Genomic DNA, 230686 nt, shown 5'->3' on the forward strand with positions numbered 1-230686 from the left:
CCGGGACTCCGGCGTGGCGCCGCCCTCCATCGGAAACCCCGACGACACGGCCCGGGTCGCCGACCCGGGCACCACCGATTCGGAAAGGGACGGGTGAGTGGTGCAGACGACGAGGCCGGCTTCGGATCTCAGCTGGCTGCTCGATGATCTCGTGGCGCGGGTGCCGTCCGCGCGGCAGGCCGTGGTCCTCTCCGCCGATGGGCTGCTGATGGCCGCGTCCCAGGGGCTGGGTCGGGAGGACGCCGAGCACATGGCGGCGATGGCGTCCGGCTTCCAGAGCCTGGCCAAGGGGGCGAGCCGGCACTTCCAGGCCGGTCCGGTCCGGCAGACGGTGGTCGAGATGGAAGACGCGTTCCTCTTCGTCACCGCCGCCGGCCAGGGAGCCTGTCTGGCGGTGCTGAGCAGCGCCTCGGCCGACATCGGGGTCATCGCCTACGAGATGGCCATGCTGGTCACCCGGGTGGGCCAGAACCTGAGCGCCCCGTCCCGATCCCCCGGGGCGCCGTCCGATGCGGACTGACCCGCCCGGCCCGCACCACGAGTGGCTGGACGACGAGGCCGGGCCCGTCGTCCGGCCGTACGCGGTGACCGGGGGCCGGGTCCAGCCGGCGTCCGGCAAGTTTGACCTGATGGCGTTCGTGGTGGCCGGCCCACCCGACGAAGGCCCGCAGCCACCGCAGCCGGAACACCGGGCCATCATCGCGGCGGCGCAGCGACCGGTGGCGGTGGCCGACCTCGCCGCCGACCTGGACCTGCCCGTCGGCGTGGTACGTGTCCTGCTCGGCGACCTGCTCGCCACCGGGCGGATCTCGATGTACGAGCCGCCCGCCTCGCGCCAGTTCCCAGACGACGACATTCTCAAGGCGGTGGTCAATGGACTCCGGGCGCTCTGACCGGATCCCGGTCGCGCTGAAGATCCTCATCGCGGGCGGCTTCGGGGTCGGCAAGACGACCCTGGTCGGTGCCGTGAGTGAGATCCGGCCCTTGCAGACGGAGGAGGTGCTGACCGACGCGAGTGTGGGCACCGACGACCTCTCCGGGGTGGAGGGCAAGCAGACCACCACGGTCGCGATGGACTTCGGCCGGATCACCATCAACGACGACCTCCAGGTCTACCTGTTCGGCACCCCGGGGCAGGACCGGTTCTGGTTCCTGTGGGACGAGTTGGCGTACGGGGCACTCGGCGCCGTGGTGCTCGCCGACACCCGTCGGCTCGCCGACTGCTTCCCGTCCGTGGACTACTTCGAGCGCCGGGGGATCCCGTTCGTGGTCGGGGTGAACTGCTTCGACGGCGCCCGCCGATACAGCGTCGAGGCGGTGCGCAGCGCCCTCGACCTGGACCCGGACGTGCCGATCCTGCTCTGCGACGCCCGGAGCCGGCAGTCTGGCAAGGAGGTGCTGATCGCCTTGGTCGAGCACGTCGCCCAGCGCCAGGGAGACCCGGTACGGACCCACTGATCCGGCACCACCGGCCGGGACCCGTCACCGCCCGGTGAACCGACCGCCCCGTTCGGGCGAACAGGCTCAGGTGCGGTGGCGGCGGCTCACGGACGGGAGGCCCGGTGCGCCGGTCAGCCGTCGACCAGCAGGACGTCCAACCGGCGCGGCCCGTGCACGCCCTCGACCCGGTTCAGCTCGATGTCGCTGGTCGCCGAGGGCCCGGAGATCAGGGTGATCGGTCGGGTCGGGTCGGCGAGCCGGGCAAGGGCCTCCGGCACCCCGGCGACCACCTGGTCGGCCCGGACCACGCAGAGGTGGTGGTCGGGGACCAGGCTCAGCAGCCGGCGACCCTGCTCGGGGCCGCCGTCCAGGATCAGCGTTCCGGTCTGCGCGACCGCGACCGCGCAGCCGGTGACCACCGCGAGTCCCGGCTCGTCGAGGTCGGCCACGGTCAGCGGCGCCGGATCGCCGTCCCGCCGGATCCGTCCCAGGTACGTCGAGAGCCACGTCTCCGGCACGCCGGCCGGCGCCACGACGGTGGGCACCGGACCCAGCAGGTCGGCGAGCGCTCCGGCGACGTCGCGGGGTGCGCAGCGCCGTACCGTGGCGCGGTAGTCGACGAGGCGGTCGACCAGCAGGTCGAGCAGGTCCGCGTCGGGAGGGGTGGGGACGGCCGGGGCGGTGCGGTAGTCCCGGGGAACCGTCACCGGGGCGGTCGGTCGGGCGGCCCGGATCCGCGCCAGGATCTCCTCCCGGGCGGAGCCGGCGGCCCGGTCAGCCGGCGTCACGGCGTCCTCCCGCCGCCCGGGTGCCCTCCCGGGCAGCCCACCAGTCGCGGAACGTCTGGGCGGCCGGCAGCGGGGCGTCCCGGCTCGCGGTCCAGGCCGACAGCGGCCAGGGCAGCCGGCGTACGCCGCGTCCCCCGGTGAGCCAGCGGAGCGGGGCGGAGCCGCGTCGGGCGGCCCGCAGCGCCGCCGCGTACCGACGCCGGTCCCGCATCACCCAGGACATCGTCCGCATCGCGGCACGCTCCGCCGAGGGTCGCCCGCGGCGGGCGTCCACCCCGCGCTGCCGCAGGTGCACCAGCACCTGGGGGATGTCGATCCGGACCGGACAGGCGTCGAAGCAGGCACCGCAGAGCGTCGAGGCGTACGGCAGGCTCCGGTTGGCTCCGGCCTCCGGACCGGTGAGCTGCGGCGACAGGATCGCGCCGATCGGGCCGGGATAGACCGACCCGTACGCGCGTCCGCCCACCCGCTCGTAGACGGGGCAGACGTTCAGGCAGGCCGAGCAGCGGATGCAGCGCAGCGCCTGGCGACCGACCGGATCGGCGAGGGTGGTGGTACGTCCGTTGTCGACGAGCACGATGTGCAGCGTCGTCGGCCCGTCCCCGGGGGTGACCCCGGTCCACATCGAGGTGTACGGGTTCATCCGCTCGCCGGTCGAGGAGCGGGGCAGCAGCTGCAGGAAGACCTCCAGGTCGCGGAAGGTCGGCAGCAGCTTCTCCACCCCGACCACCGAGATCAGGGTCTCCGGCAGGGTGAGGCACATCCGACCGTTGCCCTCGGATTCGACGACGACGAGGGTGCCGGTCTCGGCGATCGCGAAGTTGGCTCCCGAGACCGCCACCTTCGCGCTGAGGAACTTGGCCCGTAGGTGCCGGCGGGCCGCCTCGGCGAGCGCGGCCGGCTCGTCGGTCAGCGTGCCGAGGTCGACTCCGGGCATCCGGCGGGCGAAGATCTCCCGGATCTGCCGCCGGTTGTAGTGGATCGCCGGCACCAGGATGTGCGACGGGGTGTCGTCGGCGAGCTGCACGATCAGTTCGGCGAGGTCGGTCTCCACGGCCGCGATCCCCGCCTCGGCCAGCGCCTCGTTGAGCCCGATCTCCTGGGTGGCCATCGACTTGACCTTGACGACCTCGGTGCTGCCGGTACCGCGTACCAGATCGGTGACCAGGGCGCAGGCCTCGGCGGCGTCCCGGGCCCAGTGCACGGTGGCGCCGGCGGCGGTGGCGGCCGCCTCGAACTGTTCGAGCAGTTCCGGCAGGCGGGCGAGGACGTCGTTCTTGATCGCCGCACCGGCGGCGCGGAGCTGGGGCCAGTCCGGTACCTCCCCGACCACCCGTAGGCGCTTGTCCCGGATGGTGTGGGTGGCGCGCCGGAGGTTGGCCCGCAGTTGTGCATCGCCGAGTTCGCGCCGGGCCGCCACCGGGAACGGCAGTGGCGCCACGATGTTCCCGGTGCCGCCGCGGTGGCCGCCGCCGGGTCCGGTGGCGACGGCGGCCTCCGCCACCCCGCCCCGGCGGGCGGCCGGTTCGCCGCCGGTCACCGGTCCACCTCCGCCGCGGATCCGCCCCGGGGACCCTGAGGCCGGAGGGTCGCGGCTCCGCCGGTCACCGCTCCGCCTCGGGGTCGACGGGCGCCAGGCCGGCGAGGATCTCCGCGTAGTGCACGGCGCGGACCGGGGCGCCCGCGCCGGAGCGCGCCCCGCGGGACAGGCCGCCCCCGATGTGCGCGAGGCAGGAGTTGTCCGCCGCCGCGACGTACCCGGCGCCGGTCTCCCGGATGGCCGCGCACTTGTCGGCGAGCATCGCGGCCGACACGTCGGCGTTCTTCACCGCGAAGGTGCCGCCGAAGCCGCAGCACTCCTCGGCGCCGGGCAGGTCGACCAGGTCGAGCCCGCGCACCGCGCGGAGCAGCCGCAGTGGCCGGTCACCCAGCCGGAGCATCCGCAACCCGTGACAGGTGGGGTGGTAGGTGACCCGGTGCGGGAACGAGGCACCCACGTCGGTCACCCCGAGCACGTCGACGAGCAGCTCGGAGAGTTCGTAGACCCGCGGTGCGACCTCGTCGACCGCCGCCGCGAGGTCGGGGTCGCCGGCCGCCAGCCGGGGGTACGACTCGCGGACCATCGCCACGCAGGAGCCGGACGGGGCGACCACCGCGTCGTACCCGGCGAAGGTCTCGACGAAGCCCCGGACCAGCGGTAACGCCTCGGCGCGGTAGCCGCTGTTCGCGTGCATCTGCCCGCAGCAGCCCTGCGCGGCCGGGAACTCCACGGTGTGGCCGAGGCGCTCCAGCACCCGTACCACGGCCCGGCCGGTGGCCGGGAACATCAGGTCGTTGACGCAGGTGACGAAGAGGGCTACCCGCACCGCGCACCTCCCGCGGCGCGGGGGTCCGCCGGTGTGGGCAACCCGATCACGATCGAAGATCCTATCGGATCGCCAGGTGGGGGCAAGGGCTCGCGGACCCGGGCGGCTGGCCGGACCCGGACAGCGGGCTCTGGTTTGATCGAGCGTGAGTCCGACGGCGATCAGACCAGGGAATGGAGCGAGGATGTCTGACGACGCGAACGGAATCATCCATCTCGGCTGCTACACGGCGGCCAGCGGCGGGCGGGGAAGCGGCATCGTCGCGGCCCGGCGGGACCCGGAGACCGGTGACCTCGACCTCCTCGGGGTGGTGGCGGAGACGCCGTCCCCGTCGTTCCTGACCCGGCATCCCCGGCTGCCCGTGCTGTACGCGGTCAACGAGCTCACCGAGGGGACGGTGAGCGCCTGGACCGTTCACCCCGACGGCACGCTCACCGCGCTCGGCGTCCGCTCCACCGGCGGTGACGGCCCCTGTCACCTCGCCGTCGACCCGGACGGCCGGTTCCTGTACGTGGCGAACTACGGCAGCGGTAGCGTCGCCGTGCACCCGTTGGACCCGACCGGCGCGCCGGGGGAGCGGACCGACCTCGTGGTGCACGAGGGGCACGGTCCGGTTGCGGACCGGCAGGAGGGGGCACACGCGCACATGGTCTCGCCGGATCCGGCGGGGACCGGACTCTTCGCCATCGACCTCGGCACCGACACGATCTACCGCTACCACCGGGACGACGCCGGACGGCTGCGCCTGGCCGGCCGTACCGTGACCCCGCCCGGCACCGGTCCCCGCCACCTGGCCCGGCACCCGGACGGCCGGCGGTGTTTCGTCGCGGGCGAACTCGACGGCTCCGTACACGCCTACGAGTGGGACGGCGCCGACGGCCTGACCGCGCGGGGCCGAATCGAGGCCAGCCGGCGTTCCGGGCTGGTCCAACCGTCCGAGATCACCGTCGGGCCGGACGGGCGATTCCTCTACCTCGCCAACCGGGGTGTCGGGACGGTGTCGGTGTTCGCTCTGGACGGTCCGCTGCCCCGGTACGTCACCGAGGTGCCGACCACCGCGGACTGGCCCCGGCACATCGCGGTGCTCGGCCGGCACCTGTATGTGGCGGAGGAACGGGCGGACGTGGTGGTGGTGTTCCCGATCGATCCGACCAGCGGCGTGCCGGGACCGGTGACGGCCCGGGTGGAGGTGGCGAGCCCGACCTGCGTTCTCGGAGAGCGAACCTTAAATCTTTGACAAGCGCACATAAGATCGATCTGCGAATGCGAGCCGGAAAAGCCCCTCAATGGGGTGCTTACCCAACAGTAAGGGAGCGGCCGGCTACCCAAAGTGAATTATCTTCGGAATGACTTTGCCGCCTGGCTAACATTCCGCCACCTGCCACTGGCAGGAGCTGTGAGAAATCCGCAAGATGGTCGGGTGCCTGGCCGCCATCGCAGACGTAGGAACGGTCGTACGACGGGCGCCATCGCCGGGGCGGTGGCGCTGGTCCTCGTCGTGGTCGGCGGGTGGTTCGGCTACCAGCGGTGGGTCGCCCCGGACTGCTCGGGAGAGCTCCGGCTCACCGTTGCCGCCGCGCCGGAGATCGCGCCGGCGGTGCAGGCCACCGCCGAGGCGTGGATGGCCGACGGCGCCGCCGTGGACGGCACCTGTGTCGCCGTCGACGTCACCGCGAGTGAGCCGGTTGACGTCGCCGCCGCCATCGCCGGGCAGCACGGCGTCTCGCTCAACGGCGTCGGCCAGGCGAGTGGCAACGCGGTGCTTCCGACCGTCTGGGTGCCGGACTCCTCCACCTGGCTGCTGCGGCTGCGCCAGCAGGCTCCCGGGTTCGACCCGGGCAGCGGCGCCTCGCTGGCGCGCAGCCCGGTCGTGGTGGCGATGCCCGAACCGGTCGCCGTCGAGCTCGGGTGGCCGCAGAAGCGGATCGGTTGGTCCGACCTGCTGAAGACGATCACCACCGGCACGCGGCTGCGGACCGGCATCGTCGAGCCGAGCCGGGACGCGGCCGGGCTCTCCGGCCTCCTCTCCCTGGCCGCGGCGGCGCAGGCGGCCGGGGCAAACGGCGCCGAGGCGCAGCGGGTGACCACCGCGGCGTTGCGGACCCTGGCCACCGGCCGGGCGGCGGTCCGCGAGGAACTGATCGCCCGGTTCCCCCGGGCCACCGACGCGGCGTCGATCGCCTCGGGCCTCGGCGCCGCCCCGCTCTCCGAGCGGGACGTCGTCGAGTTCAACGCCAGGAAGCCGCCGGTTCCGCTCGCCGCCCTCTATCTGGACCCCGCGCCGCTGTCGCTCGACTACCCGTACGCGGTGATGCCCGGTGCGGAGCCGGCCCGGGTCGCCGCCGCCGAGCGCTTCTTCGCCCAGCTCGACACGCCGGCGTTCCGGTCCCGGTTGGGCGGCCAGGGGCTGCGCGGCCCGGATGGGACCTGGGGCAAGGACTTCTCGGCCCCGCGCGGCGCGCCGAGCCCGGCGGGGGCCGATCCGACCCCGAGCACCGAGACGAACTCGGGCGGTACGGCGGCCGGCGGCTCGGCGGCGGTGATCGAGCGCACCCTCTCCAGTTGGTCGGTCGCCACCCAGCCCGGCCGGATGCTGGCGGTCATCGACGTCTCCGGCTCGATGCTCGAAACGGTCCCCACCGCGAACAACGCCACCCGGATGCGGGTGACGCTGGAGGCGGCCCGGCGCGGCCTCGGTCTCTTCGACGACTCCTGGGCCCTCGGGCTCTGGACCTTCTCCACCGAACTCTCCGGCAGCCGTGACTACCGCCAACTGGTGCCGATCGGGCCGCTCTCCAGCCAGCGCAGCAGGCTGGAGCGCGAACTGGCCGCGATCCGACCCAAGCGGAACGGCGACACCGGCCTCTTCGACACGATTCTCGCCGCGTACCGCACGGTGCAGGAGGACTGGGAGCCGGGCCGGGTCAACTCGGTGGTGATGCTCACCGACGGCAAGAACGAGGACGCCAACGGGATCAGCGAGTCGGCGCTGATCCGCGAGTTGAAGCGGATCGTCGACCCGGACCGCCCGGTACAGGTCGTGATCATCGGGATCGGCAGCGAGGTCAAGCGCTCCGAACTGGAGGCGATCACGAAGACCACCGGTGGCGGCGTCTTCGTCACCGAGGATCCGGCCAAGATCGGTGACATCTTCCTCCAGGCGATCGCGCTGCGCCCGACCACCGTCCCGCGCTGACCACCCCGGCCGCGGCGCCTGTCCCGGCCGGCCTGACCACCCCGGCCACGCCGCGCCGTTCACCGGCCCGCGCCGACACCACCCCGGGCGCGGTACCTGCCCCTGGGCGCGGCACCCGCTCCGGCCGGGTGTCGCCGCGTGCCGGCCGGGGGCGTCACCTCGGCGGCGTGCCAGGCCGCGTCGGCCGGCTGAACAGCGGGTTGCCGGCAGCGCAAACAAGTGACAGTAATCTGTCGGAGGCGCTGCGTAGTGCCCCTGGTGGGCGAAGATGTCGACGTGCCAATCGGGCCGGTGGCGCGGGTAGCCAGCGGCGGATCGGGTTGCCTTCTGGGGAGCGAGGGAGGGCCAGTGACGTCGCCGACACTGCTGAGTCCCGCCACGATGCCTCCGGAGCCAACTCCGGAGGCATCCGCGCGATCCCCCCGAGACCGTCGGCGCACCTATATCCGAGCCATTCTCGCGCTCGACACGGTCATCCTGATCCTGGCGGTGATCGGCGGCTACGTCGCCCGGTTCGGTGGCGACGAGGCGCGTGGCTCCGACATCCCGTACGTGATCGTCGGCCCCGGGCTGGTGCTCGCCTGGCTGGCCTCGCTGAAGGCGTTACGCTGCTACGACCACCGGGTGCTCGGCTACGGCGCGGACGAGTACCGCCGGGTCATCTCCGCCAGCCTGCGGCTGGCCGGCGGTGTCGCGATCGCCGGATACCTCGCCGACGTCGGGGTCTCCCGGGGTTTCCTCGGCATCTCGTTCGCGGTCGGCACCGTCGCGCTGGTGGCGGCCCGGTTCGCGGCCCGTAAACACCTGCACCGCGCCCGTTCCCGAGGCGGGGGATGGTCCCGCCGGGTGCTGGTGGTCGGCGACACCGCACACGTCCTGGAGCTGGTGCACACGCTGCGGCGCGAGCCGTACGCCGGGTACCAGGTGGTCGGGGCCTGCATCCCCGACGCGCTGCTCGCCCCGGTGCCGCAGCGGCTCGGCGACGTGCCGGTGCTGGGGTCGTTCCGGGCGATCGTCGACGCCGCCATGGCGATCAACGCCGACACCGTGGCGGTGACCGCCTGCAGCGAGCTGACCGCCGCCCGGCTCCGCCGGCTCGGGTGGCAGCTCGAGGGGACCGGCATCGACCTGGTTCTCGCACCGGCGCTCACCGACGTCGCCGGACCGCGGATCCACACCCAGCCGGTGGCGGGGTTGCCGCTCATCCACGTCGAGGCGCCCGAGTTCCGGGGAGCACGCAAGCTCGTCAAGGGTTTCGTGGACCGCGCCCTGGCGTTCACCGCGCTGTTCCTCAGCCTGCCGTTGCTGGCCGCCATCGCGATCGCCATCAAGCTCGACAGCCGGGGGCCGGTGATCTTCCGTCAGGTCCGGGTCGGGCTCGGCGGCCGGGAGTTCGGCGTCTACAAGTTCCGGACCATGGTGGAGAACGCGGATGCGCTCCTCGCCGATCTGGCGGCCCGGAACGAGACCGACGGGCTGCTGTTCAAGATGCGCGACGATCCCCGGGTGACCCGCGTCGGCCGGGTGCTCCGTAAGTGGTCCCTCGACGAGTTGCCGCAGCTCGCCAACGTCCTCCTCGGACAGATGAGCCTGGTCGGGCCGCGCCCGCCGCTCCCGTCCGAGGTGGCGCGCTACGATGGCGACGTGGCCCGCCGGCTGCTGGTGAAACCGGGCATGACCGGGCTCTGGCAGGTCAGCGGCCGGTCGGACCTGAGCTGGGAGGACGGCATCCGCCTGGACCTCTACTACGTGGAGAACTGGTCGCTCGCCGCCGACCTCACGATCCTCTGGAAGACCTTCGGCGCGGTGATCCGCACCCGGGGCGCGTACTGAGCCGCCGCCTCGGACGCCCGGCGGCCGGCCGGCCGTGTGGCGTCTGCTATCCGCCCGATCGCGGTCGTCCGCCTCCGGCCCGTCCGCGGTCCCGTCCGCCCGCGACCGGGGTGGTGAGCCACCGGGCCGGGTGCTCCAGCACCGTGCGGACCACCGAGCCGGCGGCGCCGAGGGCGGCGGCGTCGCCGCCGAGCAGCGCGGCCCGGACGGTCACCGGCGACCAGGCGGCGGTGAGGACCCGGCGGCGGATCTCCGCCTCGATCGGCGGGGCCAGCCAGCGGGCGAGCGGCGCGTAGACGCCGCCGAGGACCACCGTGTCCACGTCGAGCAGATTGATCACCCCGGCGACCGCGACCCCGAGCGCGCCCGCCGCCTCGGTCAGGGCCTGACAGGCCACGGGATCGGCCCGCTCGGCCGCCTCGACCAGCCGGGCGACGGGTGACCCGGCCAGCCCGGCGCTGGCGAGGATCGCCTCCTGCCCGGCGTACTGCTCCAGACAGCCCCGGCCACCGCATCGGCACGGTCGCCCCTCGGGGTGCACCGGTACGTGGCCGAGTTCGCCGCTCCAGCCCCGCGCGCCCCGGAAGAGGCTGCCGTGCAGCACGATCCCGGCACCGATCCCCACCTCGCCGGAGATGTAGATGAAGGTGGCCGGGTCCGGTGCTCCGGCCCGCAGCTCGCCGAGCGCCGCGAGGTTGGCCTCGTTGTCCACCATGAGGCCGGTCTCGGCGAGCACCGGGTGCGCACCGAGCAGGGCCGGTACGTCCACGTCCCGCCAGCCGAGGTTGGGCGCGAGCCGGACCACGCCGTCGGCGGTGACCAGCCCGGGGACCGCGAGCGCCGTGCCGGCGAGCCGCAGGTCCTGCCGGGCCGCCTCGGCGTCCGCCTCGGTGATCAGCTCGGCGACCATGGCCAGGGCCTCGGCGGGCGGCACCGGCCGGAGGTCGATCCGGCGTACCGCGTGGTGCCGTACCGCGCCGGTCGGGTCGACGAGGCAGGCGGCGAGGTAGTCGACGTTGATCTCCAGCCCGAGCCCGACCGGACCGTCGCCGGCGAGCGCCAGCCCCAGCGCGGGGCGTCCGGCACCGGATCGGGGCGTGGGGTCGACCTCGGTGAGCAGCCGTCCGGTGATCAGCTCGTCGACCAGGGTCGAGACGGTGGCCCGGGTCAGGCCGGTGGTGGCGGCGAGTTCGGCCCGGGACGGGGGTCGGGGGGCCGTGGCGACGTGCCGGAGCACCAGCGCCAGGTTGTGCTCACGCAGGCTCGCCTGGCGGACGGCGGTGGCGGCGGCCGTACCGACCGGCGCCGGAGAGGGTCGGGCCACGCTATTGACAATGCCATATTCCGAGAAAATAATTCAACCGATAAACAAATCGGCCGGGTTGCCGGCGTGTCAACCCGGGACGCCTCAGCGCCGAGTCCACTCCTGGAGGTCCCTCATGGCAGTCCGACCCACCCCTGCCGACAAGTTCTCCTTCGGCCTCTGGACCGTCGGCTGGACCGCCCGCGACCCGTTCGGCGACGCCACCCGGGCCGCCCTGGACCCGGTCGAGGCCGTGCACCGCCTCGCCGAGCTGGGCGCGTACGGGATCACCTTCCACGATGACGACCTGGTGCCGTTCGGCTCCGACGACGCCACCCGCGACCAGCACATCGCCCGGTTCCGTAAGGCACTGGAGGAGACCGGGCTCGTCGTACCGATGGTCACGACGAACCTCTTCACCCACCCGGTCTTCAAGGACGGTGCCTTCACCAGCAACGACCGCGAGGTCCGGCGCTACGCGCTGCGCAAGGTGCTCCGCAACATCGACCTCGCCGCCGAGCTCGGCGCGCACACCTTCGTCATGTGGGGCGGCCGGGAAGGCGCCGAGTACGACGTCGCCAAGGACATCCGGGCCGCCCTCGACCGCTACCGCGAGGCGGTCAACCTCCTCTCCCAGTACGTCATCGACCGCGGCTACAACCTCCGGTTCGCCATCGAGCCGAAGCCGAACGAGCCGCGCGGCGACATCCTGCTGCCGACCGTCGGGCACGCGCTCGCCTTCATCAACACCCTCGACCACCCGGAGCTGGTCGGGCTCAACCCCGAGGTCGGGCACGAGCAGATGGCCGGGCTCAACTACATGCACGGCATCGCCCAGGCGCTCTGGGCCGGCAAGCTCTTCCACCTCGACCTGAACGGCCAGCGCGGGATCAAGTACGACCAGGACCTGGTCTTCGGGCACGGCGACCTGCTGAACGCGTTCGCGCTGGTGGACCTGCTGGAGAACGGCGGCCCGCAGGGCGGCCCGGCGTACGACGGTCCCCGCCACTTCGACTACAAGCCGTCCCGGACCGAGGACTACGCGGGCGTCTGGGCCTCGGCCGAGGCGAACATGCGGACGTACCTGCTGCTCAAGGAGCGGGCGAAGGCGTTCCGGGCCGACCCGGAGGTGCAGGAGGCGCTGGCCGCGAGCAAGGTCACCGAGCTGTCGATCCCGACGCTGGGCGAGGGGGAGACGTACGCGGACCTGCTCGCCGACCGGAGCGCGTTCGAGGAGTTCGACGTGGACGCCGTGGCGGCCCGTGGCTTCGGGTTCGTCCGGCTGAACCAGCTCGCCGTCGAGCACCTGCTCGGGGCCCGCTAGGAGGCCGAAGGTGGCACTGGTGGCCGGGATCGACTCGTCGACCCAGTCGTGCAAGGTCGTGATCCGGGACGCGGAGACCGGGAAACTGGTGCGCAGCGGCCGGGCGGCACACCCCGACGGGACGGAGGTTGATCCGGCGGCCTGGTGGACCGCCCTGCAGGAGGCGATCAGCCAGGCGGGTGGGCTGGACGACGTGGCCGCCGCCGCGGTGGGCGCACAGCAGCACGGGATGGTCTGCCTGGACCAGGCCGGAGAGGTGGTCCGGCCGGCGCTGCTCTGGAACGACACCCGGTCGGCGGGCGCGGCCGCCGAGCTGGTCGAGGAACTCGGCGGCGGCGAGACGGGGCGGCGGGCCTGGGCGGAGGCCGTCGGCAGCGTGCCGGTGGCCAGCTTCACCGTCACCAAGCTGCGCTGGCTGGCCCGGCACGAGCCGGAGAACGCCGACCGGACCGTCGCGGTCTGCCTGCCGCACGACTGGTTGACGTGGCGGCTGGGCGGAACCGGGGACCTCGAGGCGCTGCGTACCGACCGGGGGGACGCGAGCGGGACGGGCTACTGGTCGCCGGCGACCGGAGCGTACCGGCTGGACCTGCTGGAGCGGGCGTTCGGCCGTACCCCGGCGGTGCCGACCGTGCTGGGCCCGGCGGAGACGGCCGGGCAGTTGCCGACCGGCGCGCCGCTCGGTCCCGGGACCGGGGACAACGCCGCCGCCGCCCTGGGGGTCGGCGCGATGCCCGGCGACGTGGTGGTCTCCATCGGTACGTCGGGGACGGTGTTCAGCGTCGCCGACGCACCGGCGGCGGACGCGTCCGGCGCGGTCGCCGGGTTCGCGGACGCGACCGGACGCTTCCTCCCGCTGGTCTGCACGCTGAACGCGGCGCGGGTCCTGGACGCCGCCGCCGGGATGCTCGGCGTCAACCTCGACGAACTGGCGAAGCTGGCCCTGTCGGCGCCGGCCGGGGCCGACGGTCTGGTGATGGTCCCCTACCTGGAGGGGGAGCGGACGCCGAACCGTCCACTCGCGACCGGCGCGATGCACGGGTTGACCCTGCGTACCTCGACGCCGGCGCACCTGGCCCGGGCGGCGGTGGAGGGGATGCTCTGCGCGCTCGCCGACGGGCTGGACGCGTTGGTGGCCCAGGGGGCGACGGCGAACCGGATCATCCTGGTCGGTGGTGGGGCCCGGTCCGAGGCGGTCCGCCGGATCGCGCCCGAGGTATTCGGCTGCCCCGTGCTGGTGCCCGAGCCGGGGGAGTACGTCGCGGACGGCGCCGCCCGGCAGGCCGCCTGGGTGCTGGCCGGCGGGGACCAGCCGCCCGCGTGGTCCGTCGGTCAGGTCCAGGAGTACGGCGGTGCCGGTGCGCCGCACATCCGCGAGCAGTACGCCGCCGCCCGCGAGCTGATCCTGGAGCGTGCCGCCGGCTGAGTCCGACAGCCGTCGCCGAGGTGGGGCCCCGACCGGCAGCTCGCCAGAGGTGGGCGCTGGCGCAGCGCGGATGCCGCCACCCGAACCAGCGTGACCCCGCCACCGGCTGCCCACGCCGCGGTGACCTGAGAGCGGCGTCGGGCGTCGGGTCACTACTCTGGGATGCCTGCCGCTGACCGGTGCGGTGCCGGGTCGCCTGACGATGCCGGGTCGCCTGACGGCGCCGGGTCGCCCGGCGGTGCGGATGACGGGCAGGACGTGACAGGAGGCGTACGCCGATGCGGGACGGCCGGTGGACGACGGTGACGCCCTCGCAGTTCGATCACGAGCGAGCGGCGCTCGACCACATCCGTCGACTTCTGCCCGACGCCGGGGCCTACCGGGCCTGGTCGAACTTCACCTTCACCGCCGACACCGGGCACGTCTACGAGATCGACCTGCTGGTCGCCGCCCCCGCCGGTCTCTACCTGATTGAAATCAAGAGCCTGCGCGGCAGGCTGACCAACAGCGGACCGAACTGGATCGCCGACGACCAGGGACGGGTACGGGTCTTCGACAACCCGCTGCACCTGGCCGACCTGAAGGCGAAACGGCTCCGTTCGCTGCTCGACCGACAGGTCGCCAAGCGCCGGCTCCGGGGCCTGAGGGTGCCGTTCATCCAGGGCGCGGTCTTCCTCTCCGTGCCGAACCTGGAGGTACGCCTCGACGAGCACCAGCTCCACTGGGTGTTCGGGCCGGAGCCGGCGCCGGGGCAACCGGCGGGTCCGCTTCCGGGGATCTGGTCCGGGTTGCTGGGCGCACCACCGCGTGACGCGCGGCGCGAGGTATCGCGGGAGCTGTCGGACGCGCTGCCCGCGCTGCTTCGAGACGTGGGTATCGCCCGCAGCCGCCGGTACGAGCAGGTCGGCTCGTGGAAGCTGGCGGCCCGGCCGTACGACGTGGGCCCGACCTGGCAGGATCACCTGGCCCACCACGTCCAGTTTCCGCACGAGCACCGACGGATCCGGATATATCTGCTGGAGCGCCACGCGGCGAAGACGGAGCGGACCAGCATCGAGCGGGCGGCCCGGCGCGAGATGATCGCCCTGCACGGGATCAGCCACCCGGGGATCGTGCAGGTCGACACGATGGAGCCCCACGAGGGCGGCCCGGCGCTGATCTTCCGGCACGATCCCAGGGCGGTCCGGCTCGATCACTTCATGGCCCAGTACGGTGACCGACTCGACGTCGGCACCCGGATCGGGATGGTCCGGCAGCTCGTCGAGGCGATCGCGTACGCCCACGGGCGCCGGCTCTATCACCGCAGCCTGTCGGCCCGCGGAGTGCTGGTCACCCCCGGCGAGCAACGTCGGGGCGAGCCCGAGGAGGCGGCCTGGCTGCGTCCGCGCCTCCAGATCAGCGACTGGCAGGCCGCCGCCCGAACCCCGGAGTCGGTCGGCGGGAGCGCGGACGCGCTGCGGGTCTCCCCGTCGTCCCGGCTGGGCGCGCACCTGGAGCGGTCGGCGGAGGCGTACCTCGCCCCGGAGTCGAGCGCGCCGTCACCGGACCCGGTCGCGCTCGACGTCTTCGGCCTCGGCACCCTCGCCTATCTCCTGTTCTCCAGCCAACCACCGGCGGCCAGCCGGGCCGAACTGCTGGCCCGACTCGCCAAAGAGGACGGTTTGCGGCCGTCGTCGGTGGCCGACTCGGTCTCGGAGTTCATGGACGAGCTGGTGCAGCAGGCCACCCGGCCGGTACCGGCGCGCCGGGTCGCCTCGGTGGCCGAGCTGCTGGAGCTGCTCCAGCTCGTCGAGGAGGAGTTCACCGCCCCGCCGGCCGCCGCCGAGGAGCAGATCGACGTCCTGGAGGCGAAGGTCGGGGACGTGGTCGCCGACTGGCGGATCAGGAAGAAGCTCGGCACCGGGTCGACGTCCCGGGCCTTCCTCGCCGAAAACGTCCGGACCGGCGCCGCGGAGGTGCTGAAGGTCGCGCTCTCCGACGAGAAGGCGGCCCGGCTGGAGCACGAGGCGCGGGTGCTGCGGGGTCTGCACAAGGATTCCCGAGTGATCCGGCTGGCCCGGGAGGAGCCGATCCACGTTCCGCCCCGGACGATGATCGTGCTGGAGCACGCCGGTGAACTGACCCTGGCCCGCAAGCTCCGCGAGGACGGCCGCCTCACCGTCGACGAGCTGGAGACATACTCGGACTACCTGTTCGGAGCGCTCGACCACCTCCAGGGCGAGGGCGTCTTCCACCGGGATATCAAGCCGGACAACATCGCGATCCGGGTCCGGCCAAACCGGACCCGGCAGCTCGTGCTCTTCGACTTCTCCCTGGCCGCGCTGCCGGTCGAGGAGATCGAGGCCGGCACCCCGCGCTATCTCGACCCGTTCCTCGGAACGCCGGCCCGGCCCGTCTACGACGAGCACGCCGAGCGGTACGCGCTCGCGGTGACCCTGCACGAGATGGCCTCCGGCGAGCTGCCGAGCTGGGGCGACGATTCCACCAACCCCCAGCACACCGAGGGGCCGCCGGTGTTGGCGGTGGAAGCGTTCGACCCGGCGATCCGCAGCGCCCTGGTCGGCTTCTTCCACAAGGCGTTGCACCGGGACGCCAGCCAGCGGCACGCCTCGCTGAAGGAGATGCGTGACGCCTGGCAGCAGGTGTTCCGCCAGTCGGACCTGACCGCCCCGGTCGGCTCGGAGCATCCGGACGCCGAGGTCGAGGTGACCGCCGCGGAACGGGACAAGGCGGCGGCCCGGGCGACCCGGACGACCGTGCTCGAAGCCTCCGGTCTCACGCCCCGGGCCGTCTCGGCGGCGCACCGGCTGGACGCGACCACGGTCGGGGACCTGCTCGCGCTGGGCTCGAAGCAGTTGCTCACGCTGCCCGGTCTGGGCGCGAAGACCCGGGGAGAGTTGCAGCAGCGGCTGCGCGAGTGGCGGACGCGGCTGGGCGAGCAGGAGCCGTCACCGTTGTCTCGCCACGAACGGGCCGCGGCGAAGGCCGAGATCGCCGCGGAGTCGGCGCGGGCGGGGGCGGAGCCGGGGCACGACGGTAGGTCGGCGGCGGATCTCGCCCGGGTCGGGCTCGACGCGGTCGCCGCCTTCCTGGTGTCTCCGCCACGTTCGTCGAGTCGCCACGTGGAGGCGGTACGGCTGCTGCTCGGCCTGCCGGACGAGGAGGGCCACCTGCCGGATCTGCCTCCGTGGCCGTTGCAGTCGCAGGTGGCGAAGAGGGTGGAGGTCACCCCCGGCCGGGTGGCGCAGTACCTGATGGATGAGCGGAAACGCTGGCATGCCGATCCGGTGCTGGGCAGCATCCGGGAGGAGCTGGTCACGCTGCTCGCCGAGAGCGGCCGGGTGATGGAGGTGACCGAGCTGGCCACGGCGCTGCTGATGCGGCGCGGCTCGGCGAAGGAGGCCGAGCCGCTGCGGCGGGCGGTGGCGCTGGCGGCGGTACGGGCCGCGGTCGAGATCGATCCACTGTCGGCGGAGCCGAGATTCGCCGTGCGGCGGCACGGCGACGCCGGCCGGGCCGCGGCCGGCACCTCGAGACGGAGTCCGGCCGGTGGCGCGGGGCACGGTCCGACCGGTACCCGGGGTCGGGACCGCCTGCTGATCGCCCTTGAGGTCGCCGCCGACGAGTCGCCGGACACGCCGTCGGCACCGGCCCTGCTCGACCTCGCGGACGCTCTCGGCAAGGCGGCGGACCGGTTGGCCGGCCTGGAGGTGCTGCCGAGCCCGGCAACGGTGCTGCGGGAGCTGGCGGCGGTGGTCGACACCGTCGGGTATGGGGGATTCCGGTTGGACGACCGGCGGATGGTGCAGCTGGCGGCGGCAGCCTCGACACGGGCGGCGGCCTCGCCCCGCCTGGAGATCTATCCGCGTGACCTCGATCCGGTACGGGCGTTGCGGTTGACCCAGGCCGGACTGGTGCCGCCGTCGGCCGGCGACCGGCCGGCCGGGCTGACCGTGGAGCAGATCCAGGAGCGGGTCCGGGCCCGTTTCCCGGAGCTTCCGCCGTTGCCGGGGCATCCGCAGTTGGACCGGCTGCTCGCCGAGGCCGGGTTTCCGCTGGTGTATCGCGGCGGGGCGTACCAGGCACGGCCGGGAATCGGCTCGTCAACGAGGATGTCGTCGCACCAGCGGCGGCCGACCGCCACCCGGATGACGATCTGGAACGCCAGCTCACCCGAGCTGGCGGCCGCGCTCCGTGCCGAAGGGCGACTGGTCCGCACCGGTGCGGAGGGCGGTGGCTTCCGGGCGTTGACGGTACGCACCGACCGGTATCCGCAGGCCCAGAGGGAACTGGTGGACAGGCTGAACGCCCGGCCGTGCAACGTGGCAGCGCTGTTCCTGCGTCAGCTTCGTGCCCTGGTGGAGGCGCGGCCGAAGCCGACCTGGGACACGGTACTCGCCGCCGACGCGGCCGACCCCAACTCGCGGGACGCGTTGAAGCTCGCCGAGTTCAGCGCCCGAGCCTGGCAGCGGGTCCGGCCCGAGCTGCTGGCCCTGCCGGACCGGCGGCTGCCGCTGTTGCTCTTCGACGCCGCGCCGCTGGCCCGCTACCGGGCGATGGAGTTGCTGGAGGAGTTGGCGGACCAGGCCCGCGCCGGGGCGGGCGCGGTGTGGCTGCTCTGCCCAATGGAGGACCCGGGCCAGCTACCCCGCCTCGACGGCACGGTGGTGCCGGTGGCCGAGGACGAGTGGATTGTCCTGCCAGACGCCTGGGTGGCCAACGAACACCGGCAGAGGGAGCCGACGCCGTGACCGTCACGGTAGTTCCGATCACCGCCGTTACCGGCCGACGGGTGTTCGGTCCTTAACCGCCTGGTAGATCTCTTCCCCAGCGCTGGCACGCCCGCGATGACGGCGTGGGCGGTGCGGCTGTCGGCAAGGAAGTCCTGTACGCGCTCCTAGTGATGGCTGTAACGAGCGCTCGGCGGCGTCGTCATCGCCACATCGGCTAACGTGGATCGAAAGGGTGCCGATGGGCCCCGGCGTCGTGGCGGTCGGCGCTGGGGGCGCTGCGTCGATCCCTGGGCAGGCTCGGCGCCGCCGTGACCGGACGACTCGCACAACCAACGCGGGGGGACACGATGACCTACTTTGAGGTTGATCCGTCTGCAATAGACCGCTTCGCTGATCAGCTGGGCCGGTTCAGAGCGAGCGCCACCGCCGTCGTCGAATTCATTGATATATATCAGTCGATGGAGACGGTGGAAGAAGTCGGTGGGCAGGGGCTGCTGAACTATTTCTGGCTGGGTCACAGTGATCACGTCCATCGGGCTCAGACCAGGATGCGTTGCACTGACACGGTGGCTTTCTTGGCCGAGCTTGGCTTCCGAGATGCCGCTGGCTTCTATCGACGGACGGATCTCGCCGCCGCTGAACGCCTAGACCGTTCCTATCCTGGCGCTCGACCAGCGGAGTCCGAGTGGGTCGGCAATACTCCCCCCGAGGCGCTTCGGTTCGAGGACCGGTACGATCCGAGAGAGCATCTCCACAAGCCCGAAGCGGGCGAACTTCAACCCAAGGCTGCGGCACTCGCCAGCGGAGTCGGCGCCATTGCCGATGGCAGCAGCATGAGCTGGTGGGCCCGACAGATCCTGATTGAGGTCGTGGGCCGCGATCCGATAAAGGATGTAATCGAGGCATTTTCCGGAGACTGGGAAGCCGTAGCGCGGCTGGCCGAGGGCTGGATGCGGTGTGCCAGTACGGTGAGCGCCATGCGCTCGACAATGTCACACGCCGACGAGGCGCTTAATATGGTCTGGAAGGGCAACGCGGCTGACGCGGCAGTGGATTTCGTGCAGCGGTTGACCGACGCGACCCTGCTGGAAGTTCGGTACTTCGAATACCTCTATGAGATATCCAAGGCGCACATCGACATTGCGTATTTCGGCTACGAAATGATCAACTACCTGGCCGGGGAGCTGCTTGATCTACTCGCCGAAGCAATAATCGCATTCCTGACCTCGGGTACCGTGGCCGGGCCGGTCTTCGTCGGCATCTGGGCGGTCGTCGATGCGATTATCTTCGTCGTCGACACCGTGCGACGGATCTACCACGGCTACCGTGTGGCAGCCGCCGGTATCGGCCGACCCTACGGAGACGAGGAGCCGGACTTCGCAATGGAACGGCTGTACGGTCTCGATGCCAACAACCTTCCCGTTTCCTACCAGCATCCCGCGCTGAGGTGATTCCCGTTGACCCAGCCCTCCGACGTACCCTTCCGGCTTCCTATCGACCCGGAGCAGCTGGAACGGCTGCACCGTTTCGCCCGAGCCGCCGCACGTCGGCTACCAGCGCCGTCCGATCCTCTGTTGGCTGAGTTCGTGAAGGGCGTGAGCGAAGGACGCATTCGCCCACGGGAGTTCCTGCTCTCCGAGCACTATCGGCCACGCGCTCGAGCCAGCACTCCGTCGTGTTCTACAGCATTATCAGGAGCTTGACGACGACGAGCGCGCAGCACAGGCGGCTGAGGGCGAGGCGAGAATCGCGGAGCTGCTGAGCCAAGAGGATGGATACGATAAACGCTAGGTGTCCTCTCGATTGCGAGACCGCCAACGCTCCCACCCATCGCGTAGTGCGGGCATGCGCCACCATGCGTAGAAGACGACCAGGGCGCCGATCGCCCCAACCATGAACACCAGGAACACGGCAGTGAAGAACAGGTTGAGGTTCACTCATCCAGCCTATGCCCGGCGGACGAAGCCGTCACTCCCCGTTAGCCCGCCGACAGCCTGCGAGGCGACGCGATCGCAACGTCGGGCAGGTGAGCTTGCTGTCGTCGTCCACTCCCTACGCTGACTCCCAGGCCAGCTCGGCTCCGGTTTCCTCGATGAACTCCCGTTCGAGCCGGATCAGGGTGGCGGTGCGCTCCCGGATGAAGCCGTCCCGGTCGTCGGCGACGAGGCGGGCCAGCGCGGTCGGTGGAATGGCGTGGCTGACCACGACCGCGCGCAGCAGCCTCGGCGGCAGGTCGAGCAGGGCGTCACGCACCGAGACACCGGGCGGGGTGGGCAGGACGATCCGGTTGGCGATATTGGAGGCGTTCGCCACCCCGGTGACCACCCGGCGGTAGGCGGCCGGACCGGACCGGGCGAGCAGCTCGACCAGCTCGATCGGCTCGCCGTCCAGTCCGTTGCGCTGACCGAAGTGGTTCAGCTCCCAGAGCAGGAACGCCCGCACCCGGCCGTCGGAGGTGTCGAACCGCTCGGGCAGTGGCTGGGCGTACTGCCCCTGGCTGGTCAGCGTGGCGTGACCGGTGGCGAAGGCGCGGATCTGGTGCAGGGCGCGACGCACCTGGACGCTGTTGCCGCCGGCGAAGATTGTCGACCACGACGTACGCCAGAACCAGCGGGTCAGCTCGCGGATCTGCGTGCCGTCCGGGTCGGGCCGGTGGTGGAAGAAGGCCGCGAGCAGGACGATCTGCTGCGGGTACGGCACCAGCCAGGCCACCGGGACGCCCGCCTCGTACCGGAGGAACCGCACCGCGTGGTGCAGGGCGACCTCGGCCTGGGCGATCGCGCCGTCGACGTCGCCGCTGATCCGCTCGGCGAGTGCCGCCCAGCGCAGGTTCTGCACGTCGTCCTCGCCGGCGAGCGCCGCGATCGTCTGGAACACCGGTTCGGCGCCGATGTCACCGAAGCCGCTGTCGCCGAGACTCTCCCGGATGGCGTTGATCCGGTCGCTGAGGGTCTCCGTGTTCTCGGGCCGGTAGGTCAGCGCGGAGACCATCTGGTCGGGCCGGATCTGCAGGCCGCTGCTGTTGACCCGGGCGAACGCCCGGACCGCCCGGTCCAGGTCGCCGCCGAAGATCCGGAAGACCGGGATCTTGTACGACTTGATCCGCTGGGCGACCTGCTCGGCCTCGTCGACCAGGATCTCGGCGTCCTCGGCGGTGCTCGGGTCGCGGGCGAGGCGGCGGGCGTACCCGAGGAAGTCCATGGTGCGCAACACGGTCTGCATCGGCAGCAGGTTCGCCGGCGGCGCGCTGCGACCCCAGTGCTGGAACCGGACGTCGCGCGGGTCGGTGGCGCCGAGCGTCCGGTAGATCCACCACCGACGGTCCGCGCCGGTGGCGGGCGGCTCGGGTCGGCGGATCAGGGTGCCGAAGAGGGTGGAGAGCCGCTGGTGCCCGTCGAGCAGGTAGGCGAGCTGCCCCTCGGGAGCGGGCGGGACGTCGATCTCGGCGACCTGGTCGAGCGTCGGCAGCCGCAGGTTCGTCTCCCAGATCAGGATGCTGCCGATCGGGTAGCCCCGCTCGATGCTGTCGAAGAGGTCGAGCATCTGGTGGGGCTGCCAGACGTACGGGCGCTGGAACCGGGGGATCCGGAGCCGGCCGGAGCGGACCTCTTCGAGGAGTTGCTCCAGCAGCAGCACCTCCGGTTTGACGGTGAACTCCTCGGTCTGCACCCGTTCTCCCTGCGTCCGCTGGCGTGGGCGTACGGTCAGATTCTGCCGGCGACGGTTGCGAGCAGCGCGCGCAACTCGGCGACGACGTCCGGCCCGAGCTGCGCGAAGTCGTGTTCGGTCAGCCGTTCCCGGCGGGCGTGCAGCTCGTCCAGCAGCCGGTTACCGAAGCCGTCGTGCAGGCCGGTCCGGGGTGCCGGCGGGACGAACGCCGGAAACAGCTTCTCGAAGGCGTCCCTGGCCTCCGGCGACCGGTCAACCTTGCGGAAGCCGTGCTTCATGTCGTAGTGGGCGCGCTGCTCCGGGGTCAGTTGCTTGAGCAGCGTCAGCTTCCGGGACGCCTCGCCAGAGCGGCCGATGGTGGCGAGCACCCGGTACGGCACGTAGTTCTCCGCCTCGCGCCGGGCGAGCACGTGTACCGCGACGCCGAGGTGCCGGAGCCGGTCGGCCTTGTCGTCGCTGCTGGTGCGTTGCCGGGGGAGGAACCGGTCGCTGTCGAGGACGGCGGCGACCCGGACCACCCGGCGGAACCGGCGGACAATCTGCTCGGCCACCGACACCAGGGTGCTGCCCCCGCCGTTGGCGAACTCGACCCAGTCGTTCTCGATGGCCCGGCGGACTCGCTCGTCGCCGAGCACGTGGGCGACGGCGGCGAGGAAACGGCCGTCGGAGCCCTGGTTCTCCACGACCACCACGGCACGCTGGCACAGGTCCGCCGCGTGCTCGACGAGGTCGGCCCGGGTCACCCGGACGACCTCGGGGCCGACCTGGCTGGTGCCGGTCCACATCTGCGCGGTGGCCGCCTTGCGCGCTGTCGAGGCGATCGCGTCGGAAAGTTTCGGTAGGTGCTTCGGCAGGAACGCCTCGACCGCGACGACCACCAGCTCGTTGGTCACCCACTCGTGTCGCTCGTCGACAAAGCAGTACAGCAGGCTGTGGAGGTGGGTGAGGTAGGTCGGGTCGTCCGACCCGGTGGTGTCCTCGCCGTCGGCGAAGACCTCCGGGGTCAACTCAACGCGCACGGGGATCCTGCCTCGTCCACTGGGCGCGGGCCAGCGCCCGGGTTTCCTCGTAGTCCTCCGAGAAGACGCCGGTCGGCCAGTAGTCGAGGTTGCCGTCGGCGTCGATGTGGATGCGTCGGGCCTGGGCCGAGCCGTTGTCGTGCTCCACGAAGTAGATGGCGATGGTGTCCGGGTCGAGCCCTTCGGCGACGCGCCGCCGCAGCCGCAGCAGGAACGTCTCGCTGTGTGTCTCGATCAGGAACCGGACACCGGTCGCCTGCCACGCGGCCAGGTAGAGATCGGCGAGACCGGCGTGCGCCGCCGGGTGCAGGTGCAGCTCCGGCTGTTCGATGATCTCGAGTACGGGTCGGCGGGGCGGGTCGACCAGGTCGAGCGCCCGCTGCACGAAGATCGGCAGCGTCTGCGCCACCCCGGTGCCGGCGTCGGCGAGGTTGACCGTGACGTCCTCGCCGGTGGCCGAGCGCAGCACCAGCGACCAGACCTCGCCACCGTCGACCAGGTCGAGGGTCCACCCGGGCAGGAGCTCGGCGATGCCCTTGTTGACCCGCCGGATAAGCTCGCCCTGCCGGCCGGCGGTGTCGCTGGCCAGGATGCGGGCGGCGTGTAGCCCGGTGCTACCCAGCTCCTTTGGCATCCGGGCCGGCAGCAGGTAGCGCCGCTGCGGCTGCTCCCGGAACGGCCCGAAGTAGCGGATGGTCGGGAAGATCCTACGAAACTCGTAGATCGCTTCGATCACGTGGTCGGAAAAAACTGCGTCGCTCGACAGTGGCGAGCCCTGCCAGAGCCCTAGGGACCGGGTCGGCAGCAGTCCCCGAAACCGGACTGGCAGGTTCTCCTGCACCTCGTCGCCGACCATGATGGAGTACCGAGGATTGTCGGCGGGGTCGTTCAGCTCCCACTCCAGCCGAATGCCGGACTCGGGCAGTTCCAGTTCAGAGACGACCTGCGAGTCGTAGCGGTCGCGGTTGACGTTCTGAACCGTCGCCCGGAGCCGACTGCGATTCAGCTCGTCCTCGACCGTCAGGTCGATCTCAATTCCGCCGTGGGCCCGCCGGCCGTGGATGAGGTCGACGAACCGGCCGACCAGCCCTTCGCCGAGCCTGTCGAGGTCGAACGGGGTCGGCGCGTCGGTGCGGATGCCGGTATCGATCAGCACCGGGGCGCGGACCAGGGCGCTCTTGCCCGAGTTGTTCCGGCCGAGGACCACGGTGATCGGACGTAGCTCGATGTCCTGGCGTTGGGCGAAGCAGCGATAGTTGCCGAGGGCCATTCGGACCAGAGCCATGGGCCACACCCCCTAATTGAACGTGACCCCGTCTTCCCGATCGCTGTCACCATCAGCGTCCAGGCCGATTTCTCTGGCAAGATCGTTAGCCGTCATTCTTTGCTCGGCTGCTGCGCGGCCCGCGTCATCGAAGCGTACGCCTTCTGTTTCCAGTATCACCCGAGGATCGTCATGACGTGAGGGGTCGGGCCACCGGAAATCTGCCGAGACCGAGCCGTCAATTTTCAGCACTCGGTGAGCGTTTGGTCGCGGTATGCCGGCTAGACGACTGGCGACAGTCCGATGAAACACTCCGACAAGTTCGGCGATGTCCGAGTAGCTTGTCCAACGGCCCGCAGGAATACATGCGAGGGCTTGGTCCATCAATGACCAGCGCGGGCTGGCGGGCGCGGCGGCGGCGGACTCATCTGGCCCCGGCCAGATTTTGATGATACGCGCGGCAAGCGCACGACCGCGAGCGAGTATTTCGTCTCGGCCCCATCTCGGGGCGTCAGCGATCTCGCGGTTCATCGCAAGGCCACTGTCGCGGAGAACCGCCTTCTTGGTGTCGAACCCATCATTGGCAAGCTTGGCATTGTATGCCGTCAGGGTGAGGTTTCCCAGGGTGTGTACCAACGAACTGTGCAGCTCCTGGACAGTTTCCCCGTCGCGTAGGTCAGGACGCAACATGTCTCGCCACGCGTCGTTCAGAGACTGCGGAAGAACATGTTCGATGGTTAGCTTCGCGGTGTCAAAGTCAATTGGTTCCTTGTGGTCATAATCCTCCTCGATGCATCGCAACACGTAGCTCCGTTGAGGCCCGCGACCCAGCCAGTAAAAACTGTTGACCAGCACGGCGTCACGAATGTGTTGATCGGTGGGGAGTTTCTTTCGAATGCCGGACAGCGCGCGGGTAATTGCCTTTGCCGAGGGGACCTGCTCACCCAGGTCCTTCACCAGTGACATAAGGATACGGTTCGTGTTTGCGCTCGCGATCCCAGCAATCATTCGACGGACCAGATAGCTCTCCACCACGCGAAGGGCGTCCGCCGCCTCGCTGGAGCTGAGACTGCCGGCCTCGTTCGCGAGGAGAACGTGCAGTGCGATGGGATGAACTACAGCGGCTCCCCAACGGTCCAGCCGGTCCAGTGCACGACGCAGGTCCGGATCGGCCACACTGTGCGGGTTGAGGATCTTATAGAACAGCCGTGCCTTCGTGTGCAGGTCGACAATCCATTGTTCGATCGCTGCCTCGTCCGGTAGTTGGTTGAGCCGCTGCTGCTGCGAGTGGTAAACCGCCTCCTGGGTGGCTCGGTCGTCGCCGCGCAGTACCAGGTCCAGCCAGACCAGTTCCTCAAGCTGCTTGTCGGTCAGCAGCTCCTGTAGCGGCAGCCACTGCCGCTCATACACGTAGTCCCCGCGGGCGGGCAGCCGCATGAACAGGTAGTTGCGGAGCAGGTCGGCCTGTGTCAGGGGCTGCCCCGTGTAGTTGAGCGACTCAAAGATGCGGTGGACGTTGTCGTCCGGGTGGGCGGCGATCTCCACAAGGCTGAGGCGCGCCGCGACAGTCTGCTCGATCCGGGCGAGATCCTGACTGTCATCTGGGTCGTCGGCCTGGACAAGCGCGGCCCGGAAGAAGCGGTAAGCCTCCCCAATGCGATCTTCGCCGCCAGCACCCGGCTCACGCTCCACCAGCGCTAGCCATGCTGCCCGATCGGCCTTGGTGGGCAGCAGCGTATACCGTTCCATGCCAGACGCGTACTTGTTAAACAGGTACATGTCGTCGATCTTCGCGGCCAACTGCTTATCAGTCTCATAGACGTGATCGCGAATCGCGCACAACAGGATGCTCAAGGTGGTGAGTCGCTGCTGCCCATCGACAACCAGCCAACTCTGGACGCCCGTCGGGGTATTGGAAGGACTGGGGGCCAACACCACCGACCCAAGGAAGTGGGTGGCGTTGTTGCCCTCTCCCGCGACCCGCATGATATCGGTCCACAGTTGTGCGAGATCGCGCCGCTTCCAGCTATAGCGGCGCTGGTAGAGCGGCACAACGTACTGTTTCTCGCCCTGCAGCAAGTTGCGGACAGTCGTCTCGTTCGCCTTCACGACGTCTCCCCAGGAGCGGCACATGTTCACCGTGGACACCCATGAGCCTCGCCATGGTGGGCCCCATCGGCGGTGATCGCCATCAACCGATCGGTGGGATCTCGCCTGAGCGTAGCGGGTGTTCGCGGGATTTGCTTTGCCCGGCCAGACGAAGCGTCAGCGTTGTGCCCGTGGTGCAGGACCTGCGGGAAGTGGTGAGGTTTCTGTCGTCAAACCTTCGGTCGTGCCAAAGAACCTGCTGGTCAACCGGCCTGGGATGCTACAGCGCCCCGGTAGAAACAGGGATGCGGGGCGCCAGGGCGTTGGCCCATGCCGTTACGGCCGTCGGGCACCTGACACCCGTTCTAGCCGATCGCCACATCAACCCTTCGTACGGTTGGTGGCACAACCCATGACGGTAGGGTGATGCGGTTCGGTGCTGCGGGACACGAGGTGAGGCGGACCGTGATCGATCGTCGGGCGCTGCTGAGGGACCTCCAGGGCCAGGTCAGGAGGCTGGAGAAGGACTTGGTCGAGCAGATCGGCGACTCCGGCGAGCACTACGACAGGCTTCGCCCCGAGTACGACCGGGCGTTCCGCCTGAAGCGGACGGCGGCGACCTGGCAGGCGTGGCGGGACGAGCGGGTGACCCAGACGGCGGTGGCCTGGGTGCTGGGCACGGTCTTCGTGCGGTTCTGCGAGGACAACGGGCTGTTCGGCGACGCCTGCTATCTGACCGGGCCGAACAAGGAGCGGGCGGTGCTCGCCGAGGAGTCGCAGGACGACTTCTTCCGGCGGCACCCGGAGAAGACCGACCGGGACTGGCTGCTGGCCGCGTTCGAACATATTGGCCAGACCCAGGCGGGGCGGCTGCTCTTCGACCCGAAGCACAACCCGGCCTACCAGATCCCGATCAGCCACGACGCGGCCAAGGCGCTGATCGCCTTCTGGCGCCGGCGTGACGAGGCCGGCACGCTCATCCACGACTTCACCGACCCGCAGTGGGGTACCCGGTTTCTCGGTGACCTCTACCAGGACCTGTCGGAGGCGGCGCGGAAGCGGTACGCGCTGTTGCAGACGCCGGAGTTCGTGGAGGAGTTCATCCTCGACCTGACGCTGAAGCCGGCGATCGACGAGTTCGGCCACGAGGGCATCAGGGCGATCGACCCGACCTGCGGCTCCGGCCACTTTCTGCTCGGGATCTTCCGGCGGCTGATGACGGAGTGGAAGAAACGCGAGGATCTGGATCGCTGGGAGAAGGTCCGGCTGGCCCTGGAGTCCGTACACGGCGTCGACATCAACCCGTTCGCGGTCGCCATCGCCCGCTTCCGTCTGCTGCTCGAAGCGATGCGCGAGGCCGGTTTCACCACCTTCGAGGAGATCCGTCAGTACGCCTTCCCGATCCAGGTCGCCATCGGCGACTCCCTGATCAAGAACCGCCAGGCCACTCTCTTCGACCACGTGGACGAGCTGGCCGAGTTTCGGTACGCGACAGAGGACCTGGACGACTATCCGGGGATTCTGGCCGAGGGCCGCTATCACGTCGTGGTGGGTAATCCGCCATATATTACGCCGAAGGACAAGGAACTCAACGAGCTGTATCGAGAGCTCTACAAAGATGTTTGTTCGGGCAAGTATGCTCTTTCGGTTCCTTTCGCCAAGCGCTTCTTTGATCTAGCCAAGCGGCCGGAGCCAGACGGCCGTGGATCGGGCCATGTCGGCCAGATAACGGCCAACTCATTCATGAAGCGTGAGTTCGGTCGGAAGCTGATCGAGCGCTACTTTGCCGAGGAAGTCGATCTGACTCACGTCATCGACACCTCGGGTGCCTACATTCCTGGCCACGGCACCCCAACCGTGATCCTCGTCGGCCGGAAGCGCAAGCATGATCGGGCGGATACGATCCGCGCCGTGCTCGGCGTGCGCGGCGAACCGAGCGCTCCCGAGAATCCACATGAGGGCAAGGTCTGGCAGGCCATCGTTGATCAGTACGATAAAGCTGGATCCGAGAGCGAGTGGATTTCGGTAGTCGACCTGCCGAGACAGCAGCTCCGTACTTTTCCCTGGAGTCTCTCCGGTGGTGGCGCCGACACATTGTTGACTCTCATTCGAGATTCAGCATCCACAACTCTCTCGCAGATGCTGCACCTCATTGGCTTCGTCTCGATTACCGCAGAAGACGACGCCTTCTTCCTTGATCGTGCGAGCGTAATACGTAACCAGATTGAGTCATCCAGGCCAATGGTCACCGGTGATGCTGTCCGCGACTATGTCTGCGAACCAGAAATAGCTTGCATCTTCCCATATGACTCGGCTTTGGGTGCCATCGAGTCGGTCGGCATTCCCAAGTCCATCAAATTGCTGTGGCTGAATAGGAGAAGGCTGCAACGTCGCAAGCGGTTTGGAACCATCATCGAGAACATCCCTTCTCTCAAGTGGTACGAATTTGGTGAATTGTACCGCGAAAAACTGAAGGCGCCACTTTCAATTGCATTTGCGTTTGTGGCAACACACAACCAGTTTGTACTTGACCGCGGAGGTAGCATATTCAACCGTTCTGCTCCGGTGATTAAACTCCCAGAGGGGGCGACGGAGGACGATCATCTGCGGCTGCTGGGGGTGCTGAACAGTTCTATAGCGTGCTTCTGGTTGAAGCAAGTCAGTCATGATAAGGGAATCCGCGGCGAGGGCGGCGGATTTACGAGCGACGACTGGGAGCGGTTCTACGAGTTCACCGGTACGAAGCTACAGGACTTTCCGCTGCCGAAGGCGTACCCGTTGGAACTGGCGCGGGAGCTGGATGCGGCGGCGCAGCGCCTGACGGCGGTGAGTCCGGCGGCGATCGCGAACCAGGGCGTACCGACGAGGGAACGTCTTGCCGAGGCACGGCGTGAGTGGGAGTCGACCCGGGGGCGGATGATCGCGCTCCAGGAGGAGCTGGACTGGCAGGTCTACCACCACTACGGGCTGCTGCCGGAGGAGCTGACCGCACCGGCCGAGTCCGTGCCCGAGCTGAAGCTCGGCGAGCGCGCCTTCGAGATCGTCCTTGCCCGGCGGGTCGCGGCCGGACAGGCCGAGACGCAGTGGTTCGAGCGGCACGGGTCCACCCCGATCACCGAGCTGCCGGACCACTGGCCGGCGGAGTATCGGGCCGTGGTGGAGAGGCGGATCCAGGTCATCGAGCAGAACCGCTACCTGGCACTGATCGAGCGGCCGGAGTGCAAGCGGCGGTGGGCAACCGAGGGATGGGACCGGATGCTCGACCAGGCGCTGAAGGACTGGCTGCTGGACCGGTGCGAGAGGCGCGAGCTGTGGTACGCCCTGGACGAGAACGGTGTTCCGCAGCCACGTCCGCTGTCTGTCGCCCAGCTCGCTGACGAGCTACGGCAGGACGCCGACTTCGTCGCGGTGGCGAACCTCTACGACCCGGGCAAGGAGCTGTCGGCGCTGCTTGCCGAGTTGGTCGAGCCCGAGCACGTGCCCTACCTGGCGGCGCTCCGCTACACCGACACGGGCATGGCCAAGCGCGCGGGCTGGGAGAACGTGTGGGACCTGCAACGGCAGGAGGACGCGGCGCCCGACGAGCCGACCAAGCGGCGCATCCGGGAACGCATTCCGGTCCCGGAGAAGTACAAGCCGACCGATTTTCGCAAGAACAGCTACTGGAGCAAACGCGGCAAGCTCGACGTGCCGAAGGAGCGGTTCATCTCGTACCCGCAGGCGGGCCGGGACAACGACCCGACGCTCCTGATCGGCTGGGCTGGCTGGGACCATCGCGAGCAGGCGCAGGCGCTGGCCACGCTCATCGTGCAGCGGGACGAGGAGTCTGGCTGGCCGTCCGAGAAGCTGACGCCCCTGCTTGCCGGCCTTCGTGAGCTGATGCCCTGGGTACGGCAGTGGCATGGTGAGATCGATCCAGAACTCGGCTACTCACCGGCCGAGATCTATGACGGCTTCCTCACCGAGCGGCTCAACGTCCACGGTCTCACCGATGACGATCTCGCCGCCTGGCGTCCGACGACCACCGGCAGGGGCCGACGCCGAAGCTGATCGTGACAACCTGTCGTTTCGTCGCGTCGCGCCGGCCGGACGGCGATTTTCATTGCACATGGCGTAGACAATCGACTTAGCGACGACATATTGACGAAGTCCTTGCTAGCCTTCTCCTTTCCAGGTGGTCCAGGAGGAGTGATGAAGCTTCGCTTCCTGTCCTCATCGAGCAATTCGGGATCTTGTCCGGCGCTGTACGAGACCGACACCGGTGACATCGTGGTCCAGGGCTACGAGCTGACCGACCCCGAGGCACTTTCGCAGCTTCGTGACGTGCTGCCCGGCGAGACGTGTGTTGTGGTACCACGCGCTCTCATGTCCTGGTTCGGTACGAAAGAGTAGCGAATGGCCAAGGTTGTCAGCGACCCCGACGCGTTTAGGAAGCTTTTTGTCGACTTCGAACATACCGCCTTCAAGTTCGAGGTGCGTCGCGCATACGGATTGCCGTCCGAGGATCTACCGTTTCAGCAGTTTCTGAACGGTGAGGATCCTGGCGTCGAGTGGCTTCGTGACTGGCTGGACCTGATGCGGGAGCAAACCTCGACCGGCAAGCGGGTGGAGCGCGTCCGGGTCGTTGACGACCCCCCGAGTGACTATCTCCGGTTCGAGATCTTCATCACGCCCCACAACATCGCCGCAGGCGAGGACATTCGCTATCTCGACCGCGCTCGGGCGCGTGAGCTCCAGTTGCCGAACCACGACTTCTGGCTGTTCGACTCGCGGACGTTGGCGATTCTCCACTTCGGTGAGGACGATGCGTTCCTTGGATTCGAGATGGTGGAGGACACCGACGAGCTGCTTCGGCACTGTTACTGGCGGGATGTCGCCTGGACCCGGGCGAGAAGGCTCTCCGACCAGGCGAGGTGAGGCGGGTTTCGACATGAGGACGTCGCTCTGGGACGGCGAACTCGTTCGCCTGCGCGCGACCGTACCCCGGTACGACGTCCACCACCTCGCCTCTGCCGACCGCACCGTCGACGCTCGGTCGGTGTTCCGATTCGAGCCCTGGTGCTCGGCGGCACAACGCCGGCCGGAACCCGCCGATGTCACCACCCGGCAACGGCTCTATCACACACACCGGGTGGATATCCGTGCCTGCAACGTCGCCTCCTCGGAGTCGCACGACAAACCGGGCTTCGTCACCGGGTGTCCACCGCGCGAACAGGAATACTTCCACGATGGGCACCGGGATGTCGTACTGACGGGGCTGTTTGGCTTCGACCCTCTGACGACGCCTCGTGGGGCCGGGTGACTGGCATGAACCGCGACACGGACAACGACTTCTCCGGCGGCGCCGGCGCGGTGGTGCAGGCCGGACAGATCACCGGAGGCGTTCACTTCAGGATCACCGAGACGCCGTTTCCTCCGCCGCGTCAGCTTCCGCCCGCCACGAAAGGCTTCATCGACCGTGAGGTGCACATCCGTCAGCTCGATTCGTTGCTCGACGAGACCGAGCTGCGGACCAGCGACTCCAGATTGCCGGTGGTGACGATCTCGACGGTTTCGGGAAGCGCCGGTGTCGGAAAGACCGCGCTGGCGGTGCACTGGGCCCACCGGGTCCGTTCGCGTTTCCCCGACGGGGACCTTTATATCAACCTGCGCGGCTACGACGCGGTGCCGCCGTTGAGTCCGCAGGAGGCCCTGGACGGGTTTCTGCGTGCGCTCAACGTGCCGCCGGAGAAAATCCCGGCCGATCTGCCGGGGCGTACCGCGCTCTATCGGTCGCTGACCGACGGACGACGCATGTTGGTACTGCTCGACAACGCGGCGTCCGCCGAACAGGTACGCCCACTCCTGCCTGCCTCGCCGACCTGCATGGCCATCATCACGAGCCGGAGCAGACTCTCCGGGCTGGCGGTGCGCGACGGGGCGATCCGGGCGGTGCTCGACGTGCTGACCGAGGAGGACTCGATCCGCCTGCTGCGTGAGACGATCAGTCCGGAACGGGTCGATGCGGAACTCGCGTCGGCCGTCCGGCTCGCCGTGCTCTGCTCGCACCTTCCGCTCGCGCTGCGCATCGTCGCGGACCGTGCCGTGGCCGCTCCCGACATGACCCTGGCTGATCTGGTGGCAGAGCTGGGGGAGGAACAGGATCGGCTCGACGCGCTGTCGGTGGAGGGCGACGAGCTGTCCGCGGTCCGCGTCGTCTTCTCTTGGTCCTACAAGGCGCTCTATCCGGGGGCCGCGCGTACGTTCCGGCTGATCGGGCTGCATCCTGGCGCGGACATCTCGCTGGCCGCCGTGGCGGCGCTCGTCGGCACGTCGGTGCCGGCCGCGCGCCGTTACGTCGACTCGCTCGTGGGACTGCACCTGCTCACTCGCGTCGGTGCGCAGCGGTACCGGCTACATGATCTGCTTCGCCTCTACGCGGCCGAGCGGGCGAAGGAGGACGAGCCGCCAGACGAGACCGAGGCGGCGTTGGGCCGCATGTTCGACTGGTATCTGACCCGGACATACGACAGCTACCGGAAGATCCTCCCACAGGGCCGGCCGATACCTGGCCTGACCGATGACCTCGGCCACGGAGATGCTCCGTTCGCCGACCTGGACGAGGCGCTGCGCTGGTGTGAGCAGGAGCGGTTGAACCTGCTCGACGTCATCCGGCTGGCGCAGCAGACGGGCCGGTGCTCGGTGACCTGGAAGCTCGCCATCGCCGCGATGGCCTTCTTCGAACGTCGCTCCTACTGGCGAGCGTGGATTGACAGCCACCTGATGGCGGTCGAGTGCACCAGGCATCTGGCGGATCGGTCGGCGGAGGGCTGGGTGCTCCTCAGCCTCGGCGACGCCTGGTGGGATCGCGGTGAGGTCGACGAGGCTCTCCGGTGCTACTCCGAGGCCCGCGAGGCGGCGCAGGAGGCTGGTGACCAGTGGACGGCCGGCTACGCGCTGCGTGGGTGCTGCCTGGTCTACGAGGACACGGGCAGGTTCGAGGAGGCGATCGAGTGTGCACAGGGCGCGTTGGAGATCTTCCGCGAAACCGATGAGATCCGGGGTGTCGGCTTGTCCCTGATGAGCCTCGGCAACGGTCATCGGAACCTGGCCCGGTATGACGAGGCACTGGCGTCGTACGAGCAGGCGATGGAGATCTTCCGGTCGCTGGGCAACCGCTGGAGCGAGGCCCTGGTGGAGTTGCATCTCGGCCGGACGTTGATTCAGGTGCCGGACCTCGCCTCGGCGTCGGATCACCTCACCCGCGCCCGGGAACTCTTCGCCGCGACGGGTGATCCGCGCCACCAGTCCATCGCCCTGGTCTATCTGGGCGATATGTACGCGGCGAACGCCGACCAGACTCAGGCGCGCCAGGCGTGGACGGTGGCGCTGAACACGCTCATTGAGCTGGACGATCCGCTGGTCACCGAGGTGCAGCGACGGCTGAAGTCAATCGAGTAGGGTGCGTATGGATGATCCCGTCCTGACAGCCATCGTGTCGGCACTGGCGGGCGGCGCCGTCGCCGAGTTGACCGCGGGGAGCAGGGCCGCGTTCAAGGCACTGGTCCGGTTGGTGCGGCGGAAGGCGGCCGAACATCCTGACGCGGAGAATGCGCTACTCCGGGCGCAGCAGGAGCCGTCGGACGAACGCCGTCTCGCGGAACTGCATGCCATGCTGACCACAGCCGTACTCAACGACAGGGCGTTCGCCGCCGAGCTGCACCGGCTGTGGCACGAGGTACGAGCCGGCCAGGGCGCGGGCGACACCAGCCAGACCAGCAACACCATCTCGGGCTCGGTGAGCGGGCCGGTGGTGCAGGCCCGCGACATCCACGGCGGCGTGCATCTCGGTGTCAAAGGCATCACCCATGACTGAGCAACGCGCCGAGGACATCGCCCGGTTCCTCGCCGGGTTGGAAGCCGACGGCTACCTGTCCGATCCGGCGTGGAAGCAGGCGTTCGGCGCGGTGCCGCGTCACGTGTTCCTGCCCGCGTTCTTCCTTCCGCTGCCCGATGGGCGGTGGCAGGCGATCGACGCATCCCACCCCGACTACTGGGCCAACGTGTACGCGGACACCACCTTGACCACGCAACTCGACGGCACGGTCAGTCCGGACCCGGACAGCGGCCCGCTGTCCGGTACCGGCACGTGTAGTTCGACACAGCCTGGGCTCATGGCGTTGATGCTGGACGCGTTGTGCCTGTCCGGCGGGGAACGGGTGTTGGAAATCGGCACCGGAACCGGCTACAACGCGGCGTTGTTGGCACACCGCCTCGGCTCGGCCAACGTCGCCAGCGTGGAGGTTGATCCGGTGGTCGCGGACCTGGCCCGGCAACGCCTCGCCGTGTGCGGGTACCGGCCCACGGTAATTACCGGCGACGGGGAACAGGGCTGGCCGGAGGGTGGCCCCTATGACCGGATCATCGCCACAGTTTCCGTGCCGGCGGTGCCCCCCGCGTGGCTGGCCCAGGTCCGCGACGGTGGGGCCATCGTCGTCAGCCTGTGGCGCGACCTGGGCGGCGGTCCGCTCGTGCGGCTGGAGGTCAACGCCGGTAGCGGGCAAGGATTCTTCCTGGCCGAGGCGGGCGGGTTCATGCCGGTCCGCGCGGTCAACCGGGCAGCGGCGGCGCTGCCCACGGCGGTCAAGCAAACCGGCACGACCCGGCCGACCCGGCACCCGAGCCACGTGCTGCACCACCCCGACGCGGGGCTGTGGTTGGCTTTGCGGGTCACCGGGGTGACCTGGCTCGGGTTCACCCCGGATGGCGGCAACGAACAGATGTGGCTGTTCGCCTCGGACGGCTCGTGGGCGGCGGTCGACGACACCGCCGGGCAGGTGGAGCAGTACGGACCGCGTGAGGTGTGGGACGAAATCGAAACCGTGTTCGATCGGTGGTGCGATGCCGGATCGCCGACCCGGGACCGACTCGGGCTGACCGTCACCGACACCGGAGCACACCGGTTCTGGCTGGATAGCCCAAACGCGGTGGTATGGGACGACGCCGGCGCACGCCGGTAGCCTCCACGGGCTCATGCGACGCTACCGACGGGGGTACGGGTCGCCGCCTTCTACGATGCGGCGTTCTACCTGCTGGGCCGCATCGACCATCCAGCCGACCGCGATGCGTCGTGTAGATGAAATTCGCCCGCGGGTCGACTCGCTACGTGCCAGGACAACCCGGCTAGCCTCTGCGGACGTGACGGCCCCGCCCACGCACCCGGTTGACGTGCTGCTCCTGCTTACCCACGCTGATCATGTCCTGTTGGCGCTGCGGCAAGGCACCGGCTACGCGACGGACAGTGGAACCTTCCATTTGGCAAGCTGGAGCACGGCGAAGACGCTATCAGCGGCGTGGTTCGCGAGGCGCGCGAGGAGATCGGCATACGGATCGACCTCGCCGAGCCACGGATGGTCACCACGGTGCACCATCGCAACACGGCCGGGCGCGCCCGCATCGGGCTCGTGTTCGCGGTGCCGTTCGATCCGGCTCGCCACGGCGAGCCAGTCAATGCCGAGCCACACAAGTGCGCGAAGATTGGTTGGTTTCCGGCTGGCATGCTGCCGTCCAACACCTACCCGTACACCGCCGCGTGCGTACGCGCGTTCCGCGACGGGGTGCCGGTCGTGTTGAGCGGCTGGACATAGTCGGCGATGGGCGGATGCTTCGGACGCGGTGGTGGCGGTGGCGCTCAGCACGGTACGCCGTTGGCGTCGCTGCGGCTGCTCTTCCGTCAGAGATCCATGGTGCTTGGGTTTGTTGTTGTCGGGTGATGCCGTTGGCACCACCCGACGACTACATCAACCCAGGTCGAAGGCGCCGCTGCGCACGGCCTGCACAAAGGTTGCCCAATGCTGCCGGCCGAACAGGTAGGCGGGACCGCTCGGGTCCTTCGAGTCGCGGACCGCAACCATGCCAGCCACCTCGGCAACCTCGACGCATGAACCGCCGGTGTTGCCGCTGCGGGTGCTCTTGCGCCAATTGGCTCGGTTGAGGTCGGTGGCCCGCTCTACGTACGTCACGTCATCTCCTTGACAAGATCGGCGATGAACTGAGCCGACTGCGCGGGACTCCATGCCGCCGCTCGCAGGGAGTCAAAGATCAGACTACAGTTCCGCACCTCGGCAGGGCGCTCCGCGTATGATGCGCCGGCTTGGTGCTCGATGTAGATCACTGAGTGATCCTCGGGATCGGGGAAGTCGAGGATCGTGAACGGGCTGAGCACGACGGCGCCCGCCTCGAAGGGGAGTACCTGGAGCGACACGTTGGGTAGGTCTGCGACCTGTAACAGGTGTTGGAGCTGGCCGATCAGGACCTTCTTTCCGCCGATTGCGCGGCGTACTACCGCCTCATCCAGGACGACTCGGAGCCGAAGGGCCTGTTCGACCACCAGCGCCTGTCGCTCCATCCGAAGCCTGATGTGCTTCTCAACCTCCTCCTCTGGAAGCGGCGGCACCCCCGCCCGGTACATGGCGCGGGCGTACTCCTCGGTCTGCAACAGGCCGTGGACAAACTGAGACTCGTATATGCCAAGGCCGGCGGCCTCCGACTCCAAGCCCACGTACACCTCGAACCACTCCGGCACCGTGTCGCGGTATACGTGCCACCAGCCACGCTGTCGGGCCTCACGGGCCAAGGCGACGAGCTTCTCACGCTCCTCCGGAACCACCTGGTAGAGGTCCAGCAGCGCACGCAGGTCGGGCGCCTTGATGCCGAGCTGGGCGGTCTCGATCCGCGACAAACGCGAGTGGGAGCTGTCTATATGCCTTGCTGCTTGTTCCAGGGTCAACCCTGCTCTTTCGCGTAGGCGTCGTAGCTCGGCGCCAAGTCGACGCCGCCGCACCGTCGGGCTGAACTTCTGCGTCACCCGTCCAACCTCGCATGTCCACTGGATTCGATCATGAGTCCCTGTACTGAATGCAGATTACCTCAGGAACATAGTGTTTCGCACATTGCAGTTTTCTGTGGAGTCTGGGACTGTGTAGACAGTCGTCAACCTGCCCTGTGGGGGTACACGTGAACCAGAACAGTCCGTCGCACTCTGGCTGGTCGGAGCGGGGTCGGGGGTGGCCCGAGCCGGCCGACCAGAGTGGATCGTCCGAGGTGTACGCGGACCTGCTCGCCGCGCTGGACCGGGCCGACGTGTCCGAGGCGCTCCGGGCGGCACTGGTTCGCGCCCTCGCCCCGCCCGCCGCGCCGGCCGAGCCGCCCGAGGTGGACCTGTCCGCGTACGCCGTCGGCGGGGGAGGCGGCCCCAACCTGCGGCTCCGCTCGATCGGTGGGGGCGATGTGCGGCGCCGCTACACCCTGCACCTGACCTTCCCGGCGAGCAGTCTGCGGGTGGCCCGGGGCAAGGCCGCCGCCTACGCCGAGGCCCTGGTGATGCTCCGGCCCGAGTTGAGCGCCAGCCCGGCCCTGCTCTCCCGCGCCGACCAGTGGAACCACGTCGAGCCGGTGACCTGCGGTCGACCCGGGCCGGTGGGGGTGACCTGTGCGCGGGCGTACGGCCACGCCGGCTGCCACCGGGACGGCACCGCGAGCGGACTCTGCTGGGACGACACCGGGCGGGCCGACCCCGGTCCGACCGCCGGCGACCCGCCGGACGACGCCGGCCGCCACGGCCCCGACGCGCGGGGCGGCCACGGCGGGCGGGACGGGCGCGACGAGCGGGGAGACCGGCGGTGAACGCGCCCTCGGCCGCCGCGGTGCCGCCGTACCCCCGGGTCAGCCCGTGCCGGCACTGCGGCCTCGCCGTCCTGCGCGACAACGACGGCAACTGGATCCACGCCAGCCTCTCCTACGCCTGCCGCGACCGCTGGGGCGGGGTGGCCGGGACCACCGCCGAACCCGCTCCGCCGGCCCCGACCTGGGCCGCTCCGACCAGGTGGTCCGGGCCCCCGCCGCGGTCACCGGAACGGGGTGCCGGGTCGGCTACGGTGTAACGCATGCCGGAGCAGAGCCCCCCACCGCTGCTGCGGGACGTGATCGTCATCCCGGAGTCTCCCTCCGCGAGTGAGCTGGTCCTCAAGCTCGCCGAGGGTGTCAGCAACGCCGAGGAGACCCTCCGGGAGTACGTCATCCCGCCCCGTCTGGTCGACAACTTCGACCAGGCGCTCCGGCTGATCCAGAACGCCGTGGCCACCGGCACCTCCCGGGCCGCCTACCTGCACGGCTCATTCGGTGCCGGTAAGTCGCACTTCATGGCGGTGCTGTACGCCCTGCTGCGGGGCGAGCACGCGGCGCGCAGTCGGGACGAGTTCGCCCCGTTGCTGGCCCGGCACGACGCCTGGCTCAACGGCCGGCGGTTCCTCCTGGTGCCGTACCACATGATGGGGGCGAAGTCGCTGGAACAGCGGGTCCTCGGCGACTACATCACCCACGTGCGGACGCTGCACCCCGAGGCGCCGATCCCCGCCGTACACCGCACCGACGCCCTGCTCGACCAGAGCCGGCACCTGCGCGCCCAGATCGGCGACGCCGCCTTCATCGCCGGCCTGCCCGGCGGCGGCGAGGAGGACGAGTGGGGCGACGAGGGCGGCTGGACCACCGAGCGGCTCGACACCGCCTTCGCCGCCGCCCCCGACGACGAGATCCGCCGCGCTCTCGTCCGCGACCTGCTCAGCACCTGGCAGCGGGGCTTCTTCCGCAACGCGCTGGAGGACCAGGAGGGCTTCATCTCCCTGGACCGCGGGCTGTTCGAGATCTCCGCCCACGCCAGGGACCTGGGGTACGACGCCCTGGTGCTCTTCCTCGACGAGCTGATCCTCTGGCTCGCCAACCACATCGGCGACCAGCGGTTCATCTCCCGGGAGATCCAGAAGATCACCAACTTCGTGGAGGGCTCCGACGCCCGCCGGCCGATCCCGGTGATCACCTTCATCGCCCGGCAGCGCGACCTGAGCGAGCTGGTCCCCGAGGGGGTCACCGGCGCACACGACCTGGCCTTCCAGGACACCCTCAACCTGGCCAGCGGCCGGTTCGACGTGATCACCCTGGAGGACCGGAACCTGCCGCAGATCACCCGCAGGCGGGTGCTCAAACGGGTCGGCGAGGACGAGGGTCACGGCGAGGCGGCCGAGCGGGCCATCACCGAGGCGTTCGAGCGGTTCAGCAGGGGTGTCCGCTCCGAGGTCTGGGACGTCCTGCTCGGCACCGACAGCGGCGTCGGCACCGGTGCCGACCTCGACACCTTCCGGCTCACCTACCCGTTCAGCCCGGCGTTCGTCTCCACCCTGGTCTACGTCTCCAGCGCGCTGCAGCGGAACCGCACCGGTCTGAAGCTGATGCGCCAGATGCTGGTGGAACGCCGCAACGACCTGCGGCTCGGCCAGATCATCCCGCTCGGCGACCTCTTCGACGTGCTCAGCCGCAGCGGCGACCAGCCGTTCACCGAGCGGCTGAAGGTCGAGTTCGAAACCGCGCAGAAGCTCTACCAGAACCGGCTGCGCCCGTACCTGCTGGAGCAGCACCGCGTCAGCGACGACGACCTCGAACGCGCCCGGCGCGGCGAACACCTCGACCGCCAACTCGCCGCCCGGGTGCGGGCCTTCACCGGCGACGACCGGATCATCAAGACCCTGCTGCTCGGCGCGCTCGCCCCGGCCGTCCCGGCGCTGCACAACCTGACCCCGCGCAAACTCGCCGCGCTCAACCACGGCAGCATCACCAGCCCGATCCCCGGCGGCGAGAGCGGAATCATCGCCCGCAAGCTCGAACAGTGGGCCGCCCGGTTCGGCGAGATCAAACTCCTCGACGGTGACGGGGTACGGCTGGAGCTGGTCGGGGTCGACGTCAGCAGCGTGCTCAACGAGGCCCGCAGGTACGACTCGCCCGGCGCCCGCCAGGCCATGGTCAAGCGGCTGCTCTGGGAGGAGCTGGGCATCACCGCCACCGACGGCTACTTCGACCAGGCCCACGTGGTGTGGCGGGGCAGCCGGCGCGTCATCGAGGTCGTCTACGGCAACATCCGCAACCCGGAGGAGCTGCGCGACGACGCCTTCCACCCGTTCACGCCGAACGCCTGGCGACTGATCATCGACTACCCGTTCGACGAGGGCACCCACGGCCCGGCCGAGGACCGCAACCGAGTGCTCAACCTCGGCTTCAGCGCCCGGACCGTCTGCTGGATCCCGGCCAGCCTCACCGTCAACCGCCAGCAGGACCTCGGCCGGCTGGTCATGCTCGACGCGCTGCTCAGCGGCCCGCCGACCCGGTTCGAGCAGGCCGCCCGGCACCTCAGCGAGGACGACCGCCGCCGCGCCCACGCCACCCTCACCAACCAGCGCGACGCCCTGCTGGTGGCGATGAGGGGCGTGCTGCGCCAGGCGTACGGGCTGGCGACGAAGCAGGCGGCCGACGTCCTCACCACCTACACCGACCACCTGCTCAGCCTCACCGACCCACGCGAGCTGACCCTGCCCGTCGGCGCCCGGCTCAACACGGTGCTGCCCTGGCTCGCCGACCAGATGTTCGCCGCGCAGTACCCGGCCCACCCCGACTTCGACCCCGACCGCCGGGGTGAGCCGGTGCGGGTCGCCGACCTGCGCACCGTCCTGGAGTACGTCCGCCGGGCCGTCGAGTCGGGCGAGGACCGGGTCGAGGTGGAGAAGAAGGACCGGGCGGTGGTCCGGCGCATCGCCAACCCGCTCAACCTCGGCGTCATGCACGAGGCGGCGTACGTCCTCAACCGTGAGTGGGTCGACCACTTCACCCGCCGGGCACGCCAGGAGGGGATCACCGGCGACCTGCGCGTCACCGACCTGCAGCGGTGGCTGGACGAACCGCAGCCGCGCGGCCTCGAACGACCCGTCGCCCAGCTCGTCATGGCCGCCTTCGCCGAGCAGACCGACCGGACCTGGATCCGGCACGGCGCGATCCTCACCCCGCAGCCGGAACTCACCGCGATCGCCGACGACCTGGCGCTGCGTCAGCCGGAGCGCCCCGACGAGCAGGACTGGGCCGAGGCCCGGGAACGGGCGATGCACCTGTTCGGCTTCATGCCGCCGAACCTGCCCCGGGGACGCCTCGTCGCCATGTTCGTCCAGGACCTGTCCCGGCAGGCCCGCCAGTACCGCGACGCCGCCCACCGGCTGGTCGACGAACTCGAACGGCACGCCGACCGGCTCGGCCTCGACCCGGCGGCGACCACCGGGCGGCTGCACACCGCCTACGTCGCGCGGGACCTGCTTGACGGGCTGGACAGCAGGCACCGGGACATCGACATCATCCGGCAGCTCGCCCGGACCGACCTGGGCGGGCCGCCGCAGCGGGCCGGCCGGAGCATCCGCAGCGCCGCCGACGTGGTGCAGGCGCTGCGCAACACCGCCTGGGAGACCTTCGACCTGCTGGCCGAGCTCGGCGAGCCCTGGGCGGCCGAGGCGGCCGAGATCCTCGCCGCGCTGCGGCAGGCCGCCCGCGACGACGAGCTGACCACCCCGCTGGCCACCGCCCTGACCCGGGCCCGCGCCCGCGCCACCGACCTGCTGGGACGGGCCACCCGGGCCGCCCGCCCCGGCGGCCCGACCCCGCTGACGACGCAGCCCGACCGGCCGACCCCGGCCCCGGCGACCTGGTCCGCCGGCGGGCCGGCCCCCCTCGACGACCCGGTACGCGACCTCGGCCCGGTCGAGCAGGGCAGCCTCACCGTCGACGGTGACGACCTCGCCGAGCTGGTGGAGACGCTGCGCAAGGTCGCCGACCGCAACCCGGGCCGCCGGATAGACGTGACCTGGCGGGTACGACCGTGAGCCCCGCCGCCTCAGCCCTCCGCGCCCTGCCGGTCAACCCGCACACCCTCGCCCAGCGGGTCGAACGCAAACTGCGCGGGTACCGGCCGGGGCAGGGCGACACCGAGCCGGTGCTGCTGGTCAGCGCCGAACCCTCCTGGCCGTACGACCCGATCCTGACCGTCACCGACACCCTGCGGGTCCGGGTCGTGCGGGGCGTCTCCGCCCTCGCCATCTGGGCGGAGCTCGCCCAACCGCACGACCTGCCCACCGTGATCCTCACCCACCTGAGCGAGGACGAGCTGGGCGTCGGCATCCTCAGCCGGGTCCACCGGCGTCGGATCATCGAGATGGAGCCGTGGAGTCTGGTCGCCGAGGCGTTCGGCGCCCAGCGGCTGGACCCACGGCTGAAGGAACTCCCCTGGGCCGGGCGTGCCCTCGTCGAGGCCACCCCGCCCGGCGGCTGGCCCCGGCTGCCCGGGATCGTCCTGCACCGGGACACCGCCCTGCGCCACCTGGCCGTGCAGCGGCTCCAGCTCGCCCGGCTCGGCACCGCCGCCGAGGACCTCGACCCGGCCACCCTGCTGCGGTGGAGCGCCCTGTCGGTCGCCCCGCAGGCCCTCGGCGCCCTCGCCGAGTCCGAACGCACCGGCCTGCTCGACTGGCTGGCCGAGCAGTTCGGGCCGACCATGCGGCTCCTCGCCGCGCTGTACGACGTCGGCCGGGTCACCGACACACTGCCGCTCGGGCTGGTCTGCGCGGCGATCTGGGCTGGCGACGACCCCGACAGCCTGCGCGCGCAGGGCCGGGTCGAGCAGTACCTGGGCGGCGTCGTGCTCGACGCGGAAACCGTCGCCTCGTTCACCGCCGCCGCCACCCGGACCATGGCCGGCCTGCTCGCCGACGCCGTCGCGCGGGACCGGAACGCGGGGCGGGACACCGCCGCGCACCGCGAGCGGGAGGAGTTCGACCCCCGCCGGCTCGGGTACGCCGTCCTCGACCGGGCCGAGGAACTGCTGACCGGGTTCGCCGCGACCGGCGCCGCCCGGCACAGCGACCTCCTCCGCTCCGGCTTCGAACACCGGCTCGGCGAGGTCGCCCGCGCCCTCGGCCGGGCGGTCACGGACGGGGGCGGCGTCGTCACCGACGAGCTTCCCGCCGTGGGCCGGGCCGTCGCCCACCTGGCCGCGCACCACCTCGCCGCGCACTACCCGCACCGGGTCGAACGCGCCCGGATGGCCCTGCGCCTGGTCCGCTGGCTGGCCGAGCCGGTCGAACCCCCGCTCGGCGTGGCCGAGGGCATCGTCCGCCAGGTCACCCAGTGGTCGTGGGTCGACCTGGCCCTGGACCACGTCTGGACCGGCGAGGACTCCCACACCGCCCTGGCCGCGATGTACCGGGTCATCCACGACCGGGCGCAGGCCCGGCGGCGCGACCTGGACCAAGCCTTCGCCACCCGCCTCGCCGCCTGGACCGCCGCCGGCGGCCGGACCGGAGACCTGCTCGCCGTCGAACACGTGCTGGACCGGGTGGTCGCGCCGGTGGTCCGCGAGGGCAGCCGGCCGGTGCTCGTCGTGGTGGTCGACGGCATGACCACCGCGATCGCCGTCGACCTCGCCGAGCAACTGACCCGGCAGGGCTGGCTGGAGTACGACCCGCTCGCCTGCCGCCCCGGCCGCAGGACCGAGGCCCGCCGCCGGGGCGTCGTCGCCGCCCTGCCCACGGTGACCGCGGTGTCGCGTACCTCGCTTCTCACCGGCAGGCTGTGCCGGGGCGGCCAGGCCGAGGAGCGGGCCGCGTTCGAGACGAGTCCGCTGTGGCAGGGCCGCCCGGCGAAACTGTTCCACAAGGGCACGCTGCGGGGCGAGGCCGGCGAGGTGCTCAGCGAGCAGGTGATCCAGGCGCTGACCGACCCGGAGACCGTCGTCGGCGTGGTCGTCAACACCGTCGACGACGCGCTGCGGCACGGCCGGGAGAGCGCCGACGCCGGCTGGCGGCTCGACAACCTCGGCGCGCTGCGGGCACTGCTCGACTACGCCCGCTACCAGGGGCGGGCGGTCATCATCACCAGCGACCACGGGCACGTGCTGGACCGGGAGAACACCCTGCGGCAGGTCACCGACCCGGCGTCGGCCCGGCACCGGGTCGACCCGGCCCCGGCCGGCGACGGCGAGGTCGAACTCACCGGAGCCCGGGTGCTCGCCGACGGCGGGCGGGTCGTCGCCCTCTGGGATCCCCACCTGCGCTACCTGCCCCGCCAGGCCGGCTACCACGGTGGTGCGTCGCTGGCCGAGGTGACCGTGCCGCTGCTGGCCCTGCTCCCGCTTGGCGCGGCACCGCCGCCGGGATGGCGGCTGCTCGGGCCGCAACAACCAGAGTGGTGGTCGACCAGCGTCGAGCCGGAGCCCGGCGACAGCGCCGCCGAGGGAGCCGGGCCGACGCAGGTGCCGCCGCAGCCCGTACGGGCGCGGGGCGGCACGCGGCGGCGGAGCGCGCCGAGCGGCGGCCCTGGTCTGTTCGAACTGCCCGCCGAACCACCGCCGGTCCGATCGCCATCGACGTCACGACCACCCGCTGAGGACACGCCCGTCGAACCGCCGTCGGCCGATCCACGGCCGGCAGCGCCTCCGTCCGACGGCACGCCGCCGGCCGGGCCCGGGAACCTCGTCGACGAGCTGCTCGCCTCGGAAATGTTCAAGGCACGGCACGAGCTGACCCCCCGGAGGGTGTCGCCCAACAAGATCAGAGGAGCGGTGACCGCGCTGCTGGAGGCCAACGGTGTGCTGCCCGCGGCGCTGCTGGCGGAGAAGGCCGGCGAGCAGCCGGCCCGCGTCACCGGTTTCGTCACCACCCTGCAGCGCATCTTCAACGTCGACAGCTACCCGGTGCTGTCCCTGGTCGACGACGGACGTACCGTCCGGCTCGACCTGGCGCTGCTGCGCGAACAGTTCCAACTGCCCGCACCATCCTCGCCGAGGAGGCAGCCGTGACCGGCCGGGTGAGTACCGCCCGGCGCCGGCAGGTGCTGGACGCGCTGCGCCGCGGCGCCGTACCCGAGACCGGGCTGGACCTGCTCGCGGTCGGCCTGGACCGGTTCACGGCCGCCGTGCACGAGGACATCGAGACCGTCCGCACCGGCGGCGCGGTGTTCAAGGCCATTCGGGGCGAGTACGGTTCCGGCAAGACCTTCTTCGCGCGCTGGCTCGCCGAACAGGCCAAACGGGCCAACCTCGCCACCGCGGAGGTGCAGATCTCGGAGAACGAGACCCCGCTGCACCGGTTGGAGACCGTCTACCGCCGCCTCACCGAACGGCTCACCACCGCCACGTTCCCGCCCAGCGCGCTGCGAGCCGTGGTGGACGCCTGGTTCTACGCGCTGGAGGACGACGTCCTCGCCGAGGGCGCGGTTGACCCGGCCGACCAGCCGGCGATCGACCGCGCCGTCGAGGACCTGCTCGGCCGGCGGCTCAGCACCGTTGGCCGGACCGCCCCGACCTTCGCCGCCGCGCTGCGGGGCTACCGTGCCGCCGTGGCCGCCGGCGACGCGGCCGGTGCCGACGCCGTACTCGCCTGGCTGGGCGGGCAGCCGCACGTCTCGGCGGCGGCCCGCCGGCACGCCGGCATCCGGGGCGACCTCGACCACTTCGGCGCACTCGGCTTCCTGCAGGGGCTGCTCGTGGTGCTGCGCGACTGCGGATACCCGGGGCTGCTGCTGGTGCTCGACGAGGTGGAAACCCTGCAACGGGTCCGCGCCGACGCCCGGGACAAGGCCCTCAACGCGCTGCGGCAACTCGTCGACGAGGTCTACTCCGGTCGCTTCCCCGGCCTCTACCTCGTCATCACCGGCACCCCGGCCTTCTACGACGGACCCCAGGGCGTCGCCCGGCTGGCACCGCTCGCGCAACGGCTCGCCACCGACTTTCCGGCCGATCCCCGGTTCGACAACCCCCGGGCGGTGCAGGTGCGCCTGCCCGGGTTCACCGTCGAATCCCTCGTCGAGCTCGGCGTCCGGGTCCGCGACCTGTACGCCGAGGGCAGCCCGGCCCGAGATCGGCTGCTCGACCTGGCCGACGAGGCGTATCTGGCCGCCCTGGCCCGCGCCCTGGCCGGCCGGCTCGGCGGCGCGATCGGCATCGTCCCCCGGCTGTTCCTCAAGAAGCTCGTGGCCGGGGTGCTGGACCCGATCGAACTGCATCCGGATTTCGATCCGCGCCGGGACTTCGCCCTCACCGTCGCATCGTCCGAGCTGACGGAGGCGGAGCGCAACGCCGTACGGGCCGCCGGGACGACGGGCGGTGCCGGGTCGGCTGCCGCGACGGGCACCGGTGCGACGAGGGCCGACGAGATCGATCTGGACCTGTCGTGACGGCCACCGTCGGGCCGTCCGTGCCGCGGTCCGGGCCGGACTCCGGCGGGGCCGACCTGCTGCATCCGGTGCTGCTGCATCACATCGTCAACACGCTCGGCTGGTCGCGGCTGCGCGAGCTCCAGGAGGTCGCCGTCGAACCCCTGCTCGCCGGCCACGACGCGGTGCTGCTCGCCGCCACCGCCAGCGGCAAGACCGAGGCCGCGGTCTTCCCGCTGCTGTCCCGGATGGCGACCGAGCGGTGGAGCGGCCTCACCGTGCTGTACGTCTGTCCGCTCAAGGCGCTGCTGAACAATCTCGAACCCCGGCTGTCGCGCTACACCGACTGGCTCGGCCGCCGGACCGCGGTGTGGCACGGCGACGTCACCGCCCCGGCCCGCCGGGCGATCCTGCGCGACCGACCGGACCTCCTGCTGACCACCCCGGAGTCGATCGAGGCGATGCTGGTCAGCGTCAACGTGGACCACGCCCGGTTCTTCGCCGACCTGCGGGCGGTCGTCGTCGACGAGGTACACGCCTTCGCCGGTGACGACCGCGGCTGGCACCTGCTGGCCGTCCTCGAACGGCTCAGCCACCTGATCGGGCGCCCGGTGCAGCGGGTCGGGCTCTCCGCGACCGTGGGCAATCCGGACGACCTGCTCACCTGGTTGCAGGGCTCGGGGTCGGGCCGGCGACCCGGACGGGTCGTCGCGCCCCACCTCCACCGGGCCTCGCCGGCGGCGTCGCCGGATCGCGTCGACTCAGGCGGCGAGGCGGCCTTCCCGGTGCCGGCCGCTGCCCCGCCGGCTGATGCCGACGCCTCGCGGACTGCTGCTGCCGCCGCGCTGGCTGACGCCACCGCCCTGGCCGCTGCTGTCGCTCCGCCGGCTGCTGCCGCCGCGGCTGACGCCCTCGCCCCGCCGCCCGGGGACATCGAACTCGACTACGTGGGCTCCCTGCCGAACGCCGCGACGGTGATCGCGGCCCTGCACCGGGGTGAGAAACGGCTGGTCTTCTGCGAGTCCCGGCGGGAGGTGGAGGAACTCGGGCAGCTCCTGCGGCTCAAGGGGGTCACCACCTTCCTGTCGCACGCCTCCCTCGCCCCCGACGAGCGGCGGCGCTCCGAGCAGGCGTTCGCCGAGGCGCGCGACTGCGTCATCGTCTCCACCAGCACCCTGGAGCTTGGGATCGACGTCGGTGACCTCGACCGTGTGATCCAGATCGGCGCGCCGCGGACCGTCGCGTCGTTCCTGCAACGACTCGGCCGAACCGGACGCCGACCCGGCGCCACCCGCAACTGCCTGTTCCTCACCACCGACCAGCCGACCCTGCTACGGGCCGCCGGACTGTTGCTGCTCTGGGGGCGGGGCTGGGTCGAACCCGTCGTCGCCCCGCCCGAGCCGCGCCACATCGTGGCCCAGCAGATTCTGGCGCTCTGCCTGCAGGAACGTCAGGTCGCAGACCAGCTCTGGGCGGACTGGTGGAACGGCCTGCGGCCGTTCACCAGGGACGCCGAGGTGATCGTGCGCTACCTTGTCGACCAGGGCTTTCTCCAGCGCGACGGCAATCTGTTGTTCATCGGCCCCGAGGCGGAGCTGCGGTTCGGACACCGGAACTTCATGGCCATGACCGCGGTCTTCACCGCGTCGCCCGAGTTCACGGTGCTCTCCGGGCGTACCGAACTCGGCCGGATCGACCCGAGCCTGCTGACCGAACAGGTGCAGGGCCCGCGCCGGCTGCTGCTCGGCGGGCGGAGCTGGCAGGTCACCTACGTCGACTGGAAGCGCCGTCGATGCTTTGTCGAACCGGTCGACAGCGGCGGGAAGGCCCGCTGGCTGACCTCGGGCGTGACGGGGGTGTCGTATGAACTGACCCGGGCGATGCGCGAGGTGGTGCTCGGCGCACAACCGCCGGTGGCGCTCACCCGGCGTGCCGTCGGCCAGCTCGCGGAGGTCCGCGAGCGGTACCTGTCGGTCGTGCATCCGGGCGGCAGTGTGGTCAACCGGCTCGCCTCCGGCGACGTGTGGTGGTGGACGTGGGCGGGCTACCGCGCCAACGCGACCCTGGCCAGCACTCTGACCGGCCTCGTTGACCCGATGCAGGAACACGGCGACCTCCGCCTGCGGCTACGCCGAGATCTGACTCCCGCGGAGTGGCGCGACGGGATCGCTGACGGAGCCGATGTGCTGTGCCTGCCGGATGTGGACGAGGACGCGCTCTCCGGGCTCAAGTTCACCGCCGCTCTACCACAACGACTCGCCCGTGCCACCCTGGCTGCCCGATTGGCCGACCTACCCGCCGCGATCCAGGTCCTCCGCGAGCCGACCCGATTCGTCGTCGACTGAGCCGACATGGTGGTCGCTGGGGAGGCAGCACGGTGTGGTCCGCGGGTGGGGAGGCGGACGAGCGGAAGCTCACCTCGCCAATGCCCTGCGGCGACATGATCGAGACCGAGCAACGGCGAGCTGTCGAGCGGCCAGCGACGCCGCTGTTGGCGGGAGCTTCTCGTCGCCACGTCCACCTGACCGCCACGTCGATCCGACCTGCCCATGCGGCGGGCATGTGACCGGCGGGCCAGACCGGAGGACACCCCGGTCGCCGGGATGCCTCAACTCGGGTTGACGAGGCTCATGCCCTTCTCGACCACGACGCCGGTGCCGGCGGCCTGCCTGCCCGGCGTGAACGTGAGCTCGGGGATGACCACGGCCTTCGTCACCGTGCCTCCCTTGGTGAAGACGGCCAGGGCACCGGACACCATCAGCCGGCTGCCGGGTTTGAGGACGGTGGCGCCCACGTCGCGGTTGACCTCGTCGGCGGGCGCGCCCTCGTAGTAGCAGTAGACGGCGTCCCAGTCGAACGAGGTCAACGTCCGCAGGGGCGCGGAGCCACCGCTCTCGCGGAGCTCGGCGAGCTTGGCGTCGAGGTCCTTGTCGGACTGCGGGGTCATGGTCTGGCTCTCCTTGTCGCAGGCCGCCAGGACGGGCAGGAACAGCGCCGCCGCCAGCATGGTCCTTCTGCGCATCACGATCCGGTCTTCTTGGGTTGCGGATGGCCGGGCAGCGTCCGGTTCTCCGGCTCGCCGGTGTCCTCGGGCCTCACCTGGTCGCTGTAGTCGAGCTGGCCGTCGCCGCCGATGACCACCGTACGTCCCTGTCGAACGGCCTCCTGGATCTTGTCGGCCAGTTCCTTGGGCGAGGCGTCCGGGTTCGCCACCGCGATCGAACGCCCGACCTCGTTGTTGTACAGGTCCATGGCCTCGCGGGCGGCCTGGTTACCCGGGATGGACTCGTGCGCGTACGTGAAGCGCTTCGTCCAGTCCTCGCCGAACTCCTGGGTCAGGCGCGCGTTCCAGTAGGCGTGACGGAAGGCGTCGTTGTGGTCGTCGTTCTGGTCCGGGGTGGCGAAGCGCTGGTCCGCGACCTCGAACGCCTCGTCGTGGATCTCCTGGAACTTCTTCAGCCCCAGCACGCCGTACTTGTCCTGCAGCTCCCGCAGGAGGGCGGCCTCGGAGGCCGTGAGTTCCCGTTGCTCCACGAACCAGCTCAGCGGCGCGCCCGGGAACAACTCCTTCCTGGGGTCGTCGGCGACCTGGTACTCACCCATGATGATCGCCCCGGGCCGCCGGGCGTTCGGGTCCTTGGCCGCCTGGTAGACCTCCTCCTGCAGGCCGGGCACGCCGGCGATGATGGCCTGGGCGTTGCTGCTGTTGGCGAGGAAGTCGGGCAGGTTGGCGCGGGCCGACTCCAGGGTGCGCACGGTCAGGCTGCGGGCCTCGGACTCGGTCCGCTTCGCCCGCTCGTAGTAGTCGCTCGCCTGGTCGAACAGCCGGTCGGCCTGGGCGCGGATCTTGTCGACCTCGTCACCCTGGCCGAGTTCGCCGATCCAGTCGAAGAACCCCTGCGTACCGCGCAGGTCGTTCCACTTCTTCATCGGCTCGTCGCCGGGATCCTCGATCTGCCGGATCAGGTTGCCGAGCGCCGTCTCCACGCGCACACCCTCGGCGACGAGGCGCTTGGCCTGGTTCTGCGCCGGCACGTAGTCATCGAGCGCCCCGCCGGCCTTTTCGTAGCCGTCCCGGAGCGCCTCCAGGAGCAGGCGGGCCTCCTTGAGCCGACGGTCGAACAGCTCCTTGCCCTCACCGGACCACTCGGTCTTGCCACTGACCTGTTCCAGGGTGGGTAGGGCGGAGTCGATCAGACGTACCACCCTCTTGAAGTCCTCGGCAGCGGCATCGACCAGCTGCGGCTTCATCTGCTCGATGTACCTGACGTCGCTTCGGTAGGCCATGGCGTCACGCGGGGCGGTAGGTGGAGTTGGTGAGGAAGGAGTCCAGCTTCTGCTGGGCCGCCGTGTCGACCCGTACGTAGCGGTCCGCCGCCACCTTCAGCTTGGTCGACAGCGCCGTCAGCAGTGCCACCACGTCCTGGTACTGGTCCTGCGCGAATCCGGCGAAGGCCTTCGTCTTGCTGGCCACCTCCTCGTGCGCGGCAGGTGCCGCAACCCGGCTCGCGAGACTGGGCTCCGGCCGCCCGGCCTGGAGCAGACCAGCCAGTTCCAGCAGGGTGTTCGCACTCCCGTCCAGCGACTTGGGCTTCACATTGGTCACGGCATGTCACCCCCGTTATCGGCGACTGACCGAGATCCAGAGTAATGGGCTGCGACAACGGTGACGTCCGCCGTGGCGACGACGTGTCCACGGCAACCCGCCCCGAGCCCGGTGGCGGGCGTGTCTGAGGTGTGCGCGGAGGCCTGCGATCCTGATTGGCGTGTGGGGACGGCGAGGCGGGAACCCGGCGGAGCGACGGGTACGCGAGGCGTTCAGGCAGGGAGTCGAGGTCGACCTCGGCGGCCTGGCACATCCGGTGCGGGCGGAGGTGGTGGCGGATCTGCTCGCCGGCGCGGGGAGTCCACCCCGGGCGGCGTTGCGGCTCCGGTCGGCCCGGATCGTCGGGCGGCTCGACCTGCGCAACGTCGAGATCACGGTGCCGGTGTCGTTCGCCGGGTGCGTCTTCGCGGAGGTACCCGACCTGGCCGAGGCGCGGGCGGTGAACGCCTCGTTCACCGGATGCACCCTGCCGGGGCTGTCCGCGCGGCTGCTCGACGTCCGCGGCGACCTGAGCCTGGCCGGCAGCACGGTGACCGGTTCGATCGATCTGTGTGACGCCCGGATCGGCGGCAACCTCGACCTCGACGGCGCAACGCTGCGCCGGCCCGGCGGTGTGGCGCTCGGCGCCGACCGGCTGTCGGTGACCGGCAATCTCACCGCCCGGTACGGCTTCACCGCCGAGGGCGAACTGCTCCTCGTCCACTCCCGGATCGGCAGCCAGCTCAACCTCACCGGTGCCGAACTCCGCAATCCGGGCGGGTTCGCCCTGCACCTCGGCGGTGCGCGGGTGGGGAGTCTCTGGCTGACCTTCGCCACCCGGCCGGTCGGCCGGGTCCGGCTCTCCAGCCTTCAGGCCGAGTCGATCTTCGACGACCCGGCGTCGTGGCCGGTGGAGCTTGACCTGATCGGCTGCACGTACACGATGCTGATCGCCCGGAAACCCTCCGGGCCGAACACCCCGCTGCCGCTGGTGCCGGTCACCGTCCGACAGCGGCTGGACTGGCTGCGCCGCAGCCCCGAGGGGTACGTCCCGCAGCCGTACGAGCAGCTCGCCGAGGTGTACCGGCGGAGCGGGCAGGAGGTGGAGGCCCGCCGGGTGCTGCTGGAGCGGCAGCGTCGACGGCGGGCGACCCTCCGGCTGCCCGGACGGCTCTTCGGTTACCTGGTCGACGCCCTGGTCGGATACGGCTACCGCACCTGGCTGGCCGGGTTCTGGCTGCTCGGGTTCTGGGTGCTCGGCACGGTCAGCTTCACGCTCGACCCGTCCACGCCTCGGAATCCGGCCGAGGCGCCGACCCCGAACCCGGCGCTCCAGGCGCTCGACCTGCTGCTGCCGATCGTGAACCTCGGCCACGACAACGCCTGGAACCCCGCCGGCGCCACCGAGTACGTCGCCGCGCTGCTGATCCTGGCCGGCTGGGTCCTCACCACCGCCGTGGTGGCCGGGCTGACCCGTACCCTCAGTCGGTGAGCCGGCCGGTGGGCGCCGGCCTGCCCGGTGACCCGACGACCGCGTGGCGTACGCCGCGACCTGGGCCGGCTGGGGTACGGCGTCGGTGGCTGGGGGCACCGGGCGCGTGGTCGTACCCCAGCCGGCACCTCAGATGGCGTCCGCGACCCGGGCCGGCGTTACACCGCCTCGGTGCCCGGCTCCCGGTCGAGACCGAGCTCCTGCTCGACCGCTGCGACGAAGGTCGCGACGACGCGCCGCCGGACCCGGCCGCCCGGGGTCGCCAGCGACATCGACCAGCGCAGGTCGACGCCGCGCAGGCGCTGCGGGCGTAGCCCGGTGCCCTCCAGCGGGATGAACTCCGGCACCAGCGCCACTCCGAGCCCGGCCTGCACGTACGCCGGAATCGAGGTGACGTCGGCGATCTCCAGGGTGATCGATCGGCGTAGTGACGCCCGGGCGAACGCCTCGTCCACGACCGCCCGGTTGCCGAAGCCGAGCGGCGAGTCGATCCACCGGTCGCCGGCCACCTCGGCGAGCGAGACCTCCGGGGCGTCGGCCAGCGGGTGCTCCGGCGGCAGAATGAGGCGCAGCGGGACCTCGGCCAGTAGGCGGACCGTTACCCCGGGCGGCGGTGGTCCGTTGACGGACACGAAAGCCACATCAAGTTCACCTTCGGTGAGGGCACGGACGAGGCCCGCCGACCCGTCGGGAAAGGCCCGCATGCTGACCGTGACCCGTGGATGGCGGGACTGGAACCGGGCGAGCAGCCGGGGCAGGTCGACCAGCTGCATCGTCGTCATGGTGCCGACCGCCAGCGGTCCGCGGAGCCCGGCCTGGGTCTCCCGGACGGCCTGTCGCGCGGCGGCGGCTGCGGCGAGCGTGGCCCGGGCCTCGGGGAGGAGGGCGCGACCCGCGTCGGTCAGTACCGCCCGCCGGGCCGTCCGGGTGAACAGCGTGGCGTCGAGGTCCGCCTCCAGCGCCCGCAGGGTGCTGCTGACGCCCGACTGAACGAGGTGGAGCCGTTCGCCTGCGGCGGTGAGGGTCCCCTCCTCGGCGATCGCCAGGAACACCTCCAGGTGGCGTAGTTCCACGTTGCCCTCTTCCATCTCGAACGGAGATGGAGGCTAGCACAAACTTTCGTTGTTCATGCTGGGTCGCCTCGAGCAATCTCGAGTCCACGAGGCAATCCCTGGCAAGGAGAGAATGTGAAATCTCAGGTCATCGACGTCCGCCCGAGCGTGTCACCGGCACCCGACCCGCTCGCACCGTCGATCGCCCGGCACCGGGCCGGCTTCTGGATCGTCGCCTTCGCCTTCGCCGTCGCGATGGCGTTCTCCACCGCGCCGACCCCGCTCTGGAACCTCTACCGGCAACGCGACCACTTCTCCACCACGATGGTGACCGTCGCCTTCGCCGCGTACGCCGTCGGTGTGGTGATCAGCCTCTTTCTGGTCGGGCACGTCTCCGACTGGCTGGGCCGCCGGCGCATCCTGGTGCCGGCGATGCTGCTGGAGGTGGTCGCCGCGGTGATGTTCCTGTTCTGGCCCGACCTGCCCGGTCTGGTCCTCGCCCGGGTCATCACCGGGATCGGCATCGGCATGATCACCGCCACCGCCACCGCACACCTCGCGGAGCTGCACGCGGTGGCCCGCCCGAAGGCGCCGCCGCTGCGGGCAGGGCTCGTCGCCACCGCGGCCAACACCGGCGGTCTCGCCATCGGTCCGCTGGCCGCCGGCCTCGTCGTCCAGTACGTCGACAGCAAGCTGACCGTGCCGTACCTGCTCTTCCTGATCCTGCTCGTCGGGTCGGCCGTCGGGCTGGCGTTGGTGCCGGAGACCGTGCCGGCGGAGCGGGCGGAGAGCCAGCCGTACCGGCCGCAGCGGGTCGCCGTGCCGCCCACCGACCGGAGCCGCTACTTCGCCGTCGCCGCGGCCGCCTTCGGCCTCTTCGCGATCCTCGGCCTCTTCACCTCGCTCGCCCCGAGCTTCCTCGCCGCCATCGGGCAGACCGCCCCGGTGATGGCCGGGCTGGCGGCGTTCGGGGTCTTCGGCGCGGCGACCGTGGCGCAGCTTCTTCTCGGCCGGGTCGCCCCGGCCCGCCAACTCGCCATCGGGATCTCCGGCACCGCGCTCGGGGTCGTGGTGCTCGCGGCCGGAGTGCTCCTCACCTCGCCGGCCGGGTTCCTGGCCGGTGGGCTGATCGCCGGCGGCGGGGCCGGCGTGCTGTTCAAGGGCAGCCTCGGCACGGCGGCGATGCTCGCCCCGAGCCATGCCCGCGGCGAGGCCATCGCCGGGGTCTTCCTGACCGCGTACGTCGGTCTCGCGATTCCGGTGCTCGGTATCGGGTTTGCCAGCCGGCTCGGTGTGCCGCTGCACACGTCGCTGCTCGGTTTCTCCGCCCTGGTGTTGGCCGTGATGGCGGCGGTGGCGGCGACCCTGCGTCGCCACCCGGCGAGGGCCTGAGCCGCGGCTGCCCGGACTCGACCGCTATCGGAGATCGTCGAGGATGTCTTCGGCGGCCGCGACGATGTTGGAGCGTTGAGCGCGCAGCAGTTCCAAACGGCGTGCCAGATCGGGCTGTACGGGGGCCTTCAGCAGTATGGTTATGCTGACCTTGGCGTTCTCGGAGCGGGCTACGAGCCTTATTGCCATCTCCGCTAAATGGATCGTGAGAAACGCCCCGTCGCCCAAGCCAGTCAGGTCCTCTGGCGGGGTGTGCCAGTCTGAGGCGCTGCGTGCGAGGTTGCGCGCATCCTGCCGAGCCAGGTCGAAAGCGTCAGCCGCCAACTCCTCGACGGTCGTCGAGGCGCTCATGCGATAGACCGTCACTGATGATATTAGGAGCGGCTCGAGAGTGCCGCTGCCCTTCCAATTGCAGGAGGCGATAAGGCGTCTCCGATTGTCCGAGTAGTCGTCGTTTGCTACGCCTGGACCGACAATTCCGGGTAGTCCAGGAAGTTTCTCGTCGATCGTCGGGCACTCGGCGTTCAGGCCTTGCCATCTGCTGCTGGGTGTGGGCGAGGGAGTGGAAATCCGATCCCGGTTGTCGACGCCCGGACGATCTGTGGGAATCGGATCGGGAGAGTTGATCGTGCAGCCAGGAACGACCAGAATAGCTGCCGATAATGCGAGTACGCCGTGCTTGACGATCTGTCGAAGTGCCACTTTGTCTGGCTCCGTTCGATCGGTGGAATCGAAAATTAGCCTTCGGCGACACGAGGCCAGCTTCCTGTGCTCAACCCCGCGTTGTTGTCACGACTTTCTTCCAGGGCAATTATCTGAGCTACTACCGTCGAAAGTCGCTTTGAGAGGTTGATGCCGTACTGCAGCGTCTCTGCAACAGCCTGCCCGATGACCTCGGAGAGTGAGTGCAGGGCGAAGAAGGCTTGCGGTGCGTTCCCGGCGGTGGCCTGGGAGGCGTTCGCGATCGCCGCCGCGAACGGTCCCGCTATCGCCGCCACCCGATCTCCGAGCTCAGCCAGGTAGGTCATGTTCTCCTTGCCGACCAGGGTGAGCCACGTGCCGGTTTCCCTGACCTTCTCGTGAGTGCTCTTCACGGCGTTGACCTGACGCTGCAACTTGATGTCGTAGGATTCTTTGCTGGGACCGCGCCAATAGACGAGGTCGATCGATCCGCTCATGTCCTCAGAGAGCTCGGAGAGCTCCCGGTTCAGCGTGGTGACGTAGGTCATGGCTCGCTCGAAGAGAGAGCCGACCGGTACGGCGCCGGCAATCGCGTTCTGTAGGGTCGTGAGGATCTCGTCGACGCGTGCCCGGATCTCCTGCAACTTTCGCCGAATAGCGTCGAGGGTTTTTGCGACCTCGTCCGTCCACCATTCGACGATGCGCGTCCAGATGCTGCTCTGTACCTCCTGACTGGCTCTGGCGAGGAAGACGTTGACCTCGTTGAGGAGATGGTTCCATGCGCCACGGATCTGTTCCACAAGCGTTTCGAGCAGTTCAACCGCCTTCCGGAACAGGGCGAGAGTGCGCGGCAAATGCTCTGCCTCTGCGGCGGGTTTCCCGCCGGACGACGGATTCCAGGTGTCGCGGACGCCGTGCTCGCTCATGTCCCGTTCCTACTTCCCCGTCCATATCTCGTTCAGGTTGATCGCCGAGTTGGCGTCGGAGCGCTCGTACGCGTCGGCGGCCCTCCGTAGGGCGTCACCGAACAGCTCGAACTCCGTCGTGGCCTGCTTGAAGAGCATCGTGAGCTTGTCGTGCACCTGCTCGTAGGCGCTCTTCAGATCAGCGGCACCGATCTGGCCCGTCGCAGGATCCACAACCATGAACGCGGTCAACTCCAGCGTCAGGGAGCTGGTTGTCTGGTGGATCCTCTCCATCCGATCCGAGAGGCGGTACCACTTCTTCGACTCCTTACGAATCGCATCCGTGGCGGCCCTGATGACCTGCGGCGAGTTGTAGTTGAAGTCACCCATCGGATCACCCGGAGTTCTAGGAGGCGGGAATGGGGAGGCGCGCTGCCTCCTGCAGGGCGAGGCGGGCATCGTTGGCGAGTTCACCGCCGGCGTACGGGCCGAGGTGATCCTCGTCCACCTCGGCGCTCTGGACGACCGCTCCCAGCACGGTGACCCGGAACAGCCTGCTCGGCCCTGACACGGTCCGTGGCTGTGGGTCGGCAAGGCTCTCCCGGATACGCCGGGCCGCCTCCAGCATGGCGAACGCCCGATCGAGCCTCGCCTCGATCGCCCGCTCGAAGCCGGGCGAGTCGACGTGCGGCACGTCGATGGGCGGTGCGATCTCCGGCGCGGGTGGCAGCTGTGGCCGGTGCCCGTGGCGGCCGAGGGTGGTCATCGCCAGCGCCGCCTTTGATCTCGCGTAACTCAGCGCGTCGAGGACGGCGGCGGCGACCCGCGTCGGACCGAGGGCCGCCCACCAGCCCGGGCCGATGTGGACGTCCTGCACCGCCCCGAACCGGTCGACGACGCAGTGGACGGTACCGCTACGGTCGGCGCCCTCGATCCGGTCGAGTTCCGGAACCGGCGCGCCCGGGCGGAGGGTGGCGGCGAGCTCCTCGACGCGCCGGGCGAACGTAACGGCATCGCGGTCTCGTCGTCACGGTCACCGTACTGGCCGTGGTGCCACACGAGTGCCTACTCCTTACGTGGGCTGGATTGGCGACGTGTCACTATCGACGGACAGCGGCGCGGCGGCTACTGTCCGAACAGGATTCGGAGCATAGTTCACATCTGCGCGTTGGGCTGTCCCCTCGCTGCGCTTCGTCGCGTAACCGACTATTCGGTGTAGCCGCTCGCCTGGAGTTCGAAGAGTTCCCGGTACAGCCCGTCGGCCGCCATCAGCTGCTCGTGGGTGCCCTCCTCGACGACCCTGCCGTCGCGCAGGACGTAGATCCGGTCCGCGTGCCGGACGTTCGCCAGCCGGTGCGTGATCAGCACGACGGCCCGGTCCGGATGCCGGCGGAACTGCTGAAAGAGCGCGTGCTCGGCCCGGGCGTCGAGCGCGGCGGACGGTTCGTCGCAGATCAGCAACCGGCCGTTGCGGTAGAGGCCCCGGGCCGCCGCCAGTCGTTGCCACTGCCCGCCCGAGAGGTCGTGCCCGTCCTTGAAGCTCCGGTCGAGCAGGGTGTCGTAGCCGCGTGGCAGGCAGGTGACCAGGTCATGCGCGGACGCGGCGACGGCTGCCTCCACCACCGTCGGCCCGGTGCCGTGCGGCCGGTCGGACCGGCCGATTGCGATGTTCTGGCGCGCGGTGAACGGGAACCGCCACCAGTCCTGGCTGATGACGGCGACGAGTGACCGGACGCTCGCCGGGTTGAGGGTCCGGACGTCGATCCCGTCCCACCGGACGGTGCCGCTCGTGGGCTGGTACGGGTTGGCGAGCAGCTTGGCCAGGGTCGTCTTGCCGGAGCCGTTCTCGCCGACCAGCGCGATCACCTCGCCGCGGCGTACGGCCAGACTCACCCGGTGCACCGTTCTGGGTGGCTACGCTGTGTCGCAGTTACAGATGGTTGCGTGAGCACTACGATCCGGTGTCGGTGGCGCCAGCGGGAAACGGCGTGCCCGGTCTGCGGATGACGGAGAAGCGCCCGGACGGTCTGTCACCTGGGCGTTATCTGATCCTGGTTAGGTGCCCGACATGCCGATCGGTGGTAGGCGATCCGCGCGCGGTGGGGGACCGGTGCACCGGCTCTACAGCGTGACGGTCTTCGTCGTCCTCGCCTCGCTGGACAACGTCGCGATCGGGCTGGTGCCACCGCTCTACGAGTCGATCGCTCCCGACCTGGGGGTCGCCCGGGCGGCGATCGGCCTGGTCACCGCGGCCAGCTTCCTGGTCAGCGCGGTCGCCGCGGTCGCCTGGGCGTACGTCGGTGACCGGAGCGACCGGAAACCCCTGCTCATGATCGGTACCCTGATCTGGGCCGCCGGGACCGCCGGCAGCGGGCTGGCGCAGACGTACCCACTCTTCTTCGTCGCCCAGGTGCTCGCCGCGGTCGGGATCGGCGCGGTCGGCTCGGTCGGGTTCTCCGTCGTCACCGACCTGGTCACCCCACGGCGTCGGGGACTGGTGCTCAGCTTCTGGGGACTCTCCCAGGGGGTCGGCACCCTTGCCGGGACGCTGGTCGGCGGGCTCCTCGGCGCGCACGACTGGCGGCGCCCGTTCCTGCTGCTCAGCGCCGTTGGGGTCCTCGCCACCCTCGCCTACCTGCTGACGTACGACATCCGGCGCGGCCAGGCCGAGCCGGAGCTGTCGGGCGCGTTGGCCTCGGGCGGCGACTACGACTACCGGATCAGTCGCGCCGACCTACCGGTGATCCTGGCCCGCCGGACGAATCGCTGGCTGGTCCTCCAGGGCCTCACCGCGCAGGTGGCGTTCGGGGCGCTGGTCTGGCTCCCCGACCTGTTCCGGGAACGGGCCGAGGCACAGGGCCTCTCCGCCCCGACCGCCACCGCGGTGGGGAGTGTCTTCGCCACGCTCTTCCAGCTTGGCGGGGTCCTCTCCATCGTCGGCGGGTTGGTCGGCGACGCCCTGCAACGCCGTACGCCCCGGGGCCGCGCCCTGGTCGCCGCGGTCGGCATCCTCGCCGCCGTACCGTTCTACCTGGTCCTCTTCTTCGTGCCGCTGCGGATCGAGGTGCCGGACGGCGCCCCGGCGGCCGAGGTGGTGCTGGCCGTGCTCGGCAGTGTCCTCACCGAGCCGACGGTGGGGCTCAGCCTGCTGACCGCCCTGGTCGCCCTCGGCCTCACCTCGGCCAACTCACCGAACTGGTTCGCCCTGATCGCCGACGTCAACCCGCCCGAGCACCGGGGAACGGTCTACAGCCTCGGCAACCTGGTCAACGGCGTCGGCCGGGCCGCCGGCAACGGCCTGATCGGGCTGGCCTTCCAGGCGCTGCGGTCGGCCTTCCCACCGCCGCTGAACGTCGCCGTGGGGCTGGCCGCCTTCCAGCTCTTCTTCATTCCCACCGGCGTCATGTACTGGCTCGCCTCGCGCAGCGCCCCGAACGACATCCGGGGCGTGCACGACCTGCTCGTCGAACGCGCCGCCGAGGTCGCCCCGGAACACCATCCGACCCGGTGAGTGCCACGACCGAACCGGACGGACCACCCGCCGGGCCGGCGACCCTCGCGACTCCGGCGCTCGCCGGCCCGGCGGCCGCGCGAGCGGCGGATCAGGCCGGAGGGTCGTCAGGGACCCGGAACCAGACGGTGACGTCGGTCGGTACCCGGCCGTCGCTGTCGAGCGGGTTGCTGGCGTGTACCAGCTCCGCCCCCTCCGGCAGGCCGACCGGCTCGGCGCCGAAGTTGGTCAGCACCCGCAGCCCGTTGTTCCGGAAGCACAGCACCTGGTCCGGGCTCGCCAGCCAGTAGACGGTGCCGCGTCCCAGCCCGAATTCGCGTCGCAGCCGGAGCGCCTGCCGGTACATCTCGTACGTCGATCCGGCCACCCCCCGCTGCCGGTCCAGCGCGTAGTCGGCCCAGATCTCCGGCTGGGGCAGCCAGCTGGCCTCTCCCGGGCCGAAGCCGTACGACGGGGCGTCCGCCTTCCACGGAATCGGCACCCGGCAGCCGTCCCGGCCCCGCTCGGTGTGCCCGCTGCGCCGCCACGTCGGGTCCTGCCGGGCCTCGTCCGGCAGCGTGGTGTGCTCCGGCAGGCCGAGTTCCTCGCCCTGGTACAGGTACGCCGAACCCGGCAGCGCGAGCATCAGCAGGGTCGCCGCCCGGGCCCGACGCAAACCGAGCACGGGGTCGGGCTGCGGGTCGCCGACGCCGATGCCGCGCGGTCGGGGAGTGCCGACCGGCAGGCCCAGCCGACTCGCGTGCCGGATGACGTCGTGGTTGGAGAGGACCCAGGTGGTCGGGGCGCCCACCGCCGCGCTGGCCTCCAGCGACCGGGTGATCACCGCGTACTGGGCCGGGGCGGTCCAGGCCGCCTCCAGGTACTCGAAGTTGAACGCCTGGTGCATCTCGTCCGGGCGGATGTACGCGGCCAGCCGCTCCGCCGGCTGCACCCACGCCTCCGCGACGAGGATCCGCTCACCCGGGTACGCGTCCAGGACCCGTCGCCAGTCCCGGTAGATGTCGTGGACGCCGTCCTGGTCCCACATCGGTGGGCGTCGGCCGTCGACGCCCTCGCCGGACAGGGGCTCCTGCGGGTAGTGCCAGTCCGCCAGGTCGGCCTGCTTGACCAGGCCGTGGGCGACGTCGACCCGGAATCCGTCCACCCCGCGGTCGAGCCAGAACCGCAGGATGTCCCGGAACTCGGCGCGGACCTCGGGGTGATCCCAGTTCAGGTCGGGCTGACCGGCGTCGAAGAGGTGCAGGTACCACTGCCCGGGCCGCCCGTCCGGCTCCACCACCCGGGTCCAGGCCGGTCCACCGAACACGCTCTGCCAGTCGTTCGGCGGCTCGGCACCGTCCGGTCCGCGACCGTCCCGGAAGATGTAGCGGCGCCGGGCCTCCCCGCCCGGCCCCTCCGCCAGCGCCGCGGCGAACCACGGGTGCGCCGCGGAGGTGTGGTTCGGGACCAGGTCGACGATGACCCGCAGCCCGCGCTCCCGGGCCGCCGCGATCAGGGCATCGGCATCCGCCAGGGTGCCGAAGAGCGGGTCGACGTCGCGGTAGTCCGCCACGTCGTACCCCGCGTCGGCCTGCGGTGAGGGGTAGAACGGCGACAGCCACAGCGCGTCGACCCCCAGCTCGACCAGGTGGTCCAGCCGGGAGGTGATGCCGGGGAGGTCGCCGATGCCGTCACCGTCGGAGTCGGCGAACGACCGGGGGTAGACCTGGTAGATAACGGCGTGCCGCCACCAGGGACCGGTCTCGGTGGGGTCGGGTCGGGACGCCGACGTTCCCGCGACCGCCGTCGGGTGCTGGCTCGTCTCAACCGTGTTCAGGGTGCTCTCCCATGGTGCGTACGAGTGGCCCGTGGGTGTCACGTGCCGGTTGCCGTCTCTCAGTGTGCCCGGGGCGGAGCCGTCGTCTCCCGGAGGATGAGCCGGGTCGGCAGGATGACGCGCCCCGGCTCGGTGTCGTCGTGCCGCGCGCCGGAGAGCCGGTCCAGCAGCGTGCCCGCGGCGAGGCGGCCCAGCTCGGCGGCGGGCTGGGCGACCGTGCTCAGCCCGATCGCGCGGGCGAACTGGTGGCCGTCGACCCCGATCACGCTGACGTCCGCCGGGACCCGCAGACCCGCCCGGCACAGCGCGACGATCGCGCCCATCGCGAGCTCGTCGCAGGTGGCGACGATCCCGGTGGGCGGCGTTCCCCGGGCGAGCAGCTTCGCCGTCGCCTGCCGGCCGCCCTCCACCCCGGCCCGGGCCGCGAACTCCAGGATCCCCTCGGCGGGGGTGCCGGCGGCCAGCATCGCCTCCCGGTAGCCCCACCGCCGGTCGAGGTCGGCGGGGCGGGTGAGGTCGTCGGTGGCGTCGCCGGAGAGGCAGACGATCCGTCGGTGACCGAGCTGCAACAGGTGCTCGGTGGCGGTTCGGGCGGCCGCGACGTCGTCGACCCCGACGCTTGGCCAGCCGGGCACCGGAGCCCCGGCCGCGACCGTCACCCCGGGCAGCGGGCGTCCGCCGAAGGCCGGCGCGGCGAAGACCGGCGCGGCGCTGACCAGCGCAGGGGTGGCGACCAGTAGGACGGCGTCGACCCGCTTGGGCAGGTCGGCGGTCCCCGGCAGCCGTTCCTGGGCGCGGCTGCGGCCGCCGACGGTCCGGAGCAGCAGGTCGTAGCCGGCCGGCCGGAGCAGCTCCTCGGCGGCGTCGACCACGGCACCGGAGAACCAGGAGCTGATCCGGGGCACCAGCACGGCGACGGTGCCGGCCTTTCCGCCGGCCAGCCGCGACGCGCTGGGCGAGGCGGTGTACCCGAGCTGTTCGGCGGCGAGCCGTACCCGTTGCCGGGTCGCCTCGGAGACCGTCGGCAGCCCACGCAGTGCCCGGGAGACGGTGGCGGTGGAGACCCCCGCCAGCCGGGCGACATCGTCGATTCTGGTCACCGGGTCATCTCTCGGCCGGGCGCGTTCGCCGGCCGTGCCGCCGGAACCACGGCTGATTCCGGGCCGTCAGGCCCGGAATCAGCCCTTGACACCTCCGGCGAGCAGGCCACGCACGAAGTAGCGCTGCAGGGAAAGGAACACGATCAGCGGTACGACGATGGAGACGAAGGCGCCCGAGGTGAGGCGCTGCCACTCGCTGCCCCGGGTCCCGGCCAGCTCGGCCAGGCGTACGGTCAGCGGAGCGACCTCGTTCCCGCCTCCCGCGAAGATCAGGGCCACCAGCAGGTCGTTCCAGACCCAGAGGAACTGGAAGATCGCGAAGGCGGCCAGCGCCGGGACGATCAGCGGCAGCACGATCGAGCGGAAGATCTTGGGGTGGCTGGCTCCGTCGACCCGGGCCGCCTCCATCAGGTCCTTCGGCAGCTGCGAGACGAAGTTGTGCAGCAGGAACACCGCGAACGGCAGCGCGAAGCAGGTGTGCGCGAACCAGACCTGGATGAACTTCTCCTCGTCGGAGAGGTTCCAGGCTGGCAGCAGCGTCACGCCGCCGAGGCTCACCCCCTCGGAGAAGAAGCTGAGCAGCGGGACCAGCGCCATCTGCAGCGGCACGATCTGGAGCGCGAAGACTCCGATGTAGACCCAGTCCCGGCCGCGGAAGTTGATCCAGGCCAGGGCGTACGCGGCGAGTGCGGCGAAGGCCAGCGGGAAGAGCACCGACGGGATCGTGATGACCAGCGAGTTGACGAAGTAGCTGGCGAGCTGCCCGGACGACGCGGACCGGCCGAAGAGCACCTCCTGGTAGTTCTCCAGGGTGAACCGCGGGTTGCCGAAGACGGTCCACCACCCGGTGGTCTTGATGTCGTCCTCCGGCCGTAGCGACGAGATGAACAGCCCGAAGGTCGGTACGGTCCAGAGCACCGCGATGAGGATCGACGCGATGGTCGCGGCCGGGCTGTTCAGCCGCTTGCGGACCCGGGCCGCCGGGGTGCTCGGGGTGGCCGGCCGGGCCGGGGCGGTCGCCGTCGCGGGAGAGGTCGTGGTCGTCATCTCATACCTCCCGCTGCCTGCGCAGGTTGCGGATCTGGTAGATCACGATCGGGATCACCAGCACGAACAGGAAGACGGCCAGCGCCGAGCCCTGGCCGGTCTGGCCGAACCGGAACGCCTGGTTGTACATCTCGTTGGCGATCACACCGGTCTCGTAGTTGCCGTTGGTGGTGGTCCGGACGATGTCGAAGACCTTGAGCGTGGCGATCGAGATCGCGACCACCACGACGATCAGCGCGGGCCGGATGCTCGGCAGCGTGATCCGCCAGAACATCTGCCACGGGTTGACCCCGTCGAGCCGGGCCGCCTCGACGACGTCGGCCGGGATCGCCTTGATCGCCGCCGAGAGGACCACCATGGCGAAGCCGGCCTGGATCCAGATCATGATGACGATCAGCAGGAACGTGTTGAGCGGCGGATTCTGCAGCCACTGCTGCGGCTCGCCGCCGAACAGCACCCAGATCTGGTTGAGCAGGCCGATCTGCTCGTACTCGCCCGAGCGGTAGGCGTAGACGAACCGCCAGATGATGCTGGCGCCGACGAACGAGATGGCCATCGGCATGAAGATCAGGGCCTTGGCCGCGGCCTCGAACCGGGCCCGGTCGACCAGAACGGCGTAGACCAGCCCGACCGAGGTGGCGACCAGCGGCACGACGATGACCCAGATCAGGGTGTTGGTCAGGACGCGGAAGATCTCGTCCTGGGCGAACATCCAGGTGTAGTTCCGCAGCCCCACCCAGTTCTCGCTGCGACCGTCCATGAAGGAGAGCACCACGGTACGGATCGCCGGGATGACCAGCCCGACGGTGAGCAGCAGCAGGGTCGGCAGGAGGAAGAAGAGTGCGAGCCCGCCCTCCCGGCGGTTCACCACCGACCGGCGGCGCCGAGGCGGCGGAACCCCGCCGGCGTCGTCGGCGGGCGTCGTCGACCGGGCCGGGGCGCCCGGGGTGGTAGCCGTCGAGGCCGCCAGGAGGGCGGCCTCGCGGCGCCGGGCGAACCAGGACGGTATGACATCGAGCAGCAGCAACAGGCCGCCGACCACGACCGCGAAGGCGAGCAGGCCGTACAGCAGCATGAGCAGCTTCGGTGCCTCGTCGGCGAAGTCCATCAGCGCCTCCAGCGGGACGGTACGTAGGGCGGGTCGGAACGGGCGCCGGGGTGGCCCGGCCCCGGGGACGGTCCGGGCCGCCGCCGTCGCGGCGGCGGCCCGGACCAGGGTCATCGGCCGGCGGACGGGGGAACCGTCTGCCGGGGTGTCACTTCGGCCAGGAGCCCTCGATGAAGTCGAGGGTGCTCTTGGTGTCCTTGCCGTTGACCCAGTCGACCATGCCCTTCCAGAAGGTCCCGGCGCCGACCGCCGCCGGCATCAGGTCCGAGCCGTCGAACCGGAAGACGGCCGACTTGTCCAGCAGCACCTGCATGGAGAGCTTGTCGACCTCCTGCGTGACGTTGTTGACGTCGAGCTTGTTGTTCGGGCTGATCCAGTTGCCGAGCTTCGCCCGGGCGTTGGCGTACTCCCCGGAGGCCAGGTAGCGGCGGACCGCCTGCACGGCCGGCGTGTCGGTGAAGGCGACCGTGAACTCGCCACCGCCCAGCACCGGCTTGCCCTTGCTCGGGTCGAGGGTCGGGAGGTAGAAGGCGTAGATGTCGCCGTCCGGCCCGACCTTGGTGCCCTCCGGCAGGTAGTTGGCGTAGAAGTTCGCCTGCCGGTGCAGCCAGCACTGGCCCTGGAGGATGGGCAGGCCGCCCTCCTGGAACGCCGTCGTGGTGAGGCTCTTCACGTCGCCGTAGCCGCCGTTGACGTACTTCGGGTTCTTCAGGATGCGGCCGGCCTCGTCGACCGCGTTGACCACCCGCGGGTCGTTGAACGGGACGCCGTGCGTGGTCCACTGGTCGTAGAACTCCGGCGTCTGCGTCCGCAGCACCAGGTCCTCGATCCAGTCGGTGGCCGGCCAGCCGGTGGCCTCACCCGACTCCAGCCCGACGCACCACGGCTTCTGGCCCGCGGCGGCGATCTTGTCGCTGAGCGCGATCAGCTCGCCCCAGGTGGTGGGGACCTGGTAGCCCTTCTCCGCGAACGCCTTGGGCGAGTACCAGACGAACGACTTCACGTTGGCGCCGAGCGGGGTGCCGTACGCCTGCCCGCCGACGGTGGCGTACCGGAGCCAGTCCGCCGGGTAGTTGGCGTCGGCGATGGTCTTCAGGTCGGCGGGCATCGGCTTGAGCTTGCCGGCCTCGGCGAACCGGGCGAGCAGACCGGGCTGGGGGATGAACGCGATGTCCGGCGGGTTGCCGCCGTCCACCCGTACCTGGAGCTGGGCCTCGAACTCGCCGCTGCCCTCGTAGTCGATCTCGATGCCGGTGCAGTCCTCGAACTGGCTCCAGGACTCCCGGAGCAGGTCCGCCTCCTTGTCCCGGATCGAAGCGTAGATCGAAACCGACTCGCCGTCGTGGCCCTGGTAGCTGGAGTACGGGGCGCACTCGGGGGAATCGGGGTCGAGCCCGCTCTCGCTCTCGCCGGAACACGCGGTAGCGCCGAGGGCCAGGGCCAGCACACCGGCGATCGCGAGGGCCTGGCGTGGTCTTCTGGACTGAACCGCCATTCGTCCTCCTTTCGGACCGGCATGCTGACAGCCTGCTGGCTCCCATGCCGGACTGTGGGCGTCCCCACATGTAAGCGCTTGCACCGGTGGGCGTCCAGCCCGTCGGAGGCACGACGACGTAACGATTCGGAAACCTGCTCGGTAGCCGCGGTCACTCCGTGGCCGGCGCCTCCCGCGGCTCGTCGAGGATGGCGGCGAAGCGCTGCTCAGCCAGGTCGAGCTGGCCGAGGATGTGGGTCCGGGCCTCGGCGTCCAGCGGGGTGTCGGCGCGGCTGACGAGGTCGCGCAGGAGCGGGACCAGCGGGCGGTACTTCCGGGCCGAACGCACCACCTTGTCGCCGGTGGTGTGGATGATCCCGACCCCGTTGTCGGTGAAGTCGGAGATCTTGATGACGCGGGCCCAGGGCTCCCGCTCCAGGCTCGTCGCGAGGTGGGCGCGGTACTGCTCGTCACGGTCCCGGTCCGGGGCGTACTCCGGGTTGGTGACCGCGGCGACGAGGTCCGCGACCCGGGGACCGAACCGCCGTGCGACCTCGGCCAGGGCCGCCGCGGTCACGGTCGGGCGGGGCGTTGTGGCGGGCAGGCCGGCCAGTTCGGCCGGGTGGTCCTCGACGGCGTCGTGCAGCAGGGCCGCGACGATCACGTCGACGTCGGTGACCCGGTAGTAGCTGATGATCCGGATCGCCACCCGGAGCAGGTGGTTGAGGTAGGGCTCCCGGACCCGCCGGTCGTCCCGGTGCAGCGTCGCGGCCAGGTCCAGCGCCGCGATCAGCCGGTCCCGCCCCGCCGGGTCGAACCGCTCGGCCTCCAGCCGGAACCGATCCCGCAGGCCGGCCTCGCCGTACACCTCGGTGATCGCGTGCAGGGGCATGCTTCTCAGGTACGTCGGCGAGGCCATGGCCTCCAGGTATACCGGATCGCCCCCGAGCCGGGTCGACCCGCGCCGTGGGGACGCTCCCTTCCCGTGGCTGACGCTTCCTGCCAAGATCCATCTACCCATGGAAAGGTTTCTCCACAGGGAGGCCTGGATGCGATTCCGCCTGTCCGCACTCGTCAGCGGCGGCCTGCTCGTGGCCGCCACGGTGCTGGCGCCGGCCTCACCGGCCGCCGCCGCCCCGACCTTCAAGGTTCCCTTTCCCTGCAACCAGACCTGGTCCGGGCAGACCCGCAGCAACCACAGCCCGGCCTACGCCATCGACTTCAACCGCACCGACGACCTCGGCGACCCCGTGGTGGCGAGCGCTCCCGGCACCGTCGACGTGGTGGCCGACCTCGGCGGCACCAGTTACGGCAGGTACGTCCGAATCAACCACGGCAACGGCTACACCACCTACTACGCCCACCTGAGCAGCTTCAACACCGCCGTCGGCCAGACCGTCGGCTACGGCACCGTCATCGGGTACGTCGGCAGCACCGGCGGCTCCACCGGCCCGCACCTGCACTACGAGCAGCGCCTCAACGGCGCGGACATCCAGATCCGGTTCAACGGCACGCTGGCGCTCTACTGGGGAACCCGGAACTACACCAGCGACAACGGCTGCTCCGGTGGCGGCGCCGGCTCCGGCACGGTGAACACCGCCGGCGACCCGCTCAACGTCCGCTCCGGCCCCGGCACCGGCTACTCCGTGGTGGACACCGTGGCCGACGGCACCCGGGTCACCATCCAGTGCCAGACCACGGGCACGACGGTGACCGGCACCTACGGCACCAGCAACATCTGGGACCGGATCGGCACCGGCCGGTACGTCGCCGACGCGTACGTCCTGACCGGCTACGACGGGTTCATCCCCGGCGTACCGCGTTGCTGAACGGCCGGCCGGGGTCCGGCGCGTGCCAGGCCGCCGTACCCGGATCCTCCGTCGCGGAGGACGGGCGCGGCGGCCCCGGTGCGGTTCGGGGGAGGGAACGTCGGGAGGGGGAGGCCGGCTGCCCGGTGGTCGGCGCGGCACGGCGTCCGGCCCCGGGCTAGGTGAAGATGCTGACCCCACCCGGCCCGACCAGCAGGCCGACGATGATCAGTACGATGCCCCACAGGAGCTGCCGCCGAAACAGCGCCGTGATGCCGGCGACCACGAGTACGACTGCGAGAATCCAGAGCAGAAGTTCCATGCCTCAGGAGCTACCCGAACGGGTGATCGCGGAAACCTTCCCGCTTCTCCCCGCCTGCGGCGCGTGCAGGTGAAACACACTGTATGCCTGCTTGATGACCGGGTGCGCGACGTTGCGGACCCGGACCCCGCCCGGGGTGGTGCCCCGTTCGCTCCCGGCGTGGGCGTGTCCGTGCAGGGCCAGCTCGGTCGGGGCCGAGTCGATGGCCTGCCCGAGCAGGTACGACCCGAGGAACGGGTAGATCTCCAACGGCTCCCCGGCGAGGGTGTCCGGCACCGGCGCGTAGTGGGTCAGCGCCACCCGTACGTCGCAGTCCATCTCGCGTAGCGCCTCGCCGAGCTGGTCCGCGATGGCCTGGGTGGTCCGGATGAAGGCCTTCATCTCCGGCTCGCCGAACTCGCTGGCGCAGCGCCCGGCGAATCCGCCGCCGAAGCCCTTGGCGCCCGCGATACCGAGCCGGGTGCCGTCGCGCTCCACCACCAGGTTCGTCCCCTCCAGGACGACGATTCCGGCGTCCTCCAGCACACGGATCACCCGCGGCACCTCGTCGCAGTGGTAGTCGTGGTTGCCGAGGACGGCGACCACGGGCACGCCGAGGTTGCCGAACTCGGTCGCCACGCACCGGGCCTCCGACTCGGTGCCGTGCCGGGTCAGGTCACCGGCGAGCAGCAGGACGTCCGCCCGGTCCGGCAGCTCCTCCAGCGCCGGGCGAAACCGGCCGAGCACGTCCCGGTCCATGTGTACGTCACCGACGGCGGCGATCCGGATCACCATGTCGTCGCCTCCCTCACCGCAGCTCCTCCACCTCGCTCGGCGCCTGGGTGCGAATCAGTCCGATGTCGACGGTGACCGGCAGGTGCGGGAAGCGTTCCAGCACCAGCCGGAGGATCTCCTCGCGCCGTTGCGCGCTCTCCACCTCGCCACAGACCACCAGCGAGTGGTCCCGGCGGGTCACCGTCAGTCCCTGCTCCGCGATCGCGGTGTGCTCGGTGAGCAGCCGTTGGATCGCCGCCTCCAGGTAGTCGTCGGGCGGTTCGGTGCCGCCCCTCGTCCGCTCGTTCACGCGACCACCTCCTCCTCTTCTCCGCCCCTCGGCGGCGACGCCCCGCCGATCCGGGAGGCCCCGCCGATCCGGGGTGCCGCCCCGGGGGATGACGCCGGAGCGGTCGACGGTTCGTCCGCGTGCCCGGACCGGTCACCCGGTCGCGGGTTCTCGCCCGCCACCGCGTACGGCACGACGTCCAGCCGGTCCAGCAGCACTAGGAACGCCTCGGCGTAGGGGGAGTGCGCCGTCTCCCTGCGGACCCGCTCCCAGTTGATCTGCTCGCGCAACGAGCGGGCGAGCGGCAGGGCCCGGGCGAAGTCGCAGTAGTGCTGCGAGAAGCTCAGCAGCTTGTGCACCATCAGGCGGGTGGCGGAGAGCACCGGCATGTGGATGGCGTCGACGGGCCGGATCACGGTGTCGTGGAGCGTCTCGTCGGTGACCGGGGTCTCGATCGGCCGGTGGATCAGATCCACCAGCCGATCGCCGTCCCAGACCTTGACCAGCCAGTCCTCCGGAGGGCGTTCGGCGGTGAAACCCGCCGCCACCAACGCCTTCAGTGCCCGTTCGACGTCCTGTCCCCGGATCAGGAAGTCGACGTCGTGGTCGCTGGAGTGCCCGCCGTGGGCGTACACGGCGAAGCTGCCGCCCAGGGCGAAGGGGATCTCGGACTGCTTCAGGACGGCGGCGACCCGTTTCAACGTGGCAAGCAGGGTCTCGTCGCCGCTGTGCTCCATCGGTGCTCCCAGGTCGGTGCGGATCGGGTAACTGGTCGGTGAGGTGGAGACCTACCGGTACCCGGCATTCCGTTCGGTCACACCTGGGCCGGGACGGGGGGTTTCGGGCGCCTGCCGCGTGGCGCCGTCCGCCTCGCCGACCGGGGCCGGGGGATGCCGGCGCCAGGTACCGTGCAGGGGGTGGCCCGGACTCGGCAGCAGCGGCAAGGCGGGAGGCGGCTGCGGATCGTGGCCCTGGTCGGGATCGACGGTTCGGGCAAAACCACCCAGGGACGCCGTCTGGCGGACACCCTGACCGGCCTGGGGATTCCGGCGACGTACTGGCAGAACGCGGGCGGTCGGCGGTGGTTCGGCCGGCTGGCGCGCAGGCTCGGTCGGCGGGACGCGCAGCGGCTGCTGGGGCGTGACGGGATGCTCCTGGCGGAGTCGGTGCTCCGGTGGCTCGCGATCGCCCGGGCCCTGGCCCGCTCCCGGCTGACCGGCCGGGTCGCGGTCATGGACCGGTACGCGGTCTGCCAGTACGCCAGCATCCGGACCCACGGGGGTGGCCCACGGTGGGAGCGCCTGGCCCGGTTCGCCTACCGCGTCTTCCCCCCTCCCGACGTCACCTTCCTGCTCGCGGTCACGCCGGATGAGGCGTACCGGCGGATCGAGGCCCGGGGGACGGACCACGAGAGCCTCGACTACCTCTCCGCCGGGGTGGCGGCGTACCGCTCGGTGCCGGAGTTCGCCGGGTTCGTGCTGGTGGACGCGAACCGTCCGCCGGACGAGGTGGCCGCGGCGATCCTGGCGGGCCTGCGGGAATGGCTCCCGCCCGAGCACGGCCCGCCGGAGCCCGACCGGCGGCGGGGACCGGCGGGGTACCGCGCCGCGCACGGCCCGCCGGCCGGGGAGCCGTGGCGCCCCGGCCCGCCGGGGCACGGCCCACCGGCTCACGCTCCGCCGGGGCACGGCCCGTCGGCAGATGCCCCGCCGGCCGGTCCGTCGGCCCAGCCCACGGGAGCGGGCGGCGGCCAGCCCGAGCCGGAGCATCCGGCGCCGGCACGCGACCGCTCCGGCGAGCCCGGACGGGAGGCCCCGCTCAGGCCCGCCCGTAGACCGGAACGGTCGCGCCGCTCGTCGGCGCGGAGTCCTCACTGGCCAGAAAGCGAATCACCCGGGCGATCTCGGCCGGCGCCACCCAGCGGGAGTGATCCGCGGTGGGCTGGGCCGCCCGATTGGCCGGAGTGTCGATGACGCTCGGCACGACGGTGTTGCAGCGGATGCCCGACTCCCGGTACTCCACCGCCACCGCCGAGGCGAAGGCGAGTACCGCCGCCTTCGCCGTCACGTAGCCGGCGGCGCCGGGGAACGGGGAGAGCGCCGCCCGCGAGGAGACACAGACGATCGCCCCGCCGCCCGCCTCGACGAGGTACGGCAGCGCCTGCTGGGTGACCAGGTAGGTGGGGCGCAGGTTCAGTGTGATCATCTGTTCGAAGTCCGCGAGCGGGGTCTCGTGGATCCGCCCTCCGGCCGCATAACCGCCCACCAGGTTGACCACGGCGCGCAGCGGTGCGTCCGCGTCGGCGGCGGCGACCTCGACCGCCCGGGCGACCTGTCCGGGATCGGTGAGGTCCGCGACGACCCGGACCGGCTCGACCCCGGCCGTTGCCGGCGCGGTGTGCGGCTCCGCCGCGGCCGCCGCCGGAGCCCTGTCCGGGGCGGTCGGTCGCGCCGGGACGACGACCCGCCAGCCCGCCTCCTGGAACGCGGCGGTGACGGCGCTGCCGAGGCCACCGGTCCCGCCGGTGACGAGCACTGTGCGATCCACCATGCCCCCACGGTATCGGCACGGTCGGCACCGTTTCGGTCGGGCGTCCCGCATCGGCTCCGCCTCGGCGTCTGGGGCAAATATCACATTTACTGATGGCGATTGCTGCGAATGCCGTTCCGTTCGCCGGCTTGGGGAGTGTGGGCGAGCCGAACGGGTTGTCGGCTCGACACACTCGGCCGGGTCAACCGGCCGCACGTTCTCCCGGGTTGAGCGTACTTTCACGGGTGTAGCGCGTCACGGTTGACGCTCCCGCCCGTATGAAAGTAAGTTTCATCCGTGGCGAAGACTGCGAAGGTTTCTGCGAGTCACGAGACGGGCGGGCTGATCGTGCATATCAGCGGTCTGCTCCCGTCGCTGTCGCCCGCCGAACAGCGGGTCGCCAGACTCGTCGTGGCCGACCCCGCGGCCGCCGCCCGCCGTACCATCACCGATCTCGCCACCGCGGCCCAGACCTCCGAGGCGACCGTCATCCGCTTCTGTCGGTCCGTTGGCATGGAAGGGTATCCACAGCTGCGGATTCGGCTCGCGGCCGAGGCCGCCCGCCGGGTGGAGCCGCCGGACGCTCGGGTGGTCGGCGGTGACATCCCGCCCGGGGCCGACCTCGCGCAGATCATCGCCACGATTGCCTTCAGCGACGCCCGCGCCGTGGAAGAGACCGCCGAACAACTCGACCCCGCGGTCTGCGAGCGCGTCGTCGAGGCGATCAACAACGCCGGTCGGATCGACATCTACGGTGCCGGGGCGAGTGGCTTCGTCGCCTCTGACTTTCAGCAGAAGTTGCACCGGATTGGGCGTACCGCCTTCTATTTTCCGGACGTGCACACCGCGCTGACCTCGGCCGCGCTGCTCGGCAAGGGCGACGTGGCGATGGGGATCTCCCACACCGGCACCACGCTGGACGCGATCGAGGTGCTGGAACAGGCCCGGGCGCGGGGCGCCACCACGGTCGCGCTCACCAACTTCCCCCGCTCGCCGATCACCGAGGTTGCGGACTACGTGCTCAGCACGGCGGCCCGGGAGACGACCTACCGGTCCGGGGCGATGGCGAGTCGGCTCGCCCAGCTGACGGTGGTCGACTGCCTCTTCGTCGGCGTGGCGGCCCGCAACCGTGCCCGGGCCAAGAAGGCGCTCGAGGCCACCGCCGAGGCCGTGCAGCCGCACCGGGTCAACCGGCGACGGGCCTGAGCGGTGGGTTGGTGCGACGGCGGGCGCGGACGTACCGGCCCGGTGAGTCGGGTCGGGGGACGCGGCGACGCGGTGCCGCGGGCAGCCAGGGACGAAGGCGTACGACGAAGCGGGGCGATGGCATGAGCATGGTATTCGGCAGCTGTCGATGCGATGGGGGGCGCAGATGACGGCCGGACGGGTCGAGCCTCCAGCGATGCCCGCCACCCAGCGTCCGGACTCCGACGCGGGGTCGTCGTACCAGCGGCCCGATGCGACCGGGCCGGCCGGGGCGGCAGAGGCGACGGAGCAGGCTGGGGCACGGCGGCCAACCGAAGCCGGGGACGGCGAGCCGGCGCCAGGTCGGGACCACGGCGGTCGGTCGGTGGTACGGGTGGCGGCGCCGACCGAGCGGCGGAACCCGCGCAGCATGGACCTCGACCTCATGTCCACCCGCGAGGTGCTGCGGGTGATCAACGAGGACGATCGGCGGGTGCCGGCGGCGGTCGCGAACGTCCTCGACGAACTCGCCGTCGCGGTCGACCTGGCGGTCACCGCGTTGCGCGCCGGGCACCGGGTGCACTACTTCGGGGCCGGCACCTCGGGCCGACTCGGGGTGCTCGACGCCGCCGAGCTGGCCCCCACCTTCAATGCGCCGGACCGGTGGTTCTGTGCCCACCTGGCGGGCGGGCCCGCCGCGATGCTGCGCGCGGTGGAGGACGCCGAGGACGACGAGGCGGGCGGCGCCGCCGAGGCGAGGGAGTGTGTCCAGGCTGGCGACCTGGTGGTCGGGCTGGCTGCGAGTGGGCGCACCCCGTACGTGCTGGGCGCCCTGGCCGGGGCGACCGAAATGGGTGCCGACACGGTGCTGCTGTGCGCCAATCCCCAGGCGGCGGCGGCACGGTCGGTGACCGTCTTCATCGGGGTGGACACTGGCCCGGAGGTGGTGACCGGTTCGACCCGGATGAAGGCGGCGACCGCCCAGAAGCTCGTCCTGAACGCCTTCTCGACCGCCGCGATGGTCCGGCTCGGTCGGGTCTACTCGAACCTCATGATCGATATGGTGGCCACCAACGCCAAGCTGCGGGGCCGGATGATCTCGATCCTGATGGAGGCGACCGGCTGCGCCGAGGACGTCGCCCAGCGGGCGCTGACCGAGGCCAACGGCGATCTGAAGGCCGCCCTGGTGTCGTTGCTCTCCGGCGTCGCCATCGCGGACGCCCGGGCCGCGCTGGACCGGTCCGCCAACCAGGTGCGGGGAGCGATCGCCCTGCTCGCCGGCTGACCGGCCGCCGGCCCGGATCGTCCCGCCCAAAGCGGCGGGCGTGGCGGTTCCCACGCCGCCCATCCCGGCGTCGCGGTTGTCCCGGCTCGTCGGGGTCGTCTGGCCACGCCGCCCCCGGCCCCCTCGACCGGGACGCCACCGGGTCCGCGTCCGCCGTCCCGCTCGGGGCGTTCCGGCCGTCCCGCCCGGCCGCGTCGCCGACGCGTGGTGCGTCGGACTGCCGACCCGGGACTGAACCCGGGCTGCGGATTGTTGGTCGGGCGGAGGGGTAATCCCGGTGTGGCGGGCGTGAACCGACCAGCCGCGCCGTACGTGTGTCAGAGCGTGACGAGAATCGCAGCAAGCTGGTGACCTGGATCGCTGTGCGTCGCTGGGCGGCGATGGTGCGATAGCCGGGCGAGGGTCGACGCATGCCCCGGAGCTGTGGCGTTGCCGCCGCCGACTCAGCCGATCCGGCCGACTGACAGCAAACGTCGATCGTGCTTTCAGCAACTACTCAGGCATTCGTGACACTTTCGACTCACGAGTTGGAATCCCCAACGCGTCTCAACTGTTGTGTAGGTGTCAGCACCGCAGGGCACAGCGGAAGTTACGGGGGAGGGGCTGATGAACGTGGGGACGGCAGGAGCAGGCACCCGGGCGTTCACCGGGGAGAACGACGAGGGGACCGTGGGCACCGTGGAGAAGAAGATCGTGATGCGGACCGACGAGGTTGCGGAGGAGCGCGACCTGGTCGGCGTGTACCTGCACGAGATCTCCCGCACACCGCTCCTCGACGCCGCCGCCGAGGTCGACCTCTCCAAGGCCATCGAGGCCGGCCTGTACGCTGAGCACCTGCTCGAGACCGACCGGGTGCCGGAGGGCGTGAGCCGCGCGGAGCTGCGGCGACTCGTGATCGAGGGGGAGCGGGCGAAGGATCTGTTCATCCGCGCCAACCTCCGGCTGGTCGTGTCGATCGCCCGGCGGTACGTCCGCTCCGGCATGCCGATGCTCGACCTGATCCAGGAGGGCAACACCGGCCTGGTCCGGGCGGTCGAGAAGTTCGACTACGAGCGAGGCTACAAGTTCTCGACGTACGCGACCTGGTGGATCCGCCAGGCGATCAGCCGGGCGATCGCCCAGCAGGAGCGGACCGTCCGTCTGCCGGTGCACCTGGTCGAGGACGTCAACCGGATGCGGAACGTGGCCCGGCAGCTCACCCGTGAGCTGGGCACCGACCCGGAGCCGGAGCAGATCGCCGCGGCCCTGGGGGTGCCGGTGGAGCGGGTGAACGAGCTGGTGCGCTGGTCGCAGGACACCGTCTCGCTGGACACCCCGGTCGGTGACGACGGGGACACCAACCTCGGCGACCTGGTCGCGGACAGCGACGCGCCGTCGCCGGAGGACATCGTCCTCACCGGGCTGGAGCGGCAGCGGATCGAGGGGCTGCTCAACCACCTCGACGACCGGTCGGCCGGCATCATGCGGGCGCGGTACGGCCTCGAGGACGGTCGCGAGCACTCGCTGACCGAGGTCGCGTCCCGGTTCTCGCTCTCGCGCGAGCGGATCCGGCAGCTGGAGATCCAGGCGCTGGGCCGGCTGCGGGAGCTGGCCCGGGCGGAGGGCCTGGCGGCGGCCTGACGTCGTACGGGTGAGCCGTCCCGGGGGCGGCCCAGACCCGGTGAATGGCCGGCGTCCTTCCGGGACGCCGGCCATTCGTCGTCTCCGGGCCATGGGGACGACGCGGACCATGATCACCGGAAGCGGGCGACCAGGTCGCCGAGCCTCGCGGTCGGTTGGGTGTCGCAGAGCTGGTCGAGCGCCGTCATCACCAGCGGGTTGTGCGCGTCGGAGACGCCCTTGGCGAGCCCGATCTGCCGGATCGCCGCCACCCGCTCCTCCGGCGGGGCCTGCCGGTACTCGGCGCAGGTCGAGTCGGAGGTCAGCCCGCCGGCGTCGCGCAGGTCGGCGACGACCGACCGGCCGACCACGAGCGCCAGGACGGTGACCACGGCCGCCGCGCCGAGGCTGAGCCAGAGCGCCCGGCGGCGGTGCGGCCGGCTCGCGGGTTCCTCGGCGGTGGACTCCGTGGCCGGGGTGGACGTCGTCTCGGCGGGTTTCCGCTCGACCGGCAGGGCCGCGACCGCGGCGTCGAGCTCCGCCGCGTACGCCGGATCGTCGGCCGCGGCCGTGGCGAGCAGGCGCTTGACCAGGGAGTTGTTGCGGGGGTCCCTGACCAGGTCGGCGAGGGCCTCCTGCTCTCCGAGGGCGTGGAGCCGGTCCGCCACGAGCCGGTAGAGCCGGTGGACGGGGCCGTGTCGCTCCGACTCGCCGGGTGGCGCCGCCGCGTCGGAGTCCGCGGCGACCTCGGGCAGCCGGGGAGCGAGGCGGTCCAGCACCACAGTGGCCAGACTCCTGGCCTCCGACGGGTCCATGCCTGGCAGGTTAGCCGCTGCCGAAGACCGCATGACTACCGCACCTCGTCTTCACAGCTTTCGCATATCTCCTGCCTACGCTGGGCAGGGTGATCAACATCGGGGGAGCCAGCGGCGGGGCGTGGACGCTGCCACCCCTCGCCGAGGCGGTTGTCGATCTCGACGCGATCGCCCACAACACCCGGGTGCTGGCCGGTCGTACCGAGGCCGACCTGCTGGCGGTGGTCAAGGCCGACGCGTTCGGGCACGGGTTCCTGGAGGTCGCGCGTACCGCGCTGGCGTCGGGAGCCCGATGGCTGGGCGTGACCTCCCAGGCCGAGGCGCTGGCGCTGCGCGTCGCGGGGATCGAGGCACCGGTGCTGAGCTGGCTGCACGCCCCGGACGAGGACTTCGGCCCGGCGGTCGCCGCCCGGGTCGATCTGTCGGTCGCCTCCGTCGCGCACCTGGACGCGGTCGTCGCGGCGGCCGAACGGGTCGGCCGGCGCGCCGACGTCCACCTCAAGGTCGACACCGGGCTGTCCCGCAACGGCGCCACGGAGGATGACTGGCCGGAGCTGGTACGGCTGGCCCACGGCCAGGAGGCCGCCGGCCGGGTCCGGGTCCGGGGCATCTGGTCCCACCTGGCCGGCTCGGGACTGCCGGGCGACCCCCTGGACGGCGCCCAGCTACGCCGGTTCAACCGCGCCCTGGCCACGGCCCGCCGCCTGGGGCTGAACCCGGAGGTGGCGCACCTGGCGGGCTCGGCCGCCCTGGTCGGCCGCCCGGAGACGCACTTCGACCTGGTTCGACCCGGCATCGCCCTGTACGGCGTGGAGCCGCTGCCGGGCCGGTCGGTGGGGTTGCGGCCGGCGATGACCCTGCGCTCCCGGGTCATCCTGACCAAGCGGGTGCCGGCCGGCACCGGGATCGCGTACGGGCACGACTACGTCGCCCCGGTCGCGACGACGCTGGCCCTGGTCCCGGTCGGCTACGCCGACGGGGTCCCCCGCAGCGCCGCCGGGCGGGCCGAGGTGTGGATCGGGGGACGGCGTCACCCGGTGGCCGGGCGGGTCACCATGGACCAGATCGTCGTCGACGTCGGGGACCTGCCGGTCCGGACCGGCGACGAGGTGCTGCTCTTCGGCCGGGGTGACCGGGGCGAACCCACCGTCGTCGACTGGGCCCGCTGGGCGGGAACGAACCCGCACGAGATCTTCACCGGCATCGGCGCCCGGGTGATCCGGCGCTATCTGCCGATCCGGTCGGGACGGCGGAGCGGCGGACGGGAGCGGGTACGTGTCTGACTCGACGCTCAGGGTCGCGGTCATCGGCGGCGGGCGCAGCGGCGAGCACGAGGTCTCCCGGACGTCGGCGGCGAGCGTCCTGGCGAACCTCGATCCGCGTCGCTACCGCCCCGAGTCGGTGCTGATCACCAGGTCCGGCGAGTGGGTCTTCGGCGCGGAGGCACCGGTCGGCGTCTTCGCCGCGATCGAGCGGCTGCGTCGGGTGGACGTGATCTTCCCGGCCCTGCACGGCCCGTACGGCGAGGACGGCACCCTGCAGTCCGTGCTCGAACTGACCGGGGTGCCGTACGTCGGCAACGGCGTGTTGGCGAGCGCCGCCGGCATGGACAAGGAGTTCACGAAGAAGCTGCTCGCCGCCGAGGGCGTACCGGTCGCCGATGCCGTGGTGTCCCGGTTGACCGATCCGGACGACGTCCCGGACGAGGCGGCGTTGCGCCGGCTCGGCCTGCCGGTCTTCGTCAAGCCGGCGCGGGCCGGGTCCAGCCTCGGCGTCTCCCGGGTGACCCGCTGGGCCGACCTGCCGGCGGCGCTGCGGCGGGCCCGGGCGAGCGACCCGAAGGTGCTGATCGAGGCGGCGGTACCCGGCCGGGAGGTGGACCTGGCGGTCCTGGAGTATCCGGATGGTGAGCTCGCCGTCGGCCCGCCGCTGGAGATCCGGGTCGCCGGTGGCCGTGACTTCTTCGACTTCGACGCCAAGTACGACGACCCCGACACCGTCTTCGAGATCCCGGCCCGGCTGGAGCCGGACGTCGCCGCCGAACTGGCCGACCTCGCGGTACGGGCGTTCCGGGCGCTCGGCTGCGCGGGACTGGCCCGGATCGACTTCTTCCTCCGCGACGGGCGTCGGCCGGTGCTCAACGAGGTCAACACGTTCCCCGGCTTCACCCCGGTGTCCCAGTACCCCCGGATCTGGCGGGTCGCCGGGCTCACCTACCCGGAGCTGCTGGACATCCTCGTCGAGACCGCGCTCGCCCGGCACCGCCGACGCCCGGCCGGGGCGTCGACCGGCGACCGGCCCTCCGGCCTCCGCGCGGCCGACCGCACCCGGCCCGGCCCGCGGGGCTAGCCGACCCGGCCGTAGCCGTACGGCGGCATCATGTCGACGCTGGCGAGCTTCACGCTCTCGCCCGGCCGCGGGGCGTGGATCACCTTGCCGTCGCCGACGTAGATCGCGACGTGCCCGAGCCCGCTGTAGAAGACGAGGTCGCCAGGCTTCAGGGCGCTCCGGCTGATGTGCACGACCACGCTCCACTGCTGGGCGGCGTTGTGCGGCAGGGACTTGCCGGCGGCCCGCCACGCCGCCTTGGTCAGCCCCGAGCAGTCGTAGCCGTCCGGACCCTCGGCGCCGTAGACGTACGGGGTGCCGATCGCGTTGTAGGCGAAGGTCACCGCCTTGCCGGCGTTGCCGTCGATGGCGGGAATCTTGCCGGTGTACCGGCTGCCGTACGAGGTCGGGGAGCCGTACGCCTTCCGGCGCAGCTCGTAGAGCTTGTCGAGGTCCTTCTCGATCTTTTTCTTGTGGCTGGCGAGCTGCTTCGCCTGGGCGGTCTGCCGGGCCAGTGTGGCGTCGAGCTGCGCCTTCTGGTCGAGGTACTGGCGCTGCGCGGCGTCGAACGCGGAGATCTGCCGGTCGCGGCTGTGGGCGAGCTGTTCCAGGAAACCGAGGCGGTCGACCAGGTTGGTGGCGGCGCTGTGCCCGAGCAGGGCGTTGGCGCTGTCCAGCCCGCCGAACTTGTACGCCTGGGCGGCGAGCTGGGCCACCTCCGCGCGACCCTGTGCCACCTGCTGCTCCAGGGGGCCGATGCGCTCGTTGAGCGCGGCCACCGCGGCCTTGCTCTTCTTGATGTCCTCGTTCAGCCGGTTGTACGACTCGACGACCTTCTCTAGTTCGGCGGAGGCCTTGTTGATCTGCTCTGTGAGCTCGGCGGCTGACGGCTCGGCCCGGGCCGCCGATGCCGGGGCGACCAGGGCCGCCGAGGCGACGGCCACGACGAGTGTCCGCAGCAGGTTCCGCAACGACGACAACCTGTATGGAGCCCTTTCCTCGCGCTCGACCACGGGCGCTGGCTGCGTCCGGGCGAGACCGGCCGGCGCCGTCCGGCGGACGGCTGACCTCCGGGCCGGCTGGTTCAACCTAGCCCGGGGCGAGGACGACCGATAGTAGACAACGGGCGATCTGCGACGGTAGCGACGGATACCACGAATGTCGGGGTTACGCATCGTGGCATATGGGGACCGGGGTCGTGGTAGCCGGCGCCGCCGGGCGTCGGCGTCGAGGGAGCCCGTCGAGGACGACTTTCGGCTATGCCCCTTTGGTCGGTGTGTGCGGATGGCACTGTCGGTCGACAGTGGGCAAACCCGGGCGGCTCTGGACAAGCCACTGCCATCCGTACGGCCACCGCGGCGGGAGGACCCGGCTGGGTGATCGTTTTTCCGCTGGTCGGTGGCGTGCCCCACGCACAATGGGGCCCAGCCGAGAAGGTTTCCGGGAACGACAGCGCGAGCGGGTGACCCCCACCCGCCCCCTCAGGAGCCGTTGGAGGCACGAATGGAGCCTACCCGTCCCGCCAGGCCCCTGCCCGACGCCGAGCTGGAGATCCCGGCGACCGCCCCGGCGCGGCCCACGGTCGACCTCTACCACCAGCCCGGGATCCGGGTCACGAGCCAGGCACTCATCGTAGCCGGGCGGCGGTTCCCGCTCACCGAGCTGACCCAGTTGCAGACCGCCCGGGGACCGCACGACCGGTTGACACTGCGCGCGGTGGTGGTCACCACCGTGGTGCTGGTCGGCATCGGTGTCGCGCTCGGCTACACCGGTGACCTCCACCGGCTGTCCGCCATGACGTATGTCGGGCTCGGCCTCGCGGCGTTCGTGCCGGTGGCGCTCGCCGTGGCCGGACACCGCTGGCGCCCGCCGGCGTACGAACTCTGGGGGCGGTACCGGGGATCGATGATCCTGCTCTTCAGCACCGACCAGGAGCGGCAGTTCGGGCAGGTGACCCGGGCGCTGATCCGGGCCCGCGAGGCGGCGCGGCTCGGTGCGTTCGCCCATCCGCCCGCCTCGGACACCCCGTACGAGCCGCTGCCGTAGCGGTTCGCGCGGCGGCGGCTCCCGGCTGGCCCGTAGGCCCGCACGGTCGGCGGGTCAGCCGGCCACCGGCTCCGGCTCGGGTCGGCGCTCCTGCTCACGCACCTGGCGGGCGATCGTCCGCTCCGCGTAGAACGACAGGAACGGCACCGTACCGGCCAGCATCACCAGCACCATCCGCCCCAGCGGCCAGCGCGCCCGCCGCCCCAGGTCGAAGGCGGCCAGCAGGAAGACCATGTAGAGGAAGCCGTGGGCCGGACCGACGGTCTCGACCACGGTCGGGTCACCGCCGAGGTACTTCAACGGCATGCCGATCACGACCAGCACGATCAGCACGACGCCGACGATGTTGGCGACCACACGGTAGCGGGTCAGGGCTGCGCCCACGATTCGTCCCTCCTCACGGCGGCCGGGCCGGGATAGCCGGGATAGTCGGCGGGCCGGGCCCCGGGATTGGCGTTCAACCAGGCCAGGTAGTGGTTGTATGCGGCGAGTGCGGGGTCGTCGCTGTCGGTGACCACGGGGCGTGGCCGGGCCGTACGCACCGGGCGACGGAACCCGGGGGCGGGCCTCGGACCGGTGGGTGTGGCTCCGGCCGGCGTGGTGCCGTCGTCCCGGTCGGCGGACGCGTCGCGGGTGTCGGCGGCGTCTCGGCCCCCCTGCAGGGTGTACCGGGCCTCACGGATCCAGAGGAAGATCACGAAGCCCGCGAAGATCGGCCACTCGACGGCGTACGCCCAGCTCAGGGTGTTGCCGGCGCGAGCCCGGCTGATCTGCCACCAGCCGAGCGCGCAGAACGCGACCACGGTGACGACGGTGAGCACGTGGCGCAGGATCCACGCCGGTGTCCACAGCCGTTTCATGCCCCGAGCGTACCGGCCGTCGGTCCGGTTCTCCGACACGGCGTCGTAGTGTCCCCGTCCGTGCCGGGGTTTGGCGCTGCCCGGTTTGGGCAACCGTCTAGTCGTCAACCCAGACGAGCGATCGGGGGGCGACGATGAGCGAATCAGTACGCCGCGACGAGTTCTCCCCGGCCGGCAGCGGACTGCCGACCGACGCCAGCCCCGAGCAGCGGATGGGGCAGTGGGACGGCGACCCCGTCCGGTACGGCGGCACCGCGAGCGACTTCGCGGCGGCCGAGGAGGAGAACCTCGGCATCGACCCGGTCGAGCTGAGCGACGAGGACCTGATCCGGGAACTGCACAGCCTGCACCGGACGCGGCTGGACACCCTCCGGCACGCCGCCGACACCGCGCTCGGCCACCACCTACGGCGGACCGCGGAACTGGAGACCGAGTACCTGACCCGCCACCCGGGCCGGGAGGTCGACACGAGCCGGCTGCGGGACGGCGCCTGGTGACGGTCCGGGTCGAACGCGGCATCTCGGCTCCGCCGGAGGTCGTCTTCAACACCGCGATCGATCCGCGCCGCACCGCGTACTGGCTGCCGGAGCCGTTGCGCGACGGCGAGCGCCCGGCTACGGAGATCACGGTCGACGACCTGCGCGCCCGGTGGCACCGGGACGGCTCGCCGGCCTGGTCGGCACGGCTCGAGGTCTCGCCCGTCGACGCAGGCGGTGCCAGCGTGCGGCTGGAGTTGGCCGCCGACCCGCCCCAGCGGCGGCTGCGCGAGATCGCCGACGAGTCGCTCGCGAGCCTGGCCCGGGTGGTCGCGGACAACCTCACCGCCGGGTGATCGCGGGGGCGGGTCATCCCGGCATGCCGTACCGGTGCCAGCGGGCACCAGGAGCCGCGCGCGATGCCGCGGGGAGGGAAGGGCGGGCATGAACGTACGAGACAGGGTGGCGCGGCTGCGCAGGGCGTACGCCCCGCACGAGCACCGCCCGCTGGACGGCTACCTGGCCGCGATGGGGACCTACGCGGGGGTGGCGCTGGCCATGGCGGCGGCGGCGAAGACGACCGGGCGTCGGGCCCCGGAGCGCCCGACCACCGCGGACGTGGTGCTGCTCTCGATCGCCACCCACAAGCTCAGCCGCCTGTTGTCGAAGGACGCGGTGACCAGCCCGCTGCGCGCCCCGTTCACCCGCTACGACCGGCCGATCGGCAGCGGCGAGGTGATGGAGCAGGTCCGCGCCCAGGGCAGCTCCACCCGGCACGCCGTCGGCGAACTGGTCAGCTGCCCGTTCTGCCTGGCGGTGTGGGTCGCCACCGGCCTGACCGGGGGACTCGTGCTGGCGCCGCGGCTGACCCGGCTGGTCGCGACCGCGTTCACCGCCGTGGCCGCCTCCGACTTCCTTCAGATGGGGTACGCCGTCGCCCAGCGGGCGGCGGAGCGGTGAGCCGCCCGGCGGCGCGGAGGGTCTTCCGCCCCCGTCGACCATCCGCCGGGGCGTTCCCGGCGCCATCCACCGGGTCCAGGCGCGGTGGGTGGCCGCTACTGCGGGGTGCCGCCGAGCAGGTCGGCCACCTCGTCGACGGAGTACTCGCCCTCCGGTAGCGCGGTGATCCGGGTCAGGAGCTCCGCCGGTACCTCCGCCGCCACGGCCCGGCGGTGGATCTCGGCCTGGGTGATCCGTTCCTGCCCGGAGTAGAGGTCGTCGAGCAGGGCGTCGAGGTCGGCACCGGTCACGTCGTCGGTCACGGTGATCAGCTACCCGACCAGGAAACGGCCAAACACCCGTCGGCTCGGTCCCGGTGTCGCGGCCCGGCCCGTGCTGTCCGATTTCGCCCGGCTACGGCGGCCGGCGACCCCACCGGCCCGTCCGCGCTCCGTCCTCTCTGGAATGCGAGCATGTCCGCCATGGACATTTACCGCGACAGTCGTTCTGTTTCCCGGGCGGATCTCGCCGCCTGGCTGCGCCAGCTCGCCGACCAGCTCGACTCCGACGGGCACGTCTACTACGGTGCCGCCGGTCGGATCGCGGTGGCGGACCGGGTCGAGTGTGAGCTGGAGATCGAGCGCGAGAGCGACACCGAGCTGTCGGTCGAGATCGAGTTCACCTGGACCAGCGCGGCGACCGACGGGGCCGGTGAGGCGGGCGACGACGAGGAGGACGAGGAGGACGTCGCCGCCGACGACGAGGACGCGGACGACGGCGAACCGGCGGAGCGCGAGCCGGCCGCGTCCGCGGAGCCGACCGAGGCGGCGGAGCCGGCCGGCCCCGCCGCGGAGTCCGGAACGACGTCGGACAGCGCGGGCGGAACCGGCCAGGAGGGGTAACCGGCCGCGTCGGCGGGGCGGTGTCGGCCGGGCGACCCGACGATGGTGACGCGCGCCACGTCGGAGGCGGGAACACCGGACCGGGGTGGACGGTTGCAGCAACCGTCGGTGTGTCCAGTGTCCCCGGGCCTCACCCATCGCCTTCGCGGAATACCGTCCGGCTGGAGCCGCGTCGCGCCACTCGCCGAGAGGCGACCTGCACACCGACACCCGCGCCGCCGGTGACCCGCGCCGGCGGCGGCGCACCACGCTTCGCCCCCGACGGACTGCCCGTCGGGGGCGTTGCGTGTCCGGGGCCGGTGCCGCCGCTCGCCGCGACGCGTGTCCGCCACGGGGCGGGCCGGAAGGTGATGCCCGGCGCCGGATCGACATCGGCTCCGTGGGGGCGGCCGGCGGACCGCCCACCGAACCGAGCCGCCGGACCGGCCGGGCCGGGCGGAACGAGCGCCGGCGGGCCACCGGACGAGCGTCGGACCGGCGGACCACCACCGGAACGAGTGCCGCGGACCGGCCGAGACGTCACCGGCGGCCGACCGGCGCCCGGTCCGTCGAGGGTGGGGTATTGCCGTCCTGGTCGGCGCCGTCTCGGCCGCGCGGTTCGGCGTTCGCGGCCCCCTGTCCGTTGCTGAGCCGCAGCATCACCAGCCCGCCTGCGACGGTCCGGCCCTCCGGGTCGGTCCGGGCCACCGTGCCGGCCGGGCAGGCCGAGTCGACCTGGTTGGGGTCGACCTCGACGCGGAACCCGGCGCCGCGCAGCACGGCGGTGGCGTCGTCGACCGACCGGCAGGTCACCGCCGGCACCGCGCGCTGGTCGCCGTCGACCAGCGCGCGGTCCGGCTTCGGGAAGTCCTGCTTCGGCCTGCCGCGCATCGCGTCCGCCAACGTCTCGTAGACGGCCGGGTTCACGATGCCGTGGTCCATGTTCTCGGTGGTCTCCGGCCAGTCCGGATTCGCCAGGATGCCGGCGACGGTCAGCGTGGTCGTGGTGGCGACCAGGCTCGCGGTCCGATGACTGTCCGTGGTGCCGGTCTTGCCGGCGACCGGGTGGCCGACCACCCGACGGACCGCCGATGCGGTCGCGCCGGCACAGCGGCCGTACGCCGACTGGTCGCCGACCGGGCAGCGTGCGGCGTCGATCGCGGCCCGCGCCACCGCCGGGTCCACGGCCTGGTCGCAGCGCGGCTTGGCCAGGTCCAGCGACGTGCCCGAGCGGTCCCGGATCTCCTGGACCGGGATCGGCTCGCAATGCCGGCCGTCAGCGGCCAGCGTGGCGTACGCGGTGGCGAGGTCCAGCGGCGTGGTCGCCGATACCCCGAGGGTGAACGAGCCCCAGCCATCGGCCGACGCCTCGTCCTTCGCCATCGCGGCGTCGTTCGGGGCCCGGAACCGGATGCCGAGTCGCCTGGCGACGTCGACCACCCTGGCCGCCCCGACTCGCTCCTCCAGCGGAACGAAGTACGTGTTCACCGAGCGGCCGAAGGCGCTCCACATGTCGTGTGGGCCGCCCATGCCCGGGTGGTCGTTGCCCGGGCACCACCGTTCGGTGCCGGGACAGGCGGACTCGCTGCCGGCCGCCGCGGTGTACTTCGAGGGATACCGCTCCGGGGCGTTGATCTGGTAGCTGAGCGGGTAGCCCGCCTCCAGCGCGGCGACGACGGTGAAGATCTTGAACGTCGAGCCCGCCTGGTACCCGGTGATGTCCCCACCCCCGGTGAGCAGCGGGTTCGTCGTACGCGGATAGGTGCCCCGGATGCCGGCGGCAGCCTGGTCCGGGTTGCTCGAGATGGGGTTCTTCGGGTGCCTGGGATCGTCCAGCCCGAAGGTCCGGTTGGTGGCGAGGGCGCGTACCCGACCGGTGCCCGGTTCGACAACGGCCACCATCAGCGCGTCCTGCTCCCCGGTCGGCAGGTACTGCTCCACGTTCCGGTGCGCGGCCTTCTGCACCGCCGGGTCCAGCGTGGTGACGATCCGGTACCCGCCGCCCTTGAGCTGCCGCTCCCGGTCGTACGTGGTCTGGCCGAACGCCGGCTGGTCCAGCCACCAGCGGTAGAGGAAGTCGCAGAAGAAGCCCCAGTCGTTGTGTGCCGCGCTGGTGCAGCCGTTGGCCGGGGCCTGGCCCTTGACCGTCAGCGGGGTGGCGAGCGCCGCGGCCTCCTCGGCCGGGGTGATCGCGCCGATCTCCCGCATCTGGCCGATCACCCAGTTCCGGCGCTCCAGGGCCAGCCGGTAGCCCGGCCCCTCGGTGTCCAGCGGGTCGTAGTAGCTCGGCGACTTCACCAGGCCGGCGATCATCGCCGCCTCCGGCACGGTCAGGTCCCGCGCCTCCTTGCCGAAGTAGAAGCGGCTCGCCGCCGCGACCCCGTACGTGCCGTGGCCGAAGGGCGCCATGTTGAGGTAGCGCTCCAGGATCTGGTCCTTGCTGAGCCGCTTCTCCAGCGCCGCCGCCTGGCGCATCTCCCGCAGCTTCCGGCCGGTGGTGTCCTCGTTGGCCGCCACCACGTCCTTCGGGTCGGTCGCCCCGTAGGTGAGCGACATCCGGACCAGCTGCATGGTCAGCGTCGAGGCGCCCTGCTTCGCCCCGCCCGTGCCGTTCGAGACCAGCGCCCGGAGGAACCCCTTCAGGTCGACGCCGGCGTGGTGGTAGAACGCGTGGTCCTCGGCGGCGATCATGGCGTTCCGCATCGCCGGGGCGATCTGGTCGAGGGGGATGTCCTGGCGGTTCTCGTCGAAGAAGCGGGCCAGCAGCGTCCTCCCGTCCGCCGCGTACACCTCGGTCGCCTCGGGGACCTGGGGGACCGTCAGCTCCGCGGGCAGGTCCTGGAACGACTCGGCACCGGCCTTCGCCGCCAGCCCGGACATCGCCACGGCGGGGAACGCCGCGCCGGCCACCACCAGCCCGGCGAGCAGCGAGCAGCTGAGCAGCTGGGTCGGCTTCGTCAGCCGGCGGCGGAGACGGACTCGGCGCAGACGAAACATCATCAAGACCTCGGGATTGGGGCGGGTACGTCGGCGTGGGCGCCCGGCGCGCGCCGACAACCGTACGCGCGCCTCGGACCCTATTGATCCAGACGCCGCCCCCGACCACACGGTTGCGCAGGGGTGCGAGCCGAAGGTGACTCCTCCGTCACACCAATTCGTCACACCGGCCGGGACGGCCGGGTGCGCCGGGGCGACCGCCCCGGCGGGCGCCGGCGGGCGGCGGGCCGGCCTCAGTCGGTCGTCGTCGCACCGATCGCCCGACGGGCCCGGACCGCCGCCGCCAGCTCCGCCAGCACCTGCTCGGTCTCGGGCCAGCCGAGGCACGCGTCAGTGATCGACTGTCCGTACGTCAGCGGCCGGGTCGGGTCCAGGTCCTGCCGCCCCGGGACCAGGAACGACTCCAGCATCACCCCGACGATGCCCCGCTGCCCCGCGGCGAGCTGCCGGGCCACCTCGGCGGCGACCACCGGCTGCCGGCGGTGGTCCTTGCCGCTGTTGTCGTGGCTGGCGTCGATCACCAGCCGCTCGGGCAGCCCGGCCGCGCGCAGCAGCGCGAGCGACTGCGCCACCGAGTCGGCGTCGTAGTTGGGCTTGCCCCGGCCGCCCCGGAGCACCAGGTGGCAGTCGGCGTTGCCCCGGGTGTGCAGGATCGCCGGTGCCCCGGAGACGTCGATACCGGGGAAGACGTGCGGCACCCCGGCGGCCCGGATCGCGTCGACGGCGGTGCTGACGCTGCCGTCGGGTCGGTTCTTCATCCCGATCGGCATGGAGAGCCCCGAGGAGAGCTGGCGGTGGACCTGGCTCTCGACCGTACGGGCGCCGATCGCGCCCCAGGCCACCGTGTCGGCGATGTACTGCGGGGTGATCGGGTCGAGGAACTCGCAGCCGACCGGCACGCCGAGCCGGAGCACGTCCAGCAGCAGGGCGCGCGCGGTGCGCAGCCCGGTGTTGACGTCCCCCGAGCCGTCCAGCCCGGGGTCGTTGATCAGGCCCTTCCAGCCCACCGTCGAGCGGGGCTTCTCGAAGTAGACCCGCATCACCACCAGCAGGTCGGCGGCGTGCCGGTCCGCCGCCTCACGGAGTCGGTGGGCGTAGTCCAGGGCCGCGGCGGGGTCGTGCACCGAGCACGGGCCGACGACGGCGAGTAGCCGGTCATCCTCACGGTCCAGCACCCGGGCGACCGCTCGTCGGCCCTCCAGTACGGCCGTGGCGAGCGTGTCGTCCAGCGGCAGCTCGTGGTGGAGCAGCGCCGGGGTGGTCAGGGGCACGATCCGGTCGATGCGCTGGTCGCTGACCCGACTCAGTCCGGTGGTCGTCATCGTTGTCCGTTTCCCTCCGCCGACCTCGCCCGGGGCCGGCGCCCGGGAGCCGAGCCGGCTGCTCACATGGAAAAAGCAGGGACCCTGTCCCTGCTTCAGCCGGCTCGCTGGATGTGGTGACGTCAGGTCATGGCCGAGTCACCGGCTCCGGAGCCGGCTGACCAAACCATCGATACGAGCGCGTCACGGGGGGAACGATACCCGATGCGCCGCGGCGTGGGCCGGCGTCCAGGTGCTGGGAAGGGTCCCTCACCGGACAGAAGCTCTGAAAAGGGACCTTTCTCGCCGTCCTACCACACCAGCAGGCCGCCGCGAAGGGCCAGCTCGCCGGCCCGCGAGTAGGAGGGATCGGTTACCAGGGCCAGCCGGTACGTCCGCAGCCGTACCTCGGCGCCGTCGGCCGCGCCCGGACCTCGTCGGCGATCTCGGTCGTGGTGTGCGCCGCGTCCTCCCACTCGACGAAGGCACCTCCGGACGGACGGTGTCGTGGACGTGGTAGCTGGCGTACCGGTGCCGGCCGGGCGGCCGCGCTCGGCGGGGCCCGGTCCAGGGTGGACCCGAGCACCGGGCGGTCCAGGGTGAACCCCGTGTACCGGTGGACCCGGACGTCGGTCGGGCCGGCGAGCCGGGCCGCGCCGGTGATCGCCGTCCACGGGTTCGCCGGCCGGGTCCGGGTACGCGGTGGGCGGCCCGGTCCGGCCATCGATTGGTATCGGGGGCTGATCACGACCCTAGGGGTACCTGAGGCGATGGGAAACCCTCCGTGCGACCGGGATCACCGACGGTGGCGCGTCCTGGCGAGGTTGCCGCCGGGTACGGTCGGCGGATCGGATAGCGTCGTGGGCATGCCCGAGACCGGTTACCCCTGGCCGATCGAGACCACCCGGCTGGACAACGGCCTGCGCGTGGTGGTCAGCGAGGACCGCAGCGTGCCCGTCGTGGCGGTGAACCTCTGGTACGACGTCGGGTCGCGGCACGAGCCCGAGGGCCAGACCGGCTTCGCCCACCTGTTCGAGCACCTGATGTTCGAGGGTTCGGTCAACGTGGCCAAGACCGAGCACATGCGGCTCGTCCAGGGGGCCGGCGGGTCGCTGAACGCGACCACCAACCCGGACCGGACCAACTACTTCGAGACGCTGCCCTCCGAGCACCTGGCCCTGGCGTTGTGGCTGGAGGCGGACCGGATGGGCGGGCTGGTGCCGGCGCTGACCCAGGAGACGCTGGACAACCAGCGCGAGGTGGTCAAGAACGAGCGGCGGCAGCGGTACGAGAACGTGCCGTACGGCGACGCCTGGCTGCGCCTCCTTCCGCTGCTCTATCCGCCCGGGCACCCGTACCACCACGCGACCATCGGCTCGATGGCGGATCTGAACGCCGCCGACCTGGCGACCTTCCAGGCCTTCCACACCACGTACTACGCGCCGAACAACGCGGTCCTGACCGTGGCCGGGGACGCGTCGGCGAGCGAGGTCTTCGCCCTGGCCGACCGGTACTTCGGCCGGCTCCTGCCGCAGCCGGACATCCCACCCGCGCCGGACGGCCGGGTGGTGCCGGCCACCGGCGTACCGGTCCGGGAGACGGTGACCGGGGACGTGCCGGCCCCGCGGATCTACCTCGCGCATCGTACCCACCCGTTCGGTGAGCCCGGCTACGACGTGGTGACCGTGCTCGCCACCGTGCTGGGCAGCGGCCGGGGCAGCCGGCTCTACCGGCGGCTGGCCGACGGGGCCCGGCTCGCCCAGCCGGACAGCGTCAGCGCGTTCGGGGTCGACCTGGCGCACGGGCCGGCTCCGTTGATCATCACGGCGACGGCCCGCGACGGGGTGACCGTCGAGCAGTTGGAGGCCGGCCTGGTCGAGGTGGTCGACGGGCTCGCCGACGGGGTCACCGAGGAGGAGCTCGACCGGGCCAAGGCGCTGCTGACCACCGCCTGGTGGCGACAGCTCGCCACGGTGGACGGCCGGGCCGACATCCTCGGCCGGTACGCCACCCAGCTCGGCGACCCGGCCCGGGCGGGCGAACGGCTGGCCGGGTGGCTGTCGGTCACCGCCGAGCAGGTGGCCGAGCTCGCTCGGGATCTGCTCGGCGCGGCGGACCGGGTGACCCTGACCTACCTGCCCGGGGACGCGGAGCAGGCGTGAGCGAGGAGGCGGCGTGAGCGATCTGTTGGTCACCGAGCGGCCCGAGCCGGGAACGCCCCGGCCGTACACCTTTCCCCCCGTGGTCCGGCGGAGCGTGGCCGGGGGCGACGTGGTCGCCGCCCACCTGCCCGGGCACAACCTGGCGGTCGCGGTCCTGCTGCTCGACGCCGGGGCCGGGCGGGAGCCGGCGGGCCGGGAGGGGCTGGCCGGGGTCGTCGCCAAGGCGCTGGAGGAGGGGACGACCCGGCGGGACGCCACCGCGTACGCACTGGCGCTGGAGGGACTCGGCACCGAGCTGTCGATCTCCGCGGACTGGGACGCGTTCCAGGTCGGCGTGCAGGTGCCGGTGGACCGGCTGCCGGCCGCGGTCGAGCTGCTGACCGAGGCGGTCCGTACCCCGCGCCTCGACCCGGCCGACATCACGCGGGTCCGGGACGACGAGGTGACGGCGCTGCGGATGTACTGGGCGAACCCCGGGCCACGGGCCGACGCCGCGCTGCGCGCGGAACTGTTCGGCGCGGACCAGCGCCCCGGACGGCCGATGGACGGCGACCCCGAGTCGGTCGCCGCGGTCACGGTGGACGACGTGATCGCGTTCCACGCCGAGTGGCTGACCCGGGCGGGGACGCTGCTGGTCGCCGGCGACCTGGACCGGATCGACCTCGACGCGCTGGCGGCGACGGCGTTCGCCGGTGCCTCCGGCGCGGCGGAGCCGGCCGGCGACCCGCTCGACCTGGTGGTTCCCGGCGAGCGGCGGATCATCCTGGTCGACCGGCCGGGTTCGGTCCAGTCCACGCTGCGACTCGGGCACGTCGCCCCGCCCCGGGCGCACCCGGACTACGTACCGATGACGCTCGCCGCGACGGTGCTCGGCGGGGCGTTCACCTCGCGACTCAACCACCTGATCCGGGAGGTGCGCGGCTACACGTACGGGATCAGGGCCGAGTTCGGGCATTCCCGGCGGTTCGGCCGGTTCGTGGTCAGCTCCGGGGTGCAGACGGCGGTGACCAGTCCCGCCCTGCGGGACGCGGTGGGCGAGATCACCCGTACCCGGGACAGTGGGGTGACCGAGGCGGAGCTGGCGGTGGCCCGGGCCTGGCGGGCCGGCCAGCTCTCGGTGGAGTTGCAGACGCCGCGGGCGATCGCGAACGCCCTGGCCACGCTGGTGGTCTACGACCTGCCGGACGACTACCACGCGACCCTGCGGGAGGCGCTGCTCTCCGCGACCGAGCCGGAGGTCTCGGCGGCGGCCGGGACGTACCTCCACCCCGAGGGGCTGACCCTGGTGGTGGAGGGGGACGCCGCCGCGATCCGGGACGACCTCGTCGCCAGCGGCCTCGGCGAGCTCGTTGACGTGGGCTGACCGCCCGCCCGGGACCGGCCGCCGCGCCGCCCACCGCGAGCCCTGACCGGGCACCCCGGCCACCCTCGCTCCCGAGGTCGTCCGCACCCTTCCCCCGGTCCCGACCGGGAATCGCCTTGCCGGGCGTTCCGGTCGAATGGGTAGCCTCGCGGGTATGAGGATCGGCATTGTGGGGGCCACCGGGCAGGTCGGTGGCGTGATGCGGCGGGTACTCGCCGAACGTCGGTTCCCGGTGGAGCGGCTGCGGCTGTTCGCCTCGGCGCGGTCGGCCGGGCGGACGCTGCCGTGGCAGGACGGCGAGGTCGTCGTCGAGGACGCCGAGACCGCCGACTACCGGGGACTGGACATCGTGCTCTTCTCGGCCGGGAAGGGGACGAGCAAGGCCCTCGCGCCCCGGGTCGCCGAGGCCGGCGCGGTGGTGATCGACAACTCCTCCGCCTGGCGGATGGACCCCGAGGTGCCGCTCGTGGTCGCGGAGGTCAACCCACACGCCGTCGCGGTACGCCCCAAGGGGATCATCGCCAACCCCAACTGCACCACGATGGCCGCGATGCCGGTGCTCCGGCCACTGCACGCCGAGGCCGGGTTGGTCAGCATGGTGGTCTCGACGTACCAGGCCGTCTCCGGGGCCGGGCTGGCGGGCGTCGCCGAACTGGACGAGCAGGTCCGCAAGGTCGCCGACGGCGCCGCCGCGCTGACCTTCGACGGGTCGGCCGCCGAGTTCCCGACCCCCCAGAAGTTCGCCGCGCCGGTCGCCTTCAACGTGTTGCCGCTGGCCGGCTCGATCGTCGACGACGGCTCGGCCGAGACCGACGAGGAGCAGAAGCTCCGGAACGAGAGCCGCAAGATCCTGGAGATTCCCGACCTGCTCGTCTCCGGCACCTGCGTCCGGGTGCCGGTCTTCACCGGGCACTCGCTCCAGGTCAACGCCCGGTTCGCCCGGCCGCTGACCCCGGACCGGGCCCGGGAACTGCTCGACGGCGCCCCCGGGGTGGCGCTGGCGGACGTACCGACCCCGCTGCTGGCCGCCGGGCGGGACCCGACCTACGTCGGTCGGATCCGGGTCGACGAGACGGTCGAGCACGGGTTGGCGTTCTTCTGCTCCAACGACAACCTCCGCAAGGGCGCCGCGCTCAACGCGGTGCAGATCGCCGAGCTGGTGGCCGCCGAGTCGCGGTGATCGTCCCGGACGGACGACAACCGGCCGCCGGCCTGGGGCGGCCATGATCGAGAGGTGCGCACGGTGGACGACCGGACGGAACAGGCCCTGTACGAACTGCTCGGCGCCGGGTCGCTGGGCGTACTGGCGACGATCAGACGGGACGGCCGCCCCCAGTTGTCCACCGTGAGCTACACCTACGATCCCGCCCGGCGACTGATCCGGGTCTCGGTGACCGAGGGCCGGGCCAAGACGGCGAACCTGCGGCGCGACCCACGGGCCAGTTTCCACGTCAGCAGCCCGGACGGCTGGTCGTACGTCGTGGCCGAGGGCACCGCCGAGCTGAGCGCCACCGCGGCCGACCCACACGATGCGACGGTCGAGGAGCTGGTCGAGGTCTACCGCGCGATCCAGGGCGAGCACCCGGACTGGGACGACTACCGGCGGGCGATGGTCGCCGACCGCCGGCTGGTGCTGCGGCTCGCCGTCGCGCGGGTCTACGGCATGCCCCCGCGCAGCTGACCCCGGGTCGGGAGCCCGACCGGCACCCTTTCGGTCTGAACGCGTCTGCTGTCCGCCTCCGGCGACCCGTGCCACGCCGCCGAACCGTCCCGTTTCGGCCGCCCTCGACGGTCCCCTCCCCCGACGGCGGCGTTACGTCCGGGGGCAGCCCGGGTAGACGGCGCTCGACACGAGAGGGGAGCAGGATGACGACCGTCGGAGAGTTCATGACGACCCGGCTGGTGACCATGGACGGCACCGATACGCTCACCGCTGCCGCCCAGGAGATGCGGGACAGCGCGATCGGCGACGTGATCGTCACCAACGGGGACCAGGTGGTCGGGATCGTCACCGACCGGGACATCACGGTACGCGGCGTCGCGGCGGAGCTGAATCCGTCCACCACCACGCTGAACGAGATCCTCACCCAGGACGTGGTCACCGTGTCCCAGTACGACGACGCGGTGGCGGCGGCCGACCTGATGCGCACGTACGGCGTACGACGCCTGCCGGTGGTCGAGGACGGCCGGCTGATCGGGCTGGTTTCCCTGGGCGACCTCGCGGTGGAGCGGGAACCGCAGTCGGTGCTCGCCGACATCAGCGCCGACGAACCGAACAACTGACCGGGTCCCCGGCCGTGCCTCTCGCCCGGTGGGTGCCGGGCGGAGCGGCCGGGGTCGGTTTCGCGTGGGACCACGCGTCGCCACGTGAAGGGGAGGGGCGGAAGCGGTGGATCCGACGACCGAGTTCTTCGAGTCGCTCAACCATCGGACTCCGGACCCGCTGCTGGGGCGGATCCGGGGTACGGTGCGGTTCGAGCTGGAGGAGGGCGACAAGCTGCACACCTGGCTGCTGGTCTACAGCGCCGGGAACGTGAGCGCCGCCCAGTCCGACCGCCCGGGTGAGTGTACGGTCCGGACCGACCGGGAGTTCTTCGACCGGATCGCCACAGGTGAGGCGAATCCCTTCGCCGCGCTGCTGCGCAACCGCGTCACCGTCGAGGGCGACCTTCTGCTCTACAACCACCTCCTTCACCTGGTGCCCGGCCCACCCGGCGCGCACGAGCCCCGGGACTGGGTGCGGCGACGGAGGCAGCAGCGATGAAGCGGCTGGTCAGCATCCTCGACGGGAACACCTTCGTGGTCAGCGACAACCGGGGAGACATCGACCCGTCGCCGACCTTCCCCACCGGGCTCTTCTCGTACGACACCCGGTTCCTGTCCAAATGGGAGCTGCGCGTCAACGGTGAACGGCTCAACCCGCTCTCCGTCGACGACCTCCAGTACTTCGAGTCGCAGTTCTTCCTGGTACCGGGCGAGCCGACGCACTACGTCGACGCCAAACTGTCGATCATCCGACACCGGACCATCTGCGGCAGCTTCATGGAGGTGCTGACCATCCTCAACCACGAGGACCAGCCCGTGGAGCTGACCGTGCAGCTGGACGTGGAGAGCGACTTCGCGGACCTGTTCGAGATCAAGGACGTGAAGGGAAAGCTGGGCACGACCACCGCCACTGTCGACGAGAATCAGCTGCGGCTCTGCTACCAGCGGGAGACCTACCGGCGCGAGACGGTGATCACGTCGAGCGCACCCGCCGAGTACCGCCCGGAGGGACTCCTCTTCAACCTGCGTATCGACGCCCACGGACAGTGGGAGACCCAGATCCTGGTGGAGACCCTGGTCGAGGGGGCCGGTGGACGGGACATCCGTATCAACCTCCAGCGGCACCACGGCCGGTCACGGGACGAGATGCGCCGGGAGCTGGACGAGTGGCTGGCCCGCGCGCCGAAGCTCACCAGCGACTGCGAGCCCCTGGAGGAGACGTACCAGCGGAGCCTGGTCGACCTGGCCGCGCTCCGATACACGCCGCTCGCCACCGGCGACCGGCTGCCGACCGCCGGCCTGCCGTGGTTCATGACGCTTTTTGGCCGGGACAGCATCATCACCTGTCTGCAGACCCTGCCGTTCACCCCGGAACTGACCGCGCCCACGCTGCGGTACCTGGCGATGGCCCAGGGTGTGCACCTGGACGACTTCCGGGACCAGGAGCCGGGCAAGATCCTGCACGAGACCCGGTACGGCGAGTCGACCGCCTTCGAGGAGCAGCCGCACTCGCCGTACTACGGCTCCGCCGACTCCACCGCCCTCTTCCTGATCCTGCTCGACGAGTACGAGCGGTGGTCCGGTGACACCGCGCTGGTCGCCGAGCTGGAGCACCAGGCCCGGGCCGCGCTGAACTGGATCGACCGGTACGGCGACCTGATGGGTAACGGCTACGTCTGGTTCGAGCGGCGGAACCTGCGCAACGGGCTGGAGAACCAGTGCTGGAAGGACTCCTGGGACTCCATCTCGTACTCCTCGGGGCGGCTGCCGGACTTCCCCCGGGCCACCTGCGAGTTGCAGGGGTACGCGTACGACGCCAAGATGCGCGGCGCCCGGCTGGCCCGGCTGGTCTGGGGCGACCCGCTCTACGCCGATCGGCTGGAACGGGAGGCGGCGGAGCTGAAGCAGCGCTTCAACCGGGACTTCTGGGTCGAGAAGGGCGAGTACTACGCGCTGGCCCTGGACACCGAGGGTGGCCAGGTCGACGCACTCTCCTCGAACATGGGGCACCTGCTCTGGAGCGGGATCGTCGACGAGGATCGGGCGCCGAAGGTGGCCGAGCACCTGGTGGGGCCGCGGCTCTTCTCCGGCTGGGGGGTCCGGACCCTGGCCGTGGGCGAGGGTCGCTACAACCCGATCGGCTACCACGTCGGCACGGTCTGGCCGTTCGACAACTCACTCATCGCCTGGGGCCTGCGCCGGTACGGCTTCCGTGAGGAGGCCGGGCGGATCGCCGAAGCCATGATCGATGCGGCGAAGTACTTCGACGGGCGGCTTCCGGAGGCGTTCGCGGGCTACGACCGCTCGCTGACGAAGTACCCCGTGCAGTACCCCACGGCGTGTAACCCGCAGGCGTGGTCGACCGGGACGCCGATGCTGCTGATCCGGACGCTTCTCGGACTGGAGCCGCACGGCGAGCACCTGATGGTGGACCCGGCGATGCCGGAGGGGATGGGCCGGATCGAGGTGCTGGACATTCCGGGCCGGTGGGGCCTGATCGACGCCTTCGGGCGGGGCCGAGCCGAACACCGGGGAGCGGCGCGACGCGGTACCGACTAGTGAGGGCCGGGCCGCGCCGCTGTCGAGTCGCGACGACGGGGGACCGCGACGACGGGGGCCGGTCCGCAGGGGAGGGAGCGGCGATGGGGAGTCCGACGGACGAGTTCTTCGCCAGTCTGGAGGAGCGTGGCCCGGAGCTCCTGCCGACCAGGGCGCGGGGCACCATCCGGTTCGACCTGGTCGAAGACGGCCGCGTCGGCCACTGGTTCGTGGCGATCAACCGGGGCAACGTGCTGGTCTCGCACGAGAAGCGCGCGGCGGACTGCGTGGTCAGCACCGAGAAGCGCCTGTTCGACGAGTTCGCGACCGGTGCGGCCCACCTGATCACGGCGTACAACCGCAACGACGTGTCGGTGCAGGGCAACCTGCCGCTGCTGCTGGTGTTCCGACGGACCTTCCCCTCCCCACCCGGCACCCGCGACCCCCGGGAGCGGGTCCGCGCCCGGCTCGGCGGGCGGACCGGTCCTGGACGGCTGCGGACCCGGAGCCCCGCCCGGATGGAGAGGCAGGAGACCCAGCAGTGAAGGAACTGGTGAGCGTCCTGGACGGCAGCACCTTCGTGCTCAGCGACGTTCAGGGTGACATCGACTGGTCGCCGGACTACCCCTCCGGGCTCTTCGCCGGGGACACCCGCTTCCTCTCCAAGTGGGTGCTCACCATCGAGGGCGAGCGGCTGACCCCGCTGTCCATCGACGACCTCCAGTACTACGAGTCCCGGTTCTTCCTGGTGCCGGGGGAGCCGACCCACTACGTCGACGCGAAGACCTCGGTGATCCGGCACCGGATCGTCGGCGGCGGGTTCGAGGAGCGACTGACCGTCCTCAACCACCGGGACGAGCCGGCGGTCCTCAGCCTCCGGATGGAGGTGGCGAGCGACTTCGCGAACCTGTTCGACGCCCGGGACGGACATTCCCGGACGGGCCAGTCGACCCGGACGGTCGAGGACGGCCGGCTGCGCCTGTGCCATCGACGGGGCCGGCACGTGGTGGAGACCGTCGTCTCCAGCACCGAACCCGCAGAGGTGGACGAGGACGGGTTCACCTTCCGGGTGCACCTCGACGTCCACGGGCAGTGGTCCACCACGTTCCACGCGGCCTGCCTGATGCGGGGAGCGGACGGCGGGGACGCCGGGGAGAGGCCTCGCGGGAATCTCCCGGAGCGGCCCGATCGACGGCGGGAACTGGTCCGGTGGATGGCCGCGGCGCCGCAGCTCACCGCCGACTCGGACGTGCTGGAGGACACCTACCGGCGCAGCCTGATCGACCTCGCCGCGTTGCAGTACTTCGGGATCGCCCCGGAGGAGAAGGTGACCGCGACCGGCCTGCCCTGGTACATGACGGTGTTCGGCCGGCACAGCCTGATCACCGGCTATCAGACCCTTGCGTTCCTGCCGCACCTCGCCCGGAACGCGCTCTGGATCCTGGCCCTGCTCCAGGGTGGCCGGCTCGACGATTTTCGTGACGAGGAGCCGGGGAAGATCCTGCACGAGATCCGGTACCGGGAGCCGGGCGGCTTCGAGGAGCAGCCCCGGTCGTTGTACTACGGTGCGGCGGACACCACCCCGCTCTTCGTGATCCTGCTCGACGAGTACGAGCAGTGGACCGGGGACGCGGAGACGGTACGACAGTTCGAGTTCGAGGCCCGGGCGGCGCTCACGTGGCTCGACACGTACGGCGACCTCATGGGGGACGGGTACCTCTGGTACGAGCGGCGCAGCCCGAAGGGGTTGGAGAACCAGTGCTGGAAGGACTCCCCGGAGGCGATCACGTACGCCGACGGCCGGCTGCCCACCCATCCGCGTGCCACCTGCGAACTCCAGGGCTACAAGTACGACGCGAAGATGCGGGCGGCCCGGCTCGCCCGGGAGTTCTGGAACGACCCGCGGTACGCCGACCGGCTGGTTCGGGAGGCGGAGGCCCTCAAGGTCCGGTTCAACCGCGACTTCTGGATCGAGGAGGGCGGGTACTACGCGCTGGCGCTCGACGGGGAGGGAAACCAGGTCGACGCCCTCGCCTCGAACATGGGGCACCTGCTCTGGAGCGGCATCCTCGACGAGGACCGGGCCGAGCAGGTGGTCCGGCACCTCTTCGGCGATCGGCTCTTCTCCGGCTGGGGCGTCCGGTCGCTGGCCCGGGGCCAGGGGCGGTACAACCCCGTTGGTTACCACAACGGCGCCGTCTGGCCGTTCGACAACTCGCTGATCGCGCTCGGCTTGCGACGGTACGGCTTCGAGGAGGAGGCGGCCCGGCTCGCCCTGACCATGTTCGAGGCCTGCCGGTACTTCGACGGCCGGTTGCCGGAGGCGTTCGCCGGATACGACCGGAAGCTGACCCGGTACCCGGTCCAGTATCCCCGCGCCTGCAGCCCGTTCTGCTCGTCGGCCGGAACGCCCCTGGCCCTGCTCCAGGCCCTGCTCGGTCTGGAACCACACGAGGGGCATCTCACGATCGTGCCGGCCGTACCCGAGCAGTTGGGGCGGATCGAGCTGGTCGGCGTACCCGGCCGATGGGGGCGCATCGATGCCTTTGGACACGGCCGGCTGCGGCTGGCTGCCGACGAGTGAGCCTCGCCGCGGGGGGGGGGCCGGGGCGGGTGGTGAACGGTCATCGGGCGTGATAGCGATAACCGATGGCGGATCCTGAGGTGCTGGAGGGCGCCGCGTTGGCCCGGGTGCTACGCCAGGCCGGCGGCGCCGAAATCCTCAACACTCTCGGCGTGCAGCTGTCCGGATCGGACCTGGTCACCCTCCTGCTCGCCGCGTTCCGGACCCGGGCCGGCTTCCTCGCTCCCGACGACGTCCTGCGACGGTACGCCGAGGAGCGGTCCATGGCACCGGCCCCGGTCGACCTCCGTCGGCTGCGGCGGATCGAGGACCGGCTGCTCTCCGTCGTCCCCGACGAGGTCGAGGTGCTGGCTCTCGCCCCGGTCGTACCGCTGGGGACACATTCCGTCGTCGCCGGCGTGCACCAGAACAACGTGCTGGCGACCGTCCGCGGCAGCGAGGTGGCGGCCGATCCCGCGAACGGGCTGGCGCTGGAGGCGGCGGTACGGCGCCGGGAGGCGCGGACGCGGGGCCGCGCCGTCCCGCCGGTCCGGCTGGCCGCCCTGCAACGGGTGATCCGGCGCGTTCCCGGGTCCGGACGGTTCGCCCACGTCGGACTCTTCGCGCTGGCCACCGCCGGACGGGACAGCGGCGGTCTGGCGTTCGAACGCCGGCACGCGGCGGAGCAGCTCCGGCTTCTCTGCGCCGCGCTGCGGGCCGCGGGGGCGGGCGCGGTCGAGGTGACCGCCACGCTCCTGGACCCGGCCGCCGCCCCGGTCACCGAGGCGGTCCGCGCGGCGCTGGCCGACCACCCCGACGTCGTGCTCGCCGAGGCGGTCGACCGGGCCGGCGGCCGGCGGTACCACACCGGCTGGTGCTTCACCCTGGCGGCCGTTCGGGACGGGGTCCGGGTCGAGCTCGGGGCCGGCGGTTTCGTCGACTGGACCCAGCGGCTCCTGGGTAACCCCCGGGAACGGCTGCTGGTCAGCACGATCGGGGTCGATCGGTTAGCGGATCTGCTCGTGACGTCCGCGCCCGGTGGCGAATCCACTCCGTCGGGCGGGGATCCGCCCGACTCCTGACCGCCGCCGGGCGCGGCCGCATCCGCCGGCCCGGTCAGCGGACCGAGACGACGCGCAGATGACCGCGCTGGCGCAACCGGATCCCGGAGGCGAGCGCGACCAGCGCGGTGAGCACCGCCGCGACCACCACCCCGTGCACCAGGCCCCGGGTCAGGTAGTCGGCGTCGGTGTGGTCGATCGCGTAGGTGGCGATCTCGCGGCTGAACCAGAACGGTAGCAGCCGGGCGGCGGCGTCGGCCGGGTCCATCACCATCTGGAGTCCGACCACGACCAGCAGCACGAGGGTCCCCTCCAGGTCTCGCGGGAGTACGGCGCTGAGCGCGAGTCCGAACGGCGCCGCGGTGGCGACGGTCAACAGCATGATCAGCGCGATCGCGCCGTACCGGACGTCGTGCTGGTCGAGGCGGACGAGCAGGAAGTACGGCACCGAGAGCGCGATGCCGACGATCCAGAGTGCGAGCAGCCGGCCGAGGTGCAGGTGGTGGGCCCGGTATCCGGAGAGGCGCAGCCGCGGCTCGATGCCCCGCGCGGCGCTGCCGGCGAAGAGGGCGGCGGTGCTCAGCGCCCAGCCGATGCCGAGACAGACGAACCGGATCGACTGCCCGAGGTGGTCGCCGCGCCGGCTGAGGTAGAAGGCGAGGGGGAAGAGCAGCAGGATCAGTAGTACGCCGCGTCGACGCAGGATCTCCCACAGGGCGAGTTCCGCCACCGTCCAGAGCTTGGTCATGATGCCATCTCCCGGGCAGGGGTGAGATCGAGAACGGTGTCGACGCGGTCGAGCTGGTTGAGCAGGTGGGTGACCACCACGATCGCCTTGCCGGCCGCGCGCCATCGCCAGAGCTGCTGCCAGAAGTCGAGGTAGCTGCCCCGGTCGAAGCCCTGGTACGGCTCGTCGAGCAGGAGCACGTCGGGCTCGCCGAGGCCGGCCAACACCAGGTTGAGCTTCTGCCGGGTGCCACCGGACAGGTGCCGAGCCTGGATGCGTCCGGCCGGATCCCAGTCCAGTGCGGCCGCCTGGGCCCGCCCGGCCGCCCGGGCCGCCCTCCGTGACATGCCCCGCCCGGCGCCGACGAGCAGGAAGTGCTCCTCGGGGTAGAGGAAGTCGCAGGTCCCGCCCTCCTGCGGGCAGTAGCCGAGGCTGCCGTACACCCGGACCTGGCCGGCGTCGGGGCTGGTCAGGCCGGCGCAGATGCGCAGGAACGTGCTCTTGCCCGAGCCGTTCGCCCCGACCACGGCGGCGATCTCGCCGGCCCGGACGGTGAGGTCGACGCCGGTCAGGACGGGCCGTCGCCGGTAGCGCTTGCGGATCCCGCGTACGTCCAGCCGCACCGGGCCCGGCGCGGGACGCCCCGCCCGGGCGGTCCCGCGTACCGGACCACCGAGCGGGTGGCCGACCCCGCCGGGGCGGCCCGCTGGCGCCGCTCCGGCGCCGAGGCTCTCGGCGACCGCCGCCGCGTAGGCGGCAGGCGAACCGAAGACCGCGAGCGGCGGCTCCCCGCTTTCCCGTAGGTGTGACGCGGCCTCGGAGACGACGTGTCGGGACAGTTCCGGGTCGATCCCGTGCCGGCGCAGCTCGCTGGCGAGGGCGTCGAGCCATCCGTGGTGGTTCATCGGGTCTGTACCTCCCGCAGGATCGCGCCCACGCCGTCGGCGAAGGCGGTCCAGTCGACGGCCGTCCGCCGGAGCGTCTCGATTCCGGCCGGTGTGATCCGGTAGTACTTCCGGGCCGGCCCCGCCGCGCCCTCCCGCCACTGCGCGGTCACCAGGCCGGTGCGTTGCAGGCGGAGCAGCACCGGATAGAGGGTCCCGCCCTGGACCGGGCCGATGCCGGCAGAGTCGAGCGACTGGGCCAGCTCGTATCCGTAGGACTCACGGTGCCGTAGCAGCGCGAGAACGCAGAGGTCCAGCACGCCGCGTAGCCACTGGGCCCGACGCTCCTGATCCACGGCGGAGAAGGTAGCACAGCCAGCTAGCTGGCACCGCAACCTATGGTCCTGGCGACCCGCGCGGCTGGGGCGGCCACCGCCGCGGTCCGACCGTGCGCGGTCTCCCGTGATGCGCGGGTTCGTCCCCGCTGGGGTGTGACCGTCGCCGCGGTTCAGGTGGAGAAATGGCCACCGGCGGGCCGAGCGGTTTCGGCCTGTGCGGGGTAGATTTTTTGTCGTGGTGTCCGTCGCGCTGTTCCGCCTGGTCTGGTGGATGGCGCGCCGGTCGGCGCGGTTCGTGACCGCGCTGATGCTGATGGCGCTGCTGTCGGGCGGCGCGGCCGGGATCGGTCCGGTCGGCTCACCCGACACCGCCGGCCCCCTGGCCACCACGGATCTGTCCGCTGCGCCGGATCTGTCGAGCGTGCCACGCCTGGAGCCGCCGATTCCGGCGGCGGACCGGGCCGGGCTCGCGACGGGCGAGTTCCGGCCGGCGGCCGACGACGGAGGGGCCGCGGCCGAGGCGACGACGTACACCGTCGCCAGCACCCAGACGGCTGTGGAGCCCCGGCTGGCCGTCGCGGACGACGATGGGGATCACCCGGCACCCGGCGCGGAGCCGCCGGCCCTCGGTGACCGGCCGGCGCCGGGCGAGCTGTCCGGCATCGGGCCACGGACGTGGCCGACCGGTGACGCGTACCCACGGACGAGCGGATCGCGCGCACCCCCACGTCGGTGAGGACGGGCACGCCGCCGTGGCGTGCCCGCGCAGCCGTCCCCGTCCGCATCGTCCATTCCGTGAGGTGTGCCGTCATGGAGAGGGTTCTGTACTACTTTCTGATCGACGTTCCGCGCGCCATGACGATCTGGGTCGTCCTGATGGGACTGGCGGCGGCCGCAACCGTGGGGTTGTTCATCCGTCCGCAGACGAACACCGCCGACTCCGACCGGGCCGGAGATGCGGACGGCCCGTCGGGTGACGTGGCGCGCCGCGCCGCCGAGCTGCGCCGGGCGCGGCTGGCGGCCCGGGCGCTGGAGCTGCACCGGTACGCCGAGGAGGTGGCGGTGGCCGCCGAACGGTCGGCGGTCACGGCCCAGCGGCGTCGCGACGAGTGGCTGAAGGCGCAGGAGGAGGCCGAGGCGGCCTGGCAGGCGTACGAGGCCGCGGACGCCGCCGCGCGCCGGGTCGAGGCGGCGGCCGTCCTCCCCGAGCCCCGGACACCCCGGACCCCGGCCGAGTACGCCGACCGCGAGCGCTACCTGCACCGGGCCGCGATGGCGGCGTGCTGCCGCAAGGAGCTCTCGGTGCTCCAGCTGAGTGACGCGCTGGCCCACCGCAACGGCTGGGACCCGCGCCGGCATCCGGTCGAGCAGGAGATCGTGCTGCGCCGGGCGGCCCGGGACACCCTCTTCGCCGCGCACCGGGCGGCTGCCGAGCGGGAACGGATGGCGTGGCGGGATGCCGAGATCGCCGCCGAGGCGGCCCGGAGTCTGCGGCAGGAGGCGTTCACCGCCGCGGTCCGCGCCGAGGAGTTCCGGCGCTGGCTGCCGGCTCCGGGAACGTCGGCCGAGCCGACCGACCACGCGGCCGGCCGGGCGGGGCGGCTGCTGGGGCCCGTCCTCCGCTGGCGGGCCGCCCGCGCCGGCTGACCCGGTGCCGGCTGGCCCGACTGACTCCCGCGTCGGCCCGCCGTACCCGACGCCGGGGCACGGTGTCTCAGCGCCGGATACGGCGGCGCCAGCCGACGCCGGGGTGCCAGGACTCGATCACGAGGTGGTCGGCGGGCGTCCCGACGTAGGTGAGCACCACCTCGCTGATGTCGATCCGGAAGTATCCGGCCCCCGGGTACGGGTCGTCGGCCGGCGGGTCGATCTCGACCACCCGGCCGGCGATTTTGGCCTCCCCCGGCCAGCTCTCCGGATTGTCCTTCGGCGGCTCCAGTGTCGGGCTGTGTACGGCGATCCGCGGATCCCGGCGCACGTCGCGCAGCTTCATCGAGCCGCCCATCATGCCGAGCGTCACCTCGCCGCCGCTGAACTCCAGTTCGGAGGCGCTGATCCGGGGCGACCCGTCCCGGCGCAGCGTGGCGATGGTCTTGTTGGTTCCGGCCTCGAACCGTTCCCGTACCCGGGCGGCGAGGTCCGGGACCTCCTGCTCGATCTCGTGCCAGCTGGCCATGACTCTCCTTCCGCTCGGCCGACACCCGCGACGGACCCGGCCGCGGGCGTCGGTGGTGTGGTCATTCCTCGGTGCACGCCGGATCGCCGGGCGAGGTGCGAATCTGGCTGAGCAGGGCGTGGAGCTGCCTGGTCTGCTCGGCGGTGAAGCCGGCGAAGAGATCCCGCTCGACGTGGTCGACGGCGCTCTCCACCTTCCTGAGGGCGGCGGTGCCGGTCGGGGTGATCTCGACGATGTGCCGCCGGCGATCGGCCGGGTCGCGGCGTCGCCGGACGAAACCCTCGGCTTCGAGCTCGTTGAGCAGCGTCACCAGGACGCTCGGGTCGACGCGGAGGAGTTCGAGCAGGCGCTGCTGGGTGACGGATCCGGTCTCGGCCAGGTGGGTCAGCGCCATGCCGTGTCGGGGAGTGAGTCCGGTCGATGCCAGGACCTGGCGGAGGCGGTGGTTGGCGATCACGCCGTGCCGGGCGAGAAGGAGGCCGAGCCGCTCGGCGGACGCCCTGCCACCTCGGGTCATGCCGGTACGCTACCAGGCCGCCATATTGTCTACATCTCCTAATGATTGAGAACCACAAACCATCTGCTACCTTTCCCGGTGCCCGTCGTCGGGAACGGAGCCCCGGTGTTCGTCGCCTACGTCGTCCTCGTCCCGCGGGCCGTCAGCTGACCGCCGTATTCGATATCCCACGCTCCGACGAGGAGGAAGCATGAGCGCGGAGAACGACTGGCTGACCCGGCGGACCGGCATCACGCCGACCGCTGCGCCGGCCGAGAGGCTCAGCCCGAAGAGCGTGCTCGACGAGGCGACCCGGCCCTCGGCGCCCGAGCCGCCCGCCGAGGTGACGTTCAGCGTGCCCGGCCGGTACGCCGGACGGCATCTGATCGACGTGCACGACCACTACCGGGCGGAGCTGCGCCAGGTGCGGGACGTCCTGCAGCAGGTGAAGGACGGCACGGCCCAGATCGGCGACGCCCGCAACCAGATCAACCTGATGACGATCCGGGCCAACGACTGGACGCTCGGCGGCATCTGCCAGGCGCACCGCCGCTCGATCACCAACCACCACACGTTGGAGAGCGAGGGCGTCTTTCCGCACCTGCGGCGCCGCCAGCCCGACCTGGCCGCCGTCCTCGACCGGCTGCACGAGGAGCACCTGGCGATCCACCGCGTGCTGGAGGAGGTCGACGCCGCCCTGGTGCATCTGGCCCGCAACCCCACCGACTACGGCCCCATCACCGAGGCGATCGACCTGCTCACCGACACCCTGCTGTCGCACTTCGCGTACGAGGAGCGCGAGCTGATCGCGCCGCTGGCCCGGTACGGCTTCTTCGACGGTCAGCTCTGACCCGGCCCGTACGGCCGGCGAGCGTCCGGGCCCGCCGGGGGCGGGCACCTCCTCCCAGGCCGAGGGTCGTCAAGAGCTCATTGACGCACCATCTCGTCAGGCCTAGCCTGACGAGCATGGACGTACTCCTGACGAAGGCACTCGACGTCGACGTGGCCGAGGCGGCCCGGGCCTGCGTCGACGCCGCCGTCACCGAGGCCAGCCGACAGGCGGACCTGCTCATCGGGCCGCCGCCGCAGCCCGGAAGCCCGGAGTGGAGGACCGAGGAGGCTGACGGGACGGCACGCCAGCGGGCGCTGGCCAGCCAGCTGCTTCAGTTCCGGATCGTCCTCGCCACCGGGGTCGATCCGCTGCCGAGCGTGGCCGGTCTGCGGCGCTGGGGTGTCACCTGGGAGCTGATCGCGCGAGCGGCGGGGGTGACCCGGCAGGCCGCGCACGAACGCTGGGGTCGGCGCGTGCGGGAGTTCCTCGACCCGTACGAGACCGGTGAACCGGGTGGTCCGGTGCCGGACGACGAGGGAGATCTGCGGTAGCGGCGGGTCACCGCCATCCGCGGGGCGGCGCTGAGCGACCTGTCTATCTATTGTGCACCGAAACATATCCATCCATACTTTGAAATGTTTCGGTTACATCATGGCCGCGCTGCCCCGGTGACCGCCTGGCCCGTTCCGGCGCGTGTCTGCGCTCCGGCGACCGGCCCCCACGGTCGTGCTCGGCTCAGGCGTGAGGAAGGAAAAGAACGGATGAGACGGGTCGTACAGACACTCGGCGCCGCCGCGCTGGCGGCCGCCCTGGCGGTCCTGGGCCTGGTGGTGGCCACCCCGGCCTCGGCCGCGACCCTGACCGAGGTGACGAACTTCGGCACCAACCCCAGCAACCTGCGGATGCACCTCTACGTGCCGGACCGGCTCGCGACCCGGCCGGCGATCCTGGTCGCGATCCACTACTGCACCGGTACCGGACCGGCGTTCTACTCCGGCACCCAGTTCGCGTCCCTGGCCGACCGGTACGGCTTCATCGTCATCTACCCCACGGCCACCCGCAGCAGTCAGTGCTTCGACGTCTACTCGCCGCAGGCGTTGCGCCGCGACGGCGGGAGCGACCCGGTGGGGATCATGTCGATGGTCCGCTACGTCCAGCAGCGCTACAACACCGACCCGGCCCGGGTCTTCGCCACCGGGGCCTCCTCCGGCGCGATGATGACCAACGTGCTGCTCGGCAACTACCCGGACGTCTTCGCCGCCGGCGCGGCCTTTGCCGGGGTGCCGCACAGCTGCTTCGCCACCAACGGGTCGGGGGAGTGGAACAGCCAGTGCGCCAACGGCCAGATCATCCGGAGCGCGCAGGAGTGGGGCAACCTGGTCCGGTCCGCCTACCCCGGCTACACCGGCCGCTATCCCCGGATGCAGCTCTGGCACGGCACCAACGACGAGACGCTGCGCTACCCGAACTTCGGTGAGGAAATCAAGCAGTGGACCAACCTTCACGGGTTGAGCCAGACGCCGACGTACACCGACACGCCGCAGCCCGGCTACACCCGGACCCGGTACGGCGGTAGCGGACCGATGGCGCCGGTCGAGGCGATCAGCATGCAGGGCGTATCGCACAACCTGCCGGTGAACGCGGCCGAGGCGATCCGGTTCTTCGGACTCGACAGCACCACCCCGCCGACCACCCCGCCCACGACCCCGCCGACGACTCCCCCCACCACCCCGCCGACGACTCCGCCGACCACCCCGCCGGGCACCGGTGGTTGCGCGGTCAGCTACGTCGTCAACGCGTGGAACAATGGCCTCACCGCGTCGGTGACCATCACGAACCGGGGGACGACCGCCATCAACGGCTGGAGCCTCGCCTTCACGCTTCCCCCCGGCCAGACCATCGTCTCGGGATGGAACGCCTCGTACAGCCCGACCAGCGGCGCGGTGACCGCCCGCAACGTCAGCTACAACGCCACGATCGCGCCGAACGCGTCGGTGAACATCGGCTTCCAGGCCAGCCACACCGGCAACACCGACCGGCCCAGCGCGTTCACCCTCAACGGCACCGCCTGCGCGGTGAGCTGATCCCGTCCCGGGCGCGCACGGGGGACCCGTGCCCGCGACGGTCCCCGGACGTACGCCGGTGCCGGTGGTGGTCTCGCCACCGGCACCACTCCCGGCGCCACACCCTTCCGGCACCACGGTCCGCCAGGAACAGCCTCGGCGGGGCGACCCCTGGGCCGATCCGGCCACGCCGGGGAGTCAGTCGAGGTCGAGGGTGACCCGGGCGCCGGACTCGTCGTGTCGGAAGCTGATCCGGCCGGTCAGACCCGCGAGGTCCCCCGTCCCGGTGCCCGGGACGATGGCGCCGAAGCTGTACGGCCGCTTCCCGTCGTCGATGCCGCCGTGCTGGAACACCACGGTGCCGCGCCGGCCCGCGATGCTTCCGGTGAAGCGCTCCGAGGCGACGTACCCACGGTCGGCGGCGGTGAGGAGCTCCGCGACCCCGGTCCCCTCCACCGCTCCCCGGTAGGTCTTCCGGACGGTCGCCCGGGCCAGCCTGCCGCCTTCGGCGGGCTCGTCATAGACCGTCTCGTCCCAGCCGGTCACCTCGAACTCGGCGACGACGCGGTTTCCGGACGAGTCACTGTCGGTGATCGTCTGCGTCATGGGCGGGAGCGTATGCCGGCCTCCCGGCCCTGTCTTGGAGATTCGCGTCAGGCGTACCCTCGGCCAGGTGGAGCGGGATCTCGACGACCGCCGGGGGGTGCTCCGGACCGCCCCGGACGGGGTGCAGTCGCTGCGGCGACGGGCGCCCGCCCCCGCCCTGGGCCCGTACGTCGCCTGGTACTGGTGCGTCCGCTGGGACCTGCGGGGCCGTCCCGCCCACCGGCAGGTCACGCTCCCACACGCCTCCGCGCACCTGACCGTCGAGGAGGGCCGGGCCTGGCTGTACGGGCCGCCCCGGCGACGGTTCGAGCGGGTTCTCGCCGGAGCGGGACGGGTCGTCGGGGTCCGCTTCACCCCCGGTGGGCTCACCGCGTTCCTGGGCCGAACGGTGGGGGAGGAGCGGATACCGGCCTCGGCGCTGCCGGGCCTGGACGGCGTGATGCTGGCCGCCGCCCTCACCGGGGCGGTCGACCTCGACGTCGCGGCCGAGGTCCTCGATGCGACCCTGACCGCGATCATGCCCGCCGAGCTGGACCCCGCGGTCGTGACCGTCGACCGGGCGGTACGGCTGGTCGAGTCGGACCCCTCGATCATGCGGGTCACCGAGCTTGCCGACCGGATCGGCCTGCGCCCCCGGGCCCTGCAACGCCTCTTCGCCACGTATGTCGGGGTCAGCCCCGGCTGGGTGATCCGGCGCCGCCGGCTCCAGGAGGTGGCGCTGCGGGCCACCGAGGGCGGCCCGGTCGACTGGAGCCGCCTCGCCGCCGACCTCGGCTACTACGACCAGGCGCACCTGGTACGGGACTTCACCGCGACGGTCGGCGTGTCGCCGGCCCGCTACGCCGCCCGGCCGGGATGACCCACCACCCGATCGGCCCTCCCGCTGCGGCTCCGGCACGTGTCGGCGGCCCGCCGGCACCGTCGGTCCGGTCAGAACTCGTGGTACATGACGTGCAGGCCCACCCGGCCCAATGTGGGGTGGGCGAAGGCGCCCGGCACCGTGCCAACCACCTCGAAGCCGAGCTTCCGGTACACCGCGACCGCCGCGTGGTTGGACTCCGCGACGGCGTTGAACTGCATCCCGGCGTAGCCGCGGTCCCGGGCCCAGTCGAGCGCGAACCGGCACAGTGCCGTGCCGACGCCCCGACCACGGGCGTCGGCGGCGACCATGAAGCTGGCGGTCGCGACGTGCGACCCGGGTCCGGGCCGGTTCGTCCCCATCTTCGCGGTGCCGAGAACCCGGTCCTCCTCGACGGCGACGACCGTCAACCCGGGCGGCGTCTCCACCCAGATGTCGTACGCCTGCTCGGCGGTCATGGCCGGGTCGTAGGTGAAGGTGTCGGCCGCCCGTACGACCTCACGGATGATTGGCCACACCTGGGGCCAGTCGTCCTCGGTGAACTCGCGAATCTGCACGGAGCGGACGCTAGTGAGCGGGTTCGGCGGGGACAAACGAAAATCATCCGGCGCCGAGGGTGGCGCGGACGACCACCCCCGGCTCCGGTCCTGCCTCCGCGATCACCCGACCGTCCCGGTCCCAGATCCGCGAGCGGCCGGCGGCGCGGGCGTACCCGCCGCCGGTCGAGCCGGCGAAGCTGGCGATCGCGACCCAGACCCGGTGGTCGGCGGTGATCCGGCGGGCCCGCTCCTCCTGGACGCAGATCTCCTCCGCGTGGTCGAGGGCGCCGACCAGGTACGCGTCGATGCCGAGCGCGGCGGTCTCGGCCGCGTGCCGGGGCACACCGGCGTCCTTGCAGACGGCGAGCCCGAGCCGCCAGCCGGCCACCTCCAGGACGGCCGGCTCGGTGCCCGGGGTGAAGTACCGGGGCTCGGCACCGCCCAGCCACATCTTGCGGTAGGCCACCCGTACCCCGTCGCCGTCGACCGCGAGTACCCCGAGGTGACGCCGGTTCCGGTCGCCGGAGACCGGCGCGCCCACCAGGGCCAGGGCCCCCGTGTCGGCACAGGCGGCGACCACCGGGCCGAGCCGTTCGTCCTGGTCCGGCACGGTCGGGGCGTCCAGTTCGTACCCGGTCAGCGACAGCTCGGGGAACACCACCACCCGCGCCCCGGCGGCGCGGATGAGGGCGGCGTGCCGGCGTGCGTTGGCTCCTACGTCGTACGGCACGCACGCCGGCTGGGCGACCGCGACGGTCAGGGGCGCGCGCATGGCGGCAGGCTAGCGCCCCGCGAGGGTCGGCCCGTCCGCACACCATCCGTCGCCGCGGGACTCCGTGGGCGGCGGGATTCAGTGGGTGGCCGCGAGCAGTTGCCGGCCGATGCCGCACATCCACACCACCGCGAGCGGAATGATGACGGCGTTGCGGAACCCGAAGACCACGAGGTCGTAGCGGGTTCCACGGGTGGCGTCGACGAGCATGCCGAGCCCGGAGGCAACCAGGTTGAGCAGGGCGAAGACCAGGACGAACACCACTGTCCGGATCACCAGCTCCGGCCAGTGGGCGACCACGCCGTCGAGGAGCCGGCGACCGACACCGCCGTCGCGCAGCCACGGCTCCTCGCGGACGAGCAGGCCGATGACCACCGCGACCAGCGCGAGCCGGAAGACGAGTGTGACGGTCTCGCCGAGCATCGCGAGCGCGGTCGGCCGGGAGCTGGCCCACAGCACCACCGTGGTGCGCTCGGCGAGCGGGACCACGGTGAGCGCCGCCACGACGAGGGCGTGCCGTGCGACGAAGGCGGCCGTCCAGAGCGGGACGTCGAGGGCCGCACGCGTGGAGCTGGTCAGAAACGATGTCACCACGACTTCCAGGGGATGAGGGGGATCAGTTTCGGTAGTAGTTTAGCTAAAAATTTTAGGTAAAGTCACCTCCTCGGGCAGCGGGCGCGTCCGCGACGGCGCTCTTCCGGCGGCCGGACGGCGTCCGTTCCACGTGCCGGCGGGCGACTCCTGGGCCTCCTTTCGGCCAGGCAGCCGCCGCGGGACCGCCCGGCGGTCATCGCCGCCGGCCGCCAGCTCGGATGACCGAGAATTCGGGGAGGACCACGGAACGGAGGGACGGAGCGGTGACGGACAGCAGGACCCGCCGGGCGAAGGGCGGTCGGACAGACCGATCCTCCTCGCTCCGGCAGGAGGTCGGCCGCCAGCTGGGCAGCCGGTTCAGCAGCGCCGTTGTGCTCTTCCACTCGGCCGTCGCCGAACGGCTGGGCCTCAACGTCACCGACTTCAAGTGCGCCGAGATCCTGATGCGCATCGGGCCGACCCACCCCAGCCGGCTGGCCGAGATCACCGGCATGTCGTCGGCGGCCACCGCGCAGGTGGTCGGCAGGCTGGAGCGCGCCGGCCTGGTCAGGCGGGAACCCGACACCGCCGACCGGCGCCGCATCGTCATCCGTCCGGTCGAGGACAACGGGGTCCAGCGCGAACTCGTCCGTACGTTCGCCGGCTTCGCCCAGCGCGTCGGGGAGGTCATCGACCGCTACGACGACCGGGAGCTCGAAGCCATCGGCGACTTCGTCGCACGCGTGACGGAGGTCCTCGAGAACGAGGCGGTACGCCTCCGGCACAGCGCCCGCCCCTGACCGTCAGCGGAGGTGGCCCGTCCATCGCGATCCTCAGGCGAAGATTCGGTTCTTCACCGACGGGAGCGCGTTGATCAGCCGGAGGCCGGTCTTGGACGCGAAGAAGGCGAGCGGGTTCTCGGTCACCGACTGTTCCAGGGCCCGCACCGACGCCTTCACCGCGGCAAAGCCGTACCGGCGCATCTCGTGCTCGTAGTCGCCGATCGCGGTGGTCAGGTCGACCCGGTTCCGGTCCGCCTCGACCAGCTTCGTCCGGAGCAGGCTCGCGTCCCGCAGGGCCGTGTTGGCGCCGATGCCCCGGGACGGGGGCATGCTGTGGATCGCGTCGCCGAGCAGGGTGACGGGACCGGCGGGCCAGGGCTCGACGGGTACCGCGGTGTGGATGCGGAGGAACTGGACGGTCTGCGGGTCGGTGCGGTGGACGAGCTGCGTTATCCGGGGATTCCACGTCCGGGTGACCGACAGGGCGAGCCGGTGCAGCGCCGGGCCGTCGAGCTCGTCCAACGGGGACCTGGCCGGGAGGGCGTGCGGACGGGCACCGAGCGCCCAGACCAGGTAGTCCTCGCCGTTCGGCGGCAGCATGTGCGCCGGCGTCTCGGCACCGGAGCCGTCCTGTTCGTGCGTCGCGAGGAACATGTTGACTCCGCCGGGGGCGAGGATCATCGCCGGTCCGGTGGCGAGGTGGTCGGGGAGGAGGGCGCGGACGTCCGGGTCGAGGGCGACCCGCCCGGCGACCGTCACCACGCCGGTGTCGATGCGGTTGGCGTGTGGCAGGAGCTGCGCCCGTACCCGTGACCGGGTGCCCTCGGCGCCGACCAGCACGCTACCGGTCGCGTGGGAACCGTCCGCGAAGAACGCCGTGACGCCGTCGTTTGTGCGCTCGTACCGGACGAACTCCTTGCCGAACCGCACCACGTCGTCGAGTCCGTCCAGGAGCACCTGGCGCAGGGTGAAGCGGTTGACCGACAGGTGGGTCGCGATCGGGTCCGGTGTGGAGCCGGGCGGGGTGACGTCGACCGCCAGCAGTTCGCGGAGCCCCTCGGTCAGGAAGGCGAACGAACGCGGTGGGCGGCCACACGCCCCCCGGAGCAGGGCGTACCGCTCGGGAGGCAGGCACGAGTGCAGGGCGCGGCTGCCGTCCGGGTCGAGGTGGATCCGGTAGCCCTCCCGGAACGCGTCCGGCGACGCCGCCCGCTCGAAGACGGTCACCTCGACGCCAGCCCTGCGGAGTCCTTGGGCGAGGCACAGACCGCCGATTCCGCCACCGGCGATGAGTACGTGGAGTCGTCGTGACATGGAACCTCCTGGATGTTGATCGAGAATTTAGCTAAAAAATTTAGCTAATTATCTACCGTACACCCATGAGGTTGTCCAGGTGCCCGGGGGAGGCGCGGCCACGGGCGACCGGCGGGGTCGGCTCGCCGTACCCGGGCGAACCACGGCGCATACTGGTCCCGACCGGGAGGCGGGTGACGGCCCGGCGGAAGGGAACCTGGCGACGTGGCGGTACGACGAGATCTGGGCGATCCCGAGGCGGGCGCGGTGGACCTGGGCGAACTGCTCGGTCGGGACTTCAGCGCCGCCGTGGTGATGTTCCACGAGGCGGTGGCGGCCCGACTGGGGCTGACCGCCGGTGAGAACAAGGCCCTGGACGTGCTGGCCCGGCGCGGGCCGATCAGCTCGGGGCAGCTGGCCCGGGAACTCGGCCTCACCCCGGGGGCGGTGACGGGGCTGGTGGACCGCCTCGCCCGGGCGGGGTACGCGGAACGGGTGCCGGACGCCGCGGATCGGCGCAAGACACTGGTCCGGGTCGACGCAGATCGGCTCGCCGCCGAGGTGGCACCGGTGTTCGCGTCGCTCCGGGAGGCCGTCGAACGGTTGACGGACGGGTACTCGCCCGCGCAGCGGGCCACCGTCCAGCACTTCGTCACGAACGTGGCGGCGATCCTTCGCGAGCAGACCGCCCGCCTGGCCCGGCAGACCTGAGGGCGCCTTGTCGGAAGATGCTTTAGTCACCTAAAATTTTTAGCATGCTAAAGCATTGGACGTGTCTCACGGCCGCCGTCGGCACCGACGCCGGGCCCGTCAGTACCTCCTCGAACACGTGTTGCCGCGCCGGGTCCCGGAGCCTCGCGTCCCGGCCCGCCGCCCTCGCGCCGGGACGGAGGCGGCGATGAACATCACCGTCTTTGGCGCCAGTGGGCGTACCGGCCGGCTCGTGGTGGCCGAAGGGCTGCGTCGGGGTCACCAGGTCACCGCGTTCACCCGTCAACCGCGCAACCTGCCGCCGTCGCCCGCTCCGACCAGGGTCGTGACGGGCGACGGCCGCGACCCGGACGCGGTACGCGCGGCTGTCAACGGTGCGGACGGAGTGATCGCCATCATTGCCGCCCCCAACCGCAAGGGTCCGCACCACGCGGCGGCGGTGGCACGCGTGGTCACCGAGATCATGGCCGTGAGCGGTGTGCGACGGCTCGCCTTCACCAGTGCGTATCCACTCGTCGCCGATCGTCCCCGACTGCCGATGGCCCTGCTGCGGCGGCTGCTGGCCGATGCCTACGCCGACGCCGCCCAGATGGAACAGATCGTCCGCAGCAGTGACCTGGACTGGACGATCGTCCGGCTCAACCGGCTGCTCGACGGGCCCGCCCGCGGCAAGGTCGAGATCAGCCAGGGTCTCCTGCCCCGGCCACGCGCGTTGACCCGCGCGGACGTCGCCGCGACCCTTCTCGATACCATCGAGAGCAATCGGTACGCGCGCACCGCCATCAACGTCTCGGGCGGCTAGGGGCCCCGAGCACACGGAAGGGCAGGGCACCTCGACACCACGAATCTGGCGCGCCCGGCAGGATTCGAACCTGCGACCAACTGCTTAGAAGGCAGCTGCTCTATCCGCTGAGCTACGGGCGCGTGGCGAGGGTGCGGCGCCACAGCAGGCTACCGCTGGTCGGGACCATCGGTCGGCCGAGGGCGTGACGTTCTGGCCTGCACATACTAGGTTTCCAGGGGTGCGGTTGACGAGCACAATGTTTCTGCCGCTGCTGGTGTCGGTCGACGACACCCGCTACGGTGCGGAACACCTGCTCGAAGGCTTCACCCCGGACCTGGCCGTCGCCTACTCCTTCGGACCGCCGTACGGCAGCCGGTTCGTCACCTGGGACGATCTCGACCGCCTTCACCTTGGCCGGCGCACGCTGCGGCGGGTGGCGCTCGACAACCTGCACCGGCTCCTGCCGAAGCTTCGCATCGACGGCCAGCCGCCGGCCCCGATGCTCTCCTTCGGCGGCCTCGAGTCGAGCGTGCTGCTCGTCGACGAGGTCTGGGTGGACCTCTCCCGGTCCGTGCCCGGGGAACTGGTGGTCGGGGTGCCGGCTCGGGACGTCGTGATCTTCACCGGAACGGGGTCGCGGCCGGGCCTGGCGAAGGTACGCCGGGCGGTGGACCGGATCTTCTTCGCTGGCGGCCAGCATCTGCTGAGCCAGGAGTTACTGGTGTGGCAGGACGGCTGGTCGGCGTACCAGCCGGGGGAGCGGCTCGACGCCCTGGCCGACCCGGGCCCTGCCGGGCGGACCCCGCCCGGCGACCGAGCGTGGGGACGCCGGACGGTGGGCGCGGCGGCAGAGCCGGGCCGGGAGCCGTACCGATGGTCTTCGGGAGGAGAGCCCCACCCGCCGACTCCGGCACGGTACCGGCTGCCACGGCAGCGCACCGGCGATCCGGGGCCGGCGGGGTGGCCCGAGCCTCCGCCACCCCGCCGGCCGGCCCGCTGGCGGGACCGGCCCGGTGATGCCGCCGGCTGACCCGTCGCGGACGGGTCGGAGGATCCCGGGCCCGGCGTTCCGGCTCCGGCCCGGAACGCCTTCCGCCGCCCCATACCAGATGGCTCCTTGATCAGGTCCTTTTCCACAGGGCACCGAGTTGTCCACAGTGCCGCCAGCAGCGATGGCGGTGGCGCCGCCCCGACGCCAGGCTGTCGGTCGAGTCGGCTCAGGACGGCAATCACCGGGACCCTGTGGAGGGACGATGTTCGATACAAACGTCACCATCGTCGGCAACGTGTTGACCGCACCGGAGTGGCGACGTACCACCCAGACCGGGACGCTGGTGGCGAACTTCAAGGTGGCCTCGACCGCCCGCCGCCTCGACCGGGAGAGCGGGCGTTGGGTCGACGGGAACAGCCTGCGGGTGCGGGTGAATTGCTGGCGTCGGCTCGCCGAGGGGGTCGCCTCCTCGGTCATGGTCGGAGATCCGATCATCGTCGTCGGTCGGATGTACACCCGCGACTGGACCGACGAGGCGGGCAACCACCGCACGATGTACGAGCTGGAGGCGGTGGCGGTCGGCCACGACCTGTCGCGGGGGCGGGGGCGGTTCGTCCGGAACCGCCCGACGGCGTCGACGTCGGCGCTGGAGGATGCCGAGGCCGAGTCCCGGGTGAACGGTGAGGCGACCGAGCCGGTGTCGATCGACGAGGTACCCGTCCGTCCCGACCATCACCCGTTCGACGAGGACGACGACCTCGGCGGAGACGTCCGGTATGGCGGCGACCGGGGACTGCCGGTCCCGCCGGACCCGGGCCTCGGCACCTCCGACCCGGAGCTCGCCGCGTCGCTGCGGCACGACCTCGACGCCGGCGACAAGGACGAGGACGAGGACGGCGGTTACCTCGGTGTCGACCTGCCGGCGGGGCAGGCGTCGGGCACCGGCGAGTCCCGCGGTGACGTCCGGCCCCAGCGGGACGAAACGGACGCGGCTGGCCCGGAGGACAGCGTGGGCGGTGACGGTCAGGACGCGGACGAGATCGGTGACGAGATCGAGCGCGTCGACGGACGGAGCGCTGACGGCCGTGGCCGGCGGAAGCGGGTAGCGGTTCCGGCCTGAGACTCGGGCGATCGTCCGGTCGAGCTGATCGGCCGAGATGCCGTGGCGGTTCGCCTCCCTGCCGCCTCCGGCCGATCACGGTGGGGAGGCGGGGAACCCGGCCCCCCGCCTCCCCACGTCGCCGCTGGTCTCCCGCGGGCTCGGCGGCGCCGACGGAGGTGCGCGGGCGAGGGACGGGTGTGCCCGCGGCAGGCCCGGCGGCTGCGGCGGGCAGTGCCGCGGCAACCATGGCCAGCGGACCGGGCTGTGGCTTCTCGGCCGTCTCTTCCGCGCCCTCGTTCGCCGCCGGCTGGCCTCGGCGCTGCCGTACCAGCCCAACCGCGGTGGGGGTGGTCGCTCGCCGCCGTGGACCGAGCACGCGCATCATCGGCTTTTCGACGAACCGGAACAGGAGCGCTGCGGCGAGCAGACTGAGCAGGAGGAAACCGATCACGACGACAGGCCCCCGCCATCCGGTGAACCCGCCGGGATGATCGGCGAAGCGCAGCACCGTCTTGATCAGGAAGACGTGTAACAGATAGAACGCGAAGGAGACCTCGCCGAGCCAGATCATCGGTCGGGACCGTAGCGGTGAGCGTCGGCCCTCGATGTCGGCCTTCGCCGCACTGGTGATGACCAGGATGTAGCCGACGGGGAGCATCGTGGCCCAGAGCTCGGCGCTGCTGGTTACGTGGCCGGGTGGTCCGCCTCCCGTGGGACGCCGCCAACCGCCGAGGGTCCCGGACTGACCGCAGCGAGGGCCGGCTGACCCGCTGCGGCTAGGCTTCTGGCCCGGGAGGTGGCCACATGCGCACCACGTTCGGTGGCGGTGCCCGGTGATCCGCTGGGCCACGGTGCACCGGTGATCCGGCCGTTTGCGGACGGTCGGCGAGGTAGGGGCCGGTCGACGGCCCGCCACGGCGGCCCGTCAGCCCGCCATAGCGGGATCCGGGTTCCTCGGCGCAAGGCGCGACTGGCGTGGCTGGGCGACAGCGGCGCCAACGCGGCCGGGCTGGTGTTGGGCTACGCCCTCGACACGCTGATCGGTGACCCGCGCCGAGGCCATCCGGTCGCCGGATTCGGCACCCTGGCGACCGCGCTGGAGCGCCGGCTCTACCGGCCCCGTCGATCGACCGGTGCCGGATACACGGCGATAGCGGTGGGAGTCCCCGTGCTGCTCGGCGGTGCCGCCGCGATCGCGACCCGCCACCGGCCCCTGGCCCGAATGGCGCTGGTCGCCGCCGGCACCTGGGCGGTGCTCGGCGGGCGGACCCTGCGGCGGGAGGCGGCGGTGATGAGCCGCGCGTTGGGGACCGGCGACCTACCAGCGGCACGCCGGCGGCTCAACCACCTCTGCGGCCGGGACCCCGCCGGGCTGGACGAGACCGAACTCGCCCGCGCCACCGTCGAGTCGGTCGCCGAGAACACCTCCGACGCGGTGGTCGCGCCGTTGCTCTGGGGAGCACTGGCCGGCCTGCCGGGGCTGCTCGGCTACCGCGCCGCGAACACCCTGGACGCGATGGTGGGGCACCGCTCGCCCCGGTACGCCCGCTTCGGCACCGCCGCCGCCCGCCTGGACGACCTGCTCAACCTGCTGCCATCCCGACTGACCGGGCTGCTCACCGTCGCCGCCGCGCCGCTGGTCCGGGGCGACCGGGCCCATGCCTGGCGGATCTGGCGGCGGGACCGGCGGGACCATCCCAGCCCCAACGCCGGTCAGTGCGAGGCGGCGATGGCCGGTGCGCTCGGCATCCGGCTGGGCGGACGCAACGTCTACTTCGGACGCACAGAGGTGCGCCCGTTCCTCGGTGACGGCCCACGACCCGACGCCCGGCACATCGACCGCGCGGCACGGCTCTCGACCGCGGTCGGGTGTGCGGCGCTCGGCATCGCGGCGACGTACGCGGCGACCGGCCGGCCCCGGCGTGCCGCCGCCCGCTGGCTCGTCGACCGAATCAGGGCGCGTCGAGGGCGGTGGCGGCCACCGGTGCCGAAGGCGGGAGACGGTAGCCAGCTGACGGGGGCCAGGTGAGCGGCGGACTGCTGGTGGCGGGGACCACCTCCGACGCCGGCAAGAGCGTGGTGACCGCCGGCATCTGCCGCTGGCTACGCCGGCAGGGCGTCGCGGTGGCGCCCTTCAAGGCACAGAACATGTCCAACAACTCGGCCGTGGTGATCGGCCCGGATGGTCGGGGCGGCGAGATCGGGCGGGCCCAGGCGATGCAGGCCGCCGCCTGCGGGGTCGCGCCCGACCTCCGGTTCAACCCGGTTCTGCTCAAGCCGGGTAGCGACCGGTCGAGCCAGGTCGTCCTCCTCGGCGAGGCGGTCGGCACGGTCACCGCCGGGAACTTCCGTACCCTTCGGCCCCGGCTCGCCGAGGCCGCCTTCGCGGCCCTGGCCGAGCTGCGTGCCGAGTACGACGTGGTGATCTGCGAGGGCGCCGGTAGCCCCGCCGAGATCAACCTGCGGGACGGCGACTACGTCAACCTGGGGCTCGCCCGGCACGCGCGGCTGCCGGCGATCGTGGTCGGCGACATCGACCGGGGCGGCGTCTTCGCCTCGATGTTCGGGACGCTGGCGTTGCTGGACGCCGCCGACCAGGCGCTCGTCGCCGGGTTCGTCATCAACAAGTTCCGGGGCGACCTCGACCTGCTCCGTCCCGGCCTGGACATGCTGACCCGGCTCACCGGACGGCCGACGTACGGCGTGCTGCCGTGGCACGTCGACCTGTGGCTGGACGCCGAGGACTCGCTCGCCTACGGTCGGGTGCTCGGCCGGCCGGATCCGCCGAAGGGCGACGAATGGCTCGACGTGGCGGTGGTGCGGCTGCCCCGGATCTCCAACGCCACCGACGTCGAGGCGCTCGCCACCGAGCCGGGGGTCCGGGTCCGGCTGACCGTCGAGCCGGCCGAGATCGCCGCCGCCGACCTCGTCGTCCTGCCGGGGAGCAAGTCGACGGTCGCCGACCTCGAATGGCTGCGGCGTACCGGACTCGCCGACGCCGTGCTCCGGCACGCCGCCGCCGGACGGCCGCTGCTCGGCATCTGCGGCGGATTCCAGATGCTCGCCCGCACCATCCACGACGAGGTCGAGAGCGGACGCGGCCGGGTCCCAGGTCTCGGACTACTCCCCATCGACGTCGCCTTCGACCCGGTCAAGACCGTGACCCGGTCGGTCGGCACGGCGTTCGGCGCGGCGCCGGTGCACGGCTACGAGATCCACCACGGGTACGTCCTCCGCGCCGATCCGGCGCTACCTCCGCTCATCTTCCGAACCGACGGCCGGGGGGAGGGCGCGTTGGCCGGCAACGTCTTCGGCACCCACTGGCACGGCACCTTCGCCTCGGACGAGTTCCGCCGGCGGTTCCTCGCCGAGACGGCCCGGCTGGCCGGCCGGCGGGGGTTCCGGGTGGCCGACGACACCTCCTTCGCCGCCGTCCGGGACCGAGCCCTGGACCTGCTCGGCGACCTCGTGGAGGAGCACCTCGACACCGACGCCCTGTGGCGGCTCATCGCGCAGGGAGCCCCGGACGGGTTGCCGTTCGTACCGCCGGGGGCGCCGGTGTCACCGGCGCGGGAGGTGTCGCCGCCGACCGGGGTGACCGGTGCGGGCCGGTAGCCTCGGCCCGGTGCCGGAGGGGGTCGAGACGTACGCCGAGCTGGCCGGGAGGATTCTGCGCCGGCCGGCCCGGCTGGGCCGTACCCGGCTGGTCGCCGTCGATGGGCCGAGCGGGGCCGGAAAGACCTCCTTCGCCGCGCGGCTCGCGGCCGCGCTCAGGGTGGCGACCGGGACGGCGCCGGACGACGCGGACCTGACGGCCGGGTCTGCGGGGACGATCGGGCGGGGCCCGGCCGGTCCTGCGGACCCGGCCGGGCCCGCAGGGAGAGCCGGGCGAGACGAGGCCGACCCGGTGCCGGTGGTGCACACCGACGACCTGCTCGACGGGTGGGCGGATCAGTTCACCTTCTGGCCGCGTCTGGAGGAGTGGGTGCTGGCGCCCCTCCGGGCGGGACGACCGGGCCGCTACCGGCGGTACGACTGGCACGCCGGCCGCTTCGCCGACCCCTGGATCGTGGTCCCGCCGGCACCCGTGGTGATCCTGGAGGGCGTCTCCAGCGCCCGGGCCGTCGTCGCGGCCGAGTTGACCCTCGCCGTCTACGTGACCGCCCCGGTCCGGCTACGCCGCGATCGGGCCCTGGCCCGGGACGGCGCCGACCTGCTGCCGCAGCTCAGGCGCTGGTGGCAGGGTGAGCGGCGGCACTTCGCCGCCGACCGGACCGTGGCCCGGGCCGACGTCGTGGTGGACGGGGCGGCCGCCCCGAGCCACGATCCCGCTGGTCGGTTCCGCCGGCTCCGCTGACGCCCCCGGCCCCGGGCCGCGGAGTGCGCGGCCGGCCCGCCCCGGCGGCCCGGACGGCGGCCGGAGTGCCGGGCCGAGGGTGGCGCAGCCGGATCCGGCCTCCGATCCGGCTGCCCGCGCGGCCTACGATCACGGTCATGACCACAGCTACCCGTACCGAGTCCGACATCCGTGCCGCGATCGCACGCGAGCTGCCCGGCGTACGGGCGGACCTGGAGCGCCTGGTCCGGATCCCGGGCATCGCCTTTGACGGCTTCGACCACTCCCAGGTGGAGCGGAGCGCCGAGGCAGTCGCCGAGCTGCTTCGGGGCTGCTCCCTGGACGTACGGGTGGTGCGGTCCGGCAACGGGCAGCCGGCGGTGATCGGGACGCGACCGGCTCCGCCCGGCGCGCCGACCGTGCTGCTCTACGCCCATCACGACGTCCAGCCGGTCGGCGATCTGTCGCTCTGGCAGAGCGACCCCTTCGAGCCGGTCGAGCGCGACGGCCGGCTCTACGGCCGGGGCGCCGCGGACGACAAGGCCGGCATCATGGCCCACGTCGCGGCGCTGCGGGCCTTCGGGGACGCGCTTCCGGTCGGGATCGTGGTCTTCGTCGAGGGCGAGGAGGAGTACGGCTCCGAGTCTCTGGAGCGGCTGCTCACCGAGCACCGCGACGAGATCGCGGCCGACGTCATCGTGATCGCCGACTCGGGCAACTGGGACATCGGCGTACCGGCGCTCACCACCTCGCTGCGCGGCATCGTCAACTGCTTTGTCGAGGTCCGTACCCTCGGTCAGGCGGTGCACAGCGGGATGTTCGGCGGCGCCGTGCCGGACGCGCTGACCACGCTCTGCCGGTTGCTGGCCACCCTGCACGACCAGGCCGGCGATGTCGCGGTGGAGGGCCTGGTCCGGGCGCCCGGCGCGACCGTCGACTATCCGGAGGACCGGCTGCGCGCCGAGGCCGGAATGCTCGACGGGGTCTCCTTCATGGGTACGGGCCGGCTCACCGACCGGATCTGGACCAAGCCGGCGATCTCGGTGATCGGTCTCGACGCGCCGCCGACCGCCGAGGCGCCGAACGCGCTGGTGCCCACCGCCAAGGCGAAGCTCAGCGTACGGCTGGCCCCCGGGGACAACGCCGCGCAGGCGTACGCCGCGCTGTGCGAGCACCTGCGGCGGCACGCCCCGTTCGGCGCCTCTGTCACGGTGACCCTGGAGCACGACGGCGAGCCGTGCGTGATCGACGCCTCGGGCCCGATGTTCGACGCGGCTCGCGAGGCGTTCCGGATCGCCTGGGACGGCGTCGACCCGGTGGACATCGGCGTCGGCGGTTCGATCCCGTTCATCGCCACGTTCCAGGAGCTGTTCCCGGAGGCGGCGATCCTGGTCACCGGCGTGGAGGACCCGTACGCCCGGGCGCACGGCCCGAACGAGAGCCTGCACCTGGGGGAGTTCGCCCGGGTCTGCCTGGCTGAGGCACTGCTGCTGGCCAAGGTCGCCGAGGTGGCGACCGGACGCTGACCCGGTCGGCGGCTTCGAGCCCGCGGGGACGGCGGTCTTCTCCGTCCCCGCGGGGATGCGTCCACCTCCGCGATCGCGCGCCTCGCGGTGACGCCTCCGTCATCGCGGGGACGCGGTGATCCCCGCGATGACGTGTCCGTCCCCGCGGCGGTGCGGTGGCCCCCATGACCCCGGGCGGGGTCTACTCCTCGACGGCGGTGCCCGGGCGGCGGCGCGCCAGCAGCAGGAGCAGCACGCCGAGTGCCACGGTGGTGAGGCCGATGCCGCTCGTCGGGCCCGGCCGGGCACCGGTGATCGGCAGCTCGCCGCCACCACCGCCCGGCTCGTTGATGACGATCTTCACGGTGTTGTTTGCCTCGTCCTTCTCGGTCGAGGCCCCCGTCGGACGGACGGTGATCGAACCGTTCGTCCCCGGAGTCGACGTGATCCGCAACCGGATCGTGGCGGAAACGGTGCCGGCGCCCGACGCCTCGGCCAGCCATGGTTGCCCGGTGCCGCAGTCGACGCTGGTCAGTTCGGCGGCCGGCTTGCCCTGCTCGTCGGTGAAGGAGCACCACTCGCTCGGCAGCAGCACGGTGCCGCGCGGCGCCACGATCCGCCACGTCGCGGCGCCGTCGGACGGCCCGCGGTTGGTGATGGTGTACGCCACCTCGACGGTGTCGCCGACCGCCCCGGTCACCGCCCCCGCCTCGACCGCGAAGTCGTGGGTGTTGGGTTTGCTCCAGATCGCGAACTCGGCCCGGGTCGCCAGCTCGGCGCCGTCGGCCGGCCCGGAACGCGGGGTGGCCCACGGCTCGACGTCGCCCGGCAGCGCGGCGATCCGCTCGGCCAGCGGGGACGGCTCCGCGGCCGCGGTCGATCGGGCGGCGTCGGACGGCTCCGCCGCCGCGGGCGCGTCCACCTCCACCGAGGCGGTGTGCCGCTGCGGCCCGGGCAGGTTCGCGCCGACGGCGACGTGGAACAGCGCCTCGTCGCCCTGTGGCGCGAAGAGCCGGACCAGGTAGCCGGGTGGAAGCGACACCGGCAGCACGCAGCGCATCGTGGTCGGGCCGTAGACGTACCCGTCGGGTGGCGTGCCGGACCGGCCTCCCGTGTAGTCGCACTCCTCGTACCGCTCGACGAACGTCGAGCCGAGCGGCAGGGTGAGCGTCAGCCGGATGTCCCGGGCCTCGGTACGCCCGCGGTTGATGATGGTCGCCCGGACGGGGTGGGTCTCCCCGGAGCCGACCGGCTCCTCGGTCGAGCCGAGGTCCTCGACGGAGACCGCCAGATCCGGGTCGGGCCGTTTCGTCACCTCCACGGAGAGCCGGCTGCTCGTGGCGGTGCCGTCGGGGCCGGTGCCGGCCAGGACGACGGTGAGGTCGCCGGCGTCGCCCGGCGCGGCATTTGGCCGGCTGGCAAGGACGATCGACTCGACCGTGTCGTCCTGCCCCGGCGCCAGGTCGGCGTGCGGGCAGGTCACGACCTTCTCGGCGAGCTGACAGCCGGTGGCCGTGTCGGCCAGGGAGATCACGACATCGTCGGTGAGCCTGCTGCCGTCGTAGGTCACGGTGACCTCGGTGGCCGGCGCCTCGCCGCGGTTGGCGAGCTGGAAGCCGAGCGGGGTGCCGAGCGTGTCGATGGTGGCGGTGGTGACGGCGGTCAGCGACAGCGCGGGCTGGGGCGATGCGGCGGCGTATCCGGGACCGGGGATGGCGGCGAGCGCCAGCCCCGCGACGGTGGCCGCGGTGACCGCAGCCACCCGGTTACGGGCGTGACCGGTGGCGAGGTGCATGGATCGTGGCGTCCTTTGCTCTGCTGGCCGCGCCGCTGGCGGGGCCGGCGGGCGCGGCGGTCGAGGGGACGGTGAGTGACGCTGCCCGGACGATAACCGACACCGGACCCAGCCGGCGACCCACGGGAGAAACCGGAAAAGCGCCCCGGTCGCCCCACCGGGACGGTATGGTATCGAACATGAGTACGAACGAGGCGATGGCGCGGCTCGATGCCGCGGTCACTGCGCTGCGGGACGTCGACGTCGCCGCGTGGTCCGACGAGGCGCTCCAGGAGCGTCTTGCCGAACTGTCCACCGCTCTCTGCGCGCTCGACGCCGCGCTGTCCCGGATCGCCGACGGGATCCGCGCCCGCGGGCTGCGGATCGAGGAGCCGGTTTCCGCCTAGCCCGACCAGGGATGTCGGTCGTGGCTGCCAGGATGGAGCCGTGCGCTTCGTTGACCTGGCCGCCGCCTCCGCCGCCGTCGCCGCGACCTCCGCCCGGCGGGCCAAGGTGGAGTTGCTCGCCGGGGCACTGCGCAGGCTCGAGCCCGACGAGATCGCGGCCGGTTCGGCGTACCTCGCCGGCGAGCTGCGGCAGCGGCAGACCGGCGTCGGCTACGCCAGCCTCCGCGAGCTGCCGCCCCCCGCCGAGCACCCGACCCTGACCGTGGCCGCGGTCGACGCCGCCATCAGCGAGCTGGCCGCGGTACGGGGGCCGGGATCCCACGCCCGCCGCCGGGAGCTGTTGGCCGCGCTGTTCGCCGCCGCCACGACCGACGAGCGGCGCATGCTGCTCGGACTGTTCAGCGGCGAGCTGCGGCAGGGCGCCCAGGCAGGGTTGCTGGTCGAGGCGATCGCCCGGGCCGCCGAGGTGCCGGTGCCGATGGTCCGCCGGGCGCTGCTGCTCGCCGGTGACCTGAAGACGGTGGCGGTGGCCGCGCTGACCGGAGGGCCGGCCGCGTTGGCCGGGTTCACGTTGCAGGTCGGCCGCCCCCTCGCGCCGATGCTCGCCCAGAGCGCCGCCTCGGTCGAGGAGGCGGTGTCGGCGGTCGGGCTGCCGGCGGTCGTCGACGTCAAGCTCGACGGCATCCGCATTCAGGTGCACCGCTCCGGCGACGACATCGCGGTCTTCACCCGCAGCCTCGACGAGATCACCCCACGGGTGCCGGAGGTGGTGTCCGCGGTACGCGCCCTGCCCGCCCGCGAGCTGGTGCTCGACGGTGAGGCGATCGCGCTCGACCCGTCCGGTCGGCCCCGACCGTTCCAGGAGACGGCGAGCCGGGCGGCCACCCGGGGCGCACGTCGGGCCGTCCGCGCCGCGCTGTCCGGGGACGCCGACGCCGGGCACGGCGAGCCGGGTGGACCGCGTAGCTTCGGCGCCGCACCGGTCGCCTCGCCCGAGGCCGGCTCGGTGCGCAGCTCCGGCGAGGTGCCGACCGACATCTCCGCGTTGCCCCGGATCGGCACCTCCGGTCCGGCGCCGGCGACAATTCCCGGGCCGGAGCGTCCGCCCGGCGCCGCGCCGTCGGTGCTCGCCGCGGCCGACACCAGCGGTACGACGCTGCTGACGCCGTTCTTCTTCGACCTGCTGCACCTCGACGGGGCCGACCTGCTGGACGCGCCGGGGCGCCAGCGCTGGGCGGCGCTCGCCGAGACGGTCGCCCCGGCGCACCTCGTCCGACGGAGCGAGGTCGAGAGCGTCGAGGCGGTGTCGGCGGCGTTCGCGGCCGCCCTCGACGCCGGCCACGAGGGGATCGTGGTGAAGGCACCGGAGGCGCCGTACGACGCCGGGCGGCGGGGCGCGGCGTGGGTCAAGGTCAAGCCACGGCACACCCTCGACCTGGTGGTCCTCGCCGTCGAGTGGGGCAGCGGCCGGCGCCGCGGCTGGCTGTCGAACCTGCACCTGGGGGCGCGCGATCCCGAGCGGGGCGGTTTCGTGATGCTCGGAAAGACGTTCAAGGGGCTCACCGACGAGCTGCTGCGCTGGCAGACGGAGCGGTTCCAGGAGTTGGCGGTCGAGCGCGGAGACTGGGTGGTTCGGGTTCGGCCCGAACAGGTGGTGGAGATCGCCTTCGACGGGGTGCAGAGCAGCCCGCGCTATCCGGGCGGGGTGGCGCTGCGCTTCGCCCGGGTGGTGCGGTACCGACACGACAAGACCGCCGACGAGGCGGACACGATCGACACCGTACGCGCCATCCACGCGGGCCACCGGCCGGGCTGACGTCCGGCTCAGCGGGTCGGCTCACCCGGCTCCCCGAACCCGCACGGTCCCGCCCCGCCGCCGGTGTCGCAGCTGATCGGGGCGCTCGCGGCCGACCAGCAGTACGCCCGCCCGTCGACCTTCTCCAGCGGCTGGTAGTACGCGGCGTACCCGGTCACCCGGTGATCCGGCGGCGCGAGGCCGGCGATCCCCTCCGGCCAGGTCGCCGTGGCCACGCCGTCCTGGTCGGTGGTGGCGTACCGGAGCGCCTCCGCCGCCGTGGCGCGCCGGTCCAGCAGGGTCACCACCAGCTTCACCCGGACACCGCCGAGCGGCTTTCCGGCCGCGCCGAGCCGGGCGCTGACGGTGAGCGGGGCGTCGGTTCGGCTCACCGTGACCGGTGACACCTCCAGGGCCGTCTCGGTGCAGCCCTGCTGACAGCCGACGGCCGGGACGACCAGCCCGCCCAGCAGGACGGCGGCCACCGTGGCCAGCGCGATGCGGCACCCGCGCCGCCCCGGCGGATCGGGCCGGCCAGTCCAGCGGGACGTCACCGTGCGGCGGGGGCGGGTCGAGCCGGACCGGACGCGGCGGTGGCGAGGAACTCGGCCAGCGTCTCGGTGTGGGTGGAGAACGCGAGGTCCATCGGCTCGGTGCAGACGAGCCACTCCGTGGACTCCGCGGTGGGAGCCGAGGCAGGCAGCGTGTCGGCGGGCCGCTCGGGCAGCACCCCGAATATCATGATCGTGTTGCCGGCCGGGGCGCTGCGTACCGCGAACAGACGCACCGCTGCCGCGTCGCCGACCAGGCCGGTCTCCTCGCGGAGCTCCCGGACCAGGGCGTCTCGCCAGTCCTCGCCGTACTCGATGAAGCCGCCGGGAAGCGCGAGCAGGCCGCGTCCCGGTTCGATGCCGCGGCGCTGCACCACGACGCCGACCCGGCCCTCGGCGGTGCGGACCGGAAGGATCGCCACCGCCACCGGCAGCGGATTGCGCCAGGTGGTTTCGCCGCAGGCCGGACACGTCCGGGGCCAGTCGGCCTCGGCCGGGTACGCGGTGCCGCAGTACGAGCAGTGCGAGTGGAGGACGCCGGTCACGTCGGCCGACGATACCCGGCACCGTGCCGACGGGGCGTGGCCGCTACCGGGAGTTGACGTCGGGATGCCGAGCGCTGTCGACGGTACTGTCGTACTCGTCGCAGCCCGCCGGCCCGGGCTGCGGAAGGGCATGCCCGGCGCGGCGTCGGAGGGGCAGGCCCGGCACGGGCCGTGGCACGAACTCGCGGCGCGCCGGAGCGGTGCCGCGGTGTGCGCTCCACAGGAGTCGCGAGGCGCGACCCGGACCGGACGCCGCAGGGCGCTCGCCGGCTGACCGCGGTGCGCTCGGTGCGGGCCGGGACGCGCGCCGGGCGGCGAGGGAACGACGGACGACGAGGAACCGAGGCGGGAGGTACGGAATGGTGGGTCGATGAGGAGACCGGGGCGACGGACCGAGCGGCAGGACACCGAGAGGACGGAGCGAAGGAAATGACGACGGTGGAACACGTCGACACCATGCGGGACCACTGGTGGTGGCGTCCGGGCTGGCGGGTCGGCCGGCACTACTACGCGTGTCACTTCGACATGGGTCGACACCGCGAACTGGTCGCCCTGGTCGAGCGGTACCAGCAGGCGATCGGTGAATTTCCCGGGCTCGACCTCATTCCGCACCGCTGGCTGCACCTGACGACGCAGGGCGTCGGGTTCCTGGACGACCTTGCCGCCGAGTCGATCGACCGTCTGGTCGGGGTCGTCGCCGATCGGCTCGCGGAGGTGCCGGCGCCGGTGGTCACCTTCCACCGGCCGACGGTACGGGGTGAGGCGGTGTATCTGCTGGCGGACCCGGCCGAGCCGGTCGCCGCGGTCCGGTCGGCGGTGCGCGCGGCGATCGCCGAGGCGCTCGGCGAGGAGCGGGTCGAGCAGGCGGCGGAGGGTCCGGCCGGCTTCCGGCCGCACGTCAGCATCGCGTACTCGAACCGGGAACAGCCCGGGGCGCCGATCGCTGAGGCGCTGGAGAAGGTGATGACCGAGCCGGTGACCGTGGTGCTCGACCAGATCGAGCTTCTCGAGTACCACCGGGATCGCCGGATGTACGAGTGGACCGAGGCCCGTCCGCTGAGGATCGGCCGGTGACCCCGGTTGGCCTCGGCGGGCCTTGCGGCCACGGCGACGATAAGTGTCCAATCTAGACGTACATAGGTGTATGTAGACATTCGATGGTGGGGGTGCGCGGGCTGCCGCCGTGGTAGCCGTGCGGTGGTACCCGCGCTCCCGCCGCCGGTGCGCGGCGGCGTGCCGGCGCCGGGCCTACCGTCACCGGGGCGGTCGGCGCGGTGCCTCGGTCGCCGGCGGCCCACCGTCATGGTGCTTCGGCCATCAGCGGTCCGCCCGCACGGCGCCTGCCGGCGCCCCGGCGGCTCGTCACCCCGTTCAGCGGTTTGTCAGCGGGTGATTCGCGCCCGTGGGGTACGCCGCAGCGCCAGCAGGGCCACGTCGTCGACGGGTTGTTCGATGTCCAGGGTGTTCATGATCGTCGCGCAGACCGCCTCGGCCGTTCCGGGGCGGATCGCGGCGCGGAGGCGGTCGAGCCCGACGTCGATCAGCTCGTTACGCCGCTCGATGAGGCCGTCGGTGTAGCAGACCAGGACCGCCTCCGGCGGGAAGTCGACGACGGTCGTGCGGCGCTTCGGACGGCTGATCCCGAGCGGCAGGTCGACGGGGAGGGCCAGCGGACCCACACCGGCGTCCGGGTCGGCGAGCATCGGTGCCAGGTGCCCGGCCAGGGAGATGCGGATCTGGTCCCGGTCGGGGCTGACCAGCGCGTAGAGCACGGTGGCGAGGTTGCCGGCCTCGAAGTGCTGGATCTTCTGGTCGAGCCGGGTCAGTGCGTCGGCCGGGTCGTCGCACTCCAGGGCGTACGCCCGCAGGGCACTGCGCAGCCGACCCATCACGACGGCGGCCCGCAACCCGTGCCCGGAGACGTCGCCGACCACGAGGCCGAGCCAGCCTGAGGGAAGGGTGAAGACGTCGTACCAGTCGCCACCGATACCGGTGTGGTGGCCGGGGACGTACCGGGCGGCCATCTCGACGCCGGCGACCTCCGGCAGCCGGGTGGGGAGCAGGCGCTCCGCTGCAGGGCGAGGGTCGCGGTTCGGTCGATGCCGCCGAGCCGGGCCTGACTCGCGAGGCTGGCGCGGTCCGCGACCAGCTGGAGCAGCTGGACGTCGTCCCGGGTGAAGCGACGTGGGCTCAGGGTCCCCACGTGCAGCACTCCCACCAGGTCCGTGCCGGCGAACAGCGGCACCCCGAGCATGGACCGGATTCCCCTGTCCCGCAGGACGGCGGTGGGCAGATCGGCCGGCGCGACCTGTTCCACCACGATCGGCTGTTTCCCCGCGGCGACCTGCCCGACGAAACCGTGAGCCGCCGAGATCCGGAGCCCCGGCCGGGTCTCCGCCTCGACACCCTTCGCGGCGGTCGTCACGAACTGCTGCGCGTGTTGATCGAGGAGCAGGATGGCCGCCGTGTCGACCATGAGGATCTCCTGGACCCGCGCGAGGAGTTCGTCGAAGAGATCGTCGACGTCGAGCCGAGACAGCGCGGAGTCCGTCACTGCCTCGATCCGGCGGAGCCGCTCGTCGACCCCGACTCCCTCTGCCTCGATCACTCCGTGAAGCGTAGCCGGTGTGGGGACCACCGGCGGTGATGGAACAGTCTGGCTCGGGCGTGGCCGTGGCGCGGCGGTCGCTGCCCGTCGTACGGTCCGTCGTCGGCTGAACCGTCCGCACGGGAGCCTCCGGAAAGGGCCGGTTCCGGCGTGAAACAGGGAGTAGGGACCAGACGGTCCGATCAGCGGTCACGAGGGCGGTTCTTCCGCTTTCCGAACAGGCCGGCCGCTTCTAGAACAGGCCGGCGCTGCCCGCGATCGCGGCGGCCTCGGCCTTCGACGAGACCCTGAGCTTGCGTAACAGGGACGCGATCAGGCGTTTCGCCGTCCGTTCCGAGACGTGCAGCTTCTCCGAGATCCCGGCCGTACTGGTTCCCCGGGCAATAAGCTGCAGGAGCAGGCGTTCCTGCTCGTCGAGGCCGGCGGAGACCGAGGCCCGGCCGCGCACCGGTGCGACGAGCGCCCCCAGCAGGTCGGCGGGGAGGACCGCCCAACCATCCAGCACGGCGAGCAGCGGCGGCAGGAGTTCCTCGGGCTCACTGCTCTTCGGTAGGTAACCGTCGGCACCGGCCCGGAGCGCCTCCACGGCGGTGGCGGTGTCGTCGAGACCGGACATCGCGACGATCCGGAGGCCCGGGTTGGTCCGCCGGATGGCGGCGATGGCCCGTACCCCGCCGGGCTCGGGCATGCGGAGGTCGACCAGGGCCAGATCGGGAAGGCAGCGACGGACGAGGGCGGCGGCCGACGCCGCGTCCCCGGTCGACCCCACGACCCGTACCCGCCCACCGTCGGTGGCCGCGAGCAGCAGCTCCAGCCCACGTACGAACAGGGGGTGGTCGTCGATCAAAGCGATGCGGACGGTGGCCGAACCGGGCACCCGGGCGCCTTTCCCGGATACGGCCTGATCATGCCCACCAGGTTGAGAGGCGTACCCCGGCGACGTTTCGCGACGATCGGTACGCCGATGCCGGCGGCGCTGGTCGGCGGCGCGGTGGTGGTCCTGGCCGGTGCCGTGGCGCTCGGGCTGCTCCTGAACGCCACGATGGCCGTGACGCTGGTGCTGACCGGGCTGCTCGCGGTGGATCTCGTGCTCCGGGCACGGTCGCTGCTCTGCCGCCGTGGATCCAGATCCCCGGCCGAACCGGACGGACGTCCGAGCCGGGGCGATCCCGCTGTCGAGTCTGTCCTGCTCCGGGCGCTCTGTCACGAGTTGCGGTCGCCGATCGGCACGCTGACCGCGCTGACCCGGACCCTCGCCGACGAGCGGCAGGCGGTCACCGTGGCCGACCGGCGGGCGATGCTGTCGCTCGCCCGGGACCAGGCCGTACACCTCGACGGCGTCTGGCGGCAGGCGGTGGCCTGGGCACGCGGCGTGACCGAGGACGGCGAACCGCCGGTCCCGCTGGCCCGGATCCTGCCGGCGGTGGTCGCGGCCTGGCCGCCGAGCCGGGTACGGCTGTCGGTGAGTCCCGACGCAGGCCGACGGTTGGTCAACGCCCAGCGGGTTCGTCAGGTGCTGCTGAACCTGGTCGACAACGCACTGCGGCACGGCCCCCGGCGGGGCCCGGTCCGCGTCACCGCCACCGTGCGCGCCGGTGATCTGGTGATCATGGTCGCCGACGAGGGCCGACACTGTGCCGATCTGCTCGCCGCACTGCGCCGCCCGGCCCCGCCCGGCGGAATGTCCGGCCTGGGGCTCTGGATTGTCCGACGGCTGGTCGACGTCGACGGTGGCACGATCCGGGCGTACCCGCTCCGACCGCGCGGTGTCGCGGTCGAGGTGTCGCTTCCCGCGCAACCGACCCCGTGGCCCGACGCAACCCGCCGTGCCGAGCCCGTCCGCCAGCCGGAGCCGGTCGGCCGCGCCCGTCTCCTCCGGCTGCTCAGCGGTTGGCCCGGATGGGCCACCGTTTGGCCCGGCCGGTTCGCCGTTCCGGGTACCCGCGCGGTGTCCGCATCCCGCCCGACAGGAGGACAGCGTGTTCAGCCACATCAAGGATCTGCAGTTCACGGCGAAGCCGGACGGACCTGATGCCGCCTTCGCCCGGCGTCTCCAGGAGATTCTGGGCGGCAAGTGGGGAGAGATGACCGTCGCCAACCAGTACCTCTTCCAGGGCTGGAGCTGCCGCCTCCCGGGCAAGTACAAGGATCTCCTGCTCGATGTCGGCACGGAGGAACTGGGCCACGTCGAGATGATCTCCATCATGATCGCCCGGTTGTTGGACAGCGCGCCGCTCTCGATGCAGGAGGCCGCCGCCGAGGACAACCCGATGCTGGCGGCGATCTACGCCGGCTCCAACCCGGCGCACCTCATCCACGCCGGCGGCGGGCCGCTACCGGTGGACAGCGTCGGAGTGCCGTGGAACGGCTCGTACATCACCGCCAGCGGCAACCTGCTCGCCGACTTCTACCTCAACGTCACGGCGGAGGCGCAGGGACGACTCCAGGTGGCCCGCCTGTTCAACATGACCGACGATCCCGGCGTCAAGCAGATGCTGCGTTTCCTGCTCGCTCGGGACACGATGCACCAGAACATGTGGCTCGCCGCCATCGAACAGCTCAAGGAGGACGGCCTCGAGGAGATGCCGGTGCCGGAGGCCTTCCCGGATGCCGAGCAGGAGAACGAGTTCGCCTACCAGTTCATCAACTTCTCCGCCGGTGAGGAGTCGGCCGAGGGCCGGTGGGCGTCCGGACCGAGCCCCGACGGGAAGGGCCAGTTCAGCTATCACGCGACGGCACAGGCCCATGAGGAGGCGCCGACGCTGCCGCCGGCGGACCCCCGGTTGCACGGCACCCCGCCGCCGACGGTCGGCTCGATGCTCGCCGCGAGGACGACGAGCCGCTGACCGGGCTCGTCACGTCCGCCGCTTCCCGTTCCCCGCCGTGCCGGGACGACCTGTCTCCGCCGGACGTCCCGGCACGGTCCACCACTGGAGGGCTGCCTCGTGGTCGAACTGCTCGTCCGTCCGCTGGCGGACGCCTTCATGCAGGTCGGGGTCTTCGTCGCCGTGCTGGTCGCGCTCTTCGGGTGGCTCCGCTGGCGTCACGGCGACCGGGTCACCGATGGACTGACCCGCCGGCCGCGGCTCGGTCCGCTGGTCGGCGCGGTGCTGGGCGTGAGCCCCGGGTGCGGCGGGGCCATCATCCTCATGCCGCTCTACGCCCGGGGGAAGGTCAGTTACGGCACGGTGATCGCCGCGCTCGCCGCGACGATGGGCGACTCGTCCTGGGTGGTGATCGCCGCTGATCCCGGATTCGCGCTCCGGATCCACCTGGTGCTGTTCGTGGTCGGTCTGGCCACCGGATACGCCGTCGACCTGCTCGGGATCGACCCGGCCCGCGCCCTGCCCGCGTGGTGGCGGCGGCGCCGGGCGGGCAGGGCGGCCGCGGCGCTGCCGGGTGCCGTGCCGGCCGGCGTCGCCCCACCGGCCCGACCGGCGCCGGTCGGGCCGTCCGCGCCTGCCGGGGCGCCGGCCCCGACCACGGCCGCCCCACCCGCCGCCTCCGCCGTGCGGCCTGCCCCAGCGGGCCGGGCCGCCGCGCCGGGGCGCGGCCGGCCGCGCGGAGTCGACAACCCGGGAACGGGAGGGCTCGCGGTGCTCGCCGCCGCCGACCAGGCGCCGACCGCGCGGCGGAGCGGGATCTCCGTCGCCTTCTGGGGGTTGACCACGCCGGCCTTCCTGGTCTCCGTCCCGGTCGCGTTTCACGCGGTCGACCCGGCGTCGTTGCGTGCCCCGTTCGCCGGCGTCGACCCGTACCTGGTCCTGGGGTGCGCCGGCATGCTGGTCGCCCTGGTCGTCTTCGCCGTCGGACGGGGCCGGTTCGCCGACGACTCCATGGCCACCGCCCACCCGGCGAGTCTGCGGGAGACGCTCCGGCACAGCGCGCACGAGGCGTCGTTCGTCACGGTGTGGGTCGCGGCCGCCTACCTCGGGTGGCAGGTCCTCTCCACGGCGACCGGATTCGACGGTTCGCAGCTGGGCTTCGCCGGAGTGGTCGGGGTCCTCGTCGGCGCGCTCATCGGGTTGGTCCCGGGCTGCGCGATCCAGATCGTCTTCACCGGGATCTACGTCAGCGGGGGACTGCCGCTGCCGACGCTGGTCGCCAACGCGATCAGCCAGGACGGCGATGCCCTCATCCCGCTCGCGGCGCTGCGTCGCCGGGCCGCCGGACTGGCGACCCTGATCACGACCGTGCCGGCGCTCGTCGTGGGTCTCGGACTGCTGCTGGTCCTCGCCGTATGAACCTGTCCCGCACCGTCTGAGCCGGGGGTGCCGTGATGTCGAGAGTGGAGCACGAGACCGGGGCGCCGGCGTTGCCCCGCCCCGCCGTCGTGCGACGGAGGTTCCAGGTCTTCGCCGGGCTGACCGTCGTCGCGGTCGTGGCCCGGCTGCCGGTCTGGTCCTGGCTGGCCCTGCTCGCGATCACCGTGCTGATCCCGGTCGCCGTGGCGGTGTACGGCGGCCCGGGTCTGCTCCGCGGAGTCTTCCGGCCCGGCTGTCCCGCCAGCCCGCCCCGATCCCTCCCCGGTCGAGCCGTACGGGGTGCGGGGCGGGTGGGATCGGGCACCGCCGATCGGGCCGACGCCGCTGACCGAGGTGTGCTCGGGGCGCCGGCCGCCGGCCGGGACCATGGGTGAGCGCCGCCGGACCAGGGGGTCCGACGGCGGGAACGCTGTGCCGGGCCGGCGGTGCGGCCGGCCCGGCGAGTCGCCTCCTCGGCGTACCGGAGCGGGTGCGGACGCGACGACCGCGTCCGCCCGCTCAGCCGCGGTCCGCCTGGGACTCGCGCCAGTCCCGGACCGCGTCCCGGACCCGGTCGAAGAGGGCCATCGGCGGCCCGACCAGCATGTTCGCCGTCGCGGACTCGCCGCTGTGCGGATGCGGGCGGGTCGGCGCCATCGCCTCGGCGGCCCGCACCGCGCCGGCCATCCGGGTCAGCTGCGCCTCGGACATGTTCCGGCGCAGGGACGGGAACTCCTCGTTCTCCTCGTGGCTCGCGTGCTGGACCACCGCGTCGGCGAGTCGTGCCAGCCGGGTGTCGAAGTTCGGGTGGTCGACGCCCATCTCGTACAGTTCGGCCAGCTCACGCTTGGCCTGGTCCTCCTCCTGAAGCCGCTGGTCCACCACCTGATGGCCACGGTCGATCCTCCGCCGGGCGCTCGGATGCACGACGATCTCCTCGGCGCTCTCGTGCACCGCCAGGAGCCGGACCAGCTGCTCGAACAGCTCCCGCTTCTCGGTTCCCCGTGCCCGGCTCAACTGCCCGAACAGGCTCTTGATCTGGTTGTGCTGGTCGACCAGGAGGTCCACCACGTCCCGCTGCTTGGTCGCGGTCACCGCCGATCACCTCGCTTCCGTCGTGGATGCCTAGCCGTACGGTTCCCCGGAGCGCCCGCTTCATGTGCCACCCGTGGGACGCGTGTGGCGCCCGCGCCGTACCACCCCAGTCGGGCCGACGAAGCACCACGGGCCGCCCATCTCGGGCATCCGGGACGGCGGTGCCGCTGGTTTCACACGGCGCGGACGGGGAACGGGAGGCATCATCCGCCAGGGAGGTGGGCGACATGGCGAGCGGGACCCAGATTCAGGTCGCCGGAGAGACCGGCGAGCCACTGCTGCTCGTACGCAGGCTCGCGGTGGCCGTCGCCGCGGCCTTCGTCCTCGTCGGCCTCGCTGGCTTCGTTCCCGGCATCACCACCCACTTCGGCGACCTCACCTTCGCCGGGCACGAGTCCGGAGCCAGGCTGTTCGGGGTGTTCCAGGTGTCGATCCTGCACAACCTCGTGCACCTCCTCTTCGGCGTCGTTGGTCTCGCGATGGCCCGTACCGTCGCGGGTGCCCGGCTCTTCCTGATCGGCGGCGGCGCCGTCTATCTCGCGTTCTGGATGTACGGGTTCGCCGTGGGACACCGGAGCGCGGCCAACTTCGTACCGTTCGACGCCGCCGACAACTGGCTGCACCTGGGCCTCGGGCTCGGGATGATGATCCTTGGCCTCGGCTCCGGCGAGCGGCGCTGACGGCAGGGCGCGAGGCGGCACACGCGCGCCCGTCTCGCCGGCGACATGAGGGATCCACGGGTGCGGCGGCGCGTGACGAGCCGATCGCGTGGTGGGCCGCCGTCGTCCCGCGACACCCACGAGAGCACCGCCTGCTACTGGAGTTCGTGCCCGGTGCTCCCAACCCACCGGTCACCCCGTAACCGGGTCGGCCCGAGGCGCGGGGTCGGCAACCCGTACCCCGCACCAACTAGGGTCGATGGGGGTGGCCCGGTCACCATGCCACGAGCCCGGACGAGGAGAGCAGATGATCTTCATTACCGCCAAGTTCAAGGTGTTGCCGGAGTACGCCGACCAGTGGCCGGAGATCGTCAGGGAGTTCACGGAGGCGACCCGTGCCGAGCCCGGCTGCCTCTGGTTCGACTGGTCCCGCAGCCTCGACGACCCGACGGAGTACGTCCTCGTCGAGGCGTTCCGGGACGGCGAGGCCGGTGCCGCGCACGTCGGGTCGGCGCACTTCCGGAAGGCGCAGCAGACGCTGCCGCCGCACCTCGCCGAGACGCCCCGGATCGTCAACACCACGATTCCGCAGGACGACTGGTCGGAACTGGGCGAGCTGGCCGTACCCGAGCGCGGCTGATCCCGACGCGGCCCCGGGCCGGCGCCACCGGTGCCCCGCCCGGGGTCCGGTCGGTCCGGCCACCGCCCGGGTTCGTTACCGGGCGTGGCCCGGTCGGGTCGCGCACCGGGGTGGCCCACCGGCGTCCTCGGTCGACCTGTCCACCGCCGTCATCATCAACGTGGAAGGCGGCCGACCGGTCGGTGGCTAGAATCGGCGGCGGTCCGGTCAGGACGTGTCGCCGTCGGGGTCCGGTTGGCAGGCACAGCAGCCGGACGAGTGTCGACATCGGATCGCGTGGGCAGCGGGGAGACGGCAGAAGGAGCACGGGCATGGAACTCGGCCTGCAGATTCCCAACTTCACCTGGCCGAAGGGGCCGGCCGGCCTGCGTCACGATCTCGCCGCCGTCGCCCGTACGGCCGACCAGGCGGGCTTCGGCTATCTCGCCCTGATGGACCACTTCTTCCAGGTCCCGGTATTCGGTCCGACCGAGGCGGAGATGCTGGAGGCGTACACCACGCTCGGCTACCTCGCCGCGCACACCGAGCGGGCCACCCTGCTGACCGTGGTCACCGGGGTGCACCACCGTCCGGCGGGTCTGCTCGCGAAGACCCTGACCACGCTGGACGTCCTCAGCGGCGGCCGGGTGATGCTCGGCATCGGCGCCGGGTGGAACGAGGAGGAGTCGCGCGGGCTCGGTTTCCCGTTCCCGCCCCTGTCCGAACGGTACGAACTGCTCGAGGAGACGCTCCGGTACCTGCTGCAGATGTGGTCCGAGGACGACGGACCGTTCGACGGCACGCACATCCAGGCCAGGCGACTGCTCAACTCCCCGCAGCCGCTGACCCGGCCGCATCCGCCGATCATGATCGGTGGCGGCGGGGAGAAGAGGACGCTGCGGCTGGTCGCGAGGTACGCCCAGGCGTGCAACCTGTTCAACTCGCCGGATCTGGAGCACAAGCTTGACGTACTCCGCCGGCACTGCGAGGCCGAGGGGCGCGACTACAACGAGATCACCAAGACCGTCTACCACATCATGGACATCGGCGAGAACGGCGAGCGCACCGGCGAGTTGATCGACGAGCTACGCCGGCTGCACGACCTCGGCTTCGACGTGGCGATCGGCAACATGCCCCAGTTGCCCCGTCTCGACCTGCTGGAGCGGATCGGCACCGACGTCATTCCGGTCATCCGGCAGTTCTGACCGGCGGCGTCCGGCCCCGGCCATCGGCGTCCGGCCGGGACGCCGGCGGCCACGATCGCGGTCGCCGGCATCCCGGCAGGCATCGGCCGATCCGCCCCCCACCGCCGCCGTACCGGAGCTATCTCCCGGCCCGGGACCCCGGCTGGAGCTGCGCGGCGCCTGCGATCACTTGGTCGATGAAGCCGTACTCCCGCGCCTCCTCCGCGGTGAACCAGCGGTCGCGGTCGGCGTCGGCCACGATCCGCTCGTACGTCTGCCCGGTGTGCCGGGCGATCGTCTCCAGCATGACGCGCTTGGTGTGCAGCATCTGCTCGGCCTGGATGGCGATGTCGGCTGCCGTGCCGCCCATCCCGCCGTGCGGTTGGTGCATCACGATCCGGGTGTGCGGCAGCGCGTACCGCTTGCCCCGGGTGCCGGCGCAGAGCAGCAACTGGCCCATGGAGCCGGCCAACCCCAGGGCCACCGTGGAGACGTCGTTCTCGATGAACTGCATCGTGTCGTAGATCGCCATCCCGGCCGAGACCGAACCGCCCGGTGAGTTGATCCAGAGGGTGATGTCCCGGTTCGGGTGCTCGGCGGCGAGCAGCAGCAGTTGGGCGCAGATCCGGTTGGCCACCTCGTCGGTGACCTCGCTGCCGAGGAAGATGATCCGTTCGGCGAGCAGTCGCTTGTAGACGGAGTCGTCGAGGCCCCCGTGCGCCGGGTCGGCGCCGCGAGCCTCCGGGGTGTATGGGCTCGTCATGGGGCTGAAGGTAGTGACGGCCGGGAGCCTTCGGACCGGACTTACGCGGAAAGCGTACGGGTTCAGCGGTCCGCGAAGTCACCGCCCGGGCCCCGACGTCGACCCGGTGGCGTCCGGCGGGCACCGTGTGCCGACCGTACGACACCGGCGCCTCCTGCGTGTCGCCGGCCTCCGCTGTCGCTCCCGGGCACCGGTGTCGCCCGGCCCCGCCGCCGGTCGACGAACGCCGCGGCGCCGCTTCCCCGCCCCGGCTCGCCCCCGGGGCCGGCCCGGAGCCGCCGCCGACCGTGTCGGGCCGACGGCTCGCCCGGTACGCGCAACGTCGCGCGAATCATCCCGGAATGCGGCACGATGAGGAGCAGACGGGAGGGGGCCAGGCGATGATCGACGGAACGTACGGCGGGAACCGGTCCGCGACCGACGCGCTCGCCCGCGCCGCGGAGAACGCGGCCCACGCGCCGTCGGTGCACAACACCCAGCCCTGGCACTGGCGGGTGGAACCGGGGCTGCTCGAACTCTCCGTCGCCGAGGAGCGGCAACTCGGCGTCAGCGACCCCGACCGCCGGCTGCTCACCCTGAGCTGCGGCGCCGCCCTGCACCACGCCCGGATCACCCTCGTCGCCGACGGGTGGGCCGTACGGGTCGACCGGCTTCCGGACCCGGCCCGGCCCAACCTGCTCGCCCGGATCACCCCCACCGGGCAGGCCCCGGCCCCGCCCGACGCGGCGGAACTGGTCAGCCGGATCCCGGAGCGGCACACCGACCGCCGACCGGTCAGCGACCAGGAGGTGCCGCCGGCGGCGCTGGACGCGATCGTCGCGGCGGCCGCCCCGCAGGGCGCCCAGGTGCAGATCCTCGACGACGACGAGGTGATCGAACTCGCCGCCGCGGCCGGGCGGGCCGGCGGCCTGATCGCCGAGGACCCGGCGCTGCGGGAGGAGCTGGCGTACTGGACCAGCCGGGCGGCCTCGAAGGGCGCCGGCCTGCCGGCCGAGGTGCTGCTGGAGCACGCGCCGCAGACCACCGTGCCGGCCCGGGACTTCGGTCGCCCCGGCACCCTGCCGGTCGGCCCGGGTCACGATCAGGCCGCTGTCTACGGGATCCTCTTCGGCGACGAGGACGAGCCGGAGAGCTGGCTACGGGCCGGGGAGGCGCTCTCCGCCGCCTGGCTGACCGCCACCCGGTTCGGGGTCTCCATGGTCCCGCTCAGCGGGGTGATCGAGGTCCCCGTCACCCGGCAGATCCTGCGGCAGATGCTCGCCGGTCTCGGGCAGCCATACCTGGCACTGCGGCTCGGGCTGCCCGACCCGGCGTACCAGCGGCCGGTGCCGCGAACGCCGCGGCTGCCGACGGACGAGACCGTGGAAAGGCCGGAGGCGGGGGAGTAGCCGGCCGCCTCGCGCGCGTGGCCGGCGGTCCACCGAGCCGGCGGCGCGCGGCCGACTACTATCGTGATCTCAGCGGCCTGTCGCTGGAGCGGCGACCCGACGGCCCGATTCTCGGAGCAGTCGGAGGACCCAGCTCGTGACGGCCCGGACCATGTGATCGAGGAAGGGGCCACGGTGGCGGCCACAGAACGTACTCTTGTCCTGCTCAAACCCGACGCGGTGGCGCGGGGTCTGACCGGGCGCCTGGTGCAGCGGTTCGAGGACGCCGGTCTGAAGATCGTCGGTCTGAAGATGAAGCAGATGGACGCGGACTTCACCCGCCGGCACTACTTCGACCTGGAGGAGCGCTTCGGCAAGACGGTGTACGACGCCACGGCCGCGTACATGCAGCAGGGTCCGGTCGTCGCCCTGGTGCTCGAAGGGGTGGACGCGGTGGCCAACGTTCGCCGGTTGATCGGGCCGACCTTCCCGGACCAGGCCGCGCCCGGCACGATCCGGGGCGACTTCGCGCACATGTCGAAGGCGTACGCCGAGGGGGCCGGCAAGGCCATCGCCAACCTGGTGCACGCCTCGGGGAGCGTCGACGAGGCGAAGTACGAGGTGCAGCTCTGGTTCGGCGACGACGAGCAGTTCGACTACCAGACCGTCGCCGAGCGCTACGTCTTCTAGCCGCCCGAGTCGTCTCGCCGCCCGCCCGCGGGCCGTGGAACCGGGTGGTCCACGGCCCGCGTCCTCTCCCAGGCCGAGCTCCGCGCCGAGACGGTGACGGACCATGGCGTACGGCTCCGCCGGCCGTCGCACCGGCAACGCTATGTATCGGTATCGTCGCGTCACAAGCGGGCAAGGGCACCGGGTGAACTGGCCGTTTGGGCGACTTGACCGACATTCCCGGCTCATCGATTGACCCGCCACCGGTTCCTCGCGCCGGTCGGGAACGTGGCGGCCACCGGACCCGACGAGTGTCGCCGGCGGGACGCGGTCAACCGACCAGGCCGAGGGCCTCGGCGGCGGCCCGTCCGTTGGCGTGGCTGGCCCCGTACGTCAGGACGAAGGCGCGGGCGCCGGCCGGGCGCCAGCGCGACGGCCAGCCCATCTCGACGACGGTGACCGGGTGTCGGGCGGCCAGCGCCTCGATCAGCCCGGGCCCGCCGGGTAGCTGGTGCAGCCGCCGCCCGACCAGCACGATCGGCCGGTCGCCGGCCCGGGCGGCCAGGTCCTCGGCGTCGGCCTCGGCGGCGACGACCCGGAGCTGCTCGACACCGTTCAGGTGCGGTCCGAGGCCCCACGGCACGCGTCCCTCGGCGATCGTCGAGGCGGAGAAGAGCTGCACGACGAGCGGGCGGGTGAGCCGGTCCACCACACCCTCGACCCGGACGGCGCGCCGCGCGGCGGCGTAGCCGAGCGCCTCCACGGGCGACCTGCTGCCCGGTGCGGCGGCGCCGTCCGGCCGACGGATGGCGTCGCCCGAGCGACCAGGGGCGACGTCCGGGCTGCCGGTGGCGCCCGGTCCGGGCGTGGCGCCCGGAGCCGACGGGCCGGCGGCGCGATCGGTGACCCGGGCCGAGGCCGGGAGGCCGGCGGCCTGGGTCCAGGCGGCGAGGGCGGCGACCCGTTCGGCGGCCTCCTCGACCCGGGACACGGCGAGGCGTCCGTCGCGCAGTGCCGCGACGATCTCGGCGACCACCTCCTCGACCAGGTCGGCGTCGACCTGGGCGCCGATGCAGAGCAGGTCCGCCCCGGCGGCGAGGGCCCGGACGGCGGCCGACCCCACGCCCCCGGCGGACGCCGAGGCGCCCTTCATCTCCAGCGCGTCGGTGAGGACCGCCCCGGCGAAGGCGTACTCGGTGCGGAGCAGGTCCACCAGGACGGCGCGGCTGAACGTGGCCGGGCCGTCGCCGGTCAGCGCCGGGACCCGGATGTGGGCGGTCATGATGGCCCTGACGTCAGCGGCGATCACCGCCGCGAAGGGCGGCAGGTCGCGACTCCGCAGCACGTCGGCGGGTACGTCCACGGTCGGCAGTTCCAGGTGGGAGTCGGCGATCGTGGCGCCGTGCCCGGGGAAGTGCTTGGCGCAGGCGGCGACCCCGGCGGCCTGGAGTCCCGCCACCGCGGCGGCGGCGTGCGCGGCGACCCGGGCCGGGTCGGCCCCGAACGCCCGGGTACCGATGATCGGGTTGTCGTCGGCGGTGTTGACGTCGACGGTCGGGGCGAGGTCGAGGGTGATCCCGACCGCGGTGAGGTCGGTGCCGATCGCGTGGTACACCTGCCGGGTCAGGGCGGGGTCGTCGACCACGCCGAGGGCCGCGTTCCCGGGGTAGGGGCTGCCGGTGGCGTGGGCGAGCCGGGTGACGTCGCCCCCCTCCTCGTCGATCGCGACCAGGACGTCCGGCCGGGCCTCGCGCAGCGCGGCGGTGAGCGCGGCGACCTGGTCGGGATGGTCGATGTTCCGACCGAACAGGGTGTGCCCGGCCAGCCCCTCGGCGACCAGGTCGAGCGCCCAGCCGGGCGGGGCGGTCCCGGGGAAGGCGGCGAGCAGCGTCCGTAGGGCGAGCCGGCGGAGTCCGGGGTCGGTCGGCAACGGATCCTCCTGTGATCGTTTTCCGGGTGCGAGTGTCGCACCGGTGCGGGCCGGTCCGGGGCCGGGAGCCGCGAACGACGCCGGTGCCGCCGAGCATGCGTACCCGAACCCGTCCTCCCCGGTTCCGGCGGTCCGGGCGGTGGCGATGCCGGCCGCGGAGCGCCGGGTCGATGATCGCGATTCCCCCGTTGGTCCCGCCTCCCCGCCCCGAGTGGTGGGTCCGGAGAGGTCCGTCCCGGGATCACGCGGCACCGGATCGGCCTAGCACCCCCGCCTCGCCGGCCCATTACGCTACGTCTACTCCCCCGAAGGCTAGGCTGGAAATTAGGAAACTTACCTAAAGCACGAGGATGCGTATGGCCAACACCCGGCTGCCCGGTACCCCCCGTTTGCTTCGCGCGCTCAACGACCGCGCGGCACTGGAGCTGTTGCTCACGCGGGGTCCGCTCACCCGGGCACAGCTGGGTGAACTGACCGGGCTGTCGAAGGTCACCGCCTCCCAGCTCGTGGAGCGGCTGGAGGAGCGGGGGCTGGTGACCCGGGTCGGCGAGCAGGCCGGCGGGCGGGGCCCGAACGCGCAGCTCTACGCCGTACGGCCGGGGAGCGCGCACGTGGTCGGCGTCGACGTGGGGCCGGACCGGGTGGTGGCCGCCTGTGCCGACATCACCGGTGAGGTGATCGGCCGGGTGGAGCAGTCCACCCGGGACACCGACGACCCGGTCGGCGTCGTCCACAACGCGGTGGTGCAGGCGGCGAGCGAGGCCCGGGCCGACCTCGCCGGCGTCCGCCGGGTGGTGCTCGGCACCCCGGGGCTGGTCGACCCGAACACCGGGGACATCACCTTCGCGTTCAACCTGCCGCGCTGGCACCGTGGTCTGCTCGCCGCGCTCCGCGAGGACCTGGACACCCCGGTGTACTTCGAGAACGACGTCAACCTCGCGGCGGTCGCCGAGGCGGAGTCGGGGGCGGCCCGCGGGGTGAAGGACTTCATCCTGGTCTGGCTCGGCGTCGGCATCGGTCTGGCGATCGTCCTGAACGGACGGCTGCACCACGGCGCCACCGGCGCGGCGGGCGAGATCGGCTACCTGCCGGTACCGGGAGCGGAGATCCCGCGCGACGCCTCACGCCGGGCGAAGCCGCCCTTCGGCCAGCTGGCCGGCTCGGACGCGGTCCGGGCGGTGGCCCGGGAGCACGGCTTCCGGGCCGGTACGGCCGCGGACGCGATTCGGGCCGCGATCGCGGCGGGTACGGCGGGTGGACCGGTGCTGGACGAGGTGGCGCGCCGGCTGGCGCTCGGTGTGGCCAGCAGTTGCGTGGTGCTCGACCCGCCGCTGGTGGTGCTGGCCGGCGAGGTCGGCCAGGCGGGCGGCACCGCGCTCGCCGAGCGGGTGCAGCACGAGGTGGCCGCCATCACCCTGGTCGCGCCCCGCGTGGTGCCGACGGAGCTGACCGAGGAGCCGGTGCTGCGCGGCGCGCTGCGGATCGCGCTCGACGCGGTCCGCGACGAGGTCTTCGGATCCACGGTGGGGTGAGTCGGCGGATCGCCTGACGCGGATCGGTGACACCGGCTCAGCGTCCCTGGTCGGGGGACGTGTAGATAGTTTTCGTCCTTCGTCAGAAGGATGCAACCTCTCGACATAGACGATCGCGACGCTATACGGTACGGCCACCCGGCGCCCCGACCCCCAGGGCGTCCGATCGTTCGGGAGGAGTGACGGTGACCGTTCGGTACCTCCAACCGCGCCTGAGCCAGTTGCTCGGCGCCACACTGATCGTCTCCCTCGCCGTCGGCCTGTCCGGCCAGCCGGCCGCCGCGCGTCCCGCCAGCGGCGGTACGGGCGGGGCCGCGGCCGGTGGCTCGCCCGCCGTGGCCGGCCCGCTGGCGGCCGCCTTCGACCGGGCGGCGGCCCGCTACGACGTACCCCGCGACCTGCTGGTCGCCCTCGGCTACGCCGAGACGCACCTCGACGACCACGCCGGAGCGCCGAGCGCGTCCAACGGCTACGGCGTGATGCACCTGGCCAGCAACCCGACGGTGCGCACCCTGGACGAGGCGGCCGCGCTGACCGGCCTCGACCCGGCGGCACTGCGGACCGACACCGCCGCCAACATCGCCGGGGCGGCCGCCGTGCTGCGGTCGTACGCCGACGAGGCCGGGCTGACCGCGGCCCAGCGCGCCGACGTCAACCGCTGGTACGGCGCGGTCGCCCGCTACGGCGGCGCGCGTACCCCGGCCGTCGCCCGGCTCTACGCCGACGCCGTCTACGACCTGCTCGCCACCGGCATCGACGCCACCACCGCGGGCGGTCCGGTCCGGGTCGCGCCCCGGACGGTTGCCCCGGAGCGCGGTGCGCTGGCCACCGTCGCGCCGCTCGGCAGCGGCGACGAGGTGGGCACCCTGAGCACGGACTACGGTCCGGCCGCCTGGGTTCCGGCGAGTTCGTCCAACTACACGGTCTCCAACCGGGAGTCGACGTACCAGATCAACTACGTGGTGATCCACGTGGCCCAGGGGTCGTACGCCGGCACGATCAGCTGGTTCCAGAACCCCTCGGCCCAGGTCAGCGCGCACTACGTGATTCGCTCCTCGGACGGCGCGGTGACCCAGTCGGTCCGGGACAAGGACATCGCCTGGCACGCCGGCAACTGGACGTACAACACCCAGTCGATCGGCATCGAGCACGAGGGCTACATCAACCAGGCGTCCTGGTTCACCGACGCCATGTACCGCTCGTCGGCCGCGCTGACCCGGCACCTCTGCGACCGCTACGGCATCCCCAAGGACCGTAGCCACATCATCGGCCACAACCAGGTTCCGGGCGCGACCCACACCGACCCGGGACCGAACTGGAACTGGACGTACTACATGCAGCTGGTGACCGGCTCGACCCCGACGCCGGGCTGGTCGGTCACCGTCGACAACAGCACCTCCGGGGCCTTCACCGCCAGCAGCAACTGGGGCACGTCGAGCTACTCCAGCCAGCGGCACGGCGCCGACTACCGCTTCGCCGAGCCCATCGAGGCGAGCGACCCGGCCTGGTACCGGGCCAACATCCCGGAGACCGGCACCTACCGGGTGGAGGTCTGGTATCCGGCCGACCCCGGCTACAACAACCGGGCGCCGTACATCGTCGTGACGCCGAGTGGGAACCAGACCGTCTACGTCGACCAGCGCTCCGGCGGCGGGGCGTGGCGTTCCCTCGGCACCTTCACCCTGGCCGCCGGTGACGGCAACAAGGTGGGGGTGAGCCGGTGGACCGGCGGCACCGGCCTGGTGATCGCCGACGCGATCCGGATCACCCGCGTCTGACCGGACGCGGGCGGGTCCCGGCCCTCCCTGACGGGACGGGGCCCGCCCGCGGTCAGGTCCCCCCGCACGCTCCGATGTAGACGGGAGACGGCGACCGCCGGCCGGCCTCGCCCGGGGGTGCCGAGCGTGGCGCCCGTCGCCGTGGTCTCCACCGCACGTCGTCCGCCGTCCGGCGCTCGGTCCCCGCGGCCGGCGCCGGGCGTCGGCGCGCTCGGTCGCCGGTGGCACCTGCCACCGCCGTACGACGTGACGTCGGACACGGCGCCCCAGCCCCGGCGCCGGTGGCGCGCGCGGCGGGCAGCGGGGTGCGTGGTTGGATGGAAGGGTGCGTGAAGAGCCCGTATACCTCTCCGACGGTGCCGGTCGGGGCACCGATGCCGGCGACGTGTCACCGCCGGACCGGGACGTGGTGATCGACCTGCGCCAGGTCGGTGTCGTGCGCTCCGGAAATCCGCTGCTCAGGGATGTGACCTGGCGGGTGACGGCCGCCGAGCGCTGGGTCGTACTCGGGCCGAACGGCGCGGGGAAGACGACACTGCTGAACCTGGCGGCGGGGCGGCTGCACCCGACCACCGGGGTGGTGCACGTGCTCGGTGAGCGGATCGGCCGTACCGACCTCTCGGAGCTGCGTACCCGGATCGGACTGAGCACGGCGCTGCTGGCGGAGCGCATCCCGGCCGACGAGCGGGTCCGGGACGTGGTGCTGACCGCCGCCTGGTCGGTGGTCGGCCGCTGGCGTGAGGAGTACGACGAACTGGACGAGGCGCGCGCGGCCGCGCTGCTCGGCCAGCTCGGCGTCATCGCGCTGGCCGACCGGGCCTACGGGACCCTGTCCGAGGGGGAGCGGAAGCGGGTGCAGATCGCCCGGGCGCTGATGACCGACCCGGAGTTGCTGCTGCTCGACGAGCCGGCCGCCGGCCTCGACCTGGGCGGCCGGGAGGATCTGGTGGCCCGGCTGGCGGAGCTGGCCCGGGACGAGGACTCGCCGGCGCTGGTGCTGGTGACCCACCACGTCGAGGAGATCCCGCCGGGCTTCACCCACGCGCTGCTGCTGCGCGAGGGCGGTGTCGTGGCGCAGGGCCCCATCGCCGAGACGGTCACCGGGGAGTACCTGTCGAAGACCTTTGGCGTCCCGCTGGTGGTCGACCGGGCCGGAGACCGCTTCACCGCCCGGGCCGCCTGAGCCCCGCCCCGCCGGGCGTACCCGTCCGCCGGGCCGCCGCGCGCATCGTCCGACAGGCCGCCCGGAGGCACGCGTCACAGGCCGTCCGCGCGTCCGCCGGGCAGGCCGTCCGCAGGTGCCGTTCGGTGGTGGCGGGCGCGCAGCGGGAGCGGTCGTGGTCGCCGGCCCAGGTGGGCGACCGGCCGCGGCCGGTCGGCCTCGGCGCGGTCAGGCGGTGGCGGCACGCAGCATCGGCAACAGCGTCTCCGCCGCCAGGGTGAGTTGGGCGACCGCGAAGCGGGCATCGCGGGGCGGCACGAGGACGACCGCGTCCGCGCTGGCCTCGCGGAGTCGGGCCACCGCCGCGGCGCACTGCTCGGCGCTGCCGGCCGCCGCGAACCGGTCCAGGTAGTGCTCGGGCAGCGCCGCAGCCAGCGCCGTCACCCCGGGGGCCGCGGCCCGCAGGGCGGCGAGCTCCTCCGTCAACCCGGCATCCGCCGGGGAGAGCGGCCCACCCTGGACGAGCCGGGCGGCGATCTCGCGCCGGGCACTGGCTCGGGCCTCGTCGAAATCCAGGTGGACGTAGACGGTGAGTCGATGGTCGTCGGTCCGCCCGGCCTCCCGGCGTCCCTCGTCGATGAGGTGCCGGGCCCAGCGGACGTACGCCGGGCTGGCGCACTCGGCCAGGATCGTGCCGTCGGCGACCCGGCCGGAGAGCCGCAGCGAACGCGCGTTGCGGACCCCCGTCGCGATCGGCGGTGGCTGTTCCGGCGGGAACTCCAACGCCACCTCGGCGAGGCGGGCATGCCGGCCGGTCACGGTGACGGTCTCGCCGGCGAGCAGCGCGCGGACCGCCGTGACCGTCTCGCCGAGGACCGCCAGTGGCGAGGGATGGTCGGCCCCGACCTGGCGTACCCAGTCCGGCATGCCGTGACCGAAACCCGGCAGGATCCGTCCCGGGAAGAGCCGGGCCAGGCTGGCCAGCTCCATCGCGGCCAGTGCCGGGTTGCGGAATGCCGCCGGCAGGATGCCGATGCCGATCCGGAGCGTGGTGGTCGCCGCCGCCGCGACGGCGGCGGTGGAGACGGCCCCGCCGAAGAAGCAGTCCTCCACCACCCACAACTCGTCGTAGCCGAGCCGCTCCGCCAGCCGGGCGTACGCCGGAAGCTGTTCCGGCGGGGTGTCGCAGCGGTACATGACTCCGATCGGCATCTGGCCCATGTCGTGCAGCCTGCCAGAAGCGTCCGGCACCGGATCGCTCTAGACTCGAGCATTCGCCGGAACGGGAGGTGTCGGTGGAACGGCAGCGACCGCGGATCGTGGTCATGGGCAGCGCCAACATGGACCTGGTGGTGACCACCGACGTGCTGCCGAAGCCCGGGGAGACCGTCTTCGGCACGGACTTCGTGATGGTGGCCGGGGGCAAGGGCGCCAACCAGGCGATCGCGGTGAGCCGGGCCGGTGGCGACGGCGCCCTGCTCGGCGCGATCGGCTCCGACTCGTTCGGGGTGACTCTCAAGGCCCGGATCGCCGCCGCCGGCGTGGACACCGAGCAGGTCCGGGTGGTGTACGGCTCCTCCGGGGTGGCGGTGGTCACCGTCGACGCGGAGGGGGAGAACACCATCGTGGTGACCCCGGCGGCGAACTCCGCCTTCGTCGGGCTGACCGAGGCCGAGCTGGCCGTCGTCCGCGAGGCGGACGTTCTGGTCGCGCAGTTGGAGATCCCGGTCGGGACGGTGACCGAGGCGGCCCGGGTCGCCCGCGAGTCCGGCACCCGGGTGCTGCTCAACGCGGCCCCGGCACAGCCGGTCCCGGCCGAGCTGCTGGAGCTGGTGGACCTGTTGGTGGTGAACGAGGCCGAGGCCCGGGCGATCACCGGGCGAGGCCGGGAGGCACCCGAGGCGTTGCTCGACGTCGTACCCCGAGCGGTGCTGACCCTCGGTCGGCACGGGGCCTGGTACGGCGACCGGGACGGCACCACGCGGTACGTGCCGGCGGTCAAGGTCGAGCTGGTCGACTCGACGGCCGCCGGGGACGCGTTCACCGGGGCGCTCGCGGTGGCCTGGGGCGAGGGACGGGACATGCTCGACGCGGTCCGGTGGGCGAGCGCGGCGGGGGCGGCCTGCGCCCGCAGGCTCGGCGCGTCGGTGGCCCTGCCGCTCCGCTCCGAGATCGACGAGCTGTACGTACCCGGCTGACCACCGGACGGCCGGCACCGGCGGTGACGCCGGACGAGTGCCGCGGGCGCCGTGACGGGGTGGGCGCGGGCACCGCGGCGAGGTGGCCACGGGCACCGTGCCCGGACGGCCCGGGCAACCGCGTGCTCGCCCGGTCGACCGGGCAACCGCAATGCTTGCCCGGTCGGTCCACCATGACCGCATGGTGCGGTTCGTGCTCAATCTCCTCTGGCTGGTCTTCGGCAGCGGCATCGTGCTCGCGGTCGGGTACGGCCTCGCGGCGCTGATCTGTTTCGTGCTGGTCGTGACCATCCCGTTCGGGGTCGCGGCGCTGCGGCTGGCCCACTACTCGCTCTGGCCGTTCGGCCGGACCCTGGTGGCCAAGCCCGATGCCGGGCTCGGCTCCGGCCTGGCGAACGTGCTCTGGGTGGTGCTGGCCGGCTGGTGGCTCGCCCTGGCCCACATCGTCGCCGGGGCCGGACTCTGCGTCACGATCGTCGGTATCCCGTTCGGCATCGCGAACTTCAAGCTCGTCCCGGCCGCGTTCTGGCCGCTCGGACGCCAGGTGGTGGAGATCGACGACCTGCGGCGGCCGGACCTCGCCACGCCCTGAGCCCGGCCCACACCCCGACGGTATCCGCCCCCGGTGGGCAGGTCACCCGCCGTGCCTCGCGGTGCGCGTCGCCCGGATCCGGTACGACCCGGGCTGGCCAGAGCCACATCAGCGCCGTGAGCTGGAGCGAAACATTTTCGTAACGGACCCTTGACGGGCTGGCGAGGGGGGAGCAGACTCCCCGGAAACGTTTACACATCTGGGGTGGAGGTCCGGTGCATGGGTCGTAAACGTTTACAGCCCGCTGCCGGCCGGCCGACCGTACACACGGTGGCCGCGCGGGCCGGCGTCTCGATCGCCTCGGCCTCGCGCGTCCTCAACGGCGTCGGCGGCAGCCCCGAGACCATCCGCAAGGTTCGCCAGGCGGCGGCCGAGGTCGGCTACGTGCCGAACGCCATCGCCCGGTCGTTGCAGTCGCAGCGCACGGGCCTGGTCGCGCTCGCGGTCGCCGACATCGGCAACCCGGTCTACGTGGCCATGATGCGAGCCATCGAGGCCGTGGTCGCCGCCGGCGGCCGACAGCTGCTGGTGCACGCCACGGGCGGCGACGTCGCCACCGAGATCTCGCTGCTGCGTCGGCTGGCACACCGGTACGTGGACGGCATGATCGTCTCACCGATCCGGATCACCGACAGTCACCTCGAGGCGATGGTGGTCAGCCCGGTCCCGGTCGTCGTGGTGGGCCAACTCCCCGACGACGCGCCGGTCGACAACGTCCGTACCGACTCCCGGGCCGGTGTCGCGCTCGCCGTCGACCACCTGCTCGCGGCCGGACGGCGGCGGATCGGGTTCCTCAACGGTCCGCTGGACACCGTGCCCGGCGCGGCCCGGGACGCCGGGTTCCGGGCCGCGCTGGCCCGCCACGGCATCCCCGTCGACGAGGATCTCATCGAGATCGGTGACTTCCAGTACGCGGCCGGTCGCGCGGCCGCCGCGCGGCTACTCGCCCGGGCCGAGCCGGATGCGCTGCTCTGCGCCAACGACCTGATCGCGGTCGGCGCCCTGCACACGCTGCTCAGCGAGGAGCGGCGGGTCCCGCAGGAGGTCGCCCTGGTCGGCATGGACGACACCGAACTCGCCCAGATGACCTTTCCACAGCTCTCCAGCGTCTCGCTCGGCTCCGCCGACCGGGGACGGCGTGCCGCCGAGCTGCTGCTGGAACGGATCGCCGACCCCGACCTGCCGCCCCGCCGCGCCCACGTCGCGCCCAGCCTGGTGGTCCGCGCCTCCAGCATCCCCGGCGGCACCCCGCGACCCCCGGCGCCGGGCCAGCCGACCGCCGTCACCGCGCCGGAGCCGGGCCTCGGGACGTCACCCGCGGTACCGACGGCGGCGGCTCCGATGACGGCCATGCCTGCCTCGCCCGCGTCCCCCCGGACGACCAGCACCGCCGGGCTCACTACGGAAGGTGGGACCCGATGACCACGCTGACCGTACGGCCGGCGGTGGACCGCGCCCCCCGGCGTCGGCGCCGGCGCTCCGACCGGGCGACCGTCTACCTGCTGCTGCTCCCGTCGCTGCTGCCGGTCCTCGTGCTCTCCGTCTTCCCACTGCTGCGGGGCATCTACCTCGGCTTCACCGACGCCCGGGCCGGCCGGAACGTGGAGATCAGCTTCACCGGGCTAGCCAACTACCGGGAGCTGCTGCACGACGAGCTGTTCTGGAGCTCATTCCGGATCGGGCTGCTCTGGGCGTTCTCGGTGACCGTGCTGCAGTTCCTGCTCGCGCTCGGGCTGGCCCTGCTGCTCAACCAGCGGCTGCGGTTCCGGGGCCTCGCCCGGGTGCTCGCCGTCGTCCCCTGGGCGATGCCACCGGTGGTGGTCGGCATCCTCTGGCGGCTGGTCTACCACCCGGACGCGGGACTGCTCAACGAGTTTCTGTACCGCATCGGTGCGGACGGACTGCGGACCACCTGGCTCGGCGACTTCAGCACCGCGTTGCCCGCCGTGATCATCGTCGGGGTCTGGGCCGGGATGCCGCAGACCACCGTCGTACTCCTGGCGGGGTTGCAGAGCGTGCCGCGCGAGCTGCACGAGGCGGCGGCGGTGGACGGCGCCGATGCCTGGCAGCGGTTCCGGAGCGTCACCCTGCCGTCGCTGATGCCGGTGATCGTCGCGATCACCTCGCTCGACTTCATCTGGAACTTCAACTCGTTCGGCCTGGTGTACGTGCTCACCGCCGGCGGGCCGGGCGGTCGGACCATGCTGCCGATGCTCTTCGCGTACGAGGAGGCGTTCCGGTACGGCGACTACGGCTACGCCGCCGCCCTCGGCAACGTGATGGTGGTGATCGTCGTGGCACTACTCGCGGTCTACCTGCGCCGCCGGCTTCGGGAGGCGAACCAATGACGACCTGGGGACACGACCCGACGATCCGGTCCGGCGGCGCGACGAGCCGGTCGGGTGACACGACGATCGGCCCGGGCGATGTGACGGCCCGGTCCGGCGACGCCACGACCCGGTCGCGCTTCGGGACGACAGCTCGGGACGGCCACCCGACGACGGGCCCGATCCGGAGCGGGGTGGGTACCGGACGGGCCCGGAAGCGTCGCCGCGGCCTCGGCACCGGGCTGCAGTACCTCGCACTCGCGGCGTACCTGATCTTCCTGGCGTTTCCGCTCGTGTGGCTCCTCTCCACCTCGTTCAAGCCGCCGCGCGAGCTGGTCCGGCTGCACCCGACGCTGATCCCGGAGAGCCCCACGCTGGCGAACTTCGTGCAGGCCTTCACCGAGCAGGAACTGGGCCGGGCGGCCTGGAACAGCCTGCAGGTCTCGCTCGCCTCGGCGGTGCTCACCGTGCTGGTCGCGACGCCCGCGGCGTACGCCCTGGCGCGGTTCCGGACCCGGCTCGGCACCGTGGCCCTGGGCTGGGTGCTTCTCTCCCAGCTCTTCCCGTTCGTGCTGCTGATCATCCCGATCTTCCTGGTGCTCCGGCAGGTCGGGCTCGCCAACACGCACGCCGGGCTGGTGCTGATCTACGTCGTCTGGGCGCTGCCGTTCGCGCTCTGGATGCTCCAGGGATTCGTCCGGAGCATCCCGCGCGAGCTGGAGGAGGCGGCGTCGGTCGACGGGGCGACCCGGCTTCAGGCCCTGCGTCGGGTGGTCTTCCCGCTGCTGACCCCGGGCCTCGTCGCGACCGCGGTCTTCGCCTTCATCTCCGCCTGGAACGAGTTCTTCTTCGCCCTGGTGCTGATCAAGACGCCGGAGCTGGCGACCCTGCCGGTCGCGCTGGCCCGGTTCGTCGGCATCGAGGGGACCGCCCGGCTCGGCCCGCTGGCGGCCGGATCGCTGCTCGCCACGCTGCCGAGCCTCGTCTTCTTCGCCATCATGCAGCGCCGGCTGGCCTCCGGGTCACTCGCCGGCGCGGTGAAGGGATGACCGCACACGCGCAAGGAAGGGCCCCTTCTTCTACCAAAAGCGATAACAGGGGGCCCTTCCTTTCACCCCACACATACCGAAGGAGGTAGCCCCCATGCCCCATAGATTCACCCGGCGCCGGTTCGTCGGCGCCGCCCTGGCCGGCGCCCTGGCGCTCGGCCCACTCGCCGCGTGCGGCAGCGACGACGGCGGGTCGGACGGCCCGGTCACTCTGCGCTTCCTCAGCCTCGCCTGGCAGAAGGAGTCGCTCCAGGCGAACAAGGATCTGGTCGCCAAGTGGAACGCCGAACACCCGGATATCCAGGTCGAGTACGTCCAGGGCGACTGGAACTCCATCCACGACCAGCTGCTGACCTCGTTCGAGGGCGGGGACGCGCCGGACATCGTCCACTACGAGGCGGCCGCGATCGGCGAGTTCAGCAAGCAGGGCTACCTGGCCGACCTCTCGGGGCTGCTCTCTGACGACTTCAAGGCCCAGATCGACAAGGGCATCTGGGACACCGTGACCTTCGACGGCAAGGTCACCGGGATCCCGTTCCTGCTGGAGTCGCAGGTCGTGATCGCCAACAAGAAGCTGCTCGACGACGCCGGCATCCCGGTGCCGCCCGCCGACGGGGGCTGGACCTGGGACGAGTTCCAGGCCAACGCCAAGAAGCTCACCAAGCCGGGCCAGTACGGCGTGGCCTGGGCGCTGAAGTCGCCGACGAACCGGGTGATGAACCTGGCGCTGAACTTCGACGGCAAGTACTTCTACACCGAGGGCGGCAAGACCGAGGTGCGGGTCGGGACCGCCGAGACCGAGGTCCCCAGGCGGATCCACGACATGCTCTACACCGCGAAGTCCGCGGCGCCGGAGGCGCTGGGGATGAGCGGTGCCGACACCCTGCCGGGCTTCTTCGCCGGCAAGTACGCGATGATCCCGGGCTCGGTCTCGCTGCGCCAGCAGATGGTGGAGCAGGCGCCGGCCGGCTTCGAGTGGGTGACGCTGCCGCCGATCCGGGGAATCTCGGCCAACCAGGCCGCCAACCCGCAGACGCTGTCGGTCTCCGCCGACTCGAAGCACCAGAAGGAGGCGGTGCAGTTCCTCGAGTTCTTCCTCAACCCGACGAACATGGCGCAGCTCGCCAAGGGCGACTGGCTGGTGCCGACCGGGAAGCAGGCGAACGAGGAACTGGTCAAGGCGACCGGTGGCAAGCAGGGCTGGGACGTGGCCGCGGACAGCGTCAAGGACCTGACGGTGGCGCCGTTCCAGATGGTCGACGGCTACCCCGAGTGGAAGACCAAGTACGCCACCCCGGCGCTCCAGCAGTACTTCGCCAACAAGATCACGCTTGACCAGCTCGCCACGCAGCTGGTCGACGGCGGAAAGCAGGTCCTGAGGTAACCATGGAACTCTTGCTCGACAAGTCGGTCGGCTGCCTGGTCGGTGCCGCGGTGGGCGATGCCCTCGGCGGGGCGACGGAGACGGCGCTGCCCGAGCAGATCCGGGCCCGGTACGGCGGCTGGGTGGAGGGCGTGGTGCCCCCGTTCCACGCCGACTGGGCCACCGCGCGGCCGCTGGCGCCGTACCACAAGGGCGATGGGCACATCACCGACGACACGTTGATGACCCACGCGCTGGTACGGACGTACCTGCGCAAGCGGGACCACCTCGACGCGTTCGACGTGGCGGAACTGCTCGTGCCCGACCTGATCGAGCGGGTGGTCTACCTGCCGGACCTGGAGCGGGAGGGGGTGACCTTCCACCGCCTCGCCGCCGCGGAGCGGTGGCTGGTCACCCGCCTGCACCACGCGCACGTCGACCCGAGGGAGGGCGGGGTCGGCAACATCGTCAACTGTGGCGCCGCGATGTACATGGCCCCGGTCGGCGTGGTGAACGCCGGCGACCCGGCCGGCGCGTACGCCGAGGCGGTCGAGATCGCCGGCGCCCACCAGCACAGCTACGGGCGGGAGGCGGCCGCGGTCTTCGCCGCCGCGGTCGCCGCCGCGATGGCGCCGGGGGCGGGCGTCGGGGACGTGGTCGCCGCCGCCCTCGACCTGGCCCGGGACGGCACCCGGGCCGCGATCGCCGCGGTGGTCAAGCAGGCCGAGGGGTACGCCGACTGGCGTGACGCGATCGGCCCGCTGCGCGCAGCGGTCGCGCCGTACGACACGGTGGGGGAGGACTACCGCAACCCCGGGCTCGGGGCGCGGCGACCGAGCCGGCTGCACGCGATCGAGGAGCTGCCGATCGCGCTCGGGATGCTGGTGGTCGCGAAGGGGAACCTGCGGCAGGCGGTCCTCGGGGCGGTCAACTACGGCCGGGACGCGGACTCCACCGCCACCATGGCCGGGGCGATCGCCGGGGCGCTCGGCGGCGCGGCGGCGGTGCCGACCGAGTGGTCCGAGGCGGTCGCCGAGGCGTCCCGGACCGACCTGGTCGAGCCGGCCCGGCAGCTGGCCGGGGTGGCGGCCGAGATCTTCGCGCTGGATCGGGAGCGGTTCGCCCGGCGCGCCGAGCGCTTCGCCCGGCTCACGACCCCCGCCGGTCCCGAGGGTGCCGCCGGCGACGACGGTCGGGAGTGACGTCATGTCGAACGGGGTGGGGTCGATGAGGCTGACCTGGGTGCAGCCGGAGGACCTGCTGCCGCACGAGCTGGCGGCCAGCGCGGACGAGGGACGGGACGTCTCGGCGATCGCCGCCCGCTGGGCGGCGGCCGGCGGGGCCACCGTACCGCCGGTCAGCGGGGCGTCGCCGGTGCCCGCCGGGCCGGAGCTGCGGGCCCTGGCGGCCGAGCTGCTCGACGAGTGCGACGCGCTCCCGGAGGTCGACTCGGCGACGGAGCCGCGCTCGCTCGACGCGATCCGGGCGAGCTGGCCGGCGGAGTTCGGGCTGCCCGTCCGGACACCGGAGCCGGACCGGCTGCACGGCGCCTGGCTCGGCCGGGCCGTCGGCTGCCTGCTCGGCAAGCCGGTGGAGAAGATTCCCCGGGAGGGGATCCGGGAGATCCTCACCTCGGCGGGGCGCTGGCCGCTGCGGGGCTACTTCACCGCCGCGGGGCTGCCGGCCGAGGTGGCGGCGCGCTGGCCGTGGAACCGGCGCAGCGCGTCGACCAGTCTCGCCGAGAACATCGACGGGATGCCGGAGGACGACGACCTCAACTTCGCCCTGCTGGCGCTGCGCGTGCTGGAGACCAGGGGTCCGGACCCGACCAGCGCGGACGTCGCCCAGGCGTGGCTGGACTGGCTGCCCGGCGGGCGGGTCTTCACCGCCGAGCGGGTGGCGTACCGGAACCTCCTGCTCGGGCTGACGCCGCCGGAGACGGCGCGACGGCACAACCCGTTCCGGGAGTGGATCGGTGCCCAGATCCGTACCGACGTCTACGGCTGGGTCAACCCGGGCCGGCCGGACCGGGCCGCGGAGCTGGCGTACCGGGACGCGACGGTGAGCCACGTCCGGTCCGGGGTGTACGGGGCGCTGTGGGTGGCGGCGATGAGCGCCGCCGCCGTCGTCGCCCCGGACGTGGCGACGATCCTCGACGTCGGCGAGGCGGTGCTGCCGCCGGAGAGCCGCTTCGCGGCGGCGGTCCGCGAGGGGCGGGCGCTCGGCGCGGCGGCCACCGACGACGACGGCTGGGAGTCGGTGCTGGACACCCTGCACGCCCGGCACGGGCACCTGCACTGGGTGCACGTGCGCAACAACGCGGCCCTGGTCGCCGCCGCGCTCGCGTACGGCCGGGGCGACCTGGTCCGCTCGATCTGCGCGGCGGTCAGCGGCGGCTGGGACACGGACTCGACCGGGGCGACGGTCGGCGCGATCACCGGCGCCCTGACCGGGGCGGCGGGGCTTCCGGCCGCGTGGACCGCGCCGCTGCGCGGCCGGCTGGCCAGCAGCATCGCCGGGTTCGACGGCGTCGGCTTCGTGGAGCTGGCCGAGCGGACTCGACGACTGATCAGGGAGGGAGAGGTCTGATGGGTGCCCGGGTAGTCGTGGTCGGCAGCACCAACCTGGACCTGGTGGTGACCACACCGACCCTGCCCCGACCGGGGGAGACCGTGCTGGGTAACGGCTTCAGCACCGTACCCGGGGGCAAGGGGGCGAACCAGGCGGTCGCCGCGGCCCGGGCGGGGGCCCGGTGCGCGTTCGTCGGCGCGGTGGGCCAGGACGGCTTCGCCGAGCAGCTGCGGGCCAGTCTGGTGGCGGCGGGAGTGGACGTACGGCGGCTGCGCAGCGTCCCCGGCCCCTCCGGGGTGGCGCTGATCGCGGTCGACGCCGACGCGGAGAACCTGATCGTGGTGGCGCCGGGGGCGAACGCCGCGCTGACCAGCCTCGACGACCCGGACCGGGCGGCGGTCGAGGCGGCGGACGTGCTGCTCTGCCAGCTGGAGGTGCCGATCGAGGCGGTCGTGCAGGCCGCCGGCTGGGCGCGGGCCGCCGGCACCACGGTCGTGCTCAACGCCGCACCGGCCCGGCGGCTGCCGGCCGAGCTGCTGGACGTGGTCGACCTGCTGGTGGTGAACCAGGGTGAGGCGGCGGTGGTCGCCGGAACCGGCGACGACGGCGGCGAGCCGGACGCGTTGCTGGACGCGCTGCTCCGGCTGGTGCCCCGGGTCGTGGTGACGCTCGGCCCCCGAGGGGTGCGGTACGCCGACCGGTGTGGACTGCGGCTCGAGGTGCCGGCGCCGGTGGTCGAGGCGGTCGACACCACGGCGGCCGGGGACGCCTTCACCGGCGCCCTGGCGGTGGCCTGGGCGGAACGGGGCGGTCCGGTCGAGGCGGCGGCGGTGACGGCGGCACTGGGCTGGGCATGCGCGGCGGGTGCCGCCTGTGCGCGGCGCCCCGGTGCCTCCACCGCCCTCCCGGACCGCGCCGAGATCGACGACCTCTACGCGCTGACCTACTCCGGCGGCGGGCGGACCGAGGAGGCGGCGTGATCGGCGCCACCGCGGGATCGCGAAGAGCCGTCGGTGCGGGTCGGCCCGGCGGGCCGGGTTCTCCGACGCGGGGCGACGACGAGCGGAGCGGGGAGTCAGCATGACCGTCAATCCGTACGTGCCGAGGCCGATCGACCTGCCCACGGCGGTGCCGCTGGAGCCGGGGGCCGACCTGTCGGTGCTGGACGAGGCGAAGATCTTCGCCGCTCCCGACGACCCGGCGGAGTGGCCGGCCTGGCGGGACCGGCTCACCCGGTGGCGGGCCGAGGCCCGGCGGCGCCTGGGCTACGACGACCGGCACTACGCCGAGATCTCCGGGGACTGTTTCAGCGTCTGCCTGGCGTGGCTCTGGGACGAGACCCTGTACGACCACGAGCGCGGCGTCTTCACCGTCGACGCCTTCCTCGACGCGGCCGAGCGAGACTTCGGCGGCTTCGACGGGGTGGTGCTCTGGCACGCGTACCCGGTGATCGGGCTCGACGACCGTAACCAGTTCGACTACTACCGCCAGGTCCCGGAGCTGCCCGAGGTGGTGCGTGCCCTCCAGGCGCGCGGGGTGCGGGTCTTCGTCGACTACAACCCGTGGGACGTCGGCACCCGACGGGCGACGCGTCCGGACGCCGAGGAGGTGGCGGCGCTGGTCGGCTGGCTGGGGGTGGACGGGGTCTTCCTCGACACCCTCAAGGAGGGGGCGGAGGAACTGCGGAAGACCCTCGACGCCGTCCGGCCGGGTCTGGTGCTGGAGGGCGAGTCGCGGGTGCCGCTGGCCCGGATCGCCGACCACGCGATGTCCTGGGCCCAGTGGTTCGCCGACTCGCCGGTGCCGGGGGTGCTGCGGGCGAAGTGGTTCGAACGCCGGCACATGCTGCACCACACCCGGCGCTGGCACCGGAGCCACCTGGACGAGCTGCACTCGGCCTGGCTGAACGGGGTCGGGGTGCTGGTGTGGGAGAGCGTCTTCGGGGTCTGGGTCGGCTGGAACGACCGGGACCGGGCGCTGCTGCGGGCGATGCGCCGGGTGCAGCGCGAGCGCGCCGCGTGGTTGCGCGCCGAGGAGTGGGTCCCGCTCGCCGACCACGTGCCGGGGACCCGCGTGTACGCCTCCCGCTGGACCCACGACGGCGTACCACTGTGGACGGTCGTCAACCGCGGCGAGGCGTACGACGGGCCGTGGCTGCTCACCGACGAGCGCCCGGGACACCGGTGGTACGACCTCGTCACCGGTGCCGAGCTGACCGCCACCCGGACCGACGACGGCCGGGTGACGGTCGGCGGGACGCTGCCGGCCGGGGGGATCGCCGCCGTCCTCGCCACCGTCGAGGAGGTGACGCCGGCCCGGCACGCGTCGCCGGACGGCGACCCGAACTTCCCGGCCCGGGCGGCGGTCCGGATCCCCGCCCCGGTGGTGCGCCGGGGCAGCGTGCCGCCCGGGATGGTCGCGGTCGACGGCGGACGGCGGGAACTGCTGGTCCGCTACCGGTTGCGCGAGACCGGCCTGTACGGCGAGGCGCCGTACGTCGACGAGTGGAAGCCGCTGCCACCGAGACTGCACCAGCCGGTGACGCTGCGCCGCACCGTTCACCTGGGACGGTTCGCCATCGCCGAGCGGGAGGTGACCAACGCGGAGTTCGCCGCGTTCGTCCGGGCCACCGGCTACCGTCCGGTCCGCGCCGAGCGCTGGCCCTGGGGCGACGGCGGCGCCGGCTGGGGGCCGCCCGACGCGCCCGCCACCCACGTCGAGCTGGCCGACGCGCGGGCGTACGCGGCCTGGGCCGGGCTGCGGCTGCCGACCGAGGACGAGTGGCAGGTCGCCGCCGAGGCGGGGCTGCTGCGCCGGGCCGAGCCGCTGGTCTGGAACCTGACCGAGAGCGAGCACACCGACGGGCGTACCCGGTTCCTGATCCTGAAGGGCGGTGCGGCGTACCGGGCCGAGGGGTCGGACTGGTACCTCGACGGCGGCCCGCAGCCCCCGGAGGTGTCGGTGAAGCTGTTGCCGCTCGGTGCCGGCCTGACCCGTTCGCCGTCCATCGGCTTCCGCTGTGCTGTCGACCTGGGGGAAGGCTCCAACGACCGGTGATCTCGAAGGAGTCTCGATGAGAAGATCATGGCGGCTCGGCTCCGTCGCAGCCGTACTCCTGCTCGCCGCCGGCCTGGCCGGTGCCGTGCCCGGCGGCGCGGCGGCGAGCCGGGAGCGGCTCGGCACGCTGACCACGGCGAGCGCGCACTCGGCGGCGCTCGGCGGGCCGATCGACTACACCGTCTACCTGCCGTACGGCTACACCGACCGGCGTAACGCCGAGGTCCGGTACCCCGTGCTCTACCTGCTGCACGGCCGGGGCGACACGATGTCGGCGTGGACCCGGGTCAAGGCCGACCTGGACCGGATGATCGCCGCCGGCGAGCTGCCGCCGGTGATCGCGATCCTTCCGGACGCGCCGTGGAGCAGCCGGGGAAGCTGGTACGTCGACTCGGCGTACACCGGTGCCGACGACCCGGGTCGCCCGGTCGAGACCGCGCTCACCCGCGACCTCGTCTCCGCCGTGGACGCCCGCTACCGGACGGCCGCGCACCGGGGCGCCCGGCTGGTCGGCGGCTACTCGATGGGCGGGTTCGGTGCGCTCCGCTACGCCCTCGCCCACCCGGACCTCTTCGCGAACGCGCTGGTCCTCAGCCCGGCCGTCTACCGTCCGCTGCCGCCGTCCGACTCGTCGGCCCGGGAGTTCGGCGGGTTCGGCTCCGGCGACCAGCGCTTCTCCGACGAGGTCTACCAGCGGCTCAACTACCCGGCCCTGCTGCCGACGCTCGACCCCGATCTGCCGATCCGGATGTATATCGCGGTCGGCGACGACGAGTGGGCCAACCCGAACCCGGAGGACGCCGTACACGACCTGGACTACGAGGCGGCGACGCTCTACAACGCGGTCCGTCGCTCGGACGCGATCACCGCACAGTTCCGGGTGGTCGACGGTGGCCACGACTGGGACGTCTGGCGGCCGTCCTTCGTGGACGGGCTCCGTGAGCTGGCGCCGACGCTGCGCGCCACCCCACCGGCCGGGATTCCCGGGCCGGCGTACGGCACCGACGGCACCGACTGGGCAGGTGGCGTGGCGGCGACCCCGGACGGCGGTGCCGTCCTCGGCTACGCGGCCTCCGGGTCGGTCGCCGGACAGCCGTACGCGGGCGGGCTGGACGCCGTCCTGACCCGGCTCGGCCCGGACCGGCGTACCGTCCGGTGGACGGCGCAGTTCGGCACCCCGGCCAACGACCGGCTCTACGGGGTCGCGCCGCTGCCCGACGGCGGGGTCCTGACCGCCGGCTACACCCGGGGCGACCTCGACGGCGCCCACCCGGGCAACCCCGCCGACGACGCCTTCGTGGCGAAGCTGACCGGTGCCGGGGAACGCGCCTGGTTGACCCAGGTCGGCGACCCGGCCAGGGCGGACCGGTTCTACGCGGTCGCGGCCGCCCCGGACGGCGGCGCCTACGTCGCCGGATACACCAGTGGCGCGTACGCCGGCACCAGCGCCGGGGACAAGGACGCCGTCCTGGCCCGGATCACCCCGGACGGGGCGGTCGCCTGGAGTCGGCAGTTCGGCGGCGCCGGCGAGGACAAGGCGTACGCGGTGGCGGCCGACGCCTCCGGCGTCTACGTCGTCGGCAGCACCTCGGCCGGGATGCCCGGCACGAGTCACGTCGGCGGGGTGGACGGCTGGCTGGCCCGGTTCACACCCGACGGCACCCGGCGGTGGCTGGTCGCCGAGGGCGGCCCCGGTGACGACCTGCTGACCGGGGTCGCGGTGACCGAGACCGGGGTGGTCGCCACCGGCGGCACCCGGGGGGACGCGACGGCCGGCGGCAGCGACGCGCTCACCGTCGCGTACGACGCGACCGGTCGGCAGCGGTGGCGGAGCCTCGCCGGTGGACGGGGCGACGACGCCGGAGCCGAGGTGCTGGCGCTGCCCGGCGGCGAGGTGGCGGTGGTGTGCTTCACCCGCAGCGCGCTCGGGGTGCCGGCCGGGGGCGCCGACGTGTTGACCCTCCGCTACGACCGGCGGGGCAGGCAACTCCTCGCCGCCCAGTACGGCACCGCCCGCGACGACGCGGTGGACGCCTTCGGCGAGGAGAACGTCTACGCCGCCCGGGCCGCCGACGGGACGCTGCTGGTCAGCGGGCTCACCACCGGCGGCCTGGCCGACGGCGCCGTGCTCGGCAACGGCGACGTCTTCCTCGCCCCGGTCGACCCGACGAGGGGGCTGCCGTGACTGGTGAGGAAGGGCCCCTTGTACAACGAAAAACGATAGAAAGGGGCCCTTCCTTGCCCCAACCAGCTGCGCTGGACGGCGTGAAGGTGGTCGAGCTGGCGACCCTCTTCGCCGGGCCGCTCGCCACCGCCTTCCTCGGCGACTTCGGCGCCGACGTCGTCAAGGTGGAGCATCCGACCAAACCCGACCCGTCCCGGGGACACGGGCCGGCGAAGGACGGCGTCGGACTCTGGTGGAAGGTGCTCGGTCGCAACAAGCGGACCATCACCGCGAACCTCTCCGACCCGGCCGGGGCCGAGGTGTTGCGCCGGTTGGTCGCCGACGCCGACGTCCTGGTGGAGAACTTCCGACCCGGGACGCTGGAGCGCTGGGGGATCGGACCGGCGGAGCTGCACGCGGTCAACCCCCGGCTGGTGATCGCCCGGATCAGCGGCTTCGGCCAGGTCGGCCCGTACGCCCGGCGGCCCGGCTTCGGCACCCTCGCCGAGGCGATGAGCGGCTTCGCCGCCGCGACCGGCGAGCCGGACGGCCCGCCGACCCTGCCGCCGTTCGGGCTCGCCGACTCGGTGACCGCGCTCGCCACGGCGTACGCGGTCATGCTGGCGCTCCGCTCCCGGGATGCCACCGGGGTGGGGCAGGTCATCGACCTGGCGATCATCGAGCCGATCATGGCGATGCTCGGTCCGCAGATCACCTGGTACGACCAGCTCGGTTACCTCCAGCCCCGGCTCGGCAACCGGTCGAACAACAACGCGCCCCGGAACACGTACCGGTGCGCGGACGGGCGCTGGGTGGCGATCTCGACCAGCGCCCAGAGCATCGCCGAACGGGTGATGCGGCTGGTCGGGCGGCCGGAGCTGCTCGACGAGCCGTGGTTCGCCACCGGCAGCGGCCGGGCCGCGCACGCCGATGTCCTCGACGCCGCGGTGAGCGCCTGGGTGGCGGCCCGGAACCGCGACGAGGTGGTCGCCGCGTTCGAGCAGGCGGAGGCGGCGGTGGCGCCGGTCTACGACGTCCGGGACATCCTCGCCGACCCGCAGTACGCCGCGCTCGGCACCGTGGTCACGGTGCCGGACGACGACCTCGGCCCGGTGCGGATGCAGAACGTGCCGTTCCGGATGTCGGCGACGCCGGGGCGGATCCGGCACACCGGGCGGCGGCACGGGCAGGACACCGACGCGGTGCTGGCCGAGCTCGGCTACACCGCCGACGAGATCGCGGCGCTCCGCGCCCGGGGGGTGGTCTGATGCTCCTCACCTGGCTGTACGTGCCGGGAGACCGGCCGGACCGGTTCGGCAAGGCGGTCGACTCCGGCGCCGACGCGGTCATCCTCGACCTGGAGGACGCGGTGGTGGCGGCACGCAAGGCGTACGCCCGGGAGGCGGTCGCCGAGTTCGTCGCCACCCCGCACCGGGTGCCGGTCTTCGTCCGGGTCAACGAGCTGACCGGTCCGGACGTCGGCGCCGACCTGGACGCGGTCGCCGGGGCGCCCGGGCTGGCCGGGCTGCGCCTGCCGAAGGTGGAGTCCCCGGAGGCGGTCCGGGCGGTCGCCGAGCGGACGTCCGCGCCGCTGGACCTGCTGGTCGAGTCGGCGCTCGGCGTCGAGCGGGCGTACGAGATCGCGACCGCGCATCCGGCGGTGGCCTCGCTCGGGCTCGGCGAGGCCGACCTCCGCTCGGACCTCGGGGTGACCGCCGAGGAGGGGCTGACCTGGGTCCGGGGGCGGATCGTCGTCGCCGCCCGGGCCGCCGGGCTGCCGCCGCCGGCGATGCCGGTGTACGCCAACGTCACGGACCTCGCCGGGCTCGCCGAGTCGTGTGCGCGGGGGCGGCAGCTCGGCTTCGTCGGCCGGACCGCGATCCACCCCCGGCAGCTTCCGGTGATCGTGGAGGCGTTCCGGCCCTCCGAGGCGGAGGTCCTGCGGGCCCGGGAACTGCTGGCCGCGGTGGCCGAGGCCGAGACCCGGGACACGGGCACGGTGGTGTTGCCCGACGGCCGCTTCGCCGACCGGGCCATGGTCGCCGCCGCCCGCCGCACCGTCGACCTGGCCGAACGCTACTGACCGACCTCGTCCGTCCGTCGTCGGTCATGACGCCGTCGGCGGTATGGTCGTGACGTTGTCGGCGGGACCCGTCCGGGCGCGGCACCGTCGTGACCGACGATCCGGCGCGGCGGGTCCCGGCCGGTCCGGATCACCCGGACACGTCGTCCGCTCGCCCGATCCATCCGTACCGGTTCACTGTCGGGTCTGATATCGACATCCGCCGCTTTCGCCGCGAGGATTGACCTGGCGTCGCCGGCAGGCCCGCACCGGCCCGGTGGCCGGGGCGCGGTGGTCGGAGAGCCGCGCACCCGCGGCGTCGCGGGTGCGCGATCGACACGGTGCGAGTCTCCGGCGTCGAGGCGGGTCCGCCGACGCGGCGCCGGAGACGCGGATCCGGAGCGCCGAGACGAGGACCGGGAGGAAGACCGTGACGACCGCATCCGTCGCCAATCCCTTCGCCGCGGGCTGGGACCTGCACGACGTACTGGCGCGGATGCGCCGGGAGAGCCCGGTGGTCGAGGTGACGCTGCCGACCGGGGCCACGGCGTGGCTGGTCACCCGCTACGACGACGCGCAGCGGGCGCTGAGCGACCCTCGGTTCAGCAAGGCGGTCATGCCGGCCGGCGGGGTGAACTACCGGGCGCTGGTCCCGGAGAGCGTCGAGCGGGCGCTGAACCGGCACATGCTCGCCACCGACCCGCCGGACCACACCCGACTGCGCCGGCTGGTCGCCGGGCCCTTCGCCCCGCGCCGGGTCGCCGCCATGCGCCCGTGGATCGAGCAGATCGCGGAGCGCCTGCTGGACGGCGTCTCCGGCGCCGTCGAGGTCGACCTGCTCGACGCGTACGCCGCCCCGCTGCCGATCCAGGTGATCTGCGAGCTGCTCGGGATTCCCGTCGAGGATCAGACCACCTTCCGGGGCTGGGTCAACGCGATCCTCGCCGGCCCGATGAACGTGGCCGAGTGGCCGCCCGCGGTGATGGCGCTGCTGGACTACATCCGCGGCCTGCTGGTCGCCAAGCGCCAGGACCCGGGGGACGACCTGCTCTCGGCCCTGATCACCGCCCGCGACGAGGGTGACCGGCTGACCGACGACGAGCTGACCTCGATGGTCTACCTCCTGTTGATCGCCGGCCACGAGACGACGACCAACCTGATCGCCAACGGCATGCTGCTGTTGCTGTCGGAGCCGGCGCGGTGGGAGCGGGTGGTGGCCGAGCCGGAGCTGCTGCCCGGGGTCGTCGAGGAGTGCCTGCGCTACGAGGGTCCGGTGCAGACCGCCACCTTCCGTACCACCCTGGAGCCGGTCGAGCTGGGTGGGCACCTCATCCCCGCCGGCGCCACCGTGCTGGTCTCGTTGTCGTCGGCCAACCGGGACGCGGACCGCTTCCCCGACCCCGACCGGCTGGTCCTGGACCGGCCGGCCACGCCGAACCTGGCCTTCGGCCACGGCATCCACTACTGCCTCGGCGCGCCGCTGGCCCGGCTGGAGGGTCAGGTCGCCTTCGCCGCGCTGGCCCGGCGGTTTCCCGGGATGCGGCTGGCGGTGCCGCTCGACCAGCTCTCCTGGCGGCCCAGTGTGCTGATCCGGGGCCTGGCGGCGCTGCCGGTCACCCTGAACGGCACCCGCCAGCCCTAGACCGACCGGCGCCGCCGGTGGTGAACCGGCGGGCGGCCCGTGGCGCGTCACGGCCGCGGGACGCCGCCGCGGTGTGGCGGGTCGGCTCAGCGCTCCACGCCGTGCTGTTCGACGGCCCGTTGCACGGCCCGGTAGATCTGCCCGAACCGCAGCGCGTCGGCGGTGCGGACCAGCATCACCTCCCGGCCGTCGTACTGCACCCAGAGCTCCTGGACCCGGACGCCCTTCTCGTAGGAGCGGTCCAGCCAGGACAGCGGCAGTTCCAGGAACGGCGTGAGCGCGAAGGCCCCGACCGCGCAGGCCGCCAGGATCAACACGGCGAGCTGCCACTGGCCCCGGTCATGGGCGGAGTAGGCGAGCGACAGCACGCAGATCACCGCGACCAGCGGCGGGATCGAGAAGAGAAAGATGAGCACGCCTCGGCCGAGTAGCCGGGAGCGGGTCCGGGCGGTGCCGGGGCCGCGGGTGTGCCAGACGTACGTCACCTCGGCGACCGGTACGACGTGCCCGTTCGCCTGGATGCTCTCGGAGGTGACCCGCACCGTGTCGTCCCGGTAATAGAGCGTCACCATTCCAGCAAAGCGTGCCGGTTGGCCGTTGTCGATGGCGTGTGGTGTCCGCCCGGTCACAGCACGTCGAGGACAGCGGCGTCGGCGGGAACGCTGCGGCCGCCCTTGCAGACCCGGACGATCCCCTCGGGAACCGGGGCCAGCAGGCCGTTCGTGGCCGAGATGTCGTACGCCGGCAGCGAGGTGCCGTCGGCGGTGGTCGGGCGCTCGTGTGGCCGGGCGAAGACGACCAGGGTGGTGCCGTTGCCGATCAGGTCACCCTCGGTCGGGGTGTCGACGCCGGGCCAGACCGCCACCCGTTCCGCCGCGGCGGTGCCGGTCAGGGCCTGGTCCACCCGGACGACCAGCCCTCGGCCTGTGGTGACGCCGTCGGTCAGCAGGCTCTGCGCCACGACGGTGACCCGCAGCACCGCCGCCGACCGGGCGGCGTCGGCCCGGACGGCGGCGGTGGTGGGGCTCGGGCACTCGTCGGCGGTGCCGCCGGAGGACTCGGCGGCGTTGCACGCGGTCAGCGCGGCGGAGGCGGCCGCGACGGCCGGCAGGACTCGTAGCGCCGTACGCATCTCGACTGCCTCCTCACTCCGGCGTCCGCTGTCGCCGGTTCAGGTCCGGGCGGCCCAGTACGGCCCGTCGTTTTGGCTGATGATGTCCCACAGCGGCTTGTTCTCGGTGTCGACGCTGTGGTAGCTGAGCAACGGCCAGCCGTCCGAACCCCGTCCGGTCACCATCATCGTGTGGTCGGGAGAGTCGGGTGAGCCGTAACCGTCGATCTCCATTTGCATGACGTCGGAGATCAGCAAATCTTCAAGGTACTGCAGGAATGTTACCCGACCGCCGTAGTTGTATTCGTAGATATTCCAGTTTGTTGCCCCGCCCCAGGTGTAGGAGTGAATCGGGGTGCAGTCATTGCAGCGCCAGTACCAGACGTCGTAGTCGTCGTGATTCCAGAGTACGGCGGGGTAGTCCTCGGAGCCGGCCTCGGCGTACCGGCCGGTCCAGAGCGCCCACGAGACGAAGGTCGTGCAGTCGTTGGCGTCCCGGGTGTAGGGGACCGGGTGGTCGGTGGCGTAGTACAGGGCGAAGTCGACCATGGCCTGGTAGTCGTACGGTGGCCCCTCGCCGTTCTCTTGGATGGACCTTCGTTCCCTGATACATGAAATCGATCAGCGCGTCGATCGACGAAAATGTGTTGTGATGATATTGGGTCGTGGTATTCGTGTGACGGTCGGAGTCGAGGACCATGCCGACCCGGGATGCCGGTCGGCGTCGGACCCGGCGCCGCCGGTCGCCGGGACACCGGCCCGGGCTGGCGGTCAGCGGTGCGGGCTGCCCGTCGCGTGCTGCTCGACGGCCCGCTCCAGGGCCCGGTAGATCCGGCCGAACCGCGACGCGTCGCCGGTGCGGAGCAGCCGCACCGGCCTACCCCGCCACTGCGCCCAGATCTCCAGGTGGTGACTGCCCTGGTCGTAGCTGCGGTCGACCCGGTCGAGCAGGAGGTCGGCGACCGGGGCGGCGGCCAGTCCGACCAGGACGGAGACCCCGACGATGCCGACCGTGACGGCGAGCGGGGTGTGTAGGCGTACCGCGATCAGGAGGCCGGCCACGGCGGCGACCAGCGGGCCGGCGAGGGCCGCGAGCAGCGCACCGCGGCCGGCCAGGACGCCCCAGCGCCGCCCGGACCGGACGTGCCAGACCCGGGCGATCTCCCGCAGCGGGTACGCGTGCCCCGCCACCCGGATCGCCTCCGAGGTGACCCGCACCTGTCGGTCGTCGTAGTAGGTCGCCATCGCCACCGCCCTCGGCCGAGCCGTTCGACCTCTGCGAGCCGCGCCGAGCCCGCCGGCCGCGGCCTCCTCGCCGTGCGGAGCCCGCCGGCCGCGGCCTCCGAGTCGTTCGACATCGACGAGGCGCAGCCTATCGGGAACGTAACCACCGCGTCGGCCACTGTCACCAACCGACCGGGTACCTGGGGCAGCGGCTGACCGGGCGTTAAGGTGGGCCACGCGACATCGACGTGGAGGTGGGCTGTGGGCGACTTCGTCCGGGTGGAGAGCAGCGACGGCATCGGCACGATCCGGCTGGAACGGCCGCCGATGAACGCGCTGAACACGCAGGTCCAGGAGGAACTGAGGGCCGCCGCCACCGAGGTCGCCGCCGACCCCGCCATCCGCGCCGTCGTCGTGTACGGCGGGGAGCGGGTCTTCGCGGCCGGTGCGGACATCAAGGAGATGGCCGACATGTCGTACGTCGACATGGTGCAGCGGGCCGCCGACCTCTCCAGCGCGCTCGGCGCCCTCGCCCGGATCCCGAAGCCGGTGGTCGCGGCGATCACCGGGTACGCCCTCGGCGGCGGCTGCGAGCTGGCGCTGGCCTGCGACTGGCGGGTGGCGGCCGAGGACGCCAAGCTCGGCCAGCCGGAGATCAAGCTCGGCATCATCCCGGGTGCGGGCGGGACCCAGCGGCTCGCCCGGTTGATCGGCCCGGCCCGGGCCAAGGATCTGATCATGTCGGGCCGGATGGTCGACGCGGCCGAGGCGCTGCGGATCGGCCTCGTCGACCGGGTGGTCCCGGCCGAGTCGGTGTACGCCGAGGCGGTCGCCCTGGTCCGGCCGTACGTCACCGGCCCGGCCCAGGCGCTGCGGGCGGCGAAGCTGGCTGTCGACGGTGGGCTGGAGATGGACCTCGCCTCCGGGCTGGCCTGGGAGAGCCAGCTGTTCGCGGCACTGTTCGCCACCGAGGACCGCCGGGAGGGGATGGCCGCCTTCGTGGAGAAGCGCAAGCCGAACTTCACCGGGCGCTGACGGCCGGGGCTGGTCTGGCCCGGGGGCCCGGTCAGACCCAACCCCGCCGTACCGCCTCCATGCCGGCCTGGAAGCGCGTCTCGGCGCCCACCGATGCCATGATCTGGTGCACGCGGCGGTGTACGGTGCGCACGCTACAGCCCAGGGTCCGGGCGATGGTCTCGTCGGTGGCGCCACTGGCCAGCAGGCCGATCAGGTCGGTGTCCCGGGCGGAGAGCCCGGCGGGGCGACCCTGGCCGATCCGGTTGATCGCGACCGCCCGCTCCCACAGGGCCTCGAAGAGCGCGCTGAACGCGTCGAGCAACGACGAGGGGTACACCAGATAGGCGGCGTCGGCCAGGTAACCGTCGCGCAGCACGGGGACCAGCGCGAGGCGGTCGTCGCAGATGACCAGCTTCATCGGCACATCCCGGGCGACCCGTGCCCGTTCACCCCGCTGGATCCCCTGCCAGATCTCGGCCATCCGCCCGGGGATGGCCAGCGCCGCCTGGTCGTACACCACCCGGTAGGTGAGTCCGCGATCGGTGAGCTGCTGGTTCTCCTCGGCGTTCCCCGCCACCGGGTTGTCCAGATAGGGCGGGCGGTCCAGGCCGCGGATCTGCACCCGGGCCTCGCGCTGCAACCGGACAAACGTGGCGCGGACGTTGGCCGCCCCCTCGATCACCTCGACGAGTTCGGCCGGGTGGTGCCGGACCGGGTCGCGCCGCCGGATCTCCTCGGCCAACTCGCGGGCGTGCGCGCGCAGGCGGAGCAGGTCCCGTTCCCGCTCGGCGATCAGCGACGCGGCGACCTGGTCGGGTGGCACCGCGGCGTACCGGGCCGGGCGTCCGGGCAGTCGGGTGACCAGGCCGCGGTCGACCAGCCGCCGGAGGGTCCGGGTCAACCGGGCCCGGGACAGCCCGAGTTCGTCGAGCAGTTCGTTGACGGTCGCCTGCCGGCGGCGCGCCAGCGTCTCGTAGACGGACTCCTCGGGACCAGGGATGCCCACCACATGCCACATCCGCTTCCTCCGTCGGGTACCGGCCGGGTAGCCGGGCTTCGGCTCCGAGTCGGGAACCGGCCAACTGTCCGGAACATGAACGCCCTGGGACATTGTCCGGCTGATGATCAGGCTGACAAGATCATCCGTCGGTGCGCCCCGTCCGGGCCCCATCGACGCGGTCGGGCAGCGGGCCACCTGCCGGGAGCCCACCGAAGGAGTCATGGATGGCCGAGCCCTTACGACCGGGACGGGTCCGCCGGGCCCTGCACCGGAGCAGACTTGTCGCCGCCGCCGCGCTCGCCCTGTTGATCGCCGGTCCGGCGGTGTTCGCGCCGCCGGCGCTGGCGAGTCCGGCGGAGTCACCCGCCGCCCCACCGGCGAGCTGGCAGCGGCTCGGCTACCAGCCGGCCGGGTGCAACACCAGCACCCCGGGCACCGCGGCGGATGGCACCCCGCTGGCCCGCTGCTACGCGCTCGGCCTCGCCGCCGAGTCTGGCCGGTTGCGCCAGCAGGCCGCGGCGCCCCCGCCGACCGCGCTGGGACCCGCCGACATCCAGGCGGCGTACCGCCTGCCGGACGGCGGCGAGGGCCGGACGGTGGCCGTCGTGGTCGCGTTCGGCTACGCCGCGGCCGAGGCCGACCTGGCGGTGTTCCGGGCCCACTACGGGTTGCCGCCGTGCACCTCCGCCAACGGCTGCTTCCGGAAGGTGGACCAGCGGGGCGGCACGGACTACCCGCGCGAGGACCCGGGCTGGTCGATCGAGGCGGCGCTCGACCTGGACGCGGTCTCCGCCGCCTGCCCGAAGTGCAACATCCTGCTCGTCCAGGCCGATGACAACTCCATGGCCAACCTCGGCGCCGCGGTCGACACGGCGGCCCGGCTGGGCGCGACGGCGATCTCCAACTCCTACGGCGTGGCCGGGGAGTACCGCTGGCAGTCCCGCTACAACGCCCACTACGACCACCCGGGGATCGCGGTCACGGTCGCCAGCGGCGACGTCGGCTACGTGCAGAGCTACCCGGCGACCATCCCGAACGTGGTGGCCGTCGGCGGTACCCGGCTGACCCGGGACTCCTCGGCCCGCGGCTGGACCGAGACGGCCTGGTCGGAGGCGGGCAGCGGCTGCTCGTTCTTCGAGCCCCGGCCGGCGTACCAGGCCGAGCTGGACACCGGCTGCCCGGACACCCGGGCCACCGCCGACATCTCCGCGGTGGCCGACCCGGAGACCGGACTGGCCGTCTACAACACCTCCGGCCAGGACGGCTGGGCGCAGTACGGCGGCACGTCGCTGGCCGCCCCGCTGGTCGCGGCGATGTACGCGCTGGCCGGCACCCCGCTGCCGGGCAGCTACCCGGTGACCTACCCGTACCGCGCGGACAAGCGCGGCCACCTCTTCGACATCACCGAGGGCAGCAACGGGTGGTGTGACACCGTGCTGTGCACCGCCGGCCCCGGCTGGGACGGGCCGACCGGCGTCGGCTCCCCCAACGGGGTCGCCGCGCTGACCCTCGGCGAGTTCGGGCAGCTCGACGGCACCGTCTCCGGCACCAAGGGTGCCGGCCCGCTCGCCGGGGCGACGGTCACCGCCACCGACCGCGCGGGCGGGACGTTCCAGGCCGTGACCGACGCGGCCGGCCGGTACCAGCTGGCGTTGCCGGTGGGCGACTACCAGCTCACCGCCACCGCGTTCGGCTTCCGCGAGCAGACCCGCGCCATCACCGTCGGCGTCCGGGACAGCGCCTCGTACGCCTTCCAGCTCCCCTCGGTGCCGAGCCGCCGCCTCACCGGTACGGTCCGGGACGGCTCCGGGCAGGGCTGGCCGGTGTACGCGTCGATCCTCATCGACGGCTACCCGCACGGTCCGGTGTACACCGACCCGTTCACCGGCCGCTACCAGGTCGATCTGCCGACCGGTGCCGAGTACACGCTGCGGGTGTCCCCGGTGGACATGCCCGGCTACGTCACCAGCACGACGACGGTGGCCGTCGAGGCGCGCAAGCCCGGCCAGCCGCGCGAGGTGCGGCACGACGTGTCGCTCGCCGTCGACGCTAAGTCCTGCACCGCCCCCGGGTACACCAACCGGTACCGCGGGGTCAGCACCGACTTCACCGGTTGGGGCGACGCCGCCCGGGACGGCTGGCGGGTGACCGACGACGCCGGTTCCGGCCGGACCTGGCGGTTCGACGACCCCGGGGCCAAGGGCAACCTGACCGGCGGTAGCGGCGACTTCGCGATCGTCGACGGCTGGTACCGCCCCGGCGTGCAGGACACCAGCCTGATCAGCCCGCCGGTGGACCTCGGCGACGAGCAGGACCCGGTGATCGGGTTCGACACGCACTACTCGGCCTGGGACGAGCAGACCGCGGACGTCCTGCTCAGCCTGGACGACGGCGACACCTGGACGAGCGTCTGGCACGCCTCGACGCAGGATGTCCAGGGGCGGATCGAGATCCCCATCCCGCAGGCGGCTGGCCAGGACGGGGTGCTGGTCCGGTTCCGCTACCAGGGCGAGTACGACGACTGGTGGCAGCTGGACAACGTGTACGTGGGTAACCGGTCGTGCGTCCCGGTGCCCGGTGGACTGGTCGCCGGCCGGGTGCGGGACGACAACACCGGCGACGGGCTGACCGGCGCGACGGTGACCGCCAGCGGATCGGCCGCCGCCGCCACCAGCCAGGCCACGCCGCAGGACACCCGGCTCGCGGACGGCTTCTACTGGCTCTTCGCGCCGGGCACCGGCTCGGTCGAGCTGACCGCGACCGCTCCGCACTACGCGGACAGCACCGCGAGGGTGCGCATCGAGCCCGGCGGCGTGGTACGGCGGGACTGGCGGCTGGCGGCCGGCCGGCTGCGGGTCGGCCCGGCAGAGCTGTCGTTCGCCACCCGGCCCGGCGGGACCGGCCGCCGGACGGTGCGGCTGCGCAATGACGGCGACCAGCCGCTGCGGGTCCGCCTCGTCGAGCAGGACCGCGGCTACACGTCGGCCGACGGCCGCCCCCGGCCGAACGGGCCGGGAGCGCCGCTGATCCGCGTGGCCCAGGAGACCTCGGTCGCCGCCGGCGCGGCGTCCGGCGGGGCCCGCCCGGCGCCTACCGCCGCGCCCGCCGCCGGTGCCGCCACCGCCTGGACCCAACTGCCCGAGTACCCGCTGATCATCATGGACAACCTGGTGGCCGACCAGGACGGCACGGTGTACTCGGTGGCCGGCACCGGGATCGAGGGCATCACGGCCCAGGGGTACGCCTACGACGAGCGCACCGGGGCCTGGCGGCGGATCGCCGACCTGCCCGAGCCGCGTCAGGCGCCGATCGGCGCGTTCGTCAACGGCCGGCTGCTGGCGGTGGGCGGCTGGGACGACGCGGGCGCCACCACCTCCACCACGTACTCCTACGACCCGCAGAGTGACCGTTGGTCCCGCCGGGCCGATCTGCCCGCTCCGGTGAGCGCGGGCGCGGCGGCCTCGGTCGACGGCCGGCTGTACGTGGTCGCCGGGTGTACGACGGGCGAGTGCGCACCGGCGTCCACCGCGACGTACCGCTACGACCCGGGCGCCGACACCTGGACGCGGCTCGCCGACTACCCACAGGCGGTGGCCTTCCTCGGCTGCGCGGCGGCCGGCGACGGTCTGGTCTGCGCGGGTGGGGTCGACCCGGCCACCGGGGAGGTGAGCAGCGCCACCTACCGGTACTTCGCCGACGCGGACACCTGGGTGCGGATGGCGGACCTGCCGTTCCGGTCCTGGGGCATGGCCTACGCCGACGCCGGTGGCAAGTTCCAGGTGATCGGCGGGGTGGTCAACGATTCGGTGAGCAACCAGGCGGCCGAGTACGACCCGGCGACCAACGTCTGGTCGGCCCTGCCGAACGCGGCCAACGCCCTCTACCGGGGTGGTGCCGCGTGCGGCCTCTACCAGATCGGCGGCTCGGCGTACTCGTTCAACGCCACGCCGCTGGCCCAGCGGCTGCCCGGGTACGACGACTGCCTGCGCGGGTCGGCGGTGTCGTGGCTGTCGGTGAGCCGCACCGGTGAGCTGACGCTGCCGCCCGGCCGGTCGATCACGATCACCGTCTCGGTCGCCGCTCCGGCCGCCGCGTCACCCGGTGAGTACGCCGCCCGGCTGGCCTTCGTGACGGACACCCCGTACCAGGTCGAGCCGATGCCGGTGACGATGCGGGTCCGCTAGCCCGCCCCGCCTCGCGCCCGCCCGGTGGCACCGCGCGCCGGGCGGGCGCGACGCGTTGCGCGGGCCGCCCGCGCTCGACCCGTGCCGGGCACCCACCTCAGGCGGTACCGGCGGTCGGCGCCGCTTCAGGTGGAGCGCTCGTAGCGTTCGGCGTACCGGCTCGCCGAACATCCGCCGGAAGTCCCGGACGATGTGTGGCTGGTCGGCATGGCCGAGCTCGGCCGCCAGCTCGGCCCAGTCGACCGGTTCGCCCCGGGCGAGTCGCTGGCCCACCTCGTGCAGTCGGTACCGGCGGATCACCCACTTCGACCGGCACGTCGACCGGACCGGGCGGGTCACGATGGAACACCTCGCGTGCGTCGACCGTCCGGTCGGATGGTCGGGACGGGAGCACCCAGGATCGGCCGAAAGCCCGCCGGCCGGAAGGCCACCCCGAACAGGTCGGTCCCGGTCAGCGAGAACGTCGTCGCGGCCTGGAGCCAGCCCGCCGCGTCGGCGCTGGACCACCTACTCGGCCTCACCGGGCCGGATCCCGGCCGGCCGCGCTGACCTTCTACCGGCCGGTAATCTCACAGCGATCACCGTTGTGGATGTCGGCACGGCAGGACGGGAGCGGCGATGGCAGACCGGATCGAGGGACACGGCGGCGACCTCGCCCTCGCGGCGGTGCGCGCGTACGGCGTGCGGGAGATGTTCACCCTCTCTGGCGGTCACGTGTTCCCGCTCTACGACGCGGCGCACCGTAGCGGGTTCCCCATCTACGACGTCCGGCACGAGCAGTCCGCCGTCTTCGCCGCCGAGGCGGTCGCCAAGCTACAGCGCCGGCCGGGGCTCGCGGTCCTCACCGCGGGGCCCGGGGTCACCAACGGCGTCTCCGGGCTGACCAGTGCGTACTTCAACGCGTCCCCGGTGCTGGTGCTCGGCGGCCGGGCGCCCGCCTTCCGCTGGGGGGCGGGGAGCCTCCAGGAGCTCGACCACGTCCCGCTGGTCGCCCCGGTGACCAAGCACGCCGCCACCGTCCTCGCCCCCGACGACATCGCCACCGCGGTCGCCGGTGCCCTCGACACCGCACTCACCCCGCACCGGGGTCCGGTCTTCCTCGATCTCCCCCTGGAGGTGGTCTTCTCCACCGGCGAGGCGGCGCCGCCGACGCCGACCGTACCGCTGATCGAGCCGGATCCGGACGAGGTCGCCACCGCGGTCGGGCTGATCGCGCGGGCGCGGCGTCCGGTCATCGTCGCCGGCTCCGACGTGTACGCCGCGGACGCGGTCGAGGCGCTGCGTGCCGCCGCCGAGGCGCTGCGGGTGCCGGTCTTCACCAACGGGATGGGGCGGGGCGCGTTGCCACCCGGCCACCCGCTGCACTTCGCCAGGGCCCGCCGGGCCGCGCTCAGCGGGGCGGACGTGGTGGCGGTCATCGGCACGCCGCTCGACTTCCGGCTCAACTTCGGCGACTTCGGCGACGCCACGGTGGTGCACGTGGTCGACGCCCCGAGTCAGCGGGCCCAGCACGTGCAGCCGGCGGTCAGCCCCGCCGGCGACCTGCGGTCGATCCTCACCGCGTTCGCGGACCACTCCGGCGACCGGGCCGACCACGAGTCCTGGATCGCCGACCTGCGGACCGCCGAGGACGCCGCCCGGGCCAGGGACGCCGAGGCGATGGTGGCCGAGACCGACCCGATCAAGCCGGCCCGGGTCTACGGCGAGCTGCGCCGGATCCTCGCCCCGGACGCGGTCACCATCGGCGACGGCGGCGACTTCGTCTCGTACGCCGGCCGCTACCTCGAACCGGTTCAGCCCGGCACCTGGCTCGACCCCGGCCCGTACGGATGCCTCGGCACCGGCATGGGGTACGCGATGGGAGCCCGGGTCACCTACCCGGACCGGCAGGTCTGTGTGCTGATGGGGGACGGGGCCGCCGGGTTCTCCCTGATGGACGTCGAGTCGCTGGTACGGCAGAAGCTGCCCGTGGTGATCGTGGTCGGCAACAATGGCATCTGGGGCCTGGAGAAGCACCCGATGCGCGCCATGTACGGCTACGACGTCGCCGCCGACCTGCAACCGGAGCTGCGCTACGACCAGGTGGTGGCCGCGCTCGGCGGGGCGGGGGAGACGGTGGCGAAGGCGGCGGAGCTGGGGCCGGCACTGGAGCGGGCCTTCGCCGCGGGGGTACCGTACCTGGTCAATGTCCTGACCGACCCGGCCGACGCGTACCCGCGGTCGTCCACTCTGGCCTGACCGACCCGGCGGCGCGGGTGGGCGGCTCCGATCCCACACCGTCGGTGCGGCTCCGATTCCACACCGGCGGCGTGGCTCACCGCCCGGGGCCGAAGCGGTCCGGTGCCCAGAACCACTCCTCCGAGGCGCCGGCGTCGTCGTCCGCACCGGAGATGGTGACGTCGCTGACCTGGAGCGGAGGCGGTTCGGCGCCGTCCGGTGGCGGTGCGGTGAGCACGGAGCGGGGCCGGGGCGGACCGGCGGCGAGGAGCGGCAGCAGCAGGACCCCGAGGACGAGCGGGGCGGCCATGTAGCGGGCGGCCTGGGCGTTGTTGACCGCCAGGACCGAGAGCTGGTTGCCCAGGCTCAGCGCGGCGAGGACGAGCAGTGCCCGTTCCCGACGTCGCCAGGCCAGCAGCCCGACGACCAGGTACGCCAGGTAGGCCCAGGTGGCGCCGCGCCAGAGCAACCACTCGGGCCCGCTGACCCGACGGGTCAGGGCGTCCGCGAGCGACCCGGCCCGTTCGCTGACCGGCTGGCTGAACGCGACGGCCCGGACCCGGTCGTCCGCGAACCGCGGATCGTGGTCGAGGTAGATCGGCAGGGCCCAGGCGGTCGGGGTGCGGCTCAGCACCCCGGCCGGGGTGGGCCGCCAGGCGATCGAGGCCCGGCACCAGCGGGCCTTCAGGACGGTCATCGGCGCGCGTCGGGCCAGTCGCCACCAGGCGGCGAGGAGGTCGGCCCGCCGGGCGGCCGCCGCCCGGCGGTCGAAGTCGGCGTGGTGGACGGTGGGGTCGACGGTGTAGCAGTTGGCCGAGGAGCGCCAGTGCGCCAGCGGTGCCACCGTGGCCAGCAGCGCCGTCTCCTCGGCCGGGAAGTCCTGCGGGTCGGCGGCGTACCCGACCGCGAGGTCGGCGAGGAAGGTCTCGACCGCCACGATCGGGTCGCTGTCCCGAACCCCGACCGCGGGCAGCAGGGCCCAGTTGGCCAGCAGGGCCACCGTCGTCGCCACCATCCCGGCCAGCAGTATCCGTAGCGCGGTCCGCCGGACCAGCAGCGCGACCACGGCGACGACCGCCGCGACCAGGAACCCGTTCTGGCGGAACAGGCAGATCAGGGTCAGCGCGGCGACCACGGCAGCGAGCAGCGCCCGGGGAAACGCCGGGTGTCCGCCCGCCCGACGCCACGCGACCAGCCGGGCCAGCGTGCCGAGCAGGAAGACGTGGCAGATGACGTACGGCACGTCCGTCCAGACGCAGAGCACGAAGGAGCCGACCGGCGGCAGCAGGACGACCGCGACGGCGGCGGCGCCCCAGCACCAGGCCGGGCCGCCGATCCGACGCAGCCCGGTGACGGCGTACGTCAACCCGGCGGCCAGCGCGCAGGCCTGGGCCAGGGTCAGCGCCCCGACCCCGCCGGTGAGCTGGATCGACAGCCAGACCAGCCCGGTGTAGGCGACCGGGTGGTGGCTGTTCCAGTTCCCGGTGGTCGCCTGCCAGACGTGGTCGAGCGAGTCCGGGCTGAACAGCCCCGGATACCTGGCGGCCCACCAGACGACCAGCACGGCCTGCGTCAGGACGAAGGTGGTGCCGCCGAGTGGGGGCCGCCGCCGGTGCCGACGCCGCGCCGGCCCGTCCAGCGGGTCGGTGTGGCGGTCCGGCGACGCCTCGGCCAGGTGGACCGGTCCGGCGACCACCTCGTGCGTCATTGCACCCCTCTCCCTCGCTTCCCCGGCGCACACGCCGGACGGCACTGTGAGGGGTGCACTGCTGGGCCATGGTATGGCCGCGGGACAGCGGCGGTCGGTGGAATGTCCGACTCCCGCCGAATCCGGGCCGGCCGGCCCCATCCGGCCTGGACCGTCAGCCGGCCGTTCGGCGCCGCTCGGCCGGGGCGGCGCCGCGTCAGCCCGGTGGGTCAGGGGTGGGCGGCCGGCAGGTCGCGGGGGACCGGGTCAGTCGCGGGGGAGACCGTGTCGTCAGTCATCCGCGCCGAGGGGTGGGGCGAGCGCGGTCCGACCACGGCGCCGGCCGGGGTGGAAGGGGGGCCGCGCCGGCGGGCGGTCTCGGCTCAGCTCTCCGGCTTGTCCGGCTCCCGGGGTGGCTCGCCGGCCTCCCGGCGCCGCAGCTCCTCCTCCCGGCGCCGCAGGTCCCGTTCCCACCGCTCGAACATCTCCCGGTCCTGCCGCGCCCGGCGCTCGTCCAGCGAGCGCAGGAACTCGGGGTCGTCGTCCGGGGCGAGGGGCCGGCGGTTGCGCCCGCCCAGGCCGGTGGAGGTACCGGCGGCGGGGAGCGGACGTCCGGCGGCGAACCAGACGATCGACCCGACGAGGGGGAAGAAGAGGATGATCAACACCCAGGCGATCCGGGGGAGCGCCCGAATCTCGTCCTCCTCGGCGGAGAGGCAGCTGATCAGGGCGACCACGGCCAGGATGAGTTGCCCGATGGCGAGGAGCGCATAGAGGCGGACCATGTGGCCATGATGACGTACCCGATTGGCTCAGCGCATCGGCGCCAGGACCAGCAGCACGCCGAGTACGGCGAAGCCGGCCGAGACCAGGGCGGCCAGCGGTAGGGCGAGCCGGTGGGCACCGGACGCCCCGGGGCCGGACCGGGGCGCCGACCCCGCGTACCGGGGAAAGGTCGCCACCAGGACGGCGAGCCAGCCGAGTCCGGTCAGCGCGGCGAGCACCGTGCCGGCGGTGCCCCGGGTGAGCGCCAGCCGGGTGGCGAGCACCGCGACCACGCTGACCGCGAGGACCGTCCGCCGCCAGGCCAGGCGGGTACGCTCCCGGGCCAGCCCGGGGTCCCGGACCGGCCCCTCCCGGTCGGCGGCGCGGCCCGTCATGACCGCTGTCGGCCGGCGTTCCGGGCCGGCCGGTCCCGATCCCCGGTCCGGCGGGTCACGACTGCCGGACCGCCTGGACCAGCACCGCCACCACGAGCAGGACGGCGCCGAGCCCGACCAGCAGGGCGAGCAGCGCCGGGAACCGGGAGGCGGGCAGCTCCCGGCCGAGCCGGATGGCACGTTCGGCCCGGGCCCAGTGGTCCACGGCGCGGATCGCCACCGCCCCGCCGAGCAGTAGCAACGCGATGGCGAGCACCTCGCGCAGGTGCCGTACGGGCAGTGGGGGCAGGAACTGCGCGACGGCGAGCCCACCGCCGACCAGCGCCAGCCCGGTACGCAACCAGGCCAGGAATGTTCGTTCGTTGGCGAGCGAGAACCGGTAGTCCGGAGTCTCGCCGATCTCGCGGAGTTCGTGCGGATCGAACCACCGCCGGATCGCCTCGAACACGATCACGATTATCCGGTGGGCCTCGGCCTTAGCCTGGTCAGGTGAGCGATCTCGACGTCGACGTGCTCCGTACCGCCTACGACGCCCAGCTGCGGGCCCGGCCGCCGGAGCCGGTTCCCGAGGGCGTGACGGTGGAGCGCGATGGTCCGCTGCTGCGGATCCAGGGGCTCGGCCGGGGCGGCTTCGTCACCTACCGCGACCTGGACGGGGTGCGGGGGACGGAGCTGGACGAGCTGATCGTCCGGCAGCGCGACCACTTCGCCGCGCGGGGCGAGCAGGTCGAGTGGAAGCTGCACGGCCACGACGAGCCCGCCGACCTGCCCGAGCGGCTGCGGGCCGCCGGCTTCGTCCCGGAGGAGCGGGAGACGGTCATGATCGGGCCGGTCGGACCGCTGGCGGCCACCCTCCCGGTCCTGCCCGAGGGCGTACGGCTGCGCGAGGTGACCGCCCGGGCGGACCTGGACCGCATCGGCGAGCTGACGTCGGTGATCTGGGGCGGCGACGGCGACTGGCTGGCGGAGGGGCTGGCCCGGGAGATCGCCGCCGGTGCCGCCCTGGACCAGCCGCCGCTCACCGTGGTGGTCGCCGAGACCGACGCGGGCGAGCTGGTCAGTGCCGCCTGGGTCCGCTACGTCCCCGGGACCCGGTTCGCCACCCTCTGGGGCGGCGCGACCCTGCCGCGGTGGCGCCGCCGCGGCATCTACCGGGCGCTGGTCGCCTACCGGGCCCGGCTGGCCGAGGTACGCGGCTTTCCACTGTTGCAGGTGGACGCCTCCGACGACAGCCGGCCGATTCTGCAACGGCTCGGGTTCGTCCCGGTCACCACCACGACCCCGTACGTCTACACTCCGAAGCCGTGATCGAACCGCTGACCGACGAGGAGCAGGCGATCCTGAAACGGGCCGCCTTCGGCGCGGTCCTGCTGGTGTCCAATGCCGAGCCGGGCGCGTTCTCCATGATCAAGGAGAGCATCGCGGCGTCGAACACGTTCGCCGGCACCACCGGACTGGTCCGGGAGTCGCTGACCACCGGCGCGTTGCCGCACTTCCCGGCCGGGACCGACGTGCCGGCGGCGGTGCTGCCGGCGCTGCGCCGCGCGATGGAGATCCTCCGGTCCAAGGCACCGGACGAGGCGGCCCGGTACCGGTCGGCGGTGTTGGACGCCGCCGAGGAGGTGGCCCGGGCGCACGACGGGGTCAGCCCGAACGAGGCGGCGATGATCGACGGCATCCGGGCCGCCCTCGACTCCGCCGCCTGAGCGTCGGCTCGCGCCCGAGGTCGCGACGACCGCGCCCGCGTCGCGCCGGGTGGCCGTGCCGGCGCCTCCGTCTCCCGGCGGCCGCGCCCGGCGCCTCGGCCGCGTGATGGATCGCGGGACCGATGGGCTCGTCGAGGTCGAATCGGTGTTGTTCGATGGGTGGAGTCCCGTCGGGTGGGCCCCAGGTGAGCCGGGTCACTCCGGCGAGGTCCGGAGCCCTATGCTACTTGTGGGTAACATTGCCGTCACGGGGGCAACTCCCCGCCTCCCGGGCGCGGCTGGTCGTCCGTTGCGGCTGACCGATCGTTAAGGTAGGCGGGAGGTGCCCGGACCGAACCGGGCGGGCAGCGTCGCAGGCGGCGGGATCGCCAACAACAGGAGGGGTCGTCGAAGCGCGATGAACATCGTCGTACTCGTCAAGCAGGTGCCCGATTCGAGCATGGACCGCAGCCTGCGCAGTGACGACAACACCGTCGACCGGGGGTCGGCAAGCAACGTCATCAACGAGATGGACGAGTACGCCATCGAGGAGGCGTTGCGCGTCAAGGAGGCGCACGGCGGTGAGGTGACGGTCCTGACGATGGGACCGAGCCAGGCCACCGAGTCGATTCGCAAGGCGTTGCAGCTCGGCGCCGACAAGGCCGTACACGTCCTCGACGACGCGTTGGCGGGCTCCTGCGCGGTGGCCACCTCCCGGGTGCTCGCCGCGGCTCTCGGGCAGCTCAACCCCGACCTGGTCCTCTGCGGGGCCGAGTCGACGGACGGCCGGGTGCAGGTGATGCCGCACATGCTGGCCGAACGGCTCGGCATCGCCGCGCTGACCGGCGCCCGCAAGCTCACCGTCGACGGCAGCACCCTGACGGTGGAACGGCAGACCGAGGAGGGGTACGAGGTGGTGACCGCGAGTACGCCGGCCATCGTCTCGGTCTGGGACACCATCAACCAGGTTCGCCTCGCCTCGTTCAAGGGCATCATGGCCGCCAAGAAGAAGCCGGTGCAGACCCTCTCCCTTGCCGACCTCGGAGTGCCGGCGGAGGAGGTCGGCACCGCCGGGGCGACCAGCGAGGTCGTCTCCCACCGGCGCCGCCCGCCGCGTTCGGTGGGGCAGCGGATCACCGACGACGGCACCGGCGGCGTCAGGCTGGTCGAGTTCCTCGCCGCCGAGAAGTTCGTCTGAGCGGGCCCGAGAGACAGGAGAGGATTGGCCATGGCTGAGGTACTCGTCGTCGTCGAAGCCACCCGGGAGCTCGGCGTCAAGAAGGTCACGCTCGAACTGCTCACCCTCGCCCGCCAGCTCGGCAGCCCGTCCGCCGTGGTGCTCGGCGGTCCCGGCGCCGCCGACCGGCTCGGCGCCCAGCTCGGCGAGTACGGCGCGGAGAAGATCTACGCGGCGGAGCACGAGGATATCGACGGCTACCTGGTGGCGCCGAAGGCGACCGTGCTGGCCGACCTGGTCCGGCGGGTGCAGCCGGCCGCGGTGCTGCTGGCGTCCAGCCAGGAGGGGAAGGAGATCGCCGGCCGGCTGGCGGTCAAACTGGACAACGGCCTGCTCACCGACGTGTCCGAGCTGGCACCGGACGGCACCGCGACCCAGGTCGTCTTCGCCGGCTCGACCATCGTCACCTCGCGGGTCACCCGGGGGCTGCCGCTGGTGACCGTGCGGTCGAACTCGGTCACACCCGCCCCGGCCCCGGCCACCCCGACCGTCGAGCGGCTCGACGTCGTTCTCGGCGAGGCGGACAAGCTGGCCCGGGTGCTCGACCGGGTGGCCGAGCAGAAGGGGAGCCGCCCGGAGCTGACCGAGGCGTCGGTGGTGGTCTCCGGCGGGCGTGGCGTCGGCAGCGCGGACAACTTCAAGCTGGTCGAGGAGCTGGCCGACCTGCTCGGCGGCGCGGTCGGCGCCTCCCGGGCCGCGGTCGACTCCGGCTTCTACCCCCACCAGTACCAGGTGGGGCAGACCGGCAAGACCGTCTCGCCGCAGCTCTACATCGCCCTGGGCATCTCGGGCGCGATCCAGCACCGCGCCGGGATGCAGACCTCGAAGACGATCGTCGCGGTCAACAAGGACCCCGAGGCGCCGATCTTCGAACTCGCCGACTTCGGTGTGGTGGGCGACCTGTTCAAGGTCGTACCGCAGGCCGTCGAGGAGATCCGCAAGCGCCGGTGACGCCGGCGAACCAGCCGGACGGCGGCCGGGCCACGCTCTCGGGGCGGCCCGGCCGCCGCCGTCTTCGGCGGCCGTCCGTTGGTGCCGTGTGCGGCGATCGTCCGTCCGTGCTGTATTCGGCGGTCGTCCGGTCGCCGCCGGCCGGTCGGGGCGGGTTTCCCGGTCCGGCCGGACCGCCGCGGTGGCCGGAGCCGGCAGGCCGCGCGGATCCGTCCGCTGTCGTGACTAGGCTGGACCCGATGAACTATCTGGACCACGCGGCGACGACTCCGATGCTCGACGAGGCGTTGGAGGCGTACGTCGCGACCGCGCGCGAGGTCGGCAACCCGTCGTCGCTCCACGCCGCCGGCCGCCTGGCCCGGCGCCGGGTCGAGGAGTCCCGGGAGCGGGTGGCCGCCGCGTTGGGCGCCCGGCCGTCCGAGGTCGTCTTCACCGGCGGCGGCACCGAGAGCGACAACCTCGCGGTCAAGGGCATCTTCTGGGCCCGACGGGCCGCCGACCCGGGCCGGGCCCGGGTGGTGGCGAGCGCGATCGAACACCACGCGGTGCTCGACCCGGTCGAGTGGCTGGTACGCCACGAGGGCGCCTCGGCGAGCTGGCTGCCGGTCGACGGCGCGGGCCGGCTCACCCCGGAGACGCTGGCCGCCGTTCTCGACGAGCACGCCGCCGAGGTGGCCCTGATCTCGGTGATGTGGGCCAACAACGAGGTCGGTACGGTCCAGCCGATCGCCGAGCTCGCCGAGGTCGCCGCGGCGTACGGCATCCCGTTCCACACCGACGCGGTGCAGGCCGTCGGCCAGGTGCCCGTCGACTTCGCCGCCAGCGGCGTGTCGGCGCTCACCGTGACCGGGCACAAGCTCGGCGGACCGATCGGGGTGGGTGCCCTGTTGCTCAGCCGCGACGTGACCGCCACGCCCGTCCTGCACGGCGGCGGCCAGGAGCGTGACGTCCGGTCCGGCACCCTGGACGCGCCCGGGATCGTCGCCTTCGCGGTCGCGGTCGAGGCCGCGGTCAAGACCCAACAGGAGTACGCCGCCCGGGTCGGCGCGCTCCGCGACGACCTGGTTGCCCGGGTCCGGCAGGCGGTGCCGGAGGCGATCTACAACGGCGACCCGGACAACCGACTGCCCGGCAACGCCCACTTCTCCTTCCCCGGCTGCGAGGGCGACGCCCTGCTTCTCCTTCTCGACGCGCAGGGCATCGCCTGCTCGACCGGGTCGGCCTGCTCCGCCGGGGTGGCCCAGCCCTCGCACGTGCTGCTGGCGATGGGGGCGGACGACGACAGGGCCCGCTCCTCGCTGCGCTTCTCCCTCGGCCACACCTCGACCGCCGAGGACGTCGACGCCCTGATCGCCGCCCTGCCCGGAGCCGTCGAGCGGGCCCGCCGGGCGGGCGCGATCCGATCCGCGCGCGCCTGACGGCGGCCGGAACACCGCTGGTCGGGGCGGCTAGGCTCGGAGGGTGGAGGTGGACCGGTGAAGGTGTTGGCAGCCATGTCCGGCGGCGTGGACTCGGCGGTCGCCGCGGCGCGGGCGGTGGAGGCCGGGCACGACGTGACGGGTGTGCACCTCGCGCTGGCCCGGAACCCGCAGACCTACCGGACCGGGGCCCGGGGCTGCTGCACGCTGGAGGACTCCCGGGACGCCCGGCGGGCCGCCGACGTGATCGGGATCCCGTTCTACGTCTGGGACCTGGCCGATCGGTTCCACGCCGACGTGGTGGAGGACTTCGTCGCCGAGTACGCGGCGGGCCGTACCCCGAATCCCTGTCTGCGCTGCAACGAGAAGATCAAGTTCGCCGCGGTGCTGGACCGGGCGGTCGCCCTCGGGTTCGACGCGGTGGTCACCGGCCACCACGCCCGCCTCGGCCCCGACGGGCTGCTGCGGCGTAGCGTCGACACGGCCAAGGACCAGTCGTACGTGCTGGCGGTGCTGACCCGGGAGCAGCTCGACCGGTCGATCTTCCCGCTCGGCGACTCGACCAAGGCCGAGGTGCGCGCCGAGGCGGCCCGGCGCGGTCTGGCGGTGGCTGACAAGCCGGACTCGCACGACATCTGCTTCATCGCCGACGGCGACACCCGGCGCTTCCTCGCCGAGCGGCTCGGCGAGGCCCCGGGGGACATCGTCGACGCCCAGACCGGGGCGGTGGTCGGCACCCACCGCGGGGCGTACGCCTACACGGTCGGCCAACGCAGGGGGCTGTCGCTCGGCGTGCCCGCGCCGGACGGCCGGCCGCGGTACGTCCTGTCGATCACGCCGAAGACCAACACCGTCACCGTCGGCCCCGCCGAGGCGCTGGAGGTCTCCACCGTGTACGCGGAGCGCCCGGTCTGGACCGGAGGTCCGACGCCGACCGGCCCCGTCGAGTGCCTGGTGCAGCTCCGGGCGCACGGCCAGGTGGTGCCGGCGACCGTCCGGCTCGACGGCGGCTCGTTCCGGGCCGACCTGCACCAGCCGGTCCGCGGGGTCGCCGCCGGCCAGGCCATCGTGGCCTACCGGCCCGACCCGGGCGGCGACATCGTGCTCGGTTCGGCCACCATCAGCGGCACCGCCACGCCGCTCCGCTCGCCGGTCGCCGCCGGCGCGGCCTCGCCCGGGGCCTGACACACACCCGGCTTCGATACCGGTCGGCTCGAGCACCGTCATCCCGGGACGCAGCTCGGGGCCGGTGCCGGGAGCGCCCGTGAGCCCGGCGTCGCGTGGCGGTCGCCGGCCGGACCCGTACGCGGGTCGGGTCCGGCGCCCGCACTAGCCTTTCCGGGTGACCGATCAGCAGGTGGCCGATCAGCAGCGGGTGCGTGGGGAGCAGCGGATGGTCGACGAGCGGCGTTGGCCGTGGCCGGCCGGGGCGGCGACCGGTATCGGGTCGATGCCCGGCGACGACGTGGCCGAGGCCCAGCGGATCGTGCTGGGCGAACTGGGCGTGCCACACCTGCCCGAGCTGCCCGGTCGTGGGCCGGGCGCCGACCTCGTGGGCCGGAGCGCCGCCCTGCTGGTCGACCTCCCGGTCGAGCTGTACGCCGCCCGCTGGCGGATCGCGCGCCGCCCGGGGCGGGATCGCCGCCGCGCCCTCGACCTGCTGGAGCGCGACCTGGACCAGATGACCGAGCAGGCCGGCGGGCTGCCCGGCACGTTCAAGATCCAGGCGGCGGGGCCGCTCACCCTGGCGGCCGGGATCGAGCTGCCGCTCGGCGGGAGGATGCTCCGCGATCCGGGGGCGGTCCGGGATCTCGCCGAGTCGCTCGCCGAGGGGCTGCGGGAGCACGTGGCGCAGGTACGCCGCCGGCTGCCCCGGGCCGAGGTCCTGCTGCAACTCGACGAACCCTCCCTGCCGGCCGTGCTGGCCGGGCGGATCCCGACCGAGAGCGGGCTCGGGACGTACCGGCCGGTCGACACGGGTACCGCCACGGCGCTGCTCCGCACGGTCATCGCCGCCGCGGGGGTGCCGGTCGTGGTGCACTGTTGCGCGCCGGACGTACCGCTGGAGCTGGTCCGCTCTGCCGGCGCGGTCGGGGTCGCGCTCGACCTGGCCCAGGTCGGCGAGCGGCTCGACCCGCTCGGTGAGGCGATCGACGCCGGGCTCGGGCTCCTCGCCGGTGCCGCGCCGGCGCTACCGCCGCCGTCCGGGCGCGCACCGTCGTCGGCCCAGGTGGCCGACCGGGTACGCCAGCTCTGGGACCGGCTCAGCTTCCCCAGGGCCGGGCTCGCCGAGCAGGTGGTGGTGACTCCCGCCTGCGGCCTGGCCGGCGCCACCGACGCGTACGCCCGGGCGGTGTTGGCCGCCTGCCGGGAGGCCGGCCGCCGGCTCGCCGAGAATTGACTTTCTGTTGTCGTACCCGCCGGGCAGGATCGGGCGCATGATCGGACAACTGCGCAGTGTGGTGATCGACTGTCCGGACACCCGGGCCCTGGCCACCTTCTACTCCGAGCTGCTCGGCCTGCCCATCACGTACGACGGCGGTGACGAGGACGACGGCTGGATCGTGCTCGGCGGAGGGCCCGGCGAGCATCCTCGGCTGGCCTTCCAGCGGGCACCCGGCCTGCAGGAGCCGCGCTGGCCCGACCCGAACCGGCCGCAGCAGTTCCACCTCGACGTCACCGTCGACGACATCGAGGCGGCCGAGGCCAAGGTGCTGAGGCTCGGTGCCACCCGGCTGCCGGGCGGTGGCCCCGGCTTCCGGGTCTACGCCGACCCGGCCGGGCACCCGTTCTGTCTCTGCTGGGACGAGTGACCCGCCCCTGGCGGGCGGGTGACCGTCGCGGGCCCGGTCCCCGGCCGGCCACCCGAGCCTGCCCGCGATCCGGTCACCACGGCGACGCGGGGCCGCCCATCCCGGTCCGGTGTGTCCGCGGGCGCGACCCCGCTACGGTTTGGGAGAAGCGTGATCGCGGAGGTCAACGGTGTCCGAGGACGTCATTCCACAGCAGGTCAGCCCCGAGGAGGAGGCCGCGGCCGGCGAGGAGCCACCGGCCGCGGTGCGGGAACGGCACAACGCGCTGAGCGTCGAGATCACCGACCACCAGTACCGCTACTACGTCCTGGACGCCCCGACGATCTCGGACGCCGACTTCGACCGGCTGATGCGCGAGTTGGAGGCGCTGGAGGAGCGCTATCCGGCGTTGCGTACCCCGGACTCGCCCACCCAACGGGTGGGTGGGACCTTCTCCACCCTCTTCACCCCCGTACCGCACGCCGAGCGGATGCTGTCGCTGGACAACGCCTTCACCCAGGACGAGCTGGCGGCCTGGGTGGAGCGGGTGGAGCGGGACGCGGGCGGCCCGGTCAGCTACCTCTGCGAGCCGAAGGTCGACGGGCTGGCGATCAACCTCACGTACGAGCGCGGCCGGCTGGTCCGGGCGGCGACCCGCGGTGACGGCCGGATCGGTGAGGACGTCACCGCCAACGTCCGGACCATCCGCGAGGTGCCGGAGCGGTTGACCGAGGGCCCCGAGACGGCGCCGGAGCTGTTGGAGGTCCGGGGCGAGATCTACTTCCCGGTCGAGGCCTTCGCCGATCTGAACGCGAGCCTGGTCGAGCAGGGCAAGGCGCCGTTCGCGAACCCGCGCAACGCGGCCGCCGGTAGCCTGCGGCAGAAGGATCCGCGAATCACGGCCAGCCGTCCGCTGCGCATGGTCGTCCACGGGTTGGGGGCCCGTGACGGGTTCCGGCCCACGACGCAGTCGGAGGCGTACGCGACGCTGCGCGCGTGGGGGCTGCCCACCAGCGACCGCTGGCGGGTGGTGCCGGACCTCGACGGCATCCGGGAGTACATCGACTACTACGCCGCGCACCGGCACGACGTCGAGCACGAGATCGACGGCGTGGTGATCAAGGTCGATCCGGTGGCGATCCAGGGCCGGCTGGGTTCCACCAGCCGGGCGCCCCGGTGGGCGATCGCCTTCAAGTACCCGCCGGAGGAGGTCACCACGAAGCTGCTCGACATCGACGTCAACGTGGGGCGGACCGGCCGGGTGACGCCGTTCGCGGTGCTCGAGCCGGTCCGGGTGGCCGGTTCGACGGTGGCCCTGGCGACCCTGCACAACGCCCGGGAGGTCGCCCGCAAGGGCGTGTTGATCGGCGACACCGTGGTGGTCCGCAAGGCCGGTGACGTGATCCCGGAGGTGCTCGGCCCGGTGATGGAGCTGCGCCCGGCCGACGCCCGCCCGTTCGAGATGCCGACCCGCTGCCCCGCCTGCGGTACGGCGCTGGCCCCGGCCAAGGAGAGCGACGTCGACATCCGTTGCCCGAACTCCCGGACCTGCCCGGCCCAGGTACGCGAGCGGATCATCCACCTCGGCAGCCGGGACGGGCTCGACGTCGAGATCCTCGGGGAGAAGGCGACCGCCGCGCTGCTGGATTCGGGCGTCATCGCCGACGAGGGGGATCTCTTCACGCTCGACGAACGGCGGCTCGCCGAGGTGCCCTTCTTCGTCAAGAAGGACGGCACGCTGAGCACGAACGCCGGGAAGTTCCTCCAGAGTCTCGCCGAGGCGAAGCAGCGACCGCTCTGGCGGGTGCTGGTGGCGCTCTCGATCCGGCACGTCGGTCCGACCGCGGCCCAGGCGCTGGCCCGGGAGTTCGGCTCGATGGCGGCGATCGAGGCGGCCAGCGAGGAGGAGCTGTCGGCGGTGGAGGGGGTCGGACCGACGATCGCGGCCAGCCTGCGGGAGTGGCTTGCCGTCGACTGGCATCGCGAGGTGCTGCGGAAGTGGGCCGCCGCGGGGGTACGGATGGCCGAGGAACGGGTCGAGTCCGGGCCCCGCCCCCTGGAGGGGGTGACGGTCGTGGTGACCGGCACCCTGACGGCGTACTCCCGGGACCGGGCGGCTGAGGAGGTGCAGGCCCGGGGCGGGAGGGTGACCGGGTCGGTGTCGAAGAAGACCGACTTTGTCGTGGTCGGCGAGAACCCCGGATCCAAAGCGGAGAAGGCGGTGGCGTTGCGAGTGCCTATCCTCGATGAGGAAGGCTTCCAGGTCCTGCTGACGGAGGGGCCGGAGGCGGCGCGCAGGGTGGCTGTCAGTAACGATTCGTAATTGATATATATGCTCTGAGTTAGCAGGGCGCAGCGCGTGAGATGCGGCGTATTTCAAGTTAGTCACGACTAGGCCCGATTCGTGTCTGTCGCCCCCGCGCGGACTGGGTCAGGGCGTTTCATGGGAGGCGCACGCGCGGCACCCCGGCCGCGCCCTGGACCGAGAGGCTCGGGAGGTTCCATGGAGGCCGCCGCGCTGCGGAACTCCGTCCCTCCTGGTCGGACGGCGCCGTTCTTCGGTTTCGTCTGGACTGTCGTCGGACTGGCCGCCGCGGTCAGCGCCGCCGCGCTCGCCACGCTTCCCGCCCAGCTGCCCCGGCTGCCGCTGGCGTTCTGGCTGATGGCCGCTCTCGCGGTCGTCTTCGACGCCCGGCCGTTCAGCCCGCACGCCAAGAGGCAGAGCATGGCGGTCTTCCCGTCGATCTGCTTCACGTTCGCGGTCGCCCTGGAGTGGGGCCTCGGGCCGGCGGTGGCGGTGCAGGCCGCCGCCGTCGTCGTCTCCGGGTGGCGGATCCGGTACGCCGTCTGGCGTACCGTCTTCAACATCGCCCAGTACGCCTGCTCGCTCGCCGCCGCCGACCTGGTGCTGAGGCTCACCCCGGGCCAGCGGCCCGGGGCGGCGGACCAGTTGCGCCTGCTCGACGTCGCCTTCGTGGTCGGCGCCGGGACCGCCTGGCTGGCGGTCAACCACGGTCTCGTCGCCACCGCCGTCCGGCTCCGGTTCGGCGGCCGGTGGTGGAGCCGGGTACGGCAGGGGCTCGGCTTCGAACTGCTCGCCACCGGTTCCCTGCTGCTGCTCGGGCCGGTGCTGGTCGCGGCGGCCCGCACCAGCGCCGCCCTGATCCCGATGCTGGTGCTTCCCCTGTACGCGGTCTCCCGGATGGCCCGGCTCTCGGCCGAACGCGAGCAACTCGCCCGGCTCGACCCGCTCACCGGGCTGGCCAACCGGCAGGCGTTGCTGGACGAGGTGACCGCGCAGGTGGCGGTGCACGCGGAACTGGCCGGCAAGGACGCCGCCGGCGGGCGGCAGCTCGCGCTGCTCCTGCTCGACCTGGACCGGTTCAAGCACGTCAACGACGCCCTCGGGCACGCGGTGGGGGACCGACTGCTGGTCGAGGTCAGCCGGCGGCTCACCGCGGTCGTCCGTCCGGGGACGGTGATCGCCCGACTGGGCGGGGACGAGTTCGCGATCGTGGCGACCCGGCTGACCGGCGTCGACGACGCCCGCCGGCTCGCCGACCAGGTGGTCGGCGCGCTCGCCGAGCCGGTTCCGCTCGACGGCCTGCCCCTTGACGTCGGCGGCTCGATCGGCATCGCGCTCTACCCCGACCACGGGGCGGACTTCGCCACCCTGATGCGGCACGCGGACGTCGCGATGTACGAGGCCAAGCACCGGGGCGACCCGGTTGCGGTCTACGTCGCCGAGTCGGACCACAACTCCGCCGAGCGGCTGAGCCTCCTCGCCGACCTGCGCCGGGTGCTGGAGACCGGCGGAGCGAGCGGAGCCGATCCGGGCGCCGGTGGCGCCGGCGCGGTCCGCACCGGGCCCGATCCGGGCACCGGAGCCGGCCCGTCCCGCGTCGCCGCCGGCCCGGGCCCGCGGGGTGACGACGCCGGCGGGTCCGATGTCGGGGACATCACCCTCTACTACCAGCCGCAGATCGAGATCGGCACCGGCGAGGTGGTGGGGGTCGAGGCCCTGCTGCGGTGGCGTCATCCCCGCCGCGGCATGGTCGATCCGGAGGAGCTGATCCGGGTCGCCGAGCAGAGCGCGGTGATGCGGCTGTTGACCCGCCGGGTCGTCGACGACGTGGTGGAGCAGCTCGCCAAGTGGGCCGCGGCCGGCATCGACCTGCGCGCCGCCGTCAACGTCAGCGTTCGCGACCTGCACACCGGGGAGATCGCCGACCAGATCGCCGAACGACTCGCCCGGTACGGCGTACCGCCGTCGCGGCTGCAACTGGAGATGACCGAGGGGGCGCTGATGGCCGATCCGCGCCGGGTCCTGGCCACCATCACCCGGCTGCACCGGATCGGCGTGGCGATCGCCCTGGACGACTTCGGCACCGGGTACTCCTCGATGCAGCATCTGCGCCGGCTGCCGCTGGCCGAGGTGAAGGTCGACCGGTCGTTCGTCCTCGGGATGGCCGCCGACGCCGACGACGCGGCGATCGTCCGGTCTGTGATCGAGCTGGCCGGTGCCCTCGGGCTGCGGGTCGTGGCCGAGGGGGTGGAGGACGAGCGGACCTGGCGGCTGCTGCACGCGGCCGGGTGCGACGTCGCGCAGGGCTGGTTCTTCGCCCGGCCGATGCCGGCCGAGGACCTGGTCGCCTGGCTGGCCCGGTACCGGCCGGTCCGACCCACCGGGGCGACCCCGTCCGCCCCGCCTGGCGGCCCGGCCGGTCGGGTCCACGCGGGGCGCGCCGGGGCGGAGCCGGATCACCCCGGGACCGACCCGGTGCACCAGGAGAGCCCGCGGGACCGGGCGGCTTCGGACCACCCCGGGGCCGATCCGGCGACCGGGTCCCGGGCCGGGCCCGGGGCAGCGGGGTCGGCCGGTTCCGGGCCCGACGCGGCGGGCTCGGCGGCGTCGGAGCCCGGATCCACCGGAGCGGTGACCCCGGCGTCGGTGCCGGCCGGGTCGTCCGACGGGTTCCTGCCGGGTGTGGAGTGAGGCCCGGTACGGGGTCGGGGAGTCGGAGACACGCCGCGGGAGCTGACACATAGACTCGCTCGGGTCAGGGCGCGCGTGTCCGGCTCCGTCCGGAGCGTACGGCGTGAGCCGCGACACCGTTAGGCACGAAGGGGGCACCGATGTCCGCCATCTCCCGCGAGGAGGTCGCGCACCTGGCGCGGCTGTCGCGGCTCGCCGTCACCGAGGAGGAGCTGGACACCTTCGCCGGCCAGCTCGACGTGATCCTCCAGGCCGTCGCCCGGGTCGGTGAGGTGGTGGCCGCCGACATCCCGCCCACCTCGCACTCCGTGCCGCTGACCAACGTGCTCCGTGAGGACGTGGTGCAGCCCTGTCTGAGCCGTGAGGAGGCGCTCTCCGGAGCACCGGACCGGGAGGAGGACCGGTTCCGGGTGCCGCGCATCCTGGACGAGGACGAACCACCCAGCCCCCGGGGCGAGGACGGATCGGCTGCGGAAGGGAAGGCGTGACCACGATGTCCGACGTGACCAGGATGACGGCGGCCGAGATCGCCGGGCTCGTCGCCCGCGGCGAGGTCTCCGCGGTCGAGGTGACCCAGGCCCACCTGGACCGGATCGCGGCCGTCGACGACCGCGTACACGCGTTCCTGCACGTGGACGCCGAGGGGGCGCTCGCGGCGGCCCGCGCCGTCGACGACCGCCGGGCCGCCGGCGAGGAGCTGGGCCCGCTGGCCGGGGTGCCGGTGGCGGTCAAGGACGTGCTCACCACGAAGGGCGTGCCGACCACCTGCGGCTCGAAGATCCTGGAGGGCTGGCGCCCTCCGTACGACGCGACGATCGTGGAGCGGCTGCGCGAGGCCGGCACGGTGATCATCGGCAAGACCAACATGGACGAGTTCGCCATGGGGTCCTCGACCGAGTACTCGGCGTACGGGCCGACCAGCAACCCGTGGGACCTGACCCGCATCCCGGGCGGCTCCGGGGGTGGCAGCGCCGCCGCGCTGGCCGCGTACGAGGCACCGCTGGCGATCGGCTCCGACACCGGCGGTTCGATCCGGCAGCCCGGCGCGGTCACCGGCACCGTCGGCGTCAAGCCGACCTACGGCGGCACCTCCCGGTACGGCCTGGTGGCCTTCTCGTCCTCCCTGGACACGCCCGGCCCCTGCGCCCGGACCGTGCTGGACGCGGCGCTGCTGCACGCGGCGATCGGCGGGCACGACCCGCGCGACTCCACCTCGATCCCGCAGCCGGTGCCGGACGTGGTCGCCGCCGCCCGGGCCGGTGCCACCGGCGACCTCTCCGGGGTCCGGCTGGGCCTGGTCACCGAGTTCTCCGGCGAGGGCGCGGAGCCCGGGGTGATGGCCGCGTTCCGGGACGCCGTCGACGCGCTGACCAAGCTCGGCGCCGAGGTCGTCGAGGTCTCCTGCCCGCACTTCCGGTACGCGCTGCCGGCGTACTACCTGATCGCGCCGAGCGAGTGCTCCTCGAACCTGGCCCGGTTCGACGGCGTCCGGTACGGCCTGCGGGTCGGCGACGACGGCAGCCGGTCGCTGGAGGAGGTCATGTCGCTGACCCGGTCCGCCGGCTTCGGCCCGGAGGTCAAGCGGCGGATCATGATCGGCACGTACGCCCTCTCCTCCGGCTACTACGACGCGTACTACGGGCAGGCGCAGAAGGTCCGTACCCTGATCACCCGCGACTTCACGGCCGCGTTCGAGCAGGTCGACGTCCTGATCTCGCCGACCACCCCGTTCGTCGCCTTCCCGTTCGGCTCGCGGACCTCCGACCCGTACCAGATGTACCTGGCGGATCTCTTCACCATCCCGACCAACCTCTACGGCGGTCCCGGCATCTCGGTGCCGTGCGGCCTCTCCGAGGGGCTGCCGGTGGGGTTGCAGATCATGGCCCCGACCATGGCGGACGACCGGATGTACCGGGTCGCCGCCGCCCTGGAGTCCGCGGTCGGCACCCTCACCCCGCCGGAACTCTAGGTGGTGGGATGCTCACGAGGATCGAGATCGACGGGTTCAAGTCCTTCCGCGACTTCGCGCTGGACGTCCCGCCCTTTCTCGTGATCGTCGGCCGTAACGCCGCCGGAAAGTCGAACCTGTTCGACGCCATCCAGTTCCTCAGCCGGCTGGCCGGTGAGCCGGTACTGGACGCCACCCAGGCCATGCGGGGGGATCTGACTGACGTCTTTCACCGGTACGTCGATGGCAGCCAGGTCAACCAGATGTCGTTCGCGGTCGAGGTGTTGCTCGACCGGTCCGTCACCGATGCTTTCGGTGACACGGCCGAGGTCAACCATTCCCGGCTGCGGTACGAGCTGACGATCGAGTTAAGGTCGACCAGCCACAGCGGCACCATGCGGCCGTATGTCGTCCGGGAGGCCGCGCGTCGGATCCGGCAGTCCGACGACGCGTGGCTGAAAGCGGATCGGGCGCGGCGCAGACGGTTGGCCGTCTACAGCGGAGGCGCCGAGGACCTGTTGGAAACCGAGCGCGACGAGCAGGGACGACCGCTGTTCAGCATCAGGCAGCAGGGTAATCAGGGCCGGAAACGCAAGCTGCCCGCGACGGCGGCGACTGCCACCGTGCTCTCCAGTCTCACGACGGCGACCGACTTTCCACTGCTGTATGCGCTGAAGCGGGAGTTGCAGTCCTGGCGCCTGCTGCATCTTGATCCGAGCGCGTTGCGGGCTGCCGACTCGTACGACGATCCCGACGTGTTGTCGCCGAACGGCGCGCATCTGGCCAACGCCCTACGGCGTCTCGCGGACGAGACCGGCACCGACGACCGGCCGGACGGCGCGTTGAACGATCTTTCGGCTGATCTCGCCGAGGTGATTCCCGGAGTGGTCGCGGTGCACCTGCACGAGGACAGCGCACGCCGCCAGCGGCAGGTCGAGGTCCTGACCAGGGATGAGGCGCCCTTTTCCGCCCGGGTCGCCTCCGACGGCACGCTGCGTGCGATGGCACTGCTCGCCGCGTTGTACGACCCGCGCGGCGCGGGTCTGATCTGCTTTGAGGAGCCGGAGAACGGCATCTTTCCACAGCGGTTGGCACAGTTCGTGAAATACCTGCGAACCCTGGTCGCCCGAGCTCTCGACACCAAGCGGGAGAACGGTCATGGAGCGCTGACGCAGTTGCTCCTCAGCAGCCACTCGCCGGCGATCCTACGGGCGTTGGAACCGGTCGAGTCCGGGCTCCGTAGCGACGCGGTCTTCTTGGATGTGGTGACCCGGGTCCGGCGGGGTGAACCGCGTAGCCGGGTCACTCGACACCGGGCGATCAGCGGAAGGCGACAGCTCGGAATCGATGACATCATCGACGTCGGCAAGGTGGTCAGCCCGATGGAGATTGCCGAGTTCGAGGTGCTGGCGGAGTTGGCTGGCTGATGCGTTATCTCACCTCTGCGCTGATTTCCGAGGGAGTGACCGACGATCAGTTTCTTCCGCGACTACTGGGGCGGGCGCTGACGGAACTCTGCTGTACGGAGTTTGACGACCCGGTCGAGGTGGCAGACGTGCAGCCGCTTCGTGATCGCAAGGGGCCCAGCGGGCTTCCGGACGTCATCAGACTGGTCGAGCGCAACCAGGCCAGCTTTTCGATCATCTTCTTCCACCACGACCAGGGGACAAGCATCGAGCGGGTGGAGGACGAGTGGTTGAGGCCGCTCCGCCGGGCGTGGGGGGAGCGCCCGGAACGGTTGGTCACCGTCGTACCGGTGCGGGAGACGGAGGCGTGGTTGCTCGCGGACGGTGAGGGGCTGCGTCGGGCGCTGGGAGTGCGCTGGACGGACACGGCGATGGGGCTGCCTTCGCATCCGAAGGACGTGGAACGCATCGAGGATCCGAAGCAAGTGCTGAACCAGGTGCTGGCCCGGGTCAGCCGCTCGATTGGCGACCACTATGGGCAGCTCGGTGAACTCGTGTCACTTGATCGGCTGCGTCTGGTACCGGCATACCAGAAGTGGTGGGCCGACACCCGGAAGGCCCTGACCGATCTTGGCTACCGCCCGGCGGGCGGCTACCCCAAGCAGTCTGGCGGTTCCGCTCGGTGAGGCGAGGTCTCGAAACATGATCTGTTTGCGCTGGACGAGGTGGGTGGGATCACCCGCCGCCAGGTGATCCACTATCGTCCAAGGCCATGACTGGCGACGGCTTCACCGTAGACCCGGCGGCCCTGGAGGCGTTCTCCAAGACCAGCTACGGACGCGCGGACGACTTCGACCAGATCCGTGGGCGGTTGCGCGACGGGGCGGTGGGGCGCTCGTCGTTCGGCATCATGCCCGCCTCCTTCACCCTCTGGGACCAGTACGAGTCGTGCCTCGACGAGTGCCTGCAGGCGCTCGCGGACGGGGCGGAGGTGATGGAGGTGATCGCCGAGGCGATCCTCGCCGAGCGGGACGCGTATCTGGCCAGCGACGCCGCGGCCCAGGGGCGGTTCGGTACGGGCGGCTGACCGGCGACGTCGCGGTCGGCGACCACCCGTACCCGCCGTACGTCCGGCCCGCCACGGCACGCGGCCGGTCGACCGGTCCGGTCCCCCTGGAGGCCCGCACCCGCCGGGCTTCCGGAGACCACCATCACGCGTACGAGACCACGAGGGGGGATGGCTGAGTGACGGCCGTCGCGCTGCAACGCAGCAAGACCTATTTCGAGCAGTTCGTCGCATCGGTGCCGGAGCCGTTGCAGGGCTTCACCCGGACCGTGCTGACGCCCTTCGAGCAGCTGCTCGAGCAGGTCGCCGGCGACCCGGACGACCTGATGCGTGGCGCCGAACGGTGCCTTGCCGCGTCGAACGACGTCCTGGCCATCGCCACCGAGCAGGCGCGCGACCGGGCCCGGCTCCAGCCGCCGGCCTGGGGCGGCCCCGCGCAGGAGGCGTTCCAGACCGGGTTGGGCAACGTCGAGGAGAGCATCCGGCAGCTCGCCCAGGGTCTCGCCGCGGCCAAGGACGTCCTGGTCGAGGCGGCGAACGCGGCGGTGGACGCCTTCAACCTGCTCTGCGAGTTGATCTTCGAGTTCCTGACCGCGTTCCTGATCGAGGCGCTGATCGCCGCGGCGGCGGCGTTCCTCAGCTTCGGCGCGTCGATCGCGGCCTTCATCGTCCGGTGGCTCGCCCGGCTCGCCATGACGCTCGGCCGGGGGGCCCGGATCGTGAGCAAGCTGGTGCGGATCCTCGTCAGGCTCGCCCGCAAGCTCGACGACGTCAAGCGGCTGCTGACCGCCTACCGGCAGCGGGTCATGGAGCTGCGTAAGCTCAAGAAGCAGTACAGCCTGTGGAAGGCGAAGGGGCGCAGCGCCGAGGGGATGGCGTTCCGCGCCGAGTACGCCCTCAAGGTCGGCCTGCCGCGCTTCGCCTTCAACAAGGTGTCGCCGGTGAACCTGAGCGGCAAGGGCGGTGCGGCGCTGGATACCGCGATCGGGCTGTACGACATCCGCGACGGCCGGAAGGACCGCAACTACGCGACCGACGGTACCTACCGCAACGACATCGGCCCGTACGCGAAGAGCGCCCAGGATCTGCTGGACTCGCTGACCTGAGCGGCCCGGACGACCGTGACACCGCCGCCCGGGCGGCGGCGCCCAAGGAGGGAGCGACGTGGAATACCCCGCGCTGGAGCGGCTGGAACAGCTCGCGAACAGCCTCGACGACCTGCAGTTCAAACTGAACAGCCGGGTCGAGGAGCTCCGGTCCCAGCCGGTCGAGGTGTCGAGCGACAACGGTGCCGTACGGGTGACCGCCGACCACGCCGGCCGGGTGAGCCGGGTCGAGATCGGCGCGCGGGCGATGCGATACAGCCCGGAGGAGCTCGGGGCGGAGATCACCGCGACGATCCAGCGTGCCCAGCGGGAGGCGACGACCCGGCTGCAGAACTCCATGCGGGAGGTGCTGGGCAGCGCCGCCGACGACTTCCCGCTGGGCTGATCGGCGGACGTCATGGACCACCGACAGCGGTACGACGGCGCGGTCGCGCCCCGGTTGGAGCCGGGCGAGCGGATCCTGGCGCTCAGCGAGGTCACCCGCCCGCGCGGGGTGGCGCCGGCGCCCCCGCCCCCGCCGCCGCGGCCGGAGTCCGGCGACGGGGCGCGGGTGGCGGCGATGACCGTCGCCGGGGCCGCGCTGGGCGGAGTGGAGTTCCTCGACAGCATCGGTGGCGGGGGGCCGACCGACTGGCTGGTCCGGCTCCTCTTCGGACGGGCGGCCCGGGGACGGCTCGACTCGGTCGCCGCCGACTTCCTGCGCGCGGTGCCGACCGGCGTCCCGCTGCTCGCCGTGGTCACCGACCGGCGGCTGATGGTGCTACGGATCGGCCGCCCGAAGGCCGCCTGGCCGTTCGGCGGGGCCGACAGGCCGCTGGCGGCGGCGAAGCTGAAGCCGCTCTGGTCGGTACCGCGGACGGAGGTCGCCGGGGCGCGGCGGCGGTGGCACCGGCTGCACGGCGGCCGGCTGCGGGTGAGCTTCCGGGACGGGTCGTGGCTGGAGTTCACCGGCCCGTTCCGACTGGGATGGCGTCGCGCCGGCGAACTCCGGGACGCCCTGACCGCCTGATCACCCCGGCGACGCCGCCGCACGCGTCGACCACGCACGGCGCTTCGGGCCACGCCGAGCGGCGGGTGCGGGCGGACCGGGGTCGGCGTGGCCGCGCGGCCGGACGCTACCGTGTCGGAACGGCGGCGGGTACCGGGCCCGTCGCGCGAAGGAGGTCCGATGGCGGCCCGCGACGACTGGCGGGAGGTGTTTCGTACCGAGGCCCGGCGGCGGGGGCTGCCGAGGTGGGAGGTCCGGGAGGCGCTCGCCGAGGTCGAGGCGTACTGCGCCGGCTCCGACGCGGACCCGGTCGAGGCGTTCGGCGAGCCCGCCCGGTACGCCGCCGAGCTCGCCGCCGGCCGTCGCTCCGACGGCGACGTCGGTCGGCGCCGTCGGCTGCTGCCGGCCACGCTGGTCGCGTCCGGCAGCCTGGCCGGGGTGATGTCGCTGCTCGCGGGGGTGGACGCGCTCGCCCGGGGTGGCCCGGGCGAGGTCACGCTCGGTCAGCTCGTCTCGGTCGTGGCCGGGATCGCCGGGATCGTGCTCGTCGCCGCCGTCCTGCACCACACCGGGCGTACCGCCCGCGTCGGCTGGCGGTTCGGGCTGGCCGGGGCGGCCGGGATCGCCGTGACGACCGCGCCACAGCTGCTCTGGACGCACCCGGTGTGGCGCGCGTCCGGCTGGCTGCTGGTCGGCGTCGGGCTGCTGCTGGTGGCCGCCGCCTGGTGGCCGCTCGTCTCCGGGCGGCTCCTCGGCCCCGCGCGGGGCGCCGATCCGGGCACCGGCGCCGGGCCGGCCGGAGCCTCGGCACGGCTGCTCGGGGTCGTCCGGTGGGGCCTGCCGGCCGCGCTGATCTGCGCGGTGCTCCTCGCCATCCTGGTCGGCGGCACCGGGCTCGCGGTCGCCTGCCCACCGCCGGGCTGCCCGAGCTGACCGCCCGACCGGGCGGCGGAGGCCGCGTCCGTCGAGCCCCGGCGGACGGGCCGCCGGCGGCGAATCCCGGACGAGGCCCAGCCGACCGAGCTATTAGGCTGGGACACGTCATGTCCGGATGCCACCGGGGGCCGGCCGCCACCCGAGAGCTGGAGTCTTGATGAGCACGACCGTCCTGCCCTCGTACGACGAGGTCGTCGAGCGCTACGCCCCGGTGATCGGCCTGGAGACTCACGTCGAGCTGGGGACGCGGACCAAGATGTTCTGCGGCTGCCCGACCGACTTCGGCGGGGAGCCCAACACCCGGGTCTGCCCGGTCTGCCTCGGCCTGCCCGGGTCCCTGCCGGTCGCCAACAGGGCCGCGGTCGAGGCGACGATCCGGATCGGCCTCGCACTGAACTGCACGATCGCCACCTGGTGCCGGTTCGCCCGGAAGAACTACTTCTACCCGGACATGCCGAAGAACTTCCAGATCAGCCAGTACGACGAGCCACTCTGCACGGACGGCTGGCTGGACGTCGAGGTGGAGGGCGAGACGGTCCGGGTCGGGATCGAGCGGGTGCACCTGGAGGAGGACACCGGCAAGACCCTGCACGTCGGCGGCGCGACCGGCCGGATCCACGGCGCGACCGAGTCCCTGGTCGACTACAACCGGGCCGGCATCCCGCTGGTCGAGATCGTCACCAAGCCGATCGTCGGCACCGGGGCGAAGGCCCCGCTGGTGGCCCGGGCGTACGTCACCGAGCTGCGGGACGTGATCCGCTCGCTCGGCGTCTCCGACGTCCGGATGGAGGAGGGCTCGCTGCGCTGCGACGTCAACACGTCGCTGGCGCCGGTCGGCTCCGCCGAGTGGGGGACCCGGACGGAGACCAAGAACGTCAACTCGCTCCGCTCGGTGGAGCGGGCGGTCCGCTCCGAGATGCTGCGCCAGGCCGCCGTCCTGGACAGCGGCGGTCGGGTCGTCCAGGAGACCCGGCACTTCCACGAGGACACCGGGGACACCACCGCGGGCCGGTCGAAGGAGACGGCCACCGACTACCGCTACTTCCCCGAGCCCGACCTGGTGCCGCTGGCCCCGGACCCGGCCTGGGTCGCCGAGCTCAGGGCGAACCTGCCCGAGCTGCCCCGGATGCGCCGTCGGCGGCTCCAGCAGGAGTGGGGTCTGTCGGACCACGACATGCAGTCGGTGATCAACGCCGGTGCGGTGGAGCTGATCGAACAGACCGTCGCCGCCGGCACCACACCGGCGGCCGCCCGCAAGTGGTGGCTGGGCGAGCTGTCCCGGCGGGCCAACGAGCTGGGCGTCGAGCTGTCGGCGGTCGGCGCGACGCCGGCCCAGGTCGCCGAACTGCAGGGGCTGGTCGACGCGGGCAAGCTCACCGACAAGCTGGCGCGTACGGTCCTGGAGGGGGTCGTGGCGGGCGAGGGCTCGCCGACCGAGGTCATGACCAGCCGCGGGCTCGAGGTCGTCTCCGACACCGGGGCGCTGACCGCCGCCGTCGACGAGGCGATCGCCGCCAACCCGGACATCGCGGCCAAGGTGCGAGACGGCAAGATCGCCGCGGCCGGTGCCCTGGTCGGCGCCGTCATGAAGGCCACCCGGGGCCAGGCCGACGCCAAGGCCGTTCGGGCGCTGATCCTCTCCCGCCTCGGCGTCGAGGGCTGACCGGCCGCCCGCGCCGCGCCGCCCGCGCCGGCTCGTCAGCGCCCGGGTCGCCGGCGCGGGATCGTCACAGCGCCGGGTCGGTCGGCGCCGGCGTCACCGGACAGGCGGCCGATCACCGCGTTACCGACGCCCGGGCCGGTCACCGGTGGTGCCGTCGCGCCGGGCTGGTCACCGGGTCGGTGTCGGCGTCGCCGGCGACCCGGTGGGGCTGGTCGGGGTGGGCGGCTCCCCCTTGTTGACCACGTGCCGCTGAAGGTTGACCTGCGCCTCGCCGGTGCCGCCGAGCCGGATGTCGTCGTACGCCTGGAGCCGTCGCTCCTCGTCGAGATAGAGGACGGACATCGCCAGCGGGGTGGGCTGGTCGCCCTCCAGCCCGCGGAGCCCCGCCCCTCCGGTGGAGCCCTGTACCTGGAGCTGGGTCGGAGGCGCGCCCGGCACCGGGGGCAGGTCGTGTACCTCGCGACTGTGGGTGTGCCCGGCCAGCACCAGCGGAACCACCCCGGAGAGCGCATCGGCCGAGGCGGGGTCGTGCACCATCGCGATGTGGACCGGCTGGCTGGACGCCCGGATCGTCTCGGCCAGCCGCGCGCCCGCCCCGGTCACCTGCGCGACCGTCTCCGGCAGGGCGCCGGAGCCGGGCGGCGAGGTCTCCTTGTCCGGGGTGAACCGGGGATCAGGGATGCCGGCGATCGTCACCCCGGCCACCGTGACGATCGAGTTGTCCAGCACCACCGCGTTCGGCTGCCGGTCGACGGCGGCGGCGGTGGCGGCCGAGTCGTGGTTGCCCCGGATGAAGACGTACGGCACCTTCAGCAGGTTGATGGAGCCGACGAACGAGGCCTCGGGCTCGCTGCCGAAGTCGGTGATGTCGCCGGTGTCGACGACCACGTCGATCTTGAACTGCTCGACCACGGTCCGGATCACCTGCCAGGCCGCCGGGTTCAGGTGCAGGTCCGAGACGTGCAGTATCCGTACGCTGCCCTGGGTCTGCTCGAAGATCGGCAGGCTGGAGACGGTGGTGTAGAGCTGGCTGACGTTGCCGACCATCCGCTGGAGCTGGTCGGCGTACCGGCCGTAGTCGTTGGCGATGCGCCGCACGTCGCCGACGATCGCCGGGGCGTTGACGAGCAGCCCCTCGTAGCGCGGTTCCTCGATCGAGTCCGGCCGGAACGACAGCGCGGCGACGCCCAGGCTCCCGCCCGTGATCAGCAGCGCCAGGGTGCCGGCCCAGGCGACCCGCCGGACGCGGCGGAAGACCAGCGCCGCGAGGACCAGGGTGGCCAGGACGGAGACGGCGAGCGTCCGTACGCCGACCCGGATGACCCCGTTGGTCACGTCGCTGACCGCGGTCTGGCTGGCCCGGGTGATGCTGGCCGGATCGTCGATCAACGCCTCGGTCCGCCGCTGGTCGAGCGCGCCCAGGCGGACCGACAGGTGAGCCAGGCCGGTGTGGCTGTCGAGGTGGAGTGCCCCGAGCGGCGGGATGGCGACCGTGGTGCCGCCGTCGACCGAGGGGGTGATCGCCATCTCGGCCCGGAACGGGCCGATGTCGGTCTCCTGGCGTCCGCCGAGCAGGACCCCGAGGACGGTCCCGGCGAGGGTGACGGCGAGGACCGCCAGCCCGGTCCCGATCCGGCGGCTGGCGGTGGAGGTGAGCACGCCCCGGACGCCGCGTACGCCGGACCGCAGGGCCCGCCGGACCGCCGAGGGCGTGTCGCCCCCGGGGGTTCGGGTGTCGTTCCTCCGCCAGCGCATGGTCAGATCATCACCTGCCCCGAACCGGGCCGACAAAACGCGCCGTATGCCAGTCAGGCTCAGCTTCGGCCGGCCGTACCGCCGGAGAAGACCAACCGGATGATGCGATCGTCGTCGGGCGCCGGCTTGCCCCGACCGTCGTGGTTCGACGTGGAGATCCACAGCGATCCGTCGGGTGCGACGACGGCGGTGCGGAGCCGACCGTACTCACCGGTCAGCATCGACCGGGGCTGCCCCAGCACCCCACCGGCGGCGGTCAGCTCGACCAGCCAGAGCCGCTCGCCGCGCAGGCACGCCGCCACCAGCACCCGCTCGACGACGGCAGCGCCGGAGCAGGACGACTCGGCGGTGGGCCAGACCACCAGAGGATCGGTGAACCTGTCGTCCCGGCTGCCGCCGCGGTCGGCCTTTCCCTCGACCTCGGGCCAGCCGTAGTTCTGCCCCGGACGGATCAGGTTGATCTCGTCCCAACGGTTCTGCCCGAACTCCGTGGCGTAGAGCCGATCGTTGCCGTCCCAGGCGATCCCCTGCACGTTCCGGTGGCCGAGGGACCAGACCAGGGAGTTCGGGTACGGGTTGCCGGGCGCCGGTTTGCCCTCGGTGGTCATCCGCAGGATCTTGCCGCCGAGGCTCTTCCTCTGCTGGGCCAGTCCGCGCTCGGAGGCGTCGCCCGTGGTGGCGTAGAGGTAGCCGTCCGGGCCGAAGGCGAGGCGTCCGCCGTTGTGGATCCCGGACCGCGGGATGCCGGTGACGATCGGCGTCGGCTCGCCGCCGAGGGTGAGCTTGGCGATCCGGTTGTCCTCGGCCGTCGTGTAGTAGACGAAGACGGTCTGGTCCTTCTCGTACGTCGGCGACACGGCGATGCCGAGCAGCCCGCCCTCGCCGGCCGCGTCGACCTCGTCGAGGGTCTGCACGGTGGTCACCTTGAGACCGTCCGGGTCGGACTCCGGGCCGACCTTCAGAATCTTCCCGGTGTCCCGTTCGGTGACCAGCGCCCCGCCGTCGGGCAGGAACGCGATCCCCCAGGGCACCCGGAGCCCCTTCGCCAGAACGGTCGCCGCGACCTGCTGCTCGGCGCCGGCCGCGGTCGGGGTGACGGACGGGGTGGGGAATCTCGGCGGTTCGCCGGCCGGGTCCGGCTCCGGTTCGCCGAAGGCACAACCACCGGTGAGGAGCACGGCCGCCGCACAGAGCGCGACCGCCGCGCGCCGGCGGCTGAATCTGGGGTACGGGCGAGCGCTCACCCGGCCCAGGGTAGCCGGATCCGGTTGCCCGCTGTCGGTACGCACGATCATGTCACCGGTCTTCCCGCGTCCGCCGCCGTCCCTCGGCGGCCCGCCGGTGGTACGGAGCCGTGACCCCGCCGCCAGGTTCCCGGAGCCAATGCCGGCGGCAGGTCCGGACGACCAACACCGATCGGAACCGGGCCGGTTGGTACCGGACGCCTCATCCCGCCATGCGAGACTCCCCGGCATGGCGCTCGCGACCTCACCGAACCTGACCGCCACCTCGACCGGGCCGACCCGATGGCGGCCCGGCGCCGGACAGGTCGCCGTCGCGCTCGGGGTGCTCGGGGTGGGCTACCGGCTGGGGGCGCTGCTCGCCGAGGTGCCGCCGACCAACAGCGACGAGGCGGTCACCGGGCTGGTGGCGGCACACGTGGCGCAGGGCCGGGAGTTTCCGCTCTTCTTCTACGGCCAGTACTACATGGGGGCGCTGGAGTCGTATCTCGCGGCGCCGCTCTTCGCGCTCGTCGGCTCGTCCACCCTCGCGCTGCGCCTGCCCAACCTGCTGCTCTACGCGGTCTTCCTGGTGCTGATGTGGCGGCTGACCCGCCGGCTCTACACACCGTGGCTGGCGACGTTCACCGTCGGCCTGCTCGCCCTCGGCTCCGACCGGATCCTGAAGGACCAGCTCATCTCGGGCGGCGGCTACCCGGAGATGAATCCGGCGGGCGCCCTGCTGATGCTGCTGGCGGTCAACCTCGGGCTCGGGAGCGTCCGCCGGCCCGGTCCGGCGTACGCCGGGTTCGGGCTGGTCGCCGGCCTCACGCTCTGGGACGACTGGCTGGTCCTGCCGTACGTCGGGGCGGCCGGTCTCCTGCTGCTCGCCGCGCGCCACCGCGACCTGCGGGGCCGGTCGGGGCTCGCCCTCGGTGTCGGCCTGCTGGTCGGCCTCGTGCCGATCGTGGCGCACAACCTCACCGCCGCTCCCGAGCACCGTTCCCTCGCCGTCTACGCCACCCTGACCAGCGGCGCCCCGGCCCCCTGGGCGGACCGGCTGTCCGGCGGGGTTCTCTTCGGGGTCCCGATGGCGACGGGGCTCTGCGACCCGGGCCGGTGCGCTCCCTGGCAGCAGTGGTGGGGAGCCGCCTACCCGGTGTTGCTGGTCGTCGCCGCGTTGCTGGCCGGACGGGCGCTGCGTCGCACCACCGGGCGCGCGGAGCGGATCCGCCAGGGCGGCCGGCTGGCGCTGCTCGTCGCCGCGGGGCTGACCCTGACCGCGTACGCGGTCAGCAGCGCCGCCGCCCACACCCCGGTGGAGAGCGCCCGCTACCTCTCCTGCCTGCTGATCTCGACCCCCGCCCTGCTCTGGCCGCTCTGGTCGGTGGCCACCGCCGCCCGCGCCGGGGCCGGCCCGGCGGAGCGGGCCGGGGCCGGGCGGTGGCGTGCCCGGCTGGTCCGGTGGGCGGCGGTGGCGCCGCTGGTCGCGCTCGCCGGCACCATGGCGCTGGCGACCGCGACGCTGATCCGCGCCGTCCCGGAGCAGGCGAGGCTGGCGGAGCAGCGGCGCGAACTCATCGCCGCGCTCGACGACCTGGGCGTCCGGCACTTCTACGCCGAGTACTGGACCTGCAACACCATCATCTTCCTGACCCGGGAACGGATCGTCTGCGGGGTGATCGGGGACGACCTGGCGGCGGGCTGGGACCGCTACCCGGCGTACCCCAGGATGGTCGCCGCCGCCGAGCGGCCGGCCTTCGTCCTGCCCGCCGGATCGCCGCTGAGCGCGGCGGTCCGCGACCACCTGCGCGGCACCGGCGTGCCGGTGGCCGAGACCTCCGTGGCCGGCTACGACATCTACCGCCCCGCCGGCCCGGTCGACCTGCCCCGCCGGTGAGGACGCCCGGATACCGGCCCTCCGAAGGTGGCCCCCGAACCGGGTCGGCGGGCGGTGCGTGGGCCGGGCCGGGCGCGGCACGCGCCGGCGACTATCGTCGGCGACCGTGAAGGTATGGATTCCGCACCCGGAGGGCCGGGAACTGCTCGGCGAGGTTCCCGACGGGGTCACCGTGGAGATCGCCCCCGCGCCCGACGACCTGCCCTCCGAACCGGACGGGGTGCGGTTCTGGGTCCCGCCGTTCCTCTCCCAGGCGGTGGCGGTGCCGCTGGCGGCGAAGATGCCGGACCTGCGGGTGGTGCAGCTTCTCTCCGCCGGGGCCGACGTCTGGGCCGGTCGGCTGCCCGCCCAGGTCACCCTCTGCGACGCGCGCGGGGTGCACGACTCCTCGACCGCCGAGTGGGTGGTCGCGGCGATCCTGGCACACCTGCGGGCCTTTCCCACGTACGCCCGCGCCCAGGTCGCGCAGGAGTGGGCGCGCGACCGGACCATCCCGACCGACGAACTCGCCGGCAAGCGGGTGCTGATCGTCGGCGCCGGTTCGATCGGGGCGGCCACCGCCGCCCGGCTGGCGCCGTTCGAGGTCGAGCTGACCATGGTCGCCCGGAGGCCACGTCCCGCCGAGGGCGTGTACGGCGTCGCCGACCTGCCGAGACTGCTGCCGGCCGCCGACGTCGTGGTACTGCTGGTGCCGCTCACCGCGCAGACCCGTGGCCTGGTCGACGCGCGATTCCTCGCCGCGCTGCCGGACGGGGCCCTGCTGGTCAACGCCGCCCGGGGGCCGGTGGTGGAGACCGAGGCGCTGGTCGCCGAGCTCGCCACCGGGCGGATCGCGGCGGCGCTGGACGTCACCGAGCCGGAGCCGCTGCCGGCCGGCCATCCGCTCTGGGATCTCCCCAACGTGCTGCTCACCCCGCACGTCGCCGGTTCGGTCCGGGGGCTGCTGCCGCGGGCGTACCGCCTCGTCGGTGCGCAACTGCGCCGGTTCGTGGCGGGCGAGCCGCTGGTCAACGAGGTGGTCGACGGCTACTGACCGCCCGGCTCGGGTGTCTTCTCGGCGCTGTCCGTGCCGAGCCGGTGGCCGCTCGCCGCCACCAGGTCGGGCAGGTCGGTGGCGTGGACCGCCGGTAGCACGGCGGTCCGTCCGTCCCGGAGTCGGACCATCGCCTGCCCCCGCGGGTCGGCGCCCAGCTCGACGATCTCCGACCAGGGAATGGTGCGCTGACCGAGCAGGGCCCGGACCCGCACCCCGGTCCGGTCCGCGTCGGTGCCGGCCCGCCAGGCCCAGACGCCGACGGCGACCGGAACGAGCAGCAGCGGGGAGAGATACCAGCGGGCCGTGGCGAGCGGCAGCGCGCCGAGGAACGCGAGGACGGCGGCCACCCCGATCGCCTGGTTGTGCCGGAACCGAAGCCTGCTGGTCGTACCCACCCTGCGATTTTCGCATTCCGGCCGGTCACCCCGGCGGCGGCCTCCGGCGGTCGGCACCCGACCGGGACCCGCGGCGGCGCCGGGGTCGGCACCACCGGTTCCCGGGCCGCGCCGCGGTGTCCCCAGGCACCCCGGGGCCGGTCCGGGCCGGCGGTTTCTCATCCCGGGCCCGGGTGCGGGATGATCGGATTCAGCCGGTGGGAGATCCCTACCGGTCCGTAACCATGTCCCCGGCCGATCGTTGGGGATTGAAAGGAATGGTTTGGCCGCCCGCCCGGCCGGCCCCGCACCTGCCCGTGCCCCTCTGCGAAGGCGTCCGCCATGCTCGTGGCGCAACCCGTGGATGGCCGAGCCCGCTGGCTCGCCGTCTGGTTCACCGAGATCGGTGCCCCGCTGCTCGCAGCGGGGATTCTCGTTCTCGGCCACCTCGACGTCCTGCCGCCGTACCCGGCGGTGGCCGTGGCCGTGGGGCTGGTCGCCGCCCTGGCCGCGAGCCGGCTGGTCCGACTCGCGATCCGGCTGCACCGCACCCAGCGCGGCTTCGGCCCGTGCCGGGGCGCCGGGTTCCTCGGCTTCGGGATCCTGGCCAGCGGGATCGGCGCCGTCGTCCTGCCGCTCTGCCCGGCCGGGTCCCGGAACGCGGTGGCGCTCGGCGGCCTGGTGCCGGCCCTCGCCCTCTACCTGCTCGGCATGCTCATGCTGCCCGGCGCCGCCGGCACTGTCGCGGTCCGGCTGCGGCGCGGCTTCGACGGGCTCAGCCTCGGCATCAGTCTCACCTTCTCCGCCTGGGTGATCCCGCCGCCCGGCGGGATGCCACCGCTGGCCTTCGTCGCGACCGCGCTCGCCATCGTCACCCTGCCGATCATCACGATCACCACGCTGCGCGCGTATGACCACCGCCGTTCGGCGGCGCTCTGTGGGTTCGGCGCGGGCACGGCGATCTTCGGTCACACCCTGGTGACGGTGCTGGCCGACTACCACATTCCGGCCGAGGCGATTCCCCTGGCCGCGATCCCGCTGGTCGTCGGGCCGGCGACGATCGCCGCCGGCGCCCGCCGGGCCAACCCCGTCGCCCGGTCGACGCCGGCCCTGGCCGAGCCGCACGCCAAGCTCAGCGCCTACCCGGTACTGACGATCCCGGCGCTCCTGGCCACCATCTCGGCGCTGTACCACCTGGTCACCGTCGGCACCTTCGACCGCACCTCGATCCTGCTCGGGCTCGCGGTCATCCCGACCCTGGTGGTCCGCGAGGTGCTCATCATGCTCGACATCCGGCGCTACGCCCGCCGTCTGGCGGACCAGGAGGCCCACTTCCGGTCGCTGGTCTCCGGCGCCAACGACCTGACGCTGATCGTCGGCGAGGATCTGCTGATCCGTTGGCAGTCCCCGGCGGCGGCCCGACTCTTCGGGCTCGCCGACGCGGAGGTCGTGGGCCGGGCCTTTCCGGACCTGATGCACCCGGACGACGCGGCGGAGGTCACCGCGGTGCTGACCGCGGTGATCGCCGGCACGGAGGCACCGGCGAGCCGTCCGGCGCTGGTCACCGCCCGGCTGCGGGACGGGCACGGCGTGTGGCGCGACACCGAGTCCACGATCAGCGACCAGCGGGGGGTGCCGGAGGTCGCCGCGCTGGTCGTCCACGTCCGGGACGTCAGCGAGCGGAACCGGCTGGAGCGGACCCTGCACGAGCTGACCTTCACCGACCAGTTGACCGGGCTGGCCAACCGGCGCGAGCTGATGCGGGCCATCCTCACCCAGCGGACGGTGCCGGCGCACCCCGGCGCGCTGTTGGTGATCGACCTCCACGGCATGTCCGCGATCAACGATGCCCGCGGCCGGCAGTTCGGCGACGCCGTCCTGACCGAGGTGGGGCGGCGGCTCAAGGCCGCGGTCGGCGGTGACGACGTGGTGGCCCGGCTCGGCGGCGACGAGTTCGCCGTGCTGACGGTGGACCGTCCGGTGCTGGCGTACGCGATGGGCACCCGGCTGCTGACCGTGCTGACCGAGCCGTACCAGATGCCGGGCGCGCTGGTGCACCTCGGGGCCAGCATCGGCCTGGCCGACCTGAGCGGCGGCGACAGCGTGGACGACGTGCTGCGGCGGGCGGACCTGGCCCGGGCGCGGGCCCGGCAGCTCGGGCGCAACCGGGTCGAGTGGTACGACGACCAGCTCGAGGAGCAGTTCGTTCGGCGCCTGGACCTCGAACGGGAACTGCCGGGCGCGGCGCAGCGCGGTGAACTGGACCTGGTCTACCAGCCGGTGCTGGACCTCGACGACGAACAGCCGGTGGGGATGGAGGCGCTGCTGCGCTGGCGGAGTCCGACCCTGGGCACGGTGCTGCCGGCCGAGCTGTTGCCGGTCGCCGAGGACCTGAGGCTGGTCGAGGAGCTGGGGCGCTGGGTGCTGGACACCGCCTGCCGGCAGATTGTCGCCTGGTCGCCCCGGCCCCGACCGCTCTGGATGGCGGTCAACATCTCGTGCCGGGAACTGGCGGCGCCGGACTTCGTCCGGTGGGTCACCGAGGCACTGGCCGCGCACCGGGTGCCGCCGGAGCGGTTGGTCCTGGAGATCGCGGAGCCGCGGGGCAGCGTCCAGATCCCGACGGTGGTGACCCGGCTCGCCGAACTGCGGGCGGTGGGGGTCCGGATCGCCCTGGACGACTTCGGCACCGGCCCGTCGTCGTTGGCGCAGCTCCGCCGGCTGCCGGTGGACTTCCTGAAGGTCGACCGGAGGCTGGTGCTCGACCGTCCCAGCCGGGACGGGGAGCGCAAGCCGTTCATCGACGTGGTGGTGAGTCTGGGCCGACGGTTCGACCTGGAGATCATCGCCGAGGGGCTGGAGTCGCCGACCCAGGTTGCCCAGGCCCGCGCGGCCGGCTGCCGGCTCGGTCAGGGGTACGCGTTGTCCCGGCCCGCCCCGGCCGAGCGGGTGGAGGCGTTTCTGGAGGAGTTCCCGAGCACCTCGCGGTGACCGGGTGGCGGTCGAGACCGGATCCGGCGCCGGGCGGTGGACCCGGCGCCGGCACGGCGGTCAGGCGGCGGCGTACCCGGGCATCGGGTATCCGGCGAGCAGGTCGCTGACCTCGCCGGCGATCCGGTCCAGCGTGGCGCCGTCGTCCTTGGTCGCCGCGGTGACCGCCTCGTCGATCCAGGCCGCCACCTGCGGCATCTGCTTCTCGGTCAGGCCCCGGGTGGTCAGCGCGGCGGTGCCGAGCCGGATCCCGGACGGGTCGAACGGCTTGCGCGGGTCGTACGGCACGGTGTTGTAGTTCAGCTCGATGCCGGCCCGGTCGAGTGCCTGGGCGGCGGGCTTGCCGCCGATGCCCTTGTTGGTGAGGTCGGCCAGGATCAGGTGGTTGTCGGTGCCGCCGGAGGTGAGGGTGAAGCCCCGCTCGACCAGCTCGGCGGCGAGGGCGCGGGCGTTGGCGACGACCTGGTGGGCGTACCGGCGGAAGTCCTCGGTGGCCGCCTCCCGCAGCGCGACGGCGATGCCGGCGGTGGTGTGGTTGTGCGGGCCGCCCTGGAGGCCGGGGAAGACGGCCTTGTCGATCGCGGCGGCGTGCTCGGCGGTCGCCATGATCATCGCGCCGCGCGGGCCGCGCAGGGTCTTGTGGGTGGTGGTGGTGATCACGTCCGCGTACCCGACCGGGGAGGGGTGGGCGCCACCGGCGACCAGGCCGGCGATGTGCGCGATGTCCGCCACCAGGATCGCGCCGACCTCGCGGGCGATCTCGGCGAAGCCGGCGAAGTCGATGGTCCGGGGTACGGCGGTGCCGCCGCAGAAGATCACCTTTGGCCGTTCCCGGCGGGCCAGGTCACGGACCTCGTCGAGGTCGATCCGGCCGGTCTCCCGGGAGACCTGGTAGCGGACCGGCCTGAACCACTTGCCGGTGGCCGAGACGGACCAGCCGTGGGTGAGGTGGCCGCCCATCGGCAGAGCCATCCCCATCACCGTGTCGCCGGGGGAGAGGAACGCCAGGTAGACCGCGAGGTTGGCCGGCGACCCCGAGTACGGCTGCACGTTGGCGTGGTCGACGCCGAAGAGCGCCTTCGCCCGGTTGACGGCGAGGATCTCGATCGGGTCGACGTACTGCTGACCCTCGTAGTAGCGGCGCCCCGGGTAGCCCTCCGAGTACTTGTTGGTCAGCACGGTGCCGCTGGCCTCCAGCACCGCCGTGGAGACGTAGTTCTCCGAGGCGATCATGCGCAGCTTGTCGTGCTGCCGCTTCGCCTCGCCCTCGATCAACGCCGCCAGCTCCGGGTCGGCGGCGGTCAGGCTCGGAATGGGTGGTACGTGCACGGCGTCGTCCTCCTGGCTGGTCAGGCCTGCGGGCCGATGCTATCGGTTGCCCGGCCGCCCGCCGTACGCGACGCCCGCCCTGGCCCTGGTCAATGCGGACGGTGTCCCCGAATCCGGCCGTGGGTCGGTCGCCGAAACAGGCTGACGCGGTCGCCGTGGCTCGCCCGGGACCCGCGGGCGACGGCGCGGCGCCGACCGCCGTGGTCACCGGGTGGCGTGCTCACCGGGCGGCGGGGGGTGCCGTGCTGCCGCGCGGGATCAGGTGCGCCGTCTCGTCCTGGTAGTCGCCGAGCGGGTTGCCGGCGATGGCGGCGAGCAGCCGCTGCGCGGCGTGCGCCCCGTACGCCGGGATGTCCCGGCTGAGTGCGGTCAGCGCCGGGTGCACGAGCTGGCAGAGCGCCGAGTCGTCCCAGGCGACGATCGAGACGTCGCTCGGCACACCCAGCCCCATCTCCTGGGCGACCGCGAGCCCGGCGATCGCCATCACGTCGTTGTCGTAGACGATCGCGGTCGGCCGGTCGGCGGAGCTGAGCAGCCGCCGGGTGGCCCGGGCCCCCTCCTCGCCGCTGTAGTCGGCGGAGACGGTGACGGACCGGTCGAGACCGAGGCGACCGCAGACGGTGCGGAACGCCTCGGTGCGGATCTCGGTGTGCAGCAGGCCGGGCAGCCCGCCGACCCGGGCGATCCGGCGGTGTCCGAGCGCGACGAGATACTCGACCGCCTCGGTGAGCGCCGCCGCGTCGTCGGACCAGACGTGGGCGAGGCCGCCACCGTGGCCGGGCCCGCCGATCACCACCGCCGGCAGGCGCAGCTCCTCCAGCACCGGAACCCGGCGGTCGTCGATCCGCAGGTCGCAGACGAAGACCCCGTCGACCCGCCGTTCCCCCCACCAGCGCCGGTAGACGGCGATCTCCGCCTCCGGACTCTCCACCACCTGGAGCGTCAGCGCGTACGACCGGGCGGAGAGCTCCGTCTCGACACCGCTGATCAGTTCCATGTAGAAGGGCTCGATGCCGAGGATGCGGGCCGGGCGGCAGAGCGCGAGCCCGACGGCGTTGGCGGTGGCGCCGGAGAGCGCCCGGGCCGCGCTGTTGGGGTTGAAGCCGATCTCCCGCGCGATGGCGAGGATGCGTTGCCGGGTGGCCTCGGAGACCCCCGGCTGGCCGTTCAGCGCGTACGAGACGGCGCCCTTGGACACTCCGGCCCGGCGGGCCACGTCGGCGATGGTTGGCCGCTTCACCCGGCGCTCCTTGTCTTGTCGGCCCGGTCGGGGCGGGGCCGTTCGGGGCACCTCCTAGTCTGCCCGGTGCCGCCCCGGTCGACCGACAGCCACCCCCGGCGACCCGCCGGCGGGCGACCGGGGCGCCGGCACACGAGCTTTTCCGGTTAAGCATAGCCGTGGGGCGATGGATCCCGGCCCGGACGGTCTCGGGGAATCGTCTGCCGGCGGAGGGGGTCGGCTCGGTGAGCGCGGTGGAGGGCCTGGCGTAATCGCCGTGGTCGGAGCGGGTCGCCGTCCCTCCGGTGGGTCCCCGGCCCGTTGACACGGCGCGGGGCCGCCCGTACGGTGACGGTACTTATCCGGTTCAGTTGATAGCCTTCGATTTTGGCGGCCGTGTCTCCGTCGGCGACGACTCGCCACCCGGCGACGACCCGCGCGAGCGACGACCCGAGTGAGTTGAGGTGCCCGTGACGTCCTGGCAGAGGCTGCACGATGGTTGGTTCCTGACCGCGGTGCCGAACCCGGAGGTCCCGGAGGCGGTCGCCACGGCCCGGGTCCCCGCCACGGTGCCGGGATGCGTCCACACCGACCTGCTCGCCGCCGGGCTGATCCCGGACCCGTACCTCGACGAGTACGAGTCCGCCCTGGGCTGGATCGGCCGGACCGACTGGTGCTACGAGACCACCTTCTCCTGGGCCGGCGACCCCGACGACGACGCCCGGGTGGAGCTGGTCTGCGCCGGCCTCGACACCGTTACGACGATCACCCTGAACGGCGTGGAGGTCGGCCGGACCGCCAACATGCACCGGAGCTACCACTTCGAGATCCGGCCGCTGCTGCGGGTCGGCGACAACCGGCTGCAGATCCGGTTCGACTCCCCGCTCCGCTACGCCGAGCGGTGGCGGGACCGGCTCGGACCCCGGCCGAACGCGTACCCGGAGCCGTTCAACTTCATCCGCAAGATGGCCTGCAACTTCGGCTGGGACTGGGGTCCGTCGCTGGTCACCGCCGGGATCTGGCAGGAGATCGGGCTGCGGACCTGGCGGGTCGCGCGGCTGGCCGAGGTCCGCCCGCTGGTCACGGTGGCCGACCGGGAGGGCCGGGTCGAGGTCCGCGTCGCGGTCGAGCGCGCCGCCACCGGAGCCGCCGTCGGCGGCGGCGTCGGCCACCCCGTGCCCGAACCGGTCACCGTCCGGGCCTCGGTGGCCGGGGAGACCGTCGAGGCCGTGCTCCCGCCCGACCAGCACAGCGTCGACCTGACCCTCACCGTCCCCGACCCCGAGCTGTGGTGGCCCCGGGGGTACGGCGCCCAGCCGCGCTACCCGCTGGAGGTGACCCTGCACGCCGGCGGGGCGGAGCTGGACGCCTGGCGGCGGCGGATCGGCTTCCGCTCGGTACGGCTGGACACCACCCCCGACGCGCACGGCACCCCGTTCACCCTCGTCGTCAACGACCTGCCGATCTTCGTACGCGGGGTCAACTGGATCCCGGACGACTGCTTCCCGACCCGGGTCACCCGGCGGCGCTACGCGGAGCGGCTCGGCCAGGCCCGCGACGCTAACGTCACCTTCCTTCGGGTCTGGGGCGGCGGCCGGTACGAGTCGGAGGACTTCTACGACCTCGCCGACGAGTACGGCCTGCTGGTCGCCCAGGACTTCCTCTTCGCCTGCGCCGCGTACCCCGAGGACGAGCCGTTCCGGTCGGAGGTCCGGGCCGAGGCGGCGGAGCAGGTGGTCCGGCTGGCCAGCCACCCGAGTCTGGTCCTCTGGTTCGGCAACAACGAGAACATCTGGGGATTCCACGACTGGGGCTGGCCGGAGCAGCTCGCCGGGCGGAGCTGGGGTGCCGGCTACTACTTCGACCTGCTGCCCGAGATCGTCGCCGAGCACGACCCGACCCGGCCGTACTGGCCGGGCAGCCCGTGGTCCGGCAGTCACGAGCGGCACCCGAACGACCCGGCGCACGGCAGCATGCACATCTGGGACGTCTGGAACCAGCGCGACTACCTGCACTACCGGGACCACCGGCCCCGGTTCGTCGCGGAGTTCGGCTACCAGGGCCCGGCGACGTACGCGACGCTGCGCCGGGCGATCCGGCGCGGGGAACTGGCGGCGGACTCGGCCGCGCTGGCGCACCGACAGAAGGCCGTGGACGGCACCCTGAAGCTGGCCCGGGGGCTCGCGGCACACCTGCCCGAGCCGCGCGACTTCGACGACTGGCACTACCTCACCCAGGTCAACCAGGCGCGGGCGGTCACCGTCGGCATCGAGCACTTCCGGTCGCTGCGGCCGTACTGCATGGGCAGCGTGGTCTGGCAGCTCAACGACTGCTGGCCGGTCACCTCCTGGGCGGCGGTCGACGGCGACGGGCGACGCAAACCCCTCTGGTACGCGCTGCGCCGGGCGTACGCGGACCGGCTGCTCACCGTCCAGCCCCGCGACGGGCGGCCGGCGCTGGTCGCGGTCAACGACGGCGGTGAGCCGTGGACCGGGCGGGTCGAGGTGACCCGGCTGACCCTGGCCGGCGAGCCGCGCGCCAAGACCTCGATCGCGCTGGACGTGCCGGCGTACTCCTCGGTGACCTGGCCGCTGCCGGCCGACGTCGCCGTCCCCGACGAGCCGCGCGCCGAGCTGCTGCTCGCCGATCCCGGCAGCGCCGGAGCCCGGGCGTTCTGGTTCTTCGCCGAGGATCGCGACCTGGCCTACCCACCGGCCGAGTACGACGCCACGGTCGAGCCGGCTCCCGACGGGGTACGGGTCCGGGTGACCGCCCGGACGCTGCTGCGCGACCTGGTGCTCGCCCCGGACCGGCTCGACCCGGCGGCGGAGGTCGACGAGGCGCTGGTGACGCTGCTGCCGGGGGAGTCGACCACGTTCACCGTACGGTCGGGGCGGGCGCTGGATCCGTCCGCGCTGACCACCCGACCGGTGCTGCGCTGCGTCAACGACCTGGTGACGCCGCAGTGATCCCCGCTGGGCCGGCCCGGGCGCGGCCGGCGCGGCGGCCCGTGTGAAGACGGCCGTGCCCGGCCCCGGCGGCTGCCCGGTGTGACGTTCGGCGGACTCAGGAGTTCCGGGCGACGGCGGACTCAGGAGTTCCGGGCGGCGGCGGCCTCAGGAGTTCCGGGCGGCGGCGACGTCCCACAACCGGACGGTGTGGTCCTGGCCGGCACTGGCGAGGAGCTTCCCGTCGGGGCTGAACGCCACCGTGTAGACAATGCTGGTGTGCCCGAACAGCGCGTCGCCGACCTGGTCGGCCCGGTAGTCCGGTGGGGTCACGTCCCACAGCATCACCGTGTCGTCCCAGCCGCCGGTCGCCAGCAGTGTGCTGTCGGGGGAGAAGGCCAGCGCGCCGGCCGGTGCGCTGTGCGACAGGGCGTTGTCCTCCCGCAGCGCGCCGGTGGCGACCTCCCACAGCCGGCCGGTGCCGTGCTCGTCGATGGTGACCAGGACCTCGCCGTGCGGCGAGAAGGCGACGCCGTACACCTCGGACTCGTGCTCGAGGCGTAGGGGGGTGACCTCGTCGCCGGACCACTCCTCACCGGCCTCCTCGGCTTCCTTTCTCGCGCGCTCGTTCTCGACCAGCTCGGCGAGGTTCCACAGCTGGACGAGGCCGTCGTCCGTCCGCGAGGCCAGCAGCGTGCCGTCCGGGGAGAACGTGACCTCGTACACCTGCGTCGAGTGTGGGATCGTGGCGAGCTGCCGCATTGGCTCGACAAGCTCCCACAGCCCCACCGTGCCGTCCTGGCCCGCGGTGGCCAGGATGCTGCCGTCCGGGGAGATCGCCAGGTCATCGATGCCCTCGTCGTGGCTGGTCTCGATCGTGTCGACGAGATCGCCGCTCTGCACGTCCCACAGCCGTACGATGTGGTCGTCACAGCCCGTGGCCAGGGTCCCGTCCGGGGCGAAGGCCACGGCGTTGACCAGGTACGGATGATTGAGCACCTTGCTCGGGTGGCGGTCATCGCGCACGTCCCACACCCGGACGGTCTCGTCCGCGCTGCCCGTGGCGAGCGTCGTGCCGTCCGGCGAGAACGCCATGTCGTAGATGTCGTCGGTGTGTCCGGTCAGGACATTGCTGTCGGACCGGAACAACGGTGGCACCGTGAGCGCCGCGATCACCACGATCGCCGTGGTGGCCGCCGCCACCACCGTGCCGATGAGCCAGCGCCAGAACCGGTGTGGCGGCCGACCGGTGGAAATGCGAGCCGCGGGGGGCACGGCCGGGCCGGTGCTGCCCGGCGCGGCCCCGACACCGAGGGCGCCGGCCGGTGAGGTGGGTCCGATCCCGGCGTACGGTGCCGGCCCAGGGGCCAGCGCCGGTGGGGCTGGTGTGTGCGCTGCCGGTCCGGATGTCGGGGCTGGTGGGGCCGGCACGTGTGCTGGCGATACGGGTACGGGTGCCGGTTGGGTCGGCGGCTGTGGTGCCGCTCCGACGTGCAGCGCGCCCTCGGCGACCACGATCTCGGGGTGGTCGAGGGCGGTGGGCGCGATCCGCAGCGCGCGATGCAGCAGGGCGGCGGCCAGCGGTACCCGGGATGACCCGCCGACGAGAAACACCCCCGCGAGCCGCTCCGGCGCGACCCGCGCGTCGCGTACGACCCTGACGGCCAGGTCGGCGGTGCGGGTCAGGTGGGGGCGGGCGGCCTGCTCGAACTCCTCCCGGGTCAGGTGGATCATCGTGTCCACGAGCGGGATGTGCAGGTCGGCGGTGGTGTGCCGGGACAGTTGCTCCTTGGCCGCGCGGGCCGTGCGCCACAACAGGTGGCGGGCCTGGTGGTCGGCGGGGCTCTGCGGCCAGTCCAACCGCCCCCAGGCATCGGCGGCGTCGCCGGTCAGCGACCGGGCATGCGCCACGACGACGGCGTCGAGATCCAGGCCACCCACATCGTCCAGCCCGGAGCTGGCGACCACGTCGAACCCGGTCGCGGTACGGCGTACCACGCTGACGTCGCACGTACCCGCGCCCAGGTCGTAGACGAGCAGGTAGCGGTCCACCGGAAGGTCGTGGCCGAGAACGTGGGCGAAGTACGCCGCGGCGGCGACCGGCTCCGGGACGTACGTGCAGCCGCGCAACCGCGCCCGCTCGGCCGCCGCGGCCAGCACGTTCAGCCGGGTACGTCCCCAGCTCGCGGGATGGGTCAGCACCGTGCTGGCCGGTGGTGCTCCGGCGACCCGGGACGCCTCGGCGGCGACCCTGCCCAGCACCGCCGAGACGACGTCGACGATGTCGCACTCGCGATCCCCGAGCCACAGCACGCGTTCGTCGATCCGGCGCTTCGGGTTGACCTCCAGGCCGGCCGGGTAGCCGAGCGCGGCACGTTCCGCGTCGGCGCCGGTCAGCAGCTCGTCGCCGCCCGGCCGGGCGAACACGTTGGACGCCAACAGGGGAGAGCCGTCGAACAGCAGCGGCCGGGCACGACCGTCGGGGTCGGCGAGAACCGCGACCGTGCTGGAGGTGCCGAAGTCGATCGCGAGGCGGTGTCCAGGCATCCCCACGAGGGCTCACCCTAGATGATCGAAATTGCCCGGTCGCGAGCGCCGATGGCGGGAACGCCCCACCGGACGGGGCGATGGTCAGCGTAGCCGTTTTCCTGTCGGTCGCGTTGAGTTACCCTCTAATAACTGACAGATGTCAATGGGGGGGCGATGTGGCGCCCGACCGGACCCAGTGGAGTGCTTCCTCGGCCGAGACGGCCGACCGATTCGACCGCACGCTGTTGTCGCAGTGCTGGACGGACGATGTCGAGGCGGTCCGGACAATCGCCGACCGTCCCGGAACGGGCCTCGTCATCACCGCCCGACAGGGCGGCCTGGACGACGTCTACCGGTTGGCTCGCCATCTCGTGGAAGGAGCCGGTTACGAGCGCCCGCTTCTGTTGGACGCCAACCGGTACAGCGGCACCCGACGGCTTCCCGCGACGGCGCCGTTCGACCAGGACTGGATTTCTCGACAGCGGGAACTGGGCCTGCCGGTGCTCACCGACTCGGGATACCTGGCATCCGGGGATGAGAGCGGGCTGATCACGATCCTGGATCAGACCGCGCGCCTGGGCGACGCCATCGCCACGCTGCCCCTGCACCTCGACTGGCTCACCACTCCGAGAGGGCGGTGGCAACTGCTGCGGCAGGTGCGGGCGTACGGCGTGCCGGTCGCGCCCGTACTCGAACACCGGGCCGACCCGTTCGACGCGCGAGGTGCCGTCGACGGCCTGCTCGGCCTGCTCGACTGCGGGGTTCCGGTGGTGCTGCTCCGCAGCGACGTCTCCGCGCTGGGCGCCCTCTGTTGCGGAGCGGTCGCGGCGGCGGTCGGCACCCGCGCCACGCTGCGGCATCTCACCCCCGTGCCGTCGGCGCCCTGGTCGGGACCCCGGAATCCGCCGAAGCCGTCCGTTGTCGTGCCGCGGTGTCTGGCATACAAGCGGCTGGGCGAGGTGGGAAGGACGAGGCGGAAACACCCGGAGGTCGCCGTGTGGTCGTGCGACTGCGAGACGTGTGACGGCAAAGAACTCGACTGGATGCTACGGCTGCCCCCGAAAAGACAGGAAAAACTCGCCATCCAGCACTCCCTGCGCACATTGCTCTCGCTTCGCGAGCGGCTTGTCGGCCCGCGACCCGAGGAAGACCGGATGTCCTGGTACGCCCGGTGCGGGGCGGCCAGCTTCTGGCTACGCGAGGTCGGCTGGATCCGTCCATCGGCGTTGCGGTACTGGCAGGAGGCGATTGTCCCACCTGGACGATCCGATTCGGCGGTGCCTCGGCCCCGTTCGGCCCGGCCAACTCCGGCCCTTTCGCGGAGCCGGCAGACTCCGCCGTCGATGTGATGGCGGTAATGTACTGAGGGTCGTCGGTGGGGAGGCGGTTCGGTGGGTGATGACGCTGCCCATGGTGCGGAGGCTTGGCGACTACCAGCTCGTCAGCCGACTGGGCCACGGCGGGATGGGCGAGGTCTACTTCGGAGTGTCACCGACCGCGGACCGGGTGGCGGTCAAGGTCATTCGGCCTCACCTGCTCGGCAACCCGACGGTCCGGCAGCGGTTCGCGGCCGAGGTGGAGAACCTGCGGCTTGTCTTTGGCACCCGGGTGGCCCGGTTCGAGGGCGCCGATCCGTTCGGCGAGCCCGCCTGGCTGGCGGTGGAGTACGTCCCCGGCCTGACCCTGGCCCAGTACGTCGAGCGACGCGGTCCGCTGCCACCGGACGTGGTCGCGATGGTCGGGGCGATGCTCGTCGACGGTCTGGACCGGGTACACCAGGCTGGCCTGCTGCATCGTGATCTGAAGCCCAGCAACATCATCCTGGGCCGGGACGGGCCGGTGCTGATCGACTTCGGCCTGGCGGTGCTGGCCGGACGGGACAGCTACCTGACGGATCCGGGTCAGGTGGTCGGTACTCCCGACTACCTGGCGCCGGAACGGGTTCGGGGCGAGGAAGAGATCGGTCGCGCCTCTGACGTCTACGGGCTCGGCGCGACCCTGGTGTTCGCGTTGACCGGGCAGAAGCTCTACCCGAGGGCGAAGAGTCTGCACGCGCTGCTGCTTCAGATCGCCGACCCGGCCGTCCTGCCAGAGCTGTCGGCGGTGCCGGCCGAGATGGCGCCGATGCTCGGCGCGATGCTCGCCCATGACGCGTCGGCCCGGCCCGGTTTGTCGGCCGTCCGAGAGCGGCTGCTGGCGATCGCCACGGCCGACGGCACTCCGGTCGCCGAGGTGCGGCGGCGGATGACGGATCTGACCTTTGACAGCACCGCCGAGCTGGTGGTGCCGGCGGAGCTGGATGATCCGCTCCGGGACCCGGAGGAGACCGTTCGGGGCGGAGGCGGCAGCACCGACGAGGATGTGTCGGCGCCGGCCTCGGAGCGGTCCGAGTCGGTTCCGCGATCGGACGGGCACGCCCATGACGGGCACGCTGCTGACGGACAGGCCGGTGACGATCGACGGCCGACGGAGCCGGACCGTGAGCCGCCGGGCCGGGCTCGACCGGACGTCGACTGGCTGATCGACCGGCTGCGCCAGCAGTACGCCCGCCGCGCGACCCTCTGACGCCCACCGGCCGCCGTCCGTCTGCCTTCACGGAAGGCCTCCGCCGTACCCGCACGACAACCGAAGAACCCCTCGTCGCGAAGGACGCTCCCGCATGACGCCTCCGCCCCTCCCCACCGCCGATGCGACGGCTGTCACCGATGGCCCGACCGGGCCGAGAGACCCCGAGGGACCATCCGGGACCCAGTTTCCGCCCGGGTCGCGCATCGTGGTCCGGGACGAGGAGTGGCTGGTCCGTTCGGCGAAGCCGGTCCGTGGCGGGGTGATGATCAAGGCCGTCGGGGTCTCCGAGTTCGTCCAGGACGTCGAGGCGACGTTCTTCACCGAGCTGGACACCATCCAGACGATGCGGCCGGAGGAGACCGACCTGGTCCAGGACACCTCTCCCCGGTTCCGGCGGAGCCGGCTGTTCCTGGAGGCGGTGCTGCGGCGTACCCCGTTGCCGCAGTCGGAGCGAGGGCTGGCGTTGGCGGACCGGTTCCTGCTGGATCCGCTCACCTACCAGCTTCGGCCGGCGGAGCTGGCCCTGGCTGGGCTGCGGCCCCGGATTCTGCTCGCCGACGTGGTCGGGCTCGGGAAGACGCTGGAGATCGGGCTGATCCTGGCCGAGCTGATCCGCCGGGGTCGAGGTGACCGGATTCTGGTGGTCTCGCCGCAGCAGGTGCTGGAGCAGTTCCAGCGTGAACTGTGGACTCGGTTCGCGATCCCGCTGGTGCGGCTCGACTCGACCGGCATCCAGCGTATCCAGCAGGAGATTCCGGCCGGGCGGAACCCGTTCACCTACTTCAGGCGGGCGATCATCTCGATCGACACGCTCAAGGATGCCGGCCAGTTCGGGCACCATCTCGACGCGATCGAGTGGGACGTGGTGGTGATCGACGAGTCGCACAACGTCATCAATCGCGGGACACAGCGCAACGAGCTGGCCCGCCGGCTGGCCGCCCGCAGCGACGCACTGCTGCTGGCCAGCGCCACCCCGCACAACGGCGACCGGCGGTCGTTCGCCGAGTTGATCTCGCTGCTCGACCCGACCGCGATCGTCGACCCGGACGACTACTCGCCCGAGGACATCGCCCACCTCTACCTGCGGCGGACGAAGATCAGTCCCGAGGTGCGGGACCAGATCGGCAACCGCTGGGCCGACCGGGGACCGTCGCGCGCGCTGCACTGCCCGGCCAGCGCCGCCGAGGAGCGGGTCTTCGCCGAGCTGACCGAGGTGTGGCTGGAAGGAAAGTGGAGTGACCATCCGATCCGGGGTCAGGATCGACTCTTCCCGTACACCCTGCTGAAGTCCTTCCTCTCCTCGCACCGGGCGCTCGCGGCGACCGTGGCGGCGCGGGCGAAGAACGCGACCGGGCGGGAGCGGGCGGCGCTGGACCGGCTCGCGGAGCTGACCGCCGCGATCTCCGACGACGAGTCGAGCAAGCTCGACCGGCTGGTCCGGGAACTGCGGGACGAGATCGGTGTCGGGCCGGGCAGCCCGGTGCGGGTGGTGATCTTCTCGGAGCGGGTGCAGACGTTGACATGGCTGGCCGAGGTGGTGCCGCCTCGGCTCGGCCTGCCTCCCTCGGCGGTACGCGTCCTGCACGGCGGCCTGACGGACGCCGAGGAACAGCAGGTGTTGCAGGAGTTCGAGCTGGCCGGCAGTGACGTCCGGCTGCTCTTCACCGGTGACGTCGCCTCGGAGGGGGTCAACCTGCACCAGCAGTGCCACCACCTCATCCACTACGACATCCCGTGGAGTCTGATCCGGATCGAGCAGCGCAACGGCCGGATCGACCGGTACGGGCAGCGCCACGAGCCGCAGTTCCGGGCGCTGATCCTCACCTCGACGGTGCCGAACGCCAAGGACGACCGCACCGTCTCCGAGAAGCTGCTGGCTCGGGAGGAGGCGGCACACCGCAGCCTGGGCAGCGTCTCGGCGGCGATCGGCATCTACGACGCCAAGGCGGAGGAGGACCGGCTGGTCCGCGACCTGCTGGACGGCAAGTCGGTGGACGACTCGTACGTCTACCGGGCCGATGAGGAGGTTGATCAGCTCGCCGCCCTGATGGCCGGGGTGGGGGAGTCGCCGGTCGGTGTCGAACCGAAGCGGGTGGAGGTGCCGAGACTCTTCGCCTCCACCAGCGACTTTGTCGACACCGCCCTAGCCGAGCTCTACGACGACCGGCCGGAGGACCGGATCGGGCTGCGCCGCGAGGACGAGCTGATGTCGTTTCTCGCCCCGGCGGATCTGGTGCACCGGCTCGCCGACCTGCCCCGGTCGTACCTGCGGGCCCAGGCCGAGGGCGACGAACTGCGGCTGAAGGTGACCTTCGACCGGCGGCTCGCCCAGCGCAAGCTCGACGAGGCCCGGCGCGTGAAGAAGCCGACGTGGCCGGAGATCGCGTTCGTCAGCGACGTCCACCCGATGGTGGAGTGGCTGGTCGACAAGGTGCTGGGCCGGCTTGGCCGGCAGCAGGCGTTGGTGTTGACCGCGAAGGTCGACGAGCCGGTCTTTCTGGTGCAGGGTGTCTACTGCAACCGGCTCGGCCAGCCGACGGTGGTGGAGTGGATGGCGGTGACCGGGCTGCCGTCGGCTCCTCGGGTCGGTCCGATGGTGGCGGCGTTGGCGGCGGCCGGGGTCGGTCCCGGGCTGGCCAACCCGGGGCGGCCCATCCCGCTGGCCGGGTTGAAGGCGTTGGTGCCGGCGGCGATCGAGGCGGCTCGGGCCGACCTGGCGGCCCGGCGGGCCGAGTGGGACGCCGAAATCGCCGCTCCGCTGCGCGAGCACCGGCGGAAGCTGGAGCGGTTCGCGCAGGCGGCGAGCCTGTTCGACGAGCTGCCGGCCGCGCAGCGGGAGCGCCGCCGCCAGCGGGTGAACCGCACCGTACGGGAGCAGACCGACCTGGTCACCCGGTTGGAGACCGTCGGTGACCCGCTGTTGCGCCTGCTCGCCGTGTTGGCCAGTCCGTCGACAGTGGACGAGGCGTCGCTGCCCGCGACGGCGGCCGGCGCCGGATCGGAGGTCGGGGCATGAGTGTCGAGTCGCTGACCAACCGGGGCGAGTACCTGTCCCCGCACTACCTGGCCGAGGTGCTGCCGAACACCGTGCGGGATGGGCTGGCCAAACGCTGGGCGGCGGAGGAGCGGGGCGGCCGGCTCACTCCCCGGGCGGGCCTGCGTGGCTTCCGCCGGGACTACTTCGACCGCAAAACCGAGCTGACTGACCGGGAGCTGTTCGACCCGGAGCGGCTGCGCAAGCTGCACGGCGAGCTGCTGAAGGCGCTCGGCTTCCACGACCCGGCGCCGGGGATGATCACGGTCGAGCGGGCCGGGCAGGAGCAGCAGATCCCGGTGGCGCACGCCGAGCCGGGCACCGGCACCGGGCACGGCATCGTGGCCATCGACTGCGGCTGGGCGGTGGACACCGACGCCGCCCAGGACCCGACCGAGGCCGGCCGGCTGCTCACCCCCGTCGAGCTGGCCGGCGGGGAGCGGATCGAGACCGGGGCGAAGCTCGCCTCCTGGCTCTTCGCCGCCGAGGACCCGCCCCGGTACGTCCTCATCCTCAACGGCGCGGTGATCACGCTCGCCGACCGCAGCGTGTGGGGCGAGGGGCGCTACCTGGCGGTCAGCCTGGACGCGCTGTACGGCCGCAACGACGAGCGCGAGTACGACGTGGTGGCCGCGCTGTTCGGGGCGGACTCGCTGCGCCCGCCCGCCGAGGGCGGCAGCGAGCCGCTGACCGAGCTGGTCGCCGGCTCCCGCCAGCACGCGGTCGGGGTCAACAGCGAGCTGCGCGAGGGGCTGCGTACCTCGGTCGAGTTGATCGCCAACGAGGTGCTGGACCGGATCCGCGAAGCCGGCTACCGGCCCGAGGAAATCGCCGACCTGGACGAGCTGGCCCGCGACCTGAGCCGGGAGGCCCTGCGCTACCTCTACCGGATCCTCTTCCTGCTCTATGCCGAGGCCCGGCCGGAGCTGGGGGTGCTGCCGACGAAGGATCCCGAGTACCTTCAGGGTTACAGCATGGCCCGGCTCGGCGATCTGGTCGCCCGACGACTGCCGCCGTCGGCGAAGGACGGCTTCCACCTCTACGAGTCGCTGGACCTGCTGTTCCGGATGGTCAACGACGGCTACCCGCCCCGGAGGGCCGGCGAGGAGCCGGGGGAGCCCACCAGCGAGGGCGAGGGGCTGCGCTTCGAGCCGCTCCGCTCCGACCTGTTCCTGCCGGAGGCGATCACACTGATCGGCCCGCGGGTGGGCAGCGACCCGGACGACCCGGACGGCCCGAAGATCGACACCCGGTTGCGCAACGCCACCCTGCACGAGGTACTGCGCCGCCTGATGATCACCAAGGGCGGCCGGCGGAAGCGCGGCGGGTTCATCTCCTACGCGCAGCTGGGGATCAATCAGCTCGGCGCGGTCTACGAGGGGCTGATGTCCTACACCGGGTTCATCGCCACCGAGCGGCTCTACGAGGTGGCGAAGCACGGGGACCCGAAGGACGGCTCGTGGATGATTCCCGAGTCCAAGGTCGACGACTACGACGACGACGTCTTCGTGCTCAAGGAGCACCCGGTCACCGGGCACCGCAGCCGGGTGCCGTACGAGCCGGGGCAGTTTGTCTACCGGCTCGCCGGCCGGGACCGGCAGACCAGCGCCTCCTACTACACGCCGCAGTCGCTGACCGAGGTCACCGTCCAGCTCGCGCTGAAGTACCGGATCGAGGAGGCCGGCGCGGGCCTGCGCGCCCGGGACCTGCTGGACTGGACGATCTGCGAGCCGGCGCTCGGTTCCGGCGCCTTCCTCAACGAGGCGATCAACCAGGTCGCCGCCGAATATCTGCGCCGCCGGCAGAAGGAGCTGGGTGTCAACCTCGAACCCGAGGACTACCGCCTGGAACTTCAGCGGGTGAAGGCGTACATCGCGCTGCACAACTGCTACGGCGTCGACCTGAACCCGACCGCGGTCGAGCTGGCCGAGGTGTCGATCTGGCTGAACGTGATGCACGCCGGGCTGCAGGCGCCGTGGTTCGGTCTGCACCTCAGGCGCGGCAACTCGCTGATCGGCGCCGGGCGGCGGCTCTACCGGCCGGAACAGCTCACCAACCGGTCGTGGCTGACCACCGCTCCTGAGGACCGGCCGTTCCGGGACGGCGACATCGAGCCGGGCACCGTCCACCACTTCCTGCTTCCGGCCGACGGCTGGGGCGCGGTCGCCGCCGAGCGCGAGGCCCGCGAGCTGGCGCCGGCCGAGACCGAGAAGCTCAAGAAGTGGCGTACGGCGATCAAGCGCGCGCCGTCGGCGAAGGCCACCCGGAGGCAGCCCTCGCAGGTGGCCCGGTTGCAGGCGCTCGCCGGCCGGGTCGAGTTCCTGTGGAAGCTGGTCCAGCGACGGCTGGAGATCTCGGAGCGGGAGATCCGCCGGGACATCCCGGTCTGGCAGCCGGAACGGCCGCTGCCGCCGGCCGACGGGGCGGTGCCGAGGGAGAAGATCCTGGCCGACCTGACGGCGACCGGCACGCCGTACTGGCGGTTGAAGACCGTCATGGACGTCTGGTGCGCGCTGTGGTTCTGGCCGCTGGACGCCGCCGGCCTGCTCGACGGCTCCGCCGACGTCTACCCGGCCGATCCGGTGGAGGTCACGCACGTCCGTGAGGTGCCGGCGTACGACGCGCCGGTGTCCTACCAGAAGCAGGACCTGTTCGGGGCGGTCGAGCCGGTCCAGTTGACGATGCCGGCCAAGCCGACCCGGACCCGGAGGGTGAGCTTCGCCGAGCAGCTTCGCCGGCCGGTGCCGCTGGCGAACCTGGACGACTGGCTGACCTTCGCCGAGGCCCTGTTGGGCCGGGCCGACCTCCCGACCGACTCGCTCGTCTCCCAGCTCACCACGCTCGCCGAGCTGAGCGAGTACGAGGGGAGGCTGGAGGGCCTGATGGGCATGGAGAGCCCGCTCCGGCTCGAAGAACGCTTCCCCTGGCTGCACACCGCGATCCGGATCGCCGAGGAGCAGGGCTTCTTCCACTGGGAGCTGACCTTCGCCCAGGCGTTCGCCAGGGGCGGCTTCGACCTCCAGGTCGGCAACCCACCCTGGGTACGGCCGCGCTGGGACGAGGGCGGCGTACTCGCTGAACACGATCCTTGGTTTCGGTTAGCTGAGAAAGTTCCGGTCGAGATTTGGAACGCGCGGAAAAAAGTCCTCACCGAGCAATCGCCGGAAGCTCGGTCTGACTTTCTTGGTGAACTGGCAATAAACTCTGGCATGGTTGCTGTACTCGGACATGTCGCCAGCTATCCGCTGCTTGCAGGGACGCAACCGAACCTTTACCGGGCAATGATGTGCCAGGTCTGGTGTCACATTGCCCCTAATGGTATCGCGGGCTTGCTGCACCCCGATACCCATTTCGCCGGTACGAAGGAAGGGGTCCTGCGGGCTGCGGCATATAGTCGGCTTCGTGTCCATGCAGGCTTCATCAACGCAGCCAACTGGGCCTTCGCGGACGCCACTCGCAGCACCGAATTTGGCCTGCACATTTACGGCGAGCCGGGGTCAATAGGATTCAGTCATTTGAGCCGCCTTTACGCCGCGTCGGTTCTGCCGGAATCGCTGCGACACCAGGGCGAAGGGCAAGTGCCTGGGCAGCGCCATCGCGGGGCATGGGACAATCGGCCGCACCGCTCGCGAGTCGTAGAGGTGGATGAAAAGACCTTAGCCTCATGGCGGCGGTTACGTGGTGAGGAGCACGAGCTTCCGGTCGAACAGACTCCGCTACTTCAGCCGATAACCGTCGAGGAGGAGCGTGCCATCTCGGCACTTGCGATGGTCCGCCGTCGACTTGGGGCTGACCAACCACGAATAAGCAGGGGATACGACGAAGCAAACGCAAAGAAAGATGGGGTCATACGGTGGCGGCAAATGGTTCCTCGGAACCCTAACGAACTCATCATTCAAGGCCCGCACCTTGGTGTCGCTACGCCGTTCGCGAAGCAGCCCCGTGTCCCATGTCGGACGAGGAGCGACTGGGATCTCCTCGACCTATCCAGCTTGCCATGGAACCATCTGCCCAGAACGAATTATGTGCTTAGTCAATCCGAGTCTGCTAATCGGAACTCTCAGGACCTGTGGGGTGGCCGCCGATACACCGAATACTATCGCTTGGCGTGGCGTCGAATGATAGCATTCGATATCGAGCGTTCGCTTTTTGCTGCCCTGATCCCTCCTGGTCCGGCGCATGTGGACGCCGTTCATTCACTTTCGATGAACAGTGATCTTCTGACGGCCCTTCAGGCGGGGTTCTGGGCCTCGCTGCCACTGGATTATCTGTTGCGGATAGTTGGGCGCGCTGACCTTCGGCATGCGGATGTTGCAATGCTTCCGGCGGCCGAGCAAAACCATCCACTAGCGTCTGCGCTGCTGCATCGTACATTGCGGCTCAACTGTTTGACTGATCTATTTTCATCCCTCTGGTCGAGGTTGTATGAGCGAGCATGGGTTAATGAGCAATGGGTAGTGGCATGGCCTCAGATTGAACCGTTAGGAAACGTTGGACCGACGTGGACGCGCGCGACGCCGCTTCGGACGGAGTTTGCTCGACGAGCCGCGTTAGTCGAAATTGACGCACTGGTTGCCGTCTGGCTTGGGATCGGGATCGAGGAACTGCTCGCGATTCTTCGTGCGCGATACCCCATTCTGACGGAGCGAGAGGAGGAGATGTGGTTTGATGCATCCGGCCGGAAGATCGCGGCTGACCCGTACACTTTTGGCCACGGTCAAACGAAGCAACATTATCAGCAGCTGATGGCGTACCTGGATAATCCCGAGCGGAATCCGGTGCCCGAGGGGTATACGGCGCCGTTCTATAAGGTGGACCGGGAAAATGAGTACCGCCAAGCGCACGCGGAGTTCAGCCGGCGACTTGCCGAGCGTCCGCAAAGGTCTTGA

At 72.3% G+C, this 230686-nt stretch carries 196 protein-coding genes, 1 tRNA gene and 3 pseudogenes (1 of these 200 only partly in view); 125 read left to right on the forward strand and 75 right to left on the reverse strand.

Going from position 1 to position 230686, the window contains the following annotated elements; all coding sequences use genetic code 11:
- The 4 genes in view from EF879_RS12500 to EF879_RS12515 are tightly spaced (each overlapping or abutting the next) and all read left to right on the forward strand, a layout consistent with a single transcriptional unit that may run on beyond the window.
- Positions 1–97 carry the end of a nitrate- and nitrite sensing domain-containing protein gene (locus tag EF879_RS12500; protein WP_123557978.1) on the forward strand. It extends 2657 nt beyond the left edge of the window, so the window shows 97 of its 2754 coding nt (coding positions 2658–2754); its start codon lies beyond the left edge, outside the window; its stop codon occupies positions 95–97.
- Positions 98–520 carry a roadblock/LC7 domain-containing protein gene (locus EF879_RS12505; protein WP_123557981.1) on the forward strand — a complete coding sequence of 141 codons (423 nt, stop codon included), beginning with the start codon at positions 98–100 and terminating at the stop codon, positions 518–520.
- A complete protein-coding gene (locus tag EF879_RS12510) occupies positions 510–893 on the forward strand; it encodes a DUF742 domain-containing protein (protein ID WP_123557983.1) in 384 nt (127 codons plus the stop codon). The genes EF879_RS12505 and EF879_RS12510 overlap by 11 nt, the downstream gene beginning before the upstream one ends.
- Positions 874–1458: an ATP/GTP-binding protein gene (locus EF879_RS12515; RefSeq protein WP_123557985.1), complete on the forward strand. Its 585-nt coding sequence runs from the start codon at positions 874–876 to the stop codon at positions 1456–1458. The genes EF879_RS12510 and EF879_RS12515 overlap by 20 nt, the downstream gene beginning before the upstream one ends.
- Positions 1459–1571: 113 nt before the next feature.
- Here EF879_RS12515 and EF879_RS12520 read toward each other — a convergent pair whose 3' ends face one another.
- From EF879_RS12520 to EF879_RS12530, 3 genes are all read right to left on the reverse strand, one after another.
- Positions 1572–2228 carry an LUD domain-containing protein gene (locus EF879_RS12520; protein WP_123557987.1) on the reverse strand — a complete coding sequence of 219 codons (657 nt, stop codon included), beginning with the start codon at positions 2226–2228 and terminating at the stop codon, positions 1572–1574.
- Complete coding sequence (locus tag EF879_RS12525; protein WP_233604434.1) at positions 2215–3669, reverse strand: lactate utilization protein B; 1455 nt, start codon at positions 3667–3669, stop codon at positions 2215–2217. The genes EF879_RS12520 and EF879_RS12525 overlap by 14 nt, the downstream gene beginning before the upstream one ends.
- 163 nt (positions 3670–3832) lie before the next feature.
- Positions 3833–4594: a (Fe-S)-binding protein gene (locus EF879_RS12530; protein ID WP_123557991.1), complete on the reverse strand. Its 762-nt coding sequence runs from the start codon at positions 4592–4594 to the stop codon at positions 3833–3835.
- Between the two features lie 184 nt (positions 4595–4778).
- On the opposite strand from EF879_RS12530, the gene EF879_RS12535 reads away from it, so the two are divergent.
- From EF879_RS12535 to EF879_RS12545, 3 genes are all read left to right on the forward strand, one after another.
- Complete coding sequence (locus EF879_RS12535; RefSeq protein ID WP_123557992.1) at positions 4779–5831, forward strand: lactonase family protein; 1053 nt, start codon at positions 4779–4781, stop codon at positions 5829–5831.
- A 183-nt stretch (positions 5832–6014) separates the two neighbouring features.
- On the forward strand, positions 6015–7790 hold the full coding sequence (locus tag EF879_RS12540; RefSeq protein ID WP_233604401.1) for a substrate-binding domain-containing protein: 1776 nt from the start codon (positions 6015–6017) through the stop codon (positions 7788–7790).
- A gap of 348 nt (positions 7791–8138) precedes the next feature.
- Entirely contained in the window at positions 8139–9623 is a 1485-nt protein-coding gene (locus EF879_RS12545; RefSeq protein WP_370375483.1) for a sugar transferase, read from the forward strand.
- 46 nt (positions 9624–9669) lie between these two features.
- On the opposite strand, the gene EF879_RS12550 is transcribed toward EF879_RS12545, so the two are convergent.
- Positions 9670–10947, reverse strand: a complete 1278-nt coding sequence (locus EF879_RS12550) for an ROK family transcriptional regulator (protein ID WP_233604402.1) — start codon at positions 10945–10947, stop codon at positions 9670–9672.
- Positions 10948–11062: 115 nt separating this feature from the next.
- Here EF879_RS12550 and xylA point away from each other — a divergent pair, with 115 nt between their 5' ends.
- The 4 genes from xylA to EF879_RS12570 all read left to right on the forward strand — a co-directional run bounded on the left by xylA (position 11063) and on the right by EF879_RS12570 (position 19860).
- Positions 11063–12250, forward strand: a complete 1188-nt coding sequence (gene xylA, locus EF879_RS12555) for a xylose isomerase (protein ID WP_123557996.1) — start codon at positions 11063–11065, stop codon at positions 12248–12250.
- A 10-nt stretch (positions 12251–12260) separates the two neighbouring features.
- The gene (xylB, locus tag EF879_RS12560; protein WP_123557998.1) at positions 12261–13676 is read left to right on the forward strand and encodes a xylulokinase; all 1416 of its coding nucleotides are present in this window, start codon (positions 12261–12263) and stop codon (positions 13674–13676) included.
- A 278-nt stretch (positions 13677–13954) separates the two neighbouring features.
- Positions 13955–18427 carry a BREX system serine/threonine kinase PglW gene (pglW, locus tag EF879_RS12565; protein WP_123558000.1) on the forward strand — a complete coding sequence of 1491 codons (4473 nt, stop codon included), beginning with the start codon at positions 13955–13957 and terminating at the stop codon, positions 18425–18427.
- Positions 18428–18756: 329 nt separating this feature from the next.
- A complete protein-coding gene (locus EF879_RS12570; RefSeq protein ID WP_123558002.1) occupies positions 18757–19860 on the forward strand; it encodes a hypothetical protein in 1104 nt (367 codons plus the stop codon).
- Between the two features lie 336 nt (positions 19861–20196).
- On the opposite strand, the gene EF879_RS27225 is transcribed toward EF879_RS12570, so the two are convergent.
- From EF879_RS27225 to EF879_RS12590, 5 genes are all read right to left on the reverse strand, one after another.
- Positions 20197–20346, reverse strand: a complete 150-nt coding sequence (locus EF879_RS27225) for a hypothetical protein (RefSeq protein WP_158624159.1) — start codon at positions 20344–20346, stop codon at positions 20197–20199.
- A gap of 115 nt (positions 20347–20461) precedes the next feature.
- Positions 20462–22078, reverse strand: a complete 1617-nt coding sequence (locus EF879_RS12575) for a DUF262 domain-containing protein (protein WP_158624160.1) — start codon at positions 22076–22078, stop codon at positions 20462–20464.
- A 35-nt stretch (positions 22079–22113) separates the two neighbouring features.
- Complete coding sequence (locus EF879_RS12580; protein WP_148086419.1) at positions 22114–23097, reverse strand: hypothetical protein; 984 nt, start codon at positions 23095–23097, stop codon at positions 22114–22116.
- Complete coding sequence (locus EF879_RS12585) at positions 23087–24382, reverse strand: DUF3696 domain-containing protein (protein WP_123558008.1); 1296 nt, start codon at positions 24380–24382, stop codon at positions 23087–23089. The genes EF879_RS12580 and EF879_RS12585 overlap by 11 nt, the downstream gene beginning before the upstream one ends.
- A 12-nt stretch (positions 24383–24394) precedes the next feature.
- Positions 24395–26470: a DUF262 domain-containing protein gene (locus EF879_RS12590; RefSeq protein WP_158624161.1), complete on the reverse strand. Its 2076-nt coding sequence runs from the start codon at positions 26468–26470 to the stop codon at positions 24395–24397.
- Between the two features lie 444 nt (positions 26471–26914).
- Here EF879_RS12590 and pglX point away from each other — a divergent pair, with 444 nt between their 5' ends.
- The 8 genes and pseudogenes from pglX to EF879_RS27630 all read left to right on the forward strand — a co-directional run.
- Positions 26915–30499 (forward strand): BREX-2 system adenine-specific DNA-methyltransferase PglX, encoded by a 3585-nt coding sequence (pglX, locus tag EF879_RS12595; protein ID WP_123558440.1) that lies wholly within the window; start codon positions 26915–26917, stop codon positions 30497–30499.
- A gap of 141 nt (positions 30500–30640) precedes the next feature.
- Positions 30641–30841, forward strand: coding sequence for a hypothetical protein (locus tag EF879_RS12600; protein WP_123558442.1), 201 nt, complete (start codon positions 30641–30643; stop codon positions 30839–30841).
- 3 nt (positions 30842–30844) lie between these two features.
- Positions 30845–31366, forward strand: a complete 522-nt coding sequence (locus tag EF879_RS12605) for a DUF6879 family protein (RefSeq protein ID WP_123558012.1) — start codon at positions 30845–30847, stop codon at positions 31364–31366.
- Between the two features lie 13 nt (positions 31367–31379).
- Positions 31380–31751 (forward strand): hypothetical protein, encoded by a 372-nt coding sequence (locus EF879_RS12610; protein WP_123558014.1) that lies wholly within the window; start codon positions 31380–31382, stop codon positions 31749–31751.
- A gap of 5 nt (positions 31752–31756) precedes the next feature.
- Positions 31757–33889, forward strand: coding sequence for a tetratricopeptide repeat protein (locus EF879_RS12615; protein WP_123558016.1), 2133 nt, complete (start codon positions 31757–31759; stop codon positions 33887–33889).
- Positions 33890–33896: 7 nt separating this feature from the next.
- The gene (locus tag EF879_RS12620; protein ID WP_123558018.1) at positions 33897–34304 is read left to right on the forward strand and encodes a hypothetical protein; all 408 of its coding nucleotides are present in this window, start codon (positions 33897–33899) and stop codon (positions 34302–34304) included.
- The gene (gene tgmC / locus EF879_RS12625) at positions 34297–35448 is read left to right on the forward strand and encodes an ATP-grasp peptide maturase system methyltransferase (protein WP_123558020.1); all 1152 of its coding nucleotides are present in this window, start codon (positions 34297–34299) and stop codon (positions 35446–35448) included. The genes EF879_RS12620 and tgmC overlap by 8 nt, the downstream gene beginning before the upstream one ends.
- Before the next feature lie 276 nt (positions 35449–35724).
- Positions 35725–36075, forward strand: a pseudogene (locus tag EF879_RS27630) (NUDIX domain-containing protein); the annotation flags it as partial.
- Positions 36076–36228: 153 nt separating this feature from the next.
- On the opposite strand, the gene EF879_RS12635 reads toward EF879_RS27630, so the two are convergent.
- Positions 36229–36450: a DUF397 domain-containing protein gene (locus tag EF879_RS12635; protein ID WP_233604403.1), complete on the reverse strand. Its 222-nt coding sequence runs from the start codon at positions 36448–36450 to the stop codon at positions 36229–36231.
- Positions 36447–37295, reverse strand: a complete 849-nt coding sequence (locus tag EF879_RS12640) for a helix-turn-helix transcriptional regulator (protein ID WP_199736344.1) — start codon at positions 37293–37295, stop codon at positions 36447–36449. The genes EF879_RS12635 and EF879_RS12640 overlap by 4 nt, the downstream gene beginning before the upstream one ends.
- A 149-nt stretch (positions 37296–37444) precedes the next feature.
- Here EF879_RS12640 and EF879_RS12645 point away from each other — a divergent pair, with 149 nt between their 5' ends.
- From EF879_RS12645 to EF879_RS12670, 6 genes are read left to right on the forward strand one after another with little or no spacing between them, the layout of a single operon-like run.
- Entirely contained in the window at positions 37445–38113 is a 669-nt protein-coding gene (locus EF879_RS12645; RefSeq protein ID WP_148086420.1) for a hypothetical protein, read from the forward strand.
- Entirely contained in the window at positions 38110–38370 is a 261-nt protein-coding gene (locus tag EF879_RS12650) for a hypothetical protein (protein WP_233604404.1), read from the forward strand. The genes EF879_RS12645 and EF879_RS12650 overlap by 4 nt, the downstream gene beginning before the upstream one ends.
- Before the next feature lie 3 nt (positions 38371–38373).
- On the forward strand, positions 38374–42174 hold the full coding sequence (locus tag EF879_RS12655) for a phage resistance protein (RefSeq protein WP_123558026.1): 3801 nt from the start codon (positions 38374–38376) through the stop codon (positions 42172–42174).
- Positions 42171–45143, forward strand: a complete 2973-nt coding sequence (gene pglZ / locus EF879_RS12660) for a BREX-2 system phosphatase PglZ (RefSeq protein WP_158624162.1) — start codon at positions 42171–42173, stop codon at positions 45141–45143. Before EF879_RS12655 ends, pglZ begins: the two co-directional genes overlap by 4 nt.
- On the forward strand, positions 45140–46519 hold the full coding sequence (gene brxD, locus EF879_RS12665; RefSeq protein ID WP_123558030.1) for a BREX system ATP-binding protein BrxD: 1380 nt from the start codon (positions 45140–45142) through the stop codon (positions 46517–46519). Before pglZ ends, brxD begins: the two co-directional genes overlap by 4 nt.
- A gap of 20 nt (positions 46520–46539) precedes the next feature.
- Positions 46540–48843, forward strand: a complete 2304-nt coding sequence (locus EF879_RS12670; RefSeq protein WP_233604436.1) for a DEAD/DEAH box helicase — start codon at positions 46540–46542, stop codon at positions 48841–48843.
- A gap of 263 nt (positions 48844–49106) precedes the next feature.
- Here the strand turns inward: EF879_RS12670 and EF879_RS12675 are convergent, their stop codons facing one another.
- Genes EF879_RS12675 through EF879_RS12685 form a run of 3 tightly spaced genes read right to left on the reverse strand, consistent with a single transcriptional unit; the run spans position 49107 to position 51104 of the window.
- The gene (locus tag EF879_RS12675; protein WP_148086421.1) at positions 49107–49523 is read right to left on the reverse strand and encodes a hypothetical protein; all 417 of its coding nucleotides are present in this window, start codon (positions 49521–49523) and stop codon (positions 49107–49109) included.
- Positions 49520–50785 carry a hypothetical protein gene (locus tag EF879_RS12680; RefSeq protein ID WP_123558034.1) on the reverse strand — a complete coding sequence of 422 codons (1266 nt, stop codon included), beginning with the start codon at positions 50783–50785 and terminating at the stop codon, positions 49520–49522. The genes EF879_RS12675 and EF879_RS12680 overlap by 4 nt, the downstream gene beginning before the upstream one ends.
- A gap of 4 nt (positions 50786–50789) precedes the next feature.
- On the reverse strand, positions 50790–51104 hold the full coding sequence (locus tag EF879_RS12685; protein WP_123558036.1) for a type VII secretion target: 315 nt from the start codon (positions 51102–51104) through the stop codon (positions 50790–50792).
- Between the two features lie 160 nt (positions 51105–51264).
- Between EF879_RS12685 and EF879_RS12690 the strand changes: the two genes are divergently transcribed.
- Positions 51265–52575 (forward strand): hypothetical protein, encoded by a 1311-nt coding sequence (locus EF879_RS12690; protein ID WP_123558038.1) that lies wholly within the window; start codon positions 51265–51267, stop codon positions 52573–52575.
- A 158-nt stretch (positions 52576–52733) separates the two neighbouring features.
- Here EF879_RS12690 and EF879_RS12695 read toward each other — a convergent pair whose 3' ends face one another.
- Entirely contained in the window at positions 52734–53648 is a 915-nt protein-coding gene (locus EF879_RS12695; RefSeq protein WP_123558450.1) for a LysR family transcriptional regulator, read from the reverse strand.
- Between the two features lie 114 nt (positions 53649–53762).
- Here EF879_RS12695 and EF879_RS12700 point away from each other — a divergent pair, with 114 nt between their 5' ends.
- The gene (locus EF879_RS12700) at positions 53763–55019 is read left to right on the forward strand and encodes an MFS transporter (RefSeq protein ID WP_233604405.1); all 1257 of its coding nucleotides are present in this window, start codon (positions 53763–53765) and stop codon (positions 55017–55019) included.
- 24 nt (positions 55020–55043) lie between these two features.
- Here the strand turns inward: EF879_RS12700 and EF879_RS26980 are convergent, their stop codons facing one another.
- From EF879_RS26980 to EF879_RS12725, 5 genes are all read right to left on the reverse strand, one after another.
- Entirely contained in the window at positions 55044–55721 is a 678-nt protein-coding gene (locus EF879_RS26980; RefSeq protein WP_148086422.1) for a hypothetical protein, read from the reverse strand.
- A 35-nt stretch (positions 55722–55756) separates the two neighbouring features.
- On the reverse strand, positions 55757–56626 hold the full coding sequence (locus tag EF879_RS12710; protein ID WP_123558042.1) for a hypothetical protein: 870 nt from the start codon (positions 56624–56626) through the stop codon (positions 55757–55759).
- Between the two features lie 9 nt (positions 56627–56635).
- A complete protein-coding gene (locus EF879_RS12715; protein ID WP_123558044.1) occupies positions 56636–56995 on the reverse strand; it encodes a hypothetical protein in 360 nt (119 codons plus the stop codon).
- Between the two features lie 16 nt (positions 56996–57011).
- Positions 57012–57482, reverse strand: a complete 471-nt coding sequence (locus EF879_RS12720; protein WP_123558046.1) for a hypothetical protein — start codon at positions 57480–57482, stop codon at positions 57012–57014.
- 329 nt (positions 57483–57811) lie between these two features.
- Positions 57812–58498, reverse strand: a complete 687-nt coding sequence (locus EF879_RS12725; RefSeq protein WP_370375484.1) for an ATP-binding cassette domain-containing protein — start codon at positions 58496–58498, stop codon at positions 57812–57814.
- 175 nt (positions 58499–58673) lie between these two features.
- On the opposite strand from EF879_RS12725, the gene EF879_RS12730 reads away from it, so the two are divergent.
- Entirely contained in the window at positions 58674–60116 is a 1443-nt protein-coding gene (locus EF879_RS12730; RefSeq protein ID WP_123558051.1) for an MFS transporter, read from the forward strand.
- Between the two features lie 91 nt (positions 60117–60207).
- Here the strand turns inward: EF879_RS12730 and EF879_RS12735 are convergent, their stop codons facing one another.
- The 6 genes from EF879_RS12735 to EF879_RS12760 all read right to left on the reverse strand — a co-directional run bounded on the left by EF879_RS12735 (position 60208) and on the right by EF879_RS12760 (position 67580).
- Positions 60208–61830, reverse strand: coding sequence for a glycoside hydrolase family 13 protein (locus tag EF879_RS12735; RefSeq protein ID WP_199736401.1), 1623 nt, complete (start codon positions 61828–61830; stop codon positions 60208–60210).
- Positions 61831–61991: 161 nt separating this feature from the next.
- Positions 61992–63032, reverse strand: a complete 1041-nt coding sequence (locus tag EF879_RS12740) for a LacI family DNA-binding transcriptional regulator (RefSeq protein ID WP_123558053.1) — start codon at positions 63030–63032, stop codon at positions 61992–61994.
- 78 nt (positions 63033–63110) lie between these two features.
- Entirely contained in the window at positions 63111–64079 is a 969-nt protein-coding gene (locus tag EF879_RS12745) for a carbohydrate ABC transporter permease (RefSeq protein WP_123558055.1), read from the reverse strand.
- Position 64080: 1 nt separating this feature from the next.
- Positions 64081–65187 (reverse strand): carbohydrate ABC transporter permease, encoded by a 1107-nt coding sequence (locus EF879_RS12750; RefSeq protein WP_123558456.1) that lies wholly within the window; start codon positions 65185–65187, stop codon positions 64081–64083.
- A 148-nt stretch (positions 65188–65335) separates the two neighbouring features.
- Positions 65336–66682 carry an ABC transporter substrate-binding protein gene (locus EF879_RS12755; protein WP_123558057.1) on the reverse strand — a complete coding sequence of 449 codons (1347 nt, stop codon included), beginning with the start codon at positions 66680–66682 and terminating at the stop codon, positions 65336–65338.
- Positions 66683–66833: 151 nt separating this feature from the next.
- Positions 66834–67580: an HD domain-containing protein gene (locus EF879_RS12760; RefSeq protein WP_123558059.1), complete on the reverse strand. Its 747-nt coding sequence runs from the start codon at positions 67578–67580 to the stop codon at positions 66834–66836.
- Positions 67581–67710: 130 nt separating this feature from the next.
- On the opposite strand from EF879_RS12760, the gene EF879_RS12765 reads away from it, so the two are divergent.
- Positions 67711–68490: a M23 family metallopeptidase gene (locus tag EF879_RS12765; RefSeq protein ID WP_123558061.1), complete on the forward strand. Its 780-nt coding sequence runs from the start codon at positions 67711–67713 to the stop codon at positions 68488–68490.
- A gap of 157 nt (positions 68491–68647) precedes the next feature.
- Here the strand turns inward: EF879_RS12765 and EF879_RS27635 are convergent, their stop codons facing one another.
- The 4 genes and pseudogenes from EF879_RS27635 to EF879_RS12780 form a co-directional block, all read right to left on the reverse strand.
- Positions 68648–68791 (reverse strand): GPGG-motif small membrane protein, encoded by a 144-nt coding sequence (locus EF879_RS27635; RefSeq protein WP_148086423.1) that lies wholly within the window; start codon positions 68789–68791, stop codon positions 68648–68650.
- 3 nt (positions 68792–68794) lie between these two features.
- Positions 68795–69565, reverse strand: a complete 771-nt coding sequence (locus EF879_RS12770; RefSeq protein ID WP_123558063.1) for a metallophosphoesterase — start codon at positions 69563–69565, stop codon at positions 68795–68797.
- Between the two features lie 13 nt (positions 69566–69578).
- Complete coding sequence (locus EF879_RS12775; protein ID WP_123558065.1) at positions 69579–69854, reverse strand: hypothetical protein; 276 nt, start codon at positions 69852–69854, stop codon at positions 69579–69581.
- Between the two features lie 161 nt (positions 69855–70015).
- Positions 70016–70570: pseudogene (locus EF879_RS12780) on the reverse strand (nucleotidyltransferase family protein); the annotation flags it as partial.
- Positions 70571–70723: 153 nt separating this feature from the next.
- Between EF879_RS12780 and EF879_RS12785 the strand changes: the two are divergent.
- Positions 70724–71413 (forward strand): annotated as a pseudogene (locus tag EF879_RS12785) (dTMP kinase); the annotation flags it as partial.
- 238 nt (positions 71414–71651) lie between these two features.
- On the opposite strand, the gene EF879_RS12790 reads toward EF879_RS12785, so the two are convergent.
- Positions 71652–72383: an SDR family NAD(P)-dependent oxidoreductase gene (locus tag EF879_RS12790; protein WP_123558069.1), complete on the reverse strand. Its 732-nt coding sequence runs from the start codon at positions 72381–72383 to the stop codon at positions 71652–71654.
- Between the two features lie 276 nt (positions 72384–72659).
- On the opposite strand from EF879_RS12790, the gene EF879_RS12795 reads away from it, so the two are divergent.
- From EF879_RS12795 to EF879_RS12805, 3 genes are all read left to right on the forward strand, one after another.
- Positions 72660–73568, forward strand: a complete 909-nt coding sequence (locus EF879_RS12795) for a MurR/RpiR family transcriptional regulator (protein WP_123558071.1) — start codon at positions 72660–72662, stop codon at positions 73566–73568.
- Between the two features lie 196 nt (positions 73569–73764).
- Entirely contained in the window at positions 73765–74832 is a 1068-nt protein-coding gene (murQ, locus tag EF879_RS12800) for an N-acetylmuramic acid 6-phosphate etherase (protein WP_123558458.1), read from the forward strand.
- A 696-nt stretch (positions 74833–75528) separates the two neighbouring features.
- Positions 75529–76452 carry an RNA polymerase sigma factor RpoD/SigA gene (locus tag EF879_RS12805; RefSeq protein WP_370375495.1) on the forward strand — a complete coding sequence of 308 codons (924 nt, stop codon included), beginning with the start codon at positions 75529–75531 and terminating at the stop codon, positions 76450–76452.
- A 113-nt stretch (positions 76453–76565) separates the two neighbouring features.
- Here the strand turns inward: EF879_RS12805 and EF879_RS12810 are convergent, their stop codons facing one another.
- Positions 76566–77246 carry a hypothetical protein gene (locus EF879_RS12810; protein WP_148086424.1) on the reverse strand — a complete coding sequence of 227 codons (681 nt, stop codon included), beginning with the start codon at positions 77244–77246 and terminating at the stop codon, positions 76566–76568.
- A gap of 89 nt (positions 77247–77335) precedes the next feature.
- Here EF879_RS12810 and alr point away from each other — a divergent pair, with 89 nt between their 5' ends.
- Entirely contained in the window at positions 77336–78529 is a 1194-nt protein-coding gene (gene alr, locus EF879_RS12815; protein ID WP_233604406.1) for an alanine racemase, read from the forward strand.
- Entirely contained in the window at positions 78522–79595 is a 1074-nt protein-coding gene (locus EF879_RS12820) for a D-alanine--D-alanine ligase family protein (RefSeq protein WP_123558074.1), read from the forward strand. Before alr ends, EF879_RS12820 begins: the two co-directional genes overlap by 8 nt.
- Here the strand turns inward: EF879_RS12820 and EF879_RS12825 are convergent.
- The gene (locus tag EF879_RS12825; RefSeq protein WP_123558077.1) at positions 79592–80554 is read right to left on the reverse strand and encodes a C40 family peptidase; all 963 of its coding nucleotides are present in this window, start codon (positions 80552–80554) and stop codon (positions 79592–79594) included. The genes EF879_RS12820 and EF879_RS12825 overlap by 4 nt on opposite strands.
- Positions 80555–81077: 523 nt before the next feature.
- Between EF879_RS12825 and EF879_RS12830 the strand changes: the two genes are divergently transcribed.
- A complete protein-coding gene (locus tag EF879_RS12830; RefSeq protein ID WP_233604407.1) occupies positions 81078–81620 on the forward strand; it encodes a DUF6232 family protein in 543 nt (180 codons plus the stop codon).
- 54 nt (positions 81621–81674) lie between these two features.
- On the opposite strand, the gene EF879_RS12835 is transcribed toward EF879_RS12830, so the two are convergent.
- Together EF879_RS12835 and EF879_RS12840 are read right to left on the reverse strand one after the other, a co-directional pair.
- Positions 81675–82004, reverse strand: coding sequence for a DUF3817 domain-containing protein (locus EF879_RS12835; RefSeq protein WP_123558078.1), 330 nt, complete (start codon positions 82002–82004; stop codon positions 81675–81677).
- Positions 81989–82480, reverse strand: a complete 492-nt coding sequence (locus EF879_RS12840) for a hypothetical protein (RefSeq protein ID WP_123558466.1) — start codon at positions 82478–82480, stop codon at positions 81989–81991. Before EF879_RS12840 ends, EF879_RS12835 begins: the two co-directional genes overlap by 16 nt.
- Positions 82481–82614: 134 nt before the next feature.
- On the opposite strand from EF879_RS12840, the gene EF879_RS12845 reads away from it, so the two are divergent.
- The 3 genes from EF879_RS12845 to EF879_RS12855 all read left to right on the forward strand — a co-directional run bounded on the left by EF879_RS12845 (position 82615) and on the right by EF879_RS12855 (position 83916).
- On the forward strand, positions 82615–82977 hold the full coding sequence (locus EF879_RS12845) for a DUF6158 family protein (RefSeq protein WP_370375485.1): 363 nt from the start codon (positions 82615–82617) through the stop codon (positions 82975–82977).
- Positions 82974–83312 carry a hypothetical protein gene (locus EF879_RS12850; RefSeq protein ID WP_123558079.1) on the forward strand — a complete coding sequence of 113 codons (339 nt, stop codon included), beginning with the start codon at positions 82974–82976 and terminating at the stop codon, positions 83310–83312. Before EF879_RS12845 ends, EF879_RS12850 begins: the two co-directional genes overlap by 4 nt.
- 88 nt (positions 83313–83400) lie before the next feature.
- Entirely contained in the window at positions 83401–83916 is a 516-nt protein-coding gene (locus EF879_RS12855) for a DUF1360 domain-containing protein (RefSeq protein WP_123558081.1), read from the forward strand.
- Positions 83917–84011: 95 nt separating this feature from the next.
- Here EF879_RS12855 and EF879_RS12860 read toward each other — a convergent pair whose 3' ends face one another.
- On the reverse strand, positions 84012–84227 hold the full coding sequence (locus EF879_RS12860) for a hypothetical protein (RefSeq protein WP_123558083.1): 216 nt from the start codon (positions 84225–84227) through the stop codon (positions 84012–84014).
- Positions 84228–84377: 150 nt separating this feature from the next.
- Between EF879_RS12860 and EF879_RS12865 the strand changes: the two genes are divergently transcribed.
- Positions 84378–84797, forward strand: a complete 420-nt coding sequence (locus EF879_RS12865; RefSeq protein ID WP_158624163.1) for an amphi-Trp domain-containing protein — start codon at positions 84378–84380, stop codon at positions 84795–84797.
- 519 nt (positions 84798–85316) lie between these two features.
- Here EF879_RS12865 and EF879_RS12870 read toward each other — a convergent pair.
- From EF879_RS12870 to EF879_RS12880, 3 genes are all read right to left on the reverse strand, one after another.
- Positions 85317–87776 (reverse strand): transglycosylase domain-containing protein, encoded by a 2460-nt coding sequence (locus EF879_RS12870; protein WP_233604409.1) that lies wholly within the window; start codon positions 87774–87776, stop codon positions 85317–85319.
- Between the two features lie 230 nt (positions 87777–88006).
- Entirely contained in the window at positions 88007–89095 is a 1089-nt protein-coding gene (locus tag EF879_RS12875) for a 3-deoxy-7-phosphoheptulonate synthase (protein WP_123558087.1), read from the reverse strand.
- 352 nt (positions 89096–89447) lie between these two features.
- Positions 89448–89798: a hypothetical protein gene (locus EF879_RS12880; protein WP_123558089.1), complete on the reverse strand. Its 351-nt coding sequence runs from the start codon at positions 89796–89798 to the stop codon at positions 89448–89450.
- 142 nt (positions 89799–89940) lie between these two features.
- Here EF879_RS12880 and EF879_RS12885 point away from each other — a divergent pair, with 142 nt between their 5' ends.
- The 10 genes from EF879_RS12885 (at position 89941) to EF879_RS12930 (ending at position 101047) form a co-directional block, all read left to right on the forward strand.
- Entirely contained in the window at positions 89941–91236 is a 1296-nt protein-coding gene (locus tag EF879_RS12885) for a pitrilysin family protein (RefSeq protein WP_123558091.1), read from the forward strand.
- A gap of 22 nt (positions 91237–91258) precedes the next feature.
- Complete coding sequence (locus tag EF879_RS12890) at positions 91259–92599, forward strand: pitrilysin family protein (protein WP_123558472.1); 1341 nt, start codon at positions 91259–91261, stop codon at positions 92597–92599.
- A gap of 154 nt (positions 92600–92753) precedes the next feature.
- Positions 92754–93779: an aspartate-semialdehyde dehydrogenase gene (locus EF879_RS12895; RefSeq protein WP_123558093.1), complete on the forward strand. Its 1026-nt coding sequence runs from the start codon at positions 92754–92756 to the stop codon at positions 93777–93779.
- A gap of 63 nt (positions 93780–93842) precedes the next feature.
- The gene (locus EF879_RS12900; RefSeq protein WP_123558474.1) at positions 93843–94280 is read left to right on the forward strand and encodes a PPOX class F420-dependent oxidoreductase; all 438 of its coding nucleotides are present in this window, start codon (positions 93843–93845) and stop codon (positions 94278–94280) included.
- Between the two features lie 185 nt (positions 94281–94465).
- On the forward strand, positions 94466–94882 hold the full coding sequence (locus EF879_RS12905; RefSeq protein ID WP_123558095.1) for a CBS domain-containing protein: 417 nt from the start codon (positions 94466–94468) through the stop codon (positions 94880–94882).
- A gap of 106 nt (positions 94883–94988) precedes the next feature.
- Positions 94989–95363, forward strand: coding sequence for an SCP2 sterol-binding domain-containing protein (locus EF879_RS12910; protein WP_123558097.1), 375 nt, complete (start codon positions 94989–94991; stop codon positions 95361–95363).
- Positions 95360–97423 carry a glycogen debranching N-terminal domain-containing protein gene (locus EF879_RS12915; RefSeq protein ID WP_123558099.1) on the forward strand — a complete coding sequence of 688 codons (2064 nt, stop codon included), beginning with the start codon at positions 95360–95362 and terminating at the stop codon, positions 97421–97423. Before EF879_RS12910 ends, EF879_RS12915 begins: the two co-directional genes overlap by 4 nt.
- Positions 97424–97506: 83 nt before the next feature.
- On the forward strand, positions 97507–97947 hold the full coding sequence (locus tag EF879_RS12920; protein ID WP_123558101.1) for an SCP2 sterol-binding domain-containing protein: 441 nt from the start codon (positions 97507–97509) through the stop codon (positions 97945–97947).
- Positions 97944–99986 (forward strand): glycogen debranching N-terminal domain-containing protein, encoded by a 2043-nt coding sequence (locus EF879_RS12925; protein ID WP_123558103.1) that lies wholly within the window; start codon positions 97944–97946, stop codon positions 99984–99986. The genes EF879_RS12920 and EF879_RS12925 overlap by 4 nt, the downstream gene beginning before the upstream one ends.
- Before the next feature lie 65 nt (positions 99987–100051).
- Positions 100052–101047: a hypothetical protein gene (locus EF879_RS12930; protein WP_123558105.1), complete on the forward strand. Its 996-nt coding sequence runs from the start codon at positions 100052–100054 to the stop codon at positions 101045–101047.
- Positions 101048–101081: 34 nt separating this feature from the next.
- Here the strand turns inward: EF879_RS12930 and EF879_RS12935 are convergent, their stop codons facing one another.
- From EF879_RS12935 to EF879_RS12945, 3 genes are read right to left on the reverse strand one after another with little or no spacing between them, the layout of a single operon-like run.
- Positions 101082–101774, reverse strand: coding sequence for a hypothetical protein (locus EF879_RS12935; protein ID WP_123558107.1), 693 nt, complete (start codon positions 101772–101774; stop codon positions 101082–101084).
- Positions 101771–102658 (reverse strand): ATP-binding cassette domain-containing protein, encoded by an 888-nt coding sequence (locus tag EF879_RS12940; RefSeq protein WP_123558109.1) that lies wholly within the window; start codon positions 102656–102658, stop codon positions 101771–101773. Before EF879_RS12940 ends, EF879_RS12935 begins: the two co-directional genes overlap by 4 nt.
- A complete protein-coding gene (locus EF879_RS12945) occupies positions 102655–102993 on the reverse strand; it encodes a PadR family transcriptional regulator (RefSeq protein WP_123558111.1) in 339 nt (112 codons plus the stop codon). The genes EF879_RS12940 and EF879_RS12945 overlap by 4 nt, the downstream gene beginning before the upstream one ends.
- A 217-nt stretch (positions 102994–103210) precedes the next feature.
- Between EF879_RS12945 and EF879_RS12950 the strand changes: the two genes are divergently transcribed.
- Positions 103211–103711 carry a hypothetical protein gene (locus tag EF879_RS12950; RefSeq protein ID WP_123558113.1) on the forward strand — a complete coding sequence of 167 codons (501 nt, stop codon included), beginning with the start codon at positions 103211–103213 and terminating at the stop codon, positions 103709–103711.
- A gap of 74 nt (positions 103712–103785) precedes the next feature.
- Positions 103786–104622 carry a hypothetical protein gene (locus tag EF879_RS12955; protein WP_123558115.1) on the forward strand — a complete coding sequence of 279 codons (837 nt, stop codon included), beginning with the start codon at positions 103786–103788 and terminating at the stop codon, positions 104620–104622.
- Positions 104623–104689: 67 nt separating this feature from the next.
- Here the strand turns inward: EF879_RS12955 and EF879_RS12960 are convergent, their stop codons facing one another.
- Together EF879_RS12960 and EF879_RS12965 are read right to left on the reverse strand one after the other, a co-directional pair.
- Positions 104690–105151 carry a pyridoxamine 5-phosphate oxidase gene (locus tag EF879_RS12960; RefSeq protein WP_123558117.1) on the reverse strand — a complete coding sequence of 154 codons (462 nt, stop codon included), beginning with the start codon at positions 105149–105151 and terminating at the stop codon, positions 104690–104692.
- A gap of 61 nt (positions 105152–105212) precedes the next feature.
- Positions 105213–105668 carry a MarR family winged helix-turn-helix transcriptional regulator gene (locus tag EF879_RS12965; RefSeq protein ID WP_123558119.1) on the reverse strand — a complete coding sequence of 152 codons (456 nt, stop codon included), beginning with the start codon at positions 105666–105668 and terminating at the stop codon, positions 105213–105215.
- 190 nt (positions 105669–105858) lie between these two features.
- Between EF879_RS12965 and EF879_RS12970 the strand changes: the two genes are divergently transcribed.
- The 3 genes from EF879_RS12970 to EF879_RS12980 all read left to right on the forward strand — a co-directional run bounded on the left by EF879_RS12970 (position 105859) and on the right by EF879_RS12980 (position 108563).
- Positions 105859–106497 carry a hemerythrin domain-containing protein gene (locus tag EF879_RS12970; RefSeq protein WP_123558121.1) on the forward strand — a complete coding sequence of 213 codons (639 nt, stop codon included), beginning with the start codon at positions 105859–105861 and terminating at the stop codon, positions 106495–106497.
- 116 nt (positions 106498–106613) lie between these two features.
- Entirely contained in the window at positions 106614–107030 is a 417-nt protein-coding gene (locus tag EF879_RS12975; protein WP_123558123.1) for a hypothetical protein, read from the forward strand.
- A gap of 210 nt (positions 107031–107240) precedes the next feature.
- Positions 107241–108563: a PHB depolymerase family esterase gene (locus tag EF879_RS12980; RefSeq protein WP_123558126.1), complete on the forward strand. Its 1323-nt coding sequence runs from the start codon at positions 107241–107243 to the stop codon at positions 108561–108563.
- 177 nt (positions 108564–108740) lie between these two features.
- Here the strand turns inward: EF879_RS12980 and EF879_RS12985 are convergent, their stop codons facing one another.
- Positions 108741–109148 (reverse strand): DUF3224 domain-containing protein, encoded by a 408-nt coding sequence (locus tag EF879_RS12985; RefSeq protein ID WP_123558128.1) that lies wholly within the window; start codon positions 109146–109148, stop codon positions 108741–108743.
- Between the two features lie 67 nt (positions 109149–109215).
- On the opposite strand from EF879_RS12985, the gene EF879_RS12990 reads away from it, so the two are divergent.
- Positions 109216–110007 (forward strand): helix-turn-helix domain-containing protein, encoded by a 792-nt coding sequence (locus tag EF879_RS12990; RefSeq protein ID WP_158624164.1) that lies wholly within the window; start codon positions 109216–109218, stop codon positions 110005–110007.
- Positions 110008–110078: 71 nt separating this feature from the next.
- Here the strand turns inward: EF879_RS12990 and EF879_RS12995 are convergent, their stop codons facing one another.
- From EF879_RS12995 to EF879_RS13005, 3 genes are all read right to left on the reverse strand, one after another.
- Entirely contained in the window at positions 110079–110564 is a 486-nt protein-coding gene (locus tag EF879_RS12995) for a GNAT family N-acetyltransferase (RefSeq protein WP_123558132.1), read from the reverse strand.
- 43 nt (positions 110565–110607) lie between these two features.
- Positions 110608–111318, reverse strand: a complete 711-nt coding sequence (locus EF879_RS13000; RefSeq protein ID WP_123558135.1) for a carbon-nitrogen hydrolase family protein — start codon at positions 111316–111318, stop codon at positions 110608–110610.
- A 78-nt stretch (positions 111319–111396) separates the two neighbouring features.
- Entirely contained in the window at positions 111397–111912 is a 516-nt protein-coding gene (locus tag EF879_RS13005) for a hypothetical protein (RefSeq protein ID WP_123558137.1), read from the reverse strand.
- A 263-nt stretch (positions 111913–112175) separates the two neighbouring features.
- Here EF879_RS13005 and EF879_RS13010 point away from each other — a divergent pair, with 263 nt between their 5' ends.
- Positions 112176–112691, forward strand: a complete 516-nt coding sequence (locus tag EF879_RS13010; RefSeq protein WP_158624165.1) for a MarR family winged helix-turn-helix transcriptional regulator — start codon at positions 112176–112178, stop codon at positions 112689–112691.
- A gap of 33 nt (positions 112692–112724) precedes the next feature.
- Here EF879_RS13010 and EF879_RS13015 read toward each other — a convergent pair whose 3' ends face one another.
- The gene (locus EF879_RS13015) at positions 112725–113987 is read right to left on the reverse strand and encodes an NAD(P)/FAD-dependent oxidoreductase (protein ID WP_123558141.1); all 1263 of its coding nucleotides are present in this window, start codon (positions 113985–113987) and stop codon (positions 112725–112727) included.
- 204 nt (positions 113988–114191) lie between these two features.
- Here EF879_RS13015 and EF879_RS13020 point away from each other — a divergent pair, with 204 nt between their 5' ends.
- Both EF879_RS13020 and EF879_RS13025 read left to right on the forward strand, forming a co-directional pair.
- Positions 114192–114677, forward strand: a complete 486-nt coding sequence (locus EF879_RS13020) for a MarR family winged helix-turn-helix transcriptional regulator (protein WP_199736346.1) — start codon at positions 114192–114194, stop codon at positions 114675–114677.
- Positions 114678–114864: 187 nt separating this feature from the next.
- On the forward strand, positions 114865–115479 hold the full coding sequence (locus EF879_RS13025) for an NAD(P)-dependent oxidoreductase (protein WP_123558143.1): 615 nt from the start codon (positions 114865–114867) through the stop codon (positions 115477–115479).
- Positions 115480–115525: 46 nt separating this feature from the next.
- On the opposite strand, the gene EF879_RS13030 is transcribed toward EF879_RS13025, so the two are convergent.
- Positions 115526–115601: transfer RNA gene (locus EF879_RS13030), tRNA-Arg, on the reverse strand.
- A gap of 98 nt (positions 115602–115699) precedes the next feature.
- Between EF879_RS13030 and EF879_RS13035 the strand changes: the two genes are divergently transcribed.
- From EF879_RS13035 to EF879_RS13065, 6 genes are all read left to right on the forward strand, one after another.
- Positions 115700–116491 (forward strand): hypothetical protein, encoded by a 792-nt coding sequence (locus EF879_RS13035; protein WP_148086425.1) that lies wholly within the window; start codon positions 115700–115702, stop codon positions 116489–116491.
- 223 nt (positions 116492–116714) lie between these two features.
- Complete coding sequence (gene ssb / locus EF879_RS13040; protein ID WP_123558146.1) at positions 116715–117572, forward strand: single-stranded DNA-binding protein; 858 nt, start codon at positions 116715–116717, stop codon at positions 117570–117572.
- A gap of 961 nt (positions 117573–118533) precedes the next feature.
- A complete protein-coding gene (locus EF879_RS13050; RefSeq protein WP_123558478.1) occupies positions 118534–119583 on the forward strand; it encodes a cobalamin biosynthesis protein in 1050 nt (349 codons plus the stop codon).
- Positions 119580–121169 (forward strand): cobyric acid synthase, encoded by a 1590-nt coding sequence (locus EF879_RS13055; protein WP_123558150.1) that lies wholly within the window; start codon positions 119580–119582, stop codon positions 121167–121169. The genes EF879_RS13050 and EF879_RS13055 overlap by 4 nt, the downstream gene beginning before the upstream one ends.
- A 10-nt stretch (positions 121170–121179) precedes the next feature.
- Positions 121180–121911: a uridine kinase gene (locus EF879_RS13060; RefSeq protein ID WP_148086426.1), complete on the forward strand. Its 732-nt coding sequence runs from the start codon at positions 121180–121182 to the stop codon at positions 121909–121911.
- Positions 121912–122048: 137 nt separating this feature from the next.
- Positions 122049–123416, forward strand: coding sequence for a dipeptidase (locus EF879_RS13065; protein WP_123558153.1), 1368 nt, complete (start codon positions 122049–122051; stop codon positions 123414–123416).
- Between the two features lie 181 nt (positions 123417–123597).
- On the opposite strand, the gene EF879_RS13070 is transcribed toward EF879_RS13065, so the two are convergent.
- Entirely contained in the window at positions 123598–125190 is a 1593-nt protein-coding gene (locus tag EF879_RS13070) for a peptidase (RefSeq protein ID WP_123558155.1), read from the reverse strand.
- A gap of 179 nt (positions 125191–125369) precedes the next feature.
- Here EF879_RS13070 and EF879_RS13075 point away from each other — a divergent pair, with 179 nt between their 5' ends.
- Both EF879_RS13075 and EF879_RS13080 read left to right on the forward strand, forming a co-directional pair.
- Positions 125370–125576, forward strand: coding sequence for a hypothetical protein (locus tag EF879_RS13075; RefSeq protein WP_123558157.1), 207 nt, complete (start codon positions 125370–125372; stop codon positions 125574–125576).
- Positions 125577–125616: 40 nt separating this feature from the next.
- Positions 125617–127392, forward strand: coding sequence for an ATP-dependent DNA ligase (locus EF879_RS13080; RefSeq protein ID WP_123558159.1), 1776 nt, complete (start codon positions 125617–125619; stop codon positions 127390–127392).
- Between the two features lie 8 nt (positions 127393–127400).
- Here EF879_RS13080 and EF879_RS13085 read toward each other — a convergent pair whose 3' ends face one another.
- Positions 127401–127856 carry a hypothetical protein gene (locus EF879_RS13085; protein WP_148086427.1) on the reverse strand — a complete coding sequence of 152 codons (456 nt, stop codon included), beginning with the start codon at positions 127854–127856 and terminating at the stop codon, positions 127401–127403.
- Positions 127857–127921: 65 nt separating this feature from the next.
- Positions 127922–128467, reverse strand: coding sequence for an NUDIX domain-containing protein (locus tag EF879_RS13090; RefSeq protein ID WP_233604410.1), 546 nt, complete (start codon positions 128465–128467; stop codon positions 127922–127924).
- Positions 128468–128896: 429 nt separating this feature from the next.
- Here EF879_RS13090 and EF879_RS13095 point away from each other — a divergent pair, with 429 nt between their 5' ends.
- Positions 128897–129541: a 2'-5' RNA ligase family protein gene (locus EF879_RS13095; protein WP_123558165.1), complete on the forward strand. Its 645-nt coding sequence runs from the start codon at positions 128897–128899 to the stop codon at positions 129539–129541.
- Positions 129542–129849: 308 nt separating this feature from the next.
- On the opposite strand, the gene EF879_RS28090 is transcribed toward EF879_RS13095, so the two are convergent.
- From EF879_RS28090 to EF879_RS13105, 3 genes are all read right to left on the reverse strand, one after another.
- Positions 129850–130401: a PP2C family protein-serine/threonine phosphatase gene (locus EF879_RS28090; protein ID WP_233604411.1), complete on the reverse strand. Its 552-nt coding sequence runs from the start codon at positions 130399–130401 to the stop codon at positions 129850–129852.
- Positions 130356–131075 (reverse strand): GAF domain-containing protein, encoded by a 720-nt coding sequence (locus EF879_RS28095; RefSeq protein ID WP_233604412.1) that lies wholly within the window; start codon positions 131073–131075, stop codon positions 130356–130358. Before EF879_RS28095 ends, EF879_RS28090 begins: the two co-directional genes overlap by 46 nt.
- Before the next feature lie 232 nt (positions 131076–131307).
- On the reverse strand, positions 131308–131952 hold the full coding sequence (locus EF879_RS13105; protein ID WP_123558167.1) for a response regulator transcription factor: 645 nt from the start codon (positions 131950–131952) through the stop codon (positions 131308–131310).
- Positions 131953–131982: 30 nt separating this feature from the next.
- Between EF879_RS13105 and EF879_RS13110 the strand changes: the two genes are divergently transcribed.
- The 4 genes from EF879_RS13110 to EF879_RS13125 all read left to right on the forward strand — a co-directional run bounded on the left by EF879_RS13110 (position 131983) and on the right by EF879_RS13125 (position 135714).
- Entirely contained in the window at positions 131983–133107 is a 1125-nt protein-coding gene (locus tag EF879_RS13110; protein WP_148086428.1) for a sensor histidine kinase KdpD, read from the forward strand.
- A complete protein-coding gene (locus EF879_RS13115; RefSeq protein ID WP_123558171.1) occupies positions 133055–133921 on the forward strand; it encodes a manganese catalase family protein in 867 nt (288 codons plus the stop codon). The genes EF879_RS13110 and EF879_RS13115 overlap by 53 nt, the downstream gene beginning before the upstream one ends.
- Before the next feature lie 99 nt (positions 133922–134020).
- Positions 134021–135319, forward strand: a complete 1299-nt coding sequence (locus tag EF879_RS13120) for a putative manganese transporter (protein WP_123558173.1) — start codon at positions 134021–134023, stop codon at positions 135317–135319.
- Between the two features lie 35 nt (positions 135320–135354).
- Positions 135355–135714: a hypothetical protein gene (locus EF879_RS13125; protein WP_148086429.1), complete on the forward strand. Its 360-nt coding sequence runs from the start codon at positions 135355–135357 to the stop codon at positions 135712–135714.
- Between the two features lie 124 nt (positions 135715–135838).
- Here EF879_RS13125 and EF879_RS13130 read toward each other — a convergent pair whose 3' ends face one another.
- Entirely contained in the window at positions 135839–136414 is a 576-nt protein-coding gene (locus EF879_RS13130; protein WP_123558177.1) for a hemerythrin domain-containing protein, read from the reverse strand.
- 227 nt (positions 136415–136641) lie between these two features.
- Here EF879_RS13130 and EF879_RS13135 point away from each other — a divergent pair, with 227 nt between their 5' ends.
- From EF879_RS13135 to EF879_RS13145, 3 genes are all read left to right on the forward strand, one after another.
- Entirely contained in the window at positions 136642–137094 is a 453-nt protein-coding gene (locus EF879_RS13135; RefSeq protein WP_123558480.1) for a DUF4383 domain-containing protein, read from the forward strand.
- Positions 137095–137380: 286 nt separating this feature from the next.
- Positions 137381–137713: a putative quinol monooxygenase gene (locus EF879_RS13140; RefSeq protein WP_123558179.1), complete on the forward strand. Its 333-nt coding sequence runs from the start codon at positions 137381–137383 to the stop codon at positions 137711–137713.
- Between the two features lie 311 nt (positions 137714–138024).
- Positions 138025–138897: an LLM class F420-dependent oxidoreductase gene (locus tag EF879_RS13145; RefSeq protein ID WP_123558181.1), complete on the forward strand. Its 873-nt coding sequence runs from the start codon at positions 138025–138027 to the stop codon at positions 138895–138897.
- Between the two features lie 118 nt (positions 138898–139015).
- Here EF879_RS13145 and EF879_RS13150 read toward each other — a convergent pair whose 3' ends face one another.
- The gene (locus tag EF879_RS13150) at positions 139016–139639 is read right to left on the reverse strand and encodes a ClpP family protease (protein ID WP_123558183.1); all 624 of its coding nucleotides are present in this window, start codon (positions 139637–139639) and stop codon (positions 139016–139018) included.
- Positions 139640–140019: 380 nt separating this feature from the next.
- On the opposite strand from EF879_RS13150, the gene EF879_RS13155 reads away from it, so the two are divergent.
- The gene (locus EF879_RS13155; protein ID WP_233604438.1) at positions 140020–141027 is read left to right on the forward strand and encodes a nitroreductase family protein; all 1008 of its coding nucleotides are present in this window, start codon (positions 140020–140022) and stop codon (positions 141025–141027) included.
- Between the two features lie 174 nt (positions 141028–141201).
- The gene (locus EF879_RS13160) at positions 141202–141696 is read left to right on the forward strand and encodes a nucleoside-diphosphate kinase (RefSeq protein ID WP_123558482.1); all 495 of its coding nucleotides are present in this window, start codon (positions 141202–141204) and stop codon (positions 141694–141696) included.
- A 310-nt stretch (positions 141697–142006) separates the two neighbouring features.
- On the opposite strand, the gene EF879_RS28100 is transcribed toward EF879_RS13160, so the two are convergent.
- A complete protein-coding gene (locus EF879_RS28100; protein ID WP_233604413.1) occupies positions 142007–143605 on the reverse strand; it encodes a glycoside hydrolase family 3 N-terminal domain-containing protein in 1599 nt (532 codons plus the stop codon).
- A 356-nt stretch (positions 143606–143961) separates the two neighbouring features.
- Here EF879_RS28100 and EF879_RS13170 point away from each other — a divergent pair, with 356 nt between their 5' ends.
- From EF879_RS13170 to EF879_RS13180, 3 genes are all read left to right on the forward strand, one after another.
- Positions 143962–145137, forward strand: coding sequence for an ROK family transcriptional regulator (locus tag EF879_RS13170; protein ID WP_123558187.1), 1176 nt, complete (start codon positions 143962–143964; stop codon positions 145135–145137).
- A 185-nt stretch (positions 145138–145322) separates the two neighbouring features.
- Positions 145323–146915 carry an N-acetylmuramoyl-L-alanine amidase gene (locus EF879_RS13175; RefSeq protein WP_123558484.1) on the forward strand — a complete coding sequence of 531 codons (1593 nt, stop codon included), beginning with the start codon at positions 145323–145325 and terminating at the stop codon, positions 146913–146915.
- 385 nt (positions 146916–147300) lie between these two features.
- A complete protein-coding gene (locus EF879_RS13180; protein ID WP_233604439.1) occupies positions 147301–148098 on the forward strand; it encodes an ABC transporter ATP-binding protein in 798 nt (265 codons plus the stop codon).
- A gap of 207 nt (positions 148099–148305) precedes the next feature.
- Here the strand turns inward: EF879_RS13180 and EF879_RS13185 are convergent, their stop codons facing one another.
- Positions 148306–149328 (reverse strand): LLM class flavin-dependent oxidoreductase, encoded by a 1023-nt coding sequence (locus EF879_RS13185; RefSeq protein ID WP_148086430.1) that lies wholly within the window; start codon positions 149326–149328, stop codon positions 148306–148308.
- Between the two features lie 74 nt (positions 149329–149402).
- On the opposite strand from EF879_RS13185, the gene EF879_RS13190 reads away from it, so the two are divergent.
- The 14 genes from EF879_RS13190 to EF879_RS13255 all read left to right on the forward strand — a co-directional run bounded on the left by EF879_RS13190 (position 149403) and on the right by EF879_RS13255 (position 167102).
- Positions 149403–150275 carry a ribokinase gene (locus EF879_RS13190; RefSeq protein ID WP_123558486.1) on the forward strand — a complete coding sequence of 291 codons (873 nt, stop codon included), beginning with the start codon at positions 149403–149405 and terminating at the stop codon, positions 150273–150275.
- 181 nt (positions 150276–150456) lie between these two features.
- On the forward strand, positions 150457–150867 hold the full coding sequence (locus EF879_RS13195) for a YccF domain-containing protein (protein WP_123558193.1): 411 nt from the start codon (positions 150457–150459) through the stop codon (positions 150865–150867).
- 270 nt (positions 150868–151137) lie between these two features.
- Positions 151138–152289, forward strand: coding sequence for a LacI family DNA-binding transcriptional regulator (locus EF879_RS13200; RefSeq protein ID WP_233604414.1), 1152 nt, complete (start codon positions 151138–151140; stop codon positions 152287–152289).
- On the forward strand, positions 152286–153215 hold the full coding sequence (locus EF879_RS13205) for a carbohydrate ABC transporter permease (protein ID WP_123558195.1): 930 nt from the start codon (positions 152286–152288) through the stop codon (positions 153213–153215). The genes EF879_RS13200 and EF879_RS13205 overlap by 4 nt, the downstream gene beginning before the upstream one ends.
- A 173-nt stretch (positions 153216–153388) precedes the next feature.
- Positions 153389–154243, forward strand: coding sequence for a carbohydrate ABC transporter permease (locus tag EF879_RS13210; RefSeq protein ID WP_123558489.1), 855 nt, complete (start codon positions 153389–153391; stop codon positions 154241–154243).
- A gap of 94 nt (positions 154244–154337) precedes the next feature.
- Positions 154338–155627: a sugar ABC transporter substrate-binding protein gene (locus tag EF879_RS13215; RefSeq protein ID WP_123558197.1), complete on the forward strand. Its 1290-nt coding sequence runs from the start codon at positions 154338–154340 to the stop codon at positions 155625–155627.
- Positions 155628–155629: 2 nt separating this feature from the next.
- Positions 155630–156808 (forward strand): ADP-ribosylglycohydrolase family protein, encoded by a 1179-nt coding sequence (locus EF879_RS13220; protein ID WP_123558200.1) that lies wholly within the window; start codon positions 155630–155632, stop codon positions 156806–156808.
- A 25-nt stretch (positions 156809–156833) separates the two neighbouring features.
- Positions 156834–158195 carry an ADP-ribosylglycohydrolase family protein gene (locus tag EF879_RS13225; protein WP_123558491.1) on the forward strand — a complete coding sequence of 454 codons (1362 nt, stop codon included), beginning with the start codon at positions 156834–156836 and terminating at the stop codon, positions 158193–158195.
- Positions 158192–159157, forward strand: a complete 966-nt coding sequence (locus tag EF879_RS13230) for a ribokinase (protein ID WP_123558493.1) — start codon at positions 158192–158194, stop codon at positions 159155–159157. Before EF879_RS13225 ends, EF879_RS13230 begins: the two co-directional genes overlap by 4 nt.
- Before the next feature lie 100 nt (positions 159158–159257).
- Positions 159258–161234, forward strand: a complete 1977-nt coding sequence (locus EF879_RS13235) for an SUMF1/EgtB/PvdO family nonheme iron enzyme (RefSeq protein ID WP_123558202.1) — start codon at positions 159258–159260, stop codon at positions 161232–161234.
- A gap of 16 nt (positions 161235–161250) precedes the next feature.
- Positions 161251–163419 (forward strand): alpha/beta hydrolase-fold protein, encoded by a 2169-nt coding sequence (locus EF879_RS13240; protein WP_123558204.1) that lies wholly within the window; start codon positions 161251–161253, stop codon positions 163417–163419.
- Positions 163420–163472: 53 nt separating this feature from the next.
- Positions 163473–164666 (forward strand): CaiB/BaiF CoA-transferase family protein, encoded by a 1194-nt coding sequence (locus tag EF879_RS13245; RefSeq protein ID WP_199736348.1) that lies wholly within the window; start codon positions 163473–163475, stop codon positions 164664–164666.
- Positions 164666–165481, forward strand: coding sequence for a CoA ester lyase (locus EF879_RS13250; RefSeq protein WP_123558208.1), 816 nt, complete (start codon positions 164666–164668; stop codon positions 165479–165481). The genes EF879_RS13245 and EF879_RS13250 overlap by 1 nt, the downstream gene beginning before the upstream one ends.
- A gap of 409 nt (positions 165482–165890) precedes the next feature.
- Positions 165891–167102 (forward strand): cytochrome P450, encoded by a 1212-nt coding sequence (locus tag EF879_RS13255; RefSeq protein ID WP_199736350.1) that lies wholly within the window; start codon positions 165891–165893, stop codon positions 167100–167102.
- Positions 167103–167188: 86 nt separating this feature from the next.
- Here EF879_RS13255 and EF879_RS13260 read toward each other — a convergent pair whose 3' ends face one another.
- The 4 genes from EF879_RS13260 to EF879_RS13275 form a co-directional block, all read right to left on the reverse strand.
- A complete protein-coding gene (locus tag EF879_RS13260; RefSeq protein WP_199736352.1) occupies positions 167189–167674 on the reverse strand; it encodes a DUF6232 family protein in 486 nt (161 codons plus the stop codon).
- A gap of 53 nt (positions 167675–167727) precedes the next feature.
- Complete coding sequence (locus EF879_RS27235; protein ID WP_123558210.1) at positions 167728–168234, reverse strand: hypothetical protein; 507 nt, start codon at positions 168232–168234, stop codon at positions 167728–167730.
- 39 nt (positions 168235–168273) lie between these two features.
- Positions 168274–168831, reverse strand: coding sequence for an amidase domain-containing protein (locus EF879_RS13270; RefSeq protein WP_370375496.1), 558 nt, complete (start codon positions 168829–168831; stop codon positions 168274–168276).
- A gap of 153 nt (positions 168832–168984) precedes the next feature.
- Positions 168985–169458 carry a DUF6232 family protein gene (locus EF879_RS13275; RefSeq protein WP_123558498.1) on the reverse strand — a complete coding sequence of 158 codons (474 nt, stop codon included), beginning with the start codon at positions 169456–169458 and terminating at the stop codon, positions 168985–168987.
- Between the two features lie 240 nt (positions 169459–169698).
- On the opposite strand from EF879_RS13275, the gene EF879_RS13280 reads away from it, so the two are divergent.
- Positions 169699–170472: an enoyl-CoA hydratase-related protein gene (locus EF879_RS13280; RefSeq protein WP_123558214.1), complete on the forward strand. Its 774-nt coding sequence runs from the start codon at positions 169699–169701 to the stop codon at positions 170470–170472.
- A 31-nt stretch (positions 170473–170503) separates the two neighbouring features.
- Here EF879_RS13280 and EF879_RS13285 read toward each other — a convergent pair whose 3' ends face one another.
- Complete coding sequence (locus EF879_RS13285; RefSeq protein ID WP_158624166.1) at positions 170504–171472, reverse strand: LuxR family transcriptional regulator; 969 nt, start codon at positions 171470–171472, stop codon at positions 170504–170506.
- 206 nt (positions 171473–171678) lie between these two features.
- Here EF879_RS13285 and EF879_RS13290 point away from each other — a divergent pair, with 206 nt between their 5' ends.
- Both EF879_RS13290 and EF879_RS13300 read left to right on the forward strand, forming a co-directional pair.
- A complete protein-coding gene (locus EF879_RS13290; protein ID WP_123558217.1) occupies positions 171679–175638 on the forward strand; it encodes a carboxypeptidase regulatory-like domain-containing protein in 3960 nt (1319 codons plus the stop codon).
- Between the two features lie 618 nt (positions 175639–176256).
- Complete coding sequence (locus EF879_RS13300) at positions 176257–177876, forward strand: acetolactate synthase (RefSeq protein WP_123558219.1); 1620 nt, start codon at positions 176257–176259, stop codon at positions 177874–177876.
- Positions 177877–177952: 76 nt separating this feature from the next.
- Here the strand turns inward: EF879_RS13300 and EF879_RS13305 are convergent, their stop codons facing one another.
- The 4 genes from EF879_RS13305 to EF879_RS13320 form a co-directional block, all read right to left on the reverse strand.
- Positions 177953–179563, reverse strand: coding sequence for a DUF6020 family protein (locus EF879_RS13305; protein WP_123558221.1), 1611 nt, complete (start codon positions 179561–179563; stop codon positions 177953–177955).
- Positions 179564–179925: 362 nt separating this feature from the next.
- Positions 179926–180327 carry a PLD nuclease N-terminal domain-containing protein gene (locus EF879_RS13310; protein ID WP_123558223.1) on the reverse strand — a complete coding sequence of 134 codons (402 nt, stop codon included), beginning with the start codon at positions 180325–180327 and terminating at the stop codon, positions 179926–179928.
- A gap of 27 nt (positions 180328–180354) precedes the next feature.
- Positions 180355–180702 (reverse strand): DUF202 domain-containing protein, encoded by a 348-nt coding sequence (locus EF879_RS13315; protein ID WP_123558225.1) that lies wholly within the window; start codon positions 180700–180702, stop codon positions 180355–180357.
- Positions 180703–180757: 55 nt separating this feature from the next.
- Positions 180758–181150 (reverse strand): YidH family protein, encoded by a 393-nt coding sequence (locus EF879_RS13320; protein WP_123558500.1) that lies wholly within the window; start codon positions 181148–181150, stop codon positions 180758–180760.
- Positions 181151–181191: 41 nt separating this feature from the next.
- On the opposite strand from EF879_RS13320, the gene EF879_RS13325 reads away from it, so the two are divergent.
- The 20 genes from EF879_RS13325 (at position 181192) to gatB (ending at position 202894) form a co-directional block, all read left to right on the forward strand.
- On the forward strand, positions 181192–182010 hold the full coding sequence (locus EF879_RS13325; RefSeq protein WP_123558227.1) for a GNAT family N-acetyltransferase: 819 nt from the start codon (positions 181192–181194) through the stop codon (positions 182008–182010).
- Entirely contained in the window at positions 182010–182408 is a 399-nt protein-coding gene (locus EF879_RS13330) for a hypothetical protein (RefSeq protein ID WP_123558502.1), read from the forward strand. The genes EF879_RS13325 and EF879_RS13330 overlap by 1 nt, the downstream gene beginning before the upstream one ends.
- A gap of 397 nt (positions 182409–182805) precedes the next feature.
- A complete protein-coding gene (locus EF879_RS13335; protein ID WP_123558229.1) occupies positions 182806–183585 on the forward strand; it encodes an electron transfer flavoprotein subunit beta/FixA family protein in 780 nt (259 codons plus the stop codon).
- Between the two features lie 30 nt (positions 183586–183615).
- Positions 183616–184575, forward strand: a complete 960-nt coding sequence (locus EF879_RS13340) for an electron transfer flavoprotein subunit alpha/FixB family protein (protein ID WP_123558231.1) — start codon at positions 183616–183618, stop codon at positions 184573–184575.
- A gap of 239 nt (positions 184576–184814) precedes the next feature.
- Positions 184815–185993 carry a cysteine desulfurase family protein gene (locus EF879_RS13345; RefSeq protein ID WP_123558233.1) on the forward strand — a complete coding sequence of 393 codons (1179 nt, stop codon included), beginning with the start codon at positions 184815–184817 and terminating at the stop codon, positions 185991–185993.
- Between the two features lie 57 nt (positions 185994–186050).
- Positions 186051–187178, forward strand: coding sequence for a tRNA 2-thiouridine(34) synthase MnmA (gene mnmA, locus EF879_RS13350; protein ID WP_123558235.1), 1128 nt, complete (start codon positions 186051–186053; stop codon positions 187176–187178).
- A gap of 208 nt (positions 187179–187386) precedes the next feature.
- Positions 187387–188394 (forward strand): methionine synthase, encoded by a 1008-nt coding sequence (locus tag EF879_RS13355; RefSeq protein ID WP_123558504.1) that lies wholly within the window; start codon positions 187387–187389, stop codon positions 188392–188394.
- 37 nt (positions 188395–188431) lie between these two features.
- Positions 188432–188806, forward strand: a complete 375-nt coding sequence (locus EF879_RS13360; protein WP_199736358.1) for a VOC family protein — start codon at positions 188432–188434, stop codon at positions 188804–188806.
- 169 nt (positions 188807–188975) lie between these two features.
- Positions 188976–191108 carry an NAD-dependent DNA ligase LigA gene (gene ligA / locus EF879_RS13365; RefSeq protein WP_123558236.1) on the forward strand — a complete coding sequence of 711 codons (2133 nt, stop codon included), beginning with the start codon at positions 188976–188978 and terminating at the stop codon, positions 191106–191108.
- Positions 191109–191288: 180 nt separating this feature from the next.
- Positions 191289–193781, forward strand: a complete 2493-nt coding sequence (locus EF879_RS13370; protein WP_199736360.1) for a bifunctional diguanylate cyclase/phosphodiesterase — start codon at positions 191289–191291, stop codon at positions 193779–193781.
- A 140-nt stretch (positions 193782–193921) separates the two neighbouring features.
- Entirely contained in the window at positions 193922–194269 is a 348-nt protein-coding gene (gene gatC / locus EF879_RS13375; protein WP_123558238.1) for an Asp-tRNA(Asn)/Glu-tRNA(Gln) amidotransferase subunit GatC, read from the forward strand.
- 5 nt (positions 194270–194274) lie between these two features.
- Positions 194275–195750 (forward strand): Asp-tRNA(Asn)/Glu-tRNA(Gln) amidotransferase subunit GatA, encoded by a 1476-nt coding sequence (gene gatA, locus EF879_RS13380; protein WP_123558508.1) that lies wholly within the window; start codon positions 194275–194277, stop codon positions 195748–195750.
- Between the two features lie 8 nt (positions 195751–195758).
- On the forward strand, positions 195759–197156 hold the full coding sequence (locus EF879_RS13385; RefSeq protein ID WP_123558240.1) for an AAA family ATPase: 1398 nt from the start codon (positions 195759–195761) through the stop codon (positions 197154–197156).
- A complete protein-coding gene (locus EF879_RS13390) occupies positions 197156–197821 on the forward strand; it encodes a DUF4276 family protein (RefSeq protein WP_123558242.1) in 666 nt (221 codons plus the stop codon). The genes EF879_RS13385 and EF879_RS13390 overlap by 1 nt, the downstream gene beginning before the upstream one ends.
- 86 nt (positions 197822–197907) lie before the next feature.
- The gene (locus EF879_RS13395; RefSeq protein WP_123558244.1) at positions 197908–198222 is read left to right on the forward strand and encodes a hypothetical protein; all 315 of its coding nucleotides are present in this window, start codon (positions 197908–197910) and stop codon (positions 198220–198222) included.
- 158 nt (positions 198223–198380) lie between these two features.
- Entirely contained in the window at positions 198381–199307 is a 927-nt protein-coding gene (locus tag EF879_RS13400) for a WXG100 family type VII secretion target (protein WP_123558246.1), read from the forward strand.
- 58 nt (positions 199308–199365) lie between these two features.
- Entirely contained in the window at positions 199366–199692 is a 327-nt protein-coding gene (locus EF879_RS13405; protein ID WP_123558248.1) for a YbaB/EbfC family nucleoid-associated protein, read from the forward strand.
- Between the two features lie 12 nt (positions 199693–199704).
- A complete protein-coding gene (locus tag EF879_RS27240; RefSeq protein WP_158624167.1) occupies positions 199705–200316 on the forward strand; it encodes a hypothetical protein in 612 nt (203 codons plus the stop codon).
- Between the two features lie 159 nt (positions 200317–200475).
- Positions 200476–201228 (forward strand): hypothetical protein, encoded by a 753-nt coding sequence (locus tag EF879_RS13415; protein ID WP_123558250.1) that lies wholly within the window; start codon positions 200476–200478, stop codon positions 201226–201228.
- A gap of 160 nt (positions 201229–201388) precedes the next feature.
- Positions 201389–202894 carry an Asp-tRNA(Asn)/Glu-tRNA(Gln) amidotransferase subunit GatB gene (gene gatB / locus EF879_RS13420; RefSeq protein ID WP_123558252.1) on the forward strand — a complete coding sequence of 502 codons (1506 nt, stop codon included), beginning with the start codon at positions 201389–201391 and terminating at the stop codon, positions 202892–202894.
- A 168-nt stretch (positions 202895–203062) separates the two neighbouring features.
- Here gatB and EF879_RS13425 read toward each other — a convergent pair whose 3' ends face one another.
- Together EF879_RS13425 and EF879_RS13430 are read right to left on the reverse strand one after the other, a co-directional pair.
- Positions 203063–204649: a metallophosphoesterase gene (locus EF879_RS13425; RefSeq protein WP_123558253.1), complete on the reverse strand. Its 1587-nt coding sequence runs from the start codon at positions 204647–204649 to the stop codon at positions 203063–203065.
- Between the two features lie 59 nt (positions 204650–204708).
- A complete protein-coding gene (locus EF879_RS13430; RefSeq protein ID WP_233604415.1) occupies positions 204709–205893 on the reverse strand; it encodes a sorbosone dehydrogenase family protein in 1185 nt (394 codons plus the stop codon).
- Positions 205894–206122: 229 nt separating this feature from the next.
- Here EF879_RS13430 and EF879_RS13435 point away from each other — a divergent pair, with 229 nt between their 5' ends.
- Together EF879_RS13435 and EF879_RS13440 are read left to right on the forward strand one after the other, a co-directional pair.
- Positions 206123–207769 (forward strand): hypothetical protein, encoded by a 1647-nt coding sequence (locus EF879_RS13435; RefSeq protein WP_123558257.1) that lies wholly within the window; start codon positions 206123–206125, stop codon positions 207767–207769.
- A 106-nt stretch (positions 207770–207875) separates the two neighbouring features.
- A complete protein-coding gene (locus EF879_RS13440) occupies positions 207876–208802 on the forward strand; it encodes a 2-hydroxyacid dehydrogenase (protein WP_123558259.1) in 927 nt (308 codons plus the stop codon).
- Here the strand turns inward: EF879_RS13440 and EF879_RS13445 are convergent.
- Positions 208796–209200, reverse strand: a complete 405-nt coding sequence (locus EF879_RS13445) for a PH domain-containing protein (protein WP_123558260.1) — start codon at positions 209198–209200, stop codon at positions 208796–208798. The two genes, EF879_RS13440 and EF879_RS13445, sit on opposite strands and share 7 nt — an antisense overlap.
- A gap of 321 nt (positions 209201–209521) precedes the next feature.
- On the opposite strand from EF879_RS13445, the gene EF879_RS13450 reads away from it, so the two are divergent.
- Positions 209522–212170: a bifunctional diguanylate cyclase/phosphodiesterase gene (locus EF879_RS13450; protein ID WP_123558261.1), complete on the forward strand. Its 2649-nt coding sequence runs from the start codon at positions 209522–209524 to the stop codon at positions 212168–212170.
- A 60-nt stretch (positions 212171–212230) separates the two neighbouring features.
- Here the strand turns inward: EF879_RS13450 and glyA are convergent, their stop codons facing one another.
- Together glyA and EF879_RS13460 are read right to left on the reverse strand one after the other, a co-directional pair.
- Complete coding sequence (gene glyA / locus EF879_RS13455; RefSeq protein ID WP_123558262.1) at positions 212231–213499, reverse strand: serine hydroxymethyltransferase; 1269 nt, start codon at positions 213497–213499, stop codon at positions 212231–212233.
- A 220-nt stretch (positions 213500–213719) separates the two neighbouring features.
- Positions 213720–214739, reverse strand: coding sequence for a LacI family DNA-binding transcriptional regulator (locus EF879_RS13460; RefSeq protein ID WP_123558263.1), 1020 nt, complete (start codon positions 214737–214739; stop codon positions 213720–213722).
- Between the two features lie 449 nt (positions 214740–215188).
- Here EF879_RS13460 and EF879_RS13465 point away from each other — a divergent pair, with 449 nt between their 5' ends.
- Entirely contained in the window at positions 215189–217687 is a 2499-nt protein-coding gene (locus tag EF879_RS13465) for a glycoside hydrolase family 2 protein (RefSeq protein WP_123558264.1), read from the forward strand.
- Positions 217688–217834: 147 nt separating this feature from the next.
- On the opposite strand, the gene EF879_RS28620 is transcribed toward EF879_RS13465, so the two are convergent.
- Entirely contained in the window at positions 217835–220213 is a 2379-nt protein-coding gene (locus EF879_RS28620) for an Hsp70 family protein (protein WP_123558265.1), read from the reverse strand.
- A gap of 158 nt (positions 220214–220371) precedes the next feature.
- Between EF879_RS28620 and EF879_RS13475 the strand changes: the two genes are divergently transcribed.
- The 4 genes from EF879_RS13475 to EF879_RS13490 all read left to right on the forward strand — a co-directional run bounded on the left by EF879_RS13475 (position 220372) and on the right by EF879_RS13490 (position 230686).
- Positions 220372–221544 carry a hypothetical protein gene (locus EF879_RS13475; RefSeq protein WP_123558266.1) on the forward strand — a complete coding sequence of 391 codons (1173 nt, stop codon included), beginning with the start codon at positions 220372–220374 and terminating at the stop codon, positions 221542–221544.
- 49 nt (positions 221545–221593) lie between these two features.
- Complete coding sequence (locus EF879_RS13480; protein ID WP_123558267.1) at positions 221594–222760, forward strand: serine/threonine-protein kinase; 1167 nt, start codon at positions 221594–221596, stop codon at positions 222758–222760.
- A 208-nt stretch (positions 222761–222968) separates the two neighbouring features.
- Positions 222969–225779: a helicase-related protein gene (locus EF879_RS13485; protein ID WP_233604416.1), complete on the forward strand. Its 2811-nt coding sequence runs from the start codon at positions 222969–222971 to the stop codon at positions 225777–225779.
- On the forward strand, positions 225776–230686 hold the full coding sequence (locus tag EF879_RS13490) for a class I SAM-dependent DNA methyltransferase (protein ID WP_123558270.1): 4911 nt from the start codon (positions 225776–225778) through the stop codon (positions 230684–230686). The genes EF879_RS13485 and EF879_RS13490 overlap by 4 nt, the downstream gene beginning before the upstream one ends.

This window comes from Micromonospora sp. HM5-17 (assembly GCF_003762835.1).
In the GTDB taxonomy this organism is placed as follows: domain Bacteria; phylum Actinomycetota; class Actinomycetes; order Mycobacteriales; family Micromonosporaceae; genus Plantactinospora.

Bases quoted from the DNA above. Each gene is read 5' to 3' on its own strand.
- EF879_RS12510 (WP_123557983.1), top strand. From the start codon at position 510: ATGCGGACTGACCCGCCCGGCCCGCACCACGAGTGGCTGGACGACGAG.
- EF879_RS12515 (WP_123557985.1), top strand. From the start codon at position 874: ATGGACTCCGGGCGCTCTGACCGGATCCCGGTCGCGCTGAAGATCCTC.
- EF879_RS12535 (WP_123557992.1), top strand. From the start codon at position 4,779: ATGTCTGACGACGCGAACGGAATCATCCATCTCGGCTGCTACACGGCG.
- xylA (WP_123557996.1), top strand. From the start codon at position 11,063: ATGGCAGTCCGACCCACCCCTGCCGACAAGTTCTCCTTCGGCCTCTGG.
- pglW (WP_123558000.1), top strand. From the start codon at position 13,955: ATGCGGGACGGCCGGTGGACGACGGTGACGCCCTCGCAGTTCGATCAC.
- EF879_RS12570 (WP_123558002.1), top strand. From the start codon at position 18,757: ATGACCTACTTTGAGGTTGATCCGTCTGCAATAGACCGCTTCGCTGAT.
- EF879_RS12585 (WP_123558008.1), bottom strand. From the start codon at position 24,382: ATGGCTCTGGTCCGAATGGCCCTCGGCAACTATCGCTGCTTCGCCCAA.
- EF879_RS12600 (WP_123558442.1), top strand. From the start codon at position 30,641: ATGAAGCTTCGCTTCCTGTCCTCATCGAGCAATTCGGGATCTTGTCCG.
- EF879_RS12605 (WP_123558012.1), top strand. From the start codon at position 30,845: ATGGCCAAGGTTGTCAGCGACCCCGACGCGTTTAGGAAGCTTTTTGTC.
- EF879_RS12610 (WP_123558014.1), top strand. From the start codon at position 31,380: ATGAGGACGTCGCTCTGGGACGGCGAACTCGTTCGCCTGCGCGCGACC.
- EF879_RS12615 (WP_123558016.1), top strand. From the start codon at position 31,757: ATGAACCGCGACACGGACAACGACTTCTCCGGCGGCGCCGGCGCGGTG.
- EF879_RS12620 (WP_123558018.1), top strand. From the start codon at position 33,897: ATGGATGATCCCGTCCTGACAGCCATCGTGTCGGCACTGGCGGGCGGC.
- tgmC (WP_123558020.1), top strand. From the start codon at position 34,297: ATGACTGAGCAACGCGCCGAGGACATCGCCCGGTTCCTCGCCGGGTTG.
- EF879_RS12655 (WP_123558026.1), top strand. From the start codon at position 38,374: ATGCCGGAGCAGAGCCCCCCACCGCTGCTGCGGGACGTGATCGTCATC.
- EF879_RS12680 (WP_123558034.1), bottom strand. From the start codon at position 50,785: ATGGCCTACCGAAGCGACGTCAGGTACATCGAGCAGATGAAGCCGCAG.
- EF879_RS12710 (WP_123558042.1), bottom strand. From the start codon at position 56,626: ATGAGCGAGCACGGCGTCCGCGACACCTGGAATCCGTCGTCCGGCGGG.
- EF879_RS12715 (WP_123558044.1), bottom strand. From the start codon at position 56,995: ATGGGTGACTTCAACTACAACTCGCCGCAGGTCATCAGGGCCGCCACG.
- EF879_RS12730 (WP_123558051.1), top strand. From the start codon at position 58,674: ATGCCGATCGGTGGTAGGCGATCCGCGCGCGGTGGGGGACCGGTGCAC.
- EF879_RS12745 (WP_123558055.1), bottom strand. From the start codon at position 64,079: ATGACGACCACGACCTCTCCCGCGACGGCGACCGCCCCGGCCCGGCCG.
- EF879_RS12750 (WP_123558456.1), bottom strand. From the start codon at position 65,187: ATGGACTTCGCCGACGAGGCACCGAAGCTGCTCATGCTGCTGTACGGC.
- EF879_RS12755 (WP_123558057.1), bottom strand. From the start codon at position 66,682: ATGGCGGTTCAGTCCAGAAGACCACGCCAGGCCCTCGCGATCGCCGGT.
- EF879_RS12760 (WP_123558059.1), bottom strand. From the start codon at position 67,580: ATGGCCTCGCCGACGTACCTGAGAAGCATGCCCCTGCACGCGATCACC.
- EF879_RS12765 (WP_123558061.1), top strand. From the start codon at position 67,711: ATGCGATTCCGCCTGTCCGCACTCGTCAGCGGCGGCCTGCTCGTGGCC.
- EF879_RS27635 (WP_148086423.1), bottom strand. From the start codon at position 68,791: ATGGAACTTCTGCTCTGGATTCTCGCAGTCGTACTCGTGGTCGCCGGC.
- EF879_RS12770 (WP_123558063.1), bottom strand. From the start codon at position 69,565: ATGGTGATCCGGATCGCCGCCGTCGGTGACGTACACATGGACCGGGAC.
- EF879_RS12790 (WP_123558069.1), bottom strand. From the start codon at position 72,383: ATGGTGGATCGCACAGTGCTCGTCACCGGCGGGACCGGTGGCCTCGGC.
- murQ (WP_123558458.1), top strand. From the start codon at position 73,765: ATGCCCGCCACCCAGCGTCCGGACTCCGACGCGGGGTCGTCGTACCAG.
- EF879_RS12805 (WP_370375495.1), top strand. From the start codon at position 75,529: ATGCGGACCGACGAGGTTGCGGAGGAGCGCGACCTGGTCGGCGTGTAC.
- EF879_RS12810 (WP_148086424.1), bottom strand. From the start codon at position 77,246: ATGGACCCGTCGGAGGCCAGGAGTCTGGCCACTGTGGTGCTGGACCGC.
- EF879_RS12830 (WP_233604407.1), top strand. From the start codon at position 81,078: ATGGAGCCTACCCGTCCCGCCAGGCCCCTGCCCGACGCCGAGCTGGAG.
- EF879_RS12840 (WP_123558466.1), bottom strand. From the start codon at position 82,480: ATGAAACGGCTGTGGACACCGGCGTGGATCCTGCGCCACGTGCTCACC.
- EF879_RS12845 (WP_370375485.1), top strand. From the start codon at position 82,615: ATGAGCGAATCAGTACGCCGCGACGAGTTCTCCCCGGCCGGCAGCGGA.
- EF879_RS12855 (WP_123558081.1), top strand. From the start codon at position 83,401: ATGAACGTACGAGACAGGGTGGCGCGGCTGCGCAGGGCGTACGCCCCG.
- EF879_RS12865 (WP_158624163.1), top strand. From the start codon at position 84,378: ATGGACATTTACCGCGACAGTCGTTCTGTTTCCCGGGCGGATCTCGCC.
- EF879_RS12870 (WP_233604409.1), bottom strand. From the start codon at position 87,776: ATGATGTTTCGTCTGCGCCGAGTCCGTCTCCGCCGCCGGCTGACGAAG.
- EF879_RS12875 (WP_123558087.1), bottom strand. From the start codon at position 89,095: ATGACGACCACCGGACTGAGTCGGGTCAGCGACCAGCGCATCGACCGG.
- EF879_RS12880 (WP_123558089.1), bottom strand. From the start codon at position 89,798: ATGGCCGGACCGGGCCGCCCACCGCGTACCCGGACCCGGCCGGCGAAC.
- EF879_RS12885 (WP_123558091.1), top strand. From the start codon at position 89,941: ATGCCCGAGACCGGTTACCCCTGGCCGATCGAGACCACCCGGCTGGAC.
- EF879_RS12895 (WP_123558093.1), top strand. From the start codon at position 92,754: ATGAGGATCGGCATTGTGGGGGCCACCGGGCAGGTCGGTGGCGTGATG.
- EF879_RS12905 (WP_123558095.1), top strand. From the start codon at position 94,466: ATGACGACCGTCGGAGAGTTCATGACGACCCGGCTGGTGACCATGGAC.
- EF879_RS12915 (WP_123558099.1), top strand. From the start codon at position 95,360: ATGAAGCGGCTGGTCAGCATCCTCGACGGGAACACCTTCGTGGTCAGC.
- EF879_RS12920 (WP_123558101.1), top strand. From the start codon at position 97,507: ATGGGGAGTCCGACGGACGAGTTCTTCGCCAGTCTGGAGGAGCGTGGC.
- EF879_RS12930 (WP_123558105.1), top strand. From the start codon at position 100,052: ATGGCGGATCCTGAGGTGCTGGAGGGCGCCGCGTTGGCCCGGGTGCTA.
- EF879_RS12935 (WP_123558107.1), bottom strand. From the start codon at position 101,774: ATGACCAAGCTCTGGACGGTGGCGGAACTCGCCCTGTGGGAGATCCTG.
- EF879_RS12940 (WP_123558109.1), bottom strand. From the start codon at position 102,658: ATGAACCACCACGGATGGCTCGACGCCCTCGCCAGCGAGCTGCGCCGG.
- EF879_RS12955 (WP_123558115.1), top strand. From the start codon at position 103,786: ATGGAGAGGGTTCTGTACTACTTTCTGATCGACGTTCCGCGCGCCATG.
- EF879_RS12960 (WP_123558117.1), bottom strand. From the start codon at position 105,151: ATGGCCAGCTGGCACGAGATCGAGCAGGAGGTCCCGGACCTCGCCGCC.
- EF879_RS12965 (WP_123558119.1), bottom strand. From the start codon at position 105,668: ATGACCCGAGGTGGCAGGGCGTCCGCCGAGCGGCTCGGCCTCCTTCTC.
- EF879_RS12970 (WP_123558121.1), top strand. From the start codon at position 105,859: ATGAGCGCGGAGAACGACTGGCTGACCCGGCGGACCGGCATCACGCCG.
- EF879_RS12975 (WP_123558123.1), top strand. From the start codon at position 106,614: ATGGACGTACTCCTGACGAAGGCACTCGACGTCGACGTGGCCGAGGCG.
- EF879_RS12980 (WP_123558126.1), top strand. From the start codon at position 107,241: ATGAGACGGGTCGTACAGACACTCGGCGCCGCCGCGCTGGCGGCCGCC.
- EF879_RS12985 (WP_123558128.1), bottom strand. From the start codon at position 109,148: ATGACGCAGACGATCACCGACAGTGACTCGTCCGGAAACCGCGTCGTC.
- EF879_RS13000 (WP_123558135.1), bottom strand. From the start codon at position 111,318: ATGCGCGCGCCCCTGACCGTCGCGGTCGCCCAGCCGGCGTGCGTGCCG.
- EF879_RS13015 (WP_123558141.1), bottom strand. From the start codon at position 113,987: ATGTCACGACGACTCCACGTACTCATCGCCGGTGGCGGAATCGGCGGT.
- EF879_RS13025 (WP_123558143.1), top strand. From the start codon at position 114,865: ATGAACATCACCGTCTTTGGCGCCAGTGGGCGTACCGGCCGGCTCGTG.
- ssb (WP_123558146.1), top strand. From the start codon at position 116,715: ATGTTCGATACAAACGTCACCATCGTCGGCAACGTGTTGACCGCACCG.
- EF879_RS13065 (WP_123558153.1), top strand. From the start codon at position 122,049: ATGACCACAGCTACCCGTACCGAGTCCGACATCCGTGCCGCGATCGCA.
- EF879_RS13070 (WP_123558155.1), bottom strand. From the start codon at position 125,190: ATGCACCTCGCCACCGGTCACGCCCGTAACCGGGTGGCTGCGGTCACC.
- EF879_RS13075 (WP_123558157.1), top strand. From the start codon at position 125,370: ATGAGTACGAACGAGGCGATGGCGCGGCTCGATGCCGCGGTCACTGCG.
- EF879_RS13095 (WP_123558165.1), top strand. From the start codon at position 128,897: ATGACGACGGTGGAACACGTCGACACCATGCGGGACCACTGGTGGTGG.
- EF879_RS13110 (WP_148086428.1), top strand. From the start codon at position 131,983: ATGCCCACCAGGTTGAGAGGCGTACCCCGGCGACGTTTCGCGACGATC.
- EF879_RS13125 (WP_148086429.1), top strand. From the start codon at position 135,355: ATGTCGAGAGTGGAGCACGAGACCGGGGCGCCGGCGTTGCCCCGCCCC.
- EF879_RS13135 (WP_123558480.1), top strand. From the start codon at position 136,642: ATGGCGAGCGGGACCCAGATTCAGGTCGCCGGAGAGACCGGCGAGCCA.
- EF879_RS13140 (WP_123558179.1), top strand. From the start codon at position 137,381: ATGATCTTCATTACCGCCAAGTTCAAGGTGTTGCCGGAGTACGCCGAC.
- EF879_RS13145 (WP_123558181.1), top strand. From the start codon at position 138,025: ATGGAACTCGGCCTGCAGATTCCCAACTTCACCTGGCCGAAGGGGCCG.
- EF879_RS13150 (WP_123558183.1), bottom strand. From the start codon at position 139,639: ATGACGAGCCCATACACCCCGGAGGCTCGCGGCGCCGACCCGGCGCAC.
- EF879_RS13155 (WP_233604438.1), top strand. From the start codon at position 140,020: ATGATCGACGGAACGTACGGCGGGAACCGGTCCGCGACCGACGCGCTC.
- EF879_RS13170 (WP_123558187.1), top strand. From the start codon at position 143,962: ATGGCCAACACCCGGCTGCCCGGTACCCCCCGTTTGCTTCGCGCGCTC.
- EF879_RS13190 (WP_123558486.1), top strand. From the start codon at position 149,403: ATGGGCAGCGCCAACATGGACCTGGTGGTGACCACCGACGTGCTGCCG.
- EF879_RS13195 (WP_123558193.1), top strand. From the start codon at position 150,457: ATGGTGCGGTTCGTGCTCAATCTCCTCTGGCTGGTCTTCGGCAGCGGC.
- EF879_RS13205 (WP_123558195.1), top strand. From the start codon at position 152,286: ATGACCACGCTGACCGTACGGCCGGCGGTGGACCGCGCCCCCCGGCGT.
- EF879_RS13215 (WP_123558197.1), top strand. From the start codon at position 154,338: ATGCCCCATAGATTCACCCGGCGCCGGTTCGTCGGCGCCGCCCTGGCC.
- EF879_RS13220 (WP_123558200.1), top strand. From the start codon at position 155,630: ATGGAACTCTTGCTCGACAAGTCGGTCGGCTGCCTGGTCGGTGCCGCG.
- EF879_RS13225 (WP_123558491.1), top strand. From the start codon at position 156,834: ATGAGGCTGACCTGGGTGCAGCCGGAGGACCTGCTGCCGCACGAGCTG.
- EF879_RS13235 (WP_123558202.1), top strand. From the start codon at position 159,258: ATGACCGTCAATCCGTACGTGCCGAGGCCGATCGACCTGCCCACGGCG.
- EF879_RS13240 (WP_123558204.1), top strand. From the start codon at position 161,251: ATGAGAAGATCATGGCGGCTCGGCTCCGTCGCAGCCGTACTCCTGCTC.
- EF879_RS13250 (WP_123558208.1), top strand. From the start codon at position 164,666: ATGCTCCTCACCTGGCTGTACGTGCCGGGAGACCGGCCGGACCGGTTC.
- EF879_RS13260 (WP_199736352.1), bottom strand. From the start codon at position 167,674: ATGGTGACGCTCTATTACCGGGACGACACGGTGCGGGTCACCTCCGAG.
- EF879_RS27235 (WP_123558210.1), bottom strand. From the start codon at position 168,234: ATGCGTACGGCGCTACGAGTCCTGCCGGCCGTCGCGGCCGCCTCCGCC.
- EF879_RS13275 (WP_123558498.1), bottom strand. From the start codon at position 169,458: ATGGCGACCTACTACGACGACCGACAGGTGCGGGTCACCTCGGAGGCG.
- EF879_RS13285 (WP_158624166.1), bottom strand. From the start codon at position 171,472: ATGTGGCATGTGGTGGGCATCCCTGGTCCCGAGGAGTCCGTCTACGAG.
- EF879_RS13290 (WP_123558217.1), top strand. From the start codon at position 171,679: ATGGCCGAGCCCTTACGACCGGGACGGGTCCGCCGGGCCCTGCACCGG.
- EF879_RS13300 (WP_123558219.1), top strand. From the start codon at position 176,257: ATGGCAGACCGGATCGAGGGACACGGCGGCGACCTCGCCCTCGCGGCG.
- EF879_RS13305 (WP_123558221.1), bottom strand. From the start codon at position 179,563: ATGACGCACGAGGTGGTCGCCGGACCGGTCCACCTGGCCGAGGCGTCG.
- EF879_RS13310 (WP_123558223.1), bottom strand. From the start codon at position 180,327: ATGGTCCGCCTCTATGCGCTCCTCGCCATCGGGCAACTCATCCTGGCC.
- EF879_RS13315 (WP_123558225.1), bottom strand. From the start codon at position 180,702: ATGACGGGCCGCGCCGCCGACCGGGAGGGGCCGGTCCGGGACCCCGGG.
- EF879_RS13335 (WP_123558229.1), top strand. From the start codon at position 182,806: ATGAACATCGTCGTACTCGTCAAGCAGGTGCCCGATTCGAGCATGGAC.
- EF879_RS13340 (WP_123558231.1), top strand. From the start codon at position 183,616: ATGGCTGAGGTACTCGTCGTCGTCGAAGCCACCCGGGAGCTCGGCGTC.
- EF879_RS13345 (WP_123558233.1), top strand. From the start codon at position 184,815: ATGAACTATCTGGACCACGCGGCGACGACTCCGATGCTCGACGAGGCG.
- EF879_RS13355 (WP_123558504.1), top strand. From the start codon at position 187,387: ATGGTCGACGAGCGGCGTTGGCCGTGGCCGGCCGGGGCGGCGACCGGT.
- EF879_RS13360 (WP_199736358.1), top strand. From the start codon at position 188,432: ATGATCGGACAACTGCGCAGTGTGGTGATCGACTGTCCGGACACCCGG.
- EF879_RS13370 (WP_199736360.1), top strand. From the start codon at position 191,289: ATGGAGGCCGCCGCGCTGCGGAACTCCGTCCCTCCTGGTCGGACGGCG.
- gatC (WP_123558238.1), top strand. From the start codon at position 193,922: ATGTCCGCCATCTCCCGCGAGGAGGTCGCGCACCTGGCGCGGCTGTCG.
- gatA (WP_123558508.1), top strand. From the start codon at position 194,275: ATGTCCGACGTGACCAGGATGACGGCGGCCGAGATCGCCGGGCTCGTC.
- EF879_RS13385 (WP_123558240.1), top strand. From the start codon at position 195,759: ATGCTCACGAGGATCGAGATCGACGGGTTCAAGTCCTTCCGCGACTTC.
- EF879_RS13390 (WP_123558242.1), top strand. From the start codon at position 197,156: ATGCGTTATCTCACCTCTGCGCTGATTTCCGAGGGAGTGACCGACGAT.
- EF879_RS13395 (WP_123558244.1), top strand. From the start codon at position 197,908: ATGACTGGCGACGGCTTCACCGTAGACCCGGCGGCCCTGGAGGCGTTC.
- EF879_RS27240 (WP_158624167.1), top strand. From the start codon at position 199,705: ATGGACCACCGACAGCGGTACGACGGCGCGGTCGCGCCCCGGTTGGAG.
- EF879_RS13415 (WP_123558250.1), top strand. From the start codon at position 200,476: ATGGCGGCCCGCGACGACTGGCGGGAGGTGTTTCGTACCGAGGCCCGG.
- gatB (WP_123558252.1), top strand. From the start codon at position 201,389: ATGAGCACGACCGTCCTGCCCTCGTACGACGAGGTCGTCGAGCGCTAC.
- EF879_RS13425 (WP_123558253.1), bottom strand. From the start codon at position 204,649: ATGCGCTGGCGGAGGAACGACACCCGAACCCCCGGGGGCGACACGCCC.
- EF879_RS13435 (WP_123558257.1), top strand. From the start codon at position 206,123: ATGGCGCTCGCGACCTCACCGAACCTGACCGCCACCTCGACCGGGCCG.
- EF879_RS13450 (WP_123558261.1), top strand. From the start codon at position 209,522: ATGCTCGTGGCGCAACCCGTGGATGGCCGAGCCCGCTGGCTCGCCGTC.
- EF879_RS28620 (WP_123558265.1), bottom strand. From the start codon at position 220,213: ATGCCTGGACACCGCCTCGCGATCGACTTCGGCACCTCCAGCACGGTC.
- EF879_RS13480 (WP_123558267.1), top strand. From the start codon at position 221,594: ATGACGCTGCCCATGGTGCGGAGGCTTGGCGACTACCAGCTCGTCAGC.
- EF879_RS13490 (WP_123558270.1), top strand. From the start codon at position 225,776: ATGAGTGTCGAGTCGCTGACCAACCGGGGCGAGTACCTGTCCCCGCAC.